The following is a 230686-nucleotide window of genomic DNA, read 5'->3' as shown; positions in this document are numbered from 1 at the left end:
GCAAAAAGCCCGCAATATCGGCAAAGCCGCGGTCAAACAGGACAGGGCCGTCCATTGTTACCGAAGCCGCCCATGTCGCGCGCTGTGCATCGAGCATCGCCCGCGCAAAAGCGGCGGGCTTGTGCGCACGCAAGGCCATCCCGCCGGGGGCTTGCAATATAGGACGCGCGACTTCTGGGAAGATTGTGAAACCGGCCTGCGCGGCGGCTTCCAGCAAGGTCGATTTGCCCGCCCCCGGCCCGCCGGTAATCACCGCACGGACCGGAGGAGGCTGGTTCACCCGGGCGATGCCTTATTGGTTCATCGCGTCGAAGAAATCTTCGTTGGTCTTGCTGTCCTTCATCTTGTCGAGCAGGAATTCCATCGCATCGACGGTGCCCATCTGCATGAGGATACGACGCAGCACCCACATTTTCGACAGCTTGTCCTTTTCGACCAGCAATTCTTCCTTGCGCGTGCCGGACTTGCCGACATCGAGCGCGGGGAAGATGCGCTTGTCCGCAACCTTGCGGTCGAGGACAATTTCCGAGTTACCCGTGCCTTTAAATTCTTCAAAGATGACTTCATCCATGCGGCTACCGGTATCGATGAGCGCGGTCGCGATGATGGAGAGCGAGCCGCCTTCTTCGATATTACGCGCCGCACCAAAGAAACGTTTGGGGCGTTGCAGCGCGTTCGCATCGACACCGCCGGTCAACACCTTGCCCGAAGAAGGAACAACCGTGTTGTAAGCGCGGCCAAGGCGGGTGATGGAATCGAGCAGGATGACCACATCCTTTTTATGTTCGACCAGACGCTTGGCCTTTTCGATGACCATTTCGGCAACCTGCACGTGGCGGCTGGCCGGCTCGTCAAAGGTCGAGCTGATCACTTCGCCATTCACCGACCGCTGCATGTCGGTAACTTCTTCCGGACGCTCGTCGATGAGGAGGACCATGAGGAACACTTCGGGATGGTTTTCGGTGATTGCGCGCGCGATATTTTGCAGCAAAACGGTCTTACCCGTGCGCGGCGGCGCAACGATCAGCGCGCGCTGGCCTTTGCCCTGCGGCGAGACAAGGTCGATAACGCGCGCGGACTTGTCCTTCTGCGTCGGATCGACCGTATCAAGCACCAGCTTGCTGTCGGGATAAAGCGGCGTCAAATTATCGAAATTGACGCGGTGACGCACGGCGTCCGGGTCATCGAAATTGACCGCGGTAAGCTTGGTCAGCGCGAAATAGCGTTCGCCATCCTTGGGCCCGCGAATTTCGCCTTCGACCGTATCACCGGTGCGCAGGCCATATTTGCGGACCTGGTTGGGCGACACATAAATATCGTCGGGACCGGCAAGATAGTTTGCTTCGGGCGAGCGCAGGAAGCCGAAGCCGTCCTGTAGCACTTCAATCGTGCCAAGGCCCATAATCTGTTCGCCATCTTCGGAAAGTTCCTTCAAGATTGCGAACATCAAATCCTGTTTGCGCAAGGTCGATGCGCCTTCGACCCCCAATTCCTCGGCCATTTCGACGAGTTCCGCGGGGGTTTTCTTTTTCAGTTCTTTTAAATGCATAAATATGTTTCCGGTTGGAAAAGGGGGATAGTCGGGATCAAAACCGGCGGTCCCGCCGCTTGATTGGGGGACACGCGCTTCATGTTCATGTGAACCTCTTGCCGACCCTATAAGGCCAGCGATCCACGACACGCACAGGACGTGCGATAACCGGAAATTTAGGAGTTTACGCGCCCCAAGTCAATCGACTGCGCGTAAGGCATCATATCGGGCGGGCATTTGTTCCGGTAAGCGGATATTGCGGGCCAGTCCAACCAGCGCCAACAAACGGATAAAGGCATAGCCCCAATCGCTTTGCCCCGGATAAAGGCCAATGCGCGCCGACCCCGGAAACGCATGGTGATTATTGTGCCAGCTTTCACCCATAGAAGGGATGGCGGCCCAGGGCACATCGAACGCTTGCACGCCCGATGCTTCGACAATCCAGCTTTGCGGCCCGCGATTATGGGCAAGATGACCGATATACCAATGGCCGGTGACCGAAATACAAACGCGCACCGCAATGCCCCACACAACCCAGCCGATACCACCGGCTGCATAGAGGATGAGGGCGAGAGGGATTTGCTGTGCCATCCAATACCGTTCCATAAAGCGGTAAAACCGGTCGTTGGCGATGGGACCCAGATCATAAGTGGGCGGCTGGTCGAGGGTCAAACGGCAATGGAGTTGCCACCAATAATCGCGCAGCATCCCGTTTTTATGCGCTAGATAGGCATGGCAGTCGGGCTGGCGCTGCGCCCAGTCGCGCAAGTCATGAGTGCGCATCATCCAATGCGGCCCGCTCATCCCCACCAATGTGCCGAGCCACACCAGAATATATTCGACCGCGCGCGATGTTTTGAAACTGCGATGGATCATCAACCGATGAAACCCGACGCTATGCCCGGCAAGCAGCGTAAGGCCGGTCGTGAGGATGAAGATGAACAGCGCACCCGGCGTCACGACAAAGGGCGCAACAAAGAGGGTAAGCGCCAACATACTGCCATTCCACAGCGAGTGAAGCGCATCCCATTCGACGCGCCCGCTGACGGCATTGGCGTCCGGCCCCGCGCGGACCGAACCGACATCATTGGGATCGGCGCGGTCATCGACTGTTTGAAGAGGAGGGTTCGCTTCTGCCGGTTGCTCTGTGACGGCGGCAACAGGAGTTGGCGTCCCGACAAAAATTCCGCCCGCTTCGCTGCGCACATATCCCCAATCGATTCTGGTCCCTGCATCCATAATCCCAGACCTTCCTTACCGGCTCTGTCTTTATTTAATTAATTACTTAAATAATAGATTCCTCTTGTCAAGCAGTTCATTCATTCCTTAATTACTCCCCATGCAATCCGTATTTGAAGCCTTGGCGTCGGCACCGCGCCGCAAAATTCTCGCTTATTTGTCCCATGCTGAACTGAGCGCGGGCGACATTGCCGCGCGTTTCGAGATTTCGAAACCGGCGGTGTCGCAACATTTATCGGTGCTGGAAAATGCCGGATTGGTCACAAGCGAAAAGCGCGGGCAATATGTATTTTACCGGCTCGTCCCCGACACGCTCACCAATACGCTCAACGGCTATGTGCAAAATGTCTGTCCGGTGGCGCGGCCTTTAAAAGCCGAAAGCCAATCGCTCGCGCGGGATCGCAAGCCATCCGATTGAGACATCATGGCAACCACAAGTTGGAGCAAAGAGAGCAAGGCGCCCTAACCGCCCTCTAACCGTTGCGGTTGACAGATAGCGGCGAAGCGCGCGATGGCTTGGGGGATGAAGCGCATCATGATGATTTTATGCGGCATAATCGCGGGCCTGATAATCGCGCTGCTGATGTTGCGGCTGGCTTTTCCTTTGCCCGACCGGGCCTCTATCCGCCCCAGCCATGCGCTCGCGCCGCCTGACAAGGGCTTGCTTGTCGGGCATATTGCCGACCTTCAACAGGCCCATCCCGGAAAATCGGGTGTCATCCCCTTGACCGAAGGCAATGACGCGCTGGCCAGCCGCTTGGCGCTCACCCGCATGGCGACGCGGTCGATTGATGTGCAATATTATATCTGGAAGGATGATATTTCAGGCCGCTTGCTGCTCGGCGCGCTGATGGAGGCGGCCAATCGCGGCGTGCGCGTGCGGCTTTTGCTCGACGATAATGGCATAACTGGCCTTGATGCCGACCTTGCCGCCCTCGACCGGATGCCCAATTTCGAGGTGCGATTGTTCAACCCCTCGACCGTGCGCGCGCCCAAAATGCTCGGCTTTGCCTATGATTTTTTCCGCATGAACCGGCGGATGCACAATAAAGCGTTCATCGTTGACGGCAGCGCGGCGATTATCGGCGGGCGCAATATCGGGGACGAATATTTCCGCATCGGCGATGAAAGCTTTTTCCTTGATCTGGATGTGATCGGACTGGGACCGGTCGTGCGCGATACCGCCGCTTTGTTCGACCGCTATTGGAACAGCCTGTCGGTCTATCCTCTCGCGCTGATCGTCAAGGATGACAGCCGCACCCCCGCCGACATTGCCGCCAAAGCGCGCGCGGCAGCGGCCAGTCCTGCCACCGCCACGCTCGTCAAACGCTATGGCGCGAGCGCGGAAGGGTTGGAGCGCGATGCTATTCCGGTCGAATGGACCGATGTGCAACTCTTCGCCGATGATCCGGCCAAAGGCTTGGGTCAGGCGCGCGGCGATATGTTGATGGTGACGCGGCTTGAAAAGGTGCTGACCACCGCAAAATCGCGCGTCGACCTTGTATCCGCTTATTTCATCCCCGGTCCCAAAGGCGCGGAAATGGCAGCGGAGCGCGCGCGGCAGGGTGTGCGCTTCCGCATCCTCACCAACGCTTATACCACCACCGACGTCAAGCTCGTCCATTCGGGCTATATCAAATATCGCAAAGCCTTGCTCGAAGCGGGGGTGCAATTGTTCGAATTGAAACCCGGTACCGCGCCGACCGCCGGAAAACCGGGCAGTTTAGCGGGCTCGTCGAGCGCCAGCCTCCATGCCAAAAGCTTTGCCATGGATGATGCGCAAATCTTTATCGGCTCGTTCAATTTCGATCCGCGCTCGGCGCATCTCAACTGCGAAATGGGCTTTCTGATTGATAGCCCGACCCTCGCGCGGCAAATGCGCGAAGGCTTTGACAAGCAAATCCTTTATGCAAGCTACCAGCCGGAAATCGGGCAGGACGGGGCGATGATTTGGCAAGACCATCAAGCCGATGGCAAGGTTGAAACCCTCAGCCCCGAACCCGGCACCACCGGATTTGACCGGTTTTTGATGCGCGTGATGGGCTGGTTTCCGATCGAACGCTGGCTCTAGGCCGTCAAAAGGGCCGCACAACCACCAGAATGACCGTGACCACCGCAATCAGCCCCGGAATTTCATTCCACATGCGCAATTTTTTCTCGCTAAATTTGCGCTCGCCGCGTTTCAACGCCTTGGCATAGCGGACAATCCAGCCATGATAGGCGCTAATCACCAGCACGAATAATAATTTGGCGTGGAACCAGCCGTCGCTCCACAGATTGAGATGCGCGGCGAGCATCAGCCCCAGCACCCACACAAGGATGATGGACGGCATCAGGATGATTTTGCGCAGCCGCTCGTTGCGCTCGTTCCACAGCGTATCTTCCGGCGATCCTGCCGCGCTTTGCTGTTGATAGACAAAGAAGCGCGGCATCATGAACAGGCCGGCCATGAGGAAAATCACAAAGATGATGTGCGCGGCTTTTATCCACAGATAGGCCGACCCCAAAAATCCTGTCATTGTTGTCCTCCTGTTCGCGGGGCGCGCCGCTTAGCCTGCGCTGCGCACGCTTTGCACCAGCGCATCGACATGCGCAATCGGGGTATCCTTGTCGATGCCGTGGCCCAGATTGAAAATATGCGGACGGCCTTCAAAACTGGCGAGAATATGATCGACCGCGCGGGTCAATTCCGCGCCGCCTGCCATAAGCGCCAGCGGGTCAAGATTGCCTTGAACGGGAAGGCCGGACGGCAAAATCCTGTTCGCCCAGACCGGATCGACGGTTTCATCAAGGCCGAGCGCATCGACGCCGGTGCCTTCGACATAGCTCAATAATTTACCGCCCGCGCCTTTGGGAAAGCCGATGATCACCGCATCGGGATGCCGCGCGCGCAATTTATCCACAATCGCGCGGTTGGGGGCAATCACCCAGCGGTCAAATTGCGCAGGCGACAGGCTGCCCGCCCAGCTATCGAATAGCTGCACCGCATCGGCGCCCGCTTTTATCTGGCCGCTGAGATAATCGACCGAAATATCGACAATCGCGTCGATCAGCGCCTGGAAGCGCGATGCGTCTTCATAAGCCATGCGCCGCGTGACGCCCTGGTCCTTACTCCCTTCGCCATTCACCATATAGGTCGCAACCGTCCAGGGACTGCCTGCAAAGCCCAACATGGTCTGGTCGGGGGCCAAAGCTGCTTTCACCTGCCGCACTGTCTCATAGACCGGTTCAAACCGCTCCAGCACCGGAGTCAGATCTTCGAGCCGCGCATCGGCAAGCCGCGGCGACAGATGCGGGCCTTCCCCGGCAAGGAACTGCAAATGCTGTCCCATTGCGTGCGGCACGATCAGAATGTCGGAAAACAGGATCGCGGCATCAAAATCAAAACGGCGTAGCGGCTGGAGCGTAACCTCGGCCGCGGCGGCGCTGTCATAGACCAGATCGAGAAATCCGCCCTTTTCGGCGCGCAATGCGCGATATTCGGGCAGATAGCGCCCCGCTTGCCGCATCATCCACATCGGTTTCCCCCCGCGCGGATGGGGCCGGAGAGCGCCTTGAAGCGCGGCAAGAAGCGGTTTGGTCGGATGCGGTTCAGACATAGCCCCGCCCGCTAAGCCGAACCGTCCGGAAAGTCAAAAGCCTGTCCGGTCAATGCCGAGGTTATTCCGACTCTTTTGCGGGCGGGCGTACCCTCTCCGCTCACCCCATAATAAATATATTTATATATAAGATTGTTGAATCTTGTTGGGGGGAGGGGAGTCGGGGATAAGCTCTGGCTGTCGCTTTTATCCACAGCTTGCGATCCGCAAAGCCGCACAAATTTGAAGAGTCGGAAAATCTACCCTCCTTATCCACAGCCTGTGGGTAAGTGCGCGTCCCTGTGGATAAGCCTGTCGACCAACAGGCCGGTAACGGGCATCAAATAGCATCCCCGATTCCGCCCCCCGACCTGCCCAAGAGTCGTCCCCCATTTTATCCACAGGTCCCCTTTTATCGACAGACCCGAATTTATCCCCCCGAACCGCAGGATTTGCTCGGGCATCATCGCCATGGTATCCAAGCCATACCCGGCAGGACCGGAACTTTAATCGAAAAGGACCGGAAGCTATGGGAACATCCAAAAAATCGGACCGCTAAGCCGCAACATATTTTTCAAATCATGTTGCGGCAGTCTGTTGACCGGATCTATTTTTCCATAAAACCTATCCTATAGCGCGCAGGCCGCCGTGAAAATGCCCTTCATTTGAACGGATGGATAATCATGCCTGCCAAAAACGACCGGCTGTGGACATACAGCCTGCCTGTCGCGCTGCTTTTGCTTGCGCCCTTCAACATTCTTGCCTCGCTCGGAATGGACATTTATTTGCCCGTGGTTCCGATGATGCCCGCAATAATGGGCACAACGCCCGATATTATCCAACTCACCCTCAGCCTCTATATGGTGATGTTAGGCGTCGGGCAGATTTTGTTCGGCGCCTTGTCCGATCATATTGGCCGCCGCCCAGTTCTGATCGGCGGGGTTGTGCTTTTTGCGATGGCGTCCTTTGGTCTGGCCTTTAGCAAAAGCGCACCGTTATTTGTCCTCTTGCGGCTGGTGCAAGCGACCGGTGCATCGGCGATGCTCGTCGCCATGTTTGCAACCATCCGCGATGTTTATGCCGATAAGCCGGAAAGCAACAGCATCTATGGCCTGATGAACGCGATGTTGGCCTTTGTGCCTGCAATCGGTCCCGTCGTCGGCGCATTGCTTGTCGCGCATTTCGGCTGGCCGTCAGTGTTTATAGCCTTGTCCGTACCAGCTTTGGTGCTGGGCGTGATTGCGCGTCCGCTTTGGCCCGAAACACGCGATAGTGCGTCCCAAACAGAGCGCCCCGATTATCGCCTCTTGCTGCGCAACCGGCCTTTCTGGTCTTATACGCTGGCGTTCGGGACGGCGATGGGTGCGTTTTTTGTGTTTTTCTCCATCGCGCCGGTCCTATTGGTCGATAAAGCCGGATATTCCGGCCTCGGGTTCAGTCTCGTCTTTGCAAGCGTTGCGCTGGTGATGATCGGCGCCACAAAGTTGATGCAAAGCCATATCCTTCTTTGGGGCAATCGGGCGAGCGTGGTGCGCGGTATGGCGCTGATGGCGGTTGGCGCACTATTATTGACGGCGGGGCAGCTTTATATGCGCCCGTCTTTCTGGTCCTTCATCGTGCCGATGTGTGTGGTCGCGGTCGGCATTGTGATAACCGCGTCAGTTACCGCCAATGGCGCGCTCAAGGATTTCGGCGCGATGGCGGGCGCAGCGGTTGCGCTTCATTTCTGCATCCAGAGCCTCATCGTCGGGCTGGTCGGGACGGGAGCCATTATGCTGTTCGGCCATGACAAGGCTTGGCCCTTAATTGCCTATATCGGCGTCATGGCGTCAGCGACGCTTTATGTGATGTTCCGCTTGAAAGAGACTGACACAGGATAAGCAGCGTGTGAAAATAGTCCGGCGGAGCGGCGGGCTTGGGGCCTGCCGCTTCGCCCTGTTGCACTTGCATCCCCGCCATTTCTTCCCTCAAAAGATTCGTCCTCTTTTTAGAATAAGGAGAAGAGGCGCCTAATTTAACTGTTTGGTACCGGCGATAGAGTTCCAGGTCGCAACCTGCGCTTGGGCTGTTGCGAGCAACCCGTCCAAAGCGGCGCGATCATGGGTTTTGCCGCGCAAGATCACCATGCGGATGGATTTGGTGGCGCTAATATCTTTTAGCGGATTGCGTTCAAGCAGCACCAAATCCGCAGCTTTACCCTGACCAATCGCACCATAACGGTCCAGCTTTCCGAACCAGTCCGGCCCGGCCCGGGTCGCTGAACGTAGCGCATCGGCTGGCGTCATGCCGTAACGCACATATTGGGCAAGTTCGTCATGCAGAGCAAATCCTGGATAATCATAGCTGTTGAGGAAACCCGCATCGGTGCCGGCCATGATGGTCACGCCTTCCTTGCGTAACATCGGTAAAATAGCCGCCATTTGTTCAAAATGACGATGGCGCGCAATTTTTTCCTCAGCGGTCGCTTTTGCTGCCCGGTCCACGCGCCATTGATAGGTCGCCCGCAATTTCGGGCCGATAAAGGCGAGTTCGGGATCCTTGCTATGATCGTCCTTGTCGAGATAGGCGATGGTGCGGCTGATCGATAAAGTGGGCGTCACAAATACGCGGTTTGCGGCCATTTTCTTATAGGCGGCTTTGGCGGTTGCGGGATCAAAGCCCGCATCAATCTTGTCCTGCACCGCGCCGCGCGTCAATTTTCCGGCGGCAAAGTCTGCTGCAAGCACTGCTTCATCCCGAACGCCCGCTTTAAATGCATAATCAAGATGTTCGATTGAGCTCATACCCGCATCAACCGCCTGATCGATGGTGAGCGCATAAGGAATATGACCCGACACCAGCAAGCCTTCGCGCCGCGCCTTGCTGATCGCATAGAGATAAAGAGTGGGGTCCAGCGTGCTGTCGGTGATTTTCACAAAATCGACCTTGAGGCCTTTTAATTGCGTGATGGCATTATCAACATCGGCCTTGCTTCCGGCTTCGATCGTACCTTTCCACACCGGCTTGATGCCCTCGATTTTGGGGCCGGATGTATAGAGGGTTGGTCCAAATAGACGCCCTTGGTTGATGTCATCGCGCCAGCCCAGCACTTGATGCGGTAAATCGCCTGCACAATCGCGAATGCTGGTAATCCCGTTGGCGATATAAAGCGGAAGCAGCGCCTTATTTTCGTCGACTAACTCCGGCCCACCGCCGAAATGGACGTGCATATCCCATAGGCCCGGGATGAGGTAACCGCCATTGCCGTCGACCGTTTGACCCGCTTTCCACGCGCGCGATACTATTTTGTCGTTGCCGGTGGCGACAATAGTATCGCCCTTGATAACCACGGCCTGTTCGGGAATGGCACGGCCTTTTTCTACATCAATCATGGTTACATGGCGCAAGATGAGATCGGCTTGCTGCGGCGCGGCCAAAGCGGGATTTGCACTGCCGAGCATAAATAGTGCCAAGGCGAGATGATGGCGGGGATATTTCATTTTTCGGATTTCCCTTCAATCTATTAACCGCCCTCAATAGCGAGAGATGATGTGGCAGATGTCCTCATGCTGTCTGCCTGTTGCGGCGGCCCGTCAACTCTTCTGTTACCGGCCGATCTAAATCCTCTCCTTGCATCCCCGCCACTTCCCCGCCAAGAGTCGGCGCTGTTTATGACCAACAAGCTTCATCTTCATCTATTGTCGGATTCCACCGGGGAAACGCTGGAAAATATTGCCAAAGCCGCGCTTGCGCAATTTGCAGATGTCGAGGTGGTGCGCCATTTCTGGCCGATGGTGCGCTCCGAAGGGCATCTCGATCGGATCATGAGCGAAGTCGCCGATAATCCGGGGCTGGTGATGTTCACGCTTGTCAATCCTGATCTGCGGCAGAAGCTGGAGCAACGCTGCCATATGCTCGATCTGCCTGCGGTCGCGGCGCTCGATGCGGTTACGGCGGCGCTGTCCAACCTGTTGGGGCAAACGGCGAAAACGCGGCCCGGCAGCCAGCACATCATGGATCAGGCCTATTTCAACCGAGTCGATGCGATCCATTATACGATTGCGCATGATGATGGCCTGCATTGGGAAAATTGGGAGGAGGCGGACATATTGCTGGCGGGCGTATCGCGCTCGTCCAAGACGCCAACCTCCATCTATCTTGCCAATCGCGGTTATAAAACCGCCAACATTCCGATTGTCCCAGAAGCGCCGCCGCCCGACGCTTTGTTCCACGTGAAACATCCGATGATAGTGGGGCTTACCACCAATGCCGAGCGGCTGATCCAGGTGCGGCGTAACCGCCTGCTGTCGATTAACGAAAGCGCCGCGACCAGCTATGCCGATGAAGAAGCGGTCAAGGCGGAGTTGCAATATGCGCGGCGCATGTTTGCCGATAATGACTGGCCGGTGATTGATGTAACGCGCCGCTCCATCGAAGAAACCGCCGCCGCGATCATCAACCTGTATAATGAGCGCATGATGCGGCAGGCGGAAACCGCATGAGTGATACGCCGACTTTGGTTTTAGCCTCGCAAAGCGCGAGCCGACGCGCGATGCTTGATGCGGCGGGGGTTTCCTATGAAGCCTTTCCGGCGGCGGTCGATGAAGCGGCGATCAAACAGGCCTTGCTTGCCGAAGGGCAGAGCCCGCGCAATCTCGCCGATGCGCTCGCCGAAGCCAAAGCGATCAAGGTGTCCAGCCGGATTCCGGGCGCGTTGGTGCTGGGGAGTGACTCGCTGGTCGCGCTGGCCGACGGCAGCTTGCTCGACAAGCCCGAAAGCCGCGAACAGGCCGCCGACCATCTCGCGCGCATGTCGGATGGCATCCACGAATTATGGAGCGCGGTCGTGATGGCCGAAAATGGCCAGCCGGTGTGGCGCCATGTCGAACGCGCGCGGATGATTGTGCGGCCCTTGTCGGCGGACTTTATCGCCGCCTATCTTAATGCCGAATGGCCTGCGATTGCGGGCTGTGTCGGCTGTTTCCGTATCGAAGGGCCGGGCGTCCAATTGTTCAGCCGCATCGAAGGCAGCCATTTTACCATCTTGGGAATGCCCTTGCTGCCGGTGCTGGGCTATTTGCGTAACAGAGGGGTTTTGCTGTCATGACGTCATCGGATGCCGCCTTGGATTGGCAGGCTTTGCCCGCGCGCACCGCGCCTTATGCCGAAGTGATTGGCGATCCGATCAGCCATAGCAAATCGCCGCTCATCCATAATTTCTGGATCGAAAAGCTGGGGTTGGACGCGCACTATCGCGCCGCCCACGTCACGCCCGACACGCTGGCCGCTTATGTCGCTGCGCGCAGCGCGGATCCGCATTGGCGCGGGGCCAATGTCACTATCCCGCATAAAGTTGCCGTCACGGAGCTGGTCGCCGATCCGGGCAATGTGGGCCAGTCCATCGGCGCGATGAACACATTATTCCGCGGGGAAGATGGCAGCATTGCAGGCACGAACACCGATGCAGCGGGCTTTGTCTCGCCCTTGCTCGCCGCCGGATGGGAAGGCACGTCCGCCGCGATTGTCGGGTCCGGTGGCGCGGCGCGCGCGATGCTTTTCGGGCTTAAACAGATTGGCGTGACCGATTTCACCATCATTGCGCGCAATGCGTTAAAAGCGATGGGGCTATTGAGCCAGATCGGCGTCAAGGGCCGGGTGATCGGCTTTGATGCGCCGCTTCCGCCGGTGGCTTTGCTCGCCAATGCGAGCCCGATGGGGATGAAAGGCCACGACGCCTATGCGCCCGACCTGTCACCGCTTCCCAAAGATGCGGTGGTCTATGATGCCGTCTATGCCCCGCTTGAAACGCCGTTACTGGCGGCTGCGGATGCGGCGGGCCTTGCGGTGGTCGATGGCCTTGAAATGCTGGTCGGGCAAGCGGCGGCTGCCTTTGCGATCTTTTTCGGTGTCGAAGCCCCGCGCGAGCATGATGATGAATTATGGGCCTTGTTGACCGCATGACATCAGTCAAACGCCCCCGCGATTCCACCAAAAAACCGCTGCTTATCGGCCTTACCGGCTCGATCGGCATGGGCAAATCAGCGGTCGCGCAGATGTTCGCGGATGAAGGTGTGCCGGTCTATGATGCCGATGCCGAAGTGCATAAGCTGCAAGGCCCAGGCGGCGCGCTGGTGGATGCGATTGAAGCGCGTTTCCCCGGCACGACCGGTCCCGAAGGCGTCAACCGCAAGGAATTGGGCGCGCGGGTATTCGGCAAGCCGGATGAACTGAGGGCGCTTGAATCCATCATCCATCCGGTGCTGGCCCAGCAAAGGCTGGATTTTTTCGCCGCGCATCGCGATGCCGCGATGCTGTTATTCGATATTCCGCTCCTGTTTGAAAAAGGCGGGTCGGAAAATGTCGATGTGATTATCGTTGTCTCGGCCCCTGCCGATGCGCAGCGTACGCGCGTGCTGGCCCGTCCCGGCATGACGGGCCAAAAATTTGAAAAAATCCTGTCTATTCAAGTGCCTGATGCAGAAAAGCGGGCGCGCGCCGACCATATTATCGACACCGGCGTAACGCTTGAGGAAACCCGCGCGGCGGTCCGTCGCTTGATCGCTACACTCAGCCGCTGACACCCCTTGTTTATCCTCCGGATAGGCCTAATATCCGACTCAATATGCGCGAGATTGTGTTCGATACCGAAACCACCGGCCTCAGTGCCCGCGATGGCGACCGGATGGTAGAAATAGGATGTGTCGAGCTGGTGAACCGGGTGGAAACCGGGCGCACCTATCACGCCTATTTCAACCCTGAACGGTCAATGCCGGCCGAAGCCTATGCGGTGCATGGCCTGTCCGACACCTTCCTGTCCGACAAACCCAAATTTGACAGCAAGGCCGATGAATTGCTCGAATTTCTAGGCGATTCCCCGTTGGTCGCGCATAATGCGGGGTTTGATTTTTCCTTCCTCAATGCCGAACTGACCGCTTGCGGCCGCGCCGAAGTATCGCGCGACCGGATGGTCGATACGGTCGCCATGGCGCGGCAAATGCACCCCGGTGCCAAGCATAGCCTTGATGCGCTCTGCACCCGCTATGGCATCGACCGCAGCCACCGCGTCAAACATGGCGCGCTGCTCGATGCCGAATTGCTCGCCCAGCTTTATATCGAAATGACCGGCGGGCGGCAGATTGGTCTGGTGCTGGCCGAAGATGCGGTGGTTGTCGAAACCGCTACCATTGCGCTGCATAATGATCGCCCGTTCCTCGCCCCGCGCGCGCATCAGCCCAGCGCGGACGAGCTTGCGCGCCACGCCGAATTTATGAAAAAAATCAGCAATCCCTTATGGCAGGAAGGAGCTTAAACCCCCCTTTCGCGCCATAATCCCGCCGCATCGCACTGTTCCTGATTTGGTGCGGCCAATAACAAAGGAGAAGTTGAACATGGATATTCGTGTTTCGGGTCATCAAATGGACACCGGCGATGCGCTCAAGACGCACGTTAGCGACCGCATGAACGCGATAGCCGACAAATATTTCTCACGTGCGCTGTCCGCGCAGGCGACATTCGGACGCGGCCCGCATGATTCGGTTACATGCGACATTGTCGTCCATGTGATGCAAGGCGTGGTGCTGAAAGGCCAGGCGCAGGCGCAGGAAGCGCGCCACGCTTTCGATATGGCGGCGGAAAAAATCGACAAGCAATTGCGCCGTTATATGCGCCGCTTGAAAGACAAAAATCCGGGGCCGGGCAATGGCGCGGACATGATCCCCGAAGATGCGGCCTATACCGTGTTCGATGCGGGCAGCTATGACAGCGATGAAGATGCGGGCGATGCGCCGCTCATCATTGCCGAAACCAAGGTCGATATTCCGCAAGCCAGCGTTTCCGACGCGGTGATGATGCTCGATCTGCGCAACACCAATGCACTGTTGTTCGTCAACAGCCGGTCGGGCGCGCATAATATGGTCTATCGCCGCGAAGATGGCACGATAGGCTGGGTCGAGCCGCAATAAGAGGTTTCCTCGTCCAATCCTTCGAAAGCGGCTGATAAAAGCCGCTTTCGCCCCATCTATCGCGGCGGGGTTAAGCGCCTATAAACCCCGTCTATGCGATAAAGCTTTATTTCGTGCCGCGTTCAGGCTAGGGGCGCGGCACGATCTTGAACCTGCTCCCGGACCACCGGTGAGCGCAAAATGAAAAATTGCGTTACCGGTATCGCTGCCCCTCACGGGCGGCACGGACGGGGCGCATGGTGATATGCGATGACGAACTTTAATGATTTGTTGTATCCCGCGACCGTTCGGGCGCATGTGGATGTCGAATCGAAAAAGACGCTTTTCCCGCTCATCGGCGAAATGGCTGCACAGGCGCTGGGGCTGGATGCAAGCGAGGTTGCCGAAGGGCTGATCGAGCGCGAACGGTTGGGCTCCACCGGCTTTGGCAAGGGCGTTGCCTTGCCGCACGCCAAGCTGCAAGGGCTGTCGGGCGTGCGTGGCCTGTTCCTGCAACTGGTCAAGCCGATCGAATTTGACGCGGTGGACGTGCTCCCCGTGGACCTGATTTTCGTATTGCTGTCGCCGGTCGATAGCGGCGCGGAGCATTTGAAGGCTCTGGCGCGCGCTTCGCGTTTCCTGCGCGATGACCGTGCGGTCGAAAAGCTGCGCGGGGTCAAATCGACCGAGGCGCTTTATGCGCTGCTCGCGACCGAACAGGAACGCGACGCGGCCTGAACGGCCGCGCGGAATCTCGTGTGATTCCCGAACCACGCCTTGCCTCTTCCGTCATTATCGCCGCGCTGCGCCGTAAGGTCGAAGCTGTCGGCGGCTTTGCCACGGTGCTGGCCAAGGGCGATGCGGTCGCGGGCGCGATTCTGATTGTCTGTCCGCAAGGGGCTTCGGGAGACGGTGCGGGCCATGTTTCGGGCCACCTTTCGGACGATACGCGACAGGGCGAAAGCCACGCGAATACCGGCCCGGAATCCGGCCCAAAACCGGTCATTCTGGAACGCGAGCCGACTTTTGACGGCCCCGGAAAATGGATTGCTGTTGGACGGCAACATATTGATAATGAACAGAAATTATCCGAATATCTGGTCAAACGCCGTGCTTCAGATCCCGATTTATGGATAATTGAACTGGATACCGCAGACGCAGAACGGTTCGCCGCTGAAATCACCGGTTCAGCTTGACGCAAAGGTCATGCACGCGCAGGGCGCTTCTCAACGTAACGCGCAGGTTGCTTTCCGGTTCCGCTCGGGAACCCGTTGGAGGAAGTAAACACGCAGACGGGGGGTTAGCCTTGAACGCAGATGGATGACTTGGATCAGCCACGTGTTCCTGTGCGAGCTCACCGCATATATAATTGATTTAGATGAGTAATATTGTCAAAGCTGCGAGTGCCGCAGCGCTTCTTATTTCGGCCGTGGGTGCCTTTTGGATGACCGACCCCGGCTTTGCTTATAGCAGTGCGTTCGACGTTACCCCCGCATTGCAGGCCAACCAGAATAATAATCAGAATTCATCGACTGTTGCCGTCCCTGTGGCTGGAGAGGCTCAAGATAGCGCGAATAACGACGCTGTCGCCCAGGTAGATAAGCCGGTCGAAACCCCCAAAGCGCAACCCGTCATCATCACCGACGAAAAAGGCAACAGCAGCGATCTGGACGAAATCCAGAAGAAAGCCGATGCCCTGCGTGCGGAACGTCCGCAAAGCGCGTCGTCCTTGAATGATCTGGTCCGCAATATGCCGACCGACATTGCGCTGACCGCCGAACAGACCTGCCTTGCCGGTGCGGTCTATTTTGAATCGAAGAGCGAATCGCTTGCCGGACAGCTTGCCGTTGCGCGCGTGGTTATCAACCGCGCCAAATCGGGCCGCTTCCCCAAATCGATCTGCGGCGTTGTCTATCAGCCGAGCCAGTTTTCGTTCGTGCGCGGCCGTTCGATGCCGCGCATCAACAAGGCCGGCCAACAGTGGAAAAACGCCATCGCCATCACCCAGATCGCGATGGACAATAGCTGGAAAAGCAGCGTCGAAGGCGCGCTTTTCTTCCACGCCCGCCACGTATCGCCGGGCTGGAAACTGCGCCGCATGGCCCAAGTCGACAACCATATCTTCTATCGCTGAGCGCGTAGCGGCCTCGCAAGGCTGAAATGCATATGAAAAAAGGCGGTCCGGATTAAAGTCCGGGCCGCCTTTTTTTTATTGGGTTTTCGGGTAGGATTGGCATGTCATAAGCCCCTCCCCTTCAGGGGAGGGGTTGGGGTGGGGACTGTCCGTCTGGCGTTCTATATGCGGACAGACCCCACCCCACTTCGACTAAGAATTTTCGCTTTCGCATAAAATTCCTAAGTCTCCGTACGCCCCTCCCCTAAAGAGGAGGGGCTTTAATGGTAGCGTAAACCTACCCCTTCTGCCCCTCCAGCATTGCGGCCATAAGTTCCCACAGCTTGTTCATGCCCTTCATCGGGCGGACCATGACTTTGAAATCTTCGATCAGGCCTGCATCGTTGAAGCGGATAATATCGACGCCATTGATATGGATGCCGTCAATGCTGGTGGAAAATTCCAGCATCGCCTGATTGCCGTCGACCAGTTCGCGGTCATAGCGGAAGTCTGCATTGCCCAGCACATGAGCGGCGGAGAACAGATAGGCGAACACCTTGTCCTTGCCCTCCTGGGGGGTGTGGACCACCGGTGAATGGAAGATGGCATCATCGGACAGCATGGCGCGAAGGGCGACCGCATCACGGTCCCCTGCGACAAAATCATGCCAAGCCGCAACACCGGCGAGCGCGACGGGCGAACGGACCATAAGCCGCGAACCTTAACCCAGATGCTCGGCAAAGAAGGCAGTGGTGCGGCTGTCGGCCAGCTTTGCGCCTTCATCATTGCGCCGGTCGCCCATTTCGGTCGCAAAGCCGTGGTCGAGCCCCGGATAATCATAGAGCGTCACGCGCGGATGGTCGTCCAACCCTTCATGCATCGCCTTTTGCGCATCCGGGCCGACAAAATGGTCGGCGGTCGGGATATGCAGCAACAGCGGCTTGGCAATCGCATGGGCTTCGTTCAGCATCTGGTCGATCATCACGCCATAATAGCCGACCGACGCATCAGTATCGGTGCGCGCGGCGGTCATATAGGCAAGCTTGCCGCCAAGGCAGTAGCCGACGCAGCCGACCTTGGCGACCGCAGCCTGGCCATCAATCCCGGCGCGGATCGCGCGGATGGTCGCTTCAATATCCTTGACGCCCAAATCAGGGTCATATTGGCCGAAATAGCCCATCGCTTGGTCCATTTCCGCCGGAATATCAGGATTAAGCTCCACGCCCGGCGCAAATCGCCAGAAAATATCCGGCGCGACCGCCAGATAGCCGTCGGCGGCGAGCTTGTCGCATTTTTGCCGGATGCCGGGATTAATCCCGAAAATTTCCGGAATGACGATGATGGCCGCGCGCGGCGCGCCTTCGGGGGCGGCAACATAAGCGTAAAATTCGCCTTCTCCATCCATTGCCTTGATCTGGGCCATTATCTGTCTCCTTATTGATATGCGGTATTTTTTTAGCGGTTTTGCTGTTCGAAGCGGATGAGCCATAGCTTTGTGTCGACGCCATGACCGCCCGAATAATGTTCGGGCGCGCCCTTGGCCGAGGTCACGCGATGGCATGGAATGATGATCGGGAACGGGTTGCGGCGGCACGCCTGCCCGACCGCGCGCGGCCCTGAGTCCAAGAGATTCGCCAGCGCGCCATAGCCTAAGGTTTCACCATAAGGGATGGATTGTATCCCTGCGCGCAAGGCCTCCCCGCGCGGCGAGGCGGCGGGGGCAAGCGGCAGGTCGAATATGCGCCGCTCTCCGGCGAAATAAGCGGCGAGTTGGATTGCCGCCTCCACTAACAGCGGATCGCCGCTCCGGTCGCCCTCCAGCGCGGCTCCGGGCAAAATGGTGAGGCCGGTCAGCACGCCATCACAGGCGGTTAGCCGGATCGGCCCCACGGGACTTTCAATGACAGCGGTTGCAGGCGCGGATGACATGGGGCAAGACTAGCATCAGCATTTGCCGGAAGGAAAGGCCGCTCCAATGAAAATCTCCATCGACGTTGATTGCACTCCGCAGGAGGCGCGCCAGATGCTCGGCCTGCCCGACCTCGAACCGGTCCACGACATTTATCTCGACCAGATGAAGGGCATGATGAAGAAAGGCGTCACGCCCGAAGTCGTCGAAAATATGATCAAAAACTGGGTGCCGACCACCGAATCCGGCCTCAATATGGTGCAACAATTAATGAGCGCCTTCGCCGGCGGCATGAGCGCGGGGAGCGCGTCGAAGAAGAAATGATGGGGGAGGGGTGTGCGAGTGTGGTAAGGGTGGTGGTAGCCAATTTTCTACCTCCGCAATCCATCTTCCCATCCCCCTAACCGTTAGCCCTGAGCTTGTCGAAGGGCGGGCATATGCATGGCGCGAACCGTTAGGCTGGAGATTGCGGAAACACGTGCTTCGACAAGCTCAGCACTAGCGGTGTGGGGAGAGGTGCGGGGGCGGTTCAAGAGCGGTTCAAGGTTGAAAGCTGCCCGTTTCTTGCAACTCAACCCTCGTCCTAACGCCATCTCAAACCTTGATCTTAACCTCAACCCCTTGACCCTACCCCTAACCACAATCTCGGTCCACAACCCCTCACGCCCCCGGTAGCCGCGTGATCCTTTCGGCCAGAAAATCACTGACCGCGCGTACCGCAGGACGGATGGCGACCCGTTCATGCGTGGCTATCCACACCGGACGCCTGTCCGCCGCCGGAGACAGGCAGCGGATGAGGTCCGGTTCACTTTCCCCGACGAGAGTCGGCAACACCGAAAGGCCCACGCCCGACCGCACCGCCGCGAGCAAGCCGGTCGCGCTGCCGAAATGGATGGTGACCGCATTGTCGAGGCCGGAGCTGCGCAGCCATTCGGAATATATCGCCCACACGCCGGGGCCACCGCCGCCGATAATCGCACGGCTCGCCATTTCGGCCACATTGGCCGGAACCCCATGTTCGCGCGCATAGGCTTGGCTGCAATAGACCGCCCATCGGTCATAGGCGACGCGGCGGATCTTTAATCCCGCTTCGCTTGGCATTACGCCAAGCCGCACCGCAATATCGGCGGCCCCCGTCGCAAGGTCGCGGCGACCATCGCTTAAATCCAGCTCGACATGGATGTCCGGATGCGCCGCGCGCAGCGCCTGTAGCAGCGGCGGGAGGATGGTCACGCCATAAAGTTCGGAGGCGGTCACCAGCACCGTGCCGCTTAACTGGCGGCGGTGCGTATCGGCGATGCTGGTGATCGCATTGACCTCACGCGCAACGCTATGGGCGCGGTCGAGCAAGGCTTCGCATAGGGCCGTCGGACGATAACCCGATTGCTGGCGGTAGAATAATTCCGTGCCAAGCGCCGCTTCAAGCGCGGAAATCCGCCGCGCAACCGTGGTTTGGCTGACCCGCAAAGCTTGGCCCGCCGCCAAAGTGCTGCCGCGTTCGGCTACCGCTATCATGTAGCGCAGATCATTCCAGTCGAGCATTTTCGGACCTGCATCGTTCTGCAAAAATGGTGAATGAAACAGCATTATAGTTGTTTGTGCAGAATAAGCCAGCGCCATAAATAGAAACCCTCTCTTGTGAATATGAAGAGGAATAGACCGATGATGACGATGATAATGGCTTTGATATTAGGGGCTTCTGCGCCGGTAACGCTTGCCGCTGATGCGCCTGTGAACAGGGCGGAGCAGGTCCGTGTCCGCCTGTCGATGGCAGGTTATGATTTTGCTAATCCCGACGATGTGGCCCGCTTCGACCGCCGCACTCGTGACGCGCTCGAACATTTATGCGGCACCGCTTCATCCGCCGATCTTGCCGGACAAAATGACGTGACACAGTGCCGCGATGCCGCAAGCGCGTTGATCCGCAACCAGCGTGACATCCGCATCGCCGCCGTAACTGCGGCGCGCCCCGCGCTTGCCCGCCGGTAAGTCGGAGCGGATAAGGATAAGCGAAAAGCGCCAAGCATTAGTGGCAATCGTGTGCAGGGATGGTATCAGTCTGGACCTATGTCCGATGATACCATCTTCGCTTTGTCGAGCGGCCAACCGCCTGCCGCCATTGCCATTATCCGCATTTCGGGACCGCACGCCGAAGCGGCAGTGCGCGCGCTTGCGGGCGATCTCCCGCCGCCACGTTCGGCACGCTTGCGGCATTTGAAGCATGCGGACGGCGTGGCGCTCGATCAGGCGCTGCTACTGTGGTTTCCGGGGTCGCGCACCGCGACGGGCGAGCCGCTGGCCGAGCTGCATTTGCATGGCGGTCGCGCGGTGGTGCGCGCGGTGGAAAATGCGCTCGCTGCATTGCCCAATCTGCGCGCTGCCGAGCCCGGCGAATTTACCCGGCGCGCGTTTGCCAACGGGGTGATCGACCTTGCCGAAGCCGAAGGGCTTGCCGATCTGCTTTCCGCAGAAACCGAAGCGCAACGCCGCAACGCGATTGCGCTCGCCGACGGCCATTTGTCGCGCGCGGTCGAAGGCTGGCAGGATGAGCTATTGCGTATCAGCGCGCTGGTCGAGGCTGATCTTGATTTTTCCGACGAGGATGATGTTGACCCCGCGCGCGCGGGGATGATCGAGGCGGCGATTGCAGGCCTCAACGCCGACATGGAAGAATGGCTGCTGCGCCCGCCGGTCGAACGGTTAAAGGATGGATTGCTGGTGGTGCTGGCCGGACCACCCAATGCCGGAAAATCGACCCTTATCAACGCACTAGCGCAACGCGAGGCGGTGATAACCTCCGACATTGCGGGCACCACGCGTGATGTGGTCGAAATTCCGGTGAGTGTCGGCGGGGTCGCGATGCGGCTTGCCGATACGGCGGGGCTGCGCGATGAAACCGGCGATGTGATCGAAGCGATGGGCATCGAACGTGCGCGCGCGATGGTCGATGCGGCCGACATATTGGTCTGGCTCGGCCCGGTCGATGATGCGCCCGACCATCCCGCGCTGATCCTCGTTGCGCCGCAAGCGGATCGCTATGCCGATGATGCATTGTGGCAGGCGCGCGCCGAAGGGGCTGATGTGATACTGTCCGCGCAAAGCGGCGAGGGGATGGGCGCGCTCGTCGATGCCATCCTTGCCGAAGCGTCCAGCCTGTTGCCGATGGGCGGCGAAATTGCGCTCAACGAACGCCAGCGCATCGCCATCGCCGAAGCGGTCGAAGTGCTGACCACCGCGCATGAACAGGAAGACCTGCTCATCATCGCCGAACGCCTCCGCATCGCCCGCGCCGCCCTCGACCGGCTCACCGGAAAGGCCTCCACCGAACATATGCTCGACGCATTGTTCGGGCGTTTTTGCATCGGGAAATAAATTGTTCCACGTGGAACAATGCGCGGGTGCTGATAAGGAAGGACGTGTGAGGCTTTGACGCTGGGGGGCTTTTGCTGTACCGCGAGGGCATCATGCTATTGTTGGACTTTGATATTGTCGTCGTGGGCGGCGGCCATGCCGGGTGCGAGGCGACGGCGGCGGCGGCGCGGATGGGCGCGCGGGTGGCGCTGGTCAGTTTCGAGCGCGCGACGATTGGCGCAATGTCGTGCAACCCTGCGATTGGCGGGCTTGGCAAGGGCCATCTGGTGCGCGAGGTTGATGCGTTTGACGGGTTAATCGGCAAGGCGGCGGACGCGGCTGCGATCCATTACCGGATGCTCAACGCATCGAAGGGCGCGGCGGTCCAAGGCCCGCGCATCCAGGCCGACCGGGCCTTGTTCAAAGCGGAAATCCACCGGCTGCTCAATGAGCAGGATGGTCTGAACATCGTTGAAGGCGAAGTGTCCGAACTGCGTTTTGAAGGCGCGCGCGTGACCGGCGTGACCTTAGCGGACGGGCGGACCTTGGCGGCGGGCGCCGTGATTCTTTGCACCGGCACTTTTCTTGGCGGGCGTATGTTCCGCGGCGAGGAGCGCATGGAAGGGGGGCGCATTGGCGAACCCGGCGCGTCCTTGCTTGCACAGCAACTTTATGCAGCCAAGCTGCCGATGACCCGGCTCAAGACCGGCACGCCGCCGCGCATTGACGGGCGCACGATCCATTGGGCGCGGCTCGCCGAACAGCCTTCGGACAGCGAAGAGGATGCGGACTGGACCATGTCGGTCGACAGCGTGCGCCGCGATGTGCCGCAGCTTTTCTGTGCGATCACGCGCACCAATGCGACGACCCACGAAATTATTCGCGGCGGGCTCGACCGTTCACCCTTGTTCAGCGGGGCCATCGGTGCGCAGGGGCCCCGTTACTGTCCGTCGATCGAGGACAAGATCCACCGCTTCGGCGACCGTGACGGGCATCAGGTATTCCTCGAACCCGAAGGGCTGGGGACGCACCTTATCTATCCCAACGGCATTTCGACCTCGCTGCCGACCGATGTCCAGCTTGCGCTGGTGCGCAGCATGGAAGGTTTGGAGCAAGCCGAACTGGTGGTGCCGGGCTATGCGGTCGAATATGACCATATCGACCCGCGCGCGCTGGGCCGCGATTTGCAGGTGGCCGCAGTTCCCGGCCTTTATTGCGCGGGCCAGATTAACGGCACAACCGGCTATGAAGAAGCGTCGGCGCAAGGGCTGGTTGCGGGGATTAACGCTGCACTGGCTGTGCAGGAACGTGCGCCGATGATTCTTGACCGCGCGTCATCCTATATCGGCGTGATGATTGACGACCTTGTGTTACAAGGGGTGAGCGAGCCATACCGGATGCTGACCGCGCGGGCGGAATATCGTTTGCGGCTGCGCGCTGACAATGCCGAAACACGGCTGTCGCCGCTCGCCGCTGAATTGGGCGTATTGTCCGATGCCCGCGGGGCATGTTTCGAGGCGCGGCAGGCAGAACGCGCGCGGGGGAGGGCCTTGCTCGCAACGCGCGCCAGCACCGCGATGCTGCGTGAAATGGGCGCGGCGATTCCGGCGGACGGGGTGCAGCGTAGCTTGGGCGAACTGCTCCGCTTCCCGACGATTGGCTGGGCGGACATCATGCGGGCCGAACCTGCGCTGGCAACGCTTCCCCCGGCGATTGCGGCGGAACTAGCCGAGGACGCGCATTATGCGCCTTATCTCGCGCGACAGGAAAACGAGATTCGCGACCTTCAGGCGAATGAGCGGATCGCGCTTGATCCGGCGCTCGACTATCGCGCGATTGGCGGGCTGTCGAACGAAATGGTCGAGCGGCTGTCGGCGGCGCGCCCGGCGACGTTGGCTGAAGCGGGGCGGGTCGCGGGGGTGACCCCTGCGGCGCTTTCGGCGATTCTCATTTACAGCCGCCGGTCGAAAATGGCGGCGGCATGAACATCAGCAATAATGAGGACGCGCGCTCCTGGCTGAGCGAGACACTCAATGTTCCACGTGGAACAATTGCGCAACTGGAGCGGTTCGAGGGATTGTTGCGCGACGAAATGACGCGGCAGAATCTGATTGCGGGCTCCACGCTCGATACGCTGTGGGCGCGGCATTATGTCGATAGCGCGCAGCTTTTGCTGTTCACCAAGGATGCGGAGAGTGGGCCTTGGCTTGATCTGGGGGCAGGGGCGGGCTTTCCCGGTATAGTCATTGCAGCACTGGCGCCTGACCGTCCGGTCCATCTGGTCGAATCACGCGCGTTGCGTTGTGATTTTTTGAGGCGGGTTGCGACGGATTTGGGCCTCGCCAATGTCACCGTCCATCATGACAAATTGGAGCGTGTAGCGGCGTTTGACAGCGCAATTATCAGTGCGCGCGCCTTCGCGCCTTTGCCCAAATTGCTCGACCTTGCGGGGCGCTTTGCGACAAAGCGGACGATTTGGGTGCTGCCCAAAGGAAAAAACGCAGTTAATGAACTAGCATCGCTTCCCAAATCATGGCAAAGATTGTTCCACGTGGAACAAAGCCTGACGGATGCGGACAGCCACATTCTCGTCGGTCACGGCAAGGCGCAGTAAAGCGCAGAAATTCGAGGGTTTCGATGATTTGCATAGCGGTCGCCAACCAGAAGGGCGGAGTGGGCAAGACCACCACCGCGATCAATCTTGCCACCGCAATGGCCGCCATCGGCTGGCGCGTGCTGCTGGTTGATCTTGACCCGCAGGGCAATGCGTCAACCGGTCTGGGCGTCGCACAATCCGAACGCGAATGGTCAAGCTATGACATATTGCTTGGCGAATCGAGCGTCGAGCAAGCCGCGATTCCGACACGCATTCCGCGTCTCGATATTGTTCCGGCGACCGTTGACCTGTCGGGCGCCGAGGTCGAGCTGGTCGGAGTCGACGATCGCACCCACCGTCTGCAACATGCGTTACGCAAAGCACCGATGGGGAAGTGGGATGTGTGCATCATTGATTGCCCGCCCTCGCTCGGTCTGCTCACGGTCAATTCGCTGGTCGCCGCACAATCGCTGGTGGTGCCGTTGCAATGCGAATTTTTTGCACTCGAAGGCCTGTCACAACTTTTGCAGACGGTCGAGCGCATCCGCGCACGCTTCAATTCGCATCTGTCGATTTTGGGCGTCGCGCTCACCATGTATGACCGGCGCAACCGCTTGACCGAGCAGGTGTCCGACGATGTGCGCGCTTGTCTTGGCAATGTCGTGTTCGAAACCGTCATTCCACGCAATGTGCGCCTGTCCGAAGCGCCGAGCCACGGTATGCCCGCGCTCATTTATGACCATCGCTGCCCCGGTTCGGAAGCCTATATGGCGCTCGCCCGCGAAGTTGTGGGCCGCTTGCCGCAGCCGCGTCAAGCTGCATAAGTCATTATATTATATAAAGAAAATCCAAGGTAATTTCCGTTATGGCCCAAAACACATCCGACCCCGAAGATGGCATCGCTGCGGCGCCGAAGAAGCGCACGATGGGCTTGGGGCGCGGGTTGAATGCGTTGCTGGGCGATGTCGCGCAGGAAGCGCCGATTGAAACCAAAGGCTATCGCGCGCCGTCAGGCGAGGTGATCGAATCGCTGTTTGTCAGCGAAATCCACCCGAACCCCGACCAGCCGCGCCGCCATTTTGATCCGGTGGCGCTCAAGGAACTGGCCGAATCAATTGCATCGCGCGGTATGTTCCAGCCGATCATCGTGCGCCCCGCGATTGACGGTTATGGCTATCAGATTGTGGCGGGCGAACGCCGCTGGCGCGCGGCTCAAGAAGCGCAACTCCACAAAGTCCCGGCAATTGTGCGCGAGCTTAATTATGCCGAGATGATGGAGATTGCGCTCCTTGAAAATATCCAGCGGTCCGACCTCAACCCGATGGAAGAGGCCGAAGCATTCAAGAAATTGATGGACGAATTTGGCCATACGCAAGAGGCGCTGTCCAAAATTGTCGGCAAATCGCGCAGCCATGTCGCGAACCATCTGCGCCTGCTCGATCTGCCCGATCGGGTGCGCGGCATGATTGTCGGCGGCCAGCTTAGCATGGGCCATGCGCGCGCGCTGATCGGCGCGCCGGAGGCCGAAGAGATTGCGCAGCGCGTCGCTTTTGAAGGCCTGTCGGTGCGCGCGACCGAAAAGCTTGCGCGCGCGGCCAAGCCCGAAGACCGCGCCAACGGTCCCAAGGCCCGCAGCAAGGCGCTCCCTGCCGGAAACGGGGCCACCAATCCCGATATTCTGGCGGTCGAGGATCATCTTGGCGATTTGCTCGGCCTCAAGGTCAAAATCGCGCATGGCCCCGGCGATGCGGGCGCGCTGACCTTGAGCTATTCGAGTCTCGACCAGCTTGATATGATCTGCCAACGCCTGTCGGGCGAGCGTATCTGACGGCTTGGCGTCATTTCTGTTTGTGCTGCGTAAATAACTGAAAACACAAAGAAATGACGGGTGCAACTGCCCCCAGTCACACCCGCCATCCGGTTTGATGCCGCACAAGGTGCGGGTCGCAAAAACACCGTGTCCGGCTTCAATCCATGCGTGCCCTTATGCAAGACAAAGCCAGGCCCAAGGGCAGGTCCGGTCCGTGGAGGGAAACGCAAATAAGCGAAGTCCGTAAACCGGTTGCCGTACCGTCATCGCCCAAAACGCCGTGCAATTCTGCGCTGAAAGCCACAAGCCGCTTGTGATAATTGGCACAATTATATAGAGTTTACGCGCAAGCGGAGGGTGAAGTGGGGGACGGTAGGGATCGGCCAATGACGGTGACGCCTGTCACAGTTGCTGATGTTGTTGCGGGCAATCAGAAAATTTCCGATGCGGAAGAGCCCTTTCCTGCGCATCTCAAGGAAGCTTTTCTTGCGCGTTCCAGCCCCGTCCATGTGCGCCGCAGCCAGATCATCCTGTCCGAAGGATCGGCAAGCGATGACGTCTATCTGATCGTCAGCGGCAAGGTGCAAATTTCGCTATTTACCATGAACGGGCGCGAAACCATTTTGCGTAATATGGGGCCGGGCATGGTGTTTGGCGAGCTGGCCGCGCTCGATGCACAGCCGCGTTCGGCCAATGTCGTGGCGCTCGACGATGCCGTGCTGGCGCATCTTACCGGCGAAGCGTTTCGCGCTTTCCTGTCCGAAGTGCCGGTCGCGGGATTTTGGATGGCGCAGCAATTATCGGCGCGGGTGCGCAACCTCACATCCAAAGCCTTTGAACTGGCGAACCTCCCCGTTAACTGCCGCATCCAGAATGAATTGCTGCGGCTGGCGGGCGAGAAGGGGCATGACGACATCACCGTGCTGCTCGAAAAATTCCCGACCCATGCCGAGCTTGCCGCGCGGCTGGGCACGCATCGCGAGGCGGTGACGCGCGAACTCGGCCTGCTCGCCAAGGAAGGGATTGTGCGGCAATCGGGGCGGACCTTGCGCATCCTGTCGATCCCCAAGCTGCGCGAAATGCAGACGAGGACTCAACGCTGATGGCCGCCGCGCGCTTGCTCGCAGGAAAGCCGCGTGACCGGCGATGACGGCAAGCGGCGCTCCTTCCTTGCCCCCGTTCGCGGCGGGGAGTGGTCCGGCGTCACAGACGGCACCGACACCGCCGCCCAAGGCCGAGCGCCGCCACCTCACCATCGCCTTTTGCGACATTAGCGGCTCCACCCAGCTTTCCGCCGACATGGAGCCGGAAATTTACGCCGAATTGCTGCACGAATTGCGCATGATGTTCGAACGTATCGTCGCGCGACATGGCGGCGAAATTGTGCGGATTGACGGCGATGGCGCGATTCTGTTGTTCGGCCATGTCACCGCGCATGAAGATGCGGGCCGCCGCGCGACCGAAGCCGCGCTTGACCTTCATGACGCCGCCGCAACGCTCGACCGCCATTATGGCGCGCCGGGGCAGGAGATCCGCCTCCATACGGGGATTCATTCGGGCGTGGTGCTGCTGCAACCGGGCGATGTGGTGCGCGGCAAGTTTGAAATGCTGGGCGACGCCACCAATGTAGCCTCGCGCCTGTGCGAACTGGCAGCGAGCGATGAAATATTGGTGAGCGATGCGACGCTCGGCGCGGACCGGCATTTTTTCCGTACCGGCGAGCGACAGGAAGCCGAAATCCGCGGCACGACGCGGCGGCTCGGCGTCTATGCGGTGACGGGCCGCGAGCGCACCGAAACCCGCTTTGCCGCGCGCGCCAAGCGCGGACTGACGCCGTTTGCGGGGCGGCGGGTCGAGCTTGCGAGGCTGCGCGGTGCGCTCGATGCAGCAGCGGATGGCGCGGTGCGGCTGTCGATTGTGGCGGGGCCTGCGGGCATCGGCAAAACGCGGCTGGTCAATGAATTTCTGGATGACGCGGCGGGGCAGGGCGCGACCATCTATCATGGCTATTGCGAGGCTTATCTCGGCGCGCGGCCGTTCCAGCCCTTTGCCCAGCTTGCCGACGCGATCGGGGCCGATCTGGACGCGGTATATGATGTTGCGCCCGATGCTCCCACGCACACCGGTGCGCGTGCGCTGTTGCGGCGTCTGTCGGGGCGGACATCGCGCGTCGAGGGCGATACGGCCCCGCTCCAACCCGAACAGATCAGCGCCGCGCTTGGCGACGCATTGCACACCGCGCGCGCGCCGGTAATTTTGTGGATCGACGATTGGCAATGGGCGGACGATGCGAGCCGCGCGGTGCTGAACGGCCTGTTGCGCGCGGCGGACCAATCGCTGCTCCTCCTCCTCACCACGCGCGAATTTGACGCAGTGCAGGCCGAATTGAGCGCGGCGGACATATTGGAGCTGCAAGGCTTGAGCGCCGCCGAAACCGTCGCCGCCATCGATGGTATCCGCACCAGCCTGCCGCCTTTTGTGGTCGACCGGATTTGCGAGGCGGCGGGCGGCAATCCGCTCTTTATCGAAGAATTATGCCATGATGCGGCGCTGGGCGCGGACGGGCAAGGCCTGGACGGAACCGGGGACCGCAATGGCTGGCTCGATACGCTGATCCAGTCGCGTTTTGCGCGCCTCCCCGACGATCAGGCTGCGCTGGTCAAGGCCGCCGCCATATTGGGCACGGTCTTTCCCGACTGGTTGTTCACGGCCGTTGCGGGAGTGGAACGGGAAGATGCACATCTTAAAGCATTGATGGCGCAGGATTTTATCTATCCCGGCGACGTGCCCGGCACCTTGCGCTTCAAGCACGGCCTCACGCGCGATGCGATTTACCAGACCATCGGCTTGTCCGAACGGCGCGATCTGCATGGACGCACCGTGTCGGCCTTGCACCATGCAGAAGGCGGGGCGGACGCGCATCATGAGGCGCTCGCTTACCATTATGCCGAGGGTGGCAATGCGCATCGCGCGGCGCATTATGCGGCGCTGGCAGGGGACCGCGCGCTCGGCAGTTCGGCGCTCGACCGTGCGCAGGCGCAATATCGCGCGGCGTTGAAGGCGCTCGATAGTCTGGCGCGGCGCAGTCCGGACGATGCGGCGCTGGCCCGCACCCGGATGCAGATTGTGCGCAAATTCGGCATGGCCTGTGTGGTCGACCCGTCGCGCGACCAGCTTCCGGTTCTGGAGCGCGCCGCTGCCGATGCCTTGGCCGCCAATGACCAGAAAGCCTTGGCCTGGGCGGAATATTGGCTGGGTTTCATCCTCTACGGGCTGGGCGAAGCGCGCGCATCGCTCGACCATTTCCGCACCTCTATGGCGGCGGCAGAAGCGTCGGGCGAACAGCGTATGGCCGCGCAAATCCCTGCCAATCTGGGCCAAGCCCATGCGACCGCTTGTGATTATGGCCCGGCGCTGGCCTTGCTCGACGGTGCGATTGCGGCGATGGAAAAGGCTGAGGCCGGCCATGGCAATGCGACGCTGAGCCATGCTTATTCGCTCTCCTGCCGCGGCTTTGTGCGCGCCGATATGGGCGCGTTCGACGCTGCGTTCGGCGATTTTGATGCGGCGATTGCAGTGATGGGGCCGACCGAACATGAAATGACCGCATCGGTGCTGACAATGCGCTGTGCGGCGCTTTTGTGGCAGGGCGAATATGCCAAGGCGCTCCATTATGCCGAGCAGGGGCGGCGCGTCGCCGAGCGGGTCAAGGCGCGCTATCTGTTCGCAATGGCGCGGGCATTGGGGGCGTTTGCGCGCTGGAAGATTAGCGGCGATGTCGCGGCGGTGGATACGATCCGCAACGCGACCGACTGGCTTGAAGCGAGCGCAAGCCAGCAATTTATCTCGCTCAATCATGGCTGGCTCGCCGAGGCGCTGGTGACGCTCGACCGCGTGGCAGAAGCGCGGCACCATGCCGCCCGCGCGGCGTTACGCGCACGCAAAGGCGACCGGCTGGGCGAAGCAATGGCATGGCGCGCAATGGCCTGGGCAGCCGCCAAGGCAGGGGATGGACAGAAAGCCGCGCGCTATCTCGGCCATGCCGAACGCAGCGCCCAAATCCGCCAGTCTCCGCATGAAGCCGCGAAAAATAGCGCGGCGCGGGCCGGGATTTTATAACGCCGCTCCTGATAGCGCGCCCGTTATAAGCCGCTAATCATGCCCCGCCCTTATACGCTGTCTAATCATGCCCCGCTCGCTAAAAACCCGCTAGTGCTGAGCTTGTCGAAGCACGGATAAGCAGTAACGCGCCACCTTACCCCCTCTTCAACCACCCCCGCATCAATTTAACTGCCACCCGCTAATCCGCACGATGAGTGAGGCGGGTTGGGCCTGTATGCGGCCGACATCGAGCAAGGCGGCAATGATGCCCAGCATCGACCCCATCGCCATCTTGTAAGCAGGGCAGGCGTGGACGGGTTGCCCTGAGGGTTGCGCGGCGGCCGAGCGGTAGCCACCAAAGATGGTATCCACCGACCCGCCTTGCTCGGCGGTGGCGGAGACCAGCCCCAAAATCACCAGATCGCCTTTGCGGATGCGCTCGCGTCCCAACACGGTGTCGCGCGTAGCGGTGCGATAGACAAGATCGGGCGCGGGCCGTTTGCGCATCGCGGCCTCGATGGGTGCGCGCAGCGCATCGCGTGCCTGCATATAGGTCGCAGGCTGGCAGTTCCCCGATAGGCGATGGAGCGCGGCTTGATGCTGCCACAACGTCTGGTCGGTGAGCCAATCGAACAGCACCGCGCGCAAATTGCCGTCGGTCGGCGCGAGCATCCCCGTCATGCTGCCAACAAGGTTGCGCGCGAGTAAATCATCATCGGCGATCATCGCAAAGAGCGGCTTGGAAATCAGGCCCTGAAGCTTATCGGGCTGGCTGCGATAGGCTTTGACAAGCGCAAGCGCGGCGGTGCGCAAGGCCGCGCCATGTTTGCGGCCATAATCGCGGATTGTATCGGTCGGGCGCGGATAAAAAGCCTCGCGCGACGGAGCCATGAAGTCACCGGGACAATGCGGTCTGCGCGTGCCATGCGGGGCCGGAGCCTCCCAACTCCAGCCGCCATTGTCGATAAAGGCGCTTTTGCCATCCGGGCCGAGCGCGTCAGGTATATCGAACCAGCGGCTACACAACATCCCCAGCACCGGCATCAGATATTCACGGCGCAATTCTAGCTTGAAAAAAGCCTCCGATTGGGGTTGTCCAAGCTGGGCGGCGGTCGCATCGGCGGCTTGGCTGCGGCGCTCCAGAAAGGCCGAACCGAGCGCATAAGCGAGCGCATAGGCCTCCGCTTCGCCATAAGCGAATAAGGCGGCGTTGGTGTCCGCGGATTCCCTGTAATAACGCGCGTCTGGGTCTTGCGCGACATAGATGGGGCCGACCGTCTGTTCGACGCGCCGACCTTGTTCGGCCACCGAAAAGCGTTTCGCATCGGACAGGACCTGATTGATTTTGGCGGTGCTGCCAACAAGGATAACGCCCTGTTCCTCGCCCGCCGCGCCGCGATCCGCGCCATCGGAAAAAATATCGACATTTTTGAGGCTGAACTTGCCATTGGCCACCGGATGCGGTTTCGTCCCCGGCTTTTTGGCCATGAGCGGCAGGCGGTAAACCCCGTCGCGATAATCGCGGATGGCGGTCCATACTTGCGGGCTGGTGCTGCGTTCGGACGGGTCTTTGGTGCGAAAATCTTCAAGAATGGACTTCCACTGGAAATCGCGCGCCTGTGGCGGCAAGGCTTCGATTTTGGCGATAAGATCCTCGCCCTTACGTGCGGCGGGGTCGCTGCTCACTGGCGCATCGAGCGCGGGGTCGCATATTTTGGCGAGCGCGGTGCGCGACGGCACAAAGAAATAAGCGCCCCAGCGCAACCGCGTCACGCGGTCGGGAATGTCGATACGCACCACGCGCTCGGATGGCGGCGCGCCATTGGTTCCGGCCTCGCGCAGCACACAGCGGAAAACACCCTTGCCGCTTTTGGGGCCGACCCCGATCAGCGGGTCGCCTTGCGCGGCGGCAACGCCGCTGCTGTTGCCGCCATTAATCCATCGCTGGATGGTTTCAAACTGTTCGGCAATGCTCGCATTATAGGCCATGAACAAAATGCCGCGGTCGGCTTTGGGGTCGCTTTCATAGCGCGGGCCATAAGACATGCCGCGCCGCAAGATGCGGGGCGCGGGGCGCTTGTGGAACGGCTCGCGCGGATTGGTGCGGCGGACATGCGCGGCAAAGGGACAGGCCAGCCCCTCGCTGTCTGCGCTATAGTCGAAATCATTATGGTCGGTCGGGTCTGTGGTTGGGCCTGTGGTCGCGCCTGTGACCAGCGGACGGCCATCGCGGTAGCGGCCCATAAGAAGCGCGGCGGTATGGTCGGCATCGAGGCCATGCGTGGCTCCTGATGCGATCAGCCGGTTGAACGCGCCCACATCTTGTGCGATTTTGCGGATGACAAGGAAGCTGCCGTTGCGGAACCATTTGTCGTCGGCGGGAAGCCCCGCATCGCCGCGATCATTGGGATAGCCGAGCAACAACTCGCCGGGTTTCACCACATCGCGCGGAATGATGCCCGCTTGTCCTGCAAGCCCCGGCTGGCTGATGCCATCGCGGAAACCGAAATGGTCGACGCGCGCGGAAGGCGGGAGCGGGGGTGCGGGCGGCGTCATGCTGCCACCGGCTGATTCGGTATCGAGTGATGCGCTATCCGGCGTATAATTATCCGCGCGGTGCATCGATTCGACTGCGACCAGTTGCGCGCCAATCTCGCTCCAATCCCCGCCAATAGCGGCAATGAGCGCGGGCAGCGGATCATCGGCCAGAACAGGGTCGGCTGCATCCAGTTCTTCGGCGGAAAATTTTGCGGGGTCGCCGCTTTCGGCAATGAATTGGCGCGCGGCTTCGCTGCGATAATCGGGATAGGGCAGGAGCGATGGCGGCACGGGGCTGGCGGCTTCTGCACCGTCCCCGCCCGAAACATCATGTTGCGGCGCGGCGCTGGCGGACTGGCTCCCCGCTTCGGCTTGCGGCATCGGGCAGACGCGCTCGACGGCGCGAAGCTGGATAATGAAATCCACTTCGGACAATTCGACCGGCGGGCGCGCCTGCCGCTCTTCATTGTGGCGCGGCGGCCAGTTGCGTTCGGGCAATGTCCAGCGGCGCGGATGATTTTCCCGAAAATCGCCGAGCAGGCCCGAGCGCGTCTCCATGCCTTCGCGAAATTCCTTGGGGAAGCTGCGCAATACATCATGCGGCAAGCGCATCCGCTCCAGCCCCTTATGGGTGAAGGCCAAGGTGCGGTAAATGCCGTCATCGGGGGTTTGGCTCTCCCAGCTAATCGGGAAGGCCTTCAAAAACTGGCGCAGCTTGGCCGCATCGGTGATCTGCATGAGGAGCAGCGCGCCGTGGGTGACGGGCGCGTCGGGCTTGTCATAGCCTGAAAGCAGCCCCGCTTGCACTTCGCGCGGGTCTGGAACGGGATCGGGGATGGGGTCAGGCGCAGGCATATTTCCGTCCACCGCGCCGTCTCCCGCACCCGCTTCGCCAATGCGCGGGGGCGGTTTCATCGCGAACCAGCCAAGCGGTTCCTGATAGGCGGCGCGCGCTTGCGGGTTCAGCATCGCGGGATCCCAGCCATCGAGCAGCATCTGCGCCGCGCGCAACAAAAAGCGCCCGTCGCCCGGCTCATGGTCGGGGTCTTCGGGGGGCTTGTCGTTGGGAAGCAGCCGGTCGGGCGGATAATAATCGGTCAGCCGATAAAGGACGGTCAGCGCCTCCAATGCGAGCCGGTGGACCTCGAACCCCGCCGGATTGCCGGGTTGGAGCGCGGCCTTGCGGAAGCGCGCGGCCTCGGTCGTCGGGTCATCACCGGTCATTTTGGCGAGCGCAAGATCGACCTGCTCCGGCGGAAGGCTGCGCTGCAACCGTTCCAGCTTGGACAGGTAAATCTGGTCTTTGACGGTCAAACCCGTGGTCGAATAAAAAATCGCCGAATCAAGCTGGTTATCGCGCACCCATTGCGCATAGGCCGGAAAGCCATTGTCGCCTGCGGGCATATAGCCTTCGCAATTGCATAATAGCAGATCGAGGAACGGGCCGAGCGGATCCCAGATAAGCCGCATATAAGGCTCCCACGCGCCATCGAATGTGGCGGCGAGATAGAGGTAGCGGCGCGGCTCCATCTGCGCGTCATAGCCTTTGCCGAACAGCGGATCATTTTTCGGTTCGAATCGCACCGAAAACAGGTCGCGGTCGGCAATACCGATGCGGAAATCGAGCAAGGTCAGGATGCGCTCGGCCGTGTCGGCAAAGGGGGTGATAAGCTCATGCTCGCGCGCGCTGACGCGGACCTTGTGCAAGGCTTCGGCGACCAGTTTCAACCGGCTTTCATAGGTCACATTTTCAAAGGCGCGGATAAAACCCTGTTTGATCGGCGCCCACACGACCAGATCGGTAATGCCGTCAATCGTCTTGTTCGAAATTTCATACTGCATCGCATTGCCCCTCCCACCGGCAACCGGCCTTTAAGGGGGAGTCCTTAGAAGGGGGAAAGACCGGTGCAGATAGCCTTATGCACGAAAAAAATGCGGGATTTTCTCCCGTCGCTTAATCCGCCGCGACCCGTAACGCCATCGGTGCCGGATGCTGCCAGCCCGCGCAAAGGCGCGCAACGGCAAAGCGCGATACGTGCGAAAATTCACATTGTGGCGTGCGGTGGTGGGGCGCGGCTTGATTGCCCTCAAGGCCTCACATCCTTGCGCGCCGCATTTATGCACGCCGAGACCCATGCGGGGAGAGGGGGGGAGGGCGGCGCGGGGGTCGGCAGGCTGGCTGGATTGCCGCGCGCCTGTCGGCGCTCGCAATGACGACAGGTCTTCGGGCTGTGCCTTTGAACAATGATTTTGGTTTACCCGTCCGGTCTATATCTGCGCTGTCATCACATATACGCGCACACAACTATTCTGCGCCCTACGTTCCGTGCCGCAAATCCCGCGCCCAAATCCCGCGCCCAAATCCCGGTTAGGCCCCCCAAGACGCGCCACCCGCACATTTCGCGGCACGCCCCCATGTCGCGCCACGCCCATATGCCGCACTACGCCCTCTTTTGCGCCTGCATCGCGCATCCTGTCCCATGCCTTATCCATTCTCCAGCATAAGGCTTGACAAGCGCATGATATAATATATCGTTACGAATCAGATCATGGTCGAGACGGACCGGGTCGGGAAAAGGAAAGGCGAGGCGACCGCCTGTATGACTCCATTCCGATACCCCGCCAGCCATGATCCGGCATGACCGGTGCGCGAAAATGCGGGCATAAGCGTCATAAACGCCCCCCGCACTTAACGCTCCGGTCTAAGTTAGGAGACAGAGGATGCTGGGACTTATCCTGTGGAAACAGAAATGGATGCGGACGGCGGTGATGTCTGCGGGCGTCTCACACTGGGCGCTGGCGGACCAACGCTATAGCTATGGCGCGGACCAGAAATTTTCGCCAACCGCGATGCTGCTCACCGGCGGGATTGTCGCGCTGGTCGGGCTGGGCCTGATGAGCATGAATACCGATGTGATTGCGGAAAAAACGGGGATTCTCATTCTTCAGCCCATCAGCGCGCCCAAACCGCCGCCGCCGCCTGAACCCGACCAACCGCAACCCAAACAGATTGAGCATCAGCCCGTCACGCATATGACGATGCCGAAGCCGGTGATTGATCTAAAGCCTGACACCGACTTTACCGCCAAACCGACGGATCCCGGTCCGGTGCCGTTCACGCCCACTATAGGCAAGGATCTTGACCCTGCGCCCTATGTGCCGCCGCCCACGCCTATGCCGCCCGTTGCTGCGGACCCGGTTATCACCAAAGTGATGCGCGATCCCAAATATGCGCGCGCGTTCCAGCCCGACTATCCCGCCGCGATGCAGCGGCTGGAGAAAGAAGGCCGAGTTTCGGTGAAAGTGCTGGTCGGCACCGACGGGCGCGTCAAACAGGTGGAAATCCTGTCGGCCACCGACCCCGCCTTTGCCGAAGCGACGCGGCGGCAGGCGATGGGGAGCTGGCGTTTCAAACCGGCCACGCGCGACGGCGTGGCGCAGGAAGAATGGTTCACGACCAGCGTTGTGTTCCGTCTTGATCAGGCCTGATCCTCTCCTCCAGGCTTGAAAAGTGGGCGGGGGCAAAAGCGCCCGCATAGCGAAGGGAGGGACGGTCAGGCACGGATCGTTCCTCCCTTTTCGTCTCTCCGTCCCGCCCGTCCTTACCCGCAATGTGCAAGACGGCCCGCAAGCAGCATAGCGATGAAGGGAAATACTGGTAATGCATTCCCATCCTGCCTATTTAAGCCCCATGAAATTTTTCCGGCCCGACGCGGAGGACGACCGCAGCCCGCGCGACCATCTCGGCGCGATTGCCGACCTGTGGAATTATGTGAAGGAAGACCGCCCACACCGCTGGGCGAGCATGGGCCTTGCGATCACCATTCCGGCGGTCGTCATGTATGTGATTTACCGCAGTCTCATCCCCGAGCCGCAAGGGCCGAGCATCATCTATGTCGAAAGCTGGCCGCTCGACCGCAGTCAGGCCGATGTCGAAAAGGATTGGCTGGAACGCGCCAAACAGGCAAATGAGGATAATGCCAAGCGGCGCGAGGCTTACCGCGCGGTCGCGGATTCGCTCGGCATCGAGTATGAAGCCGCCCCCGGCACCGAAGCCGCGCCGCCCGCCGGAAAAGCAGCGCCTGCGGATAAAGCCGCCGCTGCGGGTAAAGCTGCCCCTGCGCAGAAAGCCGCCGCTGCGGACAGGCAATAAGGCTTGTCCTGTCCTTTATTTATCCGCAAATCGTCATAGCAACGCCGCCCATCCATGCCATGTTCAACCGGAAAAGGGCAGGCGGGTCATCAAAGCGTAAAATTTCTCTCCCTTTTTGCGTTATACTGATGTAATACAGCTCGAAGAATGACTGACGACGCGCGCAACGATACGCCTTCCAACCCTTATGCCGACCTGCCCGAAGGCTATGGCGGGGTGCCGCAGGACCGCTGTGAGGAACCGCGTCCGGCGCCGTCCGCGCCAGAGGATGAACCGCAAACGCCGCCGCCGCATCGCGGTGCCAACCGCCCAGACTGGCGCAAAGGCCCGTTGCAGCCCGAAGATCTGGAACCGACGCCTTCCCCCTCAGCCACGCCCCCGCCCCCGCCGCCAACCCACTGGATCGAGCGCGAGGCCGAAGCGCGGCGGCAACGTCTGCGCGAACTGGAAGCCGAAATAGAGGCGGAACAGGCTGGCAAGGGCGTATGGCCAGCGGCGGCAAGACGTCAGCCGCCCGCGCCGGCCCCTCAGGCGTCCGCGCCAACGGCTCCGCCCGCGCCCGCCGCTGCATCTGCCCCCAAGAGCGAAGCGAAACTATGGCCGCCGCGCCCGTCGGCGATCCTCAAGCGCCCCGACCGTGACAGCGGCTCAACCTCTCCGCCGCCGCCGCCGCCGCCCGCATCGGATAGCGGTGCGCTGTGGCTCGACCCGACACCCGACCCCAAACCCTCGCCCTGGCCTTGGCGGCTCAAATGGCTGAAGCGGCTTGCGCTTGTCGGACTGGTGCTGCTCATCCTGTGCATCGCTTGGCTTTCCATCGCCGCGCCGCCGTCCCAGACTGCGCAGCCGATTGCGCCGCCGCGCCTCACCTTGCTCGCAAGCGACGGATCGGTGATTGCGCGTAACGGCGCGATTATCGACAAGCCGGTCACCGTCAAGGAATTGCCGCCGCACGTGACCGAAGCGTTTCTCGCCATTGAGGACCGGCGCTTTTATGCCCATTTCGGCATGGACCCGATCGGCATTGCGCGTGCTTTGTGGAGCAATATCGGCGGCGGATCGCGGCAGGGCGGATCGACGATTACGCAGCAGCTCGCCAAAATCACCTATCTTAATTACGAGCGCAATATGGGCCGCAAGCTGCGTGAACTGCTCATCGCTTTCTGGCTCGAAGGCTGGCTCACCAAGGATGAAATCCTGGAACGCTATCTGTCGAACGTCTATTTTGGCGACAATGTATATGGCCTGCGCGCGGCCTCGCTCCATTATTTCAACCGCAAGCCTGAAAAGCTGACCGTGCCGCAAGCCGCGATGCTGGCCGGAATGGTCAAGGCCCCGTCGCGGCTTGCGCCCACCAAAAATCTGAAAGGCGCGCAGACCCGTTCCAAAGTGGTGATGGGCGCGATGGTCGATGCCAAATATCTGACCGCCGCCGAACGCGCGCGGCTGCGTCCTGCAACGCTGGACCTGTCCAACAAGGCCTTCACCCAGAGCGGCACCTATTTTGCCGATTGGGCAACGCCGCAAGTGCGCGATATGGCCGAGGAAGGCTATACCGAACAGCGGGTCAAAACCACGCTCGATGCGCGGTTACAGGCGGCGGCGGCGCGCGCGGTCAATGGCGCAGGGCTGGGCAAGGCGCAGGTTGCGCTGGTCGCGATGCGCCCCAATGGCGAAGTCGTCGCGATGATTGGCGGGCGCAGTTACAAGGAATCGACCTTTAACCGTGTGACACAGGCCAAGCGCCAGCCGGGTTCGACCTTCAAGCTGTTCACCTATCTGGCCGCCTTGCGCGCGGGTAAATCGCCCGATGATCCGGTGTCGGACGCACCGATCACCAGCGGCGATTATCGTCCGAAAAATTACGGCAACAGCTATGGCAAAGACATCACGCTCAAACAGGCGTTTGCCAAATCCTCCAATGTCGCGGCGGTGCGCCTTTATGAAGAGGTGGGCGGCAAGGCGGTGATCGAGGCCGCGCGCGACCTTGGCATCAAAAGCCCGATTGTCGACCAGCCGAGCACCGCGCTTGGCACCTCGACCGTGACCTTGCTCGAACTGACGGCGGCCTATGCGGGCGTTGCGAGCAATCGCTGGCCGCTCACCCCCCACGCCATCGCGGTGGAAGAACCGGGCCTTATCGCGAGCCTGTTCGGGCGCGAAAGCAGTTTCCGCTCGGCCACCCACAAGGATATGGAAGAATTGTTAAAGGCCGTGGTCGATAGCGGCACGGGCCGCGCGGCAAGGCTTGCGGTCCCCGCTTTCGGCAAGACCGGCACCAGTCAGGACAGCCGCGATGCTCTGTTCGTCGGCTATGCGGGCGATCTGGTCGTCGGCGTTTGGGTCGGCAATGACGATAATAGCCCGATCAAGGGGATTTCGGGCGGCGGCCTGCCCGCGCGCATCTGGAAGGATTTCATGATGCAGGCGGTGAAGGGCGCGCGCGCCTTTGTTGCGCCCAAGCCCAAGCCGCTCCCCGATGCGCCGTTCGGCTTGCCGGACAGTCCGCTCGACATTCCGGTCCCCGACGTCGATATTCGGCGCATCCCCGGCGAACTTCCCGTCGAAAAGCCGAGCATGAAAATCAACCCCAATGGCAGCATCGACCTTGAAACCAAGGTTGGAGGGCAGGCAGTCGGCGTCACCGTCGACCGCGAGGGCAATTTCAGCTTGAAACCGCCCGAACCCCAACCACCACCCAAGCAGCGATAGCGGGGCAGCCGACAGGGATACAGTGCACGCAGAGGCGCGGAGACGCGCAGATTTCCCCTCCTCCGTTCGCCCTGAGTAGCCTCCGTAGGAGGCGTATCGAAGGGCCTTGTTATGGAGGAACAAGGTGCTTCGATACGGCCTTCGGCCTACTCAGCACGAACGGTAATTAATAATATCGGATTCCGAAATATCCCGCATCTTGCGCCGCGCCATTCCAAATCTCTGCGCCCTCTGCGTCTCTGCGTGAACCGAAAAAAATCTTCGCGCCCCAGCGTGAATCCATTACAGACCCGCGCGACTAAACCTCACGCAGCCTCAGCCTTCTCCCCCGGCCCTGTCGCGGCTTCGAGCAGGCGTTTTTCCATTGATGCCAACCGCTGGCGGCTTTCGATTTTCGCGCCTGTCAAATCGGTCAGATAGAAAGTGTCGACCGCGCGTTCGCCATAGGTGGCGACATGGGCGGAATGGACCATGATCTTGGATTCGAACAAGGCTTGGGCAAGGTTGGAGAGCAAGGCCGGGCGGTCGCGCGTGTTGATTTCGACCACGGTGAAGCGATTCGACGCTTCGTTGGTAATCATCACCGCGGGTTCGATATGAAAGGCTTCGGCGCGCGGGTGGGCGAGCGGTTTGGCTTCCAGTTTGGAGGTGATTTTGTGGCGGCTCGCAACCGCATCTTCGATCGCCTGTTTGAGCCGGTCAAGCTGGCTTTCTTCGGCAAAGGGTTGGCCGTGCGCGTCCTGCACCAAGAAATTATCGACCGCCATGCCGCTGCGCGTCGTATGGATGCGCGCGTCGATAATATTGCCGCCCGCCAGATGGATCGCACCCGCAATGCGGTAAAACAGCCCCGGATGGTCGGCGGCATAGACTTGCACAAGGGTCGCGCCCCTATCGGGATAGACGGTCGCGGCAATGGCGAGCGGCGCATCGCCCGCCGACAGCATGAGCCGCGCATTTTGCGCAATCACATCGGACGCTTCGGCAATCCAATAGCTTTCGGGAAATTGCTTGGCATGGTCGGCAAAGGCGTTGGCGCACAGGCCAAGTTCGGCCTCCAGCGCCTCCTTGCGCTGGGCAATCCGTTGTTCGCGCCCGCGTTCCTTATGGCCCAGACGCAGCAATTCTTCGCCAGCGTCGAATAATTCGGTGAGCAATTGCCGCTTCCAGCTATTCCACACACCGGGGCCGACCGCGCGAATATCGACCACCGTTAACAGCAGCAGCAAGCGCAGCCGTTCGGGCGAGGCGACCACCTGCGCAAAGTCGAGGATGGTCTTATAATCGGCCAAATCACGCTTGAACGCGGTCGCGGACATCAGCAGATGATAGCGCACCAGCCAGCTTACCGTTTCGGTTTCGGCAGGGGTCAGGCCAAGGCGCGGGCAGAGCCGCAATGCGACTTCCGCGCCCAAAACACTATGGTCGCCGCGCCGCCCTTTGGCGATGTCGTGCAGCAAGACGGCGACGAAAATCACGCGGCGCGAGGCGAGTTGCGAGAAGATGGCGGTCGCGAGCGGATGGTCTTCATGAAATTCGCCGCGCTCGATGCGGGACAACAGGCCAATCGCGCGGATCGAATGTTCATCGACCGTATAATGGTGATACATGTCGAATTGCATCTGTGCGACGACGCGGCCGAAATCGGGCACAAAACGGCCAAATACAGTCGCTTCATTCATCCAGCGCAGCACGGTTTCGGGGTCGCGGCGGCTGCACAGCACATCCATGAACAAGGCATTGGCGCGCGGGTCGTCGCGCACATCATTGTCGATCAGCTTGGCATCACGCGCGGCGGCGCGCATCGCTTGCGGGTGGATTTCCAGCCCATGCTTGTCGGCAAGCTGGAACAGTTCGACCATCCGCACCGGATCGCTCGCGAAAAACGCATCGTCGGGGATGGAAAGCCGCCCCCGGTCCAGCACAAAGCCGTTAAGCTTGCCGGGCCTGCGGCGGAAATTGGTGATGATGCTCGGCATGAAGCGCGCGCCTTTTTTGGCGAGCTGGTCATCAAGGTGCGCCAGGAACACGCCGGTCAGATCGCCGACCATTTTGGCTTGCAGGAAATAATGCTGCATGAAGCGTTCGACCGCCGATTTGCCGGGCCTGTCTGCATAGCGCATCCGCGCGGCCAATTCGCGCTGCACATCGAAGGTCAGCCGGTCCTCGGCGCGGCGGGTGATGAGGTGGAGATGGCAGCGCACCGCCCACAGGAAATTTTCCGCGCGGGTAAATTGGCGCAACTCCTGTTCGGTGAGCAATCCCGCGGGCACCAGTTCGGCAACGCTTTTGACCTGGAACACATATTTGCCGATCCAGAATAAAGTGTGGAGATCGCGCAGGCCCCCCTTGCCTTCCTTGACATTGGGTTCGACGACATAGCGGCTATCGCCCATGCGTTTGTGGCGCTCGTCGCGTTCGGCCAGCTTGTCGGCGACAAATTGCTTGCCCGTGCCTTTGACAATTTCGCTGTCAAAGCGCAGCGAGGCTTCCTTGTAGAGCGTTTCATCGCCCCACACATAGCGGGCCTCCAGCAAGGCGGTGCGCGCGGTCAAATCGCTTTGTGCCATGCGTATCATTTCGTCGAGCGAGCGCACCGATTGCCCGACCTTCAGCCCCATATCCCACAACACATAAAGCATGGATTCGATGACCTGTTCGGTCCAGCCGGTCGGCTTCCACGGGATCAGGAAGCCGATATCGACATCGCTATAGGGCGCCATTTCACCGCGCCCGTAACCGCCCACCGCAATGATGGTGATGCGCTCTGCGGACGTCGGATTATTATTGGGATAGAGCCATTTGACCGTGAAATCATAAAGCAGGCGGATAAGTTGGTCGATCAGGAAAGCCTGCGCCGCCGCGGCCTGATGCCCAGCGGACGGGTGGGTGTCCAGACGCGCCGCAATCTCCACCGTCCCGCTTTTGAGCGCATCACGCAGGATGACGACCAGCGCCTGTCTTTTTTGCGCGACGCTGCGTTCATCCGCGCCCAGCTCGTCCAGCACCTCGACCAGCGCGCGCCGGTCGATAAGCTTGCGCCGCTGGGCGACATGATGAAAGCGGTCACTCACCCTTCTTCGTCGTCCGGTGCGGGTTCGTCGAAATTATCGCTGCCCGGCGGGGCATAATCGCCCGACGATCCGGTCGGCACGGGGGCGACTTCCGGCGGGATGAGGCAGGCATCGCCGCCATCCGGCACATAGCCGACCCCGCCTTTGGGCAGCGCAAATTCGGCATAATCGCCCGCCGTCAGGCCGGTAATCTTGATCTTCGCGCCCGTTTGCAAGGTGAGCTTGACCGGCGCGCCCGCATTAGGCTGGGTCAATACCGGACATTTGGCGCGGATGGTCGCGTCCATCGTGTCGCTGCTGACCAGCGCGGGGAGCGCGGTGTTGGTCAGGTTGATGAGGCTCACATATTCATTGGTGCCCGCGATGCGCAGCCATTGATCGCCTTTTTCGCCCGCGACCACATCGCCGGTAATGGCGCTGGCCCGCGCGATTTTACGGGTGATTTTCGATCCCGTCACGGTCGGCTTGTCTCGCACATTGGCTTCGGCGGCGACAAACAGGCTTTCGGCGGGCTTGACGATGGTGGGTTCTTCAGGCGTCGCTTCCGTCCCTTCGGACGATTGTTCGGCGAGCGTTTTATCGTCAATCGGCTTGAGGCTCGGCCCGTCGCTCATAATGCCATAGAGCGCCGCAAGCGCGACCGCGATGAGCGCAATCCCACCCAAAATCCACGGCAAGCGGTTGGGGCTTTCGGCCACCGGTTCGGGCGCATAAGGCGGCGGGACGGGCGTGTCCGACGGCTGGCCATACGCGGGCGGTTGATAGGGCGGTGGTGGTGGCGGCGGGGGCGGCGGTGCTGCTGCAAAGCCCGGCGCGGGGACTTGGGGCTGTGCGGGCGGCGGTGTCACTGGCGCGGATAGCGGCGTCACCGGCGCGGCAGGTTCAGCAGGCGGTGCAGGCGGGGCCTTGGGCGCGTCTTCATCATAAAAGCGCGCATAGCCCGAATCCTGTTCGGGCGGCGGCGGCGCGGTGGGCGCGGGTGCTGACACGATAGCGGCCCCGCAGGATGGACAAAAGCGCGCACCGGACGGGATCGTTGCGCCGCAAGCCTTGCAAGTCATATCCAAATTCTGCCTCCAATCGCAGCGGCCTTATATGGGCCGGTCCACTCTATTTCTTCGCTTGGCCTCTGTCTGGCGGAGGAAACCCCCTTTTGTCCAGCCCCTTGGCGTGTCCCGTGCAGGAAGCTATGACACAGGTTTCCCGTCCTTTTGCAACTGGATGCCCGATGCCCGAATTCCATCTCGGCCGTTATACCGTCTTTCTCCTTATCGTAGCCGCTTTTTTGGGGCTGCTCTGGTGGCAACCGGACAGCCTGTTGGGGATTGGCGCGATCGTCATAAGCGGCCTCTTGGTCCTGCGCGGGATATGGGATCTGGTGCAGAGCGAACATGCGGTGCTGCGCAACTATCCGCTGATCGGCCATATCCGCTGGCTGGTCGAAGCGATACGCCCCGAAATCCGCCAATATCTGATCGAGGATGAAAAAGAGGCGATGCCCTTTTCGCGCCTCCAGCGCAGCCTCGTCTATAGCCGCGCCAAAAAGGAAAATGACGATATTCCGTTCGGCACATTGGAAGATGTCTATGAGGAGGGGTATGAATATATGCTCCACTCCAACCGTCCGGCGGACGCGGTGGACCCGGCGGGCTATCGCACGCTGATCGGCAATGACCAGTGCAGCCAGCCTTATTCGGCAAGCGTGTTCAATATTTCCGCGATGAGTTTCGGGTCGCTGTCCGCCAATGCGATCCGCGCGCTCAACAAAGGCGCAAAAATGGGCGGCTTTTATCATGATACCGGCGAGGGCAGTATCAGCCCCTATCACCGCGAATTTGGCGGTGATTTATGCTGGGAATTGGGGAGCGGTTATTTCGGCTGCCGCGACGCCGAGGGCAAATTCGACCCCGAACTTTTCGCGCGCCAGGCGACCGACCCGCAGGTCAAGATGATCGAAATCAAATTGAGCCAAGGCGCAAAGCCGGGGCATGGCGGCATTTTGCCTGCCAAGAAAATCACGCGCGAAATTGCTGAAACCCGCCATGTGCCGATGGGCGTCGATTGCGTGTCGCCCGCTTCCCATTCGGCCTTTACCACGCCGCTTGAAATGATGGGCTTCATCGCCGAATTGCGCCGCCTGTCGGGCGGCAAGCCGGTCGGCTTCAAATTGTGCATCGGGCAACCGTGGGAGTTTATGGGCATTGTCAAAGCGATGCTCGAAACCGGCATCATTCCCGATTTTGTCGTGGTCGATGGCGCGGAAGGCGGCACCGGCGCGTCGCCGGTCGAGTTTTCCGACCATATCGGAACGCCGATGCGCGAAGGCTTGCTGTTCGTCCATAATACGCTGGTGGGCGCCGGGGTGCGCGACCGTATCAAAATCGGCGTTGCGGGCAAGATTACCTCGGCCTTTGATGCCGCGCATGTGCTGGCGATTGGTGCGGATTGGTGCAATTCGGCGCGCGGTTTCATGTTCGCCTTGGGCTGTATCCAGTCGCGCAGTTGCCACACCAATCGCTGCCCGACCGGCGTTGCGACACAGGACCAGACCCGCCAGCGCGCGCTCGTCGTTCCCGACAAGGCCGAGCGCGTCCATATGTTCCACAAGAAAACGGTCGAGGCGCTTGCGCATATGCTCGCCGCCACCGGCCTCACCCATCCGGACGAATTGCAGCCTTACCATATTGTCCACCGGATGAGCTCGAACCAGATCCGCCAGTTCGACCAGATCCACCGCTTCCTCCAACCCGGCCAGCTTATCGACGGAAGCTGCCCCTGGCCTTATTATGCCGATAATTGGGCGCGCGCGCAGACGGGCAGCTTTGCGCCCGCCACTCTACCGCCGCAAACCAAAGTATAGAAAGTCTGTCGGTGCGCGCCTTACGCCAAAGCCTCTATCGCATCGGCTTTCCGCTGATGCGCTTTTATTGGCGGGTGACGGGCGCCAAACGCTATGGTGTCAAGCTGATGGCGTTTAACGATGCGGGCGCGTTGCTGCTCGTGCGCCATGCTTATGGCAATCAGGAAGCGTGGATGCTCCCCGGCGGCGCGATCGACCGCGGCGAAACGGCTGCGCAGGCCGCGCCGCGCGAATTGATGGAAGAAACTGCACTGGTCGCACATGACCTCAACCTGTTCGGCCATTATTTCACGCAGGCCGAAGGCAAGCAGGATAATGTCGCGCTTTTCACCGCACGGGTCGAAGGCGCACCGCAGATTGACGCAAAGGAATTGGTCGAGGCGCGCTATTTCCCGTTGGACGCCCTCCCGCCCGAAACCTCCCCCGCCACTCTAAGGCGCATCGCGGATTGGCAATCGGGGCGGCCGGGGACAGATAGGTGGTAAATCTCCCCTCCCGCTTTCGGGGTCGGGGGTGGGGGTGGGTCTGTCCGCAAAACACGGCTTAAACCAATGCCCTCCCCACTCGCCTAAATTCGCTAACGCTCATTAAGGCTCCGTTGCCCAGTGAACTTGAAACTGCCCCCAGCAGTTTCAGATTATGCCGGGGGCATAATCTCGTTCACTCGCACGCGGGAGGGGTTAGGGGTGGGTCTGTCAGCGTAAAAGATATTCCCCGGCTTAAACCTTGTCCCCTCACTGCACCGGCTGAAACTTATTCTCGCGCCGTTTGCCGAACAATAAATCGCGCTCGAGCTGCGCGCGCAGCGCGGTGTAATAGACGTTGAGGAAATCCTCGTCGCTTTCCTGCGCTAGCGTGCGGCCGATTTTCTGGCGGATGGTGCCCGCGACCGCCGCCATCGCCTTGGGGTCGCGTTCGCGCACGATGCGCTCCAGTTCCTGTAGCTCGTAAATGCCATAGACCGACAATTCTTCGCGAGTGAAAACCAGCCGCTCGTCGGTCGCGACAGACAGCAATGTCTGTTTGAGCTTGCGGCGGTTATCATCGACCACCCATGTCCCCGCAATCAGATCGCCCATCCGCATCCGGTCCTTGTTGAAAAGCAGGAACAGGCTGAGGCACAGTGACCAGATTAGGCCCAGCACCATCATCGCCCCGCCCAGCGTGCCTTCGGAGCCGTCCACCGCCAGAAAGGTCAGCGGCAGGAAGATTTCCAGTTCGCGCATCAGGTTGCGCGCGACCACGGCATCGGCGGTCAACCGCCCGCCATCGCGCGCGACAACACGGATACCGACCAGCCGCTTGCCCGGCGTCGCGGCGCGCTTGCCCAGTTCGAACCAGAGGAAATAGCCGTTGCGCAGCACGAAAAAGCCGAGCATCCAGATGATCGCGACGGTCGATTGGGATTGGTTCAAGGTGAAAGCCGCCGCCACCGACATGGCAATCAGCACAAGCACAATCAGGATGAGGTCAATCATCAGCGCCGCCAGCCGCGATCCTGCGCTGGCGATATTGAGGCTGAGCGCGACCCCTTCGGGCGTGATAAAGTCGCGCCGCTTTTTGTCCTTGCCGGTGGAGACTGCCATCAGGCCGCCCCTCCGGGCAAAAGCCGTGGCCGCTTATCGGCACGCGCGTCTGCCGGATTTTTGCGCCCGCGCGGCAAATAGAAATAGGTGAGCCAGAAAAACAGCATCATCCCGCCAATCGCATAACGCAGCCCTGTCGAACCGACCAATTGCCGCCCGAACCCTTCGAGCAATCCTGCGCAAAGCAGCATGATGACCACCCCGATCATCACTGTCGCCGAACTGCGCCCCGCAACCGATGCGGCGTGGAGGCGGTCATGCGCGCCGGGGAAGGCGACGGCGGTGCCGATCCGCAACCCCGCCGCGCCCGCCAACACTATCGCGAAAAATTCGGTCGTGCCGTGGATAGACAACCAGCCGCCAAATTCCACGCCCAATCCGGCCCGCACAAACACCGCAATCATCGCTCCCAACGTGATACCGTTATAAAAAAGCAGCACCAGCGTCGGGATGCCAAAGGCAAAGCCGAGCGCAAACGCCATGATCGACACTTGGCTATTATGGGTGAACAACATGGTCGCGAAAATTTCGAGGCCCGATTGCGCTTCGGCCTTGAGCGTGTCGGCAAGCTCTGCGCGCGAGGCTTCCGGCGTGCGGCCTTGCGCCATATCCTCGGACATCAGCACATGATACCATTGCGGGTCCGCGCTCACCAGCCAATAGCCCGCCAGCACCGCGAGCAGCATCACGCCGAACGAGACCAGCACCTCTTTCCACAAGCCCCGCACCGCGCGCGGCCAATCTTCGCGGAAAAATTTGCCCATGCGCGCACTGGTCGATTCGCGCACGCCATAGAGCAGGAAATAACCGCGCAGAGAGAGGCCTTCGAGATAATCGAGCATCGCGCGGTCAAGGCTGGTCGCGCGCGCAATCGACAGCGACGATAAAGTGGCGCGATAGAGCGCGGGGAGGCGCAGCAATTCTTCGTCGGTCAACGAGCGCGCCGACCCTTTTTCCAGCCGTGTGAGCAGCCGGTCAAACTCTTCCCAGTCGGCCTCGCGCTCCTCGCGGAAACGGGCGGTCGAAAAACTGAGATCGGCGGTGCGGCTGTCGCTCAAATCAGGTTCCTCCGCTTGATGGTGAGATAGGCATCGACCAGCTTGGCGTTCATCGCATCATGCGGCGCTTCGACCACATGGACGCCCATGCGCCGCAACCGCGAAATGGTGATTTTGCGGTCGCGCTGCATTTCGGCGGCCATATTGGCGCGGGTAATATCGCCGGCGCTTTCGGGGGTGCGCGCGATTTCCGCGTCCAGTTCCTTGTCGGTCATCACCATGCACAAAATCACATGGCGGTTGACCAGCCGGCCTGCCGATTTGAGCATCAGCTCGGCGCTGGTCGGATCGGTGAATTCGGTGAACAGGATGATGAGCGAGCGATGGTCGAGCGATGCGCCAAGCGTCGTCAGCCCCAGCGTATAATTGGTCTCTTCAAAATGGTAATCAATCCGTGCGGCAGCGCGTTGCAGCGCACCGAAATCGCGGGTGTTGGAATAAATGCCGCTCGCCACCTGAGGCTTTCCGGCAAAGCTGAACAGGCTGATGCGGTCATTGGATTTAAGGCCGATAAAGGCGGTGAGCAGCGCCGCCGACACCGCGCGGTCAACCTTGGGGATGCCATCAACCGGTTCGCACATCGTCCGCCCGCTGTCGATCGCCAGCACGATGCGATTATTGCGTTCGGTGCGGAATTCCTTGGCCAGCAGGCTATTGTGCCGCGCCGATTGTTTCCAATCAATCGCGCGCCGGTCCATGCCGGGCTGATATTCCTTGAGCCGGTCAAATTCGCTGCCTTCCCCGGCGCGCAACTGGGCGAGCGTGCCGAAGATCGCATCGCGCATAAAAAGCCGGATGCCGTCCTGATGCACCGCATGGGTGGAGGGTGTGATCGCGACATCGCGGTTGATCGGGAAAAAAGCCTGTTTCCACACCATCCCCAAATTGCCGCGCCAGCGCAGCCAGCCCGATTCTATCTTCGCAACCCCGCGCCGGTCACCGAGCAGCGAAAAGCGCGCATGGCGTTCGCCATCGCTTTCCCCGTCGCCACCATTGTCCCCGGCGCTATCATTTCCCCCGGGGCTATCCACAGGGCCGAGCGGGGCTTCGACCCGGCCATCGGCCTGAAGGCGCTGGTCGAGCGCAATCGCGACATGGGTATCGGCGGGGAGCGCCGCTTTGGGATGGCGAGCGGTCACATCCAGCGTAAATGCCTGTCCGACCCCCGCCGAGCGCGGCACACGCACGGTAAGGTCGGCCTGATCGGGGATCGCGCCGGTCAACGCATCAATCGCTACCAGCAGCGCGACAAACATCATCCAGCCGAGCGCGACAATCCATAATTCGGGGCGCAGCAGACCCGCGACAAGAGCAACCGGCGCCCCTGCGGCAACAAGCATGATAGGACGGGCGGTGGGGTAAATCACCGCGGGGCCTCGACCTTTTCGACCAGATTATCGACAATCGCATCCATCTGCCGCCCGTCAATTTCGGCGCTAGGGGACAGGATCATGCGGTGGCGCAGCACCGACGGCGCGAGCAATTTCACATCATCGGGGATGGTATAATCGCGGCCATGCAGCGCCGCGCGGGCGCAGGCGGCGCGGGCGAGCAGGCTTGCCGCGCGAGGGCTTGCACCGCTTTCAAGGTCGGGGCTTTCGCGGGTCGCGCGCACAATATCGACGATATAGCCGACAATTTCATCGACCAGCGTGACCTTGGACACGGTCTCGATCGCAGCGGCAATGCCCTCGGCATCGGTCACCGCTTCAACCCCGAAGCTGGTCGCGTCAATCTTGGTGAACAGCCCGCCATGCGCGGCGACAATGCGCTTTTCTTCCGCGGCATCGGGATAGCCGATGGCGAGTTTGAACAGGAAGCGGTCAAGCTGCGCTTCGGGGAGCGGATAGACGCCTTGCTGTTCGATGGGGTTTTGCGTGGCAACCACGGTGAACCGCGGCGACAAGCCATAAGTGTCGCCATCAATGGTAATTTCGCGCTCCTGCATCGCTTGCAGCAAGGCAGCCTGTGTTTTGGGCGGGGTGCGGTTGATTTCGTCGGCGAGCAGCAATTCGCAGAAAATCGGCCCTTTGGTGAGGGTGAAGCTGGAGGTCTGGAAGTTGAACAGGTTCGCGCCCAAAATGTCGCCCGGCATCAGGTCGGGGGTGAACTGGATGCGCCCGAAATCGAGATTGAGCGCGCGGGCAAAACTTTGCGCCATCAACGTCTTGGCGGTCCCCGGTGGGCCTTCGAGCAGCACATGGCCGCCCGAAAACAGCGCGATGACCAGCTTTTCAACGCTATCTTCCTGTCCGACGACCGCCTTGCCGACTTCGGCAATGATCGTGCTGCCCAATGTTTTTACCGCTTCAATGCTCACGCAATACACCCTTTCTCCACCGGCTCATTTCCCGGCCAATTTTTACCATTTCGCCCGCGTCCGGTGCGCCGGTCATTTCGTGCATCAGTTGCGAAAAACTTTTCATGTTGGTTGGCGTGAAGCGGTCGAGCCAGCGGTTGAGTGCCTCATCCTCCAGCCCCGACGGCGCTTTAAGCGCGCTGGCCAACTGGTCGCGCACATGGCGCGCATAGACGCCCGCACCATGATGGTCCTTGCCCGCCTGCTTCATCAATTCCGCGCCATTGGCGATCAGCGCATTTTTGCCGAGCGCAATTTCGCGCGCGCGCCGGGCTGGCGGGCCAAAGCGGTTGAACGCCTGCCAGCCTGCAAGGATGGCGGCCAGCACCAGACAGAGGGTGACGGCGAGAAAGGGCGGTTCGAACAGGAAACGCAGGATCGACTTTTTCTTGCCGAATCCGTTCAAGGTGACGTCGAACGCAAGCCGGTCGGCATCGCCATAGCTTGCAATGCGCGACAATAATTCCATCGCCGCCTTGCCGCGCGCCTTGTCACGCAGGCCGTAATTGTTGAGCAAATCCGGCTCGGCCAGAATGAACACCGGATAGTCGGGCCAGCTTGTCGCGACCAGATATTTGCCGTCTGCCAGACGCAGCCCGTCCTCGCACGCCGCGCAATCAATCGCGATATAATCGGGCGGCAAGATGAGGTGGACCGGCGCGCTGCCATCATCAAAGCTGGACGCAACCGGCTGTGCTGTCTTCGCTGCGCCCGCCACGCGCTTGGCCGACATTTTTACGCCCCAATATTCCTCGGGAATCTCGTTCGAAAACATGAAGGGCGTGTCACCCAACCGCTGCACCCAGCCGGGACGCACCGGATGTTTTTGCACCAGCCATTTGGGGAGGATGATCAGCGTCGGGCCATTGGCCTGATGGGCTTCTATCTGTTTTTTGACCGCATCGGCCTCGGTGCCTAATTCGGGGGTCAGCACCAGCAGCGCGCCTTCGCCTGAATCGTCTTCATCGCGATGGACGCTGCTCGCCATGCCGCTTTCCTTGGCGAGCGCGACGAGCGCGGAAAAACCCGTCGCGCTGTTCGATAGGGCGTGCGCGCCGCCATTATTGCCGCTCGAAAGCTGGGGCGAATAAGCCGACAGAAAAGTATAGGCCGCAATCGACAAGGCCCCCGCGACAATCACCGCAAGGATGATGCGCGGGTCGAACGCGCCGCCAGAAGATGCCGGGGCCGACGCGCCCGCGCGGCTTACCGCCGTCATGCCGGAAGCTCCGCTGCGGCAAGGGCACCATCACCGGCGCGTCCGCCCTTGGGCTTGGTCCAATTTTCGCGCTGGGCAAAACGGCTATAGGCATCGCGGCACCGCTCCCAGCCTTCACGGTCGACCGGACGGCGGCCGAACAGGCTCAATTCGACCACATCGGCAATGGTCGCAAAAGCGGCGCGGGCGTCGTCGGGCAATTCCGGCGCACGGGCAATATCGCGCGCGGTAAGCGAAGGCTTCAGCAATTTGGGCAGGCGGGTTCCGATAATCCCGATGCTGCGCCACAACAGCAAATGCACGGCTTCGGCATAATAGCCCTCCGCCGCCAAGGCTTCGGCCTCTTCGAGCAAGGCGCGCGCGCGGTTGATTTCGGGTTGCCAGGCATCGGCTTCCGTATCGGGACTGGTGCGGGCAAATCTCTGGTCCACCCAGATGCGGAAAGCGGGGAATATCCGGTATAGAATATAGAGAAGCAGCAAGGCCGCGAGCGCATAGATGAAATAGCGGATGCCGCTGCTCGCCCCGCCCAGAAATTCGAAAAGTTTGGCGAGCCATTCGGGCGGCGGGTCGGGCGGTTTGATGCTAGGGAAATCATATTGGATCTGCCCCATGCCGCGCACCTTATTATAAGCCTGATCGAACTGGGCGGGATCATATTGGGCCGCAACCCAATCGCCTTGCGCGGCGCTATCCGGTGCGGCGGTATCCGCTACTGCGCTGTCCGGCACTACATTGTCCGGCAGAGCGCCAGGCGTTACCACAGGAGTCGGCGTCGGCGTCGGTGGAGCAGGCGGCGGCGCGGGGGGCACGGCAATGGCGGGGGCTGAGCTTACGCTCGTCATAACGATGAAGTCGCTCCCATATCAGACATCTGCCGGAGCCTGTTGGTGTAACCCGCTTTTGCGGTTTGGCAAGTCTTGCTTTGCTCCATTGTCCGGCGGAACGCAGTGCGCGCGGACAAGGTTTAGGCGTTCCTTACACAGCAGGCAGCACACACCCTACGCACAAAAAAGGGGCCGTAAAACAGCCCCTTTCTCATGTGTCTTCCTCATGCGACGGCCCAAAGCCCGCCGCTTTTATCCCCATGCTTATTTGGGCGACAGCACCATCAGCATCTGGCGGCCTTCCATGCGCGGATAGGCTTCGACCTTGGCGATTTCCGCCGTGTCTTCGGCCACGCGCTGGAGCAGCGCCATGCCGAGTTGCTGGTGCGCCAGCTCGCGGCCACGGAAGCGCAGGGTCATCTTGACCTTATCCCCTTCGCCGATGAATTTCGCGACCGCCTTCATCTTCGTTTCATAATCATGATCGTCGATGTTGGGACGCATTTTAATCTCTTTGATTTCCTGCGTCTTCTGGGTTTTGCGCGCGAGATTGGCTTTTTTCTGCGCTTCATATTTATATTTGCCGACGTCGAGGAATTTCGCGACCGGCGGGTCGGCATTGGGAGATACTTCGACCAGATCAAGCCCCAGATCGGCGGCCTGTTCAATCGCTTCTGCCGTGAACATAACGCCCAGATTTTCGCCCTGATCGTCGATTACGCGGACCTTGGGCGAGGAAATAAATTCATTATAGCGCGGTCCGGACTTGGGCGGCGGGGCCAGCGGACGGCGGGAAGTCATGGGCGGACGTATAGCAGTATCTCCTGAAATTGTTACAGACGGATGGCCCTATGTAACGATTATGCCGCCCGATGAAAAGAGAGAGTGACGGGTATCCGCCGTTTTTTTGACATAACGAAACTTTTCGGCAACAGTCGGGTTTGTAGCTAAGCATTTAGAGAGAGGGAGTTTTGTATATGCGTCCTACCGTAAAGGTTGCTCTGGCAAGCCTGTTGGCCATTCCCGCATTGGCCGCTTGCCAGGTCAAGGATGATAAAGCCGACACCGGTTCAACCACCACATCGAGCGCAACGCCCCCTGCCGAAACCCCCACCCAATCGACGATAGCGGTTGAACAAAAAACGGAACCGGTCGCCCAAACGGTGATCCAGACCCAGCCCGGATCGGATGGCGTGGTGGTCGATCTGAACAAGGTGGCGGTGACCGGCGATGTGCTGACCGTCCAATTGAGCGTTAAAGCGCCCAATGAAGACGGGAAATCCTTCTATATGTCCGAGCGTCAAATCAGCATCATTGATGACGCAACAGCGCAACGCTACAGCCTTTTGAAGGATGGTGAAGGTAACCCGCTCGCCTCGCCTTTGTCGGGCACTAGAGTCGGGAACTATATTTCAAAGGGAAGCACAGGGATTGTCTGGCTTAAATTCCCGGCGCCGCCTGCGACCAGCAAAACCGTGTCGATCAACCTCCCCGGTGTCGCGCCGTTTGACGGGGTTCCGGTTACGCGATGAGCAGGGCGCACACGCAGCATCGCGGCTTGGCAGGGCGGGGCGCAGGGAAAGGGGGCATCATATTGGCCCTTTGTGTTCCTGCCTTGTGCGTCCTAGCCGCCTGCTCGCCCGCCCCTGACAAGGCATCTGACGAGGCAGGGTCCGCTATCGCCGATAGCGCGCAAAACGCCGTGTCTGACGGGCAGGGGACGGCGGCCACGGCAGCTGCCTCATCGGCAACCGGCACGGTGTCTGCTGTGACGGGGCGCGGGGAGGCTCTTAAGGGCAATGTCAGCAGCCTTACCGGCAAGGTCTCCGACCTGTCGGTGCGCGTGACCGAGACCGCAACCATTGTCGACCTGCCCGCCGATGTCTTGTTCGAATTTGACAAATTCGCGCTCGCGCCGTCCGCCGACGCGCCGATGCAGAAATTGCTCACTTATGTGCAGGCAGGCGGCAGCGGCAAGATTATCGTCACCGGCTATACCGATGCCAAGGGCGAGGATGATTATAACCGCACCCTTTCCCAAAAACGCGCGCAAGCGGTCGCCGACTGGCTCACCGGCAAAGGCGTCGATGCAGCCCGCCTCGATATTGTCGGCAAAGGCGAAGCCGATCCGATCGCCCCCAACGCCAAATCCGACGGCAGCGATGACCCAGACGGCCGCGCCAAAAACCGCCGGGTGAGTGTGGTGATCCCGAAATAAGCCTGAAAATAAGCCTGAAATCGGATAGGCGAATATTTTCAACACCGTTCGTGCTGAGTAGGGTTCGCAGAACCCGTATCGAAGCACCGGTTTAAACCAAGCCCTTCGATACGCCTCCTTACGGAGGCTACTCAGGGCGAACGGTGTTGGAAAATACCAAAACGGAGTTAGAAAATACCGGAACTTACGAAAATTCTCCGCACCTCTACGGCATCATAGCCCGCGCCAGCGCCCTACTAACTCCGCGTCTTCGCGCCTCCGCGAGAATATTTTCTAAGCACAGCCCGTCGAAGAATGGGCAAAAGGTCCGAAAATCTCTGCGCCTCTGCGAGAACCCAAGCAAGCCCCGAAGCTTAACCCTTGCCCAAAATCAATGCCCCGCATGGGCATCATGGTCTTGCGCCACCGCAGGCTCTGCCGCCGCGGCACCTGCAACTGGCGCAGTATCCGCACCGCCCTTGCCCTTTTCCTTAAGCCACGCTTCCATCTCCGCAATCTCGTCGGCCTGCGCTTTGATGATACGGTTGGCCAGATCGCGCACCTTGGCATCCTTGCCATATTTGAGCGCGACTTCGGACATGGCAACCGCGCCCTTATGATGCGCGATCATGCCTTCCATGAACGCAACATCGGGGTCGGCATCAATCGCGGCCATACCCTTGTGCATCTCGACATTCACGGCCTCATAAGCCCGCTGCGATTCGTTGAGCATGGCAGAGTCGGTGCCAGCGGGGGTTTCGCTCTTATGCGCGCTATGGTCCGCATCGGGCGCGGCGTCGGACACCGGCGTTACATTGCACCCGGCCAGAAGGCTTGCGGCGAGCAAGCCGGTCAAGGCAACAGACTTCATCTTCTTTCTCCTTAGTGACACACGTCGCGCAATGTTGATCATCGTTCAAATCTAGTTGCTAAAGCCGAACACTTGTCGGTGATAGGCGAGATAGCGCTCTTGCCATTGGCTGGGTGCCACTGTCAGCCGCGCATGCTGCAAACCAAGCCTTTCACGGTCCATATCGGAAATTTCAGGCGAGATTAGCATTAGACCCTTTGCATCAAAACTAATTAAACCCCTGTCGAATAGAGCATCGAGATTAGCTGTCAGCATCAACCCATTGTCCGCACTGAGGCGCTCTGCTGTTGTCTCACAGTCTCTCCATGGTTTGATATGAGACGCCCGTAACATTGCAGGTATTTGACATCCTGTAACAGCACAAGAGTTTCGCCATACTTGCATGACTTGCTTCCGAAATTTTCCCTGCCCTAAACGCGCTCGGACAAGATTCGCTTTTTCGGAATTCGATAGGTCGCTAGTTAGAATGTTCTGTACGTCTTCTTCGATTTCTTGCTGATCGCGATCAAAGCTACCTGCTGTAGTGTCTCCACACTCCATTATTAAAGAATCGGTATTACTTTGATGCTTTTCGGTAATGTATTCTTGTAAAAGCGCAGCAATTTTCAGAGATTCTACGGCTCCGGTCTCTGACTCACCATACCAGATAAGGCTTTGCCCCATAGCGTTCTTCCCGCGGGGAATGAAATGAGTACGGCGCTTGTGAGATAAGAGGAAGGCATCTTCTTCGTTACACTCTGCAAAATAATCTACCAGGCTGAAACCACTTTGTTGATGGTGAGGAGAATATGGTAACTTTTGACGCCTGCGATGAACACGCGCGTTCCGATACAAGCCAACAACAACAGTCTTGCCACCTCGCGCTCTTGCTGACCAGACAACAGTTACACTGTCAATATAGTCTGCATCCTCGGATGCACCTATCCGAGTAATGTTTATGGTCTCGCTATTGGGTGGCTGAACATAACCATAGCATTTTCCATCGATGGGCATGAAGTTACAGACCTCATGCTTATCCGTCCAAGATCCACCGTCAAGGGGAATATCTGAATCTGTTATGCCTCTATATTCATCCATCCAAGCGACGTTGAAATAGATAGTGGGCGGTGATTTTTCTTTCATCTATCCCCGCAAATCCGGTGGTGTGGCTTCTTCTTTCAACCGCGCAATTGCTTCCTCAAGCGTCAGGATTAACTGCGGTTGGTCGGAGCCGAGGACGCGTAGGGCGACCTTGTCTTCTTCGGCTTCGCGTTTGCCGACGACGAGCAGATTGGGGACTTTGGCCAGACTATGTTCGCGGATTTTATAGTTGATCTTTTCATTGCGCAGGTCGGTTTCGACGCGGATACCCGCCGCCGCCAGTTTCGCCGTCACGTCGCGCGCATAATCATCGGCTTCGGATACGATGGTTGCGACCACCGCTTGCACCGGCGCGAGCCATAGCGGGAGTTTGCCCGCATAATGTTCGATCAAAATGCCGATAAAGCGTTCATAAGAACCGAAAATCGCGCGGTGGAGCATGACCGGACGATGCTTGCCGCCATCTTCGCCGACAAAGCTGGCATCGAGCCGTTCGGGCAGCACGCGGTCGCCCTGGATCGTGCCGACCTGCCATGTGCGGCCAATCGCGTCGGTCAGATGCCATTCGAGTTTAGGCGCATAAAAAGCGCCTTCGCCGGGTAATTCTTCCCAGCCATAATCGTCATTGGCCATGCCGGCGACAGCAACCGCGTCGCGCAATTCCTGTTCGGCCTTGTCCCAATCCGCTTCGGAGCCGAACCGCTTTTCGGGGCGCAGCGCGAGCTTCACATGGTAAGAAAAGCCGAAGTCCCGATAGACTTCATCGGCAAGCGTGCAAAAAGCCCGAACTTCTTCGACCACTTGGCTTTCGGTGCAGAAAATATGCGCGTCATCCTGCGTAAACTGGCGCACGCGCATCAATCCGTGGAGCGCGCCGTGCGGCTCGTTGCGGTGGCAGCACCCCATCTCGCCCAAGCGGATTGGCAGGTCGCGATAGGAGGTAATGCCCTGTTTGAACACCAGCACATGGGCCGGGCAATTCATCGGTTTGATCGCCATCCAGTCCGCATCGGGCGCAACCTTGGGCGTTGCCCCGGCGCCCTCGGCATCCACTTCGGGCACAATATCGGGGACCGCGAACATATTTTCGGCATATTTGCCCCAATGGCCGGATTGTTCCCACTGGCGAATGTCCATGAGCTGCGGCGTCTTGATCTCGCGATAGCCCGCGCCATCCATCTTGCGCCGCATATAGGCTTCGAGTTCGCGCCAGATGCGATAGCCTTTGGGGTGCCAGAACACCGAACCATGCGCTTCCTGTTGCAGGTGGAACAGGTCCATTTCCTGCCCCAGCTTGCGATGGTCGCGCTTGGCAGCTTCTTCAAGGCGGTGAAGATGCGCGTCGAGTTGCTTTTTGTTGAGCCAGCCCGTGCCGTAAATGCGCGAAAGCTGCGGGTTGCGCTGGTCGCCGCGCCAATAAGCGCCGGACACGCGCATCAGTTTGAACGCATTGGGGTCAAGCTTGCCGGTCGAGGGGAGATGCGGTCCGCGGCACATATCGAGCCACGCATCGGGCGCGGTCCCGGCGCGATAGACGGTCAATTCTTCGCCTTCGGGAAGTTCCGCCGCCCATTCGGCCTTGAACAATTCGCCTTCGGCCTGCCATTTTTCGATCAGTTGCTGGCGCGACCAGACCTCGCGCACCAACGGTTCGTTGGCTGCGATAATCTTACGCATTTCGGCTTCGATCAGCGGCAATTCTTCTTCGGTGAACATGCCGCGTTCCGCCGTCGGCGCAAAGTCATAATAAAAGCCGTCATCGGTCGAAGGGCCAAAGGTGATTTGCGTGCCGGGCCACAGATTTTGCACGGCTTCGGCGAGCACGTGGGCATAATCGTGGCGCGCCAGATCAAGCGCATCGGCTTCATCCTTGGCGGTCACCAGCGCAAGCGCTGCGTCGCCTTCCAACGGCCGCGTGAGATCGCGCAATTCGCCATCGACGCGCGCGGCAATCGCCGCTTTGGCAAGGCCCGGCCCGATCGCCGCAGCAATGTCCGCGGGGGTAGTCCCCGGCGCAACCTCGCGGGCGGAGCCGTCGGGGAGCGTGATGCGGATCATTTCGGACATGGATGTATCGGACCTTCAAAAAGGGTTGATGGAAAGGCGTTCCTTTGCCTGCAAAAGCGTGATTTCGCAAGAGCGGAAGGCAGGACGAGAGGCAGGACGAAAGCGGCTTGGATATTAACCCGATGGGCGTGCGGTTGGCGCATGATATGACAAGCTTGGCAATCATATTGTCAATGATACTTGACAAATCGCGCGACTTATATGTAAAGGTAACTTGTCTTATTAGAAAGGACCCTTGATATGTCCAACCAACGCAACCCTGCTTATAGACGCTACCTCCAGCGCTTCTTCCCGGCGACCATAGTCTATGTGGCCGCGATCTTGCTGGCGAGTTGGTTGATCCCGGACGGCGCGAAGGCGACGCCGCTCACGGTAGGCATCGCGCTGCTCCCCGGTCTCGCGATTGCAGCGATGGTCTGGGCGATGGGGCGGCTGCTCGTCGAACTGGATGACGAATATTTGCGGATGCTAGAAGTCCAAAAGGCGCTGATTGCCACCGGCATCAGCCTTGCCGCGACCGCAACATGGGGCATCCTCGAACTTTATACCGATGTGCCCAAAGTGCCGCTTTTCTTCGCCTTCCCGCTCTGGTGCGCGGGTCTTGGCATTGGCAGCTTGTGGCAAAAGGTGCGCGGAGCATGAAGAACCGTCTCAAAGTGCTGCGCGCCGAACGCGACTGGAGTCAGCAGGATCTGGCCGATGCGCTCGGCGTCTCGCGCCAGTCGGTCAATGCGATCGAAACCGGCAAATATGACCCCTCGCTCCCGCTCGCCTTCAAAATCGCCGACCTGTTCGGCATGGCGATTGAAGAGATTTTCCAGCGCGATTGAACCCTCCGGTGTCACGCGCCGCAACCGACGATGTAAGGAAAGGGTAATTTCATGAAAAAGTCACTCGCTGCCATGCTGATGGCCACTACGTTGCTCGCCGCGCCAGCTTGCGCAAAGCAGCCTGCCGGGGATGCACCGCACAATGAAGTGAGCGCTCCCGCAACGCTCCCCGCCGGGGAAGTTGCCGAGGGAAAGCGTTTCACGGTGCTGGTGACAGGCAATACCAAAGGACCCGATGTCGTACTGATCCCCGGCCTTTCGACCCCGCGCGACGTGTGGGGTGCGACAGCTGATAAGCTCAAAGACAAATATCGCCTGCATATCGTCCAGATACGCGGCTTTGGCGATGCGGCGGGCGTCAATGGCGAAGGGCCGGTGCTGGACGCATTCGTCAAGGAATTGGCCGATTATATTGACGATGACATCATCAACCAGCGCCACGCCGCGCCCGCGCTTATTGGCCATTCGATGGGCGGGCTCACCGCGCTCCTTATCGCCGAACAAATTCCGGGCAAGGTTGGCAAGGTGATGGTGGTCGATGCGGTGCCGTTCATCGGCACATTGGGTTCACCCGATGCGACGGTCGAAACCGTGCGCGCGCAGGCCGACGCCATGCGCAAGATGATGCTCGCCGCCCCCAAAGCGCCGCCTCAACCCAATGACCGCGCCGCGCAAACGGCAGCCTCAATGGTCAAGAATGAAGCGGAGCAACGCCGCGCGGCGGACTGGATACGCGCCGCCGATATGCGGGTGACCGCGCAGCTTTTCTACGACATTATGACCACCGACGCCCGCGCTGACCTTGGCAAGATTAGCGCGCCCGTGACCTTGCTCTACGCACAGGATGACAGCGTCATGCCCGCCGCCGCTGCCGAAGCCGCTTTCGTGCCGCAATATAAAGGCGTCGCGCGTTTCACGCCGGTCATGGTGCCCGACAGCCGCCACTTCATCATGCTCGACCAGCCGGAACGGTTTCACGCCGAAGTGGCGAAATTTTTGAAGGGGTGACAAAAGATCCTCCCCAAGCTCGCTTGGGGAGGGGGACCGTTCGCCGCAGGCGAATGGTGGAGGGGTAAAAGCGATTGCCTTGGCAATCGCGCGCGCCGCTGGCGCGCATAACCCCTCCGTCACGCGCTACGCGCGCGCCACCTCCCCAAGACAAGCTTGGGGAGGAGCTTAAGGTCAGCGGCCAAGACAAGCTTGGGGATGAACCGGAAACTCACCCCGCCTCCAGCACCACGGCTAAGAACGCAGGCCCCCAGGCCTCCAGCTTCCTGCTCCCCACACCATTGACCTCGCCCATCGCCGCCAAATTTTGCGGGCGCACCGTTGCCATTTCGCGCAATGCGCTGTCGTGGAAGATGACATAGGGCGGCATCCCTGCCTCTGCAGCCAGTTCGCGGCGGCGGGCGCGTAAGGCTTCGAACAAGGCGGCATCGGCGGCGGACAGGTTGGAGAGCGCCTCGCGGGTTTCGCGCGCTTTGCGGTCGCGGCGGCGTGGCGGGGGGATGAGCAAGGCAATTTTTTCCTCGCCGCGCAGGATCGGTCGCGCCGCCGGACCAAAGGCAAGCCCGCCATGTTCGGTTTGTGCCAACGCCTCGCGCGCGAGCAAGGTCCGCGCCAAAGGCCGGATCAGCCGCGCTTCGTCGCCTTCGACAATGCCAAAGACCGATAGTTCGTCATGACGTCGCTCGCGGATACGGTCATCTGCTTTTCCGGTCAGCACCGCCTCGATATAGGAAATGCCATAAGTGTGGCCGGTGCGATGGATTGCCGACAGCAATTTTTGCGCCAGCACGCTCGCGTCGGTCTGGTCGGGCGGTTGCAGACAATTATCGCAATTGCCGCAACTCGGCGGCGGATTTTCGCCGAAATGGCGAAGCAATATCGCGCGGCGGCATCCGGCGGTTTCGGCGAGCGCAGCAAGCGCATTGAGCCGTGCGCGTTCGGCCTCGCGCCGCGCCGGTTCAATCTCGCCCAAGCGTTGGCGGGCTAGTGCAAAATCGCTCGCGCCCCAGAACAGATGCGCTTCCGACGCATCGCCATCGCGGCCCGCGCGGCCGGTTTCCTGATAATAAGCCTCGACCGATTTGGGGAGCCCTGCATGGGCGACAAAGCGCACATCGGGCTTGTCGATGCCCATGCCGAACGCGATGGTGGCGACCATCACCATATCTTCGGACGCGACAAAGGCCGCCTGATTGGCGGCGCGTAATTGCGGCTCCAATCCTGCATGATAGATGCGGGTGGCACGGCCTGTCGCGGCGATTTTGGCGGCAATTTTTTCGGTCGCGGCGCGGCTTTGTGCATAGATGATGCCGGGGCCGGGCTGACGCTTTATGAGGTCCACCAACTGCCGGGGTCCATTGTCGCGCGGGGTGATATGATAGCGGATATTGGGCCGGTCAAAGCCCGCAACGATGAGGCCATCGGGGGCAATGCCAAGCTGGGCCAATATATCCGCGCGGGTATGTTCATCCGCCGTTGCGGTCAATGCCAGACGCGGCACATCGGGAAAACTGTCGAGTAGGGGGCGCAGCAAGCGGTAATCGGGGCGGAAATCATGGCCCCATTCGGACACGCAATGCGCTTCATCAATCGCAAATAAGGCAAGCCGCGTTTGTTCAAGCAACGCCTTGAACCCCGCACCCGATGCACGTTCGGGCGCGACATAGAGGAGGTCGAGCGCGCCTTCGAGCAAGCGCCGGATCGTCTCGTCCCGGTTGGTATCGGCGGAAGTTAATGTCGCCGCGCGGATGCCGACCGCTTCGGCCGCACGGAGCTGGTCGTGCATGAGGGCGATCAGCGGTGATATGACGATCACCGTGCCCTCCAACGCCACCGCCGGATATTGGTAACAGAGCGATTTGCCCGCGCCGGTCGGCATGACGGCCAGCGTATTGCGCCCCGCCATCACCCGCGCAACCACCGCTTCCTGCTGCCCGCGAAAGCCGTGAAAACCGAAAATATGATGGAGAAGGTCGGGATCAGTCACGCCGCGTCCCTAGCGCAGGGGGAAGGAGGGGGGAAGGGTGTCGATTATCTGTGCGCAACAAAGGAGGGTGCGGCGCGTTGATGCAACACCTATCCCCTCCCGCTTGCGGGAGGGGCAACGCAGACTTAGGAATTTGAACATAAGTGAAAATTCTTAGTCGCAGTCGGAGTGGGCAGAGGTAGGCGCAATGCTTGCCGACAGACCCTCCCCCAACCCCTCCCGCAAGCGTGAGGGGAGTTAAGAGGATACCCATGACCCCATCCTTTGAAGTTTTCATCATCGTCGATAAACCACCCGCATTGGCCTATGAAGCGGTCGCGGACCCGGCGCGCTTATCCGCTTATTTCACCACCGCAGGCGCCAAAGGTCGCGCGGAAACAGGCGCAACGGTCACATGGGAATTTGCCGATTTCCCCGGACCCTTTCCGGTGGAAATTATCGAGGCAACACCCAATGAGAGCATCGCCTTCCGTTGGGACAGCCAAGAAAAAACCAACAATGAGAAACAGGGTGAAACCCCGCTCAAGACCGAAGTGCGCTTCCGTTTCGAACCGCTCGACAGCGGGATGCGGACCAAGGTGACGGTCAGCGAAGGCGGATGGACCGATACGCCCGAAGGTCTCAAAGCCAGCTATGGCAACTGCATGGGCTGGTCGCAAATGCTGTGCGCGATGAAGGCTTGGCTAGAGTATGGGATTAATTTGCGGAAGGGCGCTTATATCTAGGCTCTTCACCGGGCTTGTCTTGGGCCGCATCCCTTAAGATCCTCCCCAAGCTTGCTTGGGGAGGTGGCGCGCGCGTAGCGCGCGACGGAGGGGTTAAGCGCGCCGTTGGCGCGCGCGATTGCTAAGGCAATCGCCTTTGCCCCTCCACCATTCGCCTACGGCGAACGGTCCCCCTCCCCGAGCAAGCTCGGGGAGGATCGATTACGATACTGGCCCAAGACAAGCTCGCGGAGGATCTTTGTCTTAAGCCCAAGGGGCTTCTCCCTTTTCACCCCCACGCCGTGCCATCCTCGGCGAAGGCGCGGAGCAATTGTTTGGCGACTTGTAATTGCATGATCTGGGTGGTGCCTTCGTAAATCCGCAAAATGCGTGCGTCGCGGAAGAAGCGTTCGGCGTCATATTCGGCGAGATAGCCTGCGCCGCCGTAAATTTGCACACAACGGTCAACCACGCGGCCACAGGTTTCGGTCGCGAACATTTTGGCGGCGGCCGCCTTGCGGATGATATTTTCGCCCCAGTCGGTGCGCGCGGCAGCGTCGGCAATCATACATTCGGCGGCATATAATTCGGCATCGCTATCCGCCAGCATCGCCTGAATGAGCTGGAAATTGGCAATCGGTTCGCCAAAAGCCTTGCGCTCATTGGCATAGCGCAGCGCCGAATCGAGCGCGCGCCGCCCCATGCCGACGCCCATCGCCGCGACTGACAGCCGCCCGTTATCGAGGCTCTGCATTGCGGTTTTGAAGCCCTGCCCTTCGACGCCGCCAATCAGCGCATCGCCCGGCACATGGACATTCTCCATGATGATGTCAGCAATATGCGCGCCCGCTTGCCCCATTTTCTTGTCCGGACTGCCGACCGAAATGCCGGGCGTTTCCAAGTCGATGATGAAGGCGCTGACATGCGCGTTTTTGGGGAGCGGTTCTTTGGAGGTACGCGCCATGATGAGCGCAATCTTCGCGTGCGGCGCGTTGGTGATATAGCGTTTGGTGCCGTTCAGCACATAGCCATTGCCCTCGGCGCGCGCAAAGGTCTGCATCGCGGCGGAATCGGAACCGGAGCCGGGTTCGGTAAGGCCAAAACTCGCAATCTCGCCGCTCGCGATGCGCGGAAGCCAATGGGCTTTTTGTTCGGGCGTGCCGAAATTTTTGATGCCGCTCGTCACCATGCCGACATTGATCGACATGGTCGAACGGAAAGCAGGCGCGGCATAGCTTAACTGCATCACCGTTTCGATATATTGGCTGACATTCATCCCCGCGCCGCCATAATCTTGCGGGATAGTAATCCCGAACAAGCCCATCGCGCGCATTTCGTCGAGAATATCGTCCGGCACACGGTCCGCCGCGATTACCGCCTCTTCCGCCGGAATCAGCCGCTCGCGCACATAGCGTTTGAGCTGGTCGATAAACGCATCAAAAATATCCGCATCCATGCCGGGATTTTGCCCTGCCACCATCGCCACCATTCCCGCCTCTCCTGTTTTGGTTTTATGCAGCATAGAAAAGCGAAAAAGTTGCGCGGCGCAACCTTTATTGACAGCGGGGTAAGTGGGTGGGGGTTTAGACACTCTTCAACTTGCTTGGGCCGAAACCTTAAGCTCCTCCCCGAGCTTGCTCGGGGAGGGGGACCGTTCGCCTTAGGCGAATGGTGGAGGGGTTGCGAGCGCAGCGAGCCTATTGTTCTCTGAGGCGTAGTGTGCTCGCTTCGCTCGCAACCCCTCCGTCACGCGCTACGCGCGCGCCACCTCCCCGAGCAAGCTCGGGGAGGAACTTTGGTTACATGGCCCAAGACAAGCTTGGGGAGGAGCTTAAGGTAAGTGGCCCAAGCCGAGCGTGGGGGACGCTATTCGCATCCTGCCTATTTCCCCGAAAGCTTGTCCCGCAAACCGGCGAGTGCGCCGAACGGGCCGGCATCTTCTTCGCTTACCACGCCCTTTTGCTTGAGGAACGCATCGGCATCCGGGCTACGCGGATAGGGGTCGAGCGAGAGCAATAAGGTTTGGGCGACGGCCTCGCCTATATCAATGGCCGCCTCTTCAAAATGGACAAGGTCGCGATCATCAATATCGGCCGAGCTTTCCGCCATTTCCTCATCGGCCTCATCTTGCACCTGGTCGGGTTCGGGCGAAAAGCGTAAGTTGACCGGTTCATAGAGCGTCACCGCAATCGACTCACCCGTTGCAACGCAAGCCTGCTCAACCTTGGCGCGCAAATGGCCATCTGCCAGCACATCCTCGCCCTCTGCGGTCAGCACGACCTCGGCGTCGAGTTGATCAAGGCTGACCAAGCCGAACCGTCTGGCAAGTGCTGTCCGCTCGGCGTCGTCCGCACTTAGTTCGACGGTCAGCGGTTGCTGCTTCAATTGGGTCAAACGATAGACACGCGAAAATTCGGGTGCGACCGGGGCTGCAGGATTTTTGCCGTTCATGCCGGTTGCTCCTTATCCTGCGCGGCATGGGTGTCCGGCACATGGCCCGCCACAAGCTGTGCCATGTCCATCGCGCCGAGCGATGCTGCATAGGCTTTGAGCCCGGCAATCACATGGGCGCGTTGCTGTGCGGGGGCCTCTTCGCCGCCCCAGATATTGCGGGTCACGACCGCATCCCAGGCATCACTGCCGTCCAGCGCGGCGCGATAGGCTCCCAGCCTTCCGCCCAGCGCGCTCATCAATTTGCCGATATGTTTGCCGACTATCATGTCGCCAATGCCGAACTGGCGCAGTTGCCCGTCCATATCCTCGACAAATAATTCGGTGAGGAACACGCTATTTTGCGTTTGCGCGTCGTCCCGTTCAAGTCCGAGCAAGGTCAGCGACAATAGAGCCGCTACCATCTCGAACCGGCCTTCGCGCGTATCGGGGACGCCGCCCGCACTATACCAATGCACCCGCCGCGCTTCGGCGACGACGGCATTATAGAGGGGAAGCATCGCTTCGCGCGGATCGGACCGGTTCAGAAATTTGGACAAAAAGGACATGGGTTCGCGCTGTAAGCCAAAACGGGATAGAGTGCCAGATGCTGCTTCGCGCTTGTCAGGAACGCGCCGCTTGGCCTATGGGATGGACAAAGGTTCCGGGCGACCGGACACTCAGGAGTTACGAGTATGTTGAACACCCGCCCGGCTGAAGCGTCGCGCCGCATGATTTCTGGCCGTCTGCTGATTGCAGGAACGCTCGCGCTGGCGATGCTGGCCACCACCGGTTGCGCGCGGATTCGCGGGCATCAGGGCTTCATCATGGACAAAACGCTGACCGACGCGGTGCAGCCGGGCATCGACAATCGGGAATCGGTCGAGCGCACGTTGGGCCGTCCGACCTTCACCGGCCAGTTCGGTACGGGCGACAATCAATGGTATTATCTGTCGCGCGAAACCCGCCAGCTTGCCTTTGCCGATCCGCGCGCGGTCGAACAATCGGTGCTGCGTGTGACCTTTGATCCGGCAGGCAATGTCGCAGCGGTCGACCGCACCGGCATCGAAACCGTCGCGCATTTGTCGCCGGTCGGAGACAAAACCCCGACACTTGGCCGCCACCGCACGTTGCTCGAAGATATTTTCGGCAATATCGGCGCGGTTAACGGCGCGACGGCACCTGGCGCGAATAATTAAGTCCTGATCCTAGGGCTTAGGCTGTTTAATTCGTCTGTTAATTAGCGGAAGCCGGGCTTTTAGTATCCAAAACCTCGTCATTCCCGGCTTGACCGGGAATCCATCTCCGAACCACTCGGTTTACGGCGCGGTCAGGAGATGGATCCCCGCTTTCGCGGGGATGACGAAGGAAAATAATCCGGACTTACTGCGCAATCCCGCCGCCTGCCAGCACGGCGAGGGTCACTAGGTCCGACGCGGTGGACGACATGGTGGCGATCTGCACCGGCTTTTCCATGCCGATTAGCATCGGCCCGATGACCGAATCGCCGCCCAGTTCGCGCAGCAATTTGGCCGAAATATTGGCCGATTGCAGCCCCGGCATGATGAGGATATTGGCCGGTCCCGTCAGGCGGCAAAAGGGATAATTGGCCATCAGCTTCATGTTGAGCGCTACATCGGGGGCCATTTCGCCATCATATTCAAATTCGACCTGTTCGGTGTCGAGCAAGGCCACCGCATCACGGATATTGTCGAGCCAATTGCCCGGCGGGTTGCCGAAGTTCGAATAGGACAGGAACGCAACGCGCGGTTCATGGCCCATCGCGCGCGCAACCTTGGCGGTGCGCTTGGCGATTTGCGCAAGCATCGCGGCATTGGGCCGTTCGTTGACGGTCGTGTCGGCGATAAACACGGTATGCGACTGGCCGACCAGCACATGGACGCCGAACGGGGTTGCATCTTCGCGATGGTCGAGCACGCGGCGCACTTCGCGCATCGTCTGCGCAAAAGGCCGGGTCGTGCCGGTAATCATCGCATCGGCAAGGTCCATCTGGAGCAGTAAAGCACCGAACACATTGCGGTCGCGGTTGACCATACGTTCAATATCGCGCCGCAAATAGCCGCGCCGCCCCAGCCGCGCATAAAGCCGGTCGACCATTTCGGCGACCAAAGGCGAATTGACGCTGTTATGGATTTCATAATCATCGGCGTCGGCAACGCCCATCGCTTTCAACCGCTCGCGCACCGTATCGCGCCCGACCAGCACCGGCGTGCCATAGCCGCCATTTTTAAATTCGACCGCCGCGCGCAGCACGACTTCCTCTTCACCTTCGGCAAACAGGACGCGCTTGGGGTTGGCGCGCGCCGCTTCATAAGCAAGGCTTAAGACCGATGTGGTCGGGTTGAGCCGCGCTTTGAGCTGCTGGCGGTAAGCGGCCATATTTTCGATCGGCTTTTGTGCGACACCGCTGTCCATCGCCGCTTGCGCGACCGCTGCCGGAACCAGTTCCATGAGGCGCGGGTCGAACGGCGCGGGAATGATATATTCGGGGCCGAAGCTGTGGTTCATGCCGCCATAAGCGACCGCCACTTCTTCGGGCACCTGCTCGCGCGCAAGCTGGGCAATCGCATTGGCCGCGGCAATCTTCATATCCTCGTTGATCGTGGTCGCGCGCACATCGAGCGCACCGCGGAAGATGAAGGGGAAGCCCAGCACATTATTGACCTGGTTGGGATAATCCGACCGGCCTGTCGCGATGATCGCATCGGGGCGCGCGGCCTTCGCTTCGGGCGGCGAGATTTCCGGCTCCGGATTGGCCATCGCAAAGATAATCGGCGCGGGGGCCATATGCGCAACCATATCAGGCGACACGGCTTTGGCCGCCGACAGCCCCAAAAACACATCCGCGCCGAGCAAGGCTTCCTTCAAGGTGCGCGCATCGGTCGGCACCGCATGGGCGGATTTCCACTGGTCCATGCCTTCGGTGCGGCCTTGATAGATGGTGCCCTTGCGGTCGCACATGATGACATTTTCATGTTTGACGCCCATCGCCTTGATAAGCTCGGTGCAGGCAATCGCCGCAGCGCCTGCGCCGTTCACCACGACTTTAATGTCGGCAAGGTTGCGGCCGGTGAGGTGGCACGCATTGATAAGCCCCGCTGCCGTAATGATCGCGGTGCCATGCTGGTCGTCATGGAACACCGGAATATTCATCCGCTCTTTCAGCATCTGTTCGATGATGAAACAGGAAGGCGCGGCAATATCTTCAAGATTGATGCCGCCAAAGCTTGGCTCCAACAATGCCACCGCATTAACAAAGGCTTCCACCTCTTCGGTGTTCACCTCAATGTCGATGGAATCGACATCGGCAAAGCGTTTGAACAGGACCGACTTGCCCTCCATCACCGGCTTGGAGGCGAGCGCACCGAGATTGCCGAGGCCAAGAATAGCGGTGCCGTTCGAAATCACCGCGACCAGATTGCCCTTGCTCGTATAATCATAAGCGGTCGCCGGATCTTCGGCGATGGCCAGTACCGGGACCGCAACGCCGGGCGAATAGGCAAGGCTCAAGTCGCGCTGTGTCGCCATGGGCTTGGACGCGACAATCTCTATCTTCCCCGGTCGTCCCTGGCTGTGAAACAACAGGGCTTCGCGGTCGGAAAATTGGACGTCGCTCTCGGTCATGGGGGTAAGGTCTCCTTCTTCTCCCTTGCTCTAGAACGCTGCGGCGCAAATGCCAATGGGGCAGCGGGAGATTGTGCGGCGAAAGCTTGGGCCATCCGGTCGGTCGGCACTATGAAAAGTGAATCCCCCTTTGCCTTGTGCGCGCGCTTCGCTATCGCAAGCTCCAAGATGGCGGACAAAAAACCTACAGCAAAATCCAAAGATGCAAACGCATTGACGCCGATGATGGCGCAATATTTTGCATTGAAAGCGCAAGCGCCCGATTGCCTGCTCTTTTATCGCATGGGCGATTTTTTCGAGCTATTTTATGATGACGCCAAGGTGGCAGCGCAAGTGCTGGACATTGCGTTGACCGCGCGCGGCGAGAGCGGGGGCAATCCGGTGCCGATGTGCGGGGTTCCGGCCCATGCGGCGGAAGGCTATCTTGCAAGGCTCATCAAGGCAGGCCACCGCGTCGCGATTGCCGAACAGACCGAAACGCCGGCAGAAGCCAAAGCGCGGATGGGGTCCAAGGCGCTGGTCAACCGCGATATCATCCGTTTTGTGACAGCTGGCACCTTGACCGAGGAAAGCCTGCTCGATTCCAGAAGTGCCAACTGGCTGGTGGCATTGGCCGAAGCGGGTGGCAAAATGGCGCTCGCGGCGGCGGATATTTCGACCGGACGGTTCGAAGTATCGGCCATCGCGCCTGCCGCGCTCGATGCCGAAATTGCGCGTTTGATGCCGTCCGAAGTGGTGGTCGCCGAAGGGGCGGCGCTGGCAGAGCGTATCACGGCCGCGCAAATCGTCGAACGCCCCGCCTCGACCTTCCAGTCGGCGCGCGGCGAGACGGTCGCGAAACAGCATTTCAGCGTGGCGACACTTGACGGTTTCGGTGCGTTTGATCGGGCGGAACTCGGCGCGATTGGCGGTCTGCTTGCCTATGCCGACCATGTTTCACGTGGAACGATGCCCTATCTGCAAGCGCCGGTACAGCGGACCGCCGCCCGGCATATGCTGATTGATGCCGCGACGCGCGACAGCCTTGAAATCACCCGCACCGCATCGGGCGAGCGCAGCGGCAGCTTGCTTGCCACCATCGACCGCACCGTGACAGGCGCGGGCGCGCGGGTGTTGGCCAATGACCTGTCCGCGCCCTTGCTCGACCGCGACGCGATTGAGGCGCGGCTCGCTCTTCTCCGCTGGTTCCATGATGATGACGGCCTGCGCACCGCGGTGCGGGGAGAGTTAAAAGCACTCCCCGATATTGGCCGCGCGTTGGGGCGGATTGTGGCCGGACGCGGATCGCCACGCGATTTGGGACAGGTGCGCGATGGCCTCCACCATGCGCGGCTGCTCCGCGAAAAATTGGGCCGCACCCAAGGGGTTCCGCCTTTGCTGGAAAGCCTGCTCCCCGCGCTCGACGGGCATGGGGCGTTGGTCGACCATCTGGCGCGCGCACTCGTGCCGATGCCGCCGACCGAGGCGCAATCGGGCGGCTATATCGCCGATGGTTATGATGCCGCGCTCGATAGTTTGCGCGAGGCGAGCCGCGACGGGCGCAAGGCGATTGCCGCGCTGGAGGCCAAATATCGCACCGAAACCGGCGTGCAAGCGCTCAAGATCAAGCATAATGGCGTGCTCGGCTATCATATCGAGGTTGCCGCCAAGGCGGCGGACTCGCTGATGGCCGCCGATAGCGGCTTCACCCACCGGCAAACGCTTGCAGGCGTGGTGCGGTTCAACGCGCCCGCGCTCCATGAGGAAGCGGCGAAGGTGGTGCAGGCGGGTGCCCATACGCTCGCCGCGGAAGCTGCGCATCTGGAAGGGCTGATTGCTGAAACGGTCGCGCGCCGCCGCGAAATCAGCGCGACCGCCGATGCGCTGGCGCGGCTTGATGTGTCGGCGGCTTTGGCGGAAATCGCGGCGGAACAAGGCTGGACCCAGCCGGTCCTTGCCGACGAGCCTTGCCTTGCCATCGCGGAAGGCCGCCATCCGGTGGTCGAAGCTGCGCTCAAAATCACCGGCGAGCCTTTTGTCGCCAATGATGTTTCCCTACAGCCCGACCGGCGTTTGTGGCTCGTCACCGGCCCCAATATGGGTGGTAAATCGACCTTCCTACGTCAAAATGCGCTGATTATCCTGTTGGCGCAGGCGGGAAGTTTTGTGCCTGCCAAAGCGGCAACCTTGGGGTTGGTCGACCGTCTGTTCAGCCGTGTTGGCGCGTCGGACAATCTGGCACGCGGGCGCTCGACCTTCATGGTCGAGATGGTCGAAACCGCCGCCATCCTTGCACAAGCGACCCCGCAGAGCTTTGTTATTCTTGATGAAGTCGGGCGCGGCACATCGACCTATGACGGGCTTGCGCTCGCCTGGGCGGTGGTCGAGGCGGTGCATGAAGTCAATCGCTGCCGCTGCCTGTTCGCGACCCATTATCATGAGCTGACCCGCCTAGCCGAGCGGCTTGATGCCTTGTCGCTCCACCATGTCCGCGCGCGCGAATGGAAAGGCGACCTCGTCCTCCTCCATGAAGTCGCCGATGGCCCTGCGGACAGGAGCTATGGCCTTGCCGTCGCGAAACTGGCAGGCGTCCCCCCTGCGGTGGTCAACCGCGCCAAGGAGATATTGAAAAAGCTCGAATCGGGCCGCGCACAAACCGGTGGACTGGCAGCGGGATTGGACGATTTACCTTTATTCGCGGCGGCATTAGCGGAAGAGTCCGAAGCCGCGCCAGATGCGTTGCGCGCGCGGTTATCCGCGATTGATGCGGACGCTTTGAGCCCGAAAGAGGCGCTCGATCTGGTGTATGAATTGAAAAAATTGGGAGCGGAATAACCCAAGAAACGCCGTCATTGCGAGCGAAGCGAAGCAATCCAGAGTGGCGCTGCGCCAACTCTGGATTGCTGCGCCGCTTCGCGGCTCGCAATGACGGTTCTATTTTATCCGCCCCGCGCTTGCATCCGCGCCAAATAGCGTGCCAGCACGTCGATTTCCAGATTGACCTTGCGCCCCGGGGTCAGGCCCTCCAGCGTTGTGACCGCGCGGGTGTGGGGGATGATATTCAATCCGAAATGGGCGCTGCCGTCCAGTTGATCTTCGACCGCATTGACGGTCAAGGAGACGCCGTCGAGCGTGATCGACCCTTTTTCCGCAATGGATGCGGCAAGATGCGCAGGGGCGGCGATGACCACGCGCCAGCTATCGCCTTCGGGGGTGATGCTGACCACCTCGCCCACGCCATCGACATGGCCGGTGACGATATGGCCGCCCAGCTCGTCGCCGACTTTGAGCGCGCGTTCCAGATTGAGGCGGCCGCCTTCGGTCCATAACGGCGCGGTTTTGTCCGTCGATTCGCCGCTAATATCGACCGCGAACCAGTTGCCCGCATCGTCCGCGCCCTTGTCCACCACGGTGAGGCACGCGCCCGAACAGGCAATCGACGCGCCCAAGGCGACGCCCGCCATGTCATAATCGGTGCCGATGACAAGCCGCAAATCGCCGCGCTGTTCCACGCTGCGGATCGTGCCGATGTCGGTGATGATGCCGGTAAACATGAATCGTCCTTTCGTCGCGCAAACCCATAAGGGCCGCTTTCACACCGCCTCGTATAGCTCCATGCGGTCCTTGCCAAGCTGGCGCGCGTCGGTCATGCGCCAGCGGCCATGTGCATCGTCGAGCCGGTCAAGCCCGATTTCGCCGAGCGCGGCCTTGCCGATGCCGAGCAATATCGGCGCGCGATAGAGGAGGAGCCGGTCGACCAGCCCCGCCTTCAAGAAGGCCGCCGCGACCCACGCGCCGCCTTCGACCAGCACCGATTGGACATGGTCCAGCCGCGCTATATCTTCGGGGCGCGACAATAAGGTCCAGCCATCCGGCGCGCTATGGCTATGCGCGGAGAGCAACAGCCGCTTAGGGCTGCGCTGTTCAAGGCCGGAAAGCCGCACGTCCAGCTTGGGCGCATCGCGTTCATAGGTGAGGCGGCCCACCAATATGGCGTCATGGCGTGCGCGTTCCAGATGGGCGTGCGCGCGGGCGCGCTCCCCCGTAATCCAGCGGCTCGACCCGTCGCGCAGCGCAATCTGTCCGTCGAGCGAGGTCGCCAGTTTGAGCGTGACTTGCGGGCGGCCTTTCAAGGTGCGGGTCAAAAACCCGCCCAATTGCCGCCGCGCATCGTCCGCGCGCACGCCTTCTGTCACGTCGATACCGGCGGCGCGGAGGCGGGCAAAGCCTTGTCCTGCGGTGCGCGGGTCGGGATCGGTGAGCGTCGCAACCACGCGCGCAACCCCGGCTTCGACCAACAAAGCGGAACATGCGGGGCCGCGCTTGCTGTCGTGTGCGCAGGGTTCCAAGGTCACATAGACAGTTGCGCCGCGCGACTTTTCGCCCGCCTCTGCCAGCGCCATCGCTTCGGCATGGGGGCGACCGCCCGGCTGGGTCCAGCCCCGCCCGACGATGATGCCATGCCTGACAATGACGCAGCCGACCGACGGATTGGGCGAAGCGGGACCGATGCCGCGTTCGGCAAGCGCAAGGCTTGCGCCCATATAGCGATTATCGGCCCCGTTACGGTTCACCCGATCAGCTCCCCAGCGACCAGACCAGCCCGGCAATCATCCAGGCGATAAACAGCGCGAGCGGGGCGGCCCACATCGGCGCGCGCACGGCCGGCTCGGCGCCTTCGGGTATCGGCCCTTTGCCATGCACCATCGGCCCGACCAGATTTTTTCCGCGCACCAGATAATAGACGACCGCCACCAGATGCAGCGCAATCAGCGCGAGCATCACATTGAACAGGCTTTCATGCAGGTCGGTAATCTGTTCGCTCATATCGAGCGGGACAAAATGCGCGAGCGGGCCTTCCATCAGCCCGTCCTTATCGGTCGCAAACAGGCCAAGCGCGACCTGCAGGCTCACCACAAGGATGAGCGCAAACACGCTGAGGCTGCCCAGCGGATTATGGCCGATGTCCGACCAGCTTTTCCGGTCTTTAAGATAGGCACGGATGCGCGCAGGGCCACTGGCAAAGCGGGAAAAACGCGCGGTCGACCCGCCGATAAAGCCCCAGAAAATGCGGAACAGCATGAGGAGTAAAATCATCATGCCCACTCTCTGGTGCCAATCAAGCAGGCCGTTTTCCGCCGTATACCATGCGGCGATGATGAGCAGCACAAGGGTCCAGTGGAACAGACGCAGCGGCATATCCCAAATCTGGCCGTGCCGTTCGCCAGTCGTTGCTACTTCGCCCTCTATGGTCCCGCGTGGCGGGTCGCTAGCGGGCGGCCCTTGCGTCGGCCCGTCCATCGTCAATCGTCAACCCGATAGCTGTCGTGGCACGCTTTGCACGCCGCGCCCACGGGCGCCATCGCGGCCTTGAACGCGGTCGCATCGTCGGACGAGGACGCATCTTTCAGCGATTGCGCCACTTCATAAAGCTTGGCGGCCTTGGCCTTGAAATCATCCTGATTTTGCCAGATGTCGGCCTTGGCGTCGGTTTTGCCCGCGTCAGGGCCGGTGCCGGGCGCGAACCAGGAAGGAAGCGCGGTTGCGCTGCTCATCACAATGTCCGCATTTTCGCGCACCTTGATCATGTCGGGCGTGCCAGCCTTGGCTTCACGCGACAAAGCTTTCATCGCATCGCCCAGCTTTTCGAAATTATCGTGGCGCAGTTTCTGTGCGTCCACAGCCGCCTGACCGCTGATCGCGCCGGTCGGGATCGTCGTTTGCGGACCAGCCGATGCAGCGGGCGCGGGTTCGACCGTGCTGCCGGATGCAGGGTCTGCGGCTTTGGTTTCGGCCTGCTTGGTGTCGCTCTGCTGACATGCGCCGAGCGCCAAGGCTGCGGCGCTACACAGGATGAGGGAGGAAAATGAACGCATGGGCAATAGTCTCCTTCGCTTGATGGTCCACAAGCTTGTTGCATGAACCATGTAACGAAGCCAAGCCCGTTCGCGCATTGCGCCTTACCCGTTACCGCTTTTTGGGCGCAAAGCCGCCGGGCTTTTTGCCTTTGAACGGCGCGCCGTCCTTCTTGCCACCCTTGCGCGCGAAGCCGCCAGCGGGGCCAGCCTTATCGGTGCGCGGGCCACGGGCGGGGCGGTCTGCGCGATCTGAGCTTTCGCCGCGTTCCGGGCGTTCGCCACGTTGTGGGCGGCCTTCCCAATCGCCTTTGCCGCGATGCTCTTTGCTGCGGAAGTGTTTGGCGGCGTGCGGACGATCGGCAACCGGACTATTGGCGCGGCGGCGGTTGCCTTTGGCGGCCTCGCGCGGGGTGCCGGCCACCGCTTCGATATAGATGTCCTCGGCATCCTCAGCCGATGCCTGCGCCTTCATCGCTTCTTTGTAGAAACGGTCGGCAATCGCGCGCGGGATTTCGAACAGGGTTTCATTGGCAGCAATGCGGATCGCGCCAATGTCCGCGCGGGTGATATGGCCGCGACGGCACAAAAGCGGCAAAATCCAGCGCGGATCGGCATTTTGGCGGCGACCGACATTGAGACGATACCAGAGCGTATCTTCAAAGCCGGGGCGCGGGCCGGGCGTTTTGGCGGGGCCTTTGCTGGTGTCGATCAGCTCTTCGGGCTGCGGCATGGTCGCACGGTGCGCGCGTACCAGCATCGCCGCCAATTCTTCCGCCGGACGCTGCGCCAGAAGTTCGGTCGCGAGCGCGCGATCTTCCTCTTCAAATTCGACCGGCTCCAGCAAAGCCTCCATCAGGCGCTGATGGTCGGCTTTTCGAATATCCTCCGCGCTGGGCGGCGGGGTCCATTCAGCGGTGATTTTGGCAAAGCGCAGGATCGATTCGACCCGCTTGCGGCGCTGGTAGGGAACGAGCAGCACGGCCGTACCCTTCTTGCCCGCGCGACCCGTCCGGCCTGAACGATGCTGTAAGGTTTCGGCATCGCGCGGCAATTCGACATGGATGACGAGGCTCAAGGTAGGAAGGTCGATCCCGCGTGCGGCAACGTCGGTGGCAACGCATACTTTGGCGCGGCGGTCACGCAGGGCTTGCAGCGCCTGATTACGCTCCGACTGGCTATGTTCGCCCGACAGGGCAACCGCTGCAAAACCGCGCTCGATCAGGCTCGCATGAAGGCGGCGCACATTGTCGCGGGTCGCGCAAAACAGGATAGCGGTTTCGGCATTATGGAAACGCAGCAGATTGACCACCGCATTTTCAATGTCGGACGGCGCAACCGTGACCGCCTGATAGGCAATATCGCCATGGCCGCGATCTTCGCCTACCGTCGAAATGCGCAACGCATCACTCTGGTAGCGTTTGGCGAGCGCGACAATCGGCTTGGGCATGGTCGCGGAGAAGAGCAAAGTGCGGCGGCCTTCGGGCGTCGCGTCGAGAATTTCTTCCAAATCCTCGCGGAATCCCATGTCGAGCATTTCGTCGGCTTCGTCGAGAACGGCGACTTTGAGCGCGGACAGGATGAGCGCACCGCGTTCCAGATGGTCGCGCAAGCGCCCCGGCGTGCCGACGACAATCTGCGCGCCGCCCGCAAGGTTGCGGCGTTCTTTGGAGGCATCCATCCCGCCGACACAGGTCGCGATGCGCGCGCCCGAGTCGCGATAGAGCCACATCAATTCTCGGCTCACCTGAAGCGCAAGCTCGCGGGTCGGCGCGATGACTAGCGCAAGCGGTTCGCGCGAGGGCAGGATATGGCCATCTTCACCCAATAAATCGCCCGCCATATTGAGGCCGAACGCGACGGTTTTACCCGATCCTGTTTGCGCCGACACGATCAGATCGCGCGCCAGCGCCTCTTGTTCGACCACAGCCTCCTGAACCGGTGTGAGTGCGGCATAGCCGCGCGCGGTGAGGGCATCCGCAAGGCGCGGCGCAAGGGTGGACGGAAACGCAGTCATGGGTACGGGCCTATCAGCAAAGCAGCAAAAGACGCACAGGCGCTCATTCGCCCGGCGGTTTCATCGTGACATTTGTCAGGAGTGGGGGCGCCCTGTAACGGATTTTAACGATGGTGACAACCACCGGCACAATCCGGATCGGATTGCAGCAAGCAAGCGATATTAAAGCTAACGCTTCAACCCTCACTCCCCCGCGCGCAAAAAGCCGTCGACGATGCGGTTCATTTCGGGGGCTTCCAGCAAAAACGCATCATGGCCGAACGGACTCGACAGTTCCACAAAGCTCACCGGCGCGCCCGCAGCATTGAGCGCATGGACGATGTTGCGCGATTCGGCGGTCGGGTAGAGCCAATCGCTGTCGAAACTTACAAGGCAAAAGCGCGTCGGGCTGCCCTTGAACGCATCGGCGAGGCGGCCGCCATATTCTTCCGCCAAGTCGAAATAATCCATCGCGCGGGTGATGTAGAGATAGCTGTTCGCGTCGAACCGGTCGACAAAGGCAATGCCTTGATAGCGCAAATAGCTTTCGACCTGGAAATCCGCGTCAAAGCCGAAACTTTTCGCGTCTCTATCCTGCAAGCGCCGCCCGAATTTTTCGGTCAAACCCGCTTCGGACAAATAGGTGATGTGCGCTGCCATCCGCGCAACCGCGAGGCCGGAGGAGGGCGCGTCGCCATCGTCATAATAAGCGCCGCCGCGCCAGCGCGGGTCGGCCATAATCGCTTGGCGCCCGACTTCGTGAAACGCGATATTTTGCGCGCTATGCCGGGCTGTCGAGGCGATGATGACCGCCGCGCGCGCGCGCTGGGGATAGGTTGCGGCCCAACTCAGCGCCTGCATCCCGCCCATCGACCCGCCAATGACGGCATGAAGCTGGTCAATCCCTAAATGGTCGAGCAACCGCGCTTGCGCGCGCACCATATCGCGGATGGTGATGACCGGAAAATCCATGCCCCACGGCTTGCCCGTCGCGGGATTGATCGAGGATGGCCCGCTCGATCCCATACAGCCCGACAGCACATTGATGCACAGGATGAAATGGCGCGCGGGGTCGACCGGCTTGCCTTCGCCGACCATGCGCGTCCACCACCCGCCTTTGCCGGTCATCGGATGGGCCGAGGCGACAAATTGGTCGCCGGTTAGCGCATGGCAGATAAGGATAGCGTTCGATTTATCCGCATTGAGCGTGCCATAGCTTTCATAGGCAATATCGAGCGGCGCAAGCTTCGCCCCGCTATCCAGCAAGAGCGGTTCGGTGAGCGTCAGCGTGCGGTTAAGCCCGTAAGGCGAAGCGGCGGGATCCATAATCCCCCGCGCTAAGCCAAGACGGCGCACGGTTCAACTCTTTGTAGGGATGCAAAAGCCGCGCGGGTTACTTCGCGGCTTTCTTCACGACCTCGCGCACTTTCTTGGTCTTGGCGGAGACATTATCTGCGAGCTTGGCGTCGGTGCCGGCCAGTTTGACATCGGCATAGGCTTCGCCGCCCTTGGCCTGATCGGTTTGGTAATCAGCATATTTTTTGGTGATATAGCCCGCCAAAATCGTGCCGCCCAAAATCGCCGCGCGGGCGGGGAGGAAACGGCGGGCGATGGCGAGTGTGCCGATGCCGATAATCGTACTGGCGACCGGATGGCTTTCGCCGATCCGCGCATTTTTGCGGCCAAGGGTGTTGCGCACAAGACTGTCGAAAAATGCCACTATATCGTTCCTTTGCATGAAAATGCGTTGGCAAGAGATGTGGGAATAAACGCCGCCGCGCGGTGGAGGTTCCGGATAACGGTTTGCGTGTCGCCCTTAAGATGCGCAAACGGCTTCGCTTATTTCTTACGCCCGAAATCGACCGTCACGACATTGGAGCCATCTTCGACCGGTGCGCTGGCCGGATGGTCATTTTCGGCTTCATCATGCGGTTCAGGGCCGCTCGTGCCATCATCCGCGACATGGAATTGCAGCCCGAAATCGACTGACGGATCCACAAAAGCGGTAATCGCCGAATAGGGAATGAACAAGGTCGTCGGCACCTGATTGAAGGTAAGTCCGACCGAAAAACCGTCCTCTTCGACCTTCAAATCCCAGAATTTATGCTGGAGAACGATGGTCATTTCATCGGGGAAACGCTCGACCAGATGATTCGGGATATTCACCCCCGTCGCACGGGTTTTGAAGGTGATATAGAAATGATGTTCGCCCGGCAGTCCGGTTGATTCGATCTCGCGCAGCACGCGGCCGACCACGGCGCGCAAGGCCTCCTGCACGATTTCATCATAAGGGATAAGGCTGTCGGTGCTGCTGTCCTCGCTCATGGCCCCGTTGGTGAACGTCTAGGCGGCCAAGGTCAAGAGGGACCATGCGCAACATCCTTGCGAGTTTAGGGGGTGAAAGGCACGATTGCTTGCAAGGCGCGTCCGGCACGCTATAGGCGGGCGCATTATGCGCACTGCCTCTATCGCCCGCAAAACCCATGAAACCGACATTAAGGTCGCGGTCAACCTTGATGGCTCCGGCCATTATCAGGTGACGACCGGCATCGGTTTTCTCGACCATATGCTTGAACAATTGTCGCGCCATTCGCTCATCGATATGGAAGTGGCAATCAAGGGCGACCTTCATGTCGACCAGCACCACACGGTCGAAGACAGCGCGATTGCGGTGGGCGAATGTGTGGCCAAGGCTTTGGGCGATAAAGGCGGGATTGCGCGCTATGGCCAAGCCTATGCGCCGATGGACGAAACGCTGACCCGCTGCGCGCTCGACATTTCGGGGCGACCCTTTTGTGTGTTCAACACGACGTTCAGCCAGCCGCGTCTGGGCGAGATGGACACCGAATTATTCATCCATTGGTTCCAAAGCTTTGCGCAAAGTGCGGGCATTACGCTCCACATCGAAACGCTCTATGGCGACAATAACCACCATATTGCCGAAAGCTGTTTCAAGGCATTGGCGCGCGCCTTGCGTCAGGCGGTCGAGATCGACCCGCGCAAGGCGGGTGCGGTGCCTTCGACCAAGGGCATATTGGGGAGCGGCAGCCTCACCGATGGCTGAAACTATCGCGCTCATTGATTATGGCGCGGGGAATTTGCGCTCGGTCGCCAATGCGCTCCATGCCGCCGGTGCGCGTGATGTTGCGGTGACGGCCGATGCGGATGTGGTGCGCAAAGCCGACCGCATCCTGTTGCCCGGCGTCGGGGCCTTTGCCCATTGCATGAGCGCGCTGTCCGCTATTCCCGGTATGGTCGAGTGTCTCAACGAACAAGTGCGCGATGGCGGCAAGCCGTTCCTCGGCATTTGCGTGGGGATGCAGCTCATGGCGACCCAAGGCGAAGAACATGGCCTCCATGACGGGCTGGGCTGGATAGCGGGAACGGTTAAGGCGCTTCAGCCCACTGAGCCTGCCGCGCGTGTGCCGCATATGGGCTGGAACGATGTAGTGCCGACCCGTCCCCATCCGCTCATGCAAGCGGGCGAGGCTTATTATCTCCACAGCTATCATTTCGCCGCGGATAGCGCCGACGATGTGCTGGCGACCAGCGATCATGGCGGCGCGATTGTGGCCGCAGTTGGCCGCGCCAATATGGTCGGCGTGCAATTCCATCCCGAAAAGAGCCAGGGCTTCGGCCTTGCGCTCCTCACCCGCTTTCTCGACTGGAGACCCTGACCCCATGAGCCTTATCGTTTTTCCGGCAATCGACCTTAAAGGCGGGCAGGTGGTGCGGCTGGCCGAAGGCGATATGGACCGCGCGACCGTCTATGGCGATGATCCGGCGGCACAAGCGATGCTGTTTGCCGATGCGGGGGCGCAGCATATCCATGTGGTCGATCTCGACGGCGCGTTTGCGGGCGAAAGCGTCAATGGCGTAGCGGTTGAAGCGATAGTCGAGCAGTTTCCGGGCCATGTGCAACTGGGCGGCGGCATCCGTGATGCAGCGGCGGTCGAACGCTGGTTCAACCTTGGCGTGTCGCGGCTGGTCATCGGCACGGCGGCGCTCAAAAATCCGCAGTTCGTCAAGGATATGGCACGCGCATGGCCGGGCGGCATTGTCGTCGCGGTCGATGCACGCGATGGCATGGTCGCGACCCAAGGCTGGGCCGATGTGTCGGACGTGAGCGTCGTCGATATGGCGCGCCGGTTCGAAGATGCGGGCGTTGCCGCCTTGCTGTTCACCGACGTGGGGCGCGATGGCCTGCTCAAAGGCTGCAATATCGAAGCGACGGTGGATCTGGCGCGGCAGGTCGATATTCCGGTGATTGCATCGGGCGGGGTTGCGGGCATTTCCGACATCCGCCTGCTCGCCCTCCACGCGCGCGACGGGGTGGAAGGCGTGATCACCGGCCGCGCCATTTATGACGGACGGCTGGACCTTGCCACCGCGCTGGCGCTGGCGGCGAAGGACGATTGAGGGTGGCAAAGTCTCTCCCCAAACCCGTTGTGGCAAAGACTCTCCCCACACCCGCTAGTGCTGAGCCTGTCGAAGCACGTGGCTCAGGCTTAGTGCTATCTTCTGACCGTGCTTCGACAAGCTCAGCACTACGGGAGGCTTAATTGACCGTTCGCGTCCGCGTCATCCCCTGCCTCGACGTTAAAGATGGCCGCGTGGTCAAAGGCGTCAATTTTGTCGACTTGAAGGACGCAGGCGATCCGGTTGAACAGGCGCGCGCTTATGATGCAGCGGGCGCGGATGAACTTTGCTTCCTCGACATATCGGCGAGCCATGAAGGGCGCGGCACCTTGCTCGATATGGTCGAGCGCACCGCGAGCCAATGCTTCATGCCGCTGACCGTCGGCGGCGGCGTGCGCAGCCATGAAGATGCGCGCGCATTATTACTTGCTGGCGCGGACAAGGTGGCGGTCAATAGCGCAGCGGTTGCGCGCCCCGAACTGGTCGCGGACATTGCGGAACGCTTCGGCAGCCAGTGCATCACCGCCTCCATCGACGCGCGGCAGGTAGCGGAAGGCCGGTGGGAGATTTTCACCCATGGGGGCCGCACCGCGACCGGCATTGATGCGCTCGCCCATGCAGTCAAGCTCACCCGATTGGGCGCGGGCGAATTACTCGTAACCTCGATGGACCGTGATGGCACGCGCGATGGCTATGACCTCGCGCTCACCCGCATGATTGCCGATGCGGTATCGGTACCGGTGATTGCGTCGGGCGGGGTCGGTAGCCTTGACCATCTCGTCGAAGGGGTGCGCGAAGGCCATGCTAGCGCCGTGCTGGCGGCGTCCATCTTCCATTTCGGCCAAGCGAGTATCGCCGATGCCCATGCCGCTTTCCGCGCCGCCGGATTGCCCGCCCGCACGCCGATCGGATTGTAATACAAAGCGTTACACCGCTCGTCCCGTTTCGTTGCGCTTTTACGCGCAAACAGGCTTGGCGCGCGGCGGCATTTACCTTATTAGCACGCGCATAACCGGCACGGAAAGAGGCCGGACTCGTCGCATCATTAACCAATGCGCCGGAACAAACAGGGGGTTTGTTCACGGACCATGAAGGATTTGGCACCATGGCTTACCAGCCCGTGGACGTTGAAGAGCATCCGTCGTCCGGCCCCGCGCCGTTGCAACGCTGGAAGCGCCGCTTGCCTTGGCTCACCATCATGGCGTTGGTGGTGGTCACCGGCTTTGCGCTCGTCACCCCCGCTTATGCCCAGACCGGCTTGGCCAAGGCGGTTGCGACGATGCACGCCATCGGCCTTGATGAACCAAGCGACCTCGGCATGATCGCAATCGGTGTGGTCGGCGTGATTTTAGGACGCCAGAGCGGCCTGTTCATGAGCCGCCATATGGATAAGCACGCGGGGTAAATCCGGACCGTTCGGGGCGCACTTCCTTTTCAAGCCCACAAAAAAAGCGGCGGGGAAAATGTCCCTGCCGTTTTTTTTGTCTGGCCTGTAACTGGCCTGTAGCTGTCGAATATCTGGTCGTTATCCGACTGATATAAGCCGGTCCAGTATAGGCCCCAGAGCCTTATTTCTTTTCAGCAGGCGCGGCTTCTGCCTTGGCGTCTGCGGCAGGAGCGGCAGCAGCGCCATCCTTGGCTTCGGGCGCCGCCGCTTCGCCCTTGGCGTCGGCAGCAGGAGCTGCTTCACCGGCTTTGGCTTCGCCGTCAGCGGGCGCTGCCGCATCGCCGCCTTCTTCGGCAGGCGCGTCAGCCGCCGGAAGCGGTTTGTTCGACCCTTGGGTGTTGAGCCAAGCGATGAGGTTCGCGCGGTCCTTGGGATCGCCCAGACCTGCGAACGACATTTTGGTGCCTGCTGCGAATTTGTTCGGGCTCTTGAACCATTCGTCGAGCGCCGCGAAATCCCATGTGCCGCCCTTGGTCTTGAGCGCATCCGAGAAGGCAAAGCCGCCACGGCCATGCGCGACCGGATCGCCGACAATCGCCCACAAATTGGGACCAATGCCGTTGGCGCCGCCCTGATTGACGGTGTGGCACGCGGTGCATTTCTTGAACACCTGTTCGCCCGCCGCGACATCGGCGCTGGCCAGCAAGGTGTTGAGCGAGGGACCGGCGGCTACATCGCCCGACGCTTCGCCGACGACAACATAGCCCGGCTTTTCCGGCGCTTCGGGATGGCCAGCCTGAAAATATTGGCTCGAAAGAAAGCCCAGCCCCAAAGCAACGATGCCTGCGCCGAGCGTCCAGCCGAAAATCGTATTGTTGCGAAGGTCCATACCCGTCCCTGTCCTTATCTTCTTCGGTATATTACTTGAATATTCACGGTGGCGCGTGCGTAGCCCGACCCGATCAGACTCTTGAAACGCGCGCGTCATTTTGCTGACCCCTTAATGTGCAGCGGCGCGGGAAGCAAGCTGTTCGGCGTGATTATTGGTGCTGTTTGCCGCTTGCCCTTGCCATTTGCTTCCGATAGGCGCGGCGGCCATGGAAAGTTACAGTCAATCGGCACAGGCCAGAGTGGATGAATTTGCCGCGCGCGCGGGCAAAAATCCGGCGAAAACCATCGCGTTCCAAGGCGCGCCGGGGGCTAATTCGCATCTCGCGCTGACGCAATATGACCCTGACGCTCTACCGCTCCCCTGTTTTTCGTTCGAGGACGCGATTGATGCGGTGAAGGAAGGGACGGCGGCAAAGGCGCTCATCCCGATTGAAAACAGCCTGCATGGCCGCGTTGCCGACATCCATTTCCTGTTGCCGGAGTCGGGCCTGTCGATTGTCGGCGAACATTTTCTGCGCATCCATCATTGCCTGATGAGCAAGGAAGCGGATCTGGCCAAGGTCACCGCCGTGATGAGCCACACCCAAGCTTTGGGGCAAATCCGCCACTGGACACGCGCCAAGGGCATCCAGCCGATCACCTATGCGGATACGGCGGGCGCGGCGGCCTATGTGGCCGATGCCGATAAGCCCGGCCTTGCGGCGGCGGCCCCGTCGATTGCGGCGGAGCTTTACGGGCTTAACCTGCTTGCCGAAAATATCGAGGATGCGGACAATAATACGACGCGCTTTGTCGCGCTCGCGCAAGACGCTTTGCCGCTCGGCAGTCTGGTGTCCGACGATGCGATGACCACGCTCATCTTCGAAGTGCGCAACGTCCCGGCTGCGCTCTATAAGGCGCTGGGCGGGCTTGCGACCAACGGCATCAACATGACCAAGCTGGAAAGCTATGTCGACGGCAACAGCTTTGCCGCCGCGCAATTTTATATGGACATTATGGGCAGCCCCGGCGACCCGCGCGTGGACCGGGCGCTTGAAGAACTGGCATTCCACACCAAATGGGTAAGGCTGCTCGGCACCTATCCCAAGGGACATGACCGGTTGTAAGCAGGTTGGAGTGATACCAACCTATACTCTAACCGTTAGTCCTGAGCCTGTCGAAGGACGGTCTTGGAGATGGGGTTAAGGCTGACGGGCGTGCTTCGACAGGCTCGGCACCAGCGGAGTTATCGAGCGAATATTTCGATAGAAAAGGACGCTGCCATGACTGCATCGCAATCCCAATCCAACCCCACCCGCACCGAAAGCGACAGTTTCGGGCCTATCGCGGTTCCGGCAGACGCCTATTGGGGGGCGCAAACCCAGCGCTCCATCGAAAATTTCCCGTTCGGGGCAAGCGAGCGGATGCCGATTGAACTGATCCACGGGCTTGCGCTGGTCAAACAGGCCGCCGCGCGGGTCAACCGCCATCACGGGCTTGCCGCCGACAAGGCCGACGCGATTGAACAGGCCGCCGCCGAAGTGGTCGCGGGCAAGCTGGACGACCAATTCCCGCTGGTCATCTGGCAGACCGGTTCCGGCACCCAATCGAATATGAATGTGAACGAGGTGATTGCGGGCCGCGCCAATGAAATCCTCACCGGCACACGCGGTGGTAAAGCGCCGGTCCACCCCAATGATGATGTGAATAAGAGCCAATCGTCGAATGACAGTTTTCCGACCGCGATGCACATAGCGGCGGTGCGCGGTGCGCAGGACCGGCTCTTCCCGGCGCTCGACCGGTTGATGGCGGCGCTGCTCGCCAAGGTCGAAGCGTGGGACTCTATCGTCAAAATCGGGCGCACCCATTTGCAGGATGCGACCCCGCTCACTTTGGGGCAGGAATTTTCGGGCTATTATGCGCAGTTGAAACTCGCGCGCACGCGGCTATTGCCGCTGGTCGAAAAGGGCCTCACCCGATTGGCGCAAGGCGGCACCGCGGTTGGCACCGGCCTCAACGCGCCGCCGGGATTTGGCGAGGCTTTTGCCGCCGAAGTCGCGGCGCTCACCGGCCATGCGTTCGAAACCGCGCCGAATAAATTCGAAGCCTTGGCGAGCCATGACACGCTCGTCGATTTTTCGGGCAGACTCAACACGCTCGCGGTGGCGCTCACCAAGATTGGCAATGACATAAGGTTGTTGGGGTCGGGACCACGGTGCGGGCTTGGCGAGCTGCATTTGCCCGAAAATGAACCGGGCAGCTCGATCATGCCGGGCAAGGTCAACCCGACCCAGGCCGAAAGCCTCACCATGGTCGCGGGGCAGGTGATCGGCAATCATATGGCGATCACGGTCGGCGGGATGCAAGGGCATTTGGAGTTGAATGTGTTCAAGCCGCTGATCGGCGCGAACATCGTCCGCTCGATCAATTTGCTCGCCCACGCAATGGAAAATTTCGCCGTGCATTGTGTCGAGGGCATGGAAGCGGACGAGGCGCGCATCGCGGAATTACTCAACCGCTCGCTCATGCTGGTGACGGCTCTGGCTCCTGAGATCGGTTATGACAATGCGGCGAAGATTGCCAAATATGCGCATGAAAAAGGGCTGACATTGAAAGAAGCGGGCTTGGAATTGGCGCTGATTGATGAAGCGACGTTCGACCGGGTTGTGAAGCCGGACCAGATGTTGGGGCGGTAATTATCTTCCCCTCTCCCCCTGTGGGAGAGGGTTGCGCAGACTTGCGAGCTTGCTCGCTAGTCGTAGCTGGGTGAGGGGTAAGCGGTCGCTTGCGACCGCGCGAGGCAAAGCCTCGCTTTCACCCTCATCCAACTGCGCCTAATTCGCTACGCTCATAAGGCTCCATATCCTTCTCCCATCAAGGGAGAAGGGAAAACTTAATGCGCTTTGCCCCAAGATGGGCCTGTGCCAATCTCGACACCCAGCGGCACGGTCAGTTTCACTGCGGGTTCCGCAGCGCCTTCCATGACCGCACGGATCACCTTGCTCGCCGCTTCCACATCCCCTTCCGGCAATTCGAAGACCAGTTCGTCATGGACCTGAAGCAGCATCTTCACATCGGCTAGCCCCGCCTCCAGCAAAGCTGGCCCCATGCGGGTCATCGCGCGTTTGATGATGTCGGCGCTGGTGCCCTGGATTGGCGCGTTGATCGCCGCGCGTTCGGAGCCTGCGCGCTCATTCTGGTTCTTGGCGTTCAACCGCGGAAAGTGGGTTTTGCGCCCGAATAATGTTTCGGTGTAGCCCTTCTCCCGCGCCAATTCTAACGTCATCGCGATATAATTGCTGATGCCGGGGAAGCGTTCAAAATAGCGGTTGATCATGTCCTGCGCTTCATCGGGCGTGATCTCCAGACGCCCCGCCAGCCCCCAGCGCGAAATGCCATAGAGGATCGAAAAGTTGATCGTCTTGGCCCGCCCGCGCGTGTCGCGATTAACCTCGCCGAACAGTTCCTGCGCGGTGGTCGCGTGAATATCCTCGCCATCTAGGAACGCCTGACGCAGCGCAGGCACATCGGCCATATGCGCGGCCAAGCGCAGCTCGATCTGGCTATAGTCGGCGGCGAGCAGCACATGGCCGGGGCTGGCGATAAACGCATCGCGCAATTGCCGCCCGACCTCGGTGCGGATCGGGATATTCTGCAAATTGGGGTCGTTCGACGACAAGCGCCCGGTCTGCGCGCCGGTGAGGCTATAGCTGGTATGCACGCGCCCCGTTTTGGGGTTCACCTGTGTTTGCAGCGCATCGGTATAGGTGGATTTGAGCTTGGTGAGCTGCCGCCATTCCAGAATCTTGCGCGCAATCGGGACACCATCCTTGGCGAGCCGTTCGAGTTCGGTCACATCGGTGGAGTAAATGCCCGACTTGCCCTTGCGCCCGCCTTTGAGGCCCATTTTGTCGAACAATATGTCGCCCAATTGTTTGGGGCTGCCAATCGTGAAAGGCTGGCCCGCAAGGCTGTGGATCTCGCCCTCCAACCGCATCGCCTCTTCGGCAAATTCGCCCGACAATTTTTTGAGGTAAGCGACGTCGACCAAAATCCCCTGTTGCTCCATGCCCGATATGACGGGGACGAGCGGGCGGTCGACCATTTCATAAACGCGCGTCGCCCCTTCTTGCGGCAGGCGATGCTTGAACGAGCGCCACAAGCGCCAGGTCACTTCGGCATCTTCGGCCGCATAGCCAAGCGCGGTGTCGAGCGGGACTTCGCTAAACTTAATCTCCTTTTTCCCCGTGCCGCACACATCTTTATAGGCGATACATTCATGGCCGAGATGGAGTTTCGCCAGATCATCCATGCCATGATTATGCTGACCCGAATCAAGGTCGAAACTCATGACGATACTATCATCGAGCGGCGCAGGCGCGCCAAAGCCGTGGCGCTCCAATATGGTCAGATCATATTTGCCATTATGCGCGACCTTGAGGATGGTTTCATCCGCGAACATCGGCGCAAGGATGCGGCGCGCATCGTCGAAACTTAGCTGTTCGGGCCGCTCGGCGAACATATCGCTGCTGCTCTTATGGTCGAGCGGGATATAGCAAGCGCGCCCCGCACCGGTCGAAAGCGAAATACCGCACAGATCGGCGCTGGTCGCATCAAGCCCGCTGGTTTCGGTATCGAATGCGACCACGCCCAACCGCTTTGCCTCCGCCACCCATTTTTCAAGCGCGGCGTCGGTGACGACCAGTTCATAAAGGCTGCGATCAATCGGCGGCAGTTCGGGGAGTGTTGCAGTTGCTATGGCTGGCGCTGCGGTTCCCTTTTGCGGCGCGGATTGCCCGGCAATCGCGGCGGCAAATTCGCGCGATGCGAGCGAGGATCCGCTCGACGCCGGCCCGCCCAATTTGGACAGCAGCGACTTGAAGCCATGATGCTCCAGAAACGCCTGCAACGGTTCGGTCGGGATACCGTCCAAGTCGAAACTTTCCAGCGTGGCGGGGAGCGGGTCGACATTACATTCGAGTTCCACCAGCTTGCGCGACAATAAGGCCATGTCGCGATGCTCGATAAGATTTTCGCGCATCTTGGAGGGTTTCATGTCGGGCGCGGCGTCCAAAATCGCTTGCAAACTGCCATATTCGAGCATCAGCTTGGTCGCGGTCTTTGGACCGATGCCGGGGACGCCGGGGACATTGTCGACGCTGTCGCCCATCAGCGCGAGTACATCGCCGACCTTTTCCGGCCCGACGCCGAATTTTTCGATCACCGCCTCGCGCCCAAGCCGCACATTTTTCATCGTGTCGAGCATATCCACACCCGGCTCGATCAACTGCATCAAATCCTTGTCGGCGCTGACGATGGTGACATCGAAGCCTTGCGCTAACGCGGCCTTGGTATAGCAGGCAATCAGGTCATCGGCTTCATAGCCCGGCAATTCGATGCACGGCACCGAAAAGGCGCGCGTTGCATCGCGGATCATCGGAAATTGCGGCTTTAAATCTTCGGGCGGCTCGGGACGATTGGCCTTATATTGGTCATACATCTCGTTACGGAAACTGCCGCCCGGTGGGTCAAGAATAACCGCCAAATGGGTCGGCCCATCGGCCTTGTCGAGCGCATCGACAAGTTTCCACAACATCGTCGTATAGCCATAAACCGCCCCCACCGGCTCGCCCCTAATGTTCGTGAGCGGCGGCAAGCGGTGATAGGCCCGGAAAATATAAGAGGAGCCATCGACGAGATAGAGATGATTCTTTTGTGCCATAAGGGCAGGCTATAGCAGGATGGTAAGCGATGCGAAGGGGGGCAACGTCTTTGACCTTCGGGGCTAAGCCGGTGTAGCCAAGAGTTGATCGCATGAGGCCTAAACAAGGGGCCTAAACAATCGGCACGGAAAGGAAGGGAAGCGGCAAAATGGGGAAAGATATTTCCTTTCGCCTGCTCCGCTGGTGCGGCCTCGCAGCGCTGGTGCTGGGCCTATGGGCGGGCATCATGCTCGCCATGCCTTTTGTCGGGCCGCAAGGACGACAGGTGGCGGTGGTCGGCGATGCGGCGCAGGCGGTGCGGGTGATTGCAGCGGCTGGCGGCGCGGTGGTCGAAGTGCGGCGCGGGGCGACGCTCGCCATTTCAAGCGACCCGGATTTCCCGCAACGGCTTTATGCCGCAGGCGCGCCGCTGGTGCTGGAAGGCAGGGTAGCGGCAGGCTGTTTCCCGCGCGCTTCGACCTCCGGCGCATAACGCGCATACCAGCTATTCGAAAACAGCCCGTCGGGATCCCAGCGGCGCTTTTCGGCGATAAAGTCCGGCAGCATCGGATAGGAGGCAAGCAATTGATCGGTGCTGTAATGAAGCTGGTAGGGCAGAAAAAAGCGGCCGCCTTGGCGGTGGGTGAGGTCGATAAGGTCGCTGGTAAGCTTGGCCATGCGCTGATTGCCCGCTGCATCGGTCGGCTGGTTGATATACAGCACCAGCGAAAACGCCTTTTGCGGCGCATAGCTTAGCGCATTATCCTCGGCATCCACCGCGCGGATCGAAGCGTTGACAAGGTTCACCTGCTGCGCTTCGAATGCCGCCCGCATCCCGTCAATAAACGGCACGATGCGGTCACGCGGCACGAAATATTCGTGCAAAATGTCGGTCTCTTTGGGGAGCGCGTCGCGCAGATAAGGAACGCTGTCGTGCATCGGATCATTGCGCGACACAAGGCAGGCCTCGCCATCGCCCATCGCCTGTGCGCGGGTGATGGTGCAGCTTTCGATGCGATGTTCGACATGTTTTTCCGCCCACCATTTGGCCGATTTGAAAAAATCGTTGCGCTTGGACAGATTGACCGTCAGCCGCCGCAATTTGGTCGAGGAAATTTCGGTGAGCGGCGCGCGCTCAAGCGCCTGATCCTCGCCATGTTTGCGATAGCTATAGACCAGCGTTTCGCGGAGCAGGTTGCCGGGCGCGGTCGATAGATGTGCATAAGTGAGGCCGATGGCCGGATCGGCTTCGATACCGGCAAAGGTTGCGGGGAAATCCTTATAGTCGATGATTGTGCGGCCGGAGCGATAGACATCGTTCGGCACCACATCCAATGTCGCATCGAGCACAATGCCGAACAGACCATAGCCGCCGATAATATGGCGGAACAGGTCGGGATTTTCTTGCCGCGAGGCGGTCACAATCCTGCCATCGGCGAGCATCACCCGCATCGACCGCAACGACCCCATCACCGCGCCCGCTTGATGGTCCATGCCATGCGCATTGACCGCTATCGACCCGCCGACGGTGAAAATATCGGTCGATTGCATGGCTTTGACCGCAAAGCGCGGATGGATTGCCTTTTGGATGTCGTGCCAAGTCGCGCCTGCGCCAACGGTGACGGTGCGCGCGGCGCTATCCAGAACAATCTTGTTCAGCCCGCGCATATCGAGCACCACGCCGCCCGCGCGGAACGCTTGGCCGCCCATACTATGCTTGGCCCCTGCCGCCGTGAGGGTGAGGCCGCTGGCCTTGGCATAGCTAAGCGCCTTGGCAATATCGGCATCGCTTTTGACCGCAACAATGCCCGCAACCGGCGTACGGTTAAGGCAGCTCGCATCATTGATGGTGCCGCCCTTCTGCGCCCATGCGGGTTCGCCTGCCACGCCCGTTGCTGCACCCGTTAGCGACGGCGGGGCGTCCAGAAACGCCCCGCAATCCTTTGGCCCTGTCGGGTCGGCGGCCAAGGGCCATGCATAAATAGTCGCGCCTGCCGCAGCCAAAGCCAGCGCCGATACGCCGATAAGCCAGCGTTTGCGGCGCGGTGACGGGCGGGCAGTTGCGGTCATATCTTCCCTTCAAGCTGTACCATAGCGGGGGCGGTATCGGCCCATGCTAGCCCGAAATTTGCCCGCAATTCAATATGGGGGAAGGCGAAAGGATATTGGCTCTAGCTATCGGCCAGCGACGGCGCGGCCGCAAATGCGCCTTTTTCCGGTGCCCCATCCGGCGCATCGCGTTCGGCCTGTTGGCGCGTCCACATTTCGGCATAAAGCCCGCGCTTGGCGAGCAATTCGGCATGGGTTCCGGTCTCGCGCACCACACCCTGTTCCAGCACAAGGATGCGGTCAGCGTCCGCGATGGTCGATAAACGGTGCGCGATGATGATGGTGGTGCGGCTTTCGGCGATGCGGTCCAGCGTCGCCTGTATTTCCGCTTCGGTGCGGCTGTCGAGCGCGGAGGTCGCTTCGTCCAGCACCAATATTGGCGGGTTTTTAAGAAGCGTGCGCGCAATTGCGATGCGCTGTTTTTCGCCGCCCGACAATTTAAGCCCGCGCTCGCCAACTTCGGTGTCATAGCCTTGCGGCAGGCTGTGGATGAAACCGGCAATCGCCGCGCCTTCTGCGGCCTGTTCAATCTGGGTCGGGGTCGCGCCTTCCCGGCCATAAGCGATATTATAGCCGACCGTGTCGTTAAACAGCACCGTATCCTGCGGCACGATGCCGATGGCCGCGCGCAAACTCGCCTGTTGCACCGCGTCAATATCCTGCCCGTCGATCAATATATGGCCCGATTGCGGGTCATAAAAACGGAATAAGAGCCGCGCGATGGTCGATTTGCCCGATCCGGACGGGCCGACAATCGCCAGCGTTTCGCCTGCGGGAACGTGGAAGCTCACGCCCTTCAAAATCTCGCGGTCCGGCTCATAGCCGAAACGCACATTGTCAAAGCGCACATCGCCCTTGCCCACCAGCAAAGGCAGTGCGCCCGGCTGATCGACAATTTCGGCAGGCGCGTCGATGAGGTTGAACATCGCGGCCATGTCGATGAGCCCTTGCCGGATGGTGCGATAGACCATGCCGAGCATATCCAAGGGGCGGAACAACTGGTTAAGCAAGGTGTTGACCACCACCACATCGCCGGTTGAAAATTGCCCTTTCGACCAACCCCATACGGTGAACGCCATCGCCCCGCCGAGCATCAAATTGGTGATGAGACTTTGCCCGACATTGAGCAGAGCAAGCGAATTTTCCGACCGCACGGCGGCTTTCGCATATTGGCGCGCGACCCACGAATAATGGCTGGTTTCCCGCTCTTCGGCGTTGAAATATTTGACCGTTTCATAATTGAGCAGGGAATCGACCGAACGCGACACGGTCTGCGTATCAAGGTCGTTCATCTCTTTACGCAAATGGTTGCGCCAATCGGTCACTTTCTGGGTGAAGAAAATATAGATGCCGACCATCACCACGGTTGCCGCCGCCAATTCCCAACTGAATTTGACGAGGAAAATGATAAGGACCACGGACAGTTCAATCGCGGTCGGCGCGATGTTGAACAATAGGAAATAGAGCATGGTGTCGATGCTCTTGGTGCCGCGCTCGATGACCTTGGTGACGGCCCCCGTGCGCCGCGACAGATGGAAGCGCAGCGACAGGCGGTGAAGATGGGCGAACACCGAACCGGCGAGGTGGACGGTGGCTTCTTGCCCCACTTTTTCGAAGATCCAGTTGCGGGCATTGTCGAACAATACCCCGCTGAACCGCGCGAGCGCATAGCTTGCGACCAGACCAATGGCGAGGAGAACCGCCGGCTCCATCCCCGGCTTCATCCGGTCGATGGCCGCACCGAACAGGAAGCCCATGCTGATCTGCACCGTCTTGGATGCCAGCACCAGCAACATCGCGCCGACGATGCGCAATTTAAGGTCGGGGCGGCCTTGCGGCCATAAATAGGGCAGGAACCGCCGCAGCGTGGCAAAGCCTGCTTCGTCGGGGGTTGCTGTAGGGTCAGCGATGCTGTGATGCGGTCCCGCCATCGGCTTCATATAAGCCATATCCGCTTAATCCCAAGGGGATGGGCGGGGATTATTCTGCCGCGACCCGCGCGCTATTTTTGGCGGCGTCCCGTGCGGCGGCCATATCGTCATAAATGGCCGACAGGGTGGTAAAGCCGCCGCCCAGTTCGTCGCGGAACCAGGTGAGGACGGTGCGGATCGTATCGTTGAACGCCTTCAATTCGGCATCATCGCGGACATAAGGCGTATGGCCCGCGACCAGAGAGGGGCTGTGATAGGTCAGCGTGAAGATGCGCTGGCCCTGGTCATGGAGCGCGCGCAACAGGCGGCATTGTTCCTGCGCGCTTACGCCTTCGGGGGTTAATCGCGCGCGGCTCACCAACCCCGACCGTGCGAGCGCGCCGACCAGATGGAGTTGCTTGGCGCGCACATTGTCGAACATGGTAGCAAAGGCCGGACCCAATCCCGACGCCGCGCCCGAAAAGCCTACGGTCAGCGGGATTTCGAGCAAAGTCTGTGCTTCATCAAGCCAGAAAGGCTGGTCCGGTGTCCCGCAATAATCGGGACCGCCATCGGCGGCAAAGCTGGTGTGCGGCACATGGCTGCAATCAATTTTATAGCCGAGGTCCGCAATCACTTCGGCCACAACCGGGCCAAAGCCATAACGGCCCGCCTTGAAAATGGTGGGCGCGGTGCCGAAGGACTGGGTGATGGCCCGATGCAGCGTTTCAATCTTGGCGCGCTGTAAGGCGGGCGGCAGGTTGCACAAATAGCTATTGTCGCGCGTGACATCCTCGTCATGCGGCGGGTTGACCCACGGGTGAAGCTGGGTGCCGATTTCGGCGCGCCCTTCGCGCTGCATCGCGCCCAGATAGGCGACCGAGTCCGGATCGACCGCAATCGGATAGTCGATGACATAAGTGGGGATGACGCCAAGATCATCGTAAATAGCGTGCGCGGCACATTGCTGGGTCATCGACGAAGTGGCCTGATTGGCGCGCGAAAAGGGCTGCGTCCAGTCAAACTCTTCTTCGGCATCGACGACTATGGCGAGTTGCGGCGTGCGCACATTTCCCCCTTAACAGGTTCAAAAGCAAAGGGGGCCGACTTGCGTCTTGTCCCCGATTTTCGACCCTATAACGCCCACCGGTTGCTTGGTCGTTAACATCCATAATGTAACGCGGGCGGGGCGCGCGGGCAATGGCGCATTAACCTGTGTAAATCAAAAGCCTAAGGGAAAACCGCTCCGTGAGGGTGCCAGAACCGACAAGGATGGGAGTCATCGTCTTATCGAACAGAAACCGCGGGAGGGGTGTCAAACATCCGGTTTCTCTATGCGCCAAGCAAGAACGATCATTGGGTTTGCCTTGCCGGTCCTGACGCTTTCAAGAATAACTCAACTCATTTAATTGACAATAGGCCGATGCGGCCTTTTCTGCGGCTTTGCGACCAGAGGAACGGCCTGCGCGACCAGTCGAGCGAGGGCGCGGGCCCGCCCTTTCAAATCCGTTTCAACCGACCGGTGTCGGATCGATTTTGTCCGCCAAAGTGATTCGGTCCAGCACCGATGCGGTTTCGTCGCGCACTTGCAGCATCAGGCTGCGCAAGCGGCAGACATCTTCGGCCACGCAATTTTTGCATTTTTCATGGGCATAGCGGCTCGCGCATGGCACGAGGGCGAGCGATCCGCGCGTCAGCCGCACAATATCGCCATAGCTGATATCGACCGCAGGCAGTGCCAGCTTATAGCCGCCATCGCGCCCGCGAAACGACAGAACAATGCCCTCGCGGCTCATTTCGGACAGGATAACGGTCAGGAATTTGGCCGGAATATTCTGTTTTTCCGAAATTTCGGCGAGCGGCACCGGGTCGCTGCGATCGACCTGATCGGCCAGATGCTGGAGCGCGCGAATGGTGTAGCGGGTTTTTTGCGACAACATTGTTCGACGAACCTCGTATCGGGCCTTGGGACGCAAGGCAGCCTGAACGGATGGCCTTATGCCGCCTGCACAGCCTCATAGGACAGGGCTGGACAGAGCATCAGACCGGCGGAACAGCCTCAACAAAATCGGTTGAGATTTAACACGCGCCTAGTGCGGCGCATCCCCAACGTCAAGCCGCGCGGATTTTACAAATTCACATAGTTCACACGCTAACCGCTTTTATTTCCACATCTGTATGCGCTTTTTCCATCCTGTGGCGGGTTTCGCCTTGCCCGACAGACAAAATAAACGTGGGCATAGCCTGTCTGCCGATTTCCTACCCGTCAAGCCGCCTGTGCAAAACGAGAATAGGGGGGATGAAGGCCGGATTTTGGACCTTTTTTACTTGGGCTTTGGGGGGCATCTCTGTATAGAATCCGCATGAGCGATACGAACGATAAAACCACCCCCGAAAATCCCCAAAATCCGGCTGCTTCAGGCAATTATGGCGCCGAAAGCATCAAGGTGCTGAAAGGCCTTGATGCGGTGCGCAAACGCCCTGGCATGTATATTGGCGATACCGATGACGGTTCGGGCCTCCACCATATGGTGTTCGAGGTATCGGATAACTCGATTGACGAAGCCTTGGCGGGCCATGCCGACCATGTGCTGATCCAGCTCAACCCCGACGGTTCGGTGTCGGTCGAAGATAATGGCCGCGGGATTCCGGTTGGCATCCACCCCGAAGAAGGGATTTCCGCCGCCGAGGTCATCATGACCCAGCTTCACGCGGGCGGGAAATTTGAAAATACCACCGAAGGCAATGCCTATAAGGTATCGGGCGGCCTCCACGGCGTCGGTGTGTCGGTGGTGAACGCGCTCAGCGAATATCTGGAACTGACCGTATGGCGCGAGGGCAAGGAGCATTGGATGCGCTTCCGTCATGGCGATGCCGAAGCGCCGCTCGCGGTGCGCGGCGATGCGCCAATGGTGGACGGCAAACCGAAGCGCGGCACCCGCGTGACCTTCCTTGCATCGACCGACACGTTCAAAAATGTCACCGAATTCGACTTTGAAAAGCTGGAGCATCGCTATCGCGAACTCGCCTTCCTCAATTCGGGCGTGCGCATATTGCTTGCCGATAATCGCGGCGAAGATCCGGTTAATCATGACCTGTTTTACGAAGGCGGGATTGCGGCGTTCGTCAATTATCTCGACCGCAACAAGACCAAGATCATCCCCGATCCGGTCGCGATTTCGTCCGAGCGCGATGGCGTCGGCATCGACGTCGCGCTCGAATGGAATGACAGCTATTATGAAAATGTGCTGTGCTTCACCAATAATATCCCGCAGCGCGATGGCGGCACCCATTTGGCGGCGTTCCGCGCGGCCTTGACCCGCACGCTCAACAATTATGCGGAAAAGTCGGGGATGCTCAAAAAGGAGAAGGTCAACCTTACTGGCGACGATATGCGCGAAGGCTTGACCGCGATTGTGTCGGTCAAATTGCCCGACCCCAAATTCTCCTCGCAGACCAAGGATAAGCTGGTGTCGTCCGAAGTGCGCCAGCCTTTGGAAAGCCTGATGGCCGACAAGCTCGCCGAATGGCTCGAAGAAAATCCCGCGCACGCCAAATCGGTCGTGCAAAAGATTATCGACGCCGCCGCCGCCCGCGAAGCGGCGCGCAAGGCGCGCGATTTGACCCGCCGCAAGGGGGTGATGGATATTGCTTCGCTCCCCGGCAAGCTTGCCGATTGTCAGGAACGCGATCCGGCCAAGTCCGAACTGTTCCTCGTCGAAGGCGACTCCGCAGGCGGCTCGGCCAAACAGGGCCGCGACCGCCATTATCAGGCGATTTTGCCGCTCAAGGGCAAGATCCTCAATGTCGAACGCGCGCGGTTTGACCGCATCATTTCCTCGAAGGAAGTCGGCACGCTTATCCAGGCGATGGGCACCGGTATCCGCGACGAGTTCAACATCGAAAAATTGCGCTACCACAAGATCGTCATCATGACCGACGCCGACGTTGACGGCGCGCATATCCGCACCTTGTTGCTGACCTTCTTCTATCGCCAGATGCCGGAAATCGTCGAAGGCGGCTATCTCTACATCGCCCAGCCGCCGCTCTATAAAGTGGCCAAGGGGCGCAGCGAGGTTTATTTGAAGGATGATGCCGCGCTCGATCAATATCTGGTCGATGCCGGGATTGATGCGCTGCGGCTCGATACGGCGGGCGGCCCGCGTTCGGGCAATGATTTGCGCGACCTGATCGACCATGCGCGGCGGATGCGCAACCTCATGCGCTATGTCCCGCGCCGCTATGATGGGGGACTGATCGAGGCGCTGGCGATCAACAGCGCGCTAGATCCCGATGCCAGCGATGCCGCGCGCGATACCGCTTTGGACAAGGTCGCCACCTGGCTCACCGCCGCCGATAGCGAAGCGCGCTGGTCGGCGCGTCGCACCGAAAGCGGGGGCTATCATCTCGAACGGTTGTGGCGCGGCGTGACCGACCATCACCCGATCGAAGCCGCTTTTCTTGGCTCGCAGGAAGCGCGTCGCCTCCATGCGCTCGCCACCGAACGCGCGGCAGATTATGACCGCGTCTCCAAGCTGGTGCGCCTCTCTGCCGCAGCGGTCGCTGCCGAAAAGGCAGCCGAAGCGGCCAATGCGGACAATCTTGCCGAAGATGCCGATGGCCTTGACGATGCCGCGATGGCCGCTGTCGATGATGCCAAGGGCGTTATCGTCACCCGCCCGAGCGAATTGCTGGAAGCGATCTTCGCGTCCAGCCGCAAGGGGCTGTCGGTGCAACGCTATAAGGGGCTGGGCGAAATGAATGCCGAACAGCTTTGGGAAACCACGCTCGACCCCGCCAACCGCTCGCTGTTGCAGGTCGAGGCCGAACAGGCCGACGTCGCGGACGAAATCTTCACCCGCCTGATGGGTGACGAAGTCGAACCACGCCGCGACTTCATTCAGGATAATGCGCTCAACGTCGCCAATCTCGACGTGTGAGGGGCGGATGTTTCCTTATCTCCGTTAGCCCTGAGCCTGTCGAAGGGCGTGGCGCGATACGGCACCCCGTGCTTCGACAAGCTCAGCACTAGCGGATTTGGGGAAGGGTAAGAATCCCTGACGCATAGGGAGAAGGTCCGAAAATCCCCGAACGGTTTGGGGAACGGGCGTGCGCACTAACGGGTTTCGGGCAAGGCCCACAAAGGTTTTCATAAGGAACGGATGATAGCGGGGCGTGACGGCACGGATTGAAATCGGGACAGAGCGGGGCGGGGCGTCCGTTCATATGGATGTCGAGGAATTGCTCGCCACCCGTTTGCTTGTGCAGGGCAATTCGGGGTCGGGCAAGTCTCATCTGCTGCGCCGTATCTTGGAAGAAAGCGCGCATCTCGTTCAACAGGTGGTGATCGACCCCGAAGGCGATTTTGCCAGCCTTGAAGACGCGTTCGGCCATGTCGTGGTGCAGGCCGATACCTATAATGAGCGCGAAATCGGGCGGATTGCAGCCCGCATCCGCGAACATCGCGCGTCGGTCGTGTTGAATCTTGAAGCCCTCGACGTCGAAGCGCAGATGAATTGCGCGGCGAGTTTCCTGAACGCCTTGTTCGATGCGCCGCGCGACCAATGGTATCCTGCACTGGTGGTGGTCGATGAAGCGCAACTCTTCGCGCCCGCGGCGGCTGGCGAAGTGTCGGACGCGGCGCGCCGCACCAGCCTGTCGGCGATGACCAACCTGATGTGCCGTGGCCGCAAGCGCGGCCTTGCCGGGATTATCGCGACGCAGCGGCTTGCGAAATTGGCGAAAAACGTCGCCGCCGAGGCGAGCAATTTCCTCATGGGCCGCACCTTTCTCGACATTGATATGGCGCGCGCGGCGGACCTGCTCGGCATGGAGCGGCGACAGGCGGAACAGATACGCGACCTTGAACGCGGCAGCTTTATCGGGCTTGGCCCAGCCGTCTCGCGTCGTCCGGTGGCGGTGAAAATCGGTGCGGTCAAAACCGCGTCCAAGCTTGGCGCGCACGGGCTGTTGCCGGTGCCGCAGATGGAATCGGGCGAGGTCCGCACCATGCTCTTTGCCGAACTGGAAGAAGAAGCGCCGCCGCCGCGTGTTGACCCCAAGCCACCGGTCGTGCCGGCCGATGATCTCATCCGGCAACTCGCCGCCTCTGCCGACACACCCGCAACGCCCGACGCGCCGCAGGAAGCGGGTATCGACCCCGACGCGATGGCCGCGGGCATATCGGACATATTGGCCGATATGCTGGCCGATCCCGACAGCATCCACCAGAATCAGGCAACGCTCTATCAGGATTTTTCGGTGCGTTGCCGGATGCGCAAAATGGTCAAAGCGCCGCTTGACCTTGCCGGATTCCGCAGGCGTTTTGCGCTCGCGCGCGCCGGGATATTTGACCCTGAAGCCGACCAATGGCGCGATTTGCTGGGGGTTGCCGACCGGCTACCCGAAGATATGCTCGCCCCCTTCGCGCTTATCGCCAAGGCCGCGATGGAAGAAGCGCCCTGCCCCGAAGACGCCGCCTTGGGCGCGGTCTATGGCACAAGCTCACCCGGCCGCATCCGCCGCCTTATCGACTATATGGAACGCCAAGGTGCCATTGTCGTGCGCACCGACTTCGGCGGCCGCCGCGCAATCGTGGTGCCCGATTTAGGGGTGAGCACGGGGAGTGAATTGGTGGAGTGAGGGGGGCGTAAGGTTAGTCCTGAGAGCCCAAAAAACTCCGCTAGTCCTGAGCTTGTCGAAGGACGCATATAATGCAAGCGCAATACTGATAGACGCCCTTCGACAAGCTCAGGGCTAGCGGGTTTGGGGGCGGTCAGAGAAGGTTATGGCTTCGGGCCTCCCTTGCTTTTCGCCAATGCCGAAACCAAATCCCAATCCCCGGCGATCAGCGCCTCTTTCTTGGCACGTGACCAGCCTTTGACCTGGCGTTCGGCCTGTTTGGCCTCTTCGCGGGTGAGGAAATATTGGGACCAGACGAGCGTAACCGGACGGCGTTTATAGGTATAGCCTTTGACCCATCCGCTTTGATGCTGGGCGATGCGCTGTTCCAGATTGTCCGTGTGACCGACATAATAATGACCGTCCGCGCAGCGCAGCATATAGGTCCAGAAATACATCCGTCATACGCTCCCTATAGATACCACTCGCCTATCAAAAAACTCCGTTATTCCTGAGCTTGTCGAAGGACGTGCATTAGTATTGCGCCTGCCTTACCCCCGCCCTTCGACAAGCTCAGGGCTAGCGGTATGGGGAGAGCGCGCGTCATTTTGTTCAAAACGGCACTTCGTCGTCGAGATCATTGTCGAAGGGGGAGCCGCCGCCTGAACCGCCGCCGAAATCATTGCCGCCCTGGTTCCAGCCGCCTCCCGACGAACCGCCGCCATATTGGCCGCCGCCGCCAGAGCCGCCACCCGACTGGCCGCCGCCCCAACCGTCATTGCTGCGGCCACCGCCGCCGCCGCCCGATGCGCCGTCGAGCATGACGAGTTTACCGTCAAAGCCGCCGACCGAAATTTCGGTGCTGTAACGGTCATTGCCGGACTGGTCCTGCCATTTGCGGGTGCGCAACTGGCCTTCGAGATAGACTTTGGAGCCTTTGCGCAGGAAGCGTTCGGCGACGCTGATCAGGCCGTCCGATTGCAGGACGACGCTATGCCATTCGGTGCGTTCTTTGCGCTCGCCGGTATTGCGGTCTTTCCAGTTTTCGGACGTGGCGACGCGCAAATTGGCAATCTTGCCGCCATTGGCAAAGCTTTTGACTTCGGGGTCCGCCCCCAAATTGCCGACCAATATGACCTTGTTGACGCTGCCTGCCATTACGCTCTCCGAAACTATTGAAGCGCGTGTCCTAGCCCAGCGGGCGGCGTCGGGCAATAAGCGCGATGCGCTTTATCCAAGCCCGAACCACACCGCCACCCAATAGGTCAGCCCCGCCGCGAGATAGGCGAGCGCGAACAGGTAAACGACCATGAAGGTGGTCCATTTCAAACTGTTGGTTTCGCGCCGCGTGACGGCGATGGTCGAGATGCATTGCGGTGCAAATACGAACCAGGCGAGGAAGGCCAGCGCGGTCGCCAGACTCCATTCGCTGCCTAATTTTTCGCCGAGGCTGAGATTGAGTTTTTCTTCGTCATCGCCCGCGTCAATCGAATTGGCGGTTGCGAGTGCGGCCACCGCGACTTCGCGCGCGGCCATGGCGGGGACGAGCGCGAGCGCAATATCTTCGTTAAAGCCGATCGGCTCGACCAAAGGCTCCAGCGTAGTCGCGATGCGTCCGGCGACCGAATAGCGCACCTGCGACATTTCGCTGCCATCGGGCGCTTTGGGGAAGCTCAACAGCGCCCACAGCACGATGGTGGTGAAGAAAATGATCGTGCCCGCGCGTTTCAGGAACAAGGCCGCGCGCTGCCACAGGCCGATGGCGACGTCCTTGGGCGAGGGCATTTGATAGCGCGGCAATTCCATCATCAGCCCCGCCGCATCGCCCTTGGTCACGGTGCGGCGCAGCGCCCATGCGACAATCATCGCGCCGATAATGCCGCTAATATAGAGGCCAAATAGCACAAGCCCTTGGAGGCCGACACCGACGCCCACCGACCGCGCCGGAATGAACGCACCGATGATGAGCGTGTAAACGGGAAGCCGCGCCGAACAGGTCATCAGCGGGGCGATAAGGATGGTGGTGAGCCGGTCCTTGGGGTCGGCAATCGCGCGCGTCGCCATAATCCCCGGAATTGCGCAGGCAAAACTCGACAGGAGCGGGATGAAGCCGCGTCCCGACAGGCCGACCTTGGCCATCAGTCCGTCCATGAGGAAAGCCGCGCGGGTCATATAGCCCGATGCTTCCAAAATCAGGATGAACAGGAACAGGATCAGAATTTGCGGCAGGAAAACGATGACCGACCCGACGCCCGCAATCACCCCATCGACGATGAAGGAGCGGATCAGCTCCCACGGCAAAGCGCCGATGAGCGGGCCGAGATTGGCGCGGATAAAATCGGGGGCGAGCCATTCGCCTGCGGTCGCACCGAGCCACTCCATGCCGCCTTCGATCCAGCCGATTGGTGCTTCGGACCAGGCGAATACCGCTTGGAACATCACAAACATCAGCGCGAGCAGGATCAAGGTTCCTGCGACCGGGTGCAAAAGGATTTTGTCGACGCGGCTGGTATTGGCGCGCGCATGGCCTTCGGAGGTCGTCGCGGCATCGGCAATTTTGCGTGCCTGAAGCCGCAACGCGCGGTCGCGCAGCACACCGGTTTCGACCGGCATATCCGCAACTGGCATATCTGCGGCAGTACCGTCTGAAACAGGATGCGCGGCCTGCGGCGTGACCGAGCGCAGCACACCATCGACCGCTTCCAGCAAGTCTTCCAAGCCCCGCCGCCGCACCGCGACGGTCGGCACCACCGGCACGCCAAGGTCGGCGGACAATCGCTCTATGTCGAAACGCATGCCGTCGCGGGTCGCCATGTCCATCATGTTGAGCGCGACCACGGTGGGCAATTTCTGGTCGATCAGTTCCAGCGCAAAACGCAAATGATTGTCGAGGTTCGACGCATCGAGGACGAGGATCAGCGCGTCGGGGCGGCGCTCGCCTTCCTGTGTGCCAAGCACGACATTGCGCGTAACGGCTTCGTCGGGGCTGGCGGGGGTCAGGCTGTAGCTGCCGGGCAGATCGACCAGTTCCATCGGGCGGCCGTCGCTGAACACCGCGCGCCCGCCTTTGCGTTCGACCGTGACGCCCGGATAGTTGGCGATTTTCTGCCGCGCGCCGGTGAGCGCATTGAACAGCGAGCTTTTGCCCGCATTGGGATTGCCGACAAGCGCGACGAGCGGAGCAGCGGCGCTCATAACGTCACCTCGACGTCGATGATGGCAGCATGGGCGTGGCGCACAATCACATCCATCCGCCCGACACGGATCGCCAACGGGTCGCGTGAAAACAGGCTGCCGCGATAGAGCGGTTCGACGTCCGCGCCTTCGATCAGGCCGAGTTCGCGCAAGCGGCGACCTTCGGCTTCACCAAGCCGGTGCCAGTCGATGTTGAGAATGATGGCACGGGTGCCGAGCGGGAGGGTATCGAGAGTTTGGGTCACCGGAATATTAAAGCGCCATTTGCAAATGATTATCACTATCTAGAGTTGCCGCTTAGCATATCCAGCGCAAAATGAAAGGTCCGTAAGCGCAGGAAAAGCGTTAAACCCCCGGATAGCGTAGTCGCCCGATGAAGCGCGACAGGCTGGGCAAATGTTCGGTGCGCTGCAAAAACTGGAACTTGGCTTTTTCAAAACTCATCACATTGTCGATGCGGCGACCGACAAAAGCCCTTGTTTCGGCTTGGTTTTCGCTGTCGTCATTGATGAGGACAGCGAGCGTTGCCGCATAAATCGACCCCAGCATCGCGCGCTTGGTATAATGGTTATAATCGGTCGCGGTGTCGCCAGCGAGCCGCCACATCACGTCGGCGGTGCGCCAGCCCCATTGGAGCGCGCGCGGTGCGTTGAGCGGCATCGCTTCAATCGCCAGCGCACGGCGCAGCGATTCGCGGTTTTGCGAAAGCAGGTCGATACGACATTCGACCAACTGGCGGATGCGTTCGCGAATCTTCATCTTGGCGAGCGCGTCGGCGGGTAAGCGCCGCGCCATTTCCGCGTCCATGCTCCCGATCCAGGCGTCGATCAGGTCCATCGGGTCAATGCGCTTGCCATCGCCGTTAAAGGCGAGGGTGGCGAGATCTTGATCGACCTGATGCGCGCGGGCGGCATTGACCACCGCCTCCTTGCCCCAGCCGTCAAAAGCGGCCTCCTGCGCGATATGCGGTGCAAGAAAGCTGCGGATTTCCGCAAGGGTCGGGTCGGCGGGGAGCATAGTTGAATCAGCCATACGGCCAGTCTTACGCCTTTTCGGGCGCGCGCACCAGCACTAGGGCCACCGCAACCATGATTGTGCCGGCAAGCTCCATCGGCCCCATGCTTTCGCCGAAAGCCAGCCATCCGGCAATGCCCGCAATGGCGGGCTGGAGGAGTAAGGCAAGGCCGACGATGAGCGGCGAAAAATGCGGCAGCGCATAGATGAGCAGGCCTTGGCCCATCACCTGACTGGTAATCGCAAGGATGATGAGCGGGGTCCAGTTGGACGGCATGATCTGCTCGCCCATCAGATGCGCTGCGAACAAGAGCGGCAGCACGCTCACGCTGGTCGAAATCGCCAGCACCGCCCAGCTGCCCAAACTGCCGCGCGCGCGCTGCATCGCAATCACATAGCCGGTATAAAGCACGCCCGCGAGCAGCGAGAGCATATCGCCGAGCAGATAGTCGGGTGAAACTTCATAGCTTTGCCCCATGAGGATCGCGCTCCCCGCAAAGGCAAGGCCGATGGCGAGTCCCTGTTGCTTGCCCGGCAAATGCCGCGCGAGGATGATGCCGTAAACGACAAGGAGCAGGCTCGCAAAATTGCCGAACAAGGTGGCATTGGCAAGCTTGGTCAGCAAAATGCCGCTATGCCATGACGCCAGATCTGCGGAGAAAAACAGCCCGCCCACTATGATCGTGCCGATAAGGGCAGGCGATAATTTCCCCGTCTTTTCGCCTGATTTCCACACGAGCAGCCACAAGATCGGCGCGGCGAGCAGCATCCGCCAGAAGGCGGTCGCGGTCGGACCACTATCCGAAAAGCGCACGAGGAGACCGCCAAAGGCCAGCAGGATATTGGAACAAATCAGCGCGGCAAAAGCACGGCCTTTCGGACGGGGAAGCTGTAGCTCTACCGCCGATAGGTTTTCTTTTGCGACTGAACTTGTTTTCGCCATGCCGCCGCCCTAGCTCATGCTTTCCTTGGGCGCTAACCAAAAACATCGCGCCCTGTCATAAGCGGAGTTTATCATCTTATGCCCGGTCTTTATGATCCTGTCCGTCTCGGCGCGATTGAAGCGCCCAACCGTATCCTGATGGCCCCGCTCACACGCGGGCGCGCGACCGTTCCGGGGTTCATCCCCAATGATGTGATGCGGCTTTATTATGAACAGCGTGCGGGTGCGGGCCTTATCATCAGCGAAGCAACCGGCATTTCACAGGAAGGACTGGGCTGGCCCGCAGCGCCCGGCATCTGGACCGACGCGCAGGTCGAAGGCTGGAAGCCGATTGTCGAAGCGGTCCACAAGGCGGGCGGGCGCATCATGATGCAGCTTTGGCATATGGGCCGCGTGGTCCATTCCAGCTTCAACGAAGGCCGCGCCGGTGTGTCGGCCTCCGCCACCACCGCGCCCGGCCATGCGTGGACGCCGACCGGCAAACAGCCTTATGAACAGGCGCGCGCTTTGCCCTTGGCCGAAATCCCGCGCGTGATTGCCGATTATGTCCATGCGGCGGAAAACGCCAAAAAGGCTGGCTTTGACGGGGTGCAATTGCATGGCGCCAATGGCTATCTGATCGACCAGTTTTTGCGCGACAACAGCAATTTGCGCGACGATGATTATGGCGGCCCAATCGAAAACCGCATCCGCTTGCTCGGCGAAGTGACCGAAGCGTTGATCGGCGTGTGGGGCGCGGACCGCGTCGCGGTGCGCCTCTCCCCCAATGGCGACACGCAAGGGGTGGATGACAGCGATCCCGAAGCTTTGTTCACCGCCGCGGCCGCCAAGCTCGATAGTCTTGGCATCGCCTTCCTCGAATTGCGCGAGCCGGGGCCGGATGGTACGTTCGGCAAAACCGATGTCCCCAAGCAAAGCCCCGCGATCCGCAAGGTCTTCCACCGGCCACTGGTGCTGAATTCGGACCTTGATGCGGCGCAAAGCCAAGCCTTGCTTGATGAAGGCCGTGCCGACGCGGTCAGCATTGGCCGCCCGTTCATCGCCAATCCCGATCTGGTCGAGCGCTTGCGCGACGGCGCCCCGCTCAACGCAGAAAAGCCGCAAAACTGGTATTTATTCGAGCATCCGGAACAGGGCTATACCGATTTCCCGACATTGGCGGAGTTGGCTGTCGCCGCGAAATAACCCGTAAAAAGCGGTATTAAACGGACTGGCGACGTGCGCGCCAGTCCGCTGCGCTTTGTCCCCAATTATCGACGCGATAATCCTGTAAGGGCACGGGCAATTGCGTAGGCCCGCGATTGGTCGCGCCGAGCCGCTCGGCCAAGCGGATCGAGCCGATATTGTCGGGGTGGATGGTGTGCATCACATCCTCCCAGCCCAATATATCGACTGCATAATCCATCGAGGCTTTGGCCGCTTCGAGCGCATAGCCTTTGCCCGCAAATTCTTTGGCGAGGCCCCAACCGATTTCATTGCCGGGCCAGCCTTCCGGGGTCCACGGCCCGATGCGCCCGACCCAGCGGCTGGTGTCGCGCTCGATTACCGAAAACATCGACCAGCCGGTTACCTGCCACGCGCCGACCAGCGCGCAGAATAAGCGCCATGATTGCGAACGCTCCATCGCCCCGCCGATAAACTCCATCGTTTCCGTGTCGGCGCACATGGCGGCAAAAGCGTCAAAATCCTGCGCTTCGGGGACGCGCAGGATCAGCCGGTCGGTGAACAGGATAGGGCTGCCAGTGCTGGACATCGGGCGGCTTAAATCCCGAACTGTTCGCGAAGGCCAAGCATTGCGATCGCCGCCTTGGCTGCCTCGCCGCCCTTGTCCTTCTGGCCCTTGTCAGCGCGCACCAGTGCTTGTTCTTCATTTTCGACCGTGAGGATGCCGTTACCGACCGCGATGCCGTCCATCGACAGCGCCATCAGCCCGCGCGCGCTTTCGTTCGAGACAATCTCGAAATGATAGGTTTCGCCGCGGATGACGACGCCGATGCCGACAAAGCCGTCATATTTATGGCTCTCCGCCGCCATCGCCACCGCGCCGGGGATTTCGAGCGCGCCGGGGACGGTGATGGTTTCATGCGTGTGACCGGCAGCCTCCAGCGCACTGCGCGCGCCGTCGATCAGCATGTCGTTCAAATGGTCGTAAAAGCGGGCTTCAACGATAAGGAAATGGGCCATGATTTTGGTCTTTCTGTCGCAGCTAAACTACCCGTTCGTGCTGAATAGGCCGAAGGCCGTATCGAAGCATTTGGTATAAACCAAACCCTTCGATACGCGCCTATAAAGGCGCTACTCAGGGCGAACGGTTGAGGGAAGCAATATTTACAAATTTTCCGGAATCGGCTGTTCGCCCACCACCTGCAAGCCATAGCCTTCCAGCCCCACAACATTGCGGTGCGAATTGGACAGGAGGATCATGTCCGATACGCCAAGGTCCGCCAAAATCTGTGCGCCGATGCCATAGTTGCGCAGCTCGCTTTCTTCGGGCTTTTTGCGCGCAATATGGTTTTGCAAGGTCACGCTGTCATTGGGCATCAGCACCACGACCAACCCCGCGCCCGCATCGCCAATCGCTTTCATCGAGCGTTGGAGCGCGCGTTTGCGCGGGCCGCTTTGGCCCAGCACATCGTCGAACACCGACATGGCGTGCATCCGCACCAAGGTCGGCTGGTCTTCGATGATATGGCCTTTCTGGAGGACCACATTGGTCGACCCGTCCACCTTGTTGCGATAAGTCATCGCGCGCCAATCGCCGCCATAATCGGAGGTGAAATCGCTCTCGCTGACCTTTTCAACGAGATGGTCATAGCGCATCCGATATTCGATTAAATCGCGGATCGTTCCCATTTTGAGATTATGCAGGCGGGCAAAGGCGACGAGATCGTCCATCCGCGCCATCGTGCCGTCATCCTTCATAATCTCGCAGATAACCGACGAAGGGTTGAGGCCAGCAAGGCGCGAAATATCGACGCCCGCTTCGGTATGGCCAGCGCGCACCAGCACGCCGCCGTCGCGCGCGATAAGCGGAAAGACATGGCCCGGCGTCACAATATCGTCGCGGCCACGCGTGGGGTCGATTGCGACACCGACAGTGCGCGCGCGGTCGTGCGCCGATATGCCGGTGGTGACGCCCTCGCGCGCTTCGATCGAGGTCGTGAAGGCGGTTTCAAACTGGGTGCCATTGGCCTGACTCATCAGTTGCAAGCCCAGTTCTTCGGTGCGCTTCTTGGTGAGCGTCAGGCAGATAAGCCCGCGGCCATGCGTCGCCATGAAGTTGATCGCGGCAGGGGTCGCCATCTGCGCGGGGATGACCAAATCGCCTTCATTTTCGCGGTCTTCATCATCGACAAGGATGAACATGCGGCCATTGCGCGCTTCTTCGATAATCTCTTCGATGGGGACGAGCACGGGGCTGTCATCGCTGTCGAACAGGTAAGTTTCGAGCTTGCGCAAGGTTTCGGCGGTCGGGTTCCAGTCCGGCTGGTCAAGGTCGCGCAACGTATTGGCATGAAGCCCCGACGCACGCGCCAGCCCGGAACGCGACATCCCGCCTTCGGTCACCAAACGGCGGACTTTTTCGATTAAGGTGGTGGACATTTTGATGTTATCCTCGAGCAAAAGAGCGCGGCGAAATTAGCAAAATTTACACCTAAAGCGCGGTTCGGGAGGGCTTGTTTCACATTGAAATGTGATTGTCAACTGGAGGAATCACATTGGCAAAAAGACTCCCTCTCCCCTTGTGGGAGAGGGTTGCAAGGACTTGGCAGCTTGCTGCCTATGTCCGCGCTGGGTGAGGGGTAAGCGATTGCTTAAGCAATCGCGCGAGGCTTTGCCTCGCATCACCCTCATCCAACTTCGCCTAGGCTCCTTCGTCGCCAAGGCTACATATCCTTCTCCCATCAAGGGAGAAGGTTTGCGGGCCCTTGCGCCTCATGGTGCCCTCGCCCCTCACCGCGCCCTTGCGGCCAGCATCACAATCTCCGCCAGCAATTGCCGCAGCAGAACCCCGCCCGCCGTACCGGACGCTTTTATCGCTTGCTCTGCTTCATAGAGCCTTGTTTCGATGCGCGATAATTTGCTGGCGTCCCAAAGGCCGAGTTGCGCTTTGATGGCGGGTTTGTCTTTCCAGAAGATGCTGCGCGTGGATTCGACGACCGCATGGGGGCTGGTGCCGCGTTCGACTTCGGCGCGCAGGCCTGCGAGCATTTGCACGCGGATGGCGAGTGCGCGGATCAAGCGGATTTCATTGACGCCGGTCGCGTCCATGCGCGTCAGCATGGGCTGCAACAGTCGCGCCTTGCCGCCCAAGGTCACGTCAATTGCCTCGCCAATATCTTCTTCCAAGGTTTCCGCGCCGAGTTTCTGCAAGGTGCCGTGCGTGACCTCCTGCACATTGTCGGGTCCGGCATCGAGATAGAGCGCGATTTTTTCCAGCTCATTGGCAACCAACGTGCGGTCATTGGCGACCATGCTGCCGATCATGCGCGCAACATCGGGGCTGGCCCACACATGTTTTTCCTGCGCGATGCCCTGAACAATGCCGACAATATTGCGGTCATCGGGCATGTAGCTGATGCAGGCGCGGGCGAGAGGGCTGTCATCGACCAGTTTCAGCAATTTGGCCTTGGGGGTGAGCGCCCCCGCAATCGCGACCACCGGATTGCCCGCGACTTCGGCTTGCAGCAACGCCGTCACCGCATCGACCATATTGTCGCCGCTGGTTTCGACCGTCACGCGGATATAGCGCGCGCCGCCGAACAGCGAGATGGACGCCGCTTCCGACGCGAGCAAAGCGGGGTCTTCCTTCAATTTGCTGCTGGTCAAATCGACCCGTTCGGCGTCCGGCCCCATCGCGCTTTCGAGCGCGCGGAACAAAGTCCGGCTCCCCGCCTCATCCTCGCCCGCGAGCAGGTAAAAGCGGATGGATGGGTCGGGATTACCAAGCAAACGCGCCATTTCTTCGGGTTTGATGCGGGTCATATCAAAAAATCCTCCCCTGCAAGGGGAGGGGGCAGCACGCAGTGCTGGCGGAGGGGTGTCGTGCTATCGAGAGGGCATCACCCCTCCGTCTTGCGCTGGCGCGCAATCCACCTCCCCTTGCAGGGGAGGATGCTGGGGAGGATGAAAGGGGGTTTTGCCCGATTAGAAAAAACCGATAGTCCTGAGCTTGTCGAAGGACGGTGTGCAGCAAGGAGGGGCGCCCTTCGACAAGCTCAGGACTGCGGGACATATACATGCACCGGGTCATTGGCGGATCACTGACAGATCACTGGCGGGTCGGCGCAGGGGACAGGGGGGCAGGCGGCAGAGGCGCAGGCGTTAATGGTGTTGCGGCCGGTTCGGTCGATGTGCCGTGGCGCGCGGCGAACAAAGCGAGACGCGAGACGATCTGGTCTGACAATAGGCCCGCGAGCCGTTCCAGCGCGCTGTCTTCGGCGGCGATGGTGGCATATTCGCTGCCGACCACATCAATCCCGGCATCGACCGTCGCCGACTGGTCGAGCAGCACGACATTGGTTGCGGTATCGACCAACTGGTAGCGCGCGCGCAAGGTGCGGCGCTCGCGCGTGACGGCGGCGTCGCGGCGGATACCGAAGCCGGTAATATCGTCATCCAGCTTCACATCGAGCCGGTAGCGCGTCTGGCGGTTATCGCCTGCCTTGGCCGGCTCCAACCGGTCGCGCAGCGCGTTGCGGACGAGCCAACCTTCCTTGTCGGGAATCGGGCTGACGCTCACATCGCGGAGCAGCCCCGCAACCTCGCCTTTACTGCCTTGGGCATAGAGCGGACGCAGGCCGCATCCCGCCAGCAACGGGCCGACAAGGAGGGCGAGGAGCAAAGGCGCGACAAGTTTCTTCATCAGATCACAATATTGACCAGCCGGTCGGGAACGACAATCACCTTTTTGGGGGTCGCGCCGTCAAGCGTGCGGATAATCTTGTCGGATGCGAGCGCGAGCCGTTCCAGTTCCTCTTTGGGGAGGCCCTTGGGCACCGTCAGCGTATCGCGCAATTTGCCCTGCACCTGCACCGCAATCGTCGCTTCATCTTCGACCAGCAGCGCGGGGTTGACCTCCGGCCACGCGGCATCGGCAATGAGCGTGGCGCTGCCCTGCTCATTCCAGCCTTGCTCGGCCAAGTGCGGGGTCATCGGCGCGACCAGCAGCATCAAGGCGCGGATCGTTTCGTTGCGCGAAGCCGAAGGCGGTGCCTTTTCGACCGCATTGGCGAGTTCGTAAATCTTCGCGACCGCCTTGTTGAACGACAAGGCTTCAATGTCCTTCGCGACGCCATCAATCGTCTGGTGCATTTTGCGCAACAATGCCTTGTCCTCGCCACTGGCCTTGGCGTCGCTTTCGCCAAAGATGCGCCACAAGCGTTGGACGAAGCGCCATGAGCCTTCAATACCGCTTTCGGTCCAGGGAAGATCGCGCTCCGGCGGGCTGTCCGACAGCATGAACCAGCGCACCGCGTCCGCGCCATATTGTTCGATAATCTCGTCCGGATCGACGACATTTTTTTTGGACTTGGACATTTTGATAACGCGACCGACAGCAAGCTCTACTTCAGACGCGCCGAAATATGCTCTTTCTCCAACCTTACGTATCTGAGCCGGACTAACATAGTGCGCCAATCCACCATCAGAATTAGGTGAGTAAATAACACGCTGTTGAGTATCTTTGTGATAAAAGTCCCCAACGAATATTACATCTTCAGGAAGAAAGATGATTGATCCGTCTTCCGAAAGAAAATTTCCTGGGAGAACATAGGTTTCGTGCGTCACCATGCCCTGTGTAAACAGGCCCGCAAAGGGTTCTGCGACATCAAGCTTGCCGATGCGCTTCAACGCGCGAGTCCAGAAACGGGCATAGAGCAAGTGCAAAATCGCATGTTCGACGCCGCCAATATATTGGCCAACCGGCATCCATTGCTTGACGATTTCCGGATCGAACGGCTTATCGTCGGGCTGGCTGGCAAAGCGCAGGAAATACCAGCTTGAATCGACGAACGTGTCGAGCGTGTCGGTTTCGCGGCGCGCAGGACTACCGCACTTAGGGCAATCAACCTTGCTCCATGTCGGGTGGCGGTTCAAAGGATTGCCCGGAATGTCAAAGCTCACATCTTCAGGGAGCACGACCGGCAACTGGTCGCGCGGCACGCCGACGGGGCCGCAGCTTTCGCAATGGATGACGGGGATCGGCGTTCCCCAATAACGCTGGCGTGACACGCCCCAATCGCGCAGCCGCCATGTGGTCTTGGCTTTGCCCCAGCCATCATGTTCGGCCTTGGCGATGACCGCGTTGATGGCTTCGTCAACGCCCATGCCATTCAGGAAATGCGAATTTACAAGGCGGCCTTCGCCGGTAAAGGCTTCCTTGCCTTCGAAAACTATGTCGTCCGCGTCGCCATCGGCGATCACGCGATGGACGGGCAGCCCATATTTGCGCGCAAAATCAAGGTCGCGCTGGTCGTGCGCAGGCACACCCATGACCGCGCCAGTGCCATAATCCATCAGCACGAAATTGGCGACATAGACGGGCAGATGATGTTCGGGATCGAGCGGATGTTCAACGCGGAGGCCGGTATCAAAGCCCTTCTTTTCCTGCGTTTCAATATCCGCCGCTGCGGTGCCGGATTGCTGGCATTCGGCGATGAATTTGGCCAAGCCGGGCGAGTTTTTCGCCAAGTCCTGCGCAATCGGATGATCGGGTGCAATCGCGGTAAAGCTTGCGCCGAAAATCGTGTCGGGGCGGGTCGAAAACACCTCGAACGCACGGCGCCCGCCGACAAAGTTGAAATGGAATTGCAGGCCTTTGGATTTGCCGATCCAGTTTTCCTGCATCAACCGGACCTTTTCGGGCCAGGCGTCGAGGGTGGTCAGGCCCTCCAATAATTCATCGGCAAAGTCGGTGATTTTCAAAAACCATTGCGACAATTTACGCTTTTCGACCGGCGCGCCCGATCGCCAGCCCTTGCCGTCGATGACCTGCTCATTGGCAAGCACGGTCATATCGACCGGATCCCAATTGACCGCCGATTCCTTGCGATAGACCAATCCGGCATCCAGCAAATCGAGGAACAAGGCCTGCTCATGGCCATAATAATCCGGCTCGCACGTCGCGAGTTCGCGGCTCCAATCGAGCGCGAAGCCCAGCTTCTTAAGCTGCGCGCGCATGGAAGCGATATTTTCGCGGGTCCAGCTTCCCGGATGGACTTTCTTTTCCATCGCAGCATTTTCCGCGGGCATCCCGAACGCATCCCAGCCCATCGGGTGCAGCACTTCATGGCCCGTCATACGCTTGTAGCGCGCGAGCACATCGCCCATCGTATAGTTGCGCACATGGCCGATATGGATGCGGCCCGACGGATAGGGGAACATCTCCAGCACATAGGCTTTGGGCTTGGGGCTGGCATCATCGGCCTTGAAGCTTTGCGCATCGTCCCACGCTTTTTGCCAGCGCATATCGGCGGCGAGCGCATTGAATCTTTTGTCGCGGGGGTTGGTATCACTCATAAAAAATCCGCAAAATTTCCTGATAACTTAAACAAAAACGGGCCGGAAAGCTGTTCCGACCCGTATATGTCCCTGCACCAATGTGAGGGCAAGTAAGAAGAGGTCGATTAATTCACCGCACCCTGACGTAGCTCGCGCGCCTTGGTGAGGATGATTTCTTCGATTTTCTGGACGGTTGCGGCCTGCACCGGCGCTTCGACCCAGCCGCCGCCCTGCGCGACCTGACGCGAGGCGGCAACGCGCAGCGCATCGGCGCGCAAATCCTGGTCGATGATCGACACCGAAACCTTCATCCGCTCGCCGGGATTGGCGGGGTTGGCATACCAGTCGGTGATGATAACACCCGAATTGGCATCGGCCTGAAGCAGCGGCATTTTCGACAGCGCATCCAGCGAGGCGCGCCACAAATAGCTGTTGACCCCGATGGTGGTCACGCGGCTGGCGGCAAGATCCGCCTTTTTGGCTCCCCGGTCGTCGCTGGCACAGCCGCTCGCGAGCAACGTAATGCCAAGCGCCGCAGCGGTCATAATAGCGCGGTTGGGAGCTTTGAAGTGGATCATGAAGATATATCCTGCGGATTGAATGTGTTTATCGCCCCCGCCCACGAGAAAGCAGGGGATTGAGTGGCTTCTATAACGCTTATCGCGGGCGTAGCAAGCGTCGGGTGAACGGCAGGTGAAAGCCTTGCCTGTGCAGGGCTTTGCGCGGTGATGCTCAGGAAACGCCGAGTCGGGCGGTGCCGGGGCGGGTGAATAGCCGCCCTTTTTCGCCCCACAGCACGAGGAGGAGCGCCAGCACGCCCCCTATCGTAAAGCCGATCGCCATCGGCATGGCCGACCCGTTGAACATATGGCCGATGGCCGCGCCGATGATCGTCGCTAAAATGGTGCGCACCGCCATGCCGAAGGAAGAGGCGCTCCCTGCAACATGGCCGAACGGCTCCATCGAAATCGCGCCGAAATTCGCACCGATTAGGCCGATCATGCTCATATTGAGCGCAACCGCGATGAGGAAGGGGATCATCGCATGGGGCGCTATCCACGCAATCGCCGTCTGCACCAGCCCGATGAAGATGAACATAATCACCGCCGATTGCGAAACACGCCGCGCGCCAAAGCGGCGCACGATGCGACTGTTGAGGAAGTTGGTGCAGGCCATCGTCATCGCGACCACCGCAAAGGAGCGCGCGAACAGATGTTCGGCCCCGAACGCATCCTTGAAAATCTGCGGCCCGCTATTGAGAAAGCCGTACAGCGCGCCCTGCGTCATCGCGGCGGCCAGCATATAGGAGGTTGCCGAGCGGTGGCTCACAATCTGGCGCCATTCGCGCACCAATCGCCCGAATTGCAGCGGCACCGCATCTTCGGGGCGCATCGTTTCGGGAAGGCGCAGCCAGACCCACACCAGCATCACCGTCCCCATCGCCGACAGCACAAGGAAAATCCAGTGCCAGGTCGCGACTTTCAAAATCGCATCGCCGACCGACGGCGCGATGATCGGCACAATCATGAAGACGATGAACACGGTCGACATAAGCTGCGCCATTTCATCGCCCGCATAGCGGTCGCGGATGATCGAGATGGGCAGCACGCTCATCGCCGCAGCCGCAAAGCCGAGCAGGAAGCGCAAGGTCAGCAACAGCGTGAAATCTTGCGACAGCCCGCATCCGGCGGCGAGGATGACATAGACGATAAGCGCAACAATCATCACCGGACGGCGGCCATAACGGTCGGACAAAGGCCCGTGGATGACTGCACCAAAGCCTAAGCCACCGAGAAAGGCGCTCAGCACCAACTGGCGGCTATTGGGGTCGGTTACGCCCAATTCCTCGCCCATAATCTGGAGCGCGGGCAGCATCGAATCAATGGCGAGCGCGGTCAGCGCCATCAGCGCCGCGAGCATCGCCACAAACTCCCCGCGCGGCATCGGAAGGCCGGACGGCGGCGGCGCGGGCGGCCCTGCGGCCGCTGCTGCGCTTGCGCTTTCAGCCCATTCCGTTGTGCCATTGGCGGCGGTATCAGGGGAAGGCTGACCCGGGGGAGTGGAACCAGTCATGGGCGCGGTCTATGCGCTATTGTGGCGGGCTTTACTACCCTTTACCGGCATAGGCAGCGCAGATTTTGTGGCATGGTGCGCGGGGGCGACGGGCAGAAGAGGTGGAAGGTGCGGCGGGGTGAAACGCGGCCTGCGAATCCGGTTTGTAATAGTCTTCCCCGGTTCCTCTCCCCGAGCAAGCTCGGGGAGGATCTTAAGCTTTTCGCCCCCAAACCAAGCGCCACTGGATTTTGCGCTGGCCTACTCCTATAATACAGCCATGACAGAATCGCCCGACGCCGAGACGCCGCCGCCCGCGCCCCCGACTGCTTCGGGCATTGCGCCGGAGGTAAGCGCTGCGCAGGCAGGGGTTCCGGCAGAAAAGGCCCCGGACAGCGCGGCCTGGGACGCCGAAACGGCGCAAGGGGGCGATGCCGGCGCGGCGCAAGAGGGCATCGAAGCCCCCGCGCTCACTCCGCTTGCGCCCGGCTATCGCACCGTCATCCGTATCCAGATGATCCTCACCTTTCTGCCCTTGGCGGTGGGGGCGAGTGTGCTGGCGTTTTTCTTCGACGATCTGCCCTGGCGCGGACCCTTGTTGGGCGCGTTTGTCGGGCTGTTGCTGGCAGGTGTTTTGCTTTTGCCCGCGCGCCGTTTTGCACGCTGGGGCTATCAGCTTGACGCCGAGCGGTTGCGCGTCGTGCGCGGCTATTGGTTCCATGTCGATACCATCGTGCCGTTCGTGCGCGTCCAGCATATCGATGTAAGCCAAGGCCCGGTCGAGCGGCTATGCGGCGTTTCGACGCTCACCGTCCACACGGCGGGGACACTTAATAGTGTGGTCGATTTGCCGGGCTTGGATCCGGAGCGCGCCGCCGCGATGCGCGATGCCATTCGCGACCGGATTCGCAGCGATAATGAATGAGCCGTCGATAACCGGCGACGTTGCCTTGACTGGCGAAGCTGGCCTGACCGGCGAAGCTGGCTCCGACGGCGGTGCGCGTCAAAGGCTGCATCCTGCAACCCTGTTATTACGCGCACCCCAAGCCGTGCGGATGCTCGTCAACGCGCTACCGCTCTTCGCGATCCTCTATGCCAAGGGCAATACATTATTGCTGTTCGGTGCGGCGGGGGTGGTTGTGCTGCTCGGCTGGCTGTGGATTTTCTTCTATTGGCTGCGCTTTTCCTACCGCATCGGCACGGAGGAGATCAGCATCGACAGCGGCATAATGTCGCGCACCCATCGCGTCATCCCGTTTGACAGGGTGCAGGATGTGTCGATCGAACAAGGTCTGCTCGCACGGATTACCGGCCTTGCCAAAGTGCGGCTCGAAACCGGCGCAGGGTCGGGCGGCGGCGAGGAGGAGGGCGAATTGAACGCCATCGCGCTTGGCGATGCCGAAGCGTTGCGCGACCGCATCCGCACCTGGCGCGCGGGGCATCATCTGGCCGTCCAAGCCGCGCCCGATGCTGGCGATATTGCCGGAGAAGAAGCGGTGGACCGCCCTGTCTTTGCCATGTCCTTGCGCCGTGTGCTGACCGCAGGCCTGTTCAACTTCTCGCTCGCTTTGTTCGCCGCGATTTTCGGTCTGCTCCAGCTTTTCGGCGATGTGCTGCCGTTCGACCCGTTCCGCCCGCTCGATTGGGAGCAGGCGTTTGACGAAAATAATCCGGTCATCCTCTATCTCCTCGCGCATCAATATCTGTCCGTGCTGGTCGGCATCGCCTTTGTCACCTTGGTCGGCATAGCGAGCGGTGTGGTGACGACCTTGCTCAAACAATATGGCTTCACGCTGACCCGCACGCCCACCGGCCTGCGCCGCCAGCGCGGCCTCACCACCCGCACCGATGTGGTCATTCCGGTCAAGCGCGTGCAAGCCGCAATGCTTGTCACCGGATGGCTCAGGCGGCGGTTCGGCTGGTATGGCTTGAAGCTGCAAAGCCTTGCGAGCGATGGCGCGAAAGAGAGCGACCATGATGTCGCCCCGCTCGCGCATCTCGACGAAATTGACCTTATTTTGGCCGAAACCGGCGCAGACCGGAAATTTGCGCGCAGCGCGCCCGACGCGCAGGGCTGGCGCGGCGTCCATCCTGCAATGTGGCGCTATGGTGCGATTGGCGTGGTGCCGCTCATTATGCTGCTGCTCGTCGCCGCGCCGCTGGTCGCGCGCCTGAGGCCCGACCTTCCCTTTCCGGTGTCCCTCTGGCTGATCGCGCCTTTATGCCTTTTCTATATGGTCGCGCGCTATTGGCGCTGGTCGCATCACCGCTACAGGCTTGAGCTGGTTGGCACCACCCCGGTCAAGCTGGAAATCACGCATGGCTGGTGGAAGCGCCGCCAGCTTATCTTGCCGGTGCGCCATATCCAGAGCGTCGATATCGACTATGGCCCGCTCTACCGGCTGGCGGGGTTGGCCAATATCCGGCTGGGGGTTGCGGGGCAGAGCGGGCTGTCGGCTTACAGGATTGGCGCATTGCCGCTTGCCACCGCCTATGCGTTGCGGGCAAAGCTGATCGGATGATGTCCGACACCGGTTTTGCGCTCGATATTTCCCGCTCGTTCAAAGGCCAGCCCTGGCAATGGCGCGGCCTTGGGGCCGATGGCCGTGATGCAGGCTTTCGCCCCGACGATCTGGTGACGCAGCTTTTGATGACACGCGGGGTCGCGCGTGAAAATGTGGCGCAGTATCGCAATCCGACGTTGCGCGATTTCCTCCCCGACCCGTCGCTGTTCAACGATATGGACCGCGCCGCCGAACGGCTGGCCGATGCGGTGCAGTCCCAGGAAAAAGTCACCATTTTCGGTGATTATGATGTCGATGGCGCAACCAGCGCGGCCTTGCTCATCCGCTTGCTGCGCGATTTGGGGTTGGAGGCAGGCGCTTATATCCCCGACCGCCTGATGGAAGGCTATGGCCCGTCGGGTGAAGCCTTGGTGCGGTTGGGCGAACAAGGCTCGACCCTTATCGTCACCGTCGATTGCGGCGCGCAAGCCTTTGATGCGCTCGCACAGGCCCGCGCCGCCGGGATCGACGTGATCGTGGTCGACCATCACCAATGCGCGAGCGCGCTCCCCGAAAGCTTTGCGCTGGTCAACCCCAACCGCTTGGATGAAGCGCCCGATGCGGCGGCGCACGGCCATCTGGCGGCGGTCGGCGTTGCCTTCCTGCTCGGCGTCGCATTGCTGCGCACTTTGCGCGCGCGCGGCTATTTTGCCGACCGGACAGAGCCTAATCTGATGGCGCTGCTCGACATTGTTGCGCTCGGCACGGTTGCCGATGTGGCATCGTTGAAGGGCCTCAACCGCGCGTTTGTCGCGCAAGGGCTGAAAGTCCTCGGCAAGCGCCACAATATCGGCCTCGCTGCGCTCAATGACGTGTCGGGCATCAAGCGCGCACCGCGCTGCAGCGATCTCGGCTTTGCGCTGGGGCCGCGCATCAATGCGGGCGGGCGCGTGGGCGAATCCGATCTGGGCGTGCGCTTGTTGACCACACAAGACGCCGCCGAAGCGCGCCACATCGCCGAACAATTAGGCCGCTATAATGACGAACGCCGCGCGATTGAAGCGCAGGTGCAGGAAGAGGCGATGGCGCTCGCCGAGGCGTGTGCCAACAGCGCGGTCGCGGTGGTCGCCGCCCCCGGCTGGCACCCCGGCGTCATCGGCATTGTCGCTGGGCGTTTGAAGGAAAAGCTCGACCGCCCCGCCATCGTCATCGCGCTCGATGAAGACGGCGTCGGCAAAGGGTCGGGCCGCTCGGTCGGCGGGGTTGATCTGGGCGCGGCGGTGTTGGCCGCTAAAGAGCATGGCTTGCTCGTCGCGGGTGGCGGTCATGCGATGGCGGCGGGGCTCACAATCGACCAAGGCCAACTCGCCGCCTTCACCGACTTTCTGAACGAACGGCTCGCCGCCGATGTGGAGCGCGCAAGCGAAGGCCGTGCCTTGCTCATCGACGCGGTGTTGAGCCCGCAAGGTGTCAATCCCGATTTCGTGGCGGCCATCGAAGAAGGCGGCCCTTATGGCATGGGCTGGCCCGCCCCGCGCATCGTCGCCGGTCCCGTCCGCATCCTGCGCGCGGATGTGGTCGGATCGGGGGGCCATGTTCGCGTGATTGCGGGTGGCGAGGGCGGGGGTAGCTTCAAATGCATCGCCTTCCGCGCCGCCGATGATGTGCTGGGCCAGACCTTGCTCCACGGCCCGCGCGACCGTAAATATTGGCTCGCTGGCCGCGCCAAGCTCGACGAATGGAGCGGCCGCCCGGCGGCTGAACTCCATATCGAAGACGCCGCCTTCGCCGACTGACGCCGCGCCGCTAACGACAAAAGCAAAGAAAATCCCACGAATCAGGTTGACCATCCGGCAAAGCCCGATTAAAGGCCGCGTCTCACGCTTCGGCGGCCCCTTCGTCTAGCGGTTAGGACGCGGCCCTTTCACGGCTGAAACACGGGTTCGATTCCCGTAGGGGTCACCACCTTGGTGGTTTTTTCCTGACATGGAGATAGATGGTCGGCCTTCCGTTTTCCGGGGGGCTTTTTTGTGTCTGCGTGCTTTGCGCGGCTATTTTCGCTGCCCCCCTTCTTTATACTTTCTTTATGCCCGGCCCCTGACCTTCGCATGGAAGCTTAACGGGCGGTGCGCCTAGCTTCGGGCTTCGCGAAAGATTGCTGATCCTTCGCTGGTTTGACGCAAGGATAAAGAAATATGCGCCTTTTTAAATTGGGCCTGCCCGGTGCGGCACTGGCCTTTTCTGCGGTTTTTGCCGCGCCCGTTTATGCGCAGGATGCTGCCGTCGAAAATGCTGCCGAAGCGGAGGCCAAAGAGCCGCTGACCGTTTCGGGGTCGGTGGCTTTGGTGTCCGAATATAAGTTCCGCGGCATTTCGCTGTCGGACAAAAACCCCGCCGTGCAAGGCGCAATCGGGATTGCCCATGATAGCGGCGTTTATGCCGGGCTGTGGAGTTCCAGCACCGACGGTTTTGGCGAGGTTGGCGGCACCAATATGGAGCTTGACCTTTATGCCGGATGGAAGGGCGATGTTGCGCCCGATACCAGCTTTGATGCGGGGCTTCTTTATTATGCCTATCCCGGTTCCAAGGGCGGGGATTATGAATTTTTCGAACCCTATGCACAGGTGTCGCGGCAATTCGGACCGGTCAATGCCAATGTCGGGGTGAATTTTGCGCCATCGCAAAAGGCGACCGGTTCGAACAGCAATATCTATGTGCATGGCGAACTTGCCGCGGCGCTTGCCGGGACGCCGGTGACGTTGAAAGCGCATGTCGGCCATTCCAAGGGCGATACGCCCTTGTCCCCGACCGGCGCTTATACCGACTGGTCGCTGGGCGCCGATGTGGCGTGGAAGAACCTCACCGCCGGTATTGCCTGGGTCGATACCGACCTCAAGGCCGCTGATGCTGCGGCGGCGGGAACCCGCAAATCCGTGTTCGGGAGCGCGTTTGTCGCGACGCTCACCGCTTCTTTCTGACCCTTTAGCAAGTGAAAGGAAATCCCATGAGCGACCTTTTCTGGATAGCTGCGATCATCGTGCTGGGTGTCGTGTCCTTCCTTTATATCGACTTCGGGGAGCGTGCCTGATGTCTGTTGATCTTGTCCTCGCCGCGCTCACCGCGGCGGGTCTTCTCGTCTATTTACTGGTCGCCTTGATGCGACCCGAACGTTTTTAAAGGGGGGCGCATCATGACCCTTTCAGGCTGGTTACTGATAGCGGGCTTTATCGCCCTTACCGCCGCAATGGCAAAGCCGATAGGGCTGTGGCTATTTGCCTTATATGAAGGCCGCCGCACGCCATTGCATATGATTTTCGGCCCCGTCGAAAAGGGCTTTTATGCGCTGGGCGGCGTTGATCCGGAGCGCGAGCAAGGCTGGCGCGGCTATGCGGTCGCGATGCTGTTATTCAATCTGGGTGGCTTGTTGCTGCTTTATCTGTTGCAGCGCGTGCAGGCCGGATTGCCGTTCAATCCGCAAGGCTTTGAAGGGGTTGAACCCAGCCTTGCGTTCAACACGGCGGTCAGCTTTGTGACCAACACCAACTGGCAAAGCTATGGCGGCGAAACCACGCTCAGCCATGCGGTGCAGATGCTGGGGTTGACCGTGCAGAATTTCCTGTCGGCCGCGACCGGCATTGCGCTCGCTTTTGCGCTCATCCGGGGCTTTGCGCGGCGTGAAGCGTCGGCCATCGGCAATTTCTGGACCGATGTGACGCGCGTGACGCTCTATTTCCTGCTGCCTTTGTCGGCAGCGATTGCGCTGGTTTTTGTCGCCAACGGGATGCCGCAAACCCTGGCCGGATCGGTCGATACGGTGACAATGGAGGGCGCGCGTCAAAGCATCGCTTTGGGGCCGGTCGCCAGTCAGGAAGCGATCAAGCTGCTCGGCACCAATGGCGGCGGCTTTTTCAATGTGAATAGCTCGCACCCGTTTGAAAATCCCAATGCCTTTACCAACCTGTTGTCGATGCTGGCGATTTTCGCGGGCGGCGCGGGACTGACCTATACGTTCGGCAAAGCGGTGGGCAATACACGGCAGGGCTGGATCATATTGGCCGCGATGCTTGCGCTGTTCGCCATGTTGACCAGCGTTGCCTATTGGGCGGAAGCGGCGGGCAATCCCAACCTTCACGCACTGGGCGCGATTGGCGGCAATATGGAAGGCAAGGAAGTGCGTTTCGGCATTGCCGCAACCGCGCTGTTCGCCAGCGTGACCACATCGGCGAGCTGCGGCGCGGTCAATGCGATGCATGACAGCTTCACCGCCATTGGCGGCATGGTCCCGCTGTTCAATATGCAGCTTGGCGAAGTGATTATCGGCGGTGTCGGCGCGGGGCTTTACGGCTTCCTGCTGTTCGCCATCCTTGCCATTTTTGTGGCCGGATTGATGGTCGGGCGCAGTCCCGAATATGTTGGCAAGAAAATCGAGGCGCGCGAGGTGAAATTGTCGATCCTTGCGATTGCGGTCTTGCCGCTGTCGATTTTGGGCTTGTCGGCGCTGGCGAGCGTTACCGATGCCGGTTTGGCCGGACCGCTCAACAAAGGCCCGCACGGATTTAGCGAAATCCTGTATGCCTTTACCAGCGCGACCGGCAATAACGGATCGGCCTTTGCCGGGCTTACCGCCAACACGCCTTTCTATAACGGCTTGTTGGGGCTGGCTATGTATGCGGGGCGCTTCTTCATCATCATTCCGATGTTGGCGATAGCAGGCTCGCTCGCGGCCAAGCGCATCACGCCCGAAGGCCCCGGCAGCTTCCCGACGACGGGATTGCTGTGGGGCGGCCTGTTGGTCGGCATCATCCTCATTGTCGGCGGGCTGACCTTCCTGCCCAGCCTCGTCCTCGGCCCCGGTGCAGATCATTTCGCGATGATCTCCGGCCAGCTATTCTGAAAAAGGCTTTAGTCATGTCTCAAACACAAACTGCGCGTTCGTCGCTGTTCACATGGGATCTGATCCGCCCCGCCATCTGGGGTGCGGTGAAGAAACTCGACCCGCGCACGCTGGCGCGCAATCCGGTGATGCTGACCACCGAAGTGGTGGCGATATTGCTCACCCTGCTCCTCATTTTGGGGCTGGGGGCGGGCAGCATCGGCTTCCAGTTGCAACTGGTCGCCTGGCTGTGGCTCACCGTTTTGTTCGGCAATTTCGCCGAATCGCTCGCCGAAGGGCGGGGGAAAGCGCAAGCAGCCAGCCTGCGCGACACTAAGGCCCAGCTTTGGGCCAAGCGGCTCGTCGGGGTCGGGGATGTATGCGAAAAGGTCCCCGCAACCCAGCTTGCCGCTGGCGAGGTGGTGCTGGTCGAAACCGGCGACCTCATCCCGGCGGACGGCGAGGTGATCGAAGGGGTTGCCTCGGTCAATGAAGCCGCGATTACCGGCGAATCCGCACCCGTCATCCGCGAAGCGGGCGGCGACCGCTCGGCGGTGACAGCGGGCACGCGCGTCATTTCCGACCAGATCAAGGTGCGGATTACGGCGGAACCCGGCCAAGGCTTTATCGACCGCATGATTGCGCTTGTCGAAGGAGCCGAACGGCAGAAAACGCCCAATGAAATCGCGCTCACCATCTTGCTGGTCGGCCTCACCATCATCTTTCTGATTGCGGTGTCGACCATTCCGGCCTTTGCCGCTTATGCCCAAGGCATCGTGCCGGTGCCGCTTTTGGCGGCGCTCCTCATCACGCTCATTCCGACGACAATCGCGGCGCTTTTGTCGGCGGTCGGGATTGCGGGGATGGACCGCATGGTGCGCTTCAATGTGCTGGCTAAATCGGGCCGCGCGGTCGAAGCGGCGGGTGATGTTGATGTGCTGCTGCTCGACAAGACCGGCACCGTCACCGTCGGTGACCGCCATGCCACCGAATTCCGTCCGATGAGCGGGATTAGCGAGGCGAGCCTTGCCGAAGCCGCCAATCTGGCGAGCCTTGCCGACGAAACGCCCGAAGGCCGCTCGATTGTCGCGCTCGCCCGTGAAAAATATGGCGTGACCACGACCCTGATGCCGGACGGGGCAGAAGCCATTCCGTTCACCGCGCAGACCCGGCTGTCGGGCCTCAAACATGGTGATATGGAATTGCACAAGGGTGCGGTCGATTCGATCCTCAAAGCCCATCCTGCGCTGGAAGGCAGCGAAGGCGCCGCCGAAATCCGCCGCATCAGCGATGAAATTGCGCGCGCAGGCGGCACCCCGCTGGCGGTAGCGCGCAATGGCAGCCTGCTCGGCGTTATCCATCTGAAGGATATATTGAAGGCAGGGATGCGCGAACGCTTTGGCGAATTGCGCCGCATGGGCATCCGCACGGTGATGATTACCGGCGATAATCCGCTGACCGCTGCCTCGATTGCAGCCGAAGCGGGCGTCGATGATTTCCTTGCCGAAGCCACGCCCGAAGACAAGCTGGCGCTGATCCGCAAGGAACAGACCGGTGGCCGCCTTGTCGCGATGTGCGGCGATGGCACCAATGACGCGCCCGCGCTCGCGCAATCCGATGTCGGTATTGCGATGAACACCGGCACACAGGCCGCGCGCGAGGCGGGCAATATGGTCGATCTCGACAGCGATCCGACCAAGCTCATCGAAGTGGTCGGCCTTGGCAAACAGCTTTTGATGACGCGCGGGGCATTGACCACATTTTCGATTGCCAATGATGTCGCCAAATATTTTGCGATCATCCCGGCGATTTTTGTGGCGCTTTACCCCTCGCTTGGCGCGCTCAACATCATGCGCCTGTCCAGCCCCGAAAGCGCGATATTGTCGGCGATTATCTTTAATGCGCTGATTATCCCGCTGCTCGTGCCGCTGGCCTTGAAAGGCGTGCGTTATCGCCCTGCAAGCGCGGGCGACCTCTTGCGCCGCAACCTGTCTGTCTATGGGCTGGGGGGCCTCATCGCCCCCTTTATCGGCATCAAGCTTATCGACCTTGTCGTCAGCGGCACCGGGCTGGTGTGAGCCTGCCCTTATTTTCAGGAGTTTCACGATGATACATGATCTCAAATCCTCACTCCGCGCGGCGCTGGTGTTGCTGATAGCCTTCACCCTGCTGCTCGGCCTGGCCTATCCGCTGGCGATTACCGGCATTGCGCAAACCGCGATGCCCGATCAGGCGAATGGCAGCCTCATCCGCGATGGCGATACGGTGCGCGGATCGGCGCTTATCGGCCAGACTTTCACCGAAGCGGGCTATTTTCATGGCCGTCCGTCGGCAGCAGGGGATAATGGCTATGATGCGTCGGCCTCGTCCGGGTCCAATTACGGCCCGACAAGCAAAGACTTGATCGACCGCGCCAAGGGTGATGCGGCGGCTTATGCCGGGCAAGCCATTCCGGTCGATGCGATTACCGCGTCGGGATCGGGGCTGGACCCCGATATTTCCCCGGCCTTTGCCAAGCTTCAGGTTGCGCGGGTTGCAAGCGCGCGCGGGCTGGAGCCGGTGCAGGTGCAAGCGTTGGTCGACCGCGTCACCCGCTATCCTCTGCTCGGCATTTTGGGCGAGCCGCGCGTTAATGTGCTGTTGCTCAATCGACAGTTGGACGCACAAGTGGCACAGGGGAGCTTGTGACACCGGACGAAAACCGCCCTTCCCCCGAAGCCCTCCTGCGCGAAGCCGCGCGCGAGGAACGTGGACGCCTCAAGCTTTTCCTTGGGGCGTCTCCGGGTGTCGGCAAGACTTATGAAATGCTTGCCGATGCAGGCAGCAAGCAAAAAGCGGGCGTCGATGTTGTCATCGGCGTGGTTGAAACCCACGGACGGGCGGAAACCGAAGCGATGGTGCGCGGGCTTGATATTATCCCGCGGCGCGAGATTGACTATCAGGGACGCCTGCTCACCGAAATGGATGTGGACGCGATATTGGCGCGCCGTCCGCAACTGGTGCTGGTCGATGAACTGGCGCACACCAACGCGCCGGGCAGCCGTCACCCCAAACGCTATCAGGATGTCGAAGAATTGCTCGCGGCGGGCATCAATGTCTATTCGACGGTCAACATCCAGCATCTGGAAAGTCTCAATGATGTGGTCGCCTCCTTCACCCGCGTGCGCGTGCGTGAAACGGTGCCGGACCGCATCCTAGACGAGGCCGATGTTGAAGTGGTCGACCTGCCGCCCGACGAGCTGATCGAACGCTTGCGCGACGGCAAAGTCTATGTGCCCGAAGAAGCGTCGCGCGCCTTGGGGCATTTCTTTTCCAAATCCAACCTGTCGGCGTTGCGCGAACTGGCGCTCCGGCGCGCGGCGCAAACCGTTGACGCGCAAATGCTCGACCATGTACGCGCCCATGCGCTTGCCGGAACCTGGGCGGGGAGCGAGCGCATTGTGGTGGCGGTAAGCGAACTGCCCGGTGCGCCCGAACTGGTGCGCGCGGCCAAACGGCTTGCCGATGGCCAGCACGCGCCGTGGAGCGCGGTCCATATCGAAACGCCTAGAATTGCGCATCTGGGCCATGCGCAAAAGAAACATATTGCCGACACGATGAACCTTGCAAGCCAGCTTGGCGCGACGGTCGTGTCGATGCCCGCCACGTCGGTTATCGAAGGGCTTAAAATCTATCTCGCCGACGCGCGCGCGACGCAGTTGGTGGTCGGCAAATCGGCGCGCTCGCGCTGGTTCGAATTGCAGCATGGATCGGTAGTCGACCGGCTGGTGCGTGAAACGCCGGGCGTTGCGGTCCATGTGCTGCCGCTCCAGACCGAAGGCCAAGGCCCGCCCAAAGCGGCGCGCTCGACCCATCCTTTTACCGAAGGCTGGGGCACCCCGCGCGATTATATCCTGACCTTTCTGATGATCGCCGCGATCACCTTTATCGGGCGCTCGATTGTGCGGATGGGCAATATTACCGATGTTGCCTTACTCTATCTGCTCCCCGTCATGCTTGCGGCAACGCGCTTCGGATTGAAGCAGGGTGTGCTGGCGGGGATTGTGTCGGCGCTTGCTTATAATTTCTTCTTCCTGCCGCCGATTGCGACTTTCACCATTGCCGATCCGGCCAATCTGGTGACGTTCCTAGTGCTGATCGGCGTGGCTTTCTTCACCAGCCGCTTGGCCTCGCGCACCCGCGAACATGCCGCGCTGGCAAGTGCGAGCGCGAAACAAAATGCGATTCTGGCAGGCTTTGCGCGCCAGTTGGTCGGCAGCGCGAGCGCGGTCGAAGCGGCGCAAATGCTGTGCGGCGAAGTCGCGCGCCTGCTCGATGTCGATACCATCTTCCTGCGCCGGTTCGATGATGAATTGAAAATCCGCGCTGCTGTTCCGCCCGAAGTGGCGCTCGACCCGCTCGCCAAGGCAGCGGCGGATTGGGCCGATACGCATGGCCAGCCTGCGGGGCGGGGGTCCGAAACATTGACCTCTTCCGACTGGCTTTTCTATCCGGTGCGTGTGGGGGAGGACCGGCTCGGCGTGTTCGGCGTATCGCGCACCGAACGCGAAGCGGGCATCCGCCCCGACCAGCTTCCCTTGCTGCTCAGTCTGGTCGATCAGGCCGCTTTGTCGTTGCAGCGCGAACGGTTCAGCGACAATTTGCGCGAAGTGGCACGGCTGCGCGAACGCGACAAGTTACGCGACACGCTGTTTTCCTCGCTCGGCCATGATCTGCGCACGCCGATGACCTCGATACAGGCGAGCATCGCGGTGCTCAAACAGACACCCGGTGATGCGCAAGTGCTGGCGACACTCGACAATGAAGCGCAGCGGTTGCAACGCTTTCTCGGCAATTTGCTCGACATGACGCGCATCGAAGCGGGGGCCGTCCGGCTCGCCATCGAGCCGGTGGACCTGACCGATGCGGTCACCACCGCCGTCCATGATCTGAAACATGAGCTGGCCAGCCATGAAATCCGTTTGAATGTCCCCGCCGAATTGCCGCTAGTGCGGGTGGACCCGCAACTGTTCCACCATTGCCTTATCAACCTCCTCGAAAATGCGGCCAAATATGGCGGGGAGGGCAAGCCCGTCAGCATAGACGCCAAACGCTATCCCGATGAAATCCGCCTGTCGGTGCTGGATGAAGGGCCGGGTATCCCGCCCGCTGCGGCCACCCGCCTGTTCGAAACTTTCCAGCGTATCGAAGGGTCGGACCGCACCGGCGGCACCGGGCTTGGCCTTGCAATCGTCAAGGGTTTCGCCGAAGCGATGGGGATGCACGTATCCGCTGCCAACCGCGATGACGGCCAAGGGGCCAGCCTCACCCTGCATTTCCCCGATGCGCTTCTGGTGCGCGGGAGCAGCCTATGAGCGCGGGCGCCCATGGCCTTTCCGCCCCCGTGCTGATTGTCGATGATGAAGCGGCAATCCGGCGTTTGCTGCGCGTGACGCTGGAGCGCGCGGGCTATGCGGTCATCGAAGCGCCGGACGCGCGCAGTGCGCTTGCCGCGCTCGACATTGACAAGCCCGATGCGGTGATGCTCGACCTTGGCCTTCCCGACCGCGACGGGCTGGAACTTGTGCCGCTTATCAAGGCGCGCGATGTGGCGTTGCTGGTGGTGTCGGCGCGCACCGATACGATCGACAAGGTCGCCGCGCTCGACCTTGGCGCGGATGATTATGTGACCAAGCCGTTCGACAGTGACGAGATATTGGCGCGGTTGCGCGCGGCGTTGCGCCATCGCGGCGGTCTTGCGGCGGTGCAGGCGGGACAGCCTGTGTGCATCGGCAATCTCAGCATCGACCTCCACCGCCGCATCGTCACGCGCGCGGGGGAAGAGGTGCATTTGCCGCCCAAAGAATATGCGATGCTCGCCGAACTGGCGCGCAATCTGGGCTGTGTCCTCACCCACGGCCATTTGCTGCGCAGCATTTGGGGACCGGCGCATGAGCAGGATGTCGAATATTTGCGGGTCGCCGCGCGCGGGCTGCGCATGAAGCTTGAAGCCGACCCCGCAAAGCCGGTGCTTATCCGCAACGAACCCGGCATCGGATACCGTATGGTCGGGGATTGAGCGCATCGCCTACCCCAAACGGATAAGGCTGACCGGTAAAGCGGCTAAGTCCTTGCAAGATTTTACATAAACACCTCTATCAATGACCCGTCGCGAAAAGAGCGGGGAGCCCTGCAAATGCGGGATATTCGAGGTGTTTTGTCGCCCAAATTGTCCCGCTTTTGACACCGGTCCCAAACCCGCCGCATCAACAATTTATTAGCTGTTCTCCGATAGATAGACTCCGGATTCACCTTAGTTAGAGGTTGTGTCCGGCATCAGCAAACCGGGCCGCCGGCGAGTATGTGTAATGACCAAAAAGCGGCGCTCCGCCCTGACATTTCCGAAAGCCCATCCCCGCACGCTTGGTGCAGGGTTGATGCGCCCGCTGCGCCGCCTGTTTGCCGACCGGTCGGGCAATACGATGATGATTATGGCGATGGCCTTGCTGCCTTTGCTCGGCATGATTGGGGCGGGGATCGATATGGGGCGCGGCTATTTTGCCAAAACCCGGCTCCAGCAAAGCTGTGACGCTGCCGTGCTGGCCGCGCGCCGCGCGCAGGTCGGGACCAGCCTTTCGGATGCCGCCAAAGCCGAAGCCGAACGCTATTTCAATTTCAACTTCAAGCTCAGCGAACCCAATGCGCGCGATGTGTCGTTCGCCGCGACGCAAAATGGCACTGACGAAGTGTTGGGCGTGGCCAAAGCCAAGCTCGACACTTCGCTCATGTATATTTTCGGCTTCACCAATTTCAGCTTTGAAGCCAATTGCGGCGCGCGCATGAATTTGTCGGACACCGATGTGATGTTCGTGCTTGATACGACCGCGTCGATGAATGAAACCAATAGCGGCGATCCGGGACCGCGCATTGCCGGTCTCAAGGTTGCGGTCAAAAGCTTTTTCGCAACGATGGAAGCGGCGCGGCAGACCGATACCAAGGTGCGCTATGGCTTCATGCCCTTTGCCACCAACGTCAATGTCGGCGACTCGTTGAAGCCCGAATGGATGGCCAGAAACTGGGTCTATCCCTCGCGTGTCAGTCTGGAGCGGCAGGAGCAGGCCAGCGACGGCTATCAATGGATTGAAGACCCTGCGGTTCCGGTGCGTTGGACCAATTCGGTCCAGAAAACGCAAACCGAGCTGCCGCCTGAGCAATGTAAGGCACCGGTAGAAAATTATCGCGAAGAATATCGCAACAAGACCCCGGACCGGCTCGAAACCCAGCCGAATGGCGATGTGTGGGCCTATTATGAGGAAGATCTCTATTTCTTTGGCAGCAAATATTCTGTTTGGACCAACAGCAACGGCATATGTGTCGTCCATCGCGATAATTATGACGGCGTGATCAAGCATCGCGGCATCATCCGCAAGCCCGTCAAAGGCGGTCTGAAAACCGTTTATTATTGGGACTATAAAAACATAGATTATGATGTGAGCGGCTTCACCGGCTTTGCCGGAAATAAAGCTGGCCGCGAAACAAAGGTGAGAAGCTGGCCGATCGATACGAACCGCGTCAATCTGGCCGTCAAATGGAATGGCTGTATCGAAGAACGCAAAACCACCCGTTTTGGCGGTGGCCTCATTCCCGCAAATTCCATTCCGTCCGAGGCGCTGGATATGGATATTTCGCTGGTCCCCGACGCCGCGCGCCCGGATAGTTTGTGGGGCCCTGCGCTTCCGCAACTGGTGTTTGCGCGTCACCGCAATGGTGAAGTCGGCACCTATGACAATATGACGACCGACGAGGTCATCACCCAATATCAATATTATGCCAATGCCGCTTATTATAATGACGGCTATTATGCCAACTGCCCGGCCCCAGCCAAAAAGCTGGCCGCGCTGACATCGGGTGCCCTCGATACCTATTTGAACGGACTCACCCTTGGCGGCGACACCTATCCCGATATCGGCCTTTTGTGGGGCGCGCGTTTTCTGGTTGCGGACGGTATTTTTGCTTCCGAAAATGTCGCGGCCGATTCCACCCGCCCGATTGGCCGCCATTTGATCCTGATGACCGACGGTCAGGTGGATACCAAGCATATGAGCTATACCAGCTATAGTCTGGAACAGATTATGCGGCGGCGCACGCCGTATGACACCTATCTCACCGACCAGATGATGAATGATGTTGTGTCGAACCGTTTTGCATTGCTGTGCGAAGCGGCCAAGGCGAAGAACCTCACCATCTGGGTGGTCGCATTCGGCACCACATTGACGCCGCTTTTGGAAAATTGTTCGACCGGCGGGCGCGCTTATCAGGCCCAGAATTCGCGCGAACTGGAAGATGCCTTCAAGGATATTGCCAGCCAGATTGGCGGATTGCGGGTGAGCCGGTGAAGCCTTCATTCTCTATCCCCCGCGCGCTGCGCGGCGACCAAAGCGGGGCCACGGTGGTCGAATTTGCGCTGGTCGCACCGATTGCGCTGCTGCTCATCATGGGAACATTGGAGCTTGGCTATCAGCAATATGTCGCCACTGTCCTCAATGGCGCGATGGATCAGGCAGGGCGCGATTCCGGCCTTGAAAGCGGCCCCGGCGCGGGCGCGCAAATCGACGCGATGGTGACGCAGCGCGTGCGCGATGTCGTCCCCAATGCGCAACTCGTGTTTAACCGGCGCGCTTATGCCGATTTCCGCTCGGTCGGGCGTCCGGAAGACTTTACCGATAACAAGATCGTCAACGGCGTGCGCGATCCGGGCGAATGTTTCATCGATTCGAACAGCAATGGCCGCTGGGACAGTGTGCGCGGCAATGACGGACAAGGCCGTGCCGCCGAAGTCGTCCGATATAAGGTCGATGTCACCTATGACCGGCTGTTCCCGCTTTATGCCTGGCTCGGCTGGAGCAATGCGGTGACATTGCAATCGTCGACCACGATGGTGAACCAGCCTTATGGCCGCCAGACCAAAGCCTCGACCGAGCCGGTTTGCACTTAAGGGATGAATGAGACGCCGATGACAATCCCTGCCCGCATCCTTTCCGTTCCGCACCAGCCCGCGCGGGCTTTGCATCGCCGCGCACGGAAGATGCTCGCGCGCCTCGGTGTGTCCGAACAGGGGCTCGCCTTTATCGAATTCGGGCTTATCCTGCCCTTGTTCCTCCTCCTCTGTTTCGGTGGGCTGGAGCTGGCCAATTATGCGCTGTCGCGCATGGCGGTGAGCAAGATAGCGGTCAATCTTGCCGACAGCGCCTCGCGGCTTGGCGAAGGCAATCCGCTTGCGGGCAAGCAGATTAACGAAGCGATGCTCAACGATGTGCTGGAAGGCGCGATCGCACAGGGCGCATCGCAGGATTTCCAGAACCGCAGCCGCATCATCCTGTCGAGCCTTCAGGTTAATGCGCAAGGCGGGCAATGGATTGCCTGGCAACGCTGTATCGGCGGCAAGACCGGCTATCAATCGACCTTGGGTCGTGAGGGCGATGGCGCGAGCGGCACCGCTTTTGGAGGCATGGGAACCGGCACCACGCAAATCCGCGCAGCGCAAGGCTATGCGGTGATGGTCGCGCAAATCCAGTATCAATATAAGCCGGTCATCGGCTTTTGGAGCGCGCTCAGCGATGCGAATATCCTGTCTTACACCTCGGCCTTTCCGGTGCGTGAAAACCGTGATCTGACAAGGGTGTATCCGGCGGCAGGCGAAGTCTCGCGCACCTGTTCCTGAAGCGCGCCCGCCCGATTCTCGCGCCTTGCCGGACGGGCATTTTCGCGCGATAACAAAGCCTCCCCTATCTCCACAACTGGCCCCACAAGGAGTCTTTCCATGACCCGTCCCTCGTCCATCGACCGCATCATCGACAAGCGCCCGCACGACCTTGGCGGCGGGTTTGAAGTGGGGCGCGTGCTGCCCTTCCATGCGCGGCGGATGGTCGGGCCGTTCACTTTCTTTGACCATATGGGGCCGGTCGATCTCGCCCCCGGCATCCCGCGCCAGCTGGACGTGCGTCCGCATCCGCATATCGGTCTTTCCACCGTCACCTATCTTTATGATGGCGCGATGACCCACCGCGACAGTTTGGGCTATGCGCAGGAAATCAAGCCGGGCGAGGTCAATTGGATGACCGCCGGGAGCGGCATCACCCATAGCGAACGGTTCGAATATGCGCGCGCGCACGGGGCGCATATGCACGGCATACAGGCATGGGTCGCGCTGCCGGTCGAGGATGAGGAAACCGACCCGAGCTTTCACCATCATGAAGGTGCGGATTTGCCGACCTGGGACGAAGCGGGCGTGCGCGGGCGGCTGATTGCGGGGTCCGCTATGGGGATGTCGGCGGCGGTCAAAACCCATTCGCCGCTTTTCTATATCCATTGGGATATGGATACGGGCGCGGGTGCGACGCTCACCGCCGAACATCCCGAACGCGCCATATATGTCGCGCGCGGCAGCGCAGAGGTGGACGGGCATCGCCTGCTCACCGGCCAAATGGCAGTGCTGAACCCCGGCGCCGATGTGCGCGTCGTCGCCGATGATGCGGCCACCGTGATGGCGCTCGGCGGTGAACCGATTGGCGAACGCTTCATGTTCTGGAATTTCGTGTCGTCGTCCAAGGAGCGGCTTGAACAGGCCAAGGAGGATTGGCGGCAAGGCCGGATGAAATTGCCGGTCGGTGATGATGAAGAATATATCCCCTTGCCCGATCCCCGCCCTGAACCGCCCGCGATGAGTTGAACCGCCCCCGCCAAAGGGCCGCACCCACCATATCTTGTGTTGCACGGGTAAAGCGGTAGATTTCTGCCAAAAACACCCTCTTAACTTCGCAAAGTTCGGGCTTATCGCCCTTTTTTGTAGGAGGGTCGTGGCACAAGATATGGGGGTGAAGGTGCGGTTCGGGATGCGCGGCGCGTGGGGCTGCATGACCTGTCCTGTCTAATATGAAAACAGCAGAGGATGGCGCGCGGGTAAAGTGTAGGACAGCGGAGAAAGTACAGGAATGATGCGCTAACTCCTTCCCCCTTGATGGGGGAAGGATATGGAGCCTTATGAGCGTAGCGAATTAGGCGCAGTTGGATGAGGGTGTGTTCTCAGCCAAGCACAGCGTAAGACGGAGAGATCACCCTCATCCAATTCCGCCTAATCTCACTTGCGTTCGATAAGGCTCCATATCCTTCTCCCATCAAGGGAGAAGGAGTGGCGTGCAGCCTTATCGCAACTTCCTACCCGTGACTGCGCCCGAAATCCGGTGCGGCGTCGTCCTGACCCTGCTCGATAATCGAGCGGCGGATTGCGCGGGTGCGGGTGAAGAGGTCGAACAGCGCGTCGCCATCATCCCAGCGGATCGCGCGTTGCAGCGCACTTAAATCCTCGGAAAAGCGTTGCAGCATTTCCAAGACCGCATCCTTATTATTCAAAAATACATCGCGCCACATGGTCGGGTCGGACGCGGCGATGCGGGTGAAATCACGAAAACCCCCTGCGGAATATTTGATGACCTCGCTTTGGGTCACGCTTTCAAGGTCCGAAGCGGTGCCGACAATCGTATAGGCGATAAGGTGCGGTAAATGGCTCGTCACCGCCAGCACCAGATCATGGTGGGCTGCGTCCATTATCTCGACTTCTGCCCCCAGCGCGGTCCAGAAAGACGAAAGCCTTTCAACCGCCACCGGATCGGCTCCGGTGGGCGGCGTTAAGATGCACCAGCGCCCTTTGAACAGCGAGGCAAAGCCCGCTTCCGGCCCGCTATTTTCGGTGCCGGCCACCGGATGCGCGGGGATGATGGTGTGGCCCGGAAGCACAGCCTGCAAGGCGGTCATCACGCTCGCCTTGGACGAGCCAACATCGGACACTACCGCGCCTACGGGCAAGTCCTTGGCGATCGCTGCCGCCGCTTCGCCCATCGCGCCGACGGGGACGCACAGGATCACAAGGTCGGCGTCGATCACCGCCGTGCCGGGCTGGTCGGTCACATCGTCGCACAGGTCAAGGCGGCGCGCGATGTCGCGCACCTCTGCCGACCCGTCATGGCCGGTCAGATGCACGGTCGGCATCGCGGCGCGGATCGCCCGCGCGACAGACGATCCGATCAGGCCCAGCCCGATAATCGCAACCCGCGAAAAAGGGAGCATCGCTTCGCCTTACCCGCCGGTCACAAGGTCGCGGATCGCGGCGGCAACCCCGCGCGTTTCCTCTTCGGTGCCGATGGTGATGCGCAGGCCTTGGCCTAAGCCCTGCCCCGGCAACCAGCGCACAATATAGCCGCGCTGCATCAGGCCATTATAGACGCTTTCCGCCGACACATTGCCTTCAAACAGCACCAGCAGGAAATTGCAGGCCGAAGGCACGACGCGCACACCTTGATTGCCGAGCGCTTCCATTTCCTGCGCCAAAAAGCCCAGCCATTCGGCATTATGCGCGCGGCTGGCATCGACAAAATCATCGTCGCCCAGCGCCGCAACCGCCGCCGCCTGCCCGCAGGTCGTCACATTGAACGGCGCGCGGATGCGGTGCAGCATTGCGATAATATCCGCGCTCGCATAGCCCCAGCCAATGCGTTCGGCGGCCAGCCCGTAAATTTTGGAAAAGGTGCGTGTGACCAGCACATTGGCCGCATTTTCGGCAAGCGCAAGCCCGCCATCCTCTTCTTGCGGCTCCAGATATTCGGCATAGGCCTGATCGAGCACGAACAGGATATCGGGGCGCAATCCGGCATGGAGCCGCGCAATCTCCGCGCGGCTGGCAAGCGTGCCGGTCGGGTTATTGGGGTTGGCGACATAAACAACCTTAGTGCGTTCGGTAACGGCGGCAAGCAGGCCATCGACATCGGTGGCATAGTCTTTGGCCGGGACTTCAATGGGGGTAGCACCGACGCGACGGGTAGCGATTTCATAGACCGCAAAGCCATATTGCATGAACAAGATTTCATCGCCCGGACCAGCAAAGGCGGACGCTGCCATATGCAGCAACTCGTCCGAACCGGTGCCATAGATGATGCGCGCGGGGTCAAGGCCATATTTGGCCGCCAACGCCTCGCGCAGGCCGGATGCGCCGGGGTCGGGATAGCGCGCCAGATCCTGTTCCGCCTCGGCAAACGCCGCGCGCGCTTTCGCGCTGGTGCCAAGCGGATTTTCATTCGCCGACAATTTGATGAGCGCCCGCCCGTCATCCGATTTGGCCTTGCCGGGGACATAAGGCGCAATGTCCTGAATCCATTGCTTGGCCTGAGGCGCGGAAGGGAAGGGAAGGTTGGAGATGCTGTCAGTCATAATGGCTGCGCTGTATCGGATGCAAGCGCGTAGGCAAAGGGGGTTTGTTGGGGGGGGGGAGGAGAGCGCAACATAATCTCCCCTCCCTTCAGGGAGGGGTTGGGGGAGGGCCTGTCAACTATCCAGTCCGCCTCAGCTTAAACCAAAGCCCTCCCCGACTCCGCCTAAGAATTTTCGCTTCGCTTCAAATTCCTAAGGCTCCGTTGCCCCTCCCGCTCGCGGGAGGGGTTCAGCTATTGAAAACCCCCGCCGCCTCCGGATAGAGCTTCTCCAACAACGCCCGCGCCAGCTTGGTCAGTAACGCTTCGGCCTTACCCTCAACCCCCGCATCGCCCTCGCGCGCCTGATGGAGCAGCGCCACAACTTCGCCCTTATGCGCGTCGACCACCGTTGCCACGGCTTCCTGCCAGTAAGCGGGATGTTCGCTTGGTGTATAATCGCCGCGCCCGCGTCCGAAATGGGCGACGGCGAGATAGCGCAGCAGTTCGGCGCGCACCAATCCTGCGAAAAATTCGTCGGACCAACTGACCGACGCGCCATCCTGCCCGCGCACCAGATTATAGCCGCGCGCGAGCGTGCCTGCGCCCAATGCGCCCAATATGCCGCCGACGATCATCCCGCCGCCCAGGGTCAGGCCGCCCGCCGCTACATCGGCGGCAAGCCCGCTCACCGCGCCGGACATCAGACCGCCGAGCATGGCTGCAAAACCTTCATGCGCAGGCTCGCTATTCAGGTAATCCTTGCCCAGCCGTTCGAGCACCTGCCGCGTTGCCTTGCCGGTGAGGCCGTGGAGGCGGATGAGGGCTTCGGTCGATTCGAGTGTGGCGCTTTCCGCCCGTTCGGCGAGTTTCGCCATCGCCGCGCGGGTCTCCGCTTGCCCCTCGCCGCTGCCGCGCAGCATGTCGGTTAGTTGGCCCAATAATTTACGCCCGACCACCGGTTCGCGGTCGCGCGCGGCGGCGATGAGCGCCTTGGCCAGCACCGCCATCGACGCGACAAACCGGTCAAGATTGAGCCGCTGCCACGCGCCGGTCAGCCGGTCCATTGCGGGGCGTTTGTCGGGGGGCAAGAGCGGCGCAATCGCATCGAACAACTGCCCTTCCTGCACCCAGCAGCGCGCAAAAGCGTCCAACGGCATCGCGCCTTTGACCACCGCGAACGGCCGCAGATGCTCCTGCCAGCGCCGCACTTCATCGCCCGTATCGCCGCGCGGCGGGCCCATTTGGTTCAAGAGCAGGATGACCGGCTTGCCGATCCAGTCCAGCACTTCCATTTCGAGCGGCACATAGGCCGCGCCCGCCGGATCCTCCGCCGCATTGACGAGATAGAGGATGATATCGGCATTATCGCGCGCATTTTTGACCGCCTGCTGGCTCGACCATAAGGGCCGCTCTTTCCACCGGTCCCAGACCTGGGTGAGCAGCCAGCCGACCGGATTGCCGCTCATGCGCAGCCGCTTTAGAAGCCGCGACGTATCGCCAAAGCCCGGCGTATCCCACAACATCATCGTGTCGCCGCCCGCCTGCACCAGCACATAGCCGGTCGCGACATCGGTGACATGCGCCGCATCGCGCACCTCGCCGACATCACGGCCCAACAAAGTGCGCGCGAGCGTGGTTTTGCCCGCATTGGTGTGCGAAATCAGGCTGAGATTGACTGTGGTGCCGCCGGGGGCGACCGGCTCCATCATGCTGCCCGTGTCCTTATCCGTCATGACGTCATTCACCGGCGCATCTCCTGCATCGCCGCATCGCGCGCAAAGGCGGCCTCCAGCCGTTTGACGAGCGCATTTTCCTCCTCGCCTTCAAGGTCGGCGGCAAAGACAGGGGCGCCCGCACCGTGCAGCATATCCTCCCATGCCGAGCGGCGGGCAGTGAGGCGCGCATCGCTATCCGATTGCGCGCCCAAACGCGCGCGATAGCTGCTTTCGTCGAGCAAAGCGGCGGTCGAAGTCCCGCTTTTGGCTGTCTTGATCTGCTCCGTGACCCCGCGCGCAAACACCCCGTGATTTTCCGCTTCGGGGGTCGAGGCGAGATTGAACAGCAGCAGATGATGGTCGGTTTCGGGCGCAAAACCTGCACTTTCCAGCCATTCTTCCTCCGCGCCATAATCGACCGCGCTGTCGATTTCGACCCGTGCGCCATCACCAAAAGCCGCGCGGACAAGGCGGGTGAGGCGCGTAATGGTTTCATCGGACGGGCGATAGGCATAGGGCGTGATCCGCACCACGCCTGCGCCGCCTTCGATACTACGCAGCAAGCGCCGCACATAAAAATCCTCGCGCCCCGGCACAGGGAAATGATGCGCGAGCCGCCATGCCTTTGCTGCATTCCAGCTTGCGAGAACCAAGCGCGGGGCGATCACGAACAATGCGGCGCTGGCGGCATAAAGATGGATCCACGGCCCGGCATTTTCGCCGCTGCTGCCTGCGCTCCAACGAAGGTTCGCGATATGCGCTGCATCGGGGAGCGGGACACCGGTGAGGCTGCTCGCAGGCCCCAGCAACAGGCTGATGATGCGATGCACCGCCTCGGGCCCAAGGAAGGTGCTTTCCCATCCGGCGCGATATTCGATGCCGAGCGCGCGCAGATACAGCCCGCCGATGACGCCAACCGCGAACAAAGCCGCGCCCAGATGCAGGGTGCGCGCGCCCCGCGCCGCGGTGAGCTTGGCCGACGCGCTATTCCATTCGCCCAAAAAGCTTGCGAGCGCGCGGCCCATGCCGTCCTGCCTGCGCATCCGGTCAGCGGCGCGGCGAGCAATGCCGCTCACCAGCCGGGCGAGGAAACCTTGCCCTTTGGCTCCACCAGTCACCCCGCCGCGTGCGAGACCTACTATCCCTGCGCCGATTATCCCCAAATAGACCGCAAAATTCCACGCAAACATGCCGACCAGCGGGAAGGCGATGATGTTCATCTGTTTGCTGCTGCCCATTTCATTGCTGGCAAAGCCAACCAGAAGCGCCGCCACCGGCACCAGCCAGCCGAGCCAGCTTGGCCAGCGCGCATAACGCAGCACATCGGCGACGCGCGGATGGCGGGTTTCCAAGCGCACCGCGGCAAATTCGCTACGCCGCGCGAGATAGTCGCGCGTGCCGCCGCTACGCCCCGCCTGATCGGCCTGCGCGCGGTCCTCGCGGGTGAGCAACACGCCATCGCGATCCTCGCTCTCGATACTGCGCACGAGCAGAAATTGACGGGCTTGCGCTTCGTTCACGCTCGACGATACTCCCTATGCGGCGCGGATAATGCCGCACCTAGTGATGCCGTCTCGCACACGCCTGTGCAAGCCGCATGGCAGCATAACGCACAGAGTTTGCATCTTATCCGTGTAGAAGGGGAAATACGGCAATCCTGAGCAGCTTTGCGCAACACTGGATTGCGTCGTCGCTCCGCTCCTCGCAATGACGGGGCGTGGGGATGGATAGGAAAGTCCTAGCCCCCCTACCGCGATTTCACATAGCGGCCCGGCGCATCCTCTATGGCTTTCAATTTGCCCTTACCCGGCACCCTTGCGCCTTGGGCCATGACGGTTTTGTCCGACTGGTCCTTGAGCCAGCCGAGCCAGTGCGGCCACCAGCTTCCTTTGGTTTCTTCAGCCCCCGCGATGAAATCTTCGAGGCTTTCGACCTTCTTCGCATTGGTCCAATATTGATATTTGCCCTGCGACGGCGGGTTGACGACACCCGCAATATGCCCGGACCCTGCGAGCAAAAACGTGATCGGCCCGGTGAAATTATCGGTAATCCGCCACACGCTTTCAGGCGGCGCAATATGGTCCTCGCGGCCTGCTTGGGCATAGGTCGGGGTTTTGACCTTGCTCAAATCCAGACCCACTCCGCAGGCCTGCATCGCGCCGGGCTTGACCAGCTTATTGTCGCGATAGAGGTCGGCGAGATAATCCTTATGCCATTTGATCGGAAGGTTGGTCGTGTCCCCATTCCAGTGGAGCAAATCGAACGGCGGATAATCCTGCCCCAATAGATAATTATTGACCACATAATTCCAGATAAGATCACGGCCGCGAAGCGCATTGAAGGTCGCGGCCATATAGCGGCCATCAAGATAGCCCTCACCCGACATTGCCTCGATCATCCGCATTTGCGCATCATCAATGAAGAGTTTCAAATCGCCCGCCCGCTCAAAATCGACTTGGGCTGTAAAGAAGGTCGCGGATTTGACCTTTTTCTCTTCGCCCTTGGCCGCCAGCACCGCCAGTGTCGCCGCCAAGGTCGTCCCCGCAACGCAATAGCCGATCGCGTGGACCTGCTTCACCCCCAGCCCCTCGCGCACCGTGTCGATCGCGGTCATTTGCGCGGCGATATAATCGTCCCACACCACATCTTTCATGCTGGTGTCCGCTGATTTCCACGACACGACAAAGGTACTGATACCTTGGTCAACGCACCATTTGATAAAGCTTTTTTCGGGGTTGAGGTCGAGAATATAGAAACGGTTGATCCAGGGCGGGAAGATGAGCAGCGGCACATCCAGCACCGTGTCGGTCGTCGGGCTATAATGGACAAGCTGGAACAAGGGCGTTTCGAAAATCACCTTGCCCGGCGTCGCGGCGATATTGCGGCCGACCTCGAACGCATTGGGGTCGGTGTGGGTCATCTGCCCTTTTTTGAGGTCGTTGAGCATATGCTCCAGACCTTTCAAAAGATTTTCGCCGCGCGTTGCGAGCGTGGCTTCGATCACCTGCGGATTGGTGAGCGCGAAGTTGGACGGGCTCATCGCGTCGATAATCCCGCGCGTGGCAAAACGCATCTGTTCCTTGGCTTTGGGGTCAAGGCCATCCACCGCATCGACCGACGCTTCCATCTGCTGCGCGAGCGCCAGATAGGATTGGCGGATAAATTGATAGAGCGGATGGCTCTCCCATGCTTCATGGGCAAAGCGGCGGTCGCGCGCGGCGGGCTTTTTATCGGCGGATTCTTCGGCAGCGGGCGTGTCCCCGTTGAGGCCTGCGGTCGCGGTTGCGGCCATATGCTGCCACATTTTGACGCTGTCCGCCCAAAAGCTTGACGCGCTTTCCATCCATTGCGCCGGATCGGTCGCCGCGCCGGTATCGACCGTAAGGCTCTTTGGCGGGGTGAAGGCGGCTATCGCCTGTTGCCATTTGCCGGGGCTCATCCATTCGGCCATCAGCGCCTGCGCCTTTTCCGGCGTATAGGTGCTGAGCGTATATTCCATCAGCATTTGCTGCGCGCGGCCCATGACCGAAGTCCAGTGCTGCATATCTTCCAGCGAAGGAAGCGGGGGCATTTCGGGCGTGTCGGTCATGATGGTCCTCGAATGGGGGAAGTATAGGGCAGGCGTCAGGCGGGCTTAGCGGGCGGTGCAGCGCGCCGCGCCGGTGCGGCGATAACCCGATTCATAGGTCGGCATATTGCCCGACCGTTCAACATATTCATAACCGTCGCCCAGCGTCAGATGGAAGGCCCGGTCGTTGGTGATGAGTCTATAAGTATTGATGCCGAGTTTCTTTTTGGCATTGCCCCAGCGGCCATGCCCCTTCAAATTGTCGGCATTGCGGTTTTTGGCGAGGAAGCGGAACAGCACCGGACCGCAGCGGCCTTGGTCATTGACGCTGACGCCGCAAAAATCCTTGCCGCACGGGGCAATGTCGATGGTCTTATAATCGCGCCCGCGTGCCGAAAAGCGCGCGCCGGGATCATCGACCGTCCAGCGGCCATAATGGACACTGGTGGAAGACGGATTGGCAAGCGCAATATCGCTGCCGACCAGCGCCATCAGCGCAACCGCGATGGCCCCCGACCGCATAGCAAAAGCGCGCATCGACTTGTTCATCGACACGCGCATCGACAAAGCCGAAACAGGATGGGATAAGATGTTCATGGCGACTTCCGCTCCTTCAGGGTCACGCCGCTGGCCGGGCCAACGTCTTGCGACCTTTGTGATTCTGGTCCTGCTTACCCTATATCTAATCCTTGTTGCGGCAAAGGGTCTTGGCGCGGCTTTCGATCAGGATGATTTTCCCGAACCCCTGCTCATCAAGATGGAGGCGATGCCGCTCCTCTTTCCCGTGCATATGGTGACGGGGGCGCTGGTGCTCCTGATGGTGCCGCTTACCTATGCGCTGCGGCGGCGACCCGCGCATCGCTGGGCGGGCGGAGTGACGGCGGCGCTGGTGCTGGTGTCGGGCCTGACCGCCCTGCCGGTCGCGCTTTTCGAGCCGGTGACCTTATGGTCGGGTGCAGGCTTTGCCGCGCAAGCCGTCACATGGCTTAGCCTGCTCGGCCTTGGCCTCTATCATCTGTGGAAAAAACAGTATCGCGCGCATCGCTATTATATGTTGCTGATGGCGGCGGTGACGATGGGCGCGGTGGTGTTCCGCATCGGCCTTGCGCTCTGGGCCGCCTTTGGCCGGGCGCGCGATTATCACCTTGTTTATTCGCTCGATGCCTGGGCCGGATGGATGTTGCCCTTATGTGTCATGATAATGGTTTTGCAACGCCCCAAAGTGCGATAAGGCTGCGCTCCCGCCGCTTCCGGCGCTTACCCACAGGAAAGGTCCCATGTCCGAAGAATTTTACCGCATCAAGCGACTCCCGCCCTATGTCATCGCCGAAGTTAATGCGATGCGCGCGGCGGCCCGTGCGCGCGGTGAGGACATTATCGACCTTGGCATGGGCAACCCCGATCTGCCGCCGCCGCCGCATGTGATCGAAAAATTATGCGAAGTGGCGCGCAATCCCAACGCGCATGGCTATTCGCAATCCAAAGGGATTCCGGGCCTCAGAAAAGCACAAGCCGGCTATTATGCGCGCCGGTTCGGCGTCGATCTCGACCCCGAAAGCGAAGTGGTTGTGACGATGGGGTCCAAGGAAGGGCTGTCGAGCCTTGCCACCGCCATCACCGGCCCCGGCGATGTGATCCTTGCGCCCAATCCGAGCTATCCGATCCACACCTTCGGCTTCATCATTGCGGGCGCGACCATCCGCGCGGTGCCGACGACGCCGGATGAAAATTACTGGGCCTCGCTCGACCGCGCGATGGCCTTCACCGTGCCGCGCCCGTCGGTCCTCATCGTCAACTATCCGTCCAACCCCACCGCCGAAGTGGTGGATCTGGCTTTTTATGAACGGCTGGTTGCGTGGGCGAAGGAAAATAAGGTGTGGGTCATTTCCGACCTTGCCTATTCCGAACTTTATTATGACGGCAATCCGACGCCCTCCATCCTGCAGGTGAAGGGCGCGAAGGATGTCGCGGTCGAATTCACCTCCATGTCGAAAACCTATTCGATGGCCGGGTGGCGCATGGGCTTTGCGGTGGGGAATAAACAGCTCATCGCCGCGCTCACCCGCGTCAAATCCTATCTCGATTATGGCGCGTTCACGCCGGTGCAGGCTGCCGCCGTCGCCGCCATCAACGGCCCTCAGGATATTGTCGAGGCGAACCGCAATCTCTACCAGAAGCGCCGCGATGTGCTGGTCGAAAGCTTTGGCCGCGCCGGATGGGATATTCCTCCGTCCAAAGCCTCGATGTTCTGCTGGGCGCCCTTGCCGCCAGCCTTGAAACATATGGGCAGCCTTGAATTTTCAAAACAGCTTATCCAGCACGCCGGTGTCGCGGTCGCGGCGGGCGTCGGCTATGGCGAAGAGGGCGAAGGCTTTGTCCGCATCGCGATGGTCGAAAATGAACAGCGCATCCGTCAGGCCGCGCGCAATGTGAAACGCTATTTGCAATCCATGGGCGTCAATTCCGCAGCCGTTCCGGCGGCGGTTGGCGACGGCAAATAATATAGCGCCCCCTGCCGATGAGCCCGATCCCCGACCTTCCCAGCCTCACCACCGTATCGCAAGCCATCCAGCTTGCGATTGCGCCGGTCTTTTTGCTGGCGGGGATCGGCGCGTTCCTGAATGTATGCGTGGCGCGCCTCGCCCGCATTATCGACCGCGCGCGCATCGTTGAAGAAATGGTGTTCAACAGCGTCGCGGGCCCCGCCCATGACCGCCATGTGTGGGAGATTAACCGGCTCGACAAGCGGATGCGCGTCGTCAACAGCGCGATTTTCCTCACCGTCGCGAGCGCGGTATCGGTGTGCGCGGTAGTGTGTATGATGTTCCTCGCGGTCCTCATCGAACCCCCGCTCGGCCCCGCCATCGCGATCCTGTTCATTATCGCCATGCTGCTGATTACGGCTGCCTTTGCGACCTTCCTGCACGAAGTCCGCCTCGCCGCCAAAACCATCCGCGTGCGCCAGGAAGTGCTGACGCATCGGTTTGAGGAGGAATGAAGCCGGACGATTTGGTCGCCGTCTAACATCCTCCCCTCAAAAGGGAAGGTGGCGCGCGCGTCACCGCGTGACGGAGCGGTGACGCATCGGTTTGAGGGTGAGTGACAGGAAATACCCGTTCGTCCTGAGTAGGGGCAAAGCCCCGTATCGAAGGACCTTTGCGTAAACCGGGGTGCTTCGATACGGGCTTGTGCCAAGCCCTACTCAGCACGAACGGAAATTTTTTTACAGTTGCCCCTATTTAACATGCGCATTGGCGACCGCGCGACTGACGCCTTGCATCATGCGCATCCGTTCGGTCGAATTTTGCGACAGCAATGCGCCGCGCGCCAACCGCGCCAGCGCCTGCGCAATCGCTTCGGGCGTCCCTAACCCGTACCGGCTTGGGCTATAAAAGCTGCGAACAAGGCTTATTTTCCCTCGTCAGCATTGCTATATCTTTTGCCATGACCACAGATGTTCAAAAGATCGAAGCGCCTGCCGCGCCGCAAGAACCCCGCACCATCAACCGTGCCGATTACACCCCAGCCGACTGGCGCTGTGCGACGGTGAATTTATTGTTTGAACTGGGCGTTGAAGAAACGCGGGTTCATGCAACCTTGGCGATGGAGCGGCAAGGCGGGGAAACGGATGCGCCGGTGCGGCTTGATGTCGATGGCACGCTCCCCGATGTGCTGGCGGTTGACGGGCTTCCGGTGCAATGGACGCAGGTTGATGGCCAGATTTTCGTGCCGGTCGGGCATGATATGGCCCGCGTCCAGATCGAACTCACCACCACGCTCCATCCCGACCAGAATAGCCAGTTGATGGGGCTTTATGCGTCGAACGGGATGCTTTGCACGCAATGCGAGGCCGAAGGGTTTCGCCGCATCATCCCCTTCATCGACCGCCCCGATAATCTCGCCGTCTATACCGTGCGGATGGAGGGCGACAAGAAAGCGTTTCCGGTGCTGCTCTCCAATGGCGCGCTGGAGGAAACGGGCGATCTTGCCGATGGTCGCCATTATGCGGTGTGGCACGACCCTTGGCCCAAGCCTTCCTATTTGTTCGCGCTGGTCGCGGGCGATCTGGTGGCGAACCGCGATCACTTTACCACCATGTCGGGCAAGAATGTGGACCTTGCCATCTATGTGCGCGCAGGCGATGAAGACCGCACCCATCATGCGATGACCGCGCTCAAAAACAGCATGGCGTGGGACGAGCGCGTCTATGGCCGCGAATATGATTTGCCGGTGTTCAACATTGTTGCGGTCAGCGATTTCAACATGGGCGCGATGGAAAATAAGGGCCTCAATATCTTTAACACCCGCTATATTTTGGCGGACCCCGATACCGCAACCGATGCCGATTATGACGGGGTCGAGGCGGTGGTTGCGCATGAATATTTCCACAATTGGTCGGGTAATCGCGTGACCTGCCGCGACTGGTTCCAGCTATCGCTCAAAGAAGGCTTTACCGTCTATCGCGACCAGAGCTTTTCCGCCGATATGGGGTCAGCCGCCGTCAAACGCATCGAAGATGTGCGCGTGCTGCGCGCGGCGCAATTTCCCGAAGATGCGGGGCCCTTGGCGCATCCGATCCGCCCCGACAGCTATCAGGAAATCTCCAATTTCTACACCGCGACCGTCTATAATAAGGGCGCGGAAATCATCCGCATGATGGCGACCTTGCTGGGTCCGCAAGGCTTTCGCAAAGGCACCGACCTTTATTTCGACCGCCATGACGGCGAAGCGGCGACCTGCGAGGATTTTGTCCGCGCGATGGAGGAAGGTGGCGCTATCGACCTTGGCCTGTTCCGCCGCTGGTATGAACAAGCCGGCACTCCGCGCGTGCAGGCGAGCGTGGCAACCGACGCCACGACCGGCGAGGCGAGCCTCATCCTGTCGCAAATCGTGCCGCCGACACCGGGGCAGGACGTGAAGGAGCCGATGCTGCTCCCCTTGCGCACCCGCCTGTTCGATCGCGGCAATGAAGGCGCGGAAGACAGTCCCGCCGAACAGCTTATCCTGCTTGATAGCGACAGCAAAACCGTGCCGCTCGGCCGGATTACCGGCGCGCCAGCCCTCTCGATCAATCGCGGCTTTTCCGCGCCGGTAATTGTCGAAGCCGCGCGCGATGCCGAAGAATTGGCGTGGCTCGCCGCGCATGATGACGATCCTTTCTCGCGCTATGAGGCGCTGCAACAGTTGATGCTCGACACCATCGTGGCGCGCATCAATGGCGTGGAGGCCGACAGCGCGCCGGTGATTGCGGCGGTGCGGCAAAGCCTGGCGGGGGCAACACAAGACCCGGCCTTTGCTGCCGAAGCGCTCATCCTCCCGTCCGAAGCCTTTATCGGCGACCAGTTGAAACAGGTTGAGCCCGAGGCCATCCGCGCAAACCGGCTTGGCTTGCTCGGCGAAATCGGCCGCGCGCTCGAAAACGAATGGCGGCATTGGCATGAGGCAACCGAGACGGATGCGGCGGACTTGGCCCCGGCCTCCAAGGGCAAGCGGCGGCTGCGCGGCGTGGCGCTCTCTGCGCTGACGGCGGCAGGCGTTCCGGACGCGGGCGCGCTCGGCTGGCGGCAATATAGCCAAGCGAGCGGCATGACCGACCGGCAATCGGCTTTGGTCGCGCTGTCGCATGGCGATGCGCCCGAACGCGAACAGGCCTTTGCCGATTTTTACGACCGCTATCATGACAATCCGCTGGTTCTCGACAAATGGTATCAGTTGCAGGTGCTGGCGATGCGCGACGATGTGCCGGAAACGGTCGAGAAGCTGGCCAAGCATCCGAGCTTCACCTTGTCCAACCCCAACCGCGTGCGCGCGCTTTACGGGGCGTTCGCCGCCAATCAGGGCAGTTTCCACCGCGCCGATGGCAAGGGCTATACGCTCTTGGCCGATCTGATCGCCGCGCTTGATGCGAAAAATCCGCAAACCGCCGCGCGGCTGGTGCCCCCGTTCGGGCGCTGGAAACGCTTTGATGCCGCACGGCAGGCGATGATGAAAGCAGCGCTGGAACGCGTTCTTGCCACCCCGGGCCTCTCCAAAGATGTGCATGAACAAGCCGCCAAGAGCCTGAAAAGCTAGGATTTTGCCCAACATGGCTTGCCGCGTCAAAAAAGGGGCGTTAGGCTTGCGGTTCTAACGTCTTGGGGGAGACATATCTTAGTTTAGCCAGCGAGGGTTTTTTGAGATGAGCAAGAATAACAGCATGTGGATGATCGTCATCGTGGTCGCCGCGATTATCGGCGCGATGATGGGTCCGGCGCTCGCCAGAAATATGTCCGCAGGCACATTATTCGTCCTGTTCATCGTCATTATCGGCGGGGTGATCGCTTTTTGCGTATGGGCTTTGTCGAGCAACAAGGGTGCGGCCAAAGCCGATGCCGCAGCCCAAGCCGACGCCAAGGCGTTCAACACCGTGCCCGGCAAGGGCCGCATCTATATTGTGCGCCGTGGCTTTGTCGCCGCCTTGCAAGGCATGAATGTGTCGCTCGACGGCACCCATAAAGCTCAGATTAAATCGGGCCAGATGCTGCTCGCCGATGTCGCCCCCGGCAGCCATAGCATCCATGTCGAAACCGCCAAAACCAGCCTGTCCAAGCCCGCCGACATCAGCGTCAATGTCGCGGAAGGCCAAGTGGTGATTATCAGCGCATCACTGGAAATGGGCGCGATGAAAGGCTCCATCCTGCTCACCGAAACCGACCCGACCGTGGGTCGCAATGATGTGCAGGCCACCAACCTGATGCAATGGGACGCAGCGGCGGTTTAACGGGAAATTTTGTTAATAAGACACCTCTTTCTATCCTCTTGAAATTAGACGAATCACGTAAGCAATTTCATTTCAATAACGACGAGTGCGACGTATCCACATTAGGCATTTGAATTTATTGATATAATTAGTTCTTTGTTTGTTCCAATTCGTGTTGTATGGTCTACACATGGAGGAATAGACAATGGCAGAAAAGATTCGTTACCCGCAAATACCCAGCACCGTATGGTGGGGATTGCGCGCTATATTGCAGAGAACCCCGAATATTACGGTGGATGAGCGACTTTTAAGCGTGCAACTAGGAGTTCAAGAGATTGCTTCTAAGGCGTATTTGAGCGAACTTAAATCTGTGGGGATACTCACAGATGATGGAAAGGCCACCCCATTGGCGCAACGATGGAGGTTGGATGAGACATACGCCGAAGCATCAAAGGAAATAGTTGAAAACGCGTATCCCGAAGGTTTACTCAATATAGCCCCACCTGCTGACGCCGAACGTCAAAAAGTAGTGTCGTGGTTTTTGCATGAAGGGCTTGGGCAAGGTGCAGCAGGCAACAAGGCGGCAACTTATCTTCTTTTAGCCAGTCCTGAGCCGAATGAGGCTCCACGCACAGCGCCCAAAACCTCATCAGTAGAGAAATCAAATAATAATTCGAAAAAACAGAATGCTGAAAAAATTAAATTTTCAGACAAAAATGAAAAAGAAGGGGCTAAAGGCAAACAAGTTATTCCGGATATAATTCCCTTGAACATAAATATACAGGTTCATATCGGAGCTGACGCCGGTACAGATCAAATTGAATCTATTTTTCAAGCCATGAGACGTTATCTATATGACGCACAAAATAATTAATGGCATAAAACAGTTACAAGAATATTTATTGGAAGTCGGCTTGGCACGAGCTGTTTTAGCTTTGCCTGCTCCACGAATGCTGAGCTTGCCATCGCCAACGGGGGAGGGTTCAGAGCCAGCAAGTGTTTTCGCAAGACTTATTGTTGAACAGGAGATTTTTGATGTGTCGTCCGATTTGTTTATGTCTGGACATTATAACCTCAGTGTAGCCGAGGCATATAAGGCAGTAGACAAATACATTGGGTCTCGTGTCCCTCACTTAAAAAATTCGGGAACAAATTTAATGGAGCAAGTTTTTTCCCCGACTTCCCCGCTATTGAAATGGACAGAGAGAGGCACATCCTCCCAGATAGATGAACAGAAAGGCTATCATCGTCTCTTTGCCGGAGCAATGTTAGGCATCAGAAATCCCACAACTCATGAATTTGGCTGGATTGAAGAGCCAGAACAGGCGTTGGAGTTGATCGTTTTCGCTCAGCATCTTTTACGTAAAGCGAAGGCTGCCCATGATATTGAGGTGGTTAACAAATAACCTCTCACCCCACCCAATCGGCGACCTGCACGGCGACGGCGTTGGCGGCGCGGTTGAGGGCGCCTCCGGCATAGTCGGCGGTGATTTTGCTGACCGGTTCGCTGGCGGTGAAGCGTTGCTTGCGGATGACCTCGCCATTGGCGTTGGTCATGACCGCGTCATAGGTGACAATCGCGCTGCTGGTCGCTTCGTCAATGCCGAAATCGACCAGATCGCCCATCAAGCGGTTGCCGGGGCGGGCCGGGGTTTCGCCTTCGTTGAGGACCAGCTTACCCGTGCGCGCGGTGATGGTTTCGCTGAGCAATACCTGAAACAGGTTGGCCGGGCTTTCGACCCATTTGGCATCGACCAGATAGGCGACCTGATTGGTCGTCGATTGCACCGGTATGCGCGTCGTCGCGAGTTTTTGCGAGATAGAAGGCGTGGACACGATGAAGGCGGTATCGGTCGAACCGGTCTGCACGCGCCCCGCCGCGACCTTGCTTGCGGGCGTCAGGTTGAACAGGTAGCGCGGCGGCTTGCTCGACAACAGCCCGCCACAGGCCGACAGCAAGAAAAGCGACGCCGTTGCCGGAAGCGCGATGCGGAAGATGCGGGGGAGCTGTGTCATATCGGACCTCATTTACGGGGCTTATAGTCGGGAAGCGGCGGTTCGCCGAGGATCGAGGTGGCGCCGCCCTGGTCGAGCTTGGTCGCAACTGCGTTCAACGATGCAGACATACGGCGCAAATCGCGCACGAGCAGGCCGACTTCGGGCATGGTTTTCTGGCTGAAATTTTCAACGCCGGGCTTGGCCGCCGCAATCGTCTGATCAAGATTATTCATGCTGCGTTCGGCCGCCGCGACGGTTTGGCGCAGGTCCGCGATGAGCGGCTTGGCATCATCGGCCAGCAAGCCGTTGGTGGTGTTGGCCAGCCCGCCAATTTCCTCCGCCGCATTGCCCGCTTGTTCGGCGGCAATCCCGGCCTGTTTGATGGTCATGCGGGTCTGTTCCAGCGTCGCGCGCATTTCGGGGCCTTGGGTCGATAATTCGCCCGACAATTTTTGCACATTGGCCAAAATCCCTGCAATCGACGCCTGATTCTTGTCCCCCAGCAATTCAGTCAGCCGCTCGGTCAGCGTGGTCAGCCGCTCCAAAAGTTGCGGCGCATTGTTCAACAATTCGCCAAGCCCGCCCGGTTTTGCCGGTATGACGGGGACGCCTTCGGGGCCTTTTTCGGTAATCGGCGGTGCGCCCTTGGCGGCGCCATCCAACTGGATTTCCGAAACGCCGGTAAAGCCGACGCCGTTAATCGACGCGGTGGTGCCTTGCAGGATCGGAATATCCTTGTCGATCTTGATGCGAACACGCACAAAATTGGGGTCGGGTTTCCACAAGGCAATCTTTTCGACCGTCCCTGCCGGAACGCCGGAAAAGGACACGTTAGAGCCCTTGTTGAGGCCGCTCACGGACTGTTTGAAGAAAATATCATATTCCTTCTTTTCGCCCGATCCCAAATTGGTGATCCACACGGTGAACAAGGCCACCGCCGCGACCAGCGCCAGCGTGACTATGCCGACCAGAACATGATTGGACCGTGTTTCCATGACCTTATCCTTGTTCGCCCTCGGGCGTTTCCTGTGCTGTTGTCACAGCGTCCGTTTTAGCAGTTTCCTTGCTGTCGTGGACATTATCAAATTCTTTGGCGGCAGCGCGCCCGCGCGGACCGTTGAAATATTCCTGAATCCACGGATGGTCGGTTGCAAGCAGCTCGTCAATCGTGCCAACCGCAATCACCTTTTTGTCCGCCAGCACCGCAACCCGGTCGCAAATCGCATAGAGCGTATCAAGATCGTGGGTGATGAGGAAAACGGTGAGGCCCATCGCTTCTTTAAGATTGCGGGTGAGCGTGTCGAACGCCGCCGCGCCAATCGGGTCGAGGCCTGCGGTCGGTTCATCGAGGAACAGCAACGCCGGATCGAGCGCCAGCGCGCGCGCCAACCCTGCGCGTTTCTTCATGCCGCCGGACAGTTCGGACGGATATTTGGGACCGGCATCGGGCGGCAGTCCGACCATCGCGACCTTATAGGCGGCAATTTCGTCGCGCAGGTCCGGGTCCATATGCGGATAAAATTCGCGGATAGGCACCTGGATATTTTCCGCCACCGTTAGCGTCGAAAAGAGCGCGCCGCCTTGGAACAATACGCCCCAGCGGCGGCGCAGGTCGAGCGCGTCATATTCATCTTCAACATCGGTCATGCGCGTATCGAACACGCGAATGTCGCCCTCGTCCGGCTCCTGCAAGCCGATGATCGAGCGCATCAGCACCGATTTGCCGGTGCCCGACCCGCCGACAATGCCCAAAATCTCGCCACGCCGCACATCAAGGTCCAGCCCTTCATGCACCACCTGTTCGCCGAAACTGTTGCGCAGCCCGCGGATGCTGATCGCGACCTCATGCGCTTCGGGACGGATTTTGGGGCTGCGTCCGGCATAGCGGTCGGTCTTGCCCTTGCGCACTTTGACGGCGGGCTGGCCGGTTTCCGGCTCGGCTTTGGGGCGGAACGGCAATTTCATCACTTCCACCCGACCGAGGTAAAGAAGACCGCGAAAAACGCATCGAGAACGATGACAAGGAAGATGCCCTGCACCACCGCGTCGGTCGTGCGCTGGCCGACCTGTTCGGCATTATCCTTGACCTGCATCCCGTTATAACAGCCCGCAATCGCAACGATCGCCCCGAATACGGGCGCTTTGATGAGGCCGATCAGGACGTCGGTGAGCGGCACCACTTCCTGGATGCGCTGCACATAAGTGAGCGGCGGGATGCCAAGGCCCGCCCAGCAAAACACCATGCCGCCGAACAAAGCTGCAATGCCGGCGTAAAAGCCGAGCAGCGGCATCATCACAATCGAGGCGAGCACGCGCGGCAGGACCAAGGCTTCCATCGGCGACACCCCGATGGTCCGCATCGCGTCCACCTCCTCGGTAAGCTTCATCGTGCCAAGCTGCGCGGCAAAGGCCGATCCCGACCGGCCCGCCACCATGATCGCGGTCATCAGGACACCGAGTTCGCGCATCGACGAGCGCCCGACAAGGTTGATAGTGAACATCTCCATGCCGAACAGTTCAAGCTGGGTCGCGCCCTGCTGGGCAATCACCACGCCGATGAGGAAGCTCATCAGGCCGATAATACCCAGCGCATCGACGCCGACCGCCTTGAATTGCGACACCATCGCATTGACGCGGAAGCGGCTGGGATGGGCGATGAGGCCCAATATCCCCAGCACCGTCGCGCCGAGAAAGCCGATCATCCCCATGAAATTGGTGAGCGCGCCATGCACCGATGTGCCGACTTCATCGAGCATCCGGATGAAAGCATTGCTCTGTTCGGGGCGGATTTTGACGCCTTGGTCGGCATTTTGCACTTCGGCCAACAGCCCGGCGGATTGTTCGCTCGCGCCCTCAATCTGAGCCCCGCTGTCGCGCGCGAGCTTATAGACAAGCCAGGCGCCAACCGTGTCCATATGGATGACCTGGCTGATGTCGATTGTCTTGGGCGGGGCGTCAAGGCTCGCAAGCCGTTCGGGCAGATCGCCGATACGGCCAAGGGTCAGCCGTCCGCTTAAGCGGACAACATCCCGATCATCGGTATCAACCCGGACCTGCTCCGCCCCATCTTGCATAACGGGCGCGACACTGTGCGAAATTGACGCTATCGGCAAGCAAAGAATGTAGGAAAACTAATCCGGTTTACATAAAATAAGGCCGATAACAGGGTGAAACTCGCGATTTATGACATGGACCGTACGGTCACCATAAGGGGAACCTATACGCCGTTCCTGCTGTTTGTCGCGGCGCGGATGGCCCCGTGGCGCTTGCTGCTCGCGCCGTTCGCGCTGCTGGCGATGGCGGGCTATGCGGCGAAACTGGTCAGCCGGAAACGGTTGAAGGAGGTTAATCTTGCGCTGCTCTTGGGGACGCGCCTGTCGCCGCAACGCCTCGCCCCGCATATCGAAGCCTATGCCGACCGCGTGGTCGCGCGCAACCTTTACGCCAAAGCGCGCGCACGTATCGCCGATGATCAGGCTGCGGGCTATCGCGTTGCGCTCTGCACCGCATCTTATGAACTTTATGTCCATGCGATTGCCGCGCGGATCGGCATTGCGGCGGAGGATGTGATCGGCACCAAGCTGGTTAGCGCGGTGGACGGCACCATCCTTGCGCAAATTGACGGCGAAAATTGCTATGACCGGGAAAAACTCCCGCGGATTGCGCAATGGATGGCAAAGATTGGCGTCAAACGGGAGGAGGCGCACTTACGCTGCTATTCCGACCATGTGTCGGACGCACCAATGCTGGACCTCGCCGACGAAGCCTTCGCCACCACCCCGTCACCCAAGCTGCGCGCCTTGGCAGGGCAACGCGGCTGGCCGGTGCTGGATTTTCGCACATAGTGACATTCGGCAGCCCGCTGCGATTCTAATATTGCCCGACAGTGCGCTATTGCACAGGTATATCGTCCTTGTCCGCTGTGGTTGGCGCAGGCGCAGGCGAGGCGGTTTGGGTTTTGGGCGGGGTCGGCAGCACGCGAATCTGGAAGGCCTCTTTGGGCAGCGCCTCCCCGCTTCCGGCAAGATAGGCTTTGGCGACGGCCTGAATATCCGCTGGTGTAAGCGCCGCGCGGCCGGTGATGTAGCTGCGCACCGCATCGACAATCGCCGGATCATCCAGATTATCGTCCAGCACCTGCACCCAATAGGCATTGCTTTTGCGGTTGGTTTCAATCTCCGCCAGCATCGGCGCGCGCGCGCGGGCGAAACTGTCGGCGCTCGGGCCATTGGCGGCGAGATCGGCCATGATGCTGTTCACCGCCTGCTGGAAAGCGGGGATGAGTTCGGGCTTTAATTCCGACGACACCAGCATCGCGCCATAATGCGGCAACGCGCGGTTGGTCGCGCCGACCGCGCTGGCGGCATAGGTGCCGCCCTGCTGCGCGCGGAAGCCTTCGGACAGGCGCTGGCGCACAATATAGCCGGTAAGCTGGATCGCGCGCGCGGCCTTAATATCTTCATCGCCGCTCACCGTAGGATAGACCAGCATCGCCATCGCGCGGTCGGGATCGCCCAGATGATAGAGGGTTGAAACCGCCTTGCCATCGGCAGGGCTAGCGCGCACCGCTATTGCATCGGGCGTAGGCGGAGGCGTCGGTTTGGGCGAAATCCGCGCGAACATGTCGGCGGCAAGGGCGAGCGTTGGCACAGGGTCGAAATCGCCGACAATGCTCACTTTAACCGGTCCTTTGGCGAATTCTTCGCTCCAAAAGGTGCGGAAAATATCGGGCGTCAGCCGGTTGATGAAGAGCAGCGTAGGCATAGAGCGGAAGCGCGTATCGCCACCATAGCGTAGCGGCAGGCCGATCATATTCATCACCGCCGCCGGATCGCTGAGATAATTGCGATAACCGGTCTTCAGGCCCGACTGGAAGCGGCGCACCGATGTTTCGTCATAGCGCATCTGGGTGATCGCGCCGACCATCATCTTCATCGCATCGGCCATATCCTCGCGCGTCGTGTTCAAGGTGAGTACCAGCCCGTCAGTATCATTATAAAATTGCGGGATAATCTGGCGGCCTGCGCCCAAACGCTGCAAGGTCGGGCGGTCGAACGGCCCGATACCGGCAAGCCCAAGCGCGCGCGCGGACCAGAACCATCCGGCATCGCGCGGCGGTCTTGCTGCCACCCCGCGCCCGATTTTGACGCGCAGGCTCACCTGATTGACAAGCTGGGCATTGGGCCGCATCGCAATTTCGACACCATTGCTAAGCTCGGTGCGCGTAATCGACAGGTCGGCAAGCGCAGTTTGCTTGGCAATTTTGGCGGTGGCGGGCGGCAGCACCAGCGCATCGAGCGAGGTTGCGGCAAGCCCTATATCGGCGGACGGCACCGCCTGCATCGCTTTGGCTAACATGGCTTCAACCGCCGCAACGCCGCCTTCGGGGGGCTTGCCCGACAGATAGACAAAGCGGGGCCGCGCCGAAAACATCGCGCGCAACCGGTCGGTAATCCGCTCCGGCGTCATGGCGGGCTTTAACCGCGTGAGCATCGCGGCGCGATAGCGCGGGTCGGTGACGATGTCCTTGGGGTCAAAGCTTGCGATAAGCTGGTCGGCAAGGTCGCGCGACGGGGCGCGCTCTTCACGGTCAATCGCCTGCCGGTAAAGCCGGTCAAGGCTGCGCCACTGTTCGTCGACCTCATCCTGCCGCACGCCGCGCATCGCGCCGTTCAGCACGCGATAGACTTGTTCGAGCGCGGGGCCTGCATCGTCGGGCTTGCTGTCCGCTTCCATCTGCATCGACAAGGACAGCCGCGACGGCACCAGCGCGCTGTTTTTCTGTTCGGTCACATAAGCGCGGACGATTTTCGTGGTGCGTTCAATATCTTCACGCAGGCGCGCGTTCAGCACCATTTGCGCCAAAGTATCGGCAATATCCTCCTCGCGCTCGGCGAGCGTTTGCGCGGTGGTGCGCGCAGGGCGTTGCCACAGCAATTCCATATTGTCGCTATAATGCGGCTCGATGATCGTGGTGGCGGGCGGCTTGGCCGGAACCGGTGCAGGCTTTGGCTCTTTGCCGGTCTTGCCTGATGCCTGCCAGCCGCCAAAGGCTTTCCCGATGGCGGCAATCATCTGCGCCGGATCGCCATCGCCGACAATCACCACCGTGGTGCGTTCGGGGCGATACCAGCGGTCATAAAATTTATGCAGCTTCTTGGCCGTTGCGGCGTTCAAACTTTCCGCCGTGCCGATAAGATTGCGTTCGCCCGCACGATGGTCGGGCTGATAGAAACGCAGGCGTTGGGTCTGGATACGGCTGTCGGCCTCGCTCGTGCGCATCGCACGCTCGGCCATGACAATCTTCTTTTCCTTTTCGAGTATGTCCTTGTCGATGACCGCATGGGCCATCATGTCGGCCAGAATGGCGAGCGCCTGATCCATCGCTTCGCTGTCGGCGCGGCCAATGTCCAGCACATAGCGGGTCGAGCCGTAAGAGGTGAACGCATTGCTGTGGCTGCCGGGCCGCGCGCCGAGCCGTTGCCAGGCTTTTTCGCCCTCGCCATCGGGGAAGGAGCGGGTGCCGCGGAACAGCATATGTTCGAGAAGGTGCGCCCAGCCTTGCTCCTTATCCTCCTCCATCAGCGCGCCGACACGCAAATGGACGCGGATCGACAGGCGGCCTTTGGGCTCGTCATTGCGGCGCACCGCGTAGCGCACGCCATTGGGGAGGGTGCCGGTAACAAAGGCCGGATGGAGCGGAATATCACTCCCCGTCTGCCAGCCGGTCGCGACCGGAGCGGCGGGGGTGGAGGTAGGCGATGCAGGCGGCGCGGACGCGGCTTGCGCACCATCTTGCGCATAAACGGCAACGGGGGCGGAAAGGGAGAGCGCGAGCGCCGACAGCGCCAGCCAATACTGCCGGAAAGTCATCCGAAGATGTTTAGCGGGGCAGGGGAGAGGGCGCAATCGTCATTGCAGACGGCGCAGGCGCAATATCGACCTCCTGTGGAACATCGTCATTCCCGCGAAAGCGGGAATCCATCTGATGCGCTGGAGGTTTCCACTACCGTTGCGTGACGTAGCACGGTCCGGAAATGGATTCCCGCTTTCGCGGGAATGACGAGGGAGGGCGGTCATTTTATGGCCACTTCACCTTGGCGATCCAGTCTTTGACCTGCCATTCCAGCACATCGAGCGGGACCGCGCCCTGGCCAAGGACGGTGTCGTGGAAGGCGGCCAAGTCAAACTTCGCGCCCAGCTCCTTTTCGGCCAAGCTGCGCAATTCGCGGATTTTAATCTCGCCAATCTTGTAACCCAATGCCTGTCCCGGCCAACTGATATAGCGGTTGACTTCGGCTTCGATATTCGCGTCGGACAGTGCGCTATTGTCCTTCATGAACCGGATGCCCTGCGCCTTGGTCCAGCCTTTGGCGTGGATGCCGGTATCGACCACCAGACGGCACGCGCGCCACATTTCATAGGATAGCCGCCCCATATCCTTGGCGGGCGTATCATAAAGCCCCATTTCGATGCCCAGCCGCTCGGCATACAGGCCCCAGCCTTCGGTGAAGGCGGTAAAGCCGATATTCTGGCGGAAAGCGGGGATGTCCAATTCCTGCTGGAGCGCAATCTGGTTATGATGGCCCGGCACCGCTTCATGGGCGGTGAGCGCAGGCAGTTCATATAAGGGCCGCTGGTCGAGCTTCGACGTATTCACATAATAATTGCCCGCAATCCCGCTCTGCGGCGAGCCCGGATTATAATAAGCCGTGGTCGTGCCTTCCGCGATTTCCGCCGGAATTTCCTTAAGGCCATAGGGAAGGCGCGGCAATTTGTGGAACAGGGTCGGCATTTTGCCGTCGATGGTCTTGGCAACGCGCGATGCAGCCTCCATCAACTCTTCGGGCGTTTTGACATAATATTGTGGGTTGGAGCGCAGGTCCGCGATAAACGCCTCGCGCGTCGCGAAACCGGCCTTTTTGGCGACCGTCTCCATTTCGGCGCGGATGCGTTTCACCTCGTTCAGCCCGATCTGGTGGATCTGTTCGGCGGTGAGGTTGGTCGTGGTTTCTTGCCGGATGCGGAACGCATAATAATCCTTGCCGCCGGGCTGCGCGGTAATGGCAGGGTTTTTCGCGCATTTCTTAAGATAGGTGCCGGTGAAAAAGGCGTGATGCTTGCGGTAAGCAGGGTTCAGCACATCGGTGATCAGGCTTTTGGCGCGGGTCTGCATCGCGTTCCATTCCGCATCGGTCATGTCGACCGGCTTGGTGCGCAGGAACGGCCCGTAAAAGCGCGATTTTACCGGATCATCGCTGACCACACCGATAATCCCCTTGGCGCTGTTGCCCAACACCTCGCACGGCAAGACATAGCCGCCATCGACCGCCTGCTGCGTGATTTTCAGCGCCTCGTCATTGACCTTGGGATATTGGGCGAGCCGGTCGAGATAGCTTTGGTAATCGACCTTATTGCGCAGCGGGCTATTGTCGCCCAGCCCCGCAAAGCCTTGGTGCCAACCATAATAGGTGGTGAAGAGCATGGTGCGTTGGCCGAACCTATTGGCTTTGACCTGATCGGACAAAGCGCGCCTCAGGATCTGCGCATTGATGCGGTCGGCGAGTGGCAGCGCATCCAGCCGTATCATGTTCAACCGCTCAAGAAAGGCTTCGGCGGTTTTGGCGCTTTTGTCGGCGGCAGCAAGGCTCATATCGCCGACCTTGCCTTCATAGCCCGGCACCCCCATCGACGAGGCCAGCACCGGATTTTCGGACAAGGTCCAGTCCCAATGCTCCTTGATAAGCTGTGCCAGAGCACCGGCAGGTGCGGCGGTGGCGGGGCTGGCCAACGCCACCGAGGCGAGCAAGGGCAGCGCGATCTTGGCCAGGCGGGCGCGGAAACGGGTGCGGGAAACAGGCTTGGCAATAGGCATAGGGGGATACTCCCTGCAATGAAGAAACAGCGCCGCTGGCGGGCGCATGCTGTAGTTAGTGCTAGAACAAGTGGCGCGGAAATCAAAGCCGGTCCGAACAAGGCCATAACAGCCACTCATTCCGTCATTGCGAGCGGCGATAGCCGCGCGGCAATCCAGTGCAGACCATGCGACTCCGGATTGCCGCGCCGCTTGCAGCGGCTCGCAATGACGGGCGTTGGGTGGGTCTGCCCTTGCCCCCCCTGTTTCGCCGGACGGTGGCTCATAGCCGTTAGAAGGCGTAAATAATTCTTGTCGCGCGCTTGCCTTCCGCGGAAATGGCTGGAATAGTCGGGTTAATCCCGAATATCCGTTGCAATATTAAGTTTAGTCATGCGTTTCCCGAGCCATTCTGCTCCGCCGCCACCCGGCCCCGATTTCAAAGCCCCTAATGCCGCGCGCCATGTCGGTGCCCATGTTGCGGGCGCGGTCATGCTGTTTGCGCTGATGCAGCTTTGGGCGACAGGGGCGGTTGTTTCCGCTGGCGGGCCGCATTGGTTGCCGCTGGTCGGTATTGCTGTGCTGGTGCTGGGGGCGATCCCCACCGGACGGATGGTCGAGCGCCGCTGGCACCATCGCGGCCGCAATATTGCGCCTTCCCCCAAAGCCGATGCGCGCTACCGCCGCGACCTGACCTTGATGTGGAGCGCCGCCTTATTGGTGCCGCCTGCCTGGGTGTTGGTGATTAGCTCGCTGGTGGCAGGCGCGATAATTTAGCCCCGCCTTCTTATGCCTTATTCCAAGCGGGTTACGCGCAAACAGCTTTGACGCTCGGCTTGGGCGGCGCTAAGGCTTTTTGTCATGTTGACCGTAAAAGAAGCGCAAGACCGCGTCGCCCACCTCACCAAAGCTGCCAAAAAAGCGGGCGCGGATGCCGCCGACGCCATTTATTTTTGCGATGCGTCGACCAGCGTGTCGATGCGGCTGGGCGCATTGGAAGATGTGTCGCGCTCCGAAGGCGAAGGCATCGGCCTGCGCCTGTTTGTCGGCCGCCGCTCGGCAAGCGTTTCTTCGACCGATATGGAAAAGGCGGCGCTCGACAGTCTGGTCGAGCGCGCGCTGGCGATGGCCAAGGAAGCGCCCGAAGACCCTTATGCTGGGCTGGCCCCTGAAGATATGCTGATGCAAAGCGCGCCGCAGGATCTGGATTTGGACGATGGCAGCGAAGCCGACCCGCAAGCCTTGCGCGCACGGGCGCTGGAAGTCGAAGATGTCGCGCGCAGCGTCACAGGCGTCACCAACAGCGAAGGCGGCAGCGCAAGCCATAGCCGGATGCGGCTCGCTATCGCCACGACCACCGGCTTTGTCGGCGGCTATGGCACATCGGGCCATTCGACCTCGGCATCGGTGCTGGCGGGCGAGGGCAGCGATATGCAGCGCGATTATGACTGGCACAGCGCGCGGCATCTGGCGGATTTGCGCTCGGCAGAAGATATAGGCCTTGAAGCCGGCATGCGCACTGTCGCCAAGGTGAAGCCGGGGCGCATGACGTCGGGCGCGATGCCGGTGATTTTCGACCCGCGCGTCGGCACGACCATCATCGGCGCGCTGACCGGCGCGATTTCCGGCTCTGCGATTACGCGGCGCACCAGCTTCTTGCTCGACCGTCTGGGCGAACAGATTTTCGCGCCCGGCATTACGATTGTCGATGATCCCTACCGTATCCGCGGACTGCGCTCGCGTCCGTTTGACGGCGAAGGGCTGCCGGTGCGCGCAGGCAAGCTGGTCGACGGAGGCGTCCTCACCACCTGGCTGCTCGATAGCGCCTCGGCGCGCCAGCTTGGCACAACGCCCACCGGCCACGCCTCGCGCGGCATTGGCGGTGCGCCCGGCGTCACCACCGGCAATCTCCACATCGAAGCGGGCAGCCTGTCGCCCGACGCGCTGATCGCCGACATCAAGCAAGGCGTGTGGGTGACCGAACTCATCGGCAGCGGGCTGAACGGTGTTACCGGCGATTATAGCGTCGGCGCGGTCGGCTTTCGCATCGACAATGGCAAGCGCGCAGGGCCGGTCGCGGAATTCACCATTGCGGGTAATATGAAGGATATTTTCCGCGATCTGACCCCCGCCGATGATCTGGAATTCTTGTTCGGGACCAATGTGCCGACCTTGCGCACCGACAGTATGACGGTCGCGAGCGGCTAAGCCATGCCCGCGCCGCTCAACAATGAACTGATAATCGCCGCCGCCCGCGAAGTCGGCGACATGGCGCTTGCGCGCTGGCCGGGGACGGCGGGGGCTGCCGAACTCAAAGTCTGGGCCAAAGCCGATGTCAGCCCGGTATGCGAGATTGATTTGGCCGTCGACGAACGGTTGAAGGCAATCCTTGGCGAACTCGCCCCCGATGCGGGCTGGTTGTCGGAAGAGACGGCGGATGACGCCGCGCGGCTGGAGCGCCGCCGCATGTGGTGCGTCGATCCGATTGACGGCACGCGCGATTATGTGCGCGGGCGCAAAGGCTGGTGCGTGTCGATTGCGCTCATCGAAGATGGCTGGCCGCGCTTTGGCGTTCTCTACGCACCCGCCCGCGATGAATTATGGGTGGCGGCCAGCGGCACCGGCGCGACGTTGAACGGCGAACCGGTCGCGGCCAGCACAAGGCGCAACTTTGTCGGCGCGCGCGTCCCCGCCGCCGACCTTCCCAAAGTCGACCGCGATTTAACCAAGGTCGAACAGCCCAACAGCATTGCGCTCAGAATGGCGATGGTCGCCGATGACCGCGCGGATATTGTCGCGACCTTACGCTGGGGCTTTGAATGGGACATTGCCGCCGCAACGCTCATCGCCCGCGAAGCCGGCGCAACTGTAACCGACGCTTTCGGCAATCCCCTACGCTTCAACACCGCCCGCGCACAGGCCTTCGGCGTGATCGTCTCCTCACCCTATATCCACGAAGCAGCGGTCGAGCGCCTGTCGGAACGGGCGAAGGCGATTGTGGGGTGACAAGCCCGATATGTTGACCGGTAAAACGAGCGGCTTATTGTTCAATTAGCCGCCTCTCCTGCGGTGATATATTGAACAAGCTCAGCGTCATTTCGTGTAATGCCGTTTCGTCCGCGGTCAATTTTTCCGACATGTTTGAAATTTTTTTGGAAATTTCGATTATTTGCGAATGAACCGCAGCATCGGCCCGCGTGACCGGCTTACGCAAACGATCGACCAGCTTTTTACCGTTGCCCTTGGTCGCCGGTGTGAAATCCAATGCAATGCAGCGCCACTGTGCCAAGACGAGCTCGGCTTCATCGTCTTCAACAAACAGGCGGCACACTTCACGCTCATCGATCAAAAAGCTTAATTTACCCCGGTCGAGCGAAACGTCAAAATGACTTGCCGGATGGATGAGGCCGTCAATTTCGGCCAAAGCTGTCTCTTCGTCGGCCTTACGCTGATCATCTACCCAATTTTTACGGTTTGTTGCGGGGATCGAATTTGAAATCTCTTCCTCAATTTGCGGTATGGACCGCACCGCGGGGATGAGCTGGTCCAATGTTTTGACGGTGCGCGCCGCCGTCGAAAGGCGCTCTTCCAAATCCTGCGTCAGGCGTAGCCGTTCGGTTGCTTGCTGTTGCAATCTTTTGGCAAGTGCGGTCAATGTCGCCCGTGATTTCCGATCTGCGTTGGGGACAGGGAGCGGCGCAATGAACTGCTTGTTGGCTGATTTATAATCGCCGCGAAAAGGTTTGGATTGCCATTGGAATATTGTGTTGGTCACCGGTGCATTAAGGATGGCCGAAAGAAACCATGAATCATCTTTGCGCGCTGGAATTACGCCGCCAACATCCACATTATCGCAATAATAGCGGCCAGTGTCGTCCACCACTGTCCCTAATTTGGCGACCAAACGGGGAACCAGCAATTTTGCATTTTCCTGCTTGTCTAGATTTTGAGTTCGTCCCATCCGATACCATTTTGTATCGTTGAACTTCTCCTTTTCCCTGTCTCGCAATTCTTGTTCAAAACGACGCAGATACGCCCATGCCTTCGGGAAATCGCGCGCCATTTCTTCGGGCGTGTATAATCGCGCGCCTTTGGCATCCACATGGTAGGGGAAGAGCAAATAGGTGCGGGTTTGCGGTTCCAGAAAGCGTTTGACTTCCGCCCCGGATACCAATGGCTTCATAATGGCGTCTTCCAGTTCAACGACCTCGTCCGGCTGCTTCTTGCCCTTCAGCTTCGGCGTGAACGCATAACGGTTTCTGCCGAGGCGGCGCAGGTGATAAATATGGTCCGCACTCGTCTGGATGCCTACAATGATATTTTTGCTGTTATCTACATGACCCAGCGGCAATGCTTCGCGGCGGAGCCGTTCGATCATCATCCGGACCGGAGCGGGTGCAATCAACCAAGGCGTTGTCGCGTTGGTGATTGCTTCATAAGGCAAGCGGTAGGCATCATCCGTCCAATCAACGCGGCTGATATCGCCATCATCGGCGAAGGCCAGTGCTATGGTTGCAGCAGGCGCTTTGGTGAAAATCTGAATTGCGGTATAAACTGTCGCTTCTTCAAACACCTGGAACGACCGGAAGTCGAGCCATTTTTCCAGATGTCTTCCGGCGTGGATCAACCCGCGCAATCCTGCTCCATATTCGAGGGTCGGCCATAAGTTGGGCGCGATATACCCCATACGTCCGCCGCTGTTGAGAAGCTCCAGTCCCTTTTCGATAAAGGGGAGATACAGATCGAAATTACCGGTCCGGGTCGAAAGATAAGGCGATTGGCCGGACGACAACCATTCGGCCATATCCTTGTTGACCTGCTTGAAGTTTTGCAGCTTTACATAAGGGGGGTTGCCAATGACGGCGTCGAAAGTGCCGCTTGCAAAATCGCCGTCCCATTCAAAAATATTGATGCGGTCCCGTTCTTCATCGTCATATAATTTACGTTTGGCATAGAAACGCTGATCGATCAGGCTATTGCCACATTGAATATGCTTATCGAGCGAGGATAAGGGCTTTTGTGCCTGGGCCGTATGCAGCCACAATGAAAGGCGCGTTATTTCGACCGATGCCGGATTAATGTCGACACCGAATATATTGTTCGCCAGAATCATTTCGGTAATAGCTGCCGGCTCTGGTCGTGATTCAATGGCTTTCATTTCGACCGCCATGTCAACCGCCGCCGAAAATTCGCGTTCCAAATGCTTGAGCGCGACAATCAAAAATGCGCCTGATCCGCATGCGGGGTCGATAATCTTTATCTGCTGCAACCGTTGCCAATAGGATAAGGCAGCTTGTGCCGTCGGCATTTCACCTTCGGTCCAGCCTGACGCCTGCTTCCAAGCGTCGAACAAAGGCGTGATGGTCTCTTCTATAATCCGGCGCACCGTCCATTCGGGCGTATAATAAACGCCGTCCCGTTTGCGCTTGGTAATATCCGTCAACGACGGTCGTGCGTCGGCTTCTGCCTCCAGCTTTTCCAACTCGACAATGGATTGTTCGAAAATATGGCCCAATGTGTAGAGGCCGATGCTGTTTTTAGTGTCGCCTTCACGTGCAAAATTATAGGTGGCTGCCAGATATAATAGGGTGGCTTTATACTCGTTGATCTTTGCTTCATTTTGGGCTTGTCCGCGCATGGCGAAAATATGGTTGGGCAACCGAAGCGCGTCGATGGCGGGGTCGTCGGCAAACAGGCCGCCATTGAATTTGTGGATCTTGTGGTCCCCTATGTCGCCGCCGACATTCATGCGTGCAAAAACCAGTTTTAACCGGGTCCAGATTTCCTCCCCATTTTCTTCCAGCATAGAATCCCTGGAAAAAGCTTCCAACTGGCGTTGCAATTCATTGGTAGGAAATCCGACGCGCGCGCCCATATCTTCGGCGAACATTACAAAAATCAGCCGATCGAGTAACTTTTGGCCCAATCGCACGGCGCCGGACTTGGTCATGCCGCCCGGACGTTGCAGCATGATATGCTGGATCAATATTTCCCTATAGGCGCGATATTCCTTGTAAAATTCATCTTCTAATTTTTTCTCGGACTTTCCTTGTCTTTCGACCATACGCTCCAAGCGGGTACGCCCGGCGTCGCTCAAAAGCATGTCGGGTTGAAACATTCGCCAAAACAGAAAGCGGTCAAATTGTGCGACCTCGTCATTGCCGAGCATGTTGACCTGGTCAAAAAGGTCATCGCCTGCAATTTTGAACCGCAAGTAGCGGTCAGGCATCGAATCTGCGGAATATAAACGGAACTCGTTCATGTCGGTGACAATCGCAAATCGCGGTTGTACGGGGGCGTTGAGCGCGACACCGCGCCGGGCACCCCAAAGATAATCTTGGGCTTGTTGAACCGGTGAGCGGTTATTCCCTTTGCGATGTTGCGGTGCGTCGAGCCCCGCTTTGGTCATATGTTTGAATTCGCACAGGATTTGCGGAACATGCGCGCGTCCGCCGCCGAAATTCCCTATTGCAAGGTCGGCCTCGCCCTTACCGCCAGTCTGTCCCGCGCCTTTGACTGCAAATTTTGAATCGAGATGAAAGCCTGTTTTGCCTTTACCATCTTCCTCATAACCCCACATTTCGACAAAAAATCGCTGGGTGAAGCTGCCTTCGGCTTTTGTCTCGCGTTTGATCTCGCGCTTGACCCATCCTTCCAGTACCGCCTTTATGTTGTCGTCCCGCCCGTCTGCGAGATAATCCTGAAATTCATACTCCAGCTCCGCCCGCAGGAAAGAACGGTCAAGCAAAGGTTTAAAGCGATCATTGGTCATGCCGTGTCCTGCCAAGTTTGGTGGTGAAAATCCAGCGCTGCTTTCCCAATTGGCGCTTTGCAGAGGGGCGTATTTTTGCTAGCCTTCTTTTATGTCACAACAGCAATTTGGTCTAAACTTCGGAAGCGAGCCGCAAGAGGATAAGCCGCTGTTTGATCCGAACGATATTCGTGAAGATTGCATGGCGCTGATAACCGAAGCGCGAGACAATGTCGTTGCGCTGAAATGGGACGCGCAAACATTAAAAGTTAACCGCATTATTTTTCCTAATCTGGCAAGCTGGCTGCCGGACGAAGAAGAGCGCCGCCAACTTTGTTTTGAATTTGAAACGGAGTGCGCGCGCATCGAGTCATTGCTTGCGGCATAACGCCGCGCAATGGCTTGGCCTTCTCACTTGACTCCGCCCCCGACTCACCTTAAGTGCGCGCTATTCCGAAACCTCAGGAACGGCGGTGCGATTCTTCGTGCCTGCCTTTTTCGTGTTTTCGGAAAACCACCCAAAGCTTTGAGATGGCGGCCCTTTTGCCGGGGTTGCTGTGGAGCAGGAGAAACTATCACATGGCACGTATTGCGGGCGTCAACTTGCCCACAAACAAGCGCGTGATTATCGCGCTTACCTATATTCATGGCATTGGCCGCACCAAGGCGGTCGAAATTGCGGACAAGCTGGGCATTGACCATGCGCGCCGTATCCAGGACCTGTCGGACGCCGAAGTCCTCCAGATCCGCGAAACCATCGACGCCGATCACACCGTGGAAGGCGATCTTCGTCGCGAAACCGCGATGAACATCAAGCGCCTCATGGACCTCGCTTGCTACCGTGGCCTGCGCCACCGCAAGGGTCTTCCGGTTCGCGGCCAGCGCACGCACACCAATGCGCGCACCCGCAAAGGTAAGGCCAAGCCGATCGCCGGCAAGAAGAAGTAAGTTTCATCTTATCGCTGCTGCGCGCTTTTTACGGGCGCGCGCTAGTCGGTAACGGATATAGGGAATTAAACATATGGCACGCGAACCTCAGCGCCTTCGTCGGCGCGAGCGCAAAAATATCTCGTCGGGCGTTGCGCACGTCAATGCGAGCTTCAACAACACGATGATCACCATCACCGATGCCCAAGGCAATGCGATTAGCTGGTCCTCGGCTGGCATGATGGGTTTTAAGGGCTCGCGCAAATCGACCCCTTATGCCGCACAGGTCTGCGCCGAAGATGCTGGCCGCAAGGCTGCGGAACATGGCGTGCGGACGCTCGAAGTCGAAATCAAGGGTCCGGGTTCGGGCCGTGAATCGGCTCTGCGCGCGTTGCAGGCGGTGGGCTTCACCATCACCTCGATCCGCGACGTGACCCCCATCCCGCATAACGGGGTGCGTCCGTCGAAGCGTCGTCGCGTCTGATTCCTGCCTGCCCGTAAAGGCGTTGAGGGAACTCTTTCACGCCTTTCACCTTTTCATACTGGCGGATCGGACGGGACAGTCTCCCGAAGCCTTTTCGCCACTCAATTTTAGGGGAAGTCCATGACTGTCAATATGAAGAACTGGCAGGAATTGAAGAAGCCCAACAGCCTCGAAATCAAGTCGGGCGGCGATTCCAAGCGCAAGGCTACTTTTGTTGCTGAACCTTTGGAGCGCGGTTTCGGCCTGACGCTCGGCAACGCGCTGCGTCGCGTTCTCCTGTCGTCGCTTCAGGGTGCGGCTGTTACCTCGATCAAGATCGAAAACGTCCTGCACGAATTTTCCTCGCTTGCCGGCGTGCGCGAAGATGTGACCGACATTGTTTTGAACGTGAAGCAAATCGCGCTCAAAATGGAAGGCGAAGGCCCGAAGCGTTTGCAGCTTTCGGCAACCGGCCCCGGCGAAGTCAAAGCGGGCGACATCATGGTGTCGGGTGACATCGAAGTGATGAACCCCGACCTCGTGCTATGCCACCTCGACGATGGCGCAACGCTCAACATGGAACTCACCGCCGATACCGGCAAGGGCTATGTTGCAGCGGTTGCCAACCGTCCGGCCGATGCGCCGATCGGCCTGATTCCGGTCGATTCGCTTTATTCGCCGGTGCGTCAGGTTGCCTATAAGGTCGACAATACCCGCGTCGGGCAAGAGCTTGACTATGACAAGCTGTCGCTCACCATCGAAACCGATGGCACAGTGACGCCGGAAGATGCGGTCGCTTACGCCGCGTCGATCCTTCAGGACCAGCTTAAAGTCTTCGTCCATTTCGAAGATGTCATGGCGTCGCAAAGCGGCATGATCGGCATGGCGGCTCCGTCGCAATCGAGCGAAGAATCGGATGCCAACCAGCTCAACCGTTACCTTTTGAAGAAGGTGGACGAGCTGGAATTGTCGGTCCGTTCGGCCAACTGCCTCAAGAACGACAATATCATCTATATTGGCGATCTGGTGCAAAAGACCGAAGCCGAAATGCTGCGTACGCCCAACTTTGGTCGCAAGTCCTTGAACGAAATCAAGGAAGTCTTGTCATCCATGGGTCTGCGCCTCGGCATGGACATCCCCGGCTGGCCGCCCGAAAATATCGAGGAAATGGCCAAGAAGCTGGAACAGGAATTGATGGGCTAATCCTTCACCGTTCGCCCTGAGTAGCTGCGCAAGCAGCGTATCGAAGGGTGCTTCGATACGGGCTCTATCGAGCCCACTCAGCACGAACGGATTTGATTAGACTTTACTCTGAAATCCTCTGGGCCCCCGCCTTCGCGGGGGAACAGAAACAGGCCCAAAGCGCGGGAGGCCTTTAAATAACCCGCGTGGCTTGGGGTACCGGTCGAATTTTCGGCAAACGGCCCCCTGACAAACGCTGCCGCTAACCATTGCGTTGGGGGTAAGCACAAAGAAGGAAGTTAAAATGCGTCACGGAATGGGCGGCCGCAAGCTGCAACGTACCTCTTCACACCGCGCGGCTTTGTTCCGCAATATGGCGGCGGCGCTCATCAAGCATGAGCAGATCACCACCACTGTCCCCAAGGCGAAGGAATTGCGTCCTTACGTCGAAAAGCTGGTTACGCTCGCGAAAAAGGGTGGCCTTGCCAACCGTCGCTTGGCGCAGGGCCGTCTTCAGGACGATGCCCAGCTCACCAAGCTGTTCGACGTGCTGGCCAAGCGTTATGCCGACCGTAACGGCGGCTATACCCGCGTCATCAAGGCTGGCATCCGTGCATCGGACGCTGCCCCCATCGCGATCATCGAATTTGTCGACCGTGATGTCGCCGCCAAGGGCCAGGATTCGGGGCCGGTGCAGGTTGCGGAAGATTTTGAAGACGCTTGATAGCGGTTTCATATGAAACAGGTTGAGAAAGAGGCCGGAGCTTAGTAGCTTTCCGGCCTCTTTCTTTTTGTCCGCACATCCTGTTCGGGCAAAAGCATAAGCATAATAGTAACAGAGGATAATTATGGCCGCTTCCCCCCGCTTGTTCGCCCTTCCCTTAATTGCGCTTGGCTTGTCGCTGGCGGGCTGCGCGACGACGCAAGCGGGCGATGATACTCAAACTGCGGCGGATGCTGCTCGTGAAGCCGCAGAGGCTGCAAAAGCTGCTGCCGCAGCCATGGGCGATGCCACCGCCGCCCCCACTTCGCGAGACGCCATGATGAACCTCTCTTACCCCGCCACCGAAAAGGGCAATGTCGTTGAAAACCAGTTCGGCGTCGCGGTCGCCGACCCGTATCGCTGGCTGGAAGATGATGTGCGCGTTAACCCCAAGGTGCGCCAATGGGTTGATACCCAAAGCCAGTTCACCAAAGATTATATCGCCAAATTGCCGGGCCGCGAGGCGTTCAAACAGGAACTCACCTCGCTCTATAATTATGAACGGTTCGGCCTTCCGCGCAAATCGGGTGGCCGCTATTTCTATACGCGCAATGACGGTTTGCAAAACCAGTCTGTCCTTTATGTGCGCGACCAGTTGAACGGGGAGGGGCGTGTCCTTATCGACCCCAACACATGGTCCAAGGATGGCGCGACCGCGCTTGCCGAATGGAACCCGTCCAAGGATGGCAAAAAGCTCACTTATGCGGTGCAGGATGGCGGCACCGACTGGCGCATCATCCGTCTGCTCGATGTTGATACGGGCAAATTGCTTCCCGACGAGATTAAATGGGCGAAATTCGGCGGTAGCGTCGAATGGGCCAAGGATGGCAGCGGCTTTTATTATTCGCGCTTCCCGGAACCTTCGGCGGCAGGCACCTTCCAATCCTTGAACAAGGACCAGAAAGTCTATTTCCATAAGCTTGGCACGCCCCAAAGCGCGGACCGGCTGGTTTATGCGACCCCCGCCCATCCCGATTATGGTCATGGCGCAACCCTCACCGATGACGGCCGCTATCTGGTCATCACCTCGTCGGTCGGCACCGATGACCGCTATGAAGTCCATGTGATTGACCTCCAATCCAAGGACCAAAAGCCCAAGCTGGTCTTCCCCGGCTTTACCAATAATTGGTCGGTGATCGGCAATGTCGGCGCCAAATTCTATTTCGTCACCAACAAGGATGCGCCGCTCCTTAAGATCGTGTCGGTAGATATATCCAAGGTCAATGCGCAGCCGGTCACGGTGGTGCCGGAAGATAAGGCGACGCTCAACGGCGCGTCGATTATCGGCGGTAAGCTCATCACCGAATATCTGGTCGATGCGAAAACCGAAGTGCGCACCTATGACCTTGCGGGCAAGGCGCTCGGCACGATCCCCTTGCCGGGTATGGGCAGCGCGGGCGGCTTTGGCGGCGACCAGAAGGATATAGAAACCTTCTTCTCCTTCACCAGCTTCACGCGCCCTGCGGCGATTTACCGCTATGATACAGCGACCGGCGCGGTGACGCCTTGGGCCGAACCCAAGCTCACCTTCAACCCCGACGATTATACCGTCGAGCAGCGTTTCTATCCATCCAAGGATGGCACCAAAATCCCGATGTTCATCGTTGCCAAGAAAGGCGCGATGAAGCCGGGCGGCGCACCGACCTTGCTTTATGCCTATGGCGGCTTCAACGCGCCTTCACTTCCCGGCTATTCGGCAACGCGCATGGCCTGGCTTGAAAAAGGCGGCGTGTTCGCGCTCGCCAATATCCGTGGCGGCGGCGAATATGGTAAGGCCTGGCACGATGGCGGGCGTTTGCTCAACAAACAGAATGTGTTCGACGATTTCATCGCGGCGGGCGAATATCTGAAAGCGCAGGGCATTACCGGCAAGGACCAGTTGGCAATTGAAGGCCGTTCCAATGGCGGGCTTCTGGTCGGCGCGGTCTTGAACCAGCGTCCCGACCTGTTTGCCGCCGCACTCCCGACCGTCGGGGTGATGGATATGCTGCGCTTCGATAAATTCACCGCAGGCCGCTATTGGGTCGATGATTATGGCTATCCGAACAAGGAAGCAGATTTCAAAAATCTCTACGCCTATTCGCCCTATCATAATGTGAAGAGCGGCGTTGATTATCCTGCGATCATGACCGTAACCGCCGACACCGATGACCGTGTGGTGCCGGGGCATAGCTTCAAATATGCAGCGGCGCTTCAGGCGGCGAACATCGGCCCCAAACCCCACCTCATCCGCATCGAAACCCGCGCAGGCCACGGCAGCGGGATGCCGACCGAAAAGGTCATCGAACAGTTTGCGGACATGTATGCGTTCATCGCTTACTGGACGGGGTTGGAGGTGAAGTAGGCTTATTCCATGCCGCGACACTAATTGAGCCATAATGATTTTTTAATTCATGTGTATTAACTACGATGCATGAGAAAAATTATTATCATGGGTGTTGTTTTGGCACTTACACAAATTTCTAGCGCAGCCGTTGCAGGTCCGCGTCAAGACAAAGCTTTGGAAGCTGCGGCGCGCTGGAAAGAATGTGTTATTCAATACGCAAAGAGGCTGGCTCCACAACGCGAACCTGCTGAAACGCTTGCTACAGCGGCTATGGGAATGTGTAGTGAGGAATCTGCGACCTTTCAAAGATTGTATAGAGAGTCGACGCGGGTGTATGGACTGCCATTTTCTAGCACAGCTAGCGATGAATCGCTCCAAGAAGGTTATCAACTCATCCAAGCAAAAATGAGAGAAACTGCGACAACTGTTATCGTAATGACACGAGCCCAATAGCTACACTTTCGCCACAATGCTGAACCTCAGCAAACAGACAATTCAGCATATCGACAACGCGAATCACCTATACCCTGTTTCATGAGGCGGAATTGACTGTCTCACGTGAATAACAGGAGGCCGGTTATGGCCAACATCAAGACCCTTTCCAAAGCTGCCCTCGGCACTCTTGCTGCCGGGGCTATGTTGACGGCTACGGCTACTCCGGCAGCCGCCCAATGGGGCGGCGACCGTTATGACCGCAACCGCGACGGCATCGGCGTCGGCGAAGTGATTGCAGGCGCGGTCATTCTGGGCGGCCTCGCAGCGATTTTGTCGAGCGGCAATAATGACCGTTATGACGAGCGCACTTACGGTTATGACGGCTATGGCTATGATTATAACCGTTATGGCAATTCGCGTCAGGCGGTAAACCAGTGCGTGAGCGCGGTGCAACAGCGTTACGGCGGCGGGGCCCGTGTCGACCAGATCACCCGCATCGACCGCAACAGCAAAGGCTATAAGATTGCGGGCCGCGTTTCGGTGAATGACCGTTACGGCTATGGCAACCGCTATGACCGCAACCGTTATGACCGCCGCGGCTATAATGACCGCTATTATGGCAATCGCTATGATACCGGCAGCTTTGATTGCACCATCAAATATGGCCGCATCGACAAGCTGAAGGTGCGCGGCGTCTAAACCTTATTCCTTGGCGGGAACCGGTTTTCCTCTCCCTTCCGGTTCCCTCTATCTCGAAACTGCCGCCGGACATCAGGTTCCGGCGGTTTTTTTATGGGCGACGTACGGAGGCCATTTTTGCGCGAGGGCGGGGCGAGAGTGTAGCGAGGGTGGACAGCGGGGCTTGGGCCGCTTAAGCGCCATCCACCATCTTTTCCCCGCTATCATTTTACCATCGAGTCCCAAGCGCGAAAGGCCCAAGCGACGATGAGCCACCATCCCGATACTATTCTTATTGTCGATTTCGGCAGTCAGGTTACCCAGTTGATTGCGCGGCGTATCCGCGAAGCGGGCGTCTATTCCGAAATCGCGCCCTTCATGTCCGCTGCCGAAGCGTTTGAACGGTTAAAGCCCAAGGGCATCATCCTGTCGGGTGGCCCGGCAAGCGTAGCGGACGCAGGCTCCCCGCGCGCGCCACAGCATTTTTTTGAGGCGGGGCTACCGATCCTCGGCATTTGCTATGGTCAGCAAACCATGTGCGAACAGCTTGGCGGCAAGGTTGAAGCGAGCCACGACAATCGCGAATTCGGCCGCGCGGAAATCACCGTCAATACCTCCTCCGGCCTGTTTGACGGAGTGTGGGCGGTGGGCGACACGCCGACCGTGTGGATGAGCCACGGCGATAAAGTCGCGCAGCTTCCCGAAGGTTTTGTCCCCATCGCAACCTCGACCGGCGCCCCCTTTGCGGTGACGGCGGACGAAAGCCGCCATTTCTATGGCGTGCAATTCCACCCCGAAGTCGTCCACACACCGGACGGGGCGAAGCTTATCTCCAACTTTGTCCATAATGTCTGCGGGCTTGCGGGCGATTGGACGATGGCCGAATATCGCAGCACCAAAATCGCGGAAATCCGTGAGCAAGTGGGGACAGGCAAAGTGATTTGCGGCCTGTCGGGCGGCGTTGACAGTGCGGTTGCGGCGGTGCTTATCCATGAAGCGATTGGCGACCAGCTCACCTGCGTATTCGTCGATCATGGCCTGTTGCGCATGAACGAGCGCGAACAGGTCGAGCGCCTGTTCCGCGATCATTATAATATTCCGCTGGTCGTGGTCGATGCCGAACAACGCTTTATGGCTGGCCTTGAAGGCGTGACCGATCCCGAAAAGAAGCGCAAATTTATCGGCGCGGAATTTATCAATGTGTTCGAAGAAGAAGCCAAGAAGATCGGCGGCGCGGATTTCCTTGCGCAAGGCACGCTCTATCCTGACGTGATCGAAAGCGTGTCCTTCACCGGCGGCCCTTCGGTGACGATCAAGTCGCACCACAATGTCGGCGGCTTGCCCGAGCGCATGAATATGCAACTGGTCGAGCCGTTGCGCGAATTGTTCAAGGATGAAGTGCGCGCGCTGGGCCGCGAGCTTGGCCTCCCCGACGTGTTTGTCGGGCGGCATCCGTTTCCGGGGCCGGGCCTCGCCATCCGCATCCCCGGCGAAGTCACCAAGGAACGCTGCGACATTTTGCGCAAAGCGGATCTGGTCTATCTCGAAGAAATCCGCAATGCTGGCCTCTATGACGACATCTGGCAAGCCTTCGCGGTCCTGCTCCCCGTCCGCACCGTCGGCGTGATGGGCGACGGGCGCACCTATGACAGCGTCTGCGCCCTACGCGCCGTCACCTCGACCGACGGCATGACCGCAGACGTCTACCCGTTCGAAAGCGCCTTCCTCAGCCGCACCGCAACCCGTATTGTGAACGAGGTCAAAGGCATTAACCGCGTGGTGTATGACTATACGAGCAAGCCGCCGGGGACGATCGAGTGGGAGTGACATAAGCCTTTGACCAAGGGAGGGATATTGGATGATGCGTTTTCTCTTGGTATTGGCTGTATTGATGATGGCGTCCTCTGCGGAAGCGCGCGAATCATCCCGGTCGCCATGTTCCGATGACGCCGGAGCGGACCGTTGCGCGCAAGAGGTTCAGGCAAAGACACGCGCGAAATACGGGCTCGAAACTGCCGAAAAACTTGCCATGCAAGGCACTTATGTTCGCCGCGCAATGATTGTTGACGGCTATGGGCAAGACGTTCTGGCCATCTCTTTCCTGCGGGAAAAAGGGGCTGACCCGCGTGTCGAAATCCGTTTGCCGCAAGGCGCTACGGCAAACCGGCCGCATAGTCTTTCGGCTACGCTGTCGGCGGCACAATGGACAGAGGTGTTGCGACGGGGGACTTATTTTGACCGGGATTTTGTACCGCTCCCCGACAAAAATATGCTCTCCCTTTGTCTCCATGGCTCGGTCGCTATCGTTGAGACGGTCGATCCGGTAAGATTATCGGACAATACGCTCCCTGCAACCACAAAGCCCGCCCTTGTGCGCAGCAAGGTGCAGACCGCCTGTACCGACGGGCTTGCCTTGGATTATGCTTTCGAACTTGTCGACATGGCTTATGCGGCCTTGCCTTTCTGCCAGACGCTGCAGCCAACCGAACATCGCAGTAAAGCCGCGTTGCTGAACTCCTGTTTCCATCTTTCCGGTGATCGCGTGGCAGCGGCCGAAGGAGCATCTTTATTCCATCAATTGAACGCAGCATTGAATAATAAGGCTGCCGGTCCGGCGGCTATGCGCGTTGCTGTCGAACAGTTGATTGTGACGCCGGACCCGAATGACGATCCGCGCCCCGGTTCGAACAGGATCACGCGCGCGCAGAAATCGGCGTTGGTGGATATTATTGCCGACGGTGCGTTATATTTCATTTCTGCGAGCGGTGTGGATGCCGATCATGTTGTGATCGAAGCGGACCAGATACAGCCCGCAGGTCATGGCAGCGCAGCTTCGGTAATGCGTCGGCGGCTCAAACTATTAGCATCGAGAGAAACAGGCAGCTTCCGGATCTATGCGGTAGAAGCAGGGCGCTTCACACCCCCCCATCCGCTCCAACCCACGCGCCAGAAAGAAATTAACATAAGTTAAGTTGCGGAACCGGTTTTCGGGCTTGTCGGTTTGTCCTTCGTCGGGGGTGCAGCAGGTTGGGTGTGCGGATTTTCCGTTACAGGAAAACAGCATAGCCGCCTGATGGATCAGGAAGGATAAAATGATGGGACAGAAACTGAAAATTGCGCTGTTGGCAGCCGGAGCCGCTGTGACGCTGGGTGCTTGTGCAACGGCGGAAGTTGCGGCGGTCGAGGCGGTCGCTAATACGCGCTATGCGAACTTGACCGGCGCGCAAGTGATTGGCGGGCGCGGCGATCCGGATGCTTCGGCTGAAGGTTTTCTGACCATTTCGGACCAGTTGAACCAGATTTGCTATGACATTAAAAATATCCGCAACCTTGACGGCACCCCGACCAAGGCGGTGATCGGACGCGCGCCGCGCGGACGCACCGGCCCCACTGTGATGGAATTGAAATGGGCGAATGAAGGCGGGTTCAAAAACTGCACCGCGCGCTCAGAATGGATGGAGGACAGCCTCGATAACCGTTCGGGTGCTTATTATATCGCTATCTATACAACCGCTTATCCCAATGGCGCGATCCGCGGCAATTTTTACGATAAGTAAGCATAACAAGCGCAGCCGCCCGGGCATATTTGCCATCAGGCTGTAACAGAGATACGCAAAGAATAAGACCCGTCCGGCAAGCCATTACGGACGGGTCTTGTCCCTTCACAGCCTATGGATTAGCGCTCCCTTTTCCCAAGCATCCCTTACCCCGGCTCCCAAGCGCCGGTCATTTCAGGAGACAGATATGACGGTCACCCTTTATGGCATCCCCAATTGCGACACGGTCAAAAAGGCGCGCAACTGGTTGGCGGACGCGGGGGTCGATTATATGTTTCATGACTATAAGAAAGCAGGGATTGACGAAGCCAGCCTGCGCCGCTGGATTGCTGAAGCCGGTTGGGAAAAATTGCTCAACAAGGCGGGGACCACCTTTCGCAAATTGCCCGATGCTGACAAGGCGGACATTGACGCGGATAAGGCGGTCGCGCTGATGCTCGCCCATCCTTCGATGATCAAGCGTCCTGTAGTTGAAGGCGCGGGCGGGTTGCTGGTCGGCTTCAAGCCCGACCTTTATGCCGCAGCTTTCGGCCAATGACCGCACGGCTGTTTTTAACTGCTATCTTCGTGGCACTTGGCGGGTGTAGTGCGGGAAGCGTGAACGACCCCGTCCCCCCGCTCGCCGACAAAGTCATCGTCATCGCGCATCGCGGCGCGTCGGGCGTGCGGCCCGAACATACGCTGGAAAGCTATGCGCAAGCGATTGCGGGCGGCGCCGACTATATCGAGCCGGACCTTGTGCTGACCAAGGATGGCGTGCTGGTCGCGCGCCACGAAAATGAAATTTCCGAAACCACCAATGTCGCCGACCATCCCGAATTTGCGGACCGCAAGACCGAAAAGAAGATTGACGGCGAAACCTATGAGGGCTGGTTCACCGAAGATTTCACGCTGGCCGAACTGAAAACATTGCGTGCCAGGGAAAGGCTGCCGCAATTGCGCCCCGGCAATAAAATTTATGACGGCAAGTTCGAAATCCCGACCTTTGAAGAAATATTGGAATTGGTGAAGGCCAAGGAGGCAGAGACCGGACGGCGCATCGGCCTTTATCCCGAAACCAAACATCCCGGCTATTTTGCCGCGATCGGCCTGCCGCATGAAGCGCCCTTACTCGCCTTGCTCGCGCGCTATGGTTATCACAAGCCCGAAGACCCGATGTTCATCCAAAGCTTCGAGGTCGGCAATTTGAAGGCGCTCGCGGCAAAAACCGACGTCCATCTGGTGCAGCTTATGGCCGAAAAAGGCGGACCTGCGGATCGGCCCGACCTATCCTATGCCAAAATGGCCTCGCCCGAAGGGTTGAAGGCGGTCGCGGCTTATGCCGACGGGGTAGGCCCCGAAAAAGTCATGGTGATCGCCCCCGATTTTATGGGCCAACTGTCCAAACCGACCGATTTTGTGCGCAATGCCCACGCGGTGGGCTTGCTCGTCCATCCGTGGACCTTCCGCGCGGAAAATCATTTTCTGCCCCTGGCGCTGCGCTCGGGGGTCAGCGCGTCCGCACAAGGCAATCTCGACGGAGAGATTAAAGCCTTTTTGCGCGCAGGCGTTGATGGCATTTTCACCGACTTTCCCGCAGCGGGCGTGAGAGCGGTGCGCGGCGGCGCACAGGCCGGACGGGCACAAAATGGGGCCGTGAAGGGTGCCGCACCGGGCAAATAATGACAGCATTATAGGGCTATGACAGGACTATTGCGGACCATATCGGGCCAACCCGATAGAGGGACTCGTCTTGGGCGTGATTAGCGGCTAGACCCTGCGCCCATGTCTACTACATTCACGCTCGACACATCGACCAGCCGCGCCAATCCGACCCCGGCCCCCATGAAGCGGCTTACCATCCCCGCGATCCAGTCGCACAAGCAAAAGGGCGTCACTGCCCAGCCGCTCGTGATGCTGACCGCTTACACCGCGCGCATGGCGCAATTGCTCGATCCGCATTGCGATATGCTGCTCGTCGGCGATTCGCTGGGGCAGGTGATTTATGGCCTGCCGTCCACCGTGCCGGTGACGGTCGATATGATGTGCGCGCATGGCGCTGCGGTGGTACGCGGCAGCTATCATAGCGTGGTCGTGGTCGATTTGCCCTTTGGCAGCTATGAAGCCTCGCCTGAACAGGCATTCGCGACCGCTTCGCGCATTTTGAAGGAAACCGGTTGCGCGGCGGTCAAGATGGAAGGCGGCGAAGTCATGGCCGACACCGTGCGCTTCCTTGCCCAACGCGGGATTCCGGTAATGGGCCATGTCGGCTTGACCCCGCAGGCTGTCAATGCGCTTGGCGGCTATGGTGCGCGCGGCAAAAGTCAGGCGGAGCATGACAAAATCATGCGCGATGCCAAAGCCATTGAGGAAGCGGGCGCTTTTGCAACCGTGGTCGAAGGCGTGCTGGAACCTATCGCCAAGGCGGTCACGGCGGTCAGCGATATACCGATTATCGGCATTGGCGCGTCGGTCGATTGTGACGGGCAGGTCTTGGTGATCGACGATATGCTGGGCATGTTTGAACGGGTGCCGCGTTTCGTGAAACGCTATGAAAGCTTGGCCGAGATCGTCTCGAAAGCGGTCGAAACCTATGCGGGGGAAGTCAGGTCCCGTTCATTCCCGACCGGCGATCAGACCTATCAGCCTAAATAAGCGCGGCTCTATAAGCGCGTCTATGTCCCGCGCGTAAAGGCGGCGAGGTTCAATCCGCGCTTTTCCTTTGCGCATCGGGGCGCTAATAGGCGAAAACTTTATAACTGCGCGCGGCAGCAAGCAGCGGTGCATAATGACCATGGAGGCAGGTTTTGGCCATTTCGCCAACCAACGCAAATGACGTATTTGTCCGCGAAGTCGATGATGCGGTGCGCGATGACTATATCCGCAACTTCTGGAGCCGCTTCGGCAAGGCCGTGCTGGGCCTCATCGTGGTCGGCCTGATCGGCTATGGCGGTTATCTTTTCTATAATCACAGCCGGTCGCAGGATGCGGGCGAAACCGCCGAACTTTATGTGAAGGCGATGAACGAGGCGCAGATCGGCAATCCGGCAGCGGCCAAGACGCTCGCACTCGTGAAGGCCGAAGGCGATGACGCCTATCGCGCGGTCGCGCTGTTGACCGAAGCCAATATTGCGGCGGGCAAGAATGACGACAAACAGGCCATAACCCTGTTCGGACAGGTTGCGGCCGACACCAAGGCCCCGCAACCCTATCGCGACATTGCGCTCCTCAAACAGACGGTGCTGCAATTCGATACGTTAAAGCCTGACGTGGTGATTGCGCGGCTCAAGGGGCTCGCGGTTGAAAGCAACCCGATGTTTCCCAGTGCTGCAGAACTCACCGCGCTGGCGCTGATGAAACAGGGCAAGGATGCCGAAGCGGGCGCGCTTTATGGCAAGATTGCCGCTTTCGAAGGCGCACCCGAAGCATTGAAATCACGCGCGCAGCAAATGGCCGGGATGCTTGGCGTCGATGCGATTAAGTCGCCTGCCGACAAGGCTGCGGCTCCCAAAGATACGCCACCCCAAGACTCAAGCGTGAAAGCCACGGGCGGAGAAACGAAATAATGACGATGAAGAAAACCATGCTCGCCGCGGCGATGATCGCGACCGCGCTTACGGGCTGTAGCGTGTTTAAAGGCAAGGGCGGTCCCAAGACCCCCACGGTCGGCACCCGCGTTTCGATTCTGGGGTCGGCTAACGAAATTGCGGTTGATCCGGAAATCGCCGCCCAGCAGGTCGTGCTTCCCCCTGAAACCGCCAATAGCGGCTGGACCCAATCGGGCGGCAGCGCGGACAAGGCGATGGGCCATCTCGCGCTCCCCGCTGCGCTTTCGACCGCTTGGACCGCGCAGATTGCGGGCAATACCAAAAGCGCCAAGCTTGCCGCATCGCCCGTGGTCGATAATGGCCGCCTCTATGTGATCGACGTTAATGCGACCGTCCATGCGTTCGACGCCAAAACCGGCGCGAAAATCTGGTCGACCAGCATTGCCAGCGGCGGGTCTGACGGACGCAAATCGCTGTTCGGCGGCGGTGTCAGCGTTGAAGGCGACAAAGTCTATGCCACCAACGGCGTCGGCGATGTGGCCGCGCTCAGCACCTCCAATGGCGGTGTGGCATGGCAAAAGCGCCCCGCAGGACCGCTGCGCGGTGCGCCGACCATCTTTGCCGGCCAGATTTTCGTGATGACGCAGGATAACCAGCTCATCGCCCTGCGCGCCACTGACGGCGACACCGAATGGCAGGAAATCGCCTCGGTCGAAGCGGGCAGCGTGTTCGGTGTTGCCGCGCCTGCCGCCGGACAAGGCACGGTGGTTGCGGGCTTCTCTTCCGGAGAACTCAACGCCTATCGCTATGAAAATGGCCGCAACCTGTGGAGCGATGCTTTGTCGCGCACCAGCATTTCGACCTCGGTATCGACCTTGGTGGATGTGGACGCCGATCCGGTCATCGACCGTGGCCGCGTGTTCGCGGTCGGGCAGGGCGGACGTATGGCCGCTTATGAACTGCTCACCGGCCAGCGCGCATGGGAACTTAACATTGCGGGCATTTCGACGCCTTGGGTGGCGGGCGAGTGGGTGTTTGTCGTGACCGATGATGCGCGCGTATTGTGCGTATCGCGTGCGACCGGCAAAATCCGCTGGATCAGCCAGCTTGCCCATTATCGCGACGAAAAGGACAAGAAGGATCCGATCCGCTGGACCGGCCCGGTGCTGGCAGGCAACCGCCTGTTCCTTGTCAGCTCCAACGGTGCGATGGCCCAGCTTAATCCGGGCGACGGTTCGGTGACGAGCCAGACCGACATGAAGGTCGGTTCGACCTTGTCGCCGATTGTGGCCGACGGGATGCTCTATGTACTGGACGATAGCGGACGTATTTCGGCCTGGCGCTGATAGATACGCCTGTCCCGCATAAAGCCATGACGCGCCCTCTCCCCACCGTCGCCATTATCGGGCGCCCCAATGTCGGCAAATCGACGCTGTTCAACCGGCTGGTCGGCAAAAGGCTGGCTCTGGTCGATGACCAGCCCGGCGTGACGCGCGACCGGCGGGAAGGCGATGCGAGCCTGCTCGGCATGGATTTCCGCATCATCGACACCGCAGGGTTTGAAGACGAGGATGCAGCGACCTTGCCGGGGCGGATGCGGGTGCAAACACAAGCTGCGGTCGATCATGCCGATGTCGCCTTGTTCGTGATTGATGCGCGCGCGGGCGTGACCCCGCTCGACCATGAAATTGCGCGCTGGCTGCGCGGCTCTTCGACGCCTGTGGTGCTGGTCGCCAACAAGGCCGAAGGCAAAGCCGCCGAAGCGGGGCTGTTCGAAGCCTATGAGCTTGGCCTTGGTGAGCCGGTCGCGATCAGCGCCGAACATGCCACCGGCATTGTCGAACTGTTCGAAGCCTTGCGCCCGCTCATCGAAAAGGATGAGGAAGAGGCATGGCCCGAAGAGGGCGGCGAGGAGGAGGAATATGATTCCAAAGCCCCGCTTAAACTCGCCATTGTCGGGCGGCCCAATGCGGGCAAATCGACGCTCATCAACAAGATATTGGGTGAAGACCGGCTGATCACCGGCCCCGAAGCGGGCATTACCCGCGACAGTATCAGCATCGACTGGAACTGGGACTTTGAAGGTGAATTGCGGCCCGTCAAGCTGATCGATACTGCCGGGATGCGAAAAAAAGCGCGGGTGCAGGACAAGCTTGAAAAATTGTCGGTGGCCGACGCGCTCCACGCGGTCGATTTTGCCGAGGTCGTCGTGCTGCTGCTCGATGCGACCAAGGGGCTGGAGGTTCAAGACCTCAAAATCGCCGACCGCGTGTTGCAGGAAGGCCGCGCCCTCATCATCGCGCTCAATAAATGGGACGTCGCGATGGAAGGCTCCAGCCTTTACCAAGGCGTGCGCGCCGCACTCGACGAAGGCTTGGCGCAAGTGAAGGGCGTGCCCTTGCTCACCATTTCGGGCTATACCGGCAAGGGTATCGACCAGCTTTTGAAGGTCGCGTTCGATGTGCGCGATGCCTGGTCGCGGCGTGTATCGACCGGACAGCTTAACCGCTGGCTCGAAAGCGCGCTCGAAGCCAATCCGCCGCCCGCACCCAAGGGCAAGCGCATCAAGCTGCGCTATGTCACCCAAACCAGCACACGCCCGCCCAGCTTCGTCCTGTTCGGCACGCGCGTTGATATGCTCCCCGAAAGCTATCGCCGCTATCTGTTGAACGGCATCCGCCGCGACTTGGATTTCGGCGCGGTGCCGGTCCGCCTGACCCTGCGCGCACCCAAAAACCCGTTCGCTTGAAGATAGTTGCGTTTAATTTATTACGCAAAATCAGGGACTTGTCATTTTTCTGTCAAAAAAATGCAAAAATTTCAACGTCCCGCGGAACCAAAGCGCGTACCGTCCGTTATTATGGTGTTGATACAGTGAAATGCGGACCCACAAAGAAAGCAAATCCTGTTTTAACACCGATGATATTTTGATCCGTCAAAAGTGAAAAACATCATCATTGAAGCCCCGCTATGGAAACATGGCGGGGCTTACTGATTCTGGCTATCTTTGGCGGACTTGGTGCTTTGGCGGACTTGGGTGCCTATCTGTTTAACGCCGTAGCGGCTGCAAGCTCCCGCGCGCCATGCTGCGCCATAGCCATTCCATCGGGCCATATTGGAAGCGGTCGAGCCAAGGCTTGGACCAGAGCAGCATGAGGATGGCTGCCCCCACCACGAACAGATAGACTGGCGCGCGCGCGATGGTGCCGAACAGGCCGAGGCCATAGCCGTAAAAGAGCGTCGTCATGACAATAGTGGTGCCGAGATAATTGCTGAACGCCGCGCGCCCGGTGGCGGCAAGGCGCTGCACCAGCGCGCTTTGGCTATGTCTGCTGACCAGCAGCACGATGATCGCGGCATAAGCGATGGCGAGCATATAATCGAATGGCGCGCTCACCCAGACGGCGACAAGGAAGGTTGCGACAGCGGGAAAACCGGCCTGCCACAGCCAGAGATGGAGCAGGCCGAGCATGAGGAGCGACGGCGCTCCCAACCCCCAGCCAAGCTTGCTAAGCTGCATGGGTGTCCAGCCACCGCTGAAAAAGCCGCTGCGCTGCATCGCGGCCCCCACCAGCATCAATGCGATGGTTTCGGGGCCATAGAGCATGAACTGCGCCAAGGGGGCGACGAGCCATTCGGCGCGATAGGCGAAGACTGTGCCATAATTGCCGCGCATCGCGGTCACCTCTTGGGCAATCGCGTCCGCCGATCCGCCGATAATCGGGAGCATATCCTCCCAATCCTGCTGCATCGTCGCGGGCAAGCTGCCCTGATCGACCATATGGCCCATAGTGAGCAGCGGCACGGCGAGGCCGAGCCACAGGAACAGGCCCAGCCCGAACAAAGCGAGCGCAATCCATAAAAGCGTGCGCGGCGCTTTGTCGATGAACAGGAAAGCGACCATGCCGCACATGGCATAGAGCGTTAATATATCCCCCTGCCACAGCAGATAAAGATGGGCGAGGCCGATCAGCAACAGGGTCACCATGCGCAGGAAATGGACCTTGCCGCCATTTTCGCCCTTGGCCGATGCGCGGTCGATGACCAGCACCATGCTCGCTCCGAACAGCAGCGAGAAAAGCGCGCGCATCTTGCTGTCGACAAAAATGGCGGAGAGCAGATAAGCGGCCATGTCCGCCGCGCTGGTGCCGCCCCAACTCATCGGGTTGAAATAGGCCGGGGCGGGCATAGAAAAGCTGATAATGTTCATCAGCAAGATGCCGATGACCGCCACCCCGCGCGTCGCGTCCAATGTCGTGATGCGCGCAGCGGCGCTTGCCGCATCGCTCAACGCAGCGGAATCCGCGCCAGCACCGGCGGGCTGACCGTGTCGGCATCGCGCACCGTGCCATCGGGTTGGAGGCGGCTGACTTGCGTGGTGGCGAGCAGCATCAGATGATGGCCGGACAGCGCCGCCGTGGTCGGCTCTTTCATCCATGTGGCATGATGCGATTGCAGCGTTTCGACCTTGGCAATCGCGCCGTCTTTTCCCAGCAGGATGCGGATGACGCGCCCGGGATTGGTGACATTCTGCACGCCAATCAGGCTGCCCTGATGCCAGTAAAGCCCGTCAATCCCCGCCACCGTTTCGCGGGATCGGGAGGCAAGGCGCGGCGTGACGGTCTTGCCGGTCGCAGCGGTAATGCGCGCAATGCCGGTATTGTGCGCGATATAAAGATGGCCGCTATCATCAAAGGTGATGCCATTAGCCCCGCCATAGGCGTCGATCAGACGGCTGACCATGCCATCGGGCGCAACCTTCCACACCGGCCCCGCCGCGCTGTCGGTCGCATAGATGGTGCCGCTATCGGGGTCGATGGCGAGATCATTCAACTGCACCGCCTCTTTGACATCGACCGAAGACAGCAAGCGGCCATCCTTCAAGGCCAGACATTCGACACGGTTGATGCGCTGCTTTTCGGCTGCCGCAAGGAAGCCGTTGGTGACGACACTGCATAGCCGGTCGCGTTTGCGGTCTATCGCAAGGCCAAGTCGCGGGGTGCCGTCGCTTTTATAGATTTTGCGAGAATCTTTATTTTTGCTCACCCGCCAGATCGCGCCATCGGCCATGCTGGACAGGAAAAAATCGCCGTCATAGGCGGCAATGCCTTCGGGAAAGATGGTGGGATCGGGCAAGGTCGCCCACGCCTTCCCGCGCGACACGCGGGGCAATTTGCGCTCGAATGCCTGATAGATGCGGCCATAAGCGGGGTCGCCCTCCAGAGCCCCGAAAAAATCGGCGATGGGGAGGAAGCCGTCGCCAAGACGCATGACCTCTTGCAAGGCGGCAAGCGCGCCCGCTTTATCCCCTGCGCGCAGGCGGAAATTGGCGAGATAATAGCGGAGATTAGGGTCGTCGGGCCGCGCGGTAACGGCGGCTTCAAGGATAGGCACGGCCTCGCGCGCTTCGGCCTCTGTCTGCGCTGCCACAGGGACAGCGGGGGCCGTCGCCGCCATTATGGCCGCGACAGCACCAAGCGCAAAAGCCTTACCCGCCAAGCCGCTTATTCCGACGCCGGTTTGGAATGGAGCTGGATATAATTTTGCAGGCCCATGCTTTCGACCAGCGACAATTGGGTTTCCAGTTCATCGACATGATGTTCTTCGCTTTCCAATATGGAAGCGAACAGGTCGCGGCTGATATAGTCGCGCACTTTTTCGCAATGTTCGATCGCATCGCGCAGCAACGGAATCGCTTCATGTTCCAGCGCAAGGTCGGATTCGAGAACTTCCTGCACATTTTCGCCAATGCGCAGGCGGCCAAGCAATTGGAAATTGGGAAGGCCGTCCAGAAACAGGATGCGTTCGGCCAACTGGTCGGCATGTTTCATCTCGTCGATCGATTCTTCGCGCTCGAACGCGGCGAGGCGTTTCATGCCCCAATCATCGAGCATACGGTAATGCAGCCAATATTGGTTGATCGCGGTCAGCTCGTTCTTGAGCGCAATATTCAAAAATTCGATGACCTTATCGTCGCCCTTCATAGCGATTCTACCCTTTGTAATTATGGGGCGAAGCGCGAATGACGGACCTTATGAAGGTCAATGTCAGGCGCGCATCCGCCGTTCTTGTGGAAAGGGGAGAATATCAGCCCCATGCGCTTTTGCACAGGGGGCAGGGTCAATTTTTTGCAGTTTTCCGCGCTCTTGCGAGAGAATCTCACGTGCAAAAGGAAGGCATTGCCCGCACTGGATTTTGCCGCCACACGCGGCATAGGCCTGATGTGCGCGTTCGGCCCCGTTTTGCGCGGCGGCGCGCAAATCTTTCTCGCGGATATTGTTGCAACTGCACACGATCATAGATGCGAATCCTTCTCATTAGCTAGATAGCGGATTGATAATGATTTGCAATAGGGTGCTGCCGCCTTTCTTTTTGCGCGATAAAATTATGCGCAAAAATATTATTGACACATGTGTAAGTAGTGTTATGGTGGGGTCATGGACAGCTACTCACCCTCTCTGAACGACGCGGTGCGCCACGAGAACACCGCTGAACCCGCAACCTTTGCAACGGCGGCGGCCTTATCCGCTGCGACGCCAGCCGCAACGCCAGCGCCGCGCGATACCCGCGCGCTGTCGGGCGATGCGCTGCTCGCGCTGCCGCTCGCCGATCTGGCGCGCGAAAAGCCTAAAATGCGGCCCGGTAAGGCCTGGCACCATTTCCAGGAGCTGCTCAAGGACAAGGAGCGGACCGAGGAGGTCTTTTATATTTTCGAAGCCCTGCCTTGGGCGGGCTTTATGGATGCGGCAGAGCGCTATAGCGACAGCGCCGAAGGCCGTGCGGCAATGCGCGATGAACCCTATCTGCCCGCCTTGCTCGACGATCATGCAGCGTTGCGCCGTTTTCCGGCAGGCAGCGTCGCCCATGCCTATTGCGACTTTATGGAAAAAGAAGGGCTGACCGCCGCCGGACTGGTCGAAGAATTTGACCGTTTCCGCGAAGGCCGTCCGGTCTATATCGACAAGTTTGACTGGTATTCGAACCGCAATCGCGACACGCATGATCTGCTCCATGTATTGACCGGCTATGGCCGCGATGCGCTCGGTGAAGCCTGTGTGCTGGCGTTCACCTACAGCCAGTCGCCCAGCCTTGCGCATCTGTTCATCGGCTATATGGCGGGGCTTAACATCAAGAAGCAGGTCAAGAGCAAAGCCCCGGTTTTGCGCGCGATCCGCGAAGGCCAGCGGCTTGGCAAAGCCTGCCCGCGCGTGTCCGAACTGCCGATCCGCGAACTGCTTGCGATGCCGCTCGATGAAGCGCGCAAGAGCCTCAACATCACCCCCGCACGCCATTATGCCGAAGTGCATCGCATGTGGAAGGAAGGCGGCATCAACCCTTATGATATGCTCGGCAATGGCCCGGCAACGGGGGATGCCAAGCTCGCGACCGCATGAGCCTTTCCTGACAAAAATTTCCGAAGGGACCCTTCCCTCCTCCTCCTTCCGCGAAGGTGGGCTTATGGTGTGGCAACGCTAGACCGCTCCATAAGCCCACCCTCGCGGGAGGATTTTTTTTGCGTGGCTTTGCAACCCTCACCGCTCGCGGGGCTGGGGACCATGCGCGGCATGGTGGAGGCGGCTGGCGGTTTACACCTGAAGCGCCGTGTGGCGATGCGCGCGGGTCACGCGCTCACGCGTGATCACCGCTCCATAAACGGGAAAGTCTAGTTAAACTTCGCCCGCCATCAATGCCGGGAAAAAGCCTTCATGGGCGATGCGGAGGTCTGCGAGCGCGACCTGTGCCGCATCCTTGACCGACACATTGGCTTGCGTCTCGGTGGTGCCGATAGCGACCGCCTCGACGCCCGCTTCGGCGGCGGCATTGGCGAACGCCGCGGCATCGGCGGCTTCGACCAGATAGCGGCCCTGATCTTCCCCGAACAGGGCAGCGGTCAGCGCACTGCCTTCAACCCCGTCCAGCGCGAGCGTCACACCGATATTTCCGGCCAGCGCCATTTCGGTCGCACTGACCAAAAGGCCGCCGTCCGACACGTCATGCACGGCAGCGATGCTGTCCGCCGCGATTTGCGCGCGGATGAAGTCGGCATTTTTGCGCTCGGCGGCCAGATCGACCGCAGGCGCTGCGCCCGCTTCCTGTCCTGCAATTTCGCGCAGCCATAGCGATTGGCCAAGATGCGACGGCACGCCGCCGACAAGGAACAAGGTGCGGTCCGCCTGCTTGAAGCCGATGGTCGCATTTTTGCGCCAGTCCTTGAGCAAGCCAATCCCGCCAATCGCAGGCGTCGGCAAAATCGCCGAACCGCCGCCAGTCGCCTTGCTTTCATTATATAAGGACACATTGCCACTCACGATCGGGAAATCGAGTGCGCGGCAGGCATCGGCCATGCCGTTGAGACATCCGACAATTTGCGCCATGATTTCGGGGCGTTGCGGGTTGGCGAAATTGAGGCAGTTGGTGATTGCTAACTGCGTTGCGCCGACTGCCGACAGATTGCGGTAACATTCCGCAACCGCTTGCTTGCCGCCTTCATAAGGGTCGGCATAGCAATAGCGCGGGGTGCAATCGGTCGAAATCGCGATGGCCTTTTCGGTGCCGTGGACGCGCACGACGGCTGCGTCGCCGCCCGGTATCTGCACCGTGTCGCCGCCGACCTTATTGTCATATTGCTCCCAGATCCACCGGCGCGAGGCGATGTCGGGCGAGGCCATAAGCTTCAATAAATCGGCGCCAATATCGGTCAATTCGGGAATGTCACCGAGCGGCTTTACTGCCGCCCATGCCTTATAATCCGCTTGGCTCAAATGCGGGCGGTCATAAAGCGGCGCATCATCGGCCAAGGGCGCGAGCGGAATGTCGCACACAACTTCGCCATGATGGTCGAGCACCATGCGGCCCGTGTCGGTGACTTCGCCGATGACCGCAAAGTCCAATTCCCATTTTTTGAAAATCTCTTCGGCAAAAGCCTCGCGCCCCGGTTTCAACACCATGAGCATCCGCTCCTGGCTTTCCGACAGCATCATTTCATAAGCGGTCATGCCGGTTTCGCGCTGCGGCACCTTGTTCATATCGAGCCGGATGCCGACGCCGCCCTTGGACGCCATTTCGACCGACGACGATGTGAGGCCTGCCGCGCCCATGTCCTGAATCGCGACAATCGCGTCGGAGGCCATCAGTTCAAGGCAGGCTTCGATGAGGAGTTTTTCGGTGAACGGATCGCCGACCTGCACGGTCGGGCGCTTTTCTTCGGCATCCTCGCCAAAGTCCGCGCTCGCCATCGTCGCGCCGTGAATCCCGTCGCGGCCCGTTTTGGAGCCGACATAGACAATCGGATTGCCGACGCCCGATGCTGCCGAATAGAAAATCCTGTCGGTTTCCGCGACGCCTACGGTCATCGCGTTGACAAGGATATTGCCGTCATAGGCGGTGTGGAAATTGACCTCGCCGCCGACGGTTGGCACGCCGACGCAATTGCCATAACCGCCAATGCCGCGTACCACGCCGTCGATGAGGTGGCGCATCTTGGGATGGTCGGGGCGGCCAAAGCGCAGCGCATTCATATTGGCGATGGGCCGCGCGCCCATGGTGAACACGTCGCGCAAAATCCCGCCGACGCCGGTCGCCGCGCCCTGATAGGGTTCGATGTAAGACGGGTGATTGTGCGATTCCATCTTGAAGATCGCCGCTTGGCCATCACCAATATCGACCACGCCCGCATTTTCGCCGGGACCGCAAATCACTTGCGGGCCTTCGGTGGGGAGCTTCTTCAAATGGATGCGGCTCGATTTATACGAGCAATGCTCCGACCACATCACCGAAAATATGCCGAGTTCGACCAGATTGGGCGTCCGGCCAAGCGCGTTCAACACGCGCTCATATTCTTCCGGACTAAGGCCATGTTCGGCAACAATGTCGGGGGTGATTTCGGCGGCGTTTGATGAAGCGTTCTGGGTCATGGCGGCCCTTTAACCCCTAGGGGCGATTCCGGCTAGACCCAATATTGGACCGATAGGCGAAGACGGGCAAGGCGCGACAAAAAACAGCCGTCCGGTGCGGGGGGATGCACCGGACGGCTGTCGTCAGGACCGGTCAGCGATAACAAACAGGGAGGGAGTCATTCGCTGCGTCGGGATAAATCCCTTTACCGGTCCCGCTTCGCCATCGGGGGATGGGACTGTAATTTATATCAGGCGGCTACACCTTGTCGCCGAGCGCGCCCTTTACATCACCAGCGGCGCGTTGCGCTTCGCCTTTGGTTTCCTGTATCTTGCCTTCGGCGCGCAGCTTTTCATTACCGGTCGCTTTGCCGATAGCCTGTTTGCTGTTGCCAATCGCTTCATTGGCGAGGCCCTTGGCCTTATCAGTCAGTTCGCCCATATCCTTGTCTCCTTCGCATAAAGCATGGGTTGGGAGGATGTTTCGTGTGGGGAATATGTCGCCATGTTCCAAAGGGCGTTACGTGCGAGCGTGAGGAAGGCTCCCACCAAACTGCGCCTTTGCGACGAGCCGAGAGGCGGTGATGGACGAGTTGCGAAAGCGGACAAAAAAGATAGTGAATTTAAGGAATTAGGGGCAAAAAATCTGTCCTGCAAACCAGATCATAGTGTTGCAGGGCTTACGCTATTTTTTTGATCCATATTTTCTTCGGGTATCGCCCCGAGGCTATCCCGGACAAGGATGCAGGCAAGGCCCTGCCCCTAAACGCGCTCCAGCGGTCCTGCGAGAAGGGCGGCCAATGCCATCACTTCGTCGATCGTGTTCCACGCTGCAAAGGAAAGGCGCAGTCCTGTCCCGCGAAAATCGGCGCGGACCTGGTGGCGCTCCAGCAGCGCGCGGATCTCCTCTGCATCCTCGCCGACATCCACACATATGGTCCCGCCAATCAGACAATCCGGCCAGCGCCATTCGGGGCGCTTACATTCCAGTTCGGTCCGGAAACAGGCTTGTAAATGCTGGTTATGTGCACGCACCACATTGACGCCTATCGACAGGATGGTGTCGATCCCCGCTTTGGCTGCAATAAAGGACATCAAATGCGGAGTGCCGCCCCAAAAGCGCAGCGCATCCGGCGCATAGCGGAAATTATGGATGTCCATTTCGAAGGGCGCTTCATGGCTGAACCAGCCCACAGAGCGGGGTTGCAACACATCGAAATCGCGTTCCGGCACCCATAAATAACCGGCCCCAGGTCCGCCCGATAGCCATTTGACACAGCTTCCCACCGCCGCATCGACGCCCCAATGCCGCACCGCCACGGGGACAATACCTGCCGATTGCGCAAGATCTACGACACACCGCGCGCCCATCATTCTGGCTGCCTGCGCAATTTGCGGCACCGGCGTCAGGATGCCGCTATTGGAATGCACGTGCATCGCCAGCACTATAGCGGTCTGTTCGCCGATCGCTGCTTTCCACGCTTCAATGTCACCGGGGTCGGAACCGGCGGGTAGAAATTTGAGTGCAAAGCCCATCCGCTCTGCCGCTTTGGCGACATAGCCGAGCGAGGGGAAGCTTTGTTCCGACATAAGGATGTCGCGCCGGTCCCCCTGCAGCGGAGGCAGTGCGCCGAGATAATGTTCAAACGCCGCCGACACATTGGCTTGCGGGCAGATTTCTTCCGCCGCACCGCCGAGGATAGTTGCAAGCGTGTCGCGGAATCCGTCAATGGAGGGGAGCCATATGTTCCACGCATCCCCGCCCAGATCGCGCCAAGGCTTCATAAATTGTTCTTCAATCGCAGGCCCCGCCGCCACCGGCTTTGCCCCGGCGGAATGGGCCATGAAATAAGGCCCCGGTCCCGGCACATGAAACCAGCGGCGGATGGTGGACGGCAGCATGGCCGGCCGGTTGCCTACGATCATTTTGCCCCCTTGTCCGGTAGCTCTGCCTGAAGCGGCATCCCTGTCGGGCTACCATGTCCGCTATGTTGCCCCGCAAGGGCCGCATCGGGCGCTGCATCCGTTCCTGCATCAGGCCCCGCATCAGCCACATCGTCGCTGATCGACGGGCGGTGCTTTCCATAAGTGCCGCCCCACGCATCGGTCATCTGCCAACGCACATCCCATAATTCGGGGAAGAAACGATGACGCGTGCCTGCATTGAGCAACTCGACCGGACGCCCCTTAAGCGACGCTGCGCCCATGCCGATGGTGCGGTGGATGAGATAGATGTGCATCGCGCGGAATTTCTGGAATAATTCGTCATATTCGACCATCGCTTCGCCCAGCTTATAGGCCGCATCATGGGTGAAGCCGGTGTCATACACTTCGCGCACGCTGCGGCCGGCGAGATAATGTTGCTGGTAGGTCTTCCACAATTCGGGCGGAAGCGTGAGCAAAAGCTGGAAGCCGGGGCTTTCCTGACCCGACCCGTTGCCCAGTTGCAACCGCACCTCCTGATAATCGCGCGGGCTCATCGTTTCGAGCAAGTCCATCTGCGTAATCATCAACCGCTGGATGACATGGACGCGCCCGAACAAGGTCAGCGCCTTCATATCCTCGCGCGCCTGCATCGCCGCATCGATATCGACGAGCGTATAGGCCATGAGCTTCATCCATAATTCTTCGACCTGATGGACGATCTGGAACTGCAACTCATCCCCGTTGCACAGCGCATCGGTGGGCTTTTGGCATTGCAGCAATTGGTCGACATTGAGATACACCCCATAGTCGAGCATGTCAGGGGCGGCGATTTTCGTGTAAATATCATCTTTATTCAAAGGCATGACGCAGCTTCTCTTTTCCGGAATTTCTTAATAAATGGTAAAGATGCGGACGGTGCGGGCGTAAAGCCCGTCCAAGCGTCCGGCATTTTCCGGATAGGCTGCAGGATGCACGCCCGAAGGCGGGCAGGAGGGGGATCCCATCTGTCCCAGCCAGCGCATGACTGTGGAACAAAATTTGATAGACTCCGCGTGCATCCTTGCTTCATTGCGCAAGTTTGACGGCCTTGCAAGAAGCGCCGGACATCGCTTTCTTGCCCAATGAAAGTCCGCTTGCCATGCCGACCCTCGTTCTTCTCTTCTTATCCAATATTTTCATGACGATAGCATGGTATTGGCATTTAAAAGACGGGGCGGGGAGCAAGCCTTTATTGACAATCATTTTCATCAGTTGGCTGATTGCGGGGGTCGAATATTGCTTTGCCGTCCCCGCCAACCGCATCGGCTATGCGAACGGATGGGGCGCGGGGCAGCTCAAAATCGCGCAGGAAGCAATTGCGCTGCTAGTGTTCGGCATATTCATGGTCACCTGGCTTGGAGAGCCGCTCGAATGGCGACACGGGGCAGCGTTTCTGTGCATCATGGCCGGGGTCGGCTTCCTGTTCTGGGGCAGATGATGGCGCGCCCGAATGTCCCGCCCGCCGACCATATCCGCGCGCTGGCCGACAGCGCGGGCCGGATTGCGCTGCGTGTCACCCCCAATGCCAAGGCGGATGCGATCATCATCGAGGACGGCCAGCTTAAAATCCGGGTGACCGTCGTGCCCGAAGACGGCAAGGCCAATAAAGCGGTGATCGCGCTGCTCGCCAAGGCGCTGGGGGTGAGCAAATCCTCTATCACCATTGTGCGCGGCGAAACCGCGCGCGATAAACTGGTGCGGATTGAGCAGGAAAATTAAGGTTGGGCGCTGCCTTTTGGCACCGCAACGCTGTCCAGAAAATCCTTGATGAGCGCCGCAATTCGCGCCGGGTCTTCGCGATAGGGGATGTGGCCGATGCCCTCCAGATATTCGAGCCGCGTCGGGCTGGTCGGCACGGAGGTGATGCGGCGCGGGTGGGCGGAGGTGCCGAATTCATCGTCGCTGCCGTGGATCGCCATCACCGGACAGGTGAGCCGCGCAAGATCGGCATCTAGGCTCCAATCGGCAAAGTCGGGATCGAGCCAGGTGTCGAACCAGGCGTCCAGCACCCAACGCGCTTTGGCTCCGTGATGCCGTTCGACGCGGGCAAAGCGTTCGGGCGCGTCAAAGGCGATTTTCGCCGCGCGCACGCCTTCCAAGGTCGCTTCCTCGACAAAGCTTTGCGCCGAAATGGTGATGACCGCCGCGACCCGTTCGGGCATCGCCGCCGCGGTCGCGACCGCTATCTCGCCGCCGACACTATGGCCGAGCGCAACAAAGGCCCCAACCCCGAAATGGGCAAGCAAAGCGGGCAGAAACTCACGCGCCTCGTCCCCATAAAATCGCGCGTCAGGCGGCGCGGATGCGCGTCTGATTGGCCAAAGCCCAGTCGGTCATAGGCAATCACCATGCGCCCCGTTACTTGCGCCAGCAAAGCCGGAAAGTCCCGCCACTGCGCGACACTCCCCGTTGATTCATGGAAAAGGATGAGCGGGGCGGGGAGCGGGGTATCTGGCGGGACATCTTGCGGGGCTGGCGTTTCCCCGCCCGCGCTTTCTTCCCGCACTGGCACCCACTGACGCGCAAAGATAACCCCTTGGCCGGTCGGGATAAAATGGTCGGAAGCAAGGACGGAGGATATATCAACATTGTGCATGGCCCGCGCTTACCAGTCTCAACTGGCAGCGGGCAAGGGGAGGGTGCAATCAGCAAACAGGGCCGCGGCTGTAAGTGAATAGCGACGGTATCGGGGGCCGAATCATCGTTTTCCGACGGACCGGCCTCTCTACTCGTTCACCTGAATGTAATATTATATCATTTATGCAAAGCTTGGCAGCGCTTGCATAAAAGCCGCTTGTCCATAGGATTGTCCCTGTAGGACAATGAAGGACCGGCAGGTTGCGGACAAACGGGAGGAGATAAAGCATGGATCATCAGCAAACAGGCGAAACCCCGATTTTTGGCGAATTGTCCGGAGGCTTATCCAAAGGCTTCGGTGGACAAGCATTAGGTGGGGCCGCGCTTGTAGCGCTCATCCTTGGTCCGCTGGCGCCCGCTGCGTCCGCGCAAAATGCGACGCGCCGCCCAGCCGTCATCAAGCCCAGCCCGATTCCGCCGCCGGTTGATCCCGACAGCCCGGTGCGCTGTGACATTAACCGCGTTACCGGCGATTATGGCCGCGCGGTTTATACACGCCAGAACCGCATTATACGCCCGCAAGTCATGGCCCCTCCGGCTGCGCCACCGCCGCCAGTGATGGCATCGCCGATTGCCGAAAGTGCCGTCGTCGCGACCGGTTCCCGCATCGCGCCGCCCGGCTATCCGCGTCCCTATCCCCCGATGCACACCGACCGCGAACGCTATAATGGCAAGGAGGTTTCGACCGTCAAAGCGGTGGCCGACGAACCGGTTTCCACCTTTTCGGTCGATGTCGATACGGGGAGCTATGCCAATGTCCGGCGCTTCCTCAATCAGGACCGGATGCCGCCTGCATCGGCGGTGCGTACCGAAGAAATGCTGAACTATTTCCGCTATGATTATGCGACCCCAAAGGATCGTTCGGTGCCTTTCACGCTGGCAACCGACATGGCGACCAGCCCGTGGAACGCAGAGGCCAAATTGCTGCGCATCGGCATTAACGGCTATGATATTCCCAAGGCCGAACGCCCGCGCACCAACCTTGTGTTCCTTGTCGATGTGTCGGGCTCGATGAACAGCGCCGACAAGCTGCCGCTGGTGCGCGATGCCCTGTCGCAACTGGCCGACCAGTTGACCGCGAAGGATAAGGTTTCGATTGTCGTTTATGCGGGCGCGGCGGGCATTGTGCTGGAGCCTACCAATAACCCCAACTATATCAAACAGGCGCTATCCTGCCTTGAAGCGGGCGGATCGACGGCGGGCGGGCAAGGCATGGAACTGGCTTATGCCACCGCGCGCAAACATTTTGTCAAAGGCGGCGTCAACCGCGTCATCATGGCGACCGATGGCGATTTCAATGTCGGCATTTCGTCCAATGACGGCATTGAAGCGATCGTCAAACAGAATCGCGAAACCGGCATCACCCTCACCACTTTGGGCTTTGGTCAGGGCAATTATAATGAAGCGATGATGGAGCGCGTCGCCGACATCGGCAACGGCAATTATGCCTATATTGACGGGCTGTCCGAAGCGCGCAAAGTGCTGTCCGATGAAATGGCGGGGACGATTTTTACCATCGCCAAGGATGTTAAAATCCAGATCGAATTCAACCCTGCTGCGGTCAAGGAATATCGCCTGATCGGTTATGAAAACCGCATTTTGAACGAGCAGGATTTCGATAATGACGCGGTTGATGCGGGCGATATCGGTTCGGGGCATCAGGTGACGGCGCTGTATGAAATCATTCCGGCAGGCACGCGCGGCTGGCTCCCCGACCGCCGCTATGAAGCCAATCGCACATCCGCAAAAGCAGGACCGGCCAATGAGCTGGCTTGGCTTAAATTGCGCTACAAGCTGCCCGATGGCGACACATCGCGGCTCATCGAACGTGCGGTGCCGGTGAGCCTGATGCGCAATGCGCGCGCGCCGCAAGGCGACATGGCCTTTGCCGTGGCGGTCGCAAGTTTCGGGCAGAAATTGCGCGGCGACACGACCCTTGGCAACACAAGCTGGCGCTCGATCCTGCAACTGGCGGGCCAGCCCTGGCAGCCGGTGCGCAAGGAATTTGTCGAGCTGGTCGGCAAGGCCGGGCGCCTGTCTCCACCCACCCCGACAGTTCCCGCCAAGCCGCAACCCGATCCGATCGTGAGCGGCCCCAATAGCTGCGGCGCGGCCAAGGTCGCATCCTATGTCGGCAAGTCCGCCAACCCCGCCACCCGCGCCGAAATCGCGCGGATTAGCGGGGCGGACCGCGTCCGCTGGATCGAACCCGGCATGGCGGTGACGATGGATTATCGCAGCAACCGGCTCAACGCCGAATTGTCCGGACAGGGCCGGATCATCCGCTTCACCTGCGGCTGAAAAACATCCGGACCGGACGGATATTCCGACCCATTACGAAGCTAAATTTTGACAGGAGCAACGAATAGCGGCTGGACCAATCCGGTCGACTATTCTAGATTTTCAGCCTCTTTTATCCAGCAACCCGTATTTTTTCCGGAGAGCGCCATGCCCGTTTCTATAGTGTCCCAACTATCGACCGCTTATACTGATTTCACTTTCAATGCCGCGGGCGATACGGCCTATGCGATATCCTATGGAAAGGTGACGGCGTTTAACACCGCAGACTGGTCGGTCAAAGCAAGTTGGACTATCCCCGACGTGCGTGCAATCGCGTTGTCGGATGATGGCAATACGCTTGTTGCGATGGGCGCACCCCATCAGCAATCGCAGTTTATCCAGACAATCAATACGACCACAGGCGCGGTTGCAACCTATACGGATCCGATCCCGGGCGAATATATCAATATCGAAATGATCGGCAACGACACCATATTGGTTGTCACCCGCGATAGCAGCCAGTTCACATTTCTTGATCTGGGCAACGGGACTTTTTCGCACCAAGATCGCGGCGATTTTGATCAGCCTGTGCGCGAGATTGCTGAATCAGGGGATTATTTGCTGTTCATGCCGGAACAGGCGATCCAGATTAACCCCCTCTATCAGGAAGGCGGAAATGCGCTTTACCTCTATAATAGCCAAACCCGGGAATTTGTCGCGCAAACCGTAAGCGGTTGGCAGGATGACCTTTATCATCCGGTTGCCGCGATCAGTGAAAGCGCAGGCCTGATAGCCCAAGTCGCCAACCTGTCTATCCAGCTATATGATTTTAATCTCAATCCGGTCAGCACCATCGCGGATATTGCGACCCCGGACAGCTTGGTTTTTTCGCCGGACGGGCAGTTTATTTACGCATATACATCGGGGTGGGATTATATTTCCCGCATAAGTGTGGCCAACGGGACAGAGGTCGAACGCTACACATTGGGTAATAGCAGCACATCCGATGGCGCAGATATTTCCGTGTCGCCCGACGGACGCACTATCCTGGTCACGCGATATGGCGAAAGCTATAACATCGATTTGTCCCAGCGCGCAGATGTAGACCAGAATTTCGCGGGCACATCGGGTGCGGATATTCTGGCGGGCGGTGACGGCGATGACACTTATTTTGTCAACCATGCCGACGATGTTGTGATCGAAAAGAATCTTGAGGGTTTCGATCGCATCGTCGCAAGTGTCGATTATACTTTGCCGCCAAATCCTGATTTGACCGGGGATTATAATATCGAAGTTCTGGAAGCGGCAAACGGCGCAAACATCACGCTGAGCGGCAATGACAAGAATAATATTCTTGTCGCTGCGGCATCAGGAGGCAGCACCCTTAACGGCATGGGCGGTAACGATACGCTGCGTGGTCAGGCTGGCATCGATATACTCAATGGCGGGGACGGGGATGACTATCTTGATGGAGGTGCCGGTGCCGATCATATGACGGGTGGCGATGGCGATGATGTGATGATTGTCGACAATGCCGGCGATGTTGCTGAAGGCGGGGCGGGTATCGACCGGGTGGAATCCACGATAAGCTATACATTGGGTAATGATGTCGAAAATCTGACCCTTTTGGGCAGTGCCGGGCTGACCGGCGCAGGGAATGCGCTTGATAACCATATCATCGGCAATAGCGGCAATAATTATCTGTCGGGTGGCGCGGGCAATGATATTCTGGATGGTGGCCTCGGCGCAGACCGGATGATCGGCGGCGATGGCGATGATGTTTTCATTGTCGACAATGCCGGTGATGTGGCGCTGGGGGGTGTCGGCATAGACCGGGTTGAATCCAGTATCACCTATACGATCCTGAGCGGGACCGAGAATCTGACGCTCACGGGAACCGAAGCGATCAACGGTACGGGAAACAGCTCTGCCAATCATATAATCGGGAATGACGCGGCCAATATTCTTTCCGGCGGTGACGGGAATGACACGCTGGTTGGCGGCGCAGGCGATGATATACTGGATGGCGGCAATGGCCATGATATACTGGATGGCGGGGCGGGTGCCGACCATATGATTGGTGGTGCGGGCAATGATCGTTTCATGGTCGATAATGCCGGTGATATTGTCGAAGGCGGTGAAGGCCGCGACCATGTGATTGCCACGATCGACTACACGCTAGGGGCGGATGTCGAAGACCTTACCGCTTACGGCGGAACCGGCCGTGGCAATGCGCTCAATAACACTATTTATGGCGGTGCGCTCACATCCATCTATGGTGAAGATGGCGATGACGTGCTGATCGGCGGAAAATGGCTTTACGGTGGCAACGGTAATGACAGGCTCGTTGCCACTGCGGGGGATAGCTATCTTGACGGAGGGGCCGGTATAGATACGATGATCGGTGCTGCGGGCTCTACTATTTTTTATGTGGACAATCCGCTGGACATCATCATCGACGAACCCTCCTATGATCTTGATACGGTTTTCGTCCGGATTACGACCGACGGCCAAGGCTATACGCTGAGCGCTAATCTGGAAAATATGATTCTTGAAGGCCTTGCCAATATTAACGGGCGCGGCAACGCGCTCAATAACGTCATATCGGGCAATGGCGGCAATAATGAAATATATGGCGAAGGCGGGGATGACCGCATCCTCGGCGGATATGGCAATGATATGCTTGATGGCGGTGCGGGGAATGATACGCTGCTTGGCGGTTATGACGATGACCGGCTATTTGGCGGTGCTGGCAATGATGTACTGAACGGCGAGACCGGAGCCGACTATATGGACGGCGGTGACGGCAATGACATACTCATTGTGGACAATGCCGGAGACGTGACGGTGGGCGGAGCAGGTTTTGACCGTGTTGAAGCTTCCGTTAGCCATCAAATCGGCGATGGCGTAGAAAATCTCATCCTGACCGGTTGGGCGGCGATTGACGGAACAGGCAACGCCTTGGCCAATATGATTGTCGGAAATAATGTTAATAATGTGCTGCGTGGTGGCGATGGCGGCGATTATATCGACGGGGGATGGGGCAATGACACATTATATGGCGATGCAGGCGAGGATACGCTGATCGGCGGGGCCGGAGACGATATTCTGGATGGCGGCACCGGTGCAGACCGGATGGAAGGCGGCGCGGGCAACGACATTTACTATGTCGATATCCATTCCGATAAGATTGTCGAGGCCGCCGGAGAAGGGCGCGATACCGTTTATGTCAACACCCCGGCAGGTGGCGGTATCTATCTTGCAGCCAATGTCGAAAATGCGATTCTCCAAGGCGCTTCGCGGTTCGTTTACGGTAACGAGCTGGGCAACCAGCTCGCCGGCAATGGCGGCGACAATCTTCTCGATGGCGGTGCAGGCAATGATGTACTGAGCGGTGCCTATGGCCGTGATACGCTTGTCGGCGGTACGGGCAATGACATATTGTTCGGCGGAGGGGATGCGGACCGGTTCGTCTTTTCCAGTGGCAGCGGCACCGACACGATCCGCGATTTCGAACGCGGACTCGACAAAATCGATCTGTCGGCGTTCGGCCTCACCTATGCCCAGCTTGAAAGTTTTTTCGTCCAGAATGGCGCTAATAGTGAAATCCATCTGTCTTCGGGCGAGATGATTATCATTCATAATATCCAGACCGGCCAGCTTTCGGCCGGGGATTTTATCTTGTAAGAAACCGGCTGTTTCCGAGTAAAAAAGGAGGCGGAGAGTAATCTCCCGCCTCTTTTTTATTTGCCCGTCACACGCATGGCATGACCGCTTGCCCGGACCATTTTCCCGTCTCCGATATAATAAGCGGACGAGCGAATAGATTATAGACCGACTCTTTTGATTTTGATAAGCGGTGCTGTCGGATTCCCTTGTCCAGTCAAATTGATAAGGGTGCCCGACAGGGGACAATCGGGGGGAAGGATCACGGGGCGCATTTGTCTGCGCATTCCGTTGGGCCATGCCTCCTAAAACAGGGGCACTTCATGACGATTATTACCCGTGATGGTGTTGACGATGTGGTCAATGTAACGACTGCGTTAAGCCAGATGGCGCCGGTGACGCTGGCGCTTTCCAATGGTCGTTATGTGGTCGCATGGACCGACCATGCAGATATGATGGTCAGCGGCCCCGGCGCTTATGCCAATGTCGATATACGCGCACAGATTTTCAATGCAGACGGCACCCGTTTCGGTGGTGAATTCATCGTCACCAATGCACCTGGCGCCCAAGTGCTGACATCTGCGACACAGCTTTCGGATGGCAATATCCTGTTCGCCTGGCAGGACGGGCTGGGTGCGGCCGTGACGAGCGGGCAGGCGGCGTCTGTCTATTTCCGTGAATTTACGATCAATGGCGGCGCTGCCACCGGCGCTTTGCGCGTCAATGTTGCGGGCGTGGATTCGCTCAATCCCAATGTGACGGCGCTTGAAAATGGCGGTCATGTTATGAGCTGGGTCAGCAATGGCGCTATCCAGGCACAGATTTTCACGGCTGGCAACGCACGGGTTGGCGGGCAGATTACGGTTCCGGCAGGTCCGCTGGGGTCTGTAAACCAGCCGGAAATTGTCACCCTTGCCGACGGTAGTTTTGTCGTCGGATGGGTGGACGCCGCCCATGTCCCGCAAATGCAGCGTTATACCGCAACGGGTCTTCCGGTCGGAACCGTCAATCCGCTTTATTATACCGGTACGGCGGAATCGCTGGATATGCTGGTTCGGCCCGATGGTACGATTATTGCGGCGGTGGCAGAGGTTAATAATTTCTTCGGAGTGACTTTCCTTCACCTTTACGAACTGCACGCGGACAATAGCGGTATCAATATTTACCGGAGTTTGCAGTTTGCCAACGCAACGGCTGACCGGTTCAGCCTGTCAAATATGGCGGATGGCGCCTTCGCGGTGACATGGTCGGACAAAAGCCCCGGCGCGCCTTATGGTGACGGCAGCGGATCGTCTATTCGCGGCACGATTTTTTCCGAAGATTTCAAGCCGGTTATCGCCAATATTCCAGGGGTGTGGGAGGATTATATCTACACCTTCACCATCAATAGCGACATTATAGGGGACCAGCTTGCGCCCAGCATTGCGACGCTGGGCAACGGCAATCTGGTGGTAAGCTGGGCGGATGCGGGTACGGGAGATGGCGATCAAAGCGGTATCCGCAACCAGATTTTGCATGTCGATCCAGCCAATCGCGCTCCGGTTGCGTTTGATGCGGAATTTTCGGACCGTTTACCCACGCCCGACGGACAATATGCGGTTGATGTTTTTGATCTGGAAGAATTTGCAATGGATCCTGACGGGGATCCGGTCACGCTGTTGACGGTCGGGAATGCGCAAAACGGCACGGTTGAGCTGGTGGGCAGTCAAGTCGTGTTCACCCCCGCGCCCGGCTACGTCGGCCCTGCTGTTTTTGACTTTACAATCCGGGACAGCCACGGCGCGACATCGACTGCGCAGGCCACTCTTTTACCCTCCGCCGATGATGTGGTCCATGTTCGCGGGCTCACGGGATTTTTCATTGATCTGGGCCTCAATGATTATCTGCCGCCCAATGTGCCTTATACTATTTCGGTCCGTAATATCGACGGGACACCGGCTGCCGGCATTATCCCGGTTTCGGGCACGACGCAGGTTCGTATCGAACCGGGAAATGCGCCGTTAAACTATGCGGCGTTGCCCGAAGGGCAAAGCTATACCCAATGGGCGCAATATATGGTGACCGATACGCGCACAGGTGAAATAGTGCGAACGGCTTATGTATCGGTTGTTTATGAAGGCTGGGCGCGTTTCGGAACATCGGGGACCGATAGTATGACCGGGACGGAACTGGCCGATCATCTGAACGGGATGGGCGGTGCGGATATTCTGACCGGCCTTGGCGGCGATGATCTTTATACCATCTATTCCGCCGATGCGGTTATTATCGAGGCTGTGGGTGGAGGCATTGATACGGTGCTGACTACACTCGCCAATTATGTCCTGCCCGATAATGTCGAAAATATGCGGTTTTTTGGTTCCGCTGCGCAAACAGGCGGCATTGCTTACGGCAATGCGTTGAACAATGCCCTGACTGGCGGTTCCGGTAACGATACGCTTTACGGGGGGGCCGGAAATGACAGTCTGACCGGCGGCCCAGGAAGCGACATATTGGTGGGCGGAGCAGGCGATGACATTTATGTCGTGACCGATGCTGGCGACATTGTGACCGAAGCTGCAGGAGAAGGTATTGACCGGGTCAATACCATCGTCAGCTATACATTGACGGCCAATGTCGAAAACGGAATGATTTTGACGAACGGGGCCGTCAACCTGACCGGGAACGAGCTGGACAATATCTTGTCCGGCGGGTCCGGCGCGAATATCCTTTCCGGCCTAGATGGCAACGACCAGATTTCCGGCGGTGGCGGCAACGACACGCTTTACGGCGACAGCGGCAATGACATCCTCAACGGAGGAGCCGGTGCGGATATCATGGATGGCGGAGCGGGCGATGATATACTGACCGTCGATAATATAGGGGATGTGGCGATAGGCGGCACCGGCCGCGACCAGATTATATCCTATATTGACTATGTGCTGGGTAGCGATGTCGAAGATCTCACCTTGGCAGGCACAGTCGCGATTAACGGTACGGGAAATGCCTTAGCCAACCGGATCACCGGGAACGGCGTCGACAATATTCTGTCGGGCGGTGCGGGTAATGACATTCTGGACGGAGGCGCAGGCGCAGACCAGATGTCCGGCGGCGACGGCAATGATATTATTATCGTCGATAATATCGGCGATACTGTCGATGGCGGCGCGGGTCGCGACCGGGTCGATGCGTCGATCAGCTACACGCTGGGCGCGACAGTGGAGGATCTGACGCTGACCGGAGCCGAAGCGCTTACCGGCACCGGCAATGCGCTTGCCAACCACATTAACGGTAATAGCGGAGCCAACATCCTCTATGGCGGGGACGGTGGCGATGTCCTCGTCGGCGGAGACGGGGCTGACACGCTCTACGGCGAAACCGGATATGACAGTCTTGATGGCGGCAACGGCAACGACTTACTCGACGGCGGGACCGGCGCCGACCGTATGACAGGCGGCGCGGGCAACGATATTTATTATGTCGATACCCATGCCGATACGATTATCGAACTGGCCGGAGGCGGGCTTGATACGGTTTATGTGAATAGCGCGACGCCGGGCGGCGGCATCTATCTTGCGGCCAATGTTGAAAATGCGATCCTTCAGGGAACAACCCGCTTTGTCTATGGCAATGAACTCAACAACCAGATTGCAGGCAACGGCAATGCCAACCAGCTTTATGGCGGCGCGGGGAATGACATCCTCAATGGCGGCTACGGCAATGACCGGTTGGAAGGCGGGAGCGGCGATGACCGGCTCTATGGCGGTTACGACGCGGACATTTTTGTTTTCTCCAGTGGCGGCGGCGCAGATATCGTCCATGATTTCCAGCACGGCGTAGACAAGCTTGACCTGTCTGCGTTCGGATTTGGCTTTGCCCAGCTCCAGTCGCTGCTTGTACAGCAGGGAGCTAACAGCGTCCTCCATCTTCCCACCGGAGAGACTGTGACACTCGCCAATATCCAAGGTGGTCAGTTAACCGCTGGCGACTTCATCCTCTGATTATTTCTGCAAAAACCGGCTTCGGACCTATCGGAACAAGAGCGGATGTCCGGCCCACTTCCAGTAAGGAAATATATATGCCCGTTACTGTTACTCAGATTGCACCTTCAGGCGTCCGCGATATTGCTTACAGCGCCGACGGGACGAAAATATATGTCAGCAACGAAAATGGCACGATCACTGTTTACAACAGCGCAACCTGGACGGTAGCGGCGACCTGGTCGGTCGGCGTGGTTCCGGGCGCGATGGCATTGTCGGATGACGGTGCCACCTTGATGGTTATCGAAACCAATCCGGTTCCGGGGCAATCGACCGTTTACCGTGTCAACACAGCCACCGGTACCTTCACGGCTTTTTCCGAAGCGGGTGGCGAAGCTTATCGTGATGTGATGGTCGTCGGAAATGCCAAAGTGGTGCTGACCGGCGGGGATGTAAACGGCCCCATCTCCACCCTCGACCTTGCAACGGGCCTCTTTGGCGCGATGACCGGCGGGATCAATTATTCCAACCGTGCCTTCATTGCGGAATCCGGGCGTTATGCCTTGCTGGCAGAAGGCTATGTCAGCAACGGCCCGCTATTTTTATATGACCAGTTGACCGATACGATTGTGGCGCAGGGCGACAATTACCAGACCGGGGCGTGGAGCGGCTATAATGACGGTATTGTCGCGCTCAATGCGACTGTGCGCCTTGTCGCCCAATTTTCCTATTTCGATCATATCAACCTGTATGATTTCAACCTCAAGCCTGTCGGATCAATAACCCTCGACGGCCGCATCGACGGCATCGCATTTTCGCCCGACGGGAAATCGCTTTACACCCATTCCATAGATGGCGGCTATGTTTCGCGCTATACGACCGACGGGCTCCAAGAGGTAGAACGTTATCCGCTCGACCCGGGAAGCAGTGTTAACGAAAACTATATGACGGCGTCCGAAATGGTGACGAGTCCGGATGGCAAAACATTGCTGGTACGCGATCAGGGCACGGGTGAGCTTTACCGTATCGACCTCAACCAGTCAGGCGCCAACCAGATTTTTACCGGCACCAGTGGTGCAGAGGCCATGGCTGGCGGGGAAGGGGATGATATTTATCATGTCAACCATGCCGGGGACAGTGTGACCGAGCTGGCTTTCCAGGGCAATGACACGATTATCACTAGCGTTAATTACACATTGGCAGAAGGGAACAGCATTGAAAATCTGGTCGTCGCCAATGGCCTTAATGGTACTATTCTTATCGGAAACAGCGCGGATAATGTGCTTAAGGGCGGGACCGGCAATGATATATTGAAGGGCGCGGGCGGCAATGACAGGATCGTCGGAAACGGCGGTAATGACACGCTGCACGGAGAGGCCGGTACAGACCGGCTGTCGGGGGGTGACGGCAATGATTTTCTTTATGGCGGGACCGAGGACGACCGTCTGGAAGGGGACGCCGGAAATGACTATCTCGATGGCGGTGAAGGTAGCGACACAATGGACGGCGGTGACGGCGACGACGTCTTCATTGTCGACAATATGTTCGATTTCGCGCGCGGCGGTAACGGACATGACCGCGTAGAATCCAGTGTCACTTTTGCGATTAACGAATATTACGGGCCGGAAGTGGAGGATCTGATCCTTACCGGCAACGATGCGATTAACGGCACGGGCAATGATTATGACAATCTCATCATAGGTAATGATGCGGTCAATTATCTGTTCGGCGGAGCGGGCAATGACGTGCTGCGCGGCGGCGGCGGCGATGACATATTGTTTGGCGAGCTTGGAGATGACACGCTTGAAGGCGGGGCCGGTAATGACGTGCTGCGTGGCGGCGATGGAAACAATCTGCTGAAGGGCGGGACGGGCAACGACACTTATTATATCGAACAGCCGGGTGACGTCATCGTCGAAAATGCAGGCGAAGGTATCGACGATGTTATCGTTTATCTGTCGCAAGGTACCTACACTTTGGCCGCGAATGTGGAAAATGTGGCACTTGGCACCTATTGGGAAAATGTGAACCTTACCGGTAATGCGCTCGCAAACCATATTACCGGTGGATCGGGAAACAATATTATCGATGGCGGCGCGGGCGCGGACCATATGATTGGCGGCCAAGGCAACGATGTTTATTATGTAGATAATGCGGGCGACGTTATCGAAGAAAATCCGTTTGAAGGGGACGAGCTTGTATATGCTTCGTTCAGCTATACGCTAAGCGCCAACCTCGAGCATTTAACGCTCATCGGTGGAGCCGCGATTAACGGCACCGGTAACAATGTATCCAATATTATCACCGGCAACAATGCGGCGAACAGCCTGTATGGTATGGACGGTTATGACCAGTTGTTTGGCGGTGGCGGCAATGACTGGATCGATGGCGGGACGATGTCGGACTATATGTCAGGCGGAGACGGCAATGATGTGCTTATCGTGGACGATACCGGGGACTGGGCAGAAGGCGGTGCGGGGCGTGACCGTGTCGAAGCTTCTGTCACTTATATATTGGGCGCGGATGTCGAAGACCTGACCTTGACCGGTACGGCGGTCATTAACGGGACGGGCAATGCCCTATCCAATCATATTATCGGCAACATCAACAATAATGTCCTGTCGGGCGGCGATGGCGGTGACGTGCTGTCGGGCGGCGACGGAGATGATCTGCTTTATGGTGAATCGGGCAATGATTCACTGGAAGGCGGCAATGGCAATGATGTGCTCGATGGTGGGCTTGGTGGGGACCGCATGGCGGGCGGCGCGGGCAATGACATTTATTATGTCGATAATCCGGGTGATAGCGTCACCGAAGTGGAAAATGGCGGCACCGATCTGGTTTATGCCAATCTTGCATCGGGCACCTTCATTCTGGGCGCCCATGTTGAACGGCTGACGCTCACAGGGTCCGGCAATAGTAACGGGACCGGCAATATCCTCGCCAATATTCTGGTTGGTAATGACGGCAACAATATCCTGAATGGAGGTGCGGGCGCGGATACAATGCGTGGCGGCAAAGGCGACGATATCTATATTGTCGATAATGCCGGGGATGCGATTACCGAAGAAACCGATGGGGGCACCGATACGATCCAGGCCAATATCCATTATGTGCTGGCGGCCAATATGGAAAATCTGGTGCTGACCGGAACGGCGGCGATTAATGGCACCGGTACGGCGACCAATAATATTCTCACCGGAAATGGTGCGGCCAATATGCTCGCCGGGCTTGATGGCAATGATATATTATACGGCCTTGGCGGGAATGACCGGCTCAATGGTGGCGCGGGGGTTGACCAGATGTTCGGCGGCGACGGCGATGATATACTGGTCGTTGACAATGCCGGTGATGTTGCACAGGGCGGCGCAGGACGTGACAGGGTCGAAGCGTCGATTTCCTATACGCTTGGTGTCGATGTTGAAGATTTGCTGTTGCTCGGTAGCGCAGCCTTGGACGGCACTGGCAATGCGCTGGCCAATATGCTGGTCGGCAATAGCGGGGCCAACCGGCTGGAAGGCGGAGGCGGGCATGATTTACTGGATGGCGGTCTTGGAGCGGATGTTATGTCCGGTGGAGACGGCAATGATGTGATGATCGTGGATAATGCGGGGGATGTGACCATTGGGGGTGCGGGGCGTGACCGTGCGGAGGCGTCGGTATCGCACAGCCTTGGTGCGGAGATGGAGGATTTGACGCTGACCGGAACGGCGGCGATCAACGGCACGGGCAATGCGTTGGCCAATCAGCTTACTGGCAATGGCGCGGCGAATATTTTGCGGGGCGGTGACGGCGGTGATGTTTTGCTGGGGGGCGACGGCCATGACTCGCTTTACGGTGACGCCGGCAATGACAATCTGGTTGGCGGCAACGGCAATGATATATTGGATGGCGGCACAGGAGCCGACCGAATGGCAGGCGGCGTGGGCAACGATATTTATTATAGCGATGTGCATGCGGATGTGATTACGGAGCTGGCCAATGAAGGGCTGGATACGGTGTATGTCGGTCTGACTGCGGCGGGGACGGGCACGATTCTGGGCGCGAATATCGAAAATGCGATCATGCAGGGCATCGGCAATATTTTTGTGCGGGGTAATGAACTCAACAACCAGATTGCGGGTAATGGCGGGTCGAACTGGCTTTATGGCGAGGCGGGTAATGACACGCTGAGCGGTCAGGGCGGCATGGACTGGATTGTGGGGGGCAGCGGCAACGACACGCTGTTCGGCGGTTTAGATGCCGACACATTCATTTTTGCCAGCGGCAGCGGGACCGACATAATCCGTGACTTCGAACGCGGTCTCGACAAAATCGACCTGTCGGCTTTCGGCCTCACTTATGCGCAGCTCCAAGGGCTTTTCGTCCAAAATGGTGTGAACGGCGAAATCCACATGACGACCGGCGAAACTATCATTCTCGCCAATATCCAGACCGGACAACTCGGGGCGAGCGATTTTATCCTGTAAGCGGGCGAAATATTGCCTAAGTGGACCGATATTGTGCAACAGGCCGCCGGATGCTCTGGCCCCGCGGTCTTGGGCCCATGATACAGGTTAAAAAGAAACGATTCGCCATGCCCGCCTTCTTGCGATATTGTGGCACGCTCATGGGGGTATCCCGGGCTAGACAATGGAGGCAGATGATGGATCGTGTCGATCAAGCGATTACCGATATTTCTGTGCTTCTGATGGACGCCCATCTGGAGCCGGAGGAACGGTTCCGGGCGATCCGCGCACGCACCGAAGATATATTGGAAGAATTGCGGGTGCGCCCCGCTATTCTGAAAGAAGGGCCGCGCGCCCCTGTTGTGTTGAAAACGGTCGAAGAATTGCGCGCGGAAGCGATGCGGGCTTAACCCCGCTCGGGTTCGGCGCGTCCGGCCTTTTTACGCCGATGCCCGCACTTCATCTCTAACACTCTTTTCATCGGGCGATGCGCCCGCTACAGCGGGTTTCACCTCTTTTCCGCGAGCGCATTTCCTGCATGATCCGACGCCTGTATGACTGGACGATGAGTTTGGCCAACCACCGCCATGCCGAATGGTGGCTGGCGGTTATCAGCTTCATGGAATCCAGCTTTTTCCCCATTCCGCCGCATCCATTGCTCGGCTTGATGTGTCTTGCGCGGCCCGAACGGGCGATCCGTTACGGCTTTATCTGCACGGTCGCGTCGGTGCTGGGCGGATTGTTCGGCTATGCTATCGGCTATTTCGCGTTCGAAGCTTTGGGCCAATCGATTTTAAGCGCGCTCCATCTGACCGAAAGCTTCCCCAAGGCGGCCTGTTATCTGCGCGAATATGGCGCGGAAATCATCCTCGTCAAAGGCGCAACGCCGATCCCGTTCAAGCTCATCACCCTGACCGCAGGCTTCATCCATATGGACCTGTGGACCTTCCTCTGGTCCAGCACGATTTCGCGCGGTTTCCAGTTCCTGCTGGTCGGTTTCCTGTTCTGGAAATTCGGCGCGCCGATCAAAGCCTTTCTCGAAAAATATCTGACGATCATTTCGATCGCCTTTGTGGTGCTGGTGGTCGGCGGCTTCATTCTGGCTGGAAAATTATCCGGCGGCGGCGCGGAAAGCAGCGAAAAATGCGCCAAGGCCACGATGGAAAGCGTGTTGGCCGATAAGCCGGTTTAAGCTTTCCTGAGCTTGCAAATCCTGAGTCTGCGCGCGCTTTAGGTCCGTCCTTCGACAGGCTCAGGACTAGCGGGTTATATATAACGGTTTGCGGGTTTATATGGAGCGGTTTGCGTTCCGGGCGGCGGTTCCAGTCCGCTTCTAGCCTTCCCGCAAATCCTCACCCGACTAGCGCGACTATGTCCTGTGGCACGCCGTTTTTGCGCAATTCTATGGTGATTTCGGGGCGGTCGGGTCCGGCGCGGCCGATGGGGGCACCGGAGACGATTTCATCGCCGACGCGCACATTGGTGCTGATCATATTGGTGATAAGGCTGGTCCAGCCGCCCGGATGTTCGATGATGAGGATGGTGCCAAAGCCGCGATAGGGACCGGCAAAGGCGATGCGGCCTGCAGCGGGTGCTGCGACCTGCGCACCCGATTGCGCCGCGATGGTGAGGCCGCGCGAGCGCACCCCGCTTGGCGATATTTCGCCCAGCCCCGCCACCACTTCACCAATCACCGGCAGGCGGTAGCTAAGCGGTTTGGGGGGCGGCGTGTCGCCCGCTCCGGTGGCCGTCCTGACAAGGCTGGCAAAGCCCGGACCCCCGCCCTGTTCGGGGACGGCAGGGCGCAACAGCGGGCCGTCCAGCGCAGCGAGATCGGCGCGCACTTCAGCATCGGCGCGCAGGCTTTCCATAAGCTCGACAATGTCGCGCGCCTTTTCGCCCAAGGCCGCCGCGCGGGTCGATTCGAGATCCGCCGAAGACGCAAGCGCGCGCGCCTGGATACGCTGGCTTTGCTCCAGTCTGGCGAGCGCGCTGCGTTGCCCCGCCAACCGTTCGCGCGCCGATGATAAGGTTTTGAGCGCCAGTTCGGCTTCGGCCTTGAGCGCGCGGCTCTTGGCCATTTCGGCGCGCAGTCCCGCGGTGCGCCGCTCGATTTCGGGCAGGCTTGCGCCCAAAATAGCCCGGGCATGGACCAGATCGTCAATCGTGCCGGGCTGAGCGAGCACACTCACCGCCGGTTTGCGCGCGAGCAGTTGCAACATACCGGTCAGCTGCACCACCGGCTGCTGTTCATCGGCAAGGCGCGCGGCCTGCATCGCTTGCGCGCGCTGGACGATGGCAAGGCGGGCTTGGGCCGCGCCAATATCGGCTTCGGCGGCCTGTATCTGCGCGGTCATCGCAGCGGCGGCGAGACGCGCTTTTTCGTGATTGTCGCGGCTGGCAGAGGCGCGCGCTTCGAGCGTGCGGCTGCGGGCCAGAGCGGCGGCGGATTGCGCCTGGGCGCGGGCGAGGCGGCGTTCGGCCTCGTCGCTGGCGGGAAGAGCAGCGACGGCGGAAGTGCCCGCTATACAGGCTTTTTCGCTCTGTCCACCGCATGTGTCGCGGCGCGGGTCGGGCGCCGCCACCAAGGGCGCGAGCGGGGCGCTGGCTTTGGGGTAAGAGGTTGATGTTTCACGTGGAACGCGCGCTTGGCCCAAGGCATAGACCGAGACGCCGAGCAGGGACAAAGCGGCAAGCCCCGCGACCATAGCGGTCAGCGGCCACACGCCCGCTTTCATAAAAGGCCCCCCGCGCCCGTATCGCTATCACCCGCCGTCATCGCCGCGCTCTATAGCAAAAGCCTCCTACAAGGAAAACTATGGTTTATGGGGCATAAATGATAAAGAAGGGGCTGCACGGGCGGGCGCGCTTATACCCTATGCCGCTTGTGACTACCACAGCGATAGGAGCGCGCATTGTTCGCGCCCCGCCTTGCCCCTCATCCCCCCGCCGTCGGGTCGAGCGTTTCGATGATGCGGCAATGGCCGACGGTGCCATGATCGCATGAGCCGACCAGCCGTTGCAATTCGCCCTGCATTTTCTGGAGGTCGGCTATTTTGCTGTTGATTTCGCGCAAATGGACGCCCGCAATGGCATCGACAGCGGCGCAGGGCTGGCTGCGGTCGTCGGCGAGGGCGAGCAGTTCGCGTACCGCGCCCAAACGGAACCCCAAATCACGCGCACGGCGGATGAAGGTCAGCCGCTGGCGATGCTGGGCGCCATAGCTGCGATAATTGGCCCCGGTGCGCGCAGGCGGCGGCAACAGCCCTTCTTTTTCATAATAGCGGATGGTTTCCGCGCTGGTGCCGGTCAATCGCGCCAGTTCGCCGATACGCATGATGGTCGAGCCTCTCTCCTCTATTGCGCGTCTTTTCTGCGCCCTTTTTGTATAACAATCCGCCTGCTCAAGCCCCGCCAAAACGCAGCCTTATACCGCCATTCAGCACAAAGCCGTCGGTCGGCGCCCAGGCATCAACGGTCCAAGCGCCCGCCGGGTTGCGCAGGCGGCGCACCAGCGGATTATATTTGGTCTGGCGCACATCCAATATATTTTCGGCATTGATGAACAGGCTGACCTTACCCAGCGTGATTTCGCCAAGCATCCCCATTTCGACATAGGGCTTGCCGCGGGCGCGATAGGGATTGTCGTCGAGCGGCTGGCGGCCGGTATAATAAGCTTCAAAGCCGATGCGCCCGCGCCCGTGCTTTTCCCACATGGCGATAAAGCCCGCACTATGTTTGGGGACGCCGGGGACCGCGCGGCGGCCTGCCCCTTCCGGCTGTGGTTCGGACGCATCGACGAACACATAGCTGGCGCGCAGCACAATATCGTTCCAGCGATAGCGCAGCATCGCTTCGCCGCCGCGCGTGCGGGTGCGACCGCTGGCATTGGCCAAGGTTACACGGGCGGCATCTATGGCGCGCAGTTGGACCGCATGGTCGATGTCGGAGCCGAACAGCGTTACATTCGCCTCCAGCGGCCCTGTGGCATAGCCCAGATCGAGCGAGCCGGTTTTGGCGGTTTCGGCCTTGAGCCGGTCGGGGACGACGAGCCGCGCGACACCTGCCGCTTCGATTTCATCGACAAAGGGCGTCGGCGCGTAAAAGCCCTGCCCCAAAGACGCGCGCATGGTCCACGGGCCGGGGCGATAGAGTATCGACAGGCGCGGGCTTAATCTTGTGCCATAGACATTGTGGAAATCGACGCGCGCGCTTCCCGCAAGCAACAGCGCATCGCCCATTTCCTGTTCGACCTGCGCGAACAATGCGGGGGTGCGGTAATGATAGTCGACCGCAGCATAGTCTTTGGAATGATAATCATCGGTCTGGTAAGCCGCGCCCGCGACCCAGTTGGTGCCGCCGCTATCGCCCGACAAAGAGGCTTCGGCAAAATAGCTTAAAGTGCGCGCATTTTCGCGCGACAGCCCGAACATCTGGCGATGGCGCTGGTGGGTGGTCGATGCGCGCAGGTGGAGCTTGCCAAGCCCTTTCACGGGAAATTCGCTCACCATCCCCGCATCGAACCGGCGGGTCGCGCGGGTGAGCGTGAAAGGCTGGCCATCGGGCATGACCGTGCCCGCCAAGGTGCCGCCCTTGCGGTTTTCGTCCGACAGGCCGAGCGTCAGAAATGCCTTGCCCCCCTCCGCTCCGTCCCAGAACAGGCGCGGGCGGAACGTCCAGCGGTCATAGCCCGCCATGTCGATCCAGCCATCCTTGTCGAGATCCTGCCACCGTTGCTGGTGATAGCCCCCCGTCAGCGACACGCCCCATTGTGCGCCGAGCGGCACCGCCCCATAAAAGGTCGCATCCTGTCCGTCGCGGCTGGTGGCATTGAGCAACAGCTCGCCTTCGGCGATGCTTTTGGGGCGTTTCGACACAAGGTTGATAACCCCGCCCAGCGCCGACGGGCCATAAAGGGCGGAGGCTGCGCCCTTGATGATTTCCACCTGTCCCAGATCGGTCGGCGGGATTTGCATGAGGCCGATCGAGGAGGGCTGTCCGCCGAACAAGGGCAGGCCGTCCGATAAAAGCTGGGTGTAACGCCCCGACATGCCCTGCATCCGCACATTGGACGAACCGAGCGCGGGCGATGTGACCTGCACCCGCACGCCCGGCGTTTCGGCAACAATCATCGAGATATTGCCGGGGGTCATCATGATTTTTTCTTCGATTTCCTCGCGCCCCATCACCTCGACGCGGATCGCTTCATCCTGCACACGGCGGCCCGACCGTGTCGCCTCGACGATGATAACCTCTTCTTCTTCTTCTGCCTCTGCTTCTGGCGCGGCAGGAGGGGGCGTTTGCAGAAGGGCGGCATCTTGCGCCCCCGCCGCTGTCGTCCACAAAAAAGGCATAACAGCCGCCCCCAACAAGAACGGGAACGGGCGGACAAGCGAGGGTTTCACACAAAATCTCCGGCAGCAAAAACGCTCCGGCAGACGTGCAGCGGAGCAGCAAGCCGTATCCCTATAATCTTTGTAGTGGCTATAAGGTCAAGAGGGGGATTTTGCGCAGCAGGTGCAGGGCGAAGCCTGCCCTCCTTTTGGAGAAGGAAGGCCAATCTTCATTCAATCCCCGCCGCGCTTGAACGGGGTGTGGCCTTCCAGCCAGTCCATTTCATGCGCCACTGCCTGCTTTTCGCGGACGAGAAAATCGGCGATGGCGGCGCGGAAACCGGGGTCGGGGATATAATGCGCGCTATAGGTCGGCACCGGACCATAGCCGCGCGCCAGCTTATGTTCGCCCTGCGCGCCCGCTTCGACGCGCGCAAGCCCAAGCGCAATCGCATGGTCGATGGCTTGATAATAGCAGAGTTCGAAATGGAGGTTAGGGATCGCCGCGCGTGCGCCCCAATAGCGGCCATAGAGCGTATCCGCGCCGATAAAATTAAGCGCGCCTGCGACCGGTTCGCCATGTTGATAGGCGAGCAATAGCAGGATTTGCTCTGCCATATCCGCGCCCATCAGGTCGAACGCCGCGCGGGTGAGGTAAGGCCGTCCCCATTTGCGCGCGCCGGTATCCTGATAAAAAGCCCACATCGCGTCCCAATGTTCCGGCTTGATGTCCGCGCCTTTGAGCGCGACAATATCGACCGCGCTTTGCGCCGACGCGCGTTCCTTGCGGATGGCTTTCCTTTTGCGCGAGGCAAGGCTCGTCAGAAACGCATCAAAATCCTGATAGCCGCGATTGTCCCAATGGAACTGGCTCCCCGTGCGGATGAGCCAGCCCGCGCGTTCAAACAGCGCCACTTCATGCGGCGCGATAAAGGTCGCATGGGCCGATGACAGGCCGTTCTGGTCCACCACGGCTTGCGCGGCGCGGAGGAGCGCAAGGCCGATGCCTTCATCCTGCGTCAACACACGCGGCCCCGGCACGGGAGTGAAGGGCACCGCAATCTGGAGCTTGGGATAATAAGCGCCGCCTGCGCGCTCATAGGCTTCCGCCCAGCCATGATCGAAAATATATTCGCCCTGGCTATGGGTTTTCAAATAGGCCGGAAGCGCGCCGACCAGCCTATCGCCTTGTTCTGCGAGCAGCGGTGCGGGTTGCCAGCCGGTGCGCGGGCCGACGCTGCCCGATTGTTCGAGCAGCGCCAGAAAAGCGTGCGACACAAACGGATTGCCGCTGCCCGCAAGCGCGTCCCAGCGCGATGCCTCTATCCCGCTTACGCCGTCCGCAAGCCGCGCCACAATGCCGGTAGCGACTCCATTTTCTGGCGCGCCATCCGCCATTAATGCGCCACGCGTTCGTAAATCACTTCGTCGGCAGCATTGAAGGCGACCGCTTCCTGATCGGCGGTGCGCACCGTCCAGGTAAGGAGCGGCAAGCCCCGCACGCGCTGGCTTTCGGCAAATTCGCTCGGCAGGTCGCGTATGTCATAAGCGAGAAAATCGGGCCGTGCTTTCCATAAGGATAAATGCCGCTCGGCGCGCCCGCGCAGGCCCTGCTTGCCTTCCTCGGTCACCACCAGCCCGCGAATGATATGCGCGCCATTATGGTTGAACCAGCTTGCGACATAAGGGTTGAACGACATCACCGCCGCAGGTCCGGCATAGCCTTCCAGCCCGCGCCGCACCGACAGGCAGAGCGCATGGACGCGGCGGCCTTCCGATTTGATTTCGATGAGCAACGGCACCTTGCCCGCGACCAGCGCGAGCATTTCGGTAAGGCGCGGGATGGTTTCATCCGTCCCTTTGAGGCGGATTGCGTCCAACTCCGCATCATGCTTGTCGGCGACCTTGCCGCTGGCGTCGGTCAGCCGGTCGAGATCATAGTCGTGAAAGACATAGGCGGTGCCGTCTTTCGACACCTGCACGTCACATTCTATGCCATGCCCCTGCGCCATGCCTGCGCGGAAGGCGGCGCGGCTATTTTCGATGACGCGCCCGCCATGCAAGCCCCTATGGGCAAAGGGCTGCACGGTCAAAAAGCGCAAACGGCGCGTTTCATCGGGCGGCGGCGCGCGCCAATTATCAAGAAGGGCGGACAGCAACAACGGCATCAACTTCCACCATCGCCCCGCGCGGGAGAGCGGCAACGCCGACCGCCGCGCGCGCGTGCTTGCCTGCATCACCGAATACCGATTCCATGAGGTCCGACGCGCCATTGGCGACTTGCGGCTGGGCGGTGAAATCGGGGCCGGAGTTCACAAACACGCCAAGCTTGACGATACGCTCCACACGGTCGAGCGAGCCCAATGCCTGTTTCAACTGTGCAATCACCATCAGCGCGCACAGCTTGGCGGCCTTTTGTCCTTCATCCAAGTCATCCTCGCCATTGCAGCGCCCGACCAGCACATGGCCTTGGTCGAACGGCAATTGGCCGCTGATATGCGCAAGGCCTCCGGCTTCGACCACCGGCACATAAGAGGCGATCGGCGCCGCTGCTTCGGGGAGGGTGAGGCCGAGTTCGGCAAGGCGGGCTTCATATTGTCCTGACATAAAATTTCCTCGGAATTGGGCCGGTTATACGGCGGATGCAACAGACGGGGTGGAAACAGATGCGGGCGCAGCTTCACCACGCGCGAAAATATCCAGAATATAGGGAAGCGCCTCGGCCCAATGGTCGATGCGCGCATGGGCATGGCGTGCAGGCTTGACCCGCCGCGCCATTTGCGGCTCGCCGACCATATGGAGCCGCCAACATTCGGGCGCATGGTCGGCGGCCCCCTGGATATGTTGCGGCAAATCGTCGATGAACAGCGCAACGCTGGGGCGATATTCGGCAATCAGCGCGGCGAGCGGCGGGCCCTTGCTCCCGCTATTGGCAACGACGCGCAGCGATAGGCCATGCGCTTCCAACTGGCGGGTGCGCGGGGTTTCAAACGCTTTGCCTGTATTGGTGAGAACGACAATATCCGCCGTCTCCCCGATTCGCGTGAGCGCCTCCACAGCGCCCGCGAACGGGGTTTGCCGGTCCATCTCGCCTTCGAAAAATTCTTCGAACAAGGGCCAGATGCGCTCGCGGTCCACCCGGTCGCCGGTGTCGCGATGGGTCAGCATATCGGATAGCTCGTCAGCATCGAGATCCAGATTGATCGCGTGCCGCTCGTCAAGCCATTGGCCGAACGGGACGATCATATGGAGGATAACCTCGTCGCAATCGGTGACGAGCAAGGGGCGCGGGGCCGAAGCTGCGGGAGTGGCAGGGGATGGAGCAGATGTCATAGTCCCCACTTAGCCCCAATCCGGACGGCCCGACAACTGCTGTTGCGCTTCTGCCAAAAGTTCGGGCGATATGGCGAGCGCCTCTGCGCAGGCGACAAGGTCCGGCTCATGCGCGACCAGATAGTCAAGAATCGCTTCATGGGTCGCCCGCTCACCCGCCCGTTCGCGCAGCATCCCTGCATCAAGGCCGGTCAGCGCGAGCAGCCGCACGGCGCGGTCCTCGTCGCCCAAAATCCACACAAGGGCTTGCAGCGCCAGCGTCGCGGCGTCATCGGGGGTCATTGCGGCTTTGCGGATCATGCTTCCTCGATTAAGGATAGGCCAGAAGGCGGGCCATAAGGTTAAGAACGGTTAACATTTGCCTTTGTTTCGCCTAGGAGGAGAGGTATCGAACCGCAAGGGCAAGCGCACGGGGACACACCGCATAATGGCGAAAAAAATATTGGTGGTTGAAGATAATGAACTCAACTCCAAACTCTTTTGCGATCTGCTGCGCGCGCATGGCTATGTGGCAGAGCCGGTGCGCGACGGCCGCGATGCGCTCGCCCGCGCGCGCGAAGTCATGCCCGACCTCATCATCATGGACATCCAGCTCCCGCATGTGAGCGGCATGGAACTGATCCAGCAATTAAAGTCCGAACCCGCGCTCCGGACCATCCCGATCATGGCCGTCACCGCCTATGCCGGCAAAGGCGATGAAGAACAAATCCGCGCGGCGGGCGCGGAGGCTTATGTCTCCAAACCCATTTCGGTGATTAAGTTTGTGGAGACGGTCGGCGGGTTGGTGTGAGTCGGTATGCCTCTCCGACATAGGATCGGGGAGGCGCTTATTCATCTCCGCTTAGAGCCTCTCCTCTACACCCGCTCGCCCTGAGTGCCGCCCGCAAGGGCGGTGTATCGAAGGGCATGGCCGCCACGTCCGTCTCAATCCACCCACGCTTTGCGCAATTGCTTACCCGCCAGCCACATCAGCGCACCGGCCACAAAATACATGCACAAAGCCGCCGCAATCGCATAGCGTAAAGCTTCATCCTGATAGGCCGGGGTGAGCGCCTGTGACAGACTGCCGACCGCCCATGAGCCCAAGCCCAGACCAATGAGGTTATTGATGAGTAGGAAGGTCGCGCTCGCGGTCGCGCGCATGTGCATCGGCACCAGATGCTGCACGGCGGTCAGAACGGGTGCGAGCCAGATATAGACCAGCCCTTGCGGGATCAGCATGAGGAGGAAGGCGGTGGTCATATCATTCGACAATACGCCCGCAATAAACAAAGGCGCGCCGATGATATAGCTGATCGCAGGGATACGCGCATAGGCTGCCTTGTCGCTCCCGCCGATGCGGTCACCGAGCCAGCCGCCCGCCAACACACCGGCCACCCCGCCAATCAGCAGCAAGAAGCCCAAAAACTGCCCGCGCGCCAATATGTCGAGACCGAAACTACGCTCCAGCAGGCTCGGCAGCCAAAAGGCCACGCCATAGCCGCACAGCGAGCTGGAGGCCGCGCCAAAAGCGAGCAGCCAGAAGGCAGGCTTTTTCGCAAGGATGCCGAACACTTCACCCAAGGGCGTCGCGGGCGGAGGGGCTGCGCCATTGGTGGCAGCCACGACCTTCTTTTTCGGCTCACGCACGACAAGGCGGAAGATCGGGGCCAGCACAAGGCCCGCTATGCCTACCGCGATGAAGGTCGTGCGCCATTCGAAATTCTGCGCAATATAGCCGCCGAAAAAATAGCCCGCCGCCGACCCCAAAGGGATGCCGAGCGAGTAAATCGCGAGTGCGCGGGCGCGGCTTCCGGCGGGGAAATAATCGGCAATCACCGCATAAGAGGGCGCAACGCCGCCCGCTTCGCCTGCACCCACGCCAATGCGCGCGAGGAAAAGCTGCGTGTAGCTGTTCGCCATGCCGCATAGCGCGGTAAAGCCCGACCAGACCGCAAGGCTGGCGGTAATCACCCAGGTGCGGCTGGTCTTATCCGCGACCATCGCCAGCGGAATGGCAAGCGTCGAATAGAGGATCGCGAAGGGCAGGCCGCCGAGCAGTCCCAACTGGCTGTCGGTCAGGCCAAGGTCGGCCTTGATCGGCCCTGCCAAAATGCCGAGAATCTGCCGGTCGAGAAAGTTGAACGTATAAACGAGGAGCAGCATAAGCAGTACCACCGCGCGATAGCCATTGCTCACGCTGTCATCATAGGTGCCGCTGGCCGGTGTTTGAGGCATGTCCGCTGCGCCAAGCGTTACGCCATCCGCCGCGCCCGCTGCACGCGCGCCTACCTCCAAATCCTGTGTCCCGCTCATCATCGTCTCCGCTGGTTTACCGGCTGCCTGCCCTAACGTCTGACAGGCACCGCTCAAGCAAAAAGGGGCCGGTACATCATGTCCGGCCCCTTTTATCTATCGCATCTTGTCCCCGCTTAAAGCTTCAGGCCCAGCGACAGGAACACTTGCCGCGGATTGCCGTAGAAAGCGGTAACCGTGCCTTCAAGTCCGAGGCTGGGGATGACATTGCCTGCGGCATTGCGCAGCGGAACGCCCGTGACCGGATCAACCGAAAGGAACTGGTAGCCCGACGTTTTATAATGTTTGTTGGCAAGGTTTTTGCCATGCAGGCCGACCGTCCAGCGGTCATTGTCGCTGCTCCACACAAGGCTCGCATCCCACAGGCCATAGCCTTTCTGGTCAAGGAAGGGGCTGGGCGTTTCGAACTGGTAGGTCTTGGAACGGTAGGAGAAGGTGGTCGCAGCATAAAGGCTGCCGTCACCCGCAGGCACCGTCATGTCGAGCGTGGCCGAGGTCGTCCATTTCGGCGTATTCTGGATGCGGCGGAACTCTGCCACATCGACCGGGCCGCGACCCGGTACGTTGGTGACAAATTCCTTATATTTCGCATCAAGATAGCCGACCGTGCCGCTCAAGTTAATGCGCGATCCGTCGCCTGCAAAATCGCGGGCGAGGTTGGCGGTGAATTCAGTTTCGACGCCCTTGAAGTCCGCCTTACCGGCGTTGGTGGTGACACCCACAAAGGTCGGGATATTGTTGACAACCGCGCCAACGGAACCGGGAACCTGTACATCCTTATAGTCGGCATAGAAGCCCGCAATCGCAAAACGCAAGCGGCGGTCGAACAGGTCGGCCTTATAGCCCAGTTCATAGCTGGTGACTTTTTCGGGTTCGAACAGGAAGTAATCGAAAATTTCTTCCGCGCTGCGGGTGCCGTCACCGTTGAGGTCCGGCGCTGCAGTCGAAAGGCCGCGCGGGTCGAAGCCGCCACCCTTGAAGCCCTTGGACCAGGTTGCATAGACCATATGGTCATCGGTCGGCTTGAACGCGAGGCTGACGCGCGGCGTGAATTCCTTGAAGGTCTTCTTGCCGTGGAAGTCGGAGGTCAGCGCGCCCAATTGCACACCATTGCCGCCCAGTTCCGGAACCGGGCCATTGAGGACGTTCGAGCGGATCACCACCGCATCGCGCTTGTCCACCGTGTAACGGCCACCGACCGACAGCGAAAGCTGTTCGGTGAAATCATAGGTGAAATCGCCGAATACCGCCCAAGTCTTGGTGTTCACATCGCCATAAGTATGGGCGGCAAAACCGGGCAGGCCGAGCGCCGCGCCAGTCGTGCCCAGCACAACGTCGAACGTGTTCTGCGCATTGGCGTCGAGATAATAAAATCCGACCATGCCGTTCAGCTTGTCGCTGGCATAGGCCAGTTGCAATTCGTTCGAAAGCTGGTCGTTGGTGTAAATGGCGGGAACATCGACGTCGGCAGCGGGCAGCGAATCAAAGTCGATCGGCGCGTAGCTGCGGTCCTTGCGATAAGCGAAGATATTTTTGAGCGTCAGCCCGCCGCCCAGCTTAAACTCGGCATGGACCGCGCCGCCATAAGCTTCGATATCCTGCTTGGGTTTGGTGAGTCCGGCCTGCGTGTCATAAACATCATCCAGCACCGGCGTTTTGGTGAGCAGGCTGGTGATCAGGCGGTGGCCGTTGCGCGGATCGCTATGGTCGTTGGTATAATCGCCCGAAATGCGGATGAACACATTGTCCCCGCCGGTAAATTCGATCGTGCCGCGTGTTGCCAGAATATCGCGGTTGTAATTTTCAAGGCCGTTATTGTTGAGATTATCACCAAAACCGCCACGGCTCAAACGCGCACCCGACAGGCCGATGCGCACTGAATCGCTGAGCGGGGTCGATGCCGACACAATGAGGTCGGCCTGATTATAGGTGCCAAGGTTCGCGCGCACTTTCATCTGCGGATCGGCGGGCAGGCGCTTGGTCACATATTTGATCGCGCCGCCAATGGTGTTGCGGCCATAAAGCGTACCCTGCGGACCGCGCAGCACTTCGATGCGTTCGACATCATAAATGTCGAGGACGGCGGCTTGCGGGCGGTTCAGATACACATCGTCAAGATAAATGCCGACGCCCGATTCGAAACCGGCGACCGGGTCTTGCTGGCCGACGCCGCGGATGAAGGCGGTGAGCGTCGAGTTGGTGCCGCGCGACGGCTCCAGCGTGACGTTGGGGGTCGTGTCGGAAATGGCGGTAATGTCGAGCGCGCCTGCTTTTTCCAGCGCTGCACCCGAATAAGCGGTAATCGCGACCGGCACGTCCTGAAGGCTTTCTTCGCGGCGGCGCGCGGTGACGAGGATTTCGCCATCATCTTCGGGCACGGAGGCCACGGCTTCGGTGGTGTCCTGCGCATAAGCGGGCATTGCCGCAACGCTCGCAATGAGCGCGGTCCCGAGCGCAAGGGCGGTTTTATAACGGATGATATTCATGAGCATCCCTCCTGCATGTGTCCGAAAATACGTGTTGTTGATTAGCTGTTATTTACGGGCGGGCTTTTGATTCACCCGTTCATCCTGCCATTACCGAAACTTGAATCACCTTTCAACTTTTTGCTTTCCTCTTTTGCACAAAACTGTCATTTTGCCTGTCAGCCGATGCAAGGATGCAACAGTCCGGCCCACCGATGCCGGTTCTGCGGGGCGCACCGTGACGGCGCATGGCGCGTTAGAATGGCGTGCGACATGGTGGGTCGGGCGCAGGGCCTATGGACGCGGGAGCATGTTTCTGTGCGACTGTGAGGCGCCTTATCGGCGTGAGAGAGGATGAATATATGGCGAAAGCCGCCGCCACGACTGCCACGACACTTCCGCCGGGCCTCAAGGCCCCGCGCACCGAACGCGGGCGCAAAACCATGCGCGCAATCCTTGATGCGGCGCGGCAGGAATTTTCCGACAAGGGCTTTCATGATGCCAGCATCATCGGCATCACCCAGCGCGCCGGTGTCGCGCTGGGCAGTTTCTACACCTATTTCGAAAGCAAGGATGAAGTGTTCCGCGCGCTGGTGTCCGATATGTCGGCACAGGTGCGCGACCATGTCGCCCCGCACGTCATCGCAGCGCCCGATGCGCTGGCGGCGGAAGGGGCGGGGCTTTCGTCCTTCCTCGAATTCGTCCGCGCGCATAAGGAAATTTACCGCATCATCGACGAAGCGGAATTTGTCGAACCGGCGAGCTACCGCACCCATTATGAAACCACCGCCGCACGCATCACCCAGCGCCTCGAAGCCGGAGCAGCGCGCGGGGAAGTGCGCGCGGATGCGGGCGAGGTCCATGCCTGGGCGATTATGGGGATGAACGTATTTCTGGGGCTACGCTATGGCGTGTGGGACGATAGCAGCGCGCCCCGTGAAGTCGCAGCCATCGCCAACGACATGATCGCCAACGGGTTGAAGCCTTAACGGCCTTACGCCTTGGATGGTCTATCCAGCCCTTTTGCCGCATAGGGGCGGCGCAATGGGGGGTAAAAACGCGATAGAAAACTGTCTGTGCTTTGCCTTTTCCGGCGGACTCGATTAAAGGCAACGCAATGACTCAAGAAAAGCATAAGTCGCGCTTTCCGCGCGCCCGCGAAGATGCGGATTTCGCCAAGAAAAATCTCTCTACCCCCCAGACCGAAAGCGCAGCCTATAAGCTTGCGTTTCAGGATACGGACTTTCTGTTGCGCGAAGATTTGCGCCCCGTCCGTTTCCAACTGGAATTGCTCAAGCCCGAATTGCTGCTCGATGAAGCGAAGATTGCCTCGACGATGGTCGTTTATGGCTCGGCGCGGATTCCGGAGCCCGGCCATGCTGCCGAACGGCTCGCACAAGCCAAAACCGATTGGGAAAAGACCGTCGCCGAACGGCTGGTCGCCAAGGCCAAATATTATGAAGAAGCGCGCAAGCTTGCGCAAATCGCCAGTCAGGTGCCGACCGACAAGGATGGCGACCGCCATTTTGTCGTCTGTTCGGGTGGCGGGCCTTCGATCATGGAGGCGGCCAATCGCGGCGCGGCGGATGTCGGCCGCGAATCCATCGGCCTCAACATTGTCTTGCCGCATGAACAGGCCCCCAACCAATATGTGACGCCCTCGCTGTCGTTCCAGTTCCACTATTTCGCGCTGCGCAAGATGCACTTCCTGCTGCGCGCGCGGGCGGTGGCTGTGTTCCCCGGCGGCTTTGGCACGTTCGATGAATCGTTCGAGCTGCTGACCTTGATCCAGACCGGCAAGATCAAGCCGATGCCGGTCCTGTTCTTCGGCAAGGAATTTTGGGAACGGGTCGTCGATTTCCACGCGCTCGCGGAAGAAGGCGTGATCGGCATTGATGATTTGAACCTGTTCCAGTTCGTCGAAACCGCCGAAGAGGCTTGGGAAATCATCCAGGCCTATTACCCCAATGGCGATGGCGCGCATTTGAAGGACGCATAAGGCGCCCTTAATCGACAAGCCCTCTGCTCCCCTCTTCTGCCCGCCACAAGATTTTACGCCTCCCTTTGGACATTATTCATCTGTTTCTGCTAAAGAAATTTCATGTGCGATTTCAAAGGGATTCGCCTTATGACTTTAAAGGCAGGCCGGATGGGCAAGCGAATGGAACGGACAGGCAGGATGCGGCATATTTTATACCGTCTGGGCGGGGCGATTGCGGTCGCGCTGGTCGCGCTCGTGCCGGTCTTTGCCGCGCAAGCCGCGCCGCCAGCCGCACCTGCGTCCACGCAAGCGCCCGCTACGCCCGCTCCTGCCACGCCCGCAGCTGCTACGCCTGCACCGGCCAATAATAGCGGAGCCACCTCGGCGGGCGGCTCCTTCTTCACGCCGCCGGTAGCGGCCAAAGGCCAGCCGCGTCAGGCCGCAACCGGCAATGCGCTGGCGGCGGCCGAAGTTCCCGAGCCCGCAATGATCGGCCTGTTCGGGGCGGGGCTCGCAGGCCTTGCCTTTGCACGGATGCGCGCGCGGCGCAGGCCGGGCGGCGACGGCATCGCCAAGGACTGACCTCCGACGCCAACCAGCGCCCCGTTGGCCACGCCAATCGGCATAGCGCGCCGCTTTTCCGCTTGACGGCACCGCGTCCCCCTCGCCATGCAGCGAGCCTATGGATGACCGTCTTACCCGCCTCGAAGCCACGATAAGGGCGCGCCGCAGCGCCGATCCGGCCACCAGCTATGTCGCCAGCCTCGCGCAGAAAGGCCGCGCAAAAATGGCGCAAAAGCTGGGCGAAGAGGCAACCGAAACCGTGATCGCCGCGGTCAGTGACGACCGCGCAGGCACGATTTCCGAATCCGCCGACCTCCTCTTCCATCTCGCCTGCCTGCTTGCCGATATGGACCTAAGCTTTGCCGACATCCTCGCCGAACTCGACGCCCGCGAAGGCCTGTCCGGCCTTGAAGAAAAAGCATCGCGCGCGCAGGATTGATCGCCCGCCCTTCCCCCACCCCCGTCAAGGAGTCCCCGCTCATGGCCGTTGATGCGACCCAGCCTTATGATGACCAGAATATCTTTGCCAAAATCCTGCGCGGGGAGATTCCGTCGACGCCGGTTTATGATGATGAATGGGCTTATGCCTTTCCCGACATCAGCCCGTGGGCGCCGACGCATATTCTGGTTATTCCCAAAGGCCCTTATGTGAGCTGGGACGATTTTTCCGCGCGGGCGAGCGATGCTGAAATTGCCGGATTTGTCCGCGCCGTCGGCCATGTTGCGCGCGCGGCGGGGCTGGTCGAGCCGGGCTATCGCCTGATCGCCAATGCCGGGCCGCACAGCCATCAGGAAGTGCCGCACCTTCATGTCCATATCCTCGCCGGACGCGCGCTGGGACCGATGCTGGTGCAGCATGACGGCGCGTGAGCCGGTAAAAATGCGATAAAAATGGCCTGCCGGGGGCGTCAGCGCGCAATATAATGTTGCGCGCTTCGTGAAAGCGTTTAGGTTCCGGCACAATACCAAGGATTGCCTGCGCAATCCGGCGACCCCGAACAGCGGGGCGCTTTGTTAGGGGAATGTCTATGTTATTCGATCGCGTCAAACCATTGGACGCCATTTTAGCCACAGCCGAGAAAAAATCGCTGCACCGCTCTTTGGGCGCGTTCCAGCTCACCATGCTCGGCATCGGTGCTGTCATCGGCACCGGTATTTTCGTTCTGACCGCCGAAGCCGCCCAGAAAGCAGGGCCGGGCATGATGATTTCCTTCGTCATTGCCGGTTTTGTCTGTGCGTTCGCCGCGCTTTGCTACGCCGAAATGGCGTCGATGGTGCCGGTATCGGGCTCGGCTTACACCTATAGCTATGCCGTGATGGGCGAGCTGATCGCATGGATGGTCGGCTGGGCGCTCATCCTCGAATATGCGGTAGCGGCAGGGGCCGTTTCCGTCGGCTGGTCCGGCTATGTCGTCGGGCTTATCGAACATGCGTTCAGTATAAACATACCCGATGCGTGGGTTTTAGGCCCGTTTGACGGCGGGATGATCAACCTTCCGGCTATGTTTATTGCGGGCCTTGTGACTTGGCTGCTCGTCATGGGCACCAAGGAATCGGCCACCGTCAACGCCATTTTGGTGGTCATCAAGGTCATCGCTTTGACCCTGTTCATCGTACTGGCCGTGCCGGTGATGAATATGGACAATTTCGAACCCTTCGCGCCTTTGGGCGTCGCGGGTATCGGGGCCGCCGCCGCGTCGATTTTCTTCGCTTATGTCGGCTTCGACGCGGTATCGACCGCAGCGGAAGAAACCAAAAATCCGCAACGCAATATGCCGATCGGCCTGATTGGCAGCTTGGCGATCTGCACCATCTTCTACCTGCTCGTCGCCGCTGGCGTGATCGGGTCGGTCGGTGCGCAGCCGGTCGGTATTTCGGGCAGCCATGCGCTGGAACCGGGAAGCCGCGAACTGGCTGCCGCTTGCGGTGCGATCAGCGATCAGGCGGTGGTCTGTTCCAAGGAAGCCTTGGCATGGACCTTGCGCGAAATCGGCTGGCCGCAAGTCGGCAACCTTATCGGCCTGGCCGCAGGGCTTGCACTGCCTTCGGTTATCCTGATGATGATGTTCGGTCAGACCCGCATTTTCTTCGTGATGAGCCGTGACGGTTTGCTCCCGCAATCCTTCTCGAAAATCCACCCCAGCTATAACACGCCGCACGTTATCACCATCATTACCGGTATTGCGGTGGCGCTGTTCGCGGCCTTCTTCCCCGTGGGGCAGTTGGCCAATATCTCCAATTCGGGCACCTTGTTCGCCTTTGCCGCCGTGTCGATTGCGGTGATGGTGATCCGCCGCACCGATCCAACGCGGCACCGCCCGTTCCGGACGCCGGCCATTTATATCACCGCCCCGATTGCGATTTTGGGCTGTATCTATCTCTTCTTCAATCTCGACCTGAAGAGCATTTACCTGTTCCTCATCTGGGCAGCGGTCGGCCTGTGCGTCTATTTCGCCTATAGCCGCAAGCGCAGCAATGTCGGACGCGGGATTATCGACGTGCATGAAGATGACCCCGACGCGCCGCCGCAACCGGTCCCGCCGATGCCCGGCGCACCGACACCGGGCGGTAAAGACGCTTAAGGCAGAGACGCCTGATACAGGCCAAAAGCGTTGCGCAAATAACAAAGGGGAGAGCAGCGATGCTCTCCCCCTTTTTTTTACGTTTATGAGCGCAGCAGGGGCGGGTTTCGCGCAGCCTGCTAGATCGGGTTCACCCCGCGAGAAACGCCTTCAATTCTTGCTGGAACACTTCCGGCTGGTCCCACATGATGAAGTGCCAGCTATCGGGGATTTGTTTGACCTTGGCCTGTTTCGCGCCCGCAAACGCGCCTTCGAACACCTGCTTATAGACAGGCTCCGGCACCGGCGCGTTGGGGGGATAGACCCACAACACTTCCATCGGCCCGGTATATTTGCCCAGATCGGGGCGCAGGTCGGTGGTGATGAGGTCATACATGGCCTGCGCCGACATGATCTGGTCGCTGGTCAGCGAATGGGTGATCGCGGTCGCGCGCTGGGCGGGGTCTTTGATCATATTGGCGATGCTGGTCTCGATATTCTTCTTGCGCGCATCGGGCAGTGCGGTGGCGAGCGTGGTGCGCAGGCCAACAGCGGTCGGCGTCACGCTTTCGACCGTCGCCGCAGGTCCGCCGAACATCACACCCATGAAAGGCAGCATATCGACGACCATCAGCTTGCCAACCAGATCGGGGTGGCGCGTCGCAATCCGCATTGCGAGTGTGCCGCCGAGCGAATGGCCGACCAGCGAGACTTTGCCGAGCTTTTGCTGGCGCACATAATCCGCAATCGCGTCGGCCACCGGGTCAATGAAAACGCCGCCCCTATTGGCTTGCGGCGCACGGCCTGCAAAGCCGTTCACATGGACGAGATGATAGCGATAGCCCGGCACGCCCGCGACCGTGCTTTCCCACACGTCGGGCGAAGAAGCGAGGCCGGGGATCAAGATAACGTCCGGCCCTTTGCCGACCGTTTGCACCATGATGCGGTCGGTCGCAATGGCATCGCGCGCGCCGGTGGCCGAGGCCGTTGCGGGCGCTTCGCTGGTCGCCGCCGCCGCGCTGGCATCGGCCACTTCTGTGCCGGTCGCGGGCACCGTTTGCGCATGGGCGCAGGCGGTAAGGGCCAAAAGGGGAAGGGCGGTAAGGGCCAATATTTTCATGCGCGCACGGCTCCTCTCAAGGGCAAGTCGGATTGCTCCTTGCTAGAGAGCCACCCCGTCCAGTCAAGCGGCTTTGTCACAGCGCAGATTTATCCGGCTTGTGACCGGTGACATTGCGTGTTATCAAAATAACACACATTAACAGGGAATAGGATATTTATGCGCTTTTCGCACCTGATCGGCACAGCAATATTGGTTGTGGCCGCAAGCCCCGCTTATGCCGAGCCAGCCGCGCCCGGCATCACGCCGCAGGAAGCTCCTGTTGCCAAGCCCGAAGCCTTGGTCGCAGACGGCATACCGCCCGTCCCCCAATCGATGATTGCGGCAACGCGGCCCTATATGGAAGCGCGCAGCGCGGGCTTTTCGGGGTGGAATCCGCTCGACCGTTCGATGCTGGTCAGCACCCGCTTCGGCAACACCAACCAGATCCATGTCGTCAAAGCGCCGATGATGGCGCGCAGCCAGATCAGCTTTGAAGCCGAACCTCTGGGCGGAAGCTGGTCGCCCAAGGGCGATGTGTTGCTGGCAGTGAAAGATACGGGCGGCAATGAATTTTACCAGCTTTATACGCTGAAGGACGGGCGTCTGACATTGCTCACCGACGGCAAAAGCCGCAACGGCTTTAACGGCTGGAGCCCGGACGGGTCGATCATCGCCTATAGCTCGACCAAGCGCAACGGCACCGACAATGATCTTTATATCATGGACCCGCGCGACCCTAAAACGGCGCGCATGGTGGCTGAGGTCAAAGGCGGCGGTTGGGGCATCAACGCGATTGCGCATGACAATAAGCGCGCGCTCGTGACCGAATATGTGTCGGTGCAAAAATCGAACCTCTATCTGCTCGATCTTGCGTCGGGCAAGATGAGCCCCGTCGGCGATCATAGCAAAGCCGTCTCTTATGGCGGCGCGGATTTTGCGCCCGATGGCACCTTATGGATTACCAGCGACGAGGATAGCGATTTCCAGCGGCTCGGCACGCTTGATGTGGCGACCGGAAAATTCACGCCCCGCACGCCGGAGAAGAAATGGGATGTGGACGGGTTCGACCTGTCGGACGACGGCAAAACATTGGTCTATGCGGTCAATGAAGCAGGCACCGACATCATCAAGCTGATGGACGTCGTGTCCGGCAATGTCCGCACCGTGACCGGCATCCCCAAAGGCACCGCAGGCGGGATGCAGATTGCGCCGTGGGGGACGATCGGGCTGAGCTTCAATTCGGCCAAAGGCGCGACCGATGCTTATTCGATCGACCCCGCGACACTGGCGGTCACGCGCTGGACGCAGAGCGAAACCGGCGGGCTTAACCCCAATATCAATGTCGAGCCGACCATATTGGAGGTGAAAAGCTTTGATGGCGAGCCGGTGTCCGGATTGCTCTATAAGCCCGATCCCAAAAAATTCCCCGGCAAGCGCCCGCTCATCATTTCGGTGCATGGCGGTCCGGAAGGCCAATCGACCGCGGGGTTCAGGGGACGTAATAATTATTATCTCAACGAACTGGGCGTTGCGCTTTTCTATCCCAATGTGCGCGGGTCAACCGGCTTTGGCAAACGCTTCGTCAGCCTCGACAATGGCCCGTTCAAGCGCGAAGATAGTGTCAAGGACATCGGCGCTTTCCTTGATGCGCTCAATAAGGATAGTGCGATTGACCCCAAGAAAACCGCGATTACCGGCGGCTCTTATGGCGGCTATATGTGCTATGCGTCTGCCATCCGTTACGGCGACCGGTTGAAGGCGGCCAATTGCGTGGTCGCGATTTCCAACTTTGTGACCTTCCTTGAAAACACCCAAAGCTATCGCCGCGACCTGCGCCGCGTCGAATATGGTGACGAGCGCGATCCGGCACAGAAAGCCAAGCTCATCGAAATCAGCCCGATGACCAATGTAGCGAAACTCAAAATCCCGCTGCTGGTCGTAACCGGCGGCAACGACCCGCGTGTGCCTGCATCGGAAGCCGACCAGATCGTCCAGGCCGTGCGCGCACAAGGCGGCTCCGCCTGGCACCTGCTCGCCAAAAATGAAGGTCATGGCTTCGCCAAGAAGGAAAATTCGGACTATCAATTCTGGGTCGATTTGATGTTCTGGCAAAAGAATTTGCTGGGCGACAGTGCGGGCAAATAAGCCGCGCCTCTCTCCCGTCCCGCTTGCGAGTGCGCGAGATTATGCCCCCGGCATAATCTGAAACTGCCGGGGGCAG

At 59.8% G+C, this 230686-nt stretch carries 193 protein-coding genes, 1 tRNA gene and 1 pseudogene (1 of these 195 running past the window's edge); 105 read left to right on the top strand and 90 right to left on the bottom strand.

What is annotated here, in order from left to right; translation table 11 throughout:
* The 3 genes from DMP17_RS10620 to DMP17_RS10610 form a co-directional block, all read right to left on the bottom strand.
* Positions 1 to 253, bottom strand: the start of a protein-coding gene (locus tag DMP17_RS10620) for an AAA family ATPase (protein ID WP_337829055.1). Its footprint begins 269 nt before the window's first position; the window shows 253 of its 522 coding nt (coding positions 1–253); its start codon is at positions 251 to 253; its stop codon lies beyond the left edge, outside the window.
* A gap of 39 nt (positions 254 to 292) precedes the next feature.
* Positions 293 to 1549: a transcription termination factor Rho gene (gene rho / locus DMP17_RS10615; RefSeq protein ID WP_337829054.1), complete on the bottom strand. Its 1257-nt coding sequence runs from the start codon at positions 1547 to 1549 to the stop codon at positions 293 to 295.
* A 180-nt stretch (positions 1550 to 1729) separates the two neighbouring features.
* Complete coding sequence (locus DMP17_RS10610; protein WP_337829053.1) at positions 1730 to 2770, bottom strand: acyl-CoA desaturase; 1041 nt, start codon at positions 2768 to 2770, stop codon at positions 1730 to 1732.
* 100 nt (positions 2771 to 2870) lie between these two features.
* Here DMP17_RS10610 and DMP17_RS10605 point away from each other — a divergent pair, with 100 nt between their 5' ends.
* Positions 2871 to 3188, top strand: a complete 318-nt coding sequence (locus DMP17_RS10605) for a metalloregulator ArsR/SmtB family transcription factor (RefSeq protein ID WP_337829052.1) — start codon at positions 2871 to 2873, stop codon at positions 3186 to 3188.
* A 105-nt stretch (positions 3189 to 3293) separates the two neighbouring features.
* Positions 3294 to 4841, top strand: a complete 1548-nt coding sequence (locus DMP17_RS10600; protein ID WP_337829051.1) for a phospholipase D-like domain-containing protein — start codon at positions 3294 to 3296, stop codon at positions 4839 to 4841.
* A gap of 4 nt (positions 4842 to 4845) precedes the next feature.
* On the opposite strand, the gene DMP17_RS10595 is transcribed toward DMP17_RS10600, so the two are convergent.
* On the bottom strand, positions 4846 to 5289 hold the full coding sequence (locus DMP17_RS10595) for a CopD family protein (RefSeq protein ID WP_337829050.1): 444 nt from the start codon (positions 5287 to 5289) through the stop codon (positions 4846 to 4848).
* Positions 5290 to 5319: 30 nt separating this feature from the next.
* Positions 5320 to 6369, bottom strand: a complete 1050-nt coding sequence (hemE, locus tag DMP17_RS10590) for a uroporphyrinogen decarboxylase (protein ID WP_337829049.1) — start codon at positions 6367 to 6369, stop codon at positions 5320 to 5322.
* Between the two features lie 662 nt (positions 6370 to 7031).
* Between hemE and cml the strand changes: the two genes are divergently transcribed.
* Positions 7032 to 8228 carry a CmlA/FloR family chloramphenicol efflux MFS transporter gene (cml, locus tag DMP17_RS10585; RefSeq protein ID WP_337829048.1) on the top strand — a complete coding sequence of 399 codons (1197 nt, stop codon included), beginning with the start codon at positions 7032 to 7034 and terminating at the stop codon, positions 8226 to 8228.
* Positions 8229 to 8357: 129 nt separating this feature from the next.
* Here the strand turns inward: cml and DMP17_RS10580 are convergent, their stop codons facing one another.
* A complete protein-coding gene (locus DMP17_RS10580; protein WP_337829047.1) occupies positions 8358 to 9827 on the bottom strand; it encodes an amidohydrolase family protein in 1470 nt (489 codons plus the stop codon).
* 171 nt (positions 9828 to 9998) lie between these two features.
* On the opposite strand from DMP17_RS10580, the gene DMP17_RS10575 reads away from it, so the two are divergent.
* The 9 genes from DMP17_RS10575 to DMP17_RS10535 all read left to right on the top strand — a co-directional run bounded on the left by DMP17_RS10575 (position 9999) and on the right by DMP17_RS10535 (position 16401).
* A complete protein-coding gene (locus DMP17_RS10575; RefSeq protein WP_337829046.1) occupies positions 9999 to 10829 on the top strand; it encodes a pyruvate, water dikinase regulatory protein in 831 nt (276 codons plus the stop codon).
* Positions 10826 to 11434 carry a Maf family protein gene (locus DMP17_RS10570; RefSeq protein WP_337829045.1) on the top strand — a complete coding sequence of 203 codons (609 nt, stop codon included), beginning with the start codon at positions 10826 to 10828 and terminating at the stop codon, positions 11432 to 11434. The genes DMP17_RS10575 and DMP17_RS10570 overlap by 4 nt, the downstream gene beginning before the upstream one ends.
* Positions 11431 to 12288 (top strand): shikimate dehydrogenase family protein, encoded by an 858-nt coding sequence (locus tag DMP17_RS10565; RefSeq protein WP_337829044.1) that lies wholly within the window; start codon positions 11431 to 11433, stop codon positions 12286 to 12288. The genes DMP17_RS10570 and DMP17_RS10565 overlap by 4 nt, the downstream gene beginning before the upstream one ends.
* Complete coding sequence (gene coaE / locus DMP17_RS10560) at positions 12267 to 12905, top strand: dephospho-CoA kinase (RefSeq protein ID WP_337829043.1); 639 nt, start codon at positions 12267 to 12269, stop codon at positions 12903 to 12905. Before DMP17_RS10565 ends, coaE begins: the two co-directional genes overlap by 22 nt.
* Positions 12906 to 12949: 44 nt before the next feature.
* Positions 12950 to 13636: a DNA polymerase III subunit epsilon gene (gene dnaQ, locus DMP17_RS10555; RefSeq protein WP_337829042.1), complete on the top strand. Its 687-nt coding sequence runs from the start codon at positions 12950 to 12952 to the stop codon at positions 13634 to 13636.
* Positions 13637 to 13715: 79 nt separating this feature from the next.
* On the top strand, positions 13716 to 14288 hold the full coding sequence (gene hpf / locus DMP17_RS10550; RefSeq protein WP_337829041.1) for a ribosome hibernation-promoting factor, HPF/YfiA family: 573 nt from the start codon (positions 13716 to 13718) through the stop codon (positions 14286 to 14288).
* 249 nt (positions 14289 to 14537) lie between these two features.
* On the top strand, positions 14538 to 15005 hold the full coding sequence (locus tag DMP17_RS10545; RefSeq protein ID WP_337829040.1) for a PTS sugar transporter subunit IIA: 468 nt from the start codon (positions 14538 to 14540) through the stop codon (positions 15003 to 15005).
* A 20-nt stretch (positions 15006 to 15025) separates the two neighbouring features.
* Positions 15026 to 15463: a DUF1491 family protein gene (locus DMP17_RS10540; RefSeq protein WP_337829039.1), complete on the top strand. Its 438-nt coding sequence runs from the start codon at positions 15026 to 15028 to the stop codon at positions 15461 to 15463.
* A gap of 182 nt (positions 15464 to 15645) precedes the next feature.
* Positions 15646 to 16401 (top strand): cell wall hydrolase, encoded by a 756-nt coding sequence (locus tag DMP17_RS10535; RefSeq protein ID WP_337829038.1) that lies wholly within the window; start codon positions 15646 to 15648, stop codon positions 16399 to 16401.
* Between the two features lie 277 nt (positions 16402 to 16678).
* Here DMP17_RS10535 and DMP17_RS10530 read toward each other — a convergent pair whose 3' ends face one another.
* From DMP17_RS10530 to DMP17_RS10520, 3 genes are read right to left on the bottom strand one after another with little or no spacing between them, the layout of a single operon-like run.
* Positions 16679 to 17089: a nuclear transport factor 2 family protein gene (locus DMP17_RS10530; RefSeq protein WP_337829037.1), complete on the bottom strand. Its 411-nt coding sequence runs from the start codon at positions 17087 to 17089 to the stop codon at positions 16679 to 16681.
* Between the two features lie 12 nt (positions 17090 to 17101).
* Complete coding sequence (locus DMP17_RS10525; protein WP_337829036.1) at positions 17102 to 17803, bottom strand: dienelactone hydrolase family protein; 702 nt, start codon at positions 17801 to 17803, stop codon at positions 17102 to 17104.
* A 32-nt stretch (positions 17804 to 17835) separates the two neighbouring features.
* A complete protein-coding gene (locus tag DMP17_RS10520; protein WP_337829035.1) occupies positions 17836 to 18309 on the bottom strand; it encodes a methylated-DNA--[protein]-cysteine S-methyltransferase in 474 nt (157 codons plus the stop codon).
* A gap of 46 nt (positions 18310 to 18355) precedes the next feature.
* Here DMP17_RS10520 and DMP17_RS10515 point away from each other — a divergent pair, with 46 nt between their 5' ends.
* Positions 18356 to 18613, top strand: coding sequence for a DUF6489 family protein (locus tag DMP17_RS10515; protein ID WP_337829034.1), 258 nt, complete (start codon positions 18356 to 18358; stop codon positions 18611 to 18613).
* Between the two features lie 336 nt (positions 18614 to 18949).
* Here DMP17_RS10515 and DMP17_RS10510 read toward each other — a convergent pair whose 3' ends face one another.
* Positions 18950 to 19909: a LysR family transcriptional regulator gene (locus DMP17_RS10510; protein WP_337829033.1), complete on the bottom strand. Its 960-nt coding sequence runs from the start codon at positions 19907 to 19909 to the stop codon at positions 18950 to 18952.
* 42 nt (positions 19910 to 19951) lie between these two features.
* On the opposite strand from DMP17_RS10510, the gene DMP17_RS10505 reads away from it, so the two are divergent.
* The 8 genes from DMP17_RS10505 (at position 19952) to DMP17_RS10470 (ending at position 30165) form a co-directional block, all read left to right on the top strand.
* Positions 19952 to 20278, top strand: a complete 327-nt coding sequence (locus tag DMP17_RS10505; RefSeq protein ID WP_337829032.1) for a UrcA family protein — start codon at positions 19952 to 19954, stop codon at positions 20276 to 20278.
* A 78-nt stretch (positions 20279 to 20356) separates the two neighbouring features.
* Positions 20357 to 21661: a tRNA uridine-5-carboxymethylaminomethyl(34) synthesis GTPase MnmE gene (gene mnmE, locus DMP17_RS10500; protein ID WP_337829031.1), complete on the top strand. Its 1305-nt coding sequence runs from the start codon at positions 20357 to 20359 to the stop codon at positions 21659 to 21661.
* A 101-nt stretch (positions 21662 to 21762) separates the two neighbouring features.
* The gene (mnmG, locus tag DMP17_RS10495) at positions 21763 to 23625 is read left to right on the top strand and encodes a tRNA uridine-5-carboxymethylaminomethyl(34) synthesis enzyme MnmG (protein ID WP_337829030.1); all 1863 of its coding nucleotides are present in this window, start codon (positions 21763 to 21765) and stop codon (positions 23623 to 23625) included.
* Entirely contained in the window at positions 23622 to 24254 is a 633-nt protein-coding gene (rsmG, locus tag DMP17_RS10490; protein WP_337829029.1) for a 16S rRNA (guanine(527)-N(7))-methyltransferase RsmG, read from the top strand. The genes mnmG and rsmG overlap by 4 nt, the downstream gene beginning before the upstream one ends.
* Positions 24173 to 25060, top strand: coding sequence for a ParA family protein (locus DMP17_RS10485; RefSeq protein ID WP_337829028.1), 888 nt, complete (start codon positions 24173 to 24175; stop codon positions 25058 to 25060). Before rsmG ends, DMP17_RS10485 begins: the two co-directional genes overlap by 82 nt.
* 41 nt (positions 25061 to 25101) lie before the next feature.
* The gene (locus DMP17_RS10480; RefSeq protein ID WP_337829027.1) at positions 25102 to 26064 is read left to right on the top strand and encodes a ParB/RepB/Spo0J family partition protein; all 963 of its coding nucleotides are present in this window, start codon (positions 25102 to 25104) and stop codon (positions 26062 to 26064) included.
* 368 nt (positions 26065 to 26432) lie between these two features.
* Positions 26433 to 27149 carry a Crp/Fnr family transcriptional regulator gene (locus DMP17_RS10475; RefSeq protein ID WP_337829026.1) on the top strand — a complete coding sequence of 239 codons (717 nt, stop codon included), beginning with the start codon at positions 26433 to 26435 and terminating at the stop codon, positions 27147 to 27149.
* 43 nt (positions 27150 to 27192) lie between these two features.
* Positions 27193 to 30165: an ATP-binding protein gene (locus tag DMP17_RS10470; RefSeq protein ID WP_337829025.1), complete on the top strand. Its 2973-nt coding sequence runs from the start codon at positions 27193 to 27195 to the stop codon at positions 30163 to 30165.
* A gap of 162 nt (positions 30166 to 30327) precedes the next feature.
* Here DMP17_RS10470 and DMP17_RS10465 read toward each other — a convergent pair whose 3' ends face one another.
* Positions 30328 to 34527, bottom strand: a complete 4200-nt coding sequence (locus tag DMP17_RS10465) for a Dyp-type peroxidase (RefSeq protein ID WP_337829024.1) — start codon at positions 34525 to 34527, stop codon at positions 30328 to 30330.
* Between the two features lie 879 nt (positions 34528 to 35406).
* Here DMP17_RS10465 and DMP17_RS10460 point away from each other — a divergent pair.
* From DMP17_RS10460 to DMP17_RS10450, 3 genes are all read left to right on the top strand, one after another.
* The gene (locus DMP17_RS10460) at positions 35407 to 36174 is read left to right on the top strand and encodes an energy transducer TonB (protein WP_337829023.1); all 768 of its coding nucleotides are present in this window, start codon (positions 35407 to 35409) and stop codon (positions 36172 to 36174) included.
* A gap of 202 nt (positions 36175 to 36376) precedes the next feature.
* Positions 36377 to 36838, top strand: coding sequence for a hypothetical protein (locus DMP17_RS10455; RefSeq protein ID WP_337829022.1), 462 nt, complete (start codon positions 36377 to 36379; stop codon positions 36836 to 36838).
* 147 nt (positions 36839 to 36985) lie between these two features.
* Positions 36986 to 39550, top strand: coding sequence for a transglycosylase domain-containing protein (locus DMP17_RS10450; protein ID WP_337829021.1), 2565 nt, complete (start codon positions 36986 to 36988; stop codon positions 39548 to 39550).
* Positions 39551 to 39855: 305 nt separating this feature from the next.
* On the opposite strand, the gene DMP17_RS10445 is transcribed toward DMP17_RS10450, so the two are convergent.
* The 3 genes and pseudogenes from DMP17_RS10445 to DMP17_RS46370 all read right to left on the bottom strand — a co-directional run.
* Positions 39856 to 42624, bottom strand: a complete 2769-nt coding sequence (locus tag DMP17_RS10445) for a [protein-PII] uridylyltransferase (protein ID WP_337829020.1) — start codon at positions 42622 to 42624, stop codon at positions 39856 to 39858.
* Positions 42621 to 43613, bottom strand: coding sequence for a hypothetical protein (locus tag DMP17_RS10440; RefSeq protein ID WP_337829019.1), 993 nt, complete (start codon positions 43611 to 43613; stop codon positions 42621 to 42623). The genes DMP17_RS10445 and DMP17_RS10440 overlap by 4 nt, the downstream gene beginning before the upstream one ends.
* A 6-nt stretch (positions 43614 to 43619) precedes the next feature.
* Positions 43620 to 43685 (bottom strand): annotated as a pseudogene (locus DMP17_RS46370) (zinc-ribbon domain-containing protein); the annotation flags it as partial.
* A 167-nt stretch (positions 43686 to 43852) separates the two neighbouring features.
* Here DMP17_RS46370 and DMP17_RS10435 point away from each other — a divergent pair.
* The gene (locus DMP17_RS10435) at positions 43853 to 45484 is read left to right on the top strand and encodes an FMN-binding glutamate synthase family protein (protein WP_337829018.1); all 1632 of its coding nucleotides are present in this window, start codon (positions 43853 to 43855) and stop codon (positions 45482 to 45484) included.
* An 11-nt stretch (positions 45485 to 45495) separates the two neighbouring features.
* Positions 45496 to 45969 (top strand): NUDIX domain-containing protein, encoded by a 474-nt coding sequence (locus tag DMP17_RS10430; RefSeq protein WP_337829017.1) that lies wholly within the window; start codon positions 45496 to 45498, stop codon positions 45967 to 45969.
* A gap of 249 nt (positions 45970 to 46218) precedes the next feature.
* On the opposite strand, the gene DMP17_RS10425 is transcribed toward DMP17_RS10430, so the two are convergent.
* From DMP17_RS10425 to infC, 7 genes are all read right to left on the bottom strand, one after another.
* Positions 46219 to 47070, bottom strand: coding sequence for an RDD family protein (locus DMP17_RS10425; protein WP_337829016.1), 852 nt, complete (start codon positions 47068 to 47070; stop codon positions 46219 to 46221).
* Positions 47070 to 48128 (bottom strand): stage II sporulation protein M, encoded by a 1059-nt coding sequence (locus DMP17_RS10420; protein WP_337829015.1) that lies wholly within the window; start codon positions 48126 to 48128, stop codon positions 47070 to 47072. Before DMP17_RS10420 ends, DMP17_RS10425 begins: the two co-directional genes overlap by 1 nt.
* On the bottom strand, positions 48125 to 49468 hold the full coding sequence (locus DMP17_RS10415) for a DUF58 domain-containing protein (protein WP_337829014.1): 1344 nt from the start codon (positions 49466 to 49468) through the stop codon (positions 48125 to 48127). The genes DMP17_RS10420 and DMP17_RS10415 overlap by 4 nt, the downstream gene beginning before the upstream one ends.
* A gap of 23 nt (positions 49469 to 49491) precedes the next feature.
* Positions 49492 to 50448 carry an AAA family ATPase gene (locus DMP17_RS10410; RefSeq protein ID WP_337829013.1) on the bottom strand — a complete coding sequence of 319 codons (957 nt, stop codon included), beginning with the start codon at positions 50446 to 50448 and terminating at the stop codon, positions 49492 to 49494.
* Complete coding sequence (locus DMP17_RS10405; protein WP_337829012.1) at positions 50438 to 51706, bottom strand: hypothetical protein; 1269 nt, start codon at positions 51704 to 51706, stop codon at positions 50438 to 50440. Before DMP17_RS10405 ends, DMP17_RS10410 begins: the two co-directional genes overlap by 11 nt.
* Positions 51703 to 52437, bottom strand: coding sequence for a DUF4129 domain-containing protein (locus DMP17_RS10400; RefSeq protein ID WP_337829011.1), 735 nt, complete (start codon positions 52435 to 52437; stop codon positions 51703 to 51705). The genes DMP17_RS10405 and DMP17_RS10400 overlap by 4 nt, the downstream gene beginning before the upstream one ends.
* 360 nt (positions 52438 to 52797) lie before the next feature.
* Positions 52798 to 53334 carry a translation initiation factor IF-3 gene (infC, locus tag DMP17_RS10395; RefSeq protein ID WP_337829010.1) on the bottom strand — a complete coding sequence of 179 codons (537 nt, stop codon included), beginning with the start codon at positions 53332 to 53334 and terminating at the stop codon, positions 52798 to 52800.
* 176 nt (positions 53335 to 53510) lie between these two features.
* Between infC and DMP17_RS10390 the strand changes: the two genes are divergently transcribed.
* Both DMP17_RS10390 and DMP17_RS10385 read left to right on the top strand, forming a co-directional pair.
* Positions 53511 to 54065 carry a hypothetical protein gene (locus DMP17_RS10390; RefSeq protein WP_337829009.1) on the top strand — a complete coding sequence of 185 codons (555 nt, stop codon included), beginning with the start codon at positions 53511 to 53513 and terminating at the stop codon, positions 54063 to 54065.
* Between the two features lie 170 nt (positions 54066 to 54235).
* On the top strand, positions 54236 to 54751 hold the full coding sequence (locus tag DMP17_RS10385; protein WP_443217846.1) for an OmpA family protein: 516 nt from the start codon (positions 54236 to 54238) through the stop codon (positions 54749 to 54751).
* A gap of 370 nt (positions 54752 to 55121) precedes the next feature.
* Here DMP17_RS10385 and copM read toward each other — a convergent pair whose 3' ends face one another.
* The 3 genes from copM to thrS are packed head-to-tail and all read right to left on the bottom strand — an operon-like array spanning position 55122 to position 58739.
* On the bottom strand, positions 55122 to 55643 hold the full coding sequence (gene copM, locus DMP17_RS10380; protein ID WP_337829007.1) for a CopM family metallochaperone: 522 nt from the start codon (positions 55641 to 55643) through the stop codon (positions 55122 to 55124).
* Between the two features lie 9 nt (positions 55644 to 55652).
* Positions 55653 to 56723, bottom strand: a complete 1071-nt coding sequence (locus DMP17_RS10375) for an HNH endonuclease (protein WP_337829006.1) — start codon at positions 56721 to 56723, stop codon at positions 55653 to 55655.
* Positions 56724 to 58739: a threonine--tRNA ligase gene (thrS, locus tag DMP17_RS10370; RefSeq protein ID WP_337829005.1), complete on the bottom strand. Its 2016-nt coding sequence runs from the start codon at positions 58737 to 58739 to the stop codon at positions 56724 to 56726.
* Positions 58740 to 58988: 249 nt separating this feature from the next.
* Between thrS and DMP17_RS10365 the strand changes: the two genes are divergently transcribed.
* Genes DMP17_RS10365 through DMP17_RS10355 form a run of 3 tightly spaced genes read left to right on the top strand, consistent with a single transcriptional unit; the run spans position 58989 to position 60586 of the window.
* Entirely contained in the window at positions 58989 to 59390 is a 402-nt protein-coding gene (locus DMP17_RS10365; RefSeq protein WP_337829004.1) for a hypothetical protein, read from the top strand.
* Entirely contained in the window at positions 59387 to 59578 is a 192-nt protein-coding gene (locus DMP17_RS10360; protein WP_337829003.1) for a helix-turn-helix transcriptional regulator, read from the top strand. Before DMP17_RS10365 ends, DMP17_RS10360 begins: the two co-directional genes overlap by 4 nt.
* Positions 59579 to 59629: 51 nt before the next feature.
* Positions 59630 to 60586 (top strand): alpha/beta fold hydrolase, encoded by a 957-nt coding sequence (locus tag DMP17_RS10355; protein WP_337829002.1) that lies wholly within the window; start codon positions 59630 to 59632, stop codon positions 60584 to 60586.
* Positions 60587 to 60797: 211 nt separating this feature from the next.
* Here DMP17_RS10355 and recQ read toward each other — a convergent pair whose 3' ends face one another.
* Positions 60798 to 62573 (bottom strand): DNA helicase RecQ, encoded by a 1776-nt coding sequence (gene recQ / locus DMP17_RS10350; RefSeq protein WP_337829001.1) that lies wholly within the window; start codon positions 62571 to 62573, stop codon positions 60798 to 60800.
* Between the two features lie 251 nt (positions 62574 to 62824).
* Here recQ and DMP17_RS10345 point away from each other — a divergent pair, with 251 nt between their 5' ends.
* Positions 62825 to 63298 (top strand): SRPBCC domain-containing protein, encoded by a 474-nt coding sequence (locus DMP17_RS10345; protein WP_337829000.1) that lies wholly within the window; start codon positions 62825 to 62827, stop codon positions 63296 to 63298.
* A gap of 268 nt (positions 63299 to 63566) precedes the next feature.
* On the opposite strand, the gene DMP17_RS10340 is transcribed toward DMP17_RS10345, so the two are convergent.
* The 3 genes from DMP17_RS10340 to DMP17_RS10330 all read right to left on the bottom strand — a co-directional run bounded on the left by DMP17_RS10340 (position 63567) and on the right by DMP17_RS10330 (position 66276).
* On the bottom strand, positions 63567 to 64799 hold the full coding sequence (locus DMP17_RS10340; RefSeq protein WP_337828999.1) for an acyl-CoA dehydrogenase family protein: 1233 nt from the start codon (positions 64797 to 64799) through the stop codon (positions 63567 to 63569).
* Between the two features lie 359 nt (positions 64800 to 65158).
* Positions 65159 to 65728 (bottom strand): YceD family protein, encoded by a 570-nt coding sequence (locus DMP17_RS10335; RefSeq protein ID WP_337828998.1) that lies wholly within the window; start codon positions 65726 to 65728, stop codon positions 65159 to 65161.
* Complete coding sequence (locus tag DMP17_RS10330; protein ID WP_337828997.1) at positions 65725 to 66276, bottom strand: ubiquinol-cytochrome C chaperone family protein; 552 nt, start codon at positions 66274 to 66276, stop codon at positions 65725 to 65727. Before DMP17_RS10330 ends, DMP17_RS10335 begins: the two co-directional genes overlap by 4 nt.
* Positions 66277 to 66402: 126 nt before the next feature.
* Here DMP17_RS10330 and DMP17_RS10325 point away from each other — a divergent pair, with 126 nt between their 5' ends.
* The gene (locus DMP17_RS10325) at positions 66403 to 66906 is read left to right on the top strand and encodes an outer membrane protein assembly factor BamE (protein WP_337828996.1); all 504 of its coding nucleotides are present in this window, start codon (positions 66403 to 66405) and stop codon (positions 66904 to 66906) included.
* Between the two features lie 184 nt (positions 66907 to 67090).
* On the opposite strand, the gene DMP17_RS10320 is transcribed toward DMP17_RS10325, so the two are convergent.
* Entirely contained in the window at positions 67091 to 69352 is a 2262-nt protein-coding gene (locus DMP17_RS10320) for an NADP-dependent malic enzyme (protein ID WP_337828995.1), read from the bottom strand.
* A gap of 111 nt (positions 69353 to 69463) precedes the next feature.
* Between DMP17_RS10320 and mutS the strand changes: the two genes are divergently transcribed.
* Positions 69464 to 72166 carry a DNA mismatch repair protein MutS gene (gene mutS, locus DMP17_RS10315; protein ID WP_337828994.1) on the top strand — a complete coding sequence of 901 codons (2703 nt, stop codon included), beginning with the start codon at positions 69464 to 69466 and terminating at the stop codon, positions 72164 to 72166.
* A 104-nt stretch (positions 72167 to 72270) separates the two neighbouring features.
* Here the strand turns inward: mutS and DMP17_RS10310 are convergent, their stop codons facing one another.
* The 8 genes from DMP17_RS10310 to DMP17_RS10275 all read right to left on the bottom strand — a co-directional run bounded on the left by DMP17_RS10310 (position 72271) and on the right by DMP17_RS10275 (position 79507).
* Positions 72271 to 72885: a riboflavin synthase gene (locus tag DMP17_RS10310; RefSeq protein ID WP_337828993.1), complete on the bottom strand. Its 615-nt coding sequence runs from the start codon at positions 72883 to 72885 to the stop codon at positions 72271 to 72273.
* A gap of 39 nt (positions 72886 to 72924) precedes the next feature.
* Positions 72925 to 73905: a bifunctional diaminohydroxyphosphoribosylaminopyrimidine deaminase/5-amino-6-(5-phosphoribosylamino)uracil reductase RibD gene (gene ribD / locus DMP17_RS10305; RefSeq protein WP_337828992.1), complete on the bottom strand. Its 981-nt coding sequence runs from the start codon at positions 73903 to 73905 to the stop codon at positions 72925 to 72927.
* 4 nt (positions 73906 to 73909) lie between these two features.
* Positions 73910 to 74530 (bottom strand): cytochrome b/b6 domain-containing protein, encoded by a 621-nt coding sequence (locus DMP17_RS10300; RefSeq protein ID WP_337828991.1) that lies wholly within the window; start codon positions 74528 to 74530, stop codon positions 73910 to 73912.
* 104 nt (positions 74531 to 74634) lie between these two features.
* Positions 74635 to 75207, bottom strand: a complete 573-nt coding sequence (locus DMP17_RS10295) for a c-type cytochrome (RefSeq protein WP_337828990.1) — start codon at positions 75205 to 75207, stop codon at positions 74635 to 74637.
* 91 nt (positions 75208 to 75298) lie between these two features.
* Positions 75299 to 77203: a DEAD/DEAH box helicase gene (locus DMP17_RS10290; protein WP_337828989.1), complete on the bottom strand. Its 1905-nt coding sequence runs from the start codon at positions 77201 to 77203 to the stop codon at positions 75299 to 75301.
* A gap of 183 nt (positions 77204 to 77386) precedes the next feature.
* Entirely contained in the window at positions 77387 to 78508 is a 1122-nt protein-coding gene (gene metX / locus DMP17_RS10285; protein WP_337828988.1) for a homoserine O-acetyltransferase MetX, read from the bottom strand.
* A 67-nt stretch (positions 78509 to 78575) separates the two neighbouring features.
* Positions 78576 to 78902, bottom strand: a complete 327-nt coding sequence (locus tag DMP17_RS10280) for a hypothetical protein (RefSeq protein ID WP_337828987.1) — start codon at positions 78900 to 78902, stop codon at positions 78576 to 78578.
* A 119-nt stretch (positions 78903 to 79021) separates the two neighbouring features.
* Complete coding sequence (locus DMP17_RS10275) at positions 79022 to 79507, bottom strand: SspB family protein (RefSeq protein ID WP_337828986.1); 486 nt, start codon at positions 79505 to 79507, stop codon at positions 79022 to 79024.
* A gap of 127 nt (positions 79508 to 79634) precedes the next feature.
* Between DMP17_RS10275 and hisB the strand changes: the two genes are divergently transcribed.
* The 5 genes from hisB (at position 79635) to DMP17_RS10250 (ending at position 83006) form a co-directional block, all read left to right on the top strand.
* Positions 79635 to 80246: an imidazoleglycerol-phosphate dehydratase HisB gene (gene hisB / locus DMP17_RS10270; RefSeq protein WP_337828985.1), complete on the top strand. Its 612-nt coding sequence runs from the start codon at positions 79635 to 79637 to the stop codon at positions 80244 to 80246.
* Complete coding sequence (gene hisH / locus DMP17_RS10265) at positions 80239 to 80859, top strand: imidazole glycerol phosphate synthase subunit HisH (protein WP_337828984.1); 621 nt, start codon at positions 80239 to 80241, stop codon at positions 80857 to 80859. Before hisB ends, hisH begins: the two co-directional genes overlap by 8 nt.
* Before the next feature lie 4 nt (positions 80860 to 80863).
* A complete protein-coding gene (gene hisA / locus DMP17_RS10260) occupies positions 80864 to 81601 on the top strand; it encodes a 1-(5-phosphoribosyl)-5-[(5-phosphoribosylamino)methylideneamino]imidazole-4-carboxamide isomerase (protein ID WP_337828983.1) in 738 nt (245 codons plus the stop codon).
* A gap of 143 nt (positions 81602 to 81744) precedes the next feature.
* A complete protein-coding gene (gene hisF, locus DMP17_RS10255) occupies positions 81745 to 82518 on the top strand; it encodes an imidazole glycerol phosphate synthase subunit HisF (protein WP_337828982.1) in 774 nt (257 codons plus the stop codon).
* A gap of 188 nt (positions 82519 to 82706) precedes the next feature.
* Complete coding sequence (locus DMP17_RS10250) at positions 82707 to 83006, top strand: hypothetical protein (protein ID WP_337828981.1); 300 nt, start codon at positions 82707 to 82709, stop codon at positions 83004 to 83006.
* A 163-nt stretch (positions 83007 to 83169) separates the two neighbouring features.
* Here the strand turns inward: DMP17_RS10250 and DMP17_RS10245 are convergent, their stop codons facing one another.
* The gene (locus tag DMP17_RS10245; RefSeq protein WP_337828980.1) at positions 83170 to 83877 is read right to left on the bottom strand and encodes a c-type cytochrome; all 708 of its coding nucleotides are present in this window, start codon (positions 83875 to 83877) and stop codon (positions 83170 to 83172) included.
* Positions 83878 to 84085: 208 nt separating this feature from the next.
* Between DMP17_RS10245 and DMP17_RS10240 the strand changes: the two genes are divergently transcribed.
* Entirely contained in the window at positions 84086 to 84985 is a 900-nt protein-coding gene (locus DMP17_RS10240; protein WP_337828979.1) for a prephenate dehydratase, read from the top strand.
* A 69-nt stretch (positions 84986 to 85054) separates the two neighbouring features.
* Complete coding sequence (gene fumC / locus DMP17_RS10235) at positions 85055 to 86554, top strand: class II fumarate hydratase (RefSeq protein ID WP_337829776.1); 1500 nt, start codon at positions 85055 to 85057, stop codon at positions 86552 to 86554.
* Positions 86555 to 86751: 197 nt separating this feature from the next.
* On the opposite strand, the gene polA is transcribed toward fumC, so the two are convergent.
* Positions 86752 to 89580 carry a DNA polymerase I gene (gene polA, locus DMP17_RS10230; protein WP_337828978.1) on the bottom strand — a complete coding sequence of 943 codons (2829 nt, stop codon included), beginning with the start codon at positions 89578 to 89580 and terminating at the stop codon, positions 86752 to 86754.
* 149 nt (positions 89581 to 89729) lie between these two features.
* On the opposite strand from polA, the gene DMP17_RS10225 reads away from it, so the two are divergent.
* Positions 89730 to 90053, top strand: a complete 324-nt coding sequence (locus DMP17_RS10225; protein WP_337828977.1) for a hypothetical protein — start codon at positions 89730 to 89732, stop codon at positions 90051 to 90053.
* Here DMP17_RS10225 and DMP17_RS10220 read toward each other — a convergent pair.
* From DMP17_RS10220 to DMP17_RS10205, 4 genes are all read right to left on the bottom strand, one after another.
* Positions 89972 to 91630, bottom strand: a complete 1659-nt coding sequence (locus DMP17_RS10220; RefSeq protein WP_337828976.1) for an FAD-binding oxidoreductase — start codon at positions 91628 to 91630, stop codon at positions 89972 to 89974. The genes DMP17_RS10225 and DMP17_RS10220 overlap by 82 nt on opposite strands.
* Before the next feature lie 101 nt (positions 91631 to 91731).
* Positions 91732 to 93609 carry an ABCB family ABC transporter ATP-binding protein/permease gene (locus DMP17_RS10215; protein ID WP_337828975.1) on the bottom strand — a complete coding sequence of 626 codons (1878 nt, stop codon included), beginning with the start codon at positions 93607 to 93609 and terminating at the stop codon, positions 91732 to 91734.
* Between the two features lie 40 nt (positions 93610 to 93649).
* Positions 93650 to 94648, bottom strand: a complete 999-nt coding sequence (locus tag DMP17_RS10210; protein WP_337828974.1) for a polysaccharide deacetylase family protein — start codon at positions 94646 to 94648, stop codon at positions 93650 to 93652.
* Positions 94649 to 95090: 442 nt separating this feature from the next.
* The gene (locus DMP17_RS10205; protein WP_337828973.1) at positions 95091 to 95519 is read right to left on the bottom strand and encodes an RrF2 family transcriptional regulator; all 429 of its coding nucleotides are present in this window, start codon (positions 95517 to 95519) and stop codon (positions 95091 to 95093) included.
* A gap of 423 nt (positions 95520 to 95942) precedes the next feature.
* Here DMP17_RS10205 and gyrB point away from each other — a divergent pair, with 423 nt between their 5' ends.
* Positions 95943 to 98519 carry a DNA topoisomerase (ATP-hydrolyzing) subunit B gene (gene gyrB / locus DMP17_RS10200; protein ID WP_337828972.1) on the top strand — a complete coding sequence of 859 codons (2577 nt, stop codon included), beginning with the start codon at positions 95943 to 95945 and terminating at the stop codon, positions 98517 to 98519.
* A 235-nt stretch (positions 98520 to 98754) separates the two neighbouring features.
* Complete coding sequence (locus DMP17_RS10195; protein ID WP_337828971.1) at positions 98755 to 100221, top strand: ATP-binding protein; 1467 nt, start codon at positions 98755 to 98757, stop codon at positions 100219 to 100221.
* 143 nt (positions 100222 to 100364) lie between these two features.
* On the opposite strand, the gene DMP17_RS10190 is transcribed toward DMP17_RS10195, so the two are convergent.
* The 6 genes from DMP17_RS10190 to DMP17_RS10165 form a co-directional block, all read right to left on the bottom strand.
* Positions 100365 to 100658, bottom strand: a complete 294-nt coding sequence (locus DMP17_RS10190; protein ID WP_337828970.1) for a GIY-YIG nuclease family protein — start codon at positions 100656 to 100658, stop codon at positions 100365 to 100367.
* Positions 100659 to 100812: 154 nt separating this feature from the next.
* The gene (gene ssb, locus DMP17_RS10185; RefSeq protein WP_337828969.1) at positions 100813 to 101358 is read right to left on the bottom strand and encodes a single-stranded DNA-binding protein; all 546 of its coding nucleotides are present in this window, start codon (positions 101356 to 101358) and stop codon (positions 100813 to 100815) included.
* Between the two features lie 72 nt (positions 101359 to 101430).
* Complete coding sequence (gene feoB / locus DMP17_RS10180; protein WP_337828968.1) at positions 101431 to 103395, bottom strand: ferrous iron transport protein B; 1965 nt, start codon at positions 103393 to 103395, stop codon at positions 101431 to 101433.
* The gene (locus DMP17_RS10175) at positions 103392 to 103640 is read right to left on the bottom strand and encodes a FeoA family protein (RefSeq protein ID WP_337828967.1); all 249 of its coding nucleotides are present in this window, start codon (positions 103638 to 103640) and stop codon (positions 103392 to 103394) included. The genes feoB and DMP17_RS10175 overlap by 4 nt, the downstream gene beginning before the upstream one ends.
* A gap of 100 nt (positions 103641 to 103740) precedes the next feature.
* On the bottom strand, positions 103741 to 104412 hold the full coding sequence (locus DMP17_RS10170) for a COQ9 family protein (protein WP_337828966.1): 672 nt from the start codon (positions 104410 to 104412) through the stop codon (positions 103741 to 103743).
* A gap of 25 nt (positions 104413 to 104437) precedes the next feature.
* Entirely contained in the window at positions 104438 to 105352 is a 915-nt protein-coding gene (locus DMP17_RS10165; RefSeq protein ID WP_337828965.1) for a DMT family transporter, read from the bottom strand.
* A 78-nt stretch (positions 105353 to 105430) separates the two neighbouring features.
* Between DMP17_RS10165 and DMP17_RS10160 the strand changes: the two genes are divergently transcribed.
* Positions 105431 to 106537, top strand: coding sequence for an alkene reductase (locus DMP17_RS10160; protein WP_337828964.1), 1107 nt, complete (start codon positions 105431 to 105433; stop codon positions 106535 to 106537).
* A gap of 16 nt (positions 106538 to 106553) precedes the next feature.
* Here DMP17_RS10160 and DMP17_RS10155 read toward each other — a convergent pair whose 3' ends face one another.
* From DMP17_RS10155 to DMP17_RS10120, 8 genes are all read right to left on the bottom strand, one after another.
* Positions 106554 to 107105, bottom strand: a complete 552-nt coding sequence (locus DMP17_RS10155) for a GNAT family N-acetyltransferase (protein ID WP_337828963.1) — start codon at positions 107103 to 107105, stop codon at positions 106554 to 106556.
* 8 nt (positions 107106 to 107113) lie between these two features.
* On the bottom strand, positions 107114 to 107536 hold the full coding sequence (ribH, locus tag DMP17_RS10150) for a 6,7-dimethyl-8-ribityllumazine synthase (protein ID WP_337828962.1): 423 nt from the start codon (positions 107534 to 107536) through the stop codon (positions 107114 to 107116).
* Between the two features lie 144 nt (positions 107537 to 107680).
* A complete protein-coding gene (gene ribB, locus DMP17_RS10145) occupies positions 107681 to 108955 on the bottom strand; it encodes a 3,4-dihydroxy-2-butanone-4-phosphate synthase (RefSeq protein WP_337828961.1) in 1275 nt (424 codons plus the stop codon).
* Positions 108956 to 109306: 351 nt separating this feature from the next.
* On the bottom strand, positions 109307 to 110338 hold the full coding sequence (gene holA / locus DMP17_RS10140; RefSeq protein WP_337828960.1) for a DNA polymerase III subunit delta: 1032 nt from the start codon (positions 110336 to 110338) through the stop codon (positions 109307 to 109309).
* A gap of 286 nt (positions 110339 to 110624) precedes the next feature.
* On the bottom strand, positions 110625 to 111218 hold the full coding sequence (gene lptE / locus DMP17_RS10135) for an LPS assembly lipoprotein LptE (protein ID WP_337828959.1): 594 nt from the start codon (positions 111216 to 111218) through the stop codon (positions 110625 to 110627).
* On the bottom strand, positions 111218 to 113872 hold the full coding sequence (gene leuS / locus DMP17_RS10130; protein ID WP_337828958.1) for a leucine--tRNA ligase: 2655 nt from the start codon (positions 113870 to 113872) through the stop codon (positions 111218 to 111220). The genes lptE and leuS overlap by 1 nt, the downstream gene beginning before the upstream one ends.
* A 107-nt stretch (positions 113873 to 113979) precedes the next feature.
* On the bottom strand, positions 113980 to 114432 hold the full coding sequence (locus DMP17_RS10125) for a DUF3576 domain-containing protein (RefSeq protein ID WP_337828957.1): 453 nt from the start codon (positions 114430 to 114432) through the stop codon (positions 113980 to 113982).
* A gap of 154 nt (positions 114433 to 114586) precedes the next feature.
* Entirely contained in the window at positions 114587 to 115774 is a 1188-nt protein-coding gene (locus tag DMP17_RS10120; protein WP_337828956.1) for a multidrug effflux MFS transporter, read from the bottom strand.
* 412 nt (positions 115775 to 116186) lie between these two features.
* On the opposite strand from DMP17_RS10120, the gene DMP17_RS10115 reads away from it, so the two are divergent.
* From DMP17_RS10115 to DMP17_RS10045, 15 genes are all read left to right on the top strand, one after another.
* Positions 116187 to 116831, top strand: coding sequence for a PH domain-containing protein (locus DMP17_RS10115; protein WP_337828955.1), 645 nt, complete (start codon positions 116187 to 116189; stop codon positions 116829 to 116831).
* Complete coding sequence (locus DMP17_RS10110; protein WP_337828954.1) at positions 116824 to 118428, top strand: PH domain-containing protein; 1605 nt, start codon at positions 116824 to 116826, stop codon at positions 118426 to 118428. Before DMP17_RS10115 ends, DMP17_RS10110 begins: the two co-directional genes overlap by 8 nt.
* A complete protein-coding gene (recJ, locus tag DMP17_RS10105) occupies positions 118425 to 120206 on the top strand; it encodes a single-stranded-DNA-specific exonuclease RecJ (RefSeq protein ID WP_337828953.1) in 1782 nt (593 codons plus the stop codon). The genes DMP17_RS10110 and recJ overlap by 4 nt, the downstream gene beginning before the upstream one ends.
* Before the next feature lie 94 nt (positions 120207 to 120300).
* Positions 120301 to 120375 (top strand) — tRNA-Glu (locus tag DMP17_RS10100).
* A 230-nt stretch (positions 120376 to 120605) separates the two neighbouring features.
* Positions 120606 to 121388: a TorF family putative porin gene (locus DMP17_RS10095; protein WP_337828952.1), complete on the top strand. Its 783-nt coding sequence runs from the start codon at positions 120606 to 120608 to the stop codon at positions 121386 to 121388.
* Positions 121389 to 121497: 109 nt separating this feature from the next.
* A complete protein-coding gene (kdpF, locus tag DMP17_RS10090) occupies positions 121498 to 121587 on the top strand; it encodes a K(+)-transporting ATPase subunit F (RefSeq protein WP_337828951.1) in 90 nt (29 codons plus the stop codon).
* A gap of 13 nt (positions 121588 to 121600) precedes the next feature.
* Positions 121601 to 123304 carry a potassium-transporting ATPase subunit KdpA gene (kdpA, locus tag DMP17_RS10085; protein ID WP_337828950.1) on the top strand — a complete coding sequence of 568 codons (1704 nt, stop codon included), beginning with the start codon at positions 121601 to 121603 and terminating at the stop codon, positions 123302 to 123304.
* A 14-nt stretch (positions 123305 to 123318) separates the two neighbouring features.
* Positions 123319 to 125361, top strand: a complete 2043-nt coding sequence (kdpB, locus tag DMP17_RS10080) for a potassium-transporting ATPase subunit KdpB (protein WP_443217878.1) — start codon at positions 123319 to 123321, stop codon at positions 125359 to 125361.
* 28 nt (positions 125362 to 125389) lie between these two features.
* Positions 125390 to 125971 carry a potassium-transporting ATPase subunit KdpC gene (gene kdpC / locus DMP17_RS10075; RefSeq protein ID WP_337828948.1) on the top strand — a complete coding sequence of 194 codons (582 nt, stop codon included), beginning with the start codon at positions 125390 to 125392 and terminating at the stop codon, positions 125969 to 125971.
* Positions 125968 to 128637 (top strand): sensor histidine kinase KdpD, encoded by a 2670-nt coding sequence (locus tag DMP17_RS10070; RefSeq protein ID WP_337828947.1) that lies wholly within the window; start codon positions 125968 to 125970, stop codon positions 128635 to 128637. Before kdpC ends, DMP17_RS10070 begins: the two co-directional genes overlap by 4 nt.
* Positions 128634 to 129341, top strand: a complete 708-nt coding sequence (locus DMP17_RS10065) for a response regulator transcription factor (RefSeq protein ID WP_337828946.1) — start codon at positions 128634 to 128636, stop codon at positions 129339 to 129341. The genes DMP17_RS10070 and DMP17_RS10065 overlap by 4 nt, the downstream gene beginning before the upstream one ends.
* A gap of 289 nt (positions 129342 to 129630) precedes the next feature.
* Positions 129631 to 131658, top strand: coding sequence for a pilus assembly protein (locus DMP17_RS10060; RefSeq protein WP_337828945.1), 2028 nt, complete (start codon positions 129631 to 129633; stop codon positions 131656 to 131658).
* On the top strand, positions 131655 to 132257 hold the full coding sequence (locus tag DMP17_RS10055) for a TadE/TadG family type IV pilus assembly protein (RefSeq protein WP_337828944.1): 603 nt from the start codon (positions 131655 to 131657) through the stop codon (positions 132255 to 132257). Before DMP17_RS10060 ends, DMP17_RS10055 begins: the two co-directional genes overlap by 4 nt.
* A 3-nt stretch (positions 132258 to 132260) precedes the next feature.
* Positions 132261 to 132983 carry a TadE/TadG family type IV pilus assembly protein gene (locus DMP17_RS10050; protein ID WP_337828943.1) on the top strand — a complete coding sequence of 241 codons (723 nt, stop codon included), beginning with the start codon at positions 132261 to 132263 and terminating at the stop codon, positions 132981 to 132983.
* A gap of 99 nt (positions 132984 to 133082) precedes the next feature.
* Positions 133083 to 133991 carry a pirin family protein gene (locus tag DMP17_RS10045; RefSeq protein ID WP_337828942.1) on the top strand — a complete coding sequence of 303 codons (909 nt, stop codon included), beginning with the start codon at positions 133083 to 133085 and terminating at the stop codon, positions 133989 to 133991.
* A 485-nt stretch (positions 133992 to 134476) separates the two neighbouring features.
* On the opposite strand, the gene DMP17_RS10040 is transcribed toward DMP17_RS10045, so the two are convergent.
* From DMP17_RS10040 to DMP17_RS10015, 6 genes are all read right to left on the bottom strand, one after another.
* Entirely contained in the window at positions 134477 to 135385 is a 909-nt protein-coding gene (locus DMP17_RS10040) for a prephenate/arogenate dehydrogenase family protein (RefSeq protein WP_337828941.1), read from the bottom strand.
* A 9-nt stretch (positions 135386 to 135394) separates the two neighbouring features.
* Positions 135395 to 136522: a histidinol-phosphate transaminase gene (hisC, locus tag DMP17_RS10035; protein ID WP_337828940.1), complete on the bottom strand. Its 1128-nt coding sequence runs from the start codon at positions 136520 to 136522 to the stop codon at positions 135395 to 135397.
* Positions 136523 to 136751: 229 nt separating this feature from the next.
* Complete coding sequence (locus DMP17_RS10030) at positions 136752 to 138248, bottom strand: DUF3482 domain-containing protein (RefSeq protein WP_337828939.1); 1497 nt, start codon at positions 138246 to 138248, stop codon at positions 136752 to 136754.
* Positions 138245 to 139738 carry a DUF2868 domain-containing protein gene (locus DMP17_RS10025; RefSeq protein ID WP_337828938.1) on the bottom strand — a complete coding sequence of 498 codons (1494 nt, stop codon included), beginning with the start codon at positions 139736 to 139738 and terminating at the stop codon, positions 138245 to 138247. The genes DMP17_RS10030 and DMP17_RS10025 overlap by 4 nt, the downstream gene beginning before the upstream one ends.
* Before the next feature lie 227 nt (positions 139739 to 139965).
* The gene (locus DMP17_RS10020; protein WP_337828937.1) at positions 139966 to 141807 is read right to left on the bottom strand and encodes a PHA/PHB synthase family protein; all 1842 of its coding nucleotides are present in this window, start codon (positions 141805 to 141807) and stop codon (positions 139966 to 139968) included.
* Positions 141808 to 141852: 45 nt separating this feature from the next.
* On the bottom strand, positions 141853 to 142383 hold the full coding sequence (locus DMP17_RS10015) for a hypothetical protein (protein WP_337828936.1): 531 nt from the start codon (positions 142381 to 142383) through the stop codon (positions 141853 to 141855).
* Here DMP17_RS10015 and DMP17_RS10010 point away from each other — a divergent pair.
* The 7 genes from DMP17_RS10010 to DMP17_RS09980 all read left to right on the top strand — a co-directional run bounded on the left by DMP17_RS10010 (position 142376) and on the right by DMP17_RS09980 (position 149931).
* Complete coding sequence (locus tag DMP17_RS10010) at positions 142376 to 143017, top strand: DUF2306 domain-containing protein (RefSeq protein ID WP_337828935.1); 642 nt, start codon at positions 142376 to 142378, stop codon at positions 143015 to 143017. The two genes, DMP17_RS10015 and DMP17_RS10010, sit on opposite strands and share 8 nt — an antisense overlap.
* Before the next feature lie 46 nt (positions 143018 to 143063).
* The gene (locus DMP17_RS10005; protein ID WP_337828934.1) at positions 143064 to 144287 is read left to right on the top strand and encodes an LL-diaminopimelate aminotransferase; all 1224 of its coding nucleotides are present in this window, start codon (positions 143064 to 143066) and stop codon (positions 144285 to 144287) included.
* 17 nt (positions 144288 to 144304) lie between these two features.
* Positions 144305 to 144784 carry a DUF2721 domain-containing protein gene (locus DMP17_RS10000; protein ID WP_337828933.1) on the top strand — a complete coding sequence of 160 codons (480 nt, stop codon included), beginning with the start codon at positions 144305 to 144307 and terminating at the stop codon, positions 144782 to 144784.
* 446 nt (positions 144785 to 145230) lie between these two features.
* Entirely contained in the window at positions 145231 to 147858 is a 2628-nt protein-coding gene (pepN, locus tag DMP17_RS09995; RefSeq protein WP_337828932.1) for an aminopeptidase N, read from the top strand.
* A 130-nt stretch (positions 147859 to 147988) separates the two neighbouring features.
* Positions 147989 to 148546: a hypothetical protein gene (locus tag DMP17_RS09990; protein ID WP_337828931.1), complete on the top strand. Its 558-nt coding sequence runs from the start codon at positions 147989 to 147991 to the stop codon at positions 148544 to 148546.
* A gap of 184 nt (positions 148547 to 148730) precedes the next feature.
* Positions 148731 to 149399, top strand: coding sequence for a hypothetical protein (locus tag DMP17_RS09985; protein ID WP_337828930.1), 669 nt, complete (start codon positions 148731 to 148733; stop codon positions 149397 to 149399).
* Positions 149380 to 149931 (top strand): TIGR02391 family protein, encoded by a 552-nt coding sequence (locus tag DMP17_RS09980; RefSeq protein WP_337828929.1) that lies wholly within the window; start codon positions 149380 to 149382, stop codon positions 149929 to 149931. The genes DMP17_RS09985 and DMP17_RS09980 overlap by 20 nt, the downstream gene beginning before the upstream one ends.
* Positions 149932 to 149935: 4 nt before the next feature.
* Here DMP17_RS09980 and DMP17_RS09975 read toward each other — a convergent pair whose 3' ends face one another.
* From DMP17_RS09975 to DMP17_RS09960, 4 genes are all read right to left on the bottom strand, one after another.
* Positions 149936 to 150541: an ABC-type transport auxiliary lipoprotein family protein gene (locus DMP17_RS09975; RefSeq protein ID WP_337828928.1), complete on the bottom strand. Its 606-nt coding sequence runs from the start codon at positions 150539 to 150541 to the stop codon at positions 149936 to 149938.
* An 8-nt stretch (positions 150542 to 150549) separates the two neighbouring features.
* Positions 150550 to 151458, bottom strand: coding sequence for an MlaD family protein (locus DMP17_RS09970; protein ID WP_337828927.1), 909 nt, complete (start codon positions 151456 to 151458; stop codon positions 150550 to 150552).
* A gap of 64 nt (positions 151459 to 151522) precedes the next feature.
* Positions 151523 to 152488 (bottom strand): ABC transporter ATP-binding protein, encoded by a 966-nt coding sequence (locus DMP17_RS09965; protein WP_337828926.1) that lies wholly within the window; start codon positions 152486 to 152488, stop codon positions 151523 to 151525.
* Complete coding sequence (locus DMP17_RS09960) at positions 152488 to 153597, bottom strand: ABC transporter permease (protein ID WP_337828925.1); 1110 nt, start codon at positions 153595 to 153597, stop codon at positions 152488 to 152490. Before DMP17_RS09960 ends, DMP17_RS09965 begins: the two co-directional genes overlap by 1 nt.
* Positions 153598 to 153690: 93 nt before the next feature.
* Between DMP17_RS09960 and DMP17_RS09955 the strand changes: the two genes are divergently transcribed.
* Positions 153691 to 154368 carry an HAD family hydrolase gene (locus DMP17_RS09955; RefSeq protein WP_337828924.1) on the top strand — a complete coding sequence of 226 codons (678 nt, stop codon included), beginning with the start codon at positions 153691 to 153693 and terminating at the stop codon, positions 154366 to 154368.
* Positions 154369 to 154414: 46 nt separating this feature from the next.
* Here DMP17_RS09955 and DMP17_RS09950 read toward each other — a convergent pair whose 3' ends face one another.
* Both DMP17_RS09950 and DMP17_RS09945 read right to left on the bottom strand, forming a co-directional pair.
* The gene (locus DMP17_RS09950) at positions 154415 to 157183 is read right to left on the bottom strand and encodes a M16 family metallopeptidase (protein ID WP_337828923.1); all 2769 of its coding nucleotides are present in this window, start codon (positions 157181 to 157183) and stop codon (positions 154415 to 154417) included.
* A gap of 421 nt (positions 157184 to 157604) precedes the next feature.
* A complete protein-coding gene (locus DMP17_RS09945) occupies positions 157605 to 159398 on the bottom strand; it encodes a DUF885 domain-containing protein (RefSeq protein WP_337828922.1) in 1794 nt (597 codons plus the stop codon).
* A gap of 372 nt (positions 159399 to 159770) precedes the next feature.
* Between DMP17_RS09945 and DMP17_RS09940 the strand changes: the two genes are divergently transcribed.
* The 3 genes from DMP17_RS09940 to DMP17_RS09930 all read left to right on the top strand — a co-directional run bounded on the left by DMP17_RS09940 (position 159771) and on the right by DMP17_RS09930 (position 162383).
* On the top strand, positions 159771 to 160154 hold the full coding sequence (locus DMP17_RS09940) for a hypothetical protein (RefSeq protein ID WP_337828921.1): 384 nt from the start codon (positions 159771 to 159773) through the stop codon (positions 160152 to 160154).
* 84 nt (positions 160155 to 160238) lie between these two features.
* Entirely contained in the window at positions 160239 to 161585 is a 1347-nt protein-coding gene (locus tag DMP17_RS09935; protein ID WP_337828920.1) for a TldD/PmbA family protein, read from the top strand.
* A 3-nt stretch (positions 161586 to 161588) separates the two neighbouring features.
* Positions 161589 to 162383, top strand: coding sequence for an inositol monophosphatase family protein (locus DMP17_RS09930; RefSeq protein WP_337828919.1), 795 nt, complete (start codon positions 161589 to 161591; stop codon positions 162381 to 162383).
* 34 nt (positions 162384 to 162417) lie between these two features.
* Here DMP17_RS09930 and DMP17_RS09925 read toward each other — a convergent pair whose 3' ends face one another.
* Positions 162418 to 166149, bottom strand: a complete 3732-nt coding sequence (locus DMP17_RS09925; protein WP_337828918.1) for an Eco57I restriction-modification methylase domain-containing protein — start codon at positions 166147 to 166149, stop codon at positions 162418 to 162420.
* Between the two features lie 91 nt (positions 166150 to 166240).
* Between DMP17_RS09925 and DMP17_RS09920 the strand changes: the two genes are divergently transcribed.
* From DMP17_RS09920 to der, 17 genes are all read left to right on the top strand, one after another.
* Positions 166241 to 166516 (top strand): hypothetical protein, encoded by a 276-nt coding sequence (locus DMP17_RS09920; protein ID WP_337828917.1) that lies wholly within the window; start codon positions 166241 to 166243, stop codon positions 166514 to 166516.
* A 191-nt stretch (positions 166517 to 166707) separates the two neighbouring features.
* Positions 166708 to 167076 (top strand): 30S ribosomal protein S13, encoded by a 369-nt coding sequence (rpsM, locus tag DMP17_RS09915; RefSeq protein WP_337828916.1) that lies wholly within the window; start codon positions 166708 to 166710, stop codon positions 167074 to 167076.
* Positions 167077 to 167149: 73 nt separating this feature from the next.
* Positions 167150 to 167539 carry a 30S ribosomal protein S11 gene (rpsK, locus tag DMP17_RS09910; protein ID WP_337828915.1) on the top strand — a complete coding sequence of 130 codons (390 nt, stop codon included), beginning with the start codon at positions 167150 to 167152 and terminating at the stop codon, positions 167537 to 167539.
* Positions 167540 to 167659: 120 nt separating this feature from the next.
* Entirely contained in the window at positions 167660 to 168721 is a 1062-nt protein-coding gene (locus DMP17_RS09905; RefSeq protein WP_337828914.1) for a DNA-directed RNA polymerase subunit alpha, read from the top strand.
* A 283-nt stretch (positions 168722 to 169004) separates the two neighbouring features.
* Entirely contained in the window at positions 169005 to 169424 is a 420-nt protein-coding gene (rplQ, locus tag DMP17_RS09900) for a 50S ribosomal protein L17 (protein ID WP_337828913.1), read from the top strand.
* 124 nt (positions 169425 to 169548) lie between these two features.
* The gene (locus DMP17_RS09895) at positions 169549 to 171807 is read left to right on the top strand and encodes a prolyl oligopeptidase family serine peptidase (protein WP_337828912.1); all 2259 of its coding nucleotides are present in this window, start codon (positions 169549 to 169551) and stop codon (positions 171805 to 171807) included.
* A 69-nt stretch (positions 171808 to 171876) separates the two neighbouring features.
* Entirely contained in the window at positions 171877 to 172242 is a 366-nt protein-coding gene (locus DMP17_RS09890; RefSeq protein ID WP_337828911.1) for a hypothetical protein, read from the top strand.
* Positions 172243 to 172368: 126 nt separating this feature from the next.
* On the top strand, positions 172369 to 172923 hold the full coding sequence (locus DMP17_RS09885) for a hypothetical protein (RefSeq protein WP_337828910.1): 555 nt from the start codon (positions 172369 to 172371) through the stop codon (positions 172921 to 172923).
* Between the two features lie 246 nt (positions 172924 to 173169).
* Positions 173170 to 174729, top strand: coding sequence for a glutamine-hydrolyzing GMP synthase (guaA, locus tag DMP17_RS09880; RefSeq protein WP_337828909.1), 1560 nt, complete (start codon positions 173170 to 173172; stop codon positions 174727 to 174729).
* A 31-nt stretch (positions 174730 to 174760) separates the two neighbouring features.
* Entirely contained in the window at positions 174761 to 175873 is a 1113-nt protein-coding gene (locus DMP17_RS09875) for a hypothetical protein (RefSeq protein ID WP_337828908.1), read from the top strand.
* Between the two features lie 124 nt (positions 175874 to 175997).
* Positions 175998 to 176459 (top strand): CHRD domain-containing protein, encoded by a 462-nt coding sequence (locus DMP17_RS09870; RefSeq protein ID WP_337828907.1) that lies wholly within the window; start codon positions 175998 to 176000, stop codon positions 176457 to 176459.
* 187 nt (positions 176460 to 176646) lie between these two features.
* Positions 176647 to 176997 carry an ArsC family reductase gene (locus DMP17_RS09865; protein WP_337828906.1) on the top strand — a complete coding sequence of 117 codons (351 nt, stop codon included), beginning with the start codon at positions 176647 to 176649 and terminating at the stop codon, positions 176995 to 176997.
* On the top strand, positions 176994 to 178121 hold the full coding sequence (locus tag DMP17_RS09860) for a glycerophosphodiester phosphodiesterase (protein WP_337828905.1): 1128 nt from the start codon (positions 176994 to 176996) through the stop codon (positions 178119 to 178121). The genes DMP17_RS09865 and DMP17_RS09860 overlap by 4 nt, the downstream gene beginning before the upstream one ends.
* A gap of 102 nt (positions 178122 to 178223) precedes the next feature.
* On the top strand, positions 178224 to 179093 hold the full coding sequence (panB, locus tag DMP17_RS09855; RefSeq protein ID WP_337828904.1) for a 3-methyl-2-oxobutanoate hydroxymethyltransferase: 870 nt from the start codon (positions 178224 to 178226) through the stop codon (positions 179091 to 179093).
* A 152-nt stretch (positions 179094 to 179245) separates the two neighbouring features.
* On the top strand, positions 179246 to 180004 hold the full coding sequence (locus tag DMP17_RS09850; protein ID WP_337828903.1) for a tetratricopeptide repeat protein: 759 nt from the start codon (positions 179246 to 179248) through the stop codon (positions 180002 to 180004).
* A 17-nt stretch (positions 180005 to 180021) separates the two neighbouring features.
* Positions 180022 to 181332, top strand: a complete 1311-nt coding sequence (locus DMP17_RS09845; protein WP_337828902.1) for a PQQ-like beta-propeller repeat protein — start codon at positions 180022 to 180024, stop codon at positions 181330 to 181332.
* Between the two features lie 26 nt (positions 181333 to 181358).
* Complete coding sequence (der, locus tag DMP17_RS09840; protein ID WP_337828901.1) at positions 181359 to 182735, top strand: ribosome biogenesis GTPase Der; 1377 nt, start codon at positions 181359 to 181361, stop codon at positions 182733 to 182735.
* Between the two features lie 300 nt (positions 182736 to 183035).
* Here der and DMP17_RS09835 read toward each other — a convergent pair whose 3' ends face one another.
* The 4 genes from DMP17_RS09835 to DMP17_RS09820 all read right to left on the bottom strand — a co-directional run bounded on the left by DMP17_RS09835 (position 183036) and on the right by DMP17_RS09820 (position 186285).
* The gene (locus tag DMP17_RS09835) at positions 183036 to 184277 is read right to left on the bottom strand and encodes a DUF418 domain-containing protein (RefSeq protein ID WP_337828900.1); all 1242 of its coding nucleotides are present in this window, start codon (positions 184275 to 184277) and stop codon (positions 183036 to 183038) included.
* Positions 184274 to 185416 (bottom strand): SMP-30/gluconolactonase/LRE family protein, encoded by a 1143-nt coding sequence (locus DMP17_RS09830; protein ID WP_337828899.1) that lies wholly within the window; start codon positions 185414 to 185416, stop codon positions 184274 to 184276. Before DMP17_RS09830 ends, DMP17_RS09835 begins: the two co-directional genes overlap by 4 nt.
* A gap of 74 nt (positions 185417 to 185490) precedes the next feature.
* Positions 185491 to 185970, bottom strand: a complete 480-nt coding sequence (gene bfr / locus DMP17_RS09825) for a bacterioferritin (protein WP_337828898.1) — start codon at positions 185968 to 185970, stop codon at positions 185491 to 185493.
* A gap of 63 nt (positions 185971 to 186033) precedes the next feature.
* A complete protein-coding gene (locus DMP17_RS09820; RefSeq protein ID WP_337828897.1) occupies positions 186034 to 186285 on the bottom strand; it encodes a (2Fe-2S)-binding protein in 252 nt (83 codons plus the stop codon).
* Between the two features lie 138 nt (positions 186286 to 186423).
* Here DMP17_RS09820 and DMP17_RS09815 point away from each other — a divergent pair, with 138 nt between their 5' ends.
* Positions 186424 to 187380 carry a Coq4 family protein gene (locus tag DMP17_RS09815; protein ID WP_337828896.1) on the top strand — a complete coding sequence of 319 codons (957 nt, stop codon included), beginning with the start codon at positions 186424 to 186426 and terminating at the stop codon, positions 187378 to 187380.
* 273 nt (positions 187381 to 187653) lie between these two features.
* Here DMP17_RS09815 and purL read toward each other — a convergent pair whose 3' ends face one another.
* The 4 genes from purL to DMP17_RS09795 all read right to left on the bottom strand — a co-directional run bounded on the left by purL (position 187654) and on the right by DMP17_RS09795 (position 192668).
* Positions 187654 to 189900 (bottom strand): phosphoribosylformylglycinamidine synthase subunit PurL, encoded by a 2247-nt coding sequence (gene purL, locus DMP17_RS09810; RefSeq protein ID WP_337828895.1) that lies wholly within the window; start codon positions 189898 to 189900, stop codon positions 187654 to 187656.
* A 238-nt stretch (positions 189901 to 190138) separates the two neighbouring features.
* On the bottom strand, positions 190139 to 190321 hold the full coding sequence (locus DMP17_RS09805; RefSeq protein ID WP_337828894.1) for a CsbD family protein: 183 nt from the start codon (positions 190319 to 190321) through the stop codon (positions 190139 to 190141).
* 320 nt (positions 190322 to 190641) lie between these two features.
* Positions 190642 to 191781 carry an aminotransferase class V-fold PLP-dependent enzyme gene (locus DMP17_RS09800; protein ID WP_337828893.1) on the bottom strand — a complete coding sequence of 380 codons (1140 nt, stop codon included), beginning with the start codon at positions 191779 to 191781 and terminating at the stop codon, positions 190642 to 190644.
* A 20-nt stretch (positions 191782 to 191801) separates the two neighbouring features.
* Complete coding sequence (locus DMP17_RS09795; protein WP_337828892.1) at positions 191802 to 192668, bottom strand: tryptophan 2,3-dioxygenase family protein; 867 nt, start codon at positions 192666 to 192668, stop codon at positions 191802 to 191804.
* 215 nt (positions 192669 to 192883) lie between these two features.
* On the opposite strand from DMP17_RS09795, the gene DMP17_RS09790 reads away from it, so the two are divergent.
* Both DMP17_RS09790 and DMP17_RS09785 read left to right on the top strand, forming a co-directional pair.
* A complete protein-coding gene (locus DMP17_RS09790) occupies positions 192884 to 193282 on the top strand; it encodes a DMT family protein (RefSeq protein WP_337828891.1) in 399 nt (132 codons plus the stop codon).
* Complete coding sequence (locus tag DMP17_RS09785; protein WP_337828890.1) at positions 193279 to 193563, top strand: DUF167 domain-containing protein; 285 nt, start codon at positions 193279 to 193281, stop codon at positions 193561 to 193563. Before DMP17_RS09790 ends, DMP17_RS09785 begins: the two co-directional genes overlap by 4 nt.
* Here the strand turns inward: DMP17_RS09785 and DMP17_RS09780 are convergent.
* A complete protein-coding gene (locus tag DMP17_RS09780) occupies positions 193560 to 194159 on the bottom strand; it encodes an alpha/beta fold hydrolase (protein ID WP_337829775.1) in 600 nt (199 codons plus the stop codon). The genes DMP17_RS09785 and DMP17_RS09780 overlap by 4 nt on opposite strands.
* Before the next feature lie 880 nt (positions 194160 to 195039).
* On the opposite strand from DMP17_RS09780, the gene DMP17_RS09775 reads away from it, so the two are divergent.
* From DMP17_RS09775 to DMP17_RS09750, 6 genes are all read left to right on the top strand, one after another.
* Positions 195040 to 196782 carry an I78 family peptidase inhibitor gene (locus DMP17_RS09775; RefSeq protein ID WP_337828889.1) on the top strand — a complete coding sequence of 581 codons (1743 nt, stop codon included), beginning with the start codon at positions 195040 to 195042 and terminating at the stop codon, positions 196780 to 196782.
* 48 nt (positions 196783 to 196830) lie between these two features.
* Entirely contained in the window at positions 196831 to 200448 is a 3618-nt protein-coding gene (locus tag DMP17_RS09770; RefSeq protein ID WP_337828888.1) for a calcium-binding protein, read from the top strand.
* A gap of 302 nt (positions 200449 to 200750) precedes the next feature.
* Complete coding sequence (locus DMP17_RS09765) at positions 200751 to 204404, top strand: Ig-like domain-containing protein (protein ID WP_337828887.1); 3654 nt, start codon at positions 200751 to 200753, stop codon at positions 204402 to 204404.
* A 77-nt stretch (positions 204405 to 204481) separates the two neighbouring features.
* The gene (locus DMP17_RS09760) at positions 204482 to 208852 is read left to right on the top strand and encodes a beta strand repeat-containing protein (protein WP_337828886.1); all 4371 of its coding nucleotides are present in this window, start codon (positions 204482 to 204484) and stop codon (positions 208850 to 208852) included.
* Between the two features lie 173 nt (positions 208853 to 209025).
* Positions 209026 to 209241: a hypothetical protein gene (locus DMP17_RS09755; protein WP_337828885.1), complete on the top strand. Its 216-nt coding sequence runs from the start codon at positions 209026 to 209028 to the stop codon at positions 209239 to 209241.
* A 77-nt stretch (positions 209242 to 209318) separates the two neighbouring features.
* Complete coding sequence (locus DMP17_RS09750; protein WP_337828884.1) at positions 209319 to 210023, top strand: YqaA family protein; 705 nt, start codon at positions 209319 to 209321, stop codon at positions 210021 to 210023.
* A gap of 160 nt (positions 210024 to 210183) precedes the next feature.
* Here the strand turns inward: DMP17_RS09750 and DMP17_RS09745 are convergent, their stop codons facing one another.
* From DMP17_RS09745 to DMP17_RS09710, 8 genes are all read right to left on the bottom strand, one after another.
* Complete coding sequence (locus DMP17_RS09745; protein ID WP_337828883.1) at positions 210184 to 211569, bottom strand: murein hydrolase activator EnvC family protein; 1386 nt, start codon at positions 211567 to 211569, stop codon at positions 210184 to 210186.
* Positions 211570 to 211769: 200 nt separating this feature from the next.
* A complete protein-coding gene (locus DMP17_RS09740) occupies positions 211770 to 212168 on the bottom strand; it encodes a MerR family transcriptional regulator (protein WP_337828882.1) in 399 nt (132 codons plus the stop codon).
* A 67-nt stretch (positions 212169 to 212235) separates the two neighbouring features.
* Positions 212236 to 214203, bottom strand: a complete 1968-nt coding sequence (locus DMP17_RS09735; protein WP_337828881.1) for a TonB-dependent receptor plug domain-containing protein — start codon at positions 214201 to 214203, stop codon at positions 212236 to 212238.
* Positions 214204 to 214398: 195 nt separating this feature from the next.
* Positions 214399 to 215562, bottom strand: coding sequence for a GNAT family N-acetyltransferase (locus tag DMP17_RS09730; protein WP_337828880.1), 1164 nt, complete (start codon positions 215560 to 215562; stop codon positions 214399 to 214401).
* Positions 215562 to 216332 (bottom strand): glycerophosphodiester phosphodiesterase family protein, encoded by a 771-nt coding sequence (locus DMP17_RS09725; protein ID WP_337828879.1) that lies wholly within the window; start codon positions 216330 to 216332, stop codon positions 215562 to 215564. The genes DMP17_RS09730 and DMP17_RS09725 overlap by 1 nt, the downstream gene beginning before the upstream one ends.
* Positions 216304 to 216771 (bottom strand): RidA family protein, encoded by a 468-nt coding sequence (locus tag DMP17_RS09720; protein WP_337828878.1) that lies wholly within the window; start codon positions 216769 to 216771, stop codon positions 216304 to 216306. Before DMP17_RS09720 ends, DMP17_RS09725 begins: the two co-directional genes overlap by 29 nt.
* A 24-nt stretch (positions 216772 to 216795) precedes the next feature.
* Positions 216796 to 217410 (bottom strand): hypothetical protein, encoded by a 615-nt coding sequence (locus tag DMP17_RS09715; protein WP_337828877.1) that lies wholly within the window; start codon positions 217408 to 217410, stop codon positions 216796 to 216798.
* A gap of 96 nt (positions 217411 to 217506) precedes the next feature.
* Entirely contained in the window at positions 217507 to 217797 is a 291-nt protein-coding gene (locus DMP17_RS09710; protein WP_337828876.1) for a DUF3572 domain-containing protein, read from the bottom strand.
* 127 nt (positions 217798 to 217924) lie between these two features.
* Between DMP17_RS09710 and DMP17_RS09705 the strand changes: the two genes are divergently transcribed.
* Complete coding sequence (locus DMP17_RS09705; protein WP_337828875.1) at positions 217925 to 218287, top strand: response regulator; 363 nt, start codon at positions 217925 to 217927, stop codon at positions 218285 to 218287.
* Between the two features lie 134 nt (positions 218288 to 218421).
* Here DMP17_RS09705 and DMP17_RS09700 read toward each other — a convergent pair whose 3' ends face one another.
* Positions 218422 to 219792 carry a spinster family MFS transporter gene (locus DMP17_RS09700; RefSeq protein WP_337828874.1) on the bottom strand — a complete coding sequence of 457 codons (1371 nt, stop codon included), beginning with the start codon at positions 219790 to 219792 and terminating at the stop codon, positions 218422 to 218424.
* 116 nt (positions 219793 to 219908) lie between these two features.
* Positions 219909 to 222278 carry a TonB-dependent receptor gene (locus tag DMP17_RS09695; RefSeq protein ID WP_337828873.1) on the bottom strand — a complete coding sequence of 790 codons (2370 nt, stop codon included), beginning with the start codon at positions 222276 to 222278 and terminating at the stop codon, positions 219909 to 219911.
* Between the two features lie 341 nt (positions 222279 to 222619).
* On the opposite strand from DMP17_RS09695, the gene DMP17_RS09690 reads away from it, so the two are divergent.
* From DMP17_RS09690 to DMP17_RS09665, 6 genes are all read left to right on the top strand, one after another.
* Positions 222620 to 223246 carry a TetR/AcrR family transcriptional regulator gene (locus tag DMP17_RS09690; protein ID WP_337828872.1) on the top strand — a complete coding sequence of 209 codons (627 nt, stop codon included), beginning with the start codon at positions 222620 to 222622 and terminating at the stop codon, positions 223244 to 223246.
* Positions 223247 to 223374: 128 nt separating this feature from the next.
* The gene (locus DMP17_RS09685) at positions 223375 to 224256 is read left to right on the top strand and encodes an LOG family protein (protein ID WP_337828871.1); all 882 of its coding nucleotides are present in this window, start codon (positions 223375 to 223377) and stop codon (positions 224254 to 224256) included.
* 180 nt (positions 224257 to 224436) lie between these two features.
* The gene (locus DMP17_RS09680; protein ID WP_337828870.1) at positions 224437 to 224820 is read left to right on the top strand and encodes a PEP-CTERM sorting domain-containing protein; all 384 of its coding nucleotides are present in this window, start codon (positions 224437 to 224439) and stop codon (positions 224818 to 224820) included.
* Between the two features lie 100 nt (positions 224821 to 224920).
* On the top strand, positions 224921 to 225241 hold the full coding sequence (locus tag DMP17_RS09675) for a phosphoribosyl-ATP diphosphatase (protein ID WP_337828869.1): 321 nt from the start codon (positions 224921 to 224923) through the stop codon (positions 225239 to 225241).
* 41 nt (positions 225242 to 225282) lie between these two features.
* Positions 225283 to 225672: an HIT domain-containing protein gene (locus tag DMP17_RS09670; RefSeq protein WP_337828868.1), complete on the top strand. Its 390-nt coding sequence runs from the start codon at positions 225283 to 225285 to the stop codon at positions 225670 to 225672.
* 158 nt (positions 225673 to 225830) lie between these two features.
* Complete coding sequence (locus DMP17_RS09665) at positions 225831 to 227384, top strand: amino acid permease (protein ID WP_337828867.1); 1554 nt, start codon at positions 225831 to 225833, stop codon at positions 227382 to 227384.
* A 130-nt stretch (positions 227385 to 227514) separates the two neighbouring features.
* On the opposite strand, the gene DMP17_RS09660 is transcribed toward DMP17_RS09665, so the two are convergent.
* The gene (locus DMP17_RS09660; protein WP_337828866.1) at positions 227515 to 228483 is read right to left on the bottom strand and encodes an alpha/beta fold hydrolase; all 969 of its coding nucleotides are present in this window, start codon (positions 228481 to 228483) and stop codon (positions 227515 to 227517) included.
* Between the two features lie 159 nt (positions 228484 to 228642).
* Between DMP17_RS09660 and DMP17_RS09655 the strand changes: the two genes are divergently transcribed.
* Positions 228643 to 230610 (top strand): S9 family peptidase, encoded by a 1968-nt coding sequence (locus tag DMP17_RS09655; protein WP_337828865.1) that lies wholly within the window; start codon positions 228643 to 228645, stop codon positions 230608 to 230610.
* Positions 230611 to 230686: the final 76 nt, after the last annotated feature.

This window comes from Pseudonocardia sp. TMWB2A (assembly GCF_017312135.1).
This window is presented reverse-complemented; position numbering and strand designations above follow the sequence as displayed.

Excerpts from the sequence above, each read along its gene's own strand:
- rho (WP_337829054.1), bottom strand. The coding sequence starts at position 1,549 with ATGCATTTAAAAGAACTGAAAAAGAAAACCCCCGCGGAACTCGTCGAA.
- DMP17_RS10610 (WP_337829053.1), bottom strand. The coding sequence starts at position 2,770 with ATGGATGCAGGGACCAGAATCGATTGGGGATATGTGCGCAGCGAAGCG.
- DMP17_RS10605 (WP_337829052.1), top strand. The coding sequence starts at position 2,871 with ATGCAATCCGTATTTGAAGCCTTGGCGTCGGCACCGCGCCGCAAAATT.
- DMP17_RS10600 (WP_337829051.1), top strand. The coding sequence starts at position 3,294 with ATGAAGCGCATCATGATGATTTTATGCGGCATAATCGCGGGCCTGATA.
- DMP17_RS10595 (WP_337829050.1), bottom strand. The coding sequence starts at position 5,289 with ATGACAGGATTTTTGGGGTCGGCCTATCTGTGGATAAAAGCCGCGCAC.
- hemE (WP_337829049.1), bottom strand. The coding sequence starts at position 6,369 with ATGTCTGAACCGCATCCGACCAAACCGCTTCTTGCCGCGCTTCAAGGC.
- cml (WP_337829048.1), top strand. The coding sequence starts at position 7,032 with ATGCCTGCCAAAAACGACCGGCTGTGGACATACAGCCTGCCTGTCGCG.
- DMP17_RS10580 (WP_337829047.1), bottom strand. The coding sequence starts at position 9,827 with ATGAAATATCCCCGCCATCATCTCGCCTTGGCACTATTTATGCTCGGC.
- DMP17_RS10575 (WP_337829046.1), top strand. The coding sequence starts at position 9,999 with ATGACCAACAAGCTTCATCTTCATCTATTGTCGGATTCCACCGGGGAA.
- DMP17_RS10570 (WP_337829045.1), top strand. The coding sequence starts at position 10,826 with ATGAGTGATACGCCGACTTTGGTTTTAGCCTCGCAAAGCGCGAGCCGA.
- DMP17_RS10565 (WP_337829044.1), top strand. The coding sequence starts at position 11,431 with ATGACGTCATCGGATGCCGCCTTGGATTGGCAGGCTTTGCCCGCGCGC.
- coaE (WP_337829043.1), top strand. The coding sequence starts at position 12,267 with ATGGGCCTTGTTGACCGCATGACATCAGTCAAACGCCCCCGCGATTCC.
- dnaQ (WP_337829042.1), top strand. The coding sequence starts at position 12,950 with ATGCGCGAGATTGTGTTCGATACCGAAACCACCGGCCTCAGTGCCCGC.
- hpf (WP_337829041.1), top strand. The coding sequence starts at position 13,716 with ATGGATATTCGTGTTTCGGGTCATCAAATGGACACCGGCGATGCGCTC.
- DMP17_RS10545 (WP_337829040.1), top strand. The coding sequence starts at position 14,538 with ATGACGAACTTTAATGATTTGTTGTATCCCGCGACCGTTCGGGCGCAT.
- DMP17_RS10535 (WP_337829038.1), top strand. The coding sequence starts at position 15,646 with ATGAGTAATATTGTCAAAGCTGCGAGTGCCGCAGCGCTTCTTATTTCG.
- DMP17_RS10530 (WP_337829037.1), bottom strand. The coding sequence starts at position 17,089 with ATGGTCCGTTCGCCCGTCGCGCTCGCCGGTGTTGCGGCTTGGCATGAT.
- DMP17_RS10525 (WP_337829036.1), bottom strand. The coding sequence starts at position 17,803 with ATGGCCCAGATCAAGGCAATGGATGGAGAAGGCGAATTTTACGCTTAT.
- DMP17_RS10520 (WP_337829035.1), bottom strand. The coding sequence starts at position 18,309 with ATGTCATCCGCGCCTGCAACCGCTGTCATTGAAAGTCCCGTGGGGCCG.
- DMP17_RS10515 (WP_337829034.1), top strand. The coding sequence starts at position 18,356 with ATGAAAATCTCCATCGACGTTGATTGCACTCCGCAGGAGGCGCGCCAG.
- DMP17_RS10510 (WP_337829033.1), bottom strand. The coding sequence starts at position 19,909 with ATGGCGCTGGCTTATTCTGCACAAACAACTATAATGCTGTTTCATTCA.
- DMP17_RS10505 (WP_337829032.1), top strand. The coding sequence starts at position 19,952 with ATGATGACGATGATAATGGCTTTGATATTAGGGGCTTCTGCGCCGGTA.
- mnmE (WP_337829031.1), top strand. The coding sequence starts at position 20,357 with ATGTCCGATGATACCATCTTCGCTTTGTCGAGCGGCCAACCGCCTGCC.
- rsmG (WP_337829029.1), top strand. The coding sequence starts at position 23,622 with ATGAACATCAGCAATAATGAGGACGCGCGCTCCTGGCTGAGCGAGACA.
- DMP17_RS10485 (WP_337829028.1), top strand. The coding sequence starts at position 24,173 with ATGGCAAAGATTGTTCCACGTGGAACAAAGCCTGACGGATGCGGACAG.
- DMP17_RS10480 (WP_337829027.1), top strand. The coding sequence starts at position 25,102 with ATGGCCCAAAACACATCCGACCCCGAAGATGGCATCGCTGCGGCGCCG.
- DMP17_RS10475 (WP_337829026.1), top strand. The coding sequence starts at position 26,433 with ATGACGGTGACGCCTGTCACAGTTGCTGATGTTGTTGCGGGCAATCAG.
- DMP17_RS10470 (WP_337829025.1), top strand. The coding sequence starts at position 27,193 with ATGACGGCAAGCGGCGCTCCTTCCTTGCCCCCGTTCGCGGCGGGGAGT.
- DMP17_RS10465 (WP_337829024.1), bottom strand. The coding sequence starts at position 34,527 with ATGCAGTATGAAATTTCGAACAAGACGATTGACGGCATTACCGATCTG.
- DMP17_RS10460 (WP_337829023.1), top strand. The coding sequence starts at position 35,407 with ATGCTGGGACTTATCCTGTGGAAACAGAAATGGATGCGGACGGCGGTG.
- DMP17_RS10455 (WP_337829022.1), top strand. The coding sequence starts at position 36,377 with ATGAAATTTTTCCGGCCCGACGCGGAGGACGACCGCAGCCCGCGCGAC.
- DMP17_RS10450 (WP_337829021.1), top strand. The coding sequence starts at position 36,986 with ATGACTGACGACGCGCGCAACGATACGCCTTCCAACCCTTATGCCGAC.
- DMP17_RS10435 (WP_337829018.1), top strand. The coding sequence starts at position 43,853 with ATGCCCGAATTCCATCTCGGCCGTTATACCGTCTTTCTCCTTATCGTA.
- DMP17_RS10425 (WP_337829016.1), bottom strand. The coding sequence starts at position 47,070 with ATGGCAGTCTCCACCGGCAAGGACAAAAAGCGGCGCGACTTTATCACG.
- DMP17_RS10415 (WP_337829014.1), bottom strand. The coding sequence starts at position 49,468 with ATGCTTGTTGCCGCAGGGGCGCCGGTTGCTCTTGTCGCGGGTCTGCTG.
- DMP17_RS10405 (WP_337829012.1), bottom strand. The coding sequence starts at position 51,706 with ATGACGGCGGTAAGCCGCGCGGGCGCGTCGGCCCCGGCATCTTCTGGC.
- infC (WP_337829010.1), bottom strand. The coding sequence starts at position 53,334 with ATGACTTCCCGCCGTCCGCTGGCCCCGCCGCCCAAGTCCGGACCGCGC.
- DMP17_RS10390 (WP_337829009.1), top strand. The coding sequence starts at position 53,511 with ATGCGTCCTACCGTAAAGGTTGCTCTGGCAAGCCTGTTGGCCATTCCC.
- copM (WP_337829007.1), bottom strand. The coding sequence starts at position 55,643 with ATGATCAACATTGCGCGACGTGTGTCACTAAGGAGAAAGAAGATGAAG.
- DMP17_RS10375 (WP_337829006.1), bottom strand. The coding sequence starts at position 56,723 with ATGAAAGAAAAATCACCGCCCACTATCTATTTCAACGTCGCTTGGATG.
- thrS (WP_337829005.1), bottom strand. The coding sequence starts at position 58,739 with ATGATCCGCATCACGCTCCCCGACGGCTCCGCCCGCGAGGTTGCGCCG.
- DMP17_RS10365 (WP_337829004.1), top strand. The coding sequence starts at position 58,989 with ATGTCCAACCAACGCAACCCTGCTTATAGACGCTACCTCCAGCGCTTC.
- DMP17_RS10360 (WP_337829003.1), top strand. The coding sequence starts at position 59,387 with ATGAAGAACCGTCTCAAAGTGCTGCGCGCCGAACGCGACTGGAGTCAG.
- DMP17_RS10355 (WP_337829002.1), top strand. The coding sequence starts at position 59,630 with ATGAAAAAGTCACTCGCTGCCATGCTGATGGCCACTACGTTGCTCGCC.
- DMP17_RS10345 (WP_337829000.1), top strand. The coding sequence starts at position 62,825 with ATGACCCCATCCTTTGAAGTTTTCATCATCGTCGATAAACCACCCGCA.
- DMP17_RS10340 (WP_337828999.1), bottom strand. The coding sequence starts at position 64,799 with ATGCTGCATAAAACCAAAACAGGAGAGGCGGGAATGGTGGCGATGGTG.
- DMP17_RS10335 (WP_337828998.1), bottom strand. The coding sequence starts at position 65,728 with ATGAACGGCAAAAATCCTGCAGCCCCGGTCGCACCCGAATTTTCGCGT.
- DMP17_RS10330 (WP_337828997.1), bottom strand. The coding sequence starts at position 66,276 with ATGTCCTTTTTGTCCAAATTTCTGAACCGGTCCGATCCGCGCGAAGCG.
- DMP17_RS10325 (WP_337828996.1), top strand. The coding sequence starts at position 66,403 with ATGTTGAACACCCGCCCGGCTGAAGCGTCGCGCCGCATGATTTCTGGC.
- DMP17_RS10320 (WP_337828995.1), bottom strand. The coding sequence starts at position 69,352 with ATGACCGAGAGCGACGTCCAATTTTCCGACCGCGAAGCCCTGTTGTTT.
- mutS (WP_337828994.1), top strand. The coding sequence starts at position 69,464 with ATGAAAAGTGAATCCCCCTTTGCCTTGTGCGCGCGCTTCGCTATCGCA.
- DMP17_RS10310 (WP_337828993.1), bottom strand. The coding sequence starts at position 72,885 with ATGTTTACCGGCATCATCACCGACATCGGCACGATCCGCAGCGTGGAA.
- DMP17_RS10300 (WP_337828991.1), bottom strand. The coding sequence starts at position 74,530 with ATGCCGCTGCGTCTGTTCCACTGGACCCTTGTGCTGCTCATCATCGCC.
- DMP17_RS10295 (WP_337828990.1), bottom strand. The coding sequence starts at position 75,207 with ATGCGTTCATTTTCCTCCCTCATCCTGTGTAGCGCCGCAGCCTTGGCG.
- DMP17_RS10290 (WP_337828989.1), bottom strand. The coding sequence starts at position 77,203 with ATGACTGCGTTTCCGTCCACCCTTGCGCCGCGCCTTGCGGATGCCCTC.
- metX (WP_337828988.1), bottom strand. The coding sequence starts at position 78,508 with ATGGATCCCGCCGCTTCGCCTTACGGGCTTAACCGCACGCTGACGCTC.
- DMP17_RS10275 (WP_337828986.1), bottom strand. The coding sequence starts at position 79,507 with ATGAGCGAGGACAGCAGCACCGACAGCCTTATCCCTTATGATGAAATC.
- hisB (WP_337828985.1), top strand. The coding sequence starts at position 79,635 with ATGCGCACTGCCTCTATCGCCCGCAAAACCCATGAAACCGACATTAAG.
- hisH (WP_337828984.1), top strand. The coding sequence starts at position 80,239 with ATGGCTGAAACTATCGCGCTCATTGATTATGGCGCGGGGAATTTGCGC.
- hisA (WP_337828983.1), top strand. The coding sequence starts at position 80,864 with ATGAGCCTTATCGTTTTTCCGGCAATCGACCTTAAAGGCGGGCAGGTG.
- DMP17_RS10250 (WP_337828981.1), top strand. The coding sequence starts at position 82,707 with ATGGCTTACCAGCCCGTGGACGTTGAAGAGCATCCGTCGTCCGGCCCC.
- DMP17_RS10245 (WP_337828980.1), bottom strand. The coding sequence starts at position 83,877 with ATGGACCTTCGCAACAATACGATTTTCGGCTGGACGCTCGGCGCAGGC.
- DMP17_RS10240 (WP_337828979.1), top strand. The coding sequence starts at position 84,086 with ATGGAAAGTTACAGTCAATCGGCACAGGCCAGAGTGGATGAATTTGCC.
- fumC (WP_337829776.1), top strand. The coding sequence starts at position 85,055 with ATGGGGTTAAGGCTGACGGGCGTGCTTCGACAGGCTCGGCACCAGCGG.
- polA (WP_337828978.1), bottom strand. The coding sequence starts at position 89,580 with ATGGCACAAAAGAATCATCTCTATCTCGTCGATGGCTCCTCTTATATT.
- DMP17_RS10225 (WP_337828977.1), top strand. The coding sequence starts at position 89,730 with ATGGGGAAAGATATTTCCTTTCGCCTGCTCCGCTGGTGCGGCCTCGCA.
- DMP17_RS10220 (WP_337828976.1), bottom strand. The coding sequence starts at position 91,630 with ATGACCGCAACTGCCCGCCCGTCACCGCGCCGCAAACGCTGGCTTATC.
- DMP17_RS10215 (WP_337828975.1), bottom strand. The coding sequence starts at position 93,609 with ATGAAGCCGATGGCGGGACCGCATCACAGCATCGCTGACCCTACAGCA.
- DMP17_RS10205 (WP_337828973.1), bottom strand. The coding sequence starts at position 95,519 with ATGTTGTCGCAAAAAACCCGCTACACCATTCGCGCGCTCCAGCATCTG.
- gyrB (WP_337828972.1), top strand. The coding sequence starts at position 95,943 with ATGAGCGATACGAACGATAAAACCACCCCCGAAAATCCCCAAAATCCG.
- DMP17_RS10190 (WP_337828970.1), bottom strand. The coding sequence starts at position 100,658 with ATGTATTTCTGGACCTATATGCTGCGCTGCGCGGACGGTCATTATTAT.
- ssb (WP_337828969.1), bottom strand. The coding sequence starts at position 101,358 with ATGGCAGGCAGCGTCAACAAGGTCATATTGGTCGGCAATTTGGGGGCG.
- feoB (WP_337828968.1), bottom strand. The coding sequence starts at position 103,395 with ATGAGCGCCGCTGCTCCGCTCGTCGCGCTTGTCGGCAATCCCAATGCG.
- DMP17_RS10170 (WP_337828966.1), bottom strand. The coding sequence starts at position 104,412 with ATGCTCCCCGCCGACCCGACCCTTGCGGAAATCCGCAGCTTTCTTGCA.
- DMP17_RS10165 (WP_337828965.1), bottom strand. The coding sequence starts at position 105,352 with ATGGCGAAAACAAGTTCAGTCGCAAAAGAAAACCTATCGGCGGTAGAG.
- DMP17_RS10160 (WP_337828964.1), top strand. The coding sequence starts at position 105,431 with ATGCCCGGTCTTTATGATCCTGTCCGTCTCGGCGCGATTGAAGCGCCC.
- DMP17_RS10155 (WP_337828963.1), bottom strand. The coding sequence starts at position 107,105 with ATGTCCAGCACTGGCAGCCCTATCCTGTTCACCGACCGGCTGATCCTG.
- ribH (WP_337828962.1), bottom strand. The coding sequence starts at position 107,536 with ATGGCCCATTTCCTTATCGTTGAAGCCCGCTTTTACGACCATTTGAAC.
- ribB (WP_337828961.1), bottom strand. The coding sequence starts at position 108,955 with ATGTCCACCACCTTAATCGAAAAAGTCCGCCGTTTGGTGACCGAAGGC.
- holA (WP_337828960.1), bottom strand. The coding sequence starts at position 110,338 with ATGACCCGCATCAAACCCGAAGAAATGGCGCGTTTGCTTGGTAATCCC.
- lptE (WP_337828959.1), bottom strand. The coding sequence starts at position 111,218 with ATGAAGAAACTTGTCGCGCCTTTGCTCCTCGCCCTCCTTGTCGGCCCG.
- leuS (WP_337828958.1), bottom strand. The coding sequence starts at position 113,872 with ATGAGTGATACCAACCCCCGCGACAAAAGATTCAATGCGCTCGCCGCC.
- DMP17_RS10125 (WP_337828957.1), bottom strand. The coding sequence starts at position 114,432 with ATGATCCACTTCAAAGCTCCCAACCGCGCTATTATGACCGCTGCGGCG.
- DMP17_RS10120 (WP_337828956.1), bottom strand. The coding sequence starts at position 115,774 with ATGCTCGCGGCGCTGATGGCGCTGACCGCGCTCGCCATTGATTCGATG.
- DMP17_RS10115 (WP_337828955.1), top strand. The coding sequence starts at position 116,187 with ATGACAGAATCGCCCGACGCCGAGACGCCGCCGCCCGCGCCCCCGACT.
- DMP17_RS10110 (WP_337828954.1), top strand. The coding sequence starts at position 116,824 with ATGAATGAGCCGTCGATAACCGGCGACGTTGCCTTGACTGGCGAAGCT.
- recJ (WP_337828953.1), top strand. The coding sequence starts at position 118,425 with ATGATGTCCGACACCGGTTTTGCGCTCGATATTTCCCGCTCGTTCAAA.
- DMP17_RS10095 (WP_337828952.1), top strand. The coding sequence starts at position 120,606 with ATGCGCCTTTTTAAATTGGGCCTGCCCGGTGCGGCACTGGCCTTTTCT.
- kdpF (WP_337828951.1), top strand. The coding sequence starts at position 121,498 with ATGTCTGTTGATCTTGTCCTCGCCGCGCTCACCGCGGCGGGTCTTCTC.
- kdpA (WP_337828950.1), top strand. The coding sequence starts at position 121,601 with ATGACCCTTTCAGGCTGGTTACTGATAGCGGGCTTTATCGCCCTTACC.
- kdpB (WP_443217878.1), top strand. The coding sequence starts at position 123,319 with ATGTCTCAAACACAAACTGCGCGTTCGTCGCTGTTCACATGGGATCTG.
- kdpC (WP_337828948.1), top strand. The coding sequence starts at position 125,390 with ATGATACATGATCTCAAATCCTCACTCCGCGCGGCGCTGGTGTTGCTG.
- DMP17_RS10065 (WP_337828946.1), top strand. The coding sequence starts at position 128,634 with ATGAGCGCGGGCGCCCATGGCCTTTCCGCCCCCGTGCTGATTGTCGAT.
- DMP17_RS10060 (WP_337828945.1), top strand. The coding sequence starts at position 129,631 with ATGACCAAAAAGCGGCGCTCCGCCCTGACATTTCCGAAAGCCCATCCC.
- DMP17_RS10050 (WP_337828943.1), top strand. The coding sequence starts at position 132,261 with ATGAATGAGACGCCGATGACAATCCCTGCCCGCATCCTTTCCGTTCCG.
- DMP17_RS10045 (WP_337828942.1), top strand. The coding sequence starts at position 133,083 with ATGACCCGTCCCTCGTCCATCGACCGCATCATCGACAAGCGCCCGCAC.
- DMP17_RS10040 (WP_337828941.1), bottom strand. The coding sequence starts at position 135,385 with ATGCTCCCTTTTTCGCGGGTTGCGATTATCGGGCTGGGCCTGATCGGA.
- hisC (WP_337828940.1), bottom strand. The coding sequence starts at position 136,522 with ATGACTGACAGCATCTCCAACCTTCCCTTCCCTTCCGCGCCTCAGGCC.
- DMP17_RS10020 (WP_337828937.1), bottom strand. The coding sequence starts at position 141,807 with ATGACCGACACGCCCGAAATGCCCCCGCTTCCTTCGCTGGAAGATATG.
- DMP17_RS10010 (WP_337828935.1), top strand. The coding sequence starts at position 142,376 with ATGTTCATGGCGACTTCCGCTCCTTCAGGGTCACGCCGCTGGCCGGGC.
- DMP17_RS10015 (WP_337828936.1), bottom strand. The coding sequence starts at position 142,383 with ATGAACATCTTATCCCATCCTGTTTCGGCTTTGTCGATGCGCGTGTCG.
- DMP17_RS10005 (WP_337828934.1), top strand. The coding sequence starts at position 143,064 with ATGTCCGAAGAATTTTACCGCATCAAGCGACTCCCGCCCTATGTCATC.
- DMP17_RS10000 (WP_337828933.1), top strand. The coding sequence starts at position 144,305 with ATGAGCCCGATCCCCGACCTTCCCAGCCTCACCACCGTATCGCAAGCC.
- pepN (WP_337828932.1), top strand. The coding sequence starts at position 145,231 with ATGACCACAGATGTTCAAAAGATCGAAGCGCCTGCCGCGCCGCAAGAA.
- DMP17_RS09990 (WP_337828931.1), top strand. The coding sequence starts at position 147,989 with ATGATCGTCATCGTGGTCGCCGCGATTATCGGCGCGATGATGGGTCCG.
- DMP17_RS09985 (WP_337828930.1), top strand. The coding sequence starts at position 148,731 with ATGGCAGAAAAGATTCGTTACCCGCAAATACCCAGCACCGTATGGTGG.
- DMP17_RS09980 (WP_337828929.1), top strand. The coding sequence starts at position 149,380 with ATGACGCACAAAATAATTAATGGCATAAAACAGTTACAAGAATATTTA.
- DMP17_RS09975 (WP_337828928.1), bottom strand. The coding sequence starts at position 150,541 with ATGACACAGCTCCCCCGCATCTTCCGCATCGCGCTTCCGGCAACGGCG.
- DMP17_RS09965 (WP_337828926.1), bottom strand. The coding sequence starts at position 152,488 with ATGAAATTGCCGTTCCGCCCCAAAGCCGAGCCGGAAACCGGCCAGCCC.
- DMP17_RS09960 (WP_337828925.1), bottom strand. The coding sequence starts at position 153,597 with ATGCAAGATGGGGCGGAGCAGGTCCGGGTTGATACCGATGATCGGGAT.
- DMP17_RS09945 (WP_337828922.1), bottom strand. The coding sequence starts at position 159,398 with ATGCCTATTGCCAAGCCTGTTTCCCGCACCCGTTTCCGCGCCCGCCTG.
- DMP17_RS09940 (WP_337828921.1), top strand. The coding sequence starts at position 159,771 with ATGCGTTTCCCGAGCCATTCTGCTCCGCCGCCACCCGGCCCCGATTTC.
- DMP17_RS09935 (WP_337828920.1), top strand. The coding sequence starts at position 160,239 with ATGTTGACCGTAAAAGAAGCGCAAGACCGCGTCGCCCACCTCACCAAA.
- DMP17_RS09930 (WP_337828919.1), top strand. The coding sequence starts at position 161,589 with ATGCCCGCGCCGCTCAACAATGAACTGATAATCGCCGCCGCCCGCGAA.
- DMP17_RS09925 (WP_337828918.1), bottom strand. The coding sequence starts at position 166,149 with ATGACCAATGATCGCTTTAAACCTTTGCTTGACCGTTCTTTCCTGCGG.
- DMP17_RS09920 (WP_337828917.1), top strand. The coding sequence starts at position 166,241 with ATGTCACAACAGCAATTTGGTCTAAACTTCGGAAGCGAGCCGCAAGAG.
- rpsM (WP_337828916.1), top strand. The coding sequence starts at position 166,708 with ATGGCACGTATTGCGGGCGTCAACTTGCCCACAAACAAGCGCGTGATT.
- rpsK (WP_337828915.1), top strand. The coding sequence starts at position 167,150 with ATGGCACGCGAACCTCAGCGCCTTCGTCGGCGCGAGCGCAAAAATATC.
- DMP17_RS09905 (WP_337828914.1), top strand. The coding sequence starts at position 167,660 with ATGACTGTCAATATGAAGAACTGGCAGGAATTGAAGAAGCCCAACAGC.
- rplQ (WP_337828913.1), top strand. The coding sequence starts at position 169,005 with ATGCGTCACGGAATGGGCGGCCGCAAGCTGCAACGTACCTCTTCACAC.
- DMP17_RS09895 (WP_337828912.1), top strand. The coding sequence starts at position 169,549 with ATGGCCGCTTCCCCCCGCTTGTTCGCCCTTCCCTTAATTGCGCTTGGC.
- DMP17_RS09890 (WP_337828911.1), top strand. The coding sequence starts at position 171,877 with ATGAGAAAAATTATTATCATGGGTGTTGTTTTGGCACTTACACAAATT.
- DMP17_RS09885 (WP_337828910.1), top strand. The coding sequence starts at position 172,369 with ATGGCCAACATCAAGACCCTTTCCAAAGCTGCCCTCGGCACTCTTGCT.
- guaA (WP_337828909.1), top strand. The coding sequence starts at position 173,170 with ATGAGCCACCATCCCGATACTATTCTTATTGTCGATTTCGGCAGTCAG.
- DMP17_RS09875 (WP_337828908.1), top strand. The coding sequence starts at position 174,761 with ATGATGCGTTTTCTCTTGGTATTGGCTGTATTGATGATGGCGTCCTCT.
- DMP17_RS09870 (WP_337828907.1), top strand. The coding sequence starts at position 175,998 with ATGGGACAGAAACTGAAAATTGCGCTGTTGGCAGCCGGAGCCGCTGTG.
- DMP17_RS09865 (WP_337828906.1), top strand. The coding sequence starts at position 176,647 with ATGACGGTCACCCTTTATGGCATCCCCAATTGCGACACGGTCAAAAAG.
- DMP17_RS09860 (WP_337828905.1), top strand. The coding sequence starts at position 176,994 with ATGACCGCACGGCTGTTTTTAACTGCTATCTTCGTGGCACTTGGCGGG.
- panB (WP_337828904.1), top strand. The coding sequence starts at position 178,224 with ATGTCTACTACATTCACGCTCGACACATCGACCAGCCGCGCCAATCCG.
- DMP17_RS09845 (WP_337828902.1), top strand. The coding sequence starts at position 180,022 with ATGCTCGCCGCGGCGATGATCGCGACCGCGCTTACGGGCTGTAGCGTG.
- der (WP_337828901.1), top strand. The coding sequence starts at position 181,359 with ATGACGCGCCCTCTCCCCACCGTCGCCATTATCGGGCGCCCCAATGTC.
- bfr (WP_337828898.1), bottom strand. The coding sequence starts at position 185,970 with ATGAAGGGCGACGATAAGGTCATCGAATTTTTGAATATTGCGCTCAAG.
- DMP17_RS09820 (WP_337828897.1), bottom strand. The coding sequence starts at position 186,285 with ATGATCGTGTGCAGTTGCAACAATATCCGCGAGAAAGATTTGCGCGCC.
- DMP17_RS09815 (WP_337828896.1), top strand. The coding sequence starts at position 186,424 with ATGGACAGCTACTCACCCTCTCTGAACGACGCGGTGCGCCACGAGAAC.
- purL (WP_337828895.1), bottom strand. The coding sequence starts at position 189,900 with ATGACCCAGAACGCTTCATCAAACGCCGCCGAAATCACCCCCGACATT.
- DMP17_RS09805 (WP_337828894.1), bottom strand. The coding sequence starts at position 190,321 with ATGGGCGAACTGACTGATAAGGCCAAGGGCCTCGCCAATGAAGCGATT.
- DMP17_RS09800 (WP_337828893.1), bottom strand. The coding sequence starts at position 191,781 with ATGCTGCCGTCCACCATCCGCCGCTGGTTTCATGTGCCGGGACCGGGG.
- DMP17_RS09795 (WP_337828892.1), bottom strand. The coding sequence starts at position 192,668 with ATGCCTTTGAATAAAGATGATATTTACACGAAAATCGCCGCCCCTGAC.
- DMP17_RS09785 (WP_337828890.1), top strand. The coding sequence starts at position 193,279 with ATGATGGCGCGCCCGAATGTCCCGCCCGCCGACCATATCCGCGCGCTG.
- DMP17_RS09775 (WP_337828889.1), top strand. The coding sequence starts at position 195,040 with ATGGCATCGCCGATTGCCGAAAGTGCCGTCGTCGCGACCGGTTCCCGC.
- DMP17_RS09765 (WP_337828887.1), top strand. The coding sequence starts at position 200,751 with ATGACGATTATTACCCGTGATGGTGTTGACGATGTGGTCAATGTAACG.
- DMP17_RS09760 (WP_337828886.1), top strand. The coding sequence starts at position 204,482 with ATGCCCGTTACTGTTACTCAGATTGCACCTTCAGGCGTCCGCGATATT.
- DMP17_RS09755 (WP_337828885.1), top strand. The coding sequence starts at position 209,026 with ATGATGGATCGTGTCGATCAAGCGATTACCGATATTTCTGTGCTTCTG.
- DMP17_RS09750 (WP_337828884.1), top strand. The coding sequence starts at position 209,319 with ATGCGCCCGCTACAGCGGGTTTCACCTCTTTTCCGCGAGCGCATTTCC.
- DMP17_RS09745 (WP_337828883.1), bottom strand. The coding sequence starts at position 211,569 with ATGAAAGCGGGCGTGTGGCCGCTGACCGCTATGGTCGCGGGGCTTGCC.
- DMP17_RS09740 (WP_337828882.1), bottom strand. The coding sequence starts at position 212,168 with ATGCGTATCGGCGAACTGGCGCGATTGACCGGCACCAGCGCGGAAACC.
- DMP17_RS09730 (WP_337828880.1), bottom strand. The coding sequence starts at position 215,562 with ATGGCGGATGGCGCGCCAGAAAATGGAGTCGCTACCGGCATTGTGGCG.
- DMP17_RS09725 (WP_337828879.1), bottom strand. The coding sequence starts at position 216,332 with ATGCCGTTGTTGCTGTCCGCCCTTCTTGATAATTGGCGCGCGCCGCCG.
- DMP17_RS09720 (WP_337828878.1), bottom strand. The coding sequence starts at position 216,771 with ATGTCAGGACAATATGAAGCCCGCCTTGCCGAACTCGGCCTCACCCTC.
- DMP17_RS09715 (WP_337828877.1), bottom strand. The coding sequence starts at position 217,410 with ATGATCGTCCCGTTCGGCCAATGGCTTGACGAGCGGCACGCGATCAAT.
- DMP17_RS09710 (WP_337828876.1), bottom strand. The coding sequence starts at position 217,797 with ATGATCCGCAAAGCCGCAATGACCCCCGATGACGCCGCGACGCTGGCG.
- DMP17_RS09705 (WP_337828875.1), top strand. The coding sequence starts at position 217,925 with ATGGCGAAAAAAATATTGGTGGTTGAAGATAATGAACTCAACTCCAAA.
- DMP17_RS09700 (WP_337828874.1), bottom strand. The coding sequence starts at position 219,792 with ATGAGCGGGACACAGGATTTGGAGGTAGGCGCGCGTGCAGCGGGCGCG.
- DMP17_RS09695 (WP_337828873.1), bottom strand. The coding sequence starts at position 222,278 with ATGAATATCATCCGTTATAAAACCGCCCTTGCGCTCGGGACCGCGCTC.
- DMP17_RS09690 (WP_337828872.1), top strand. The coding sequence starts at position 222,620 with ATGGCGAAAGCCGCCGCCACGACTGCCACGACACTTCCGCCGGGCCTC.
- DMP17_RS09685 (WP_337828871.1), top strand. The coding sequence starts at position 223,375 with ATGACTCAAGAAAAGCATAAGTCGCGCTTTCCGCGCGCCCGCGAAGAT.
- DMP17_RS09680 (WP_337828870.1), top strand. The coding sequence starts at position 224,437 with ATGCGGCATATTTTATACCGTCTGGGCGGGGCGATTGCGGTCGCGCTG.
- DMP17_RS09675 (WP_337828869.1), top strand. The coding sequence starts at position 224,921 with ATGGATGACCGTCTTACCCGCCTCGAAGCCACGATAAGGGCGCGCCGC.
- DMP17_RS09670 (WP_337828868.1), top strand. The coding sequence starts at position 225,283 with ATGGCCGTTGATGCGACCCAGCCTTATGATGACCAGAATATCTTTGCC.
- DMP17_RS09665 (WP_337828867.1), top strand. The coding sequence starts at position 225,831 with ATGTTATTCGATCGCGTCAAACCATTGGACGCCATTTTAGCCACAGCC.
- DMP17_RS09660 (WP_337828866.1), bottom strand. The coding sequence starts at position 228,483 with ATGAAAATATTGGCCCTTACCGCCCTTCCCCTTTTGGCCCTTACCGCC.
- DMP17_RS09655 (WP_337828865.1), top strand. The coding sequence starts at position 228,643 with ATGCGCTTTTCGCACCTGATCGGCACAGCAATATTGGTTGTGGCCGCA.